We start from the raw sequence: 230,686 nt of genomic DNA on the forward strand, positions 1-230,686 counted from the left end.
TGAATCAACTTTTCCTATAATAGTACTTACTTCATTGATAGCACTAGCAGCGGTTGCTGTTGAAGACTGAACCTCTGTAATTTGGCTACTAATTTGTTCCGTTGCTCGCGCAGTTTGGTTGGCCAGGTTTTTTACCTCAGCTGCCACAACTGCAAATCCCTTACCATTATCACCAGCACGGGCAGCTTCAATGGTTGCATTGAGAGCCAACAAGTTCGTTTGATCAGCAATGTCTGCTATTAGTTCAATAACCTCACCAATACGTTTTGCGGATGTGACCAGCACCTGAATGGAATCATGGCTTGTTTTTGCTTCTTTGACAGCAGCAGCAGAAATACTAGAGCACTCAGAAACCTGACGGCTGATTTCAGTAATTGAGTTGCTAAGTTCAGCTGAAGCAGTAGCCACTGTTTGTACATTCGTAGAAGCTTCATCAGAAGCTGAAGCGACAATGAGAGATTGCTTGTTAGCACCGTCAGCGGTTGACGCCATTGTTTGGGTGGACGAAAGCAATTGAACAGCTGAATTGGTAACATAACCAACAATTTTGCCAACATTTTCTTCAAATTCATTTGCGAGCCGCATTGTGAAATTCTTCCGTTCTTGCTCACTTTTTTCGCGTTGGGCGTTTTCAAAATTTGCTTTTTGTTTTCTATTGTTTTCCTCTTCTAGCAGCTTGCGGGCTTTGTCCTTTTGTTTTTGTTTTTCTTCTTCTGCGAGTCTATTTGCTTCCTCTTTAGCACGTTCCTGCCGTCTTTCCTCCGCTTTCTCTCGCTCCAAGGAAGCTGCAGCTAAACCTGTCTGCCAAGTCTTCAATTTCTTGAAGAGTAAAAGCCAAGAGAGAACAATGATCCCGACACCAGTCAATGATGCCCACTGATTAACTGTTTCTTGGTCTTCTAATTGACTCCGTTGAGTGTCAATAAATCTTAGAAAGTTTTTTCTAAAGTTTGCAGTACCCGAAGAAAGGGAAATTTTAAGATTGTCATACTCGGAACTATTTAGAATATTTAACGCTTCTTTCTGGTTGCGTTTTTCTGCAAGAGTTAGGACACTATTTTCTAAAGAAACTAACCTATCATTAGAAGAACCAGTTTGTTCATTGAATTTCTCCATTAGATTTATTGGCGCGACTTTAGCAATCCTATCTATCGCTTTTTCCATTAGAGGCACAGTTTGGATATACCTGTCTATCCATACCTGGTCACCTGTAGTTGCGGCCATTTTAGTCGACATCGTCAAGATCTCGTCTTGTAAGGCTATTTGACCGAGTGCCGATTGGGCTTCTGAAACAAGAGTCGTTAAGTTTTTCTGTTCTTTATTGGTCTCAACCTGTCTCAACATCAACCCTGACGGAACAAATAAACTAATAATTAACATAGTAAACAAAGTATAATAGGGAAACTTCATGCTATTTTCTTGCAATCTTTCACTTGTTAACATACTTTACTCCCCTATTTTATAAACAATATACTATCAACCATTTATTTTAATTAACTATTTACGTTATCAATGAAACATTTATTTTTATGTACTATAATAAATGTTTATATTTACTTTTATATTCTTTGGCCATGTTGTAAAAACTCTGTAATACGATTGCACTCTCGGTCCCTGAGACAGAAGTAAAAACAACTAATCTTTCAGTTCCAAACTATTTACAGGACCAGGAATAAGATCCTCAGATACCCCTGAGTGTTTTTACAACATAGAAATACCATCAAATCGAGCACCAATTTGCTGCATCCAACCTTCTTTTATCAATGCAAATCTTGGAAACATTTAGATGTCCTACCTCATGAAATACTCGGATTATTCTGGACCTAAACCCACACTGTAATCTGTCCACATAGATCTCAGCCCTTAACTCTGATGCAGGTACAGTTTCATATGCTGTAAACTTGCGGTTCTTGAAATAAGCAATGTAGAACTCTTCCTCAAACAGATTTATTATTGATAATTTTCTGTTTTCCATCGGAACATCTCAAATAAAGCAACCGTCAAAGTCACATGACAACAAAGATTTAATAGATTTAAGTCGCTGAATTGGGCGCAGATTGAACTCCAGCTCAGGAATGCTTGATAAAATTAAATTAATAAACTCTGATATTATTTGAGAGAAAAATGCTGTAGAAACACCAAAATTCAGCTTTTGTTTATTTCCGAAAACGGTTTCTTCAGCTAACGTCCCAATTACTTCCTCTACCTGTGATATCTTTGTAAATTCAATCAGCACTTCACGATCGAAGGCCGTCAACCGAGTATTCTTCCCATGTCGAAACACTGACTGTCCACCTAACTTTTCTTCTAGTTTTACAATGGATTTGGTAAAACTTGACTGCGCCACATCGTTCAATTTCGCCGCCCCAGTAAATCTAAATGTATCCACAAAATTAAAAAAAATTTTATCTGAGATAGTTTCATTTCACTAATCTCCACTTCCGCACTAAACAACTACTTAAACCAATAAAAAGATCTATCCACCTAAATTGCCCGGGTTAATCTCGAAAATGACAATAAAATTGTTGTGTCGAAAAGGAGAGTAAAGAGATTTCAATTTTTATACCAATAGCTAAAAGCTATTTTTGTTATGTGTATTGATTGTTAGCTCTCATGTTGAAAAATAACGAACTGGATTTTTGGTGCAGACTTAAAAACGTAACAGAGATTGTTATTACAGGATTTGAATAGTATCCGTCTTAATCAAGTTCTTTTTGGTGTCCATTCTCGGTTCTGTTTTACAAGCGTGTTTGCAAGTAAGATCAGCTTCCTCATGATTGCTGTAAATGTAAGTTTCTGTGGCTTACCGGCTTTTATGAGTCGCTCATAGAATTGTTTCATGTCTGGGTTATGCCTTGCTGCAACAACTGCCGGCACGTAAAGTGGACTTGTCCCGTTTTAGTTCCGTGTCCCTATCTCGTTTAAGCTACTTTTTGATCAAATTCGATTAGGCTTTTTCCTCCTAATGTTGAATGTCGTCTGCGGGGATTATAGAAGCCGTCGATGTAGTGAACGAGTGCTGATTTAAGCTGCTGCATTATCATAACAATTTCCCTTTCCACTCATTGATGGCCTTATATTGTGTTGATGCAAACGCTTTTGATAATCGTGAGAACAGTATTGGCTTCCACCTGAAGGCGGCGCTCTGAGGGCAATGACATTGTCCAGCGCACGCATGGTAAGATCAAGCTTGAGACGGTCACTGGTAGCCCAACCAATAACACAGCGAGAATTCTAAATTAAAGAAGCTTCTAGCGGAGCAGATGATGGATGTTTCGACATTGCGCGAGATGCTCGGAAAAAACTTCTAAAGCCCAGTGCGAGGAGAAATGCCGTGGACTGGGCTATCAAAGAAAAAGAGTATTCTCAACGTCGTGCGTGTCACATTGTGGGGATAGATCCTCGTGTTTATCGCTATAAATCCAAGCGTAGCGATGATGAGGATCTGCGCTTGCGATTGCGCGAACTGGCATCGATACGGCGCCGATTTGGCTACCGTCGTTTGCATATCCTGCTGCAACGGGAGGGTGTTCATGTAAATTGGAAGAAGCTCTATCGGATTTACAAGGAAGAACGCCTTACTGTGCCTAAACGCGGCGGTAGTAAACGTGCTTTGGGGACGAGAGCCCCCATGGCGATCCCGCAAGGGAGAAACCAGCGTTGGAGCCTGGACTTTATCTCTGACAGCCTGATCGATGGTCGGCGCTTCCGTATTCTGTGCGTGATTGATGATTTTGGCCGGGAATGCCTGGCGGCTATTGTCGATAACTCTCTGTCGGGTATTCGAGTTGCCCGGGAATTGGACAAGATTGCTGAAGTCCGGAAACATCCCTGCATGATTGTCTCGGACAATGGCACGTAGTTCACATCAAACGCTATGCTGAAATGGCAAGAAGAGACCCAAGTTGAATGGCATTATATCGCTCCGGGAAAACCAATGCAAAACGGGTTTGTTGAAAGCTTCAATGGACGGCTGCGAGACGGATGCCTGAACGAGCATCTCTTCACCAGTTATCATCATGCCCGCAATATCATCGAAGAATGGAGATCCGACTATAACCAGAACCGACCACATTCGAGCCTGAATTGGCTCACGCCACTAGAATTTGTAAATCGATCCACTATGGATCATAACAGGAACATAACTAACTTATGAATGAGGATAAGTTGGGGAGCACGTCATATCCAATGTCGTACTCAAGGCCTCAGGAAACCCCGCCGCAATATTTGTTGTAGGCCTTCCTTTTTATCAATTTTAGATTGTAAAACACTATTGTTCGAAACAATACTTTCTTCAACAGGTTTTTTAGCGTAATTCGTGAATCAATTTGGGGTGTATAACCACTAATAGTTGGTCAAAATTACTCGAAGACCATGTAAAGTATAAGTTTTAGACATTACGCATACTGTTTTCCGGGGGAATAAAAGGTGGATTATGAAACAGGTTGGACATAAATTCCTCCGTTCCTAGGCTCTCAAAGATATAGTTGAGGGCGACCGTGATCAATGAAGCCCTGAGATGGGGCCCTGCAAGTGGGGTCTCAAAAATCGTTGAGGAATTAGTAGTCGATTAGCCAGATTACAAGACTAGCTTGTTGACAGCAACAGCTTAGGCCGGTTCTGGAAGGTTTCCATCGATCACAAACAGATCCCTTGGAAATTCCACGAATTGGGTTCGGTCAAGTTTGAGGACCACCCGGCTTCGCGTGGCTTCACAATAGCATTTTAGCATTTGAACAGGCTTCTTTGAGATTATCCCTGCGGGCTCAAAAATGGCGATATTTAAGCCTGCCTTGGGGCAGCGCGCTGACTGATAGGTAATCCCCTGGATCTCGGCTGCTCTTAGCTCACTGCCGAGCGCCTGGGTTGGCTGATAGTTGGTTTTGTGCTGTAGGGTGTCTGTGGAGGCTGTAAAGGGCGCTTTAGTCAGATCGAGACCATGCTCACATTTGAACCTGACTGAAAAAAGATCATAGCTTGCCCGGATCATTGGATTGGGGAACTCCTCCTCAACACCTTCCAAAAATACGAACCGGTAATAGGTCAGTTCTGCTGCCGCTGTTTCCTTTAGGAGGGATCCATAGAAGATGGACATCTCATGTTGGGCCCCAAAACGCGATCCCCATTTTAAGGGAGGATATCTGAATGGGGTGGCAAGTAAGTAGTCATCTGGCGCCGTTTTTGGACAGGAGGGCTTGGTCGCATCCAGTAACTCTTCAAGCCGCATTTGTTCATCAAGGGTTTCAACCAGCTCCATGGTGGCGATTTCTGACTGGCCCTCAACAACTCGCCAAAGGAGACCCTTGAGGGTCTCGGGTTGAGCCTGGCTTAGAACCTCTTTCCACTCAGATCTTTCCACGCATGCCGTCCAGGTAAATGAGGACGCTATTCAGTCCCTGTACCGACTTAATAAGCTCCCTTGGAATACCGTTCAGATGTTTATTGCGTGTTCCAAACCAGTGCTTCATGTTTTTCGGATCCCCGCCGACCAGCGTGTGCAGAGCGCGATAGCAGCGAACAAAGAGAAGAGCTAGCTCCCCAGTCTTTGTTGTAGGGTCAATACCGCGATTGATGGCTGTCCGATCCCGTCCAATTATCTTGGCCAGTTCCTCAAGCGGGATCCCAAGATTAGAGGCGGCATTCTTGGCGGCTTTGGCCAGGATGGCTTTATCATCTACTTCAATTGCTTGTTGCTGTAGTGCCATAACGCTGCCCTTATAAATAAAGATGCTTCAGCTACATTCTAATCAACATTGATGTAATTGCATCATAAGATTTAGTGTGTGTAAGCTTTGTGGTCAAGGAATTGTTATTTTGGGATACGCTGAGTAGACAGGCGGTTTTTAAAAATTATCTATTTTGATTATTTGATTTTGATCTAATCTAGCTCATAAACTAAAGTTCGCAGGTTCAAATCCTGCCCCCGCAACCATACTTTCAAAAAATATACAAATGATAGCAGTGTCTTAGGCCGTAGGTTCAAAGCGGGCTACGACCAAACTATCAACCAAATCCGAAGACAGTATCCTTCAGTGTTAAAAGCAGGCATCGTTACTTTTATTGTCAAAAGACAGAATGTGATCCAAAGCGATCCTGACCGTTCACATAGCTGAACGACAACTATGCGGATTAAGGTGACCAAACTCAAATATCGGCCAACTGCTGAACTGGGCGGGAAGCGGACGTTGACGCCTTCAAGCTAAGCATTGTCAAAGCAAGCCAAAGCAGAAATAACATCGGCAATATTAAAGGAACTCAAACTTACCGTTGTGTGCCAAAATCGGACATTTGAATAACATCCAGTTTTATGCAACACCTACTATTCATTTTTTTGATATCTTTCGATAACTAGGAATATACCGCCAACACTTGGTGATCTAAATTGATGGGCTTGAAAATATTCACACCTACTTCGCTCAAAGCGCACCAGCAAGAGTGGAAAACTTTGCAGATGATCATCCAGTGAAATATAACTTTTTTTGAAGCATCACCTTCACTAGTAAATAGGCCGCCATTTCTAAAATAAGGAGCGAGGGTTTCATAATTTTTGTGATCCTGTAACACCATAAATTCAACCGTTATCCCGCACAGCAGGAAAGTTTAGAAACCTCCATATCAAATGTCTGGGCCGCTAATTTCAGCCCCTCTACCGTTGTAAGGTAGGGAAATATCATGTTTCCAAGTTCGGTATATGTCATGCCCTGTTTGATTGCGAGGGCTGCTGTCTGAATACTATCTGCGCCTTCAGGTGCAATAATGTGGGCGCCTAGTAATTTTCCATCTGAGCGATCCGCAACGAGCTTAATTAGCCCCTTTATGTCACGAGCAGCAAGGGCCCGTGGAACATTGTCCAGAGACAGAACAGAAACCTTAGTATCCACTCCACGAGAGCGGGCGGCGGCCTCTGTAAGTCCAACACTAGCAACCTGTGGATCAGTGAACACGACAGAAGGCATTGCACTGTTATCGTAACTACGACCACTGTCGCCCATGGCATTGTGAGACGCTATTTTTGCGCCATAAGCAGCCATATAAACAAACTGATCTACTCCTGTCACATCACCAGCAGCATAAACACCTTCTTTGGTGGTTCTCATTTGTTCATCAATATGAATGGCTCCACTAGCTGTACAAGCTATTCCTTCTTCTTCCAGTCCCAAACCATCAATGTTTGCCTTGCGGCCTGCTGAGAACAATATTTTTTCCGCATTTATGGCCTGTGTTTTTCCGTTTATAGACACTGACAATGAAACCTCACCGCTTAGTGAAGAAACGCTATCATATGAATTAACTTGCAGAACTGTGATGCCTTCTGCTTCAAAATACTCAGCAATCGCTTGGCTAATTTCAGGTTCCGCTTCAGGTAATAGGCTGCTTCGAAATAGCAAAGTGATTTTCACCCCAAGTCTTGAAAACATTTGGGCAATCTCACAGCCAATATATCCTCCGCCAATGACCATCATTGATTCAGGTAAAGCTTCAAGCTCAAAAGCGGTTGTGCTCGTTAAATATGGTGTATCTTGCACGCCTGGAATAGGCGGGATAAACTCATGTGATCCAGTCGCAATTATGATTTTTTTTGCTTTAATATGTCTGTTTCCGACTGTTACGCCATCATCAACAATACGCGCTGCTCCTTCGATATAGGAAACGCCACTATAATTTGCCAAGACATCAATATACTTTGCCTCTCGCAGTGAAGAGACCAATTCATCTTTCTGATCTCTTAACAATTTCCAGTTTTGAAGCTGCCCTGAAGCCTGCACACCTCCAAATCGATTTGCACTATTTGCCTGATGAATTGACTCAGCAGCTCTGATCAAGGCTTTAGAAGGGACACAACCAACATTCACACAGGTGCCGCCAATTGTACCATTGCCAATCAGAGCAACAGTCGCACCTTGATCAGCCGCCGTAATGGCTGCTGAAAAACCCGCAGACCCCGCCCCAATAACAGCAAGATCATACTTGCCATTGGCTTTTTTTACTTCGCAACAACTATCACTCATAAACTCGTCCCCGAGGTTTTTTCACTATTTTTTTGACGGCGATAAACAGCATAAAAAGTCAGTCCAATAAAAAATAAGAGAGCAGGCATCAGGACATAGTCCACCCAGCCGAGAACCGCAGATAAGCCGACGGCTCCAAATAAAATGACAAGAACAGGGGTAAAGCAGCAAAGAGCGGCAATAACAGAGCCAACAATACCAAATTTGAAAAGATTTTTATCTCTCATGATATTTACTCCATCACTTTTGAAGGAAATCCTGCTGATGCAGTCGCCTTTGTTAATGTCGTTGTTTGAGTTTCTTGATCATCAAACGTAACAACGGCTTGTTTCTTTTTAAAAGAAACATTCACATTTTTTACACCATCTACTGATGCTAAAGTGTTTTTAACGATGTACGGACACGACGCACATGTCATGCCACTTACCTCTAACGTAACTTTCTGTTCCGCAGCAAAGCTCATATTGAAAGGCAGTAGGCTTAAAACAGCCACGCCCACAACTATTACAGTTTTCATGTTAATTTCCTTTCTAAACATCAAGTAAAACAGGGGCGAGGTAAGGAAATGCAAGCGCCCCCGCGACAAGGATTGTTGCGGCCCAAAGAAAGAATTTTACTATTCGATTTGGGAGCGGTCGCGCACAAGCGGTTCCATCCTCACAAGCTTTCTTAGGCTTTCGGTATACGAGCCAATAGCCATATCCCAAAAATCCCAATGTGATCGTTGCAAATAATGGTTGATATGGAGAAAGCGCCGTCAGATTTCCAATCCAAGCACCACCGATCCCCAAACTGAATAAAACGAGCGGTAAGATACAGCATGATGAGGCGGCAATAGCTCCAAGAACGCCTCCTAGTGCAACCCACCCTTTACGCTTGTCTTCATTTTTCTCATCGTTGAGATTTTCAAATTTGCTGACTTGAACCACTAAAATATCTCCAATACATCATTTACAGCCTTGTTCTAATATGAGTATAGTGTCTGTAGTTACTACAGGTTCAAGGATTAAATTTTAATGGCATTTGAAATCACAGATGCACCGATCACGAGAGGTGTTCTTGCCAAGAAGGCTAACTGCCATATCGAGACTGTGCGCTACTATGAAAATATAGGGCTTTTATTGCCGCCAAGTCGCACAGAAGGGGGACATAGGCTTTACAAAATTGATGATCAACGGCGTTTACGGTTTATTTTACGCTGTAGAGAGCTTGGATTTAACATCGACGAACTACGCAGTTTGTTCTCTATCGTTGATACAAACACTTACACCTGTGGAGAAATTAAAAGTTTATCAACGGATCACTTAAAAAGCGTGCGAGACAAGATTAAAGACCTGAAACGTCTGGAAAAAACACTATCTGGTATTTTAAAAAATTGTACCGGAGGCGAAATTCCCGAATGCCCGATTATAGACTCTTTGTGGGCTGACTAAACGAAACGATATTTAATTAAATGCGAGAATATTTGCCGGGATGTAAACGTCGACTTTATTTCATTTTCTATCATTAAGAGTATTTAATCAAACCTGTTCCTGAAAGTCAGCTTTGGAGAAACTCAAAGTACAAAACAAATAGGGTTCTAAGGTCGGCTAAGGGCCGTTTGTGACCAATGATGCATCAAGAACATTTCGACATTAAGGGCACAGAGCAGACGTGAATGGCAGTTTATCTCACTATTTTGACCGATATTTTGATAGATTGTCGTTGCTTGCGTGCCCCCGCAACCAAACTTTCAAAAAATATACAAATGATAACAGTATCTTAGGCCGTAGGTTCAAATCGGGCTACGACCAAACTATCAACCAAATCCGAAGACAGTATCCTTCAGTGTTAAAAGCAGACATCGTTACTTTTATTGTCAAAAGACAGATTGTGATCCACAGCGATCCTGACCGTTCACATAGCTGAACGACAACTATGCGGATTAAGGTGACCAAACTCAAATATCGGCCAACTGCTGAACTGGGCGAGAAGCGGACTTTCGCTGCGACAGCAAAGATGTCGGCCTGATCATGATAAGCTGACCTAAACTATGGGCTCAAAATCTACGACTTTACACGCGTTCAGTAGGGGGTCTCAGCAGCTTCTAACTAATTCTAATGACCGCTGGTTTGAATGTTCTTGAGTTGATTGATTTGGCTTTGATGCTAAACGCTGATAGACTGTTATGGGGCTATTCACTTCATCTTAAGTGGGTGAAATCGAAAAATTTCAAGAGGACTAAAATGGACAAAGCCACAATCGAAAAGTTAGCCCAAGCACCCATCGAGTTTGTTGGGCGAATCGCGGCTCCTGGTGGTGTGACGACTATTTTTCTGAAAGCCGAAGAGCCGGAAAACTTCTGCAAAGACCCAGAAGGATACTTCGCGCTTCAGAATGGTGCCACCAAAGAAGAATACTTGCAGTGGGTTGAGATAGATGGTGAGCCACGATGTGGGGCGACTACTTTGAAGGGGACCCGCTGTGCCAATATGGTGAGCGGCGGTATCCAATTGAACTTAGACCGCTGGCTGCAAGAGGAAGGTGGATTTTGCCAAGTTCATGGTGGCGTTACCAGCGAAGAGGCACGACCCAAGCGCTGATGAAGATGCACTAGCCGGAAAATCAATATCCAACCTTAAAAAGCTAATCCAATGAATTTAAAACAGTTTTCTTAATGCGACTGATTACAGGAAGAGATAAATTTGTTATTTGACGTATTCATATGTCATGCCAGTGAAGACAAAGAGGATCTTGTTAGACCGCTGGTAAACTATCTGAGCGAACAAAACCTAGCTGTCTGGTATGATGAATTTTCGATGTCAGTTGGCGATAGCCTGCGCAGATCGATTGATAAAGGTTTGTCGAAATCCCGGTTCGGAATTGTTGTGCTCAGCCCGGATTTTTTAAAGAAAGGTTGGGCACAACGGGAACTTGATGGCCTTGTCGCCAGACAAGTCTCCGGCAATCATCAGATTATTCTTCCTGTCTGGCACAACATATCAGTTGAGGAGATCATGGAATACTCGCCTCCTTTGGCGGACACTTTGGCCACCAATAGTTCCAACGGAATCGAACAAGTTTGCAAAGACCTGCTAAAGGCAATCAAGCCAGAACAAAGCCCACTCATCATAGCGCGAGATATCCTAATCAAACATGGAGTCCAACCTCCTCTGATTTCTGACGAGTGGTGGCTAGATTTAGCACAGATGGCTGAGAGCTATAGCATTGGCATGCACAATTACTCTTGGACATTCCCGTTGCCGGGGGAGTTTGAACGTGGCGAAAAGCGTGCCGAAAATCTTGCATGGGCTGCAATGCAATGGGATTGGTCTTCCTTTGCTGAAAGCGAAAAGATTAACCACACTACCCATCCCGAATTGGTCTTGGAATTCATCCAAGATTTTCCAGGACTTGGGGGCATTTGCGTTCAAAACCCAGAATACCTAGCGTGTTATGCCCCGCAACTTACCATTCCAGGATTGGGCGGAGATTTTGAGGCGGTTTTTGAAGAGAAGCTTGGGGCACTGATATCCGATGAAAAAACCAAAAGTATGAAGACAATCGACCGGAAGCCGCCTTTGTGCGTGAAAGAATACGCACTTAGACATCCGACTTTCGGAAACTTTCACCCCTGGGAAATAGCTGACTTTGTTGTGAGTGGCAGAATGGGACGACATAACCCACAGTCTTTGGGTGACTTCGAATACCTGATCTGGCTATTGGCTGATGACAGTTCTTGGATGCCAGAAAGGGTGAAGCATTTTATAGCTGAAGGAGTGGCACAGCGGGGTCTTATTAACATGTCTCGCGGATCACGTCTTCATTTGGATGGCCCATTCATTGAGGAGTTGTACAGAGTAAGTGCTAGCAATAAAGGGCGCGATTTCAAGTTTAGTAAGAAAGTTGTGCAAGACCTAAAACAAATCGTTGAATGGACTCTCGTCGATCTAGAGAGTTCTACGCCGACAGAAATCGTTTATGAACGAATGATGGAATGGGGTGTTGTGGAGGCGTACACTCGGCACCAGCGTTGGATAAGGGATAGACGCCGTGGCTTGTAACCGAGGTAAAGCTACACCGAATTCCGCTACCAAACTAAAGCTGTTCACTGACTCCGCCGGGTTTTGTCAGAATCCGGAATGCAACCTAGCTCTATTCCCTGACGGTTTTGACGGTTACCCACATATGGCTGAGATGGCGCACATATTCGCTGCAACAGATGGCGGACCAAGAACTGATGAGAAACTTAGTAAGGAAAAACGTGGGAGCTATGAAAACATCATACTGCTGTGCGCCAACTGCCATACTCTTGCCGATAAAACCCCTGAGCATCACACTACTGAGCTGATGATTGCTTGGAAAGCGGAACATAATTCGAAGCGTGAAAGGGCATTTGGTATTCAAACACTTACTTCCCGATCTGAGCTGCGGACAGCATTGACTTCGTTGCTAACGGAAAACGCCACTGTCCATAAAGAAGTTGGACCTGACAACGATTACCGCTTTAACCCAGAAGCGCATGAGGCCGTGGCTTGGAAAAAGCGCGTCAAATCAACAATAATACCCAACAGCCTTAAGATCCTGGCATGGTTGGATGCAAACCACTCTTTGTTGGAGGCCGATGAATTGGAAACAGGTGAGAAATTCCGATTTCATGTTCAGGGTTTGATGATGAAACATTTGGAAGGAGAAAATTTGCCGAACTCTCGTTTTCCAAATGAAATGAATGACATAGGAAATTGATAATGCCAGATAACTTCATCCAAAATCTACTGCTAAAACATGATGAGGTCACATGTATAGTCTGGCAATCCGACAATTTGGTTGAAATCTTTAGAAAGAATTATCCACCATTTCAGGCCGCTATTTTGAAACAAAAAATAGTGACCCCTGAACATGTCCAACCTTTTTTGGATACTCCCGTCTCAGTAGTCGTAAATTTTCCAAAAGTTGGTAAGTGGACCGGAGGTGCGATTGAGCTCTGCGAAGCCTCCTGGCAGGCATGGGGGCAATGGGGTGTCCTTTTACGTGCTATCAACAATGAGACCCCACAATCTACAGAAAATCCCGAGATTGCTTTTAGTAGAAAAGCACTGGGACAACACAGTAGAGTTAAAAACATTAGCTTCGAGTTCGATCACCTACTTTTGATTGAGCACGACCTCGGCAACACTCTGAAAGTTGCCTTGCTGTATGAATATGACCTGACCGGAAATGATATTCGCAATACTTGGGAAGAATTTGGAGCATTTGACATTCTGCTAAAAACAAATCCGAACGGCTCAATCCTTGAAGATGCTTATGATGTTGCTGAGACGTTGGGCACAAAGGTATTTGGAATAAGGGACATACTTTCCTATCTTGCTAAGGGCAATTTTTGACAATGAATGCGATTTTGCGGGACGCTGGGGTTGTCATGATGATCGACGATTGTCAGAGTCTAAGGCAGAATTTGAACTGGTACGTATTTGGATCGGTAATAAGAAACATAGAATCACCTTCGGACATTGATATCTTGTGCGTAGTTAAAGACCAAAAAACCATGCGATTGGTCAAAGAACGATGTGAAAAGCATCTTCTTTGCGCACCAATCCACCTAAGGCTGTTAACAGAGAAAGATGAAGAAGCCCTGCATTTTTTGGAAAAGACGCCGGTGCAGCGCATTCTATAAGTTACGATAACTCGTTACTAAGTTTGACCGAACAGGCAAGTTCGAAAAGTTGATTTTGAAGCTTAACGATTAGCGCAAATCCACGTAATTTTGCCATAGTGGGTCAGCTAACTTCCGAGCCAGTGATGGAGGTCAGCTATGGGGAAAACACGTGGCAGCGTCAGACAAGCAGACCAACGTCCGCTCAGGGCCGTTTGTGACCAATGATGCATCAAGCACATTTCGACATTAAGGGCGCAGAGCAGACGTGAATGGCAGTTCATCTCACTATTTTGACCGATATTTTTATAGATTCTCGTTGGTTGCGTGCCCCCGCAATAATTTTTTAAAAAAGTTCAAATGATTATAATGTCACGGTTTGTGGGTTCAAATCGGGCTATGATTAAACTCTCATCAATTTTGAAGACGGAATTCTTGATAACGTATACTTCAGCGTTAAAAGTAGACATCGTAACTTTCACCTGTCAAAAAACAGATTGAGACTCTAAGAAGACCTCGTTGTTTACGTTGATGGACGACAACTATGCGGATTAAAGTGACCAAGTTCAAATGTCAGCGAACGGCTGACTTGATTGAAAGCGGCCCTTCTTTCCAATATGCTATGCACTATCAAAATAACCGAAAGTAGCCATATATCGTGACGGGACTAGAAATGTTGTGAATTCCGCTTCGCGCTAATTGTGTCTGTGATAGCACCACGCTAACGTGAGTTATTCGGACTTCAACTGAAGGAGCATAGGGAATAGTGTCTGTAATACTGTATGGATATCGTTTCAGCGTTTATAATCGAATTGTGCGACTGGTCCTCCATGAAAAGGAGGTTGGCTACTCAATGAACGAGGTAAATCCGTTTACTGAGCTTGATGCTTCTTACCTGAAATTACATCCTTTTGGCCGTGTGCCAGTACTTTCGCATAACGGGTTTGATATATTTGAAACCTCAGCGATATCTCGCTATATCGACAGTGCATTTGATGGTGCACCCTTACGGCCCGCCAATCCACAGGCGGCGGCACGTGTGGACCAGGTAATTTCGATCATTGATAATTATGGATACTGGCCAATGGTGCGTCAGGTATTCTCTCAACGTGTCGTTCGTAAAATCATGGGTGAGCCAACCGATGAAAATGAAGTCTGCGTGGGCATTGAAGCATCACGAAAAGTGCTTTCTGCCCTAAACAACATTTCGGATGAAGGATATATTCTGGATGGTTCGGCAATCACGCTTGCAGAGTGTCATCTAGTGCCAATGATGGACTATTTTACCCGTGCGCCGGAGGGACTTGACGAGTTGAGTTTGCACCCGGCATTACAGCTATGGTGGGATCAGATTTCAAGACGGGACTCCGTTAAATTGACCGATCCAGACATCTCCAAGTTCGCTTCATAGTCGAGGTCGCTTTTTCTGCAAGCCATTACTCTGGATCTGGACGATGGAGCTCTCCAAACTATTTTTAGACAATTTTCCTCTCTAAATTGGTAAAATTGGGCTATTTTCCCGTTTTTAGACACTCTAAGCTATTGAATTCATTGATATCCATGTTCATTCGTAATGCGTAGGTCGGAGGTTCGAGTCCTCTCAGCGGTACCAATTCTTTCATATATATCAATGTATTACGTGATTTTATGAAGAAGCACCAAATAACCGTTTAGACAAATTTCAATGTATTGTGGCGAATAAGTTGTCTACATATTTCGGTAAGCATTTGAATTACTGGGCGTTTTGATCGCGGCATATCGCATAATTGATGCGTTGCTCGTTGAGGGGTGAATATTTTATAATTCTAATATTATTAAGTTTAATTCCTGCTCCAGCAACCGGTTGATCAGCGCTGCCAGTGTTGTGATGATTGACGTCAGTGCGGGCAATCACAGCTACTTCCATCAGGATGGTTTGGCCTCTGTTGCCGCCTTGCCGGATGACAGCGGCACGATGACCGACACATATACTTATGGCCCTTATCGGTTCACCGGTCGTCGCCTCGATTCAGAAACCGGCCTCTATTACTATCGGGCGCCGTATTACAGTCCCGCCCAAGGACGCTTTCTTTGCCCGACCCCATCGGTTATGGCGATGGAATAAACCTACATGCCTATGTGGGCAATGATCCGATCAACTTTGTCGATCCAAGTGGGTTAGCTAAGGAGGGCGTCCAAAATTTGGCGAGTAATAATTATAGTCTTTTAAATTCAAGTTCTTCAAGAGCGTCAGATCAAAATGGGGTAGTGCAGGCTAACGCTGGTTATTTAATCCCTTTGGCTATTGGTACTGCAAAAATTAGTGCTAAATACGTCGCTCGTGGCTTGAAGTATTTGTTCGGTAAAGGTAAGGCTGGGAGAAAGCAAACGACCCTCGATGAGTTGTCGAAACAGCAACAAAAGAGTATACGATCGGATGAAAAACGAATTTCTGAACATCAAAGAAAACTACAAGAATTTAAGAACAATCCTTCCGTTCGGCCTGGAATGGAAAAATTGGAGATGGATGTAGTAATAGGTCTTCTATTTTTTACCTCGTTGTTTTTAGGGCGGTGCTTTCTCGGGCCTGTAGTTCGTACCCTACGTCGATATTGAGGCTATTCGGTTTTTCACCATTGAGCCGTTTGAGGATGAGGTCGACGGCTTGATAGCCGATTTCATATCGATGCGTCAGAACGCTCGTGAGCGGGGGGACTGCGGCGGACATAAATTCAAGATCGTTAAAGCCAGCGATGCCCATTTCAGTTGGTATTTGAATGTTTTGTGCGAGGCATTCAAACAACACCCCAAGAGCCATATCGTCATTACCACAAAAGACGGCATCCATTTTTGGGTCGCGTTTTTGCAAGTCTTTAAAAAAATCCCGGCCCAAATTAACAGAAGAAGCGGCTGTTGAAACTGCGATGCGGGCCTCATCAAACAAATCCAGCTCAGTAAGCCGTTGTTTGTAGCCGGATAGTCGCCGCGCTAATCGAGGGTCTAGGCGCGCGCCAATGAAACCGATCCGTCGGTATCCTTGTTCGACCAGATGATCAATAACCGTCATGGCCGCTTTGGAGTGAGAGAAGCCAATGACCATGTCGATAGGGTTATCATCAGTTTCAATGATTTGTACGATGGGTATCTTGGACTCGCTCAATAGATTGCGGGTTTTTTCGGATTGATCGCGGCCGGTAACAATAAGGGCTGCAGGGCGCTGCCCTACAAAAAGGGAAATGAGGTGATCTTCTTCGGCAACGCTGTAATGGGTGTTGGCGATCTGAATTTGAAAAGGCGTATCCCGTGCGGCATCATGGATCCCGCGCAAAGTGTCGGAAAAGACATTGTTCGTTAAGGAAGGGACCAAAACGCCGATAACATCATTTCGGCCCGAAGCTAGGGCGCGGGCTTTTTGATCTGGGATATATTTAAGGACCCGTATTGATTCTTCGATGCGGGTGCGAAGTTTCTCAGAAACTTTGGAGGGATCTCTGAGCATTCGGGAGACTGTAATAGCGCCCACCTTTGCATGTTGCGCAACGTCATTAATGGTTGCCCGACCGGAGCCCTTTCTTTTCGCCAATTTTTTGCCCCTTTCAGATCGTTGCTTTGCACAACAGGTTGTATACCGAAGTAAATGATTGAGATGAAACTGTCGATCCAAGATTTCTAACTTGACATTACGGTAGCGCTACCAATAAAGTCAAACGAAACTGTGGTAGCGCTACCATATAGCCAGATTAATAAGGCAAAATTCCAAATTAAAGATGGTGCAGGGCTGGGAAATGAAGATCGTTCGCTTGGAGACTGTGCGTATAAAAGAACGCCCAAACCTTTTATGGGTGCTCGTGCATACGGACGAAGGAATTACGGGTCTTGGCGAGACGTTTTTTGGCGCGGCAACGGTCGAATCTTATATTCATGAATACGTAGCTCCGCGGGTTATTGGGCGGGATCCCCTTGAGATTGATCTGCTCGCATCTGATTTGCGTGGTTACGTGGGGTTTAGGTCTTCGGGCGCAGAAATGCGGGGGAATTCTGCTTTTGATATTGCGCTTTGGGATATTTTTGGCAAAGCAACAAACCTGCCAATTGCCCAATTGCTGGGCGGATTTAGCCGCCGGGAAATTAGAACCTACAATACATGTGCAGGTACGGAATATATCAAGAAAGCAACCGGTCAGGCGACCGCTAATTATGGCCTTCAAAATGGCAAGGGTGATTACGACGATCTGAACGGGTTTTTACATAACGCTGATGAGTTGGCGTTGTCTCTGCTCGATGAGGGAATAACAGCGCTTAAAATCTGGCCCTTTGATCAAGCCGCAGAGAAGAGCCGCGGGCAATATATCTCCCTGCCGGATTTGAAAGAAGCGCTGATACCGTTCGAGAAAATTCGCAAAGCCGTTGGCGATAAAATGGACATCATGGTGGAGTTTCACTCTATGTGGGAGCTGTTACCTGCCATCCAGATCGCCAAAGCGCTCGCGCCGTATCAAACCTTTTGGCATGAAGATCCAATCAACATGGACAGCTTGTCCAGCCTGACACGATACGCACAAGCCTCCCCGGCGCCAATTTCCGCATCAGAGAGTTTGTCGACCCGCTGGGGATTTCGCGATTTGCTGGAAACCAACGCGGCAGGGGTTGTGATGCTCGATATTAGTTGGTGCGGCGGACTTTCTGAAGCGCGTAAAATTGCATCGATGGCAGAGGCATGGCATTTGCCGGTGGCGCCCCATGATTGTACCGGGCCGGTCGTTCTTTGTGCGTCAACTCATTTGTCTTTGAATGCTCCAAATGCCTTAGTTCAAGAGAGCGTTCGGGCTTTTTACAAAACTTGGTATCGGGATCTAGTGACGGCCTTGCCAGAAGTTAAAAATGGAATGATCACCGTGCCCGAAGGCGCCGGGCTTGGTATGGAATTAAACCCTGATCTTGATCAGGTGTTTAGCGCAATGCGAAAGGTGTCGGAAGTGACAAGTGTTTAAGTTTTCGCATGTTTTTAAAAAAGGTCCTACAAATTCAGGGCACTAACAGGAGGAAGAAAATGTTTAATTTTGTAAAGCAAGGACTTGTTGCGGGCGTTGCCGCACTGGTTATGTCAAGTACAGCGTTTGCTGCTGATTTCGATATGAAATTTCAGTCTAGTGATCCGGCCGGTAATCCCAATTTTATGCTAAAGCAAGAATGGGCAAAGCGCGTTGAAATTATGACAGGTGGGCGTCTTAAAATTGAGATGATGCCCGTCAATTCAGTTGTGCAACATTCTGAAACTCAAGATGCGGTTGCCGCCGACATTTTGGATGGACACATCACAGACACAAGTTATTTTGCCGGTAAAGATCCAGCATTTGGTCTGATTGCTAATCCCGTTGGTGCATGGTCATCCCCCTCAGAAATGCTCCGCTTTATTAATTATGGCGGCGGTAAAGAATTGATGAACGACATTCTTGAGCCTTATGGTCTTCACTTCATCGGGGCAACGACACCGGGACTTGAAGCGTTTATTTCGGCACGGCCCCTAGATGGTGTTGCTGATCTAAAAGGCCTCAAAATGCGGGCACCAGAGGGTATGGTGCAGGAAGTATTTGCAGCTGCAGGCGCGTCACCTGTAAATTTACCGGGTTCAGAAGTTTTTACATCACTTGATAAAAAAGTCATTGAAGCGGCGGATTATACGGTATTTTCAACAAACCAAGCTCAGGGTATGCATGACGTTGCGAAACACCCTGTGTATCCTGGTTTCCATTCAATGCCGCTTGTCGAAGTATCAATGAACCAGAAAAAATGGGATTCATTGCCCGCTGATATTCAAGAAATTTTGAATATTTCAGTTCGTGATTTTGCCATTGATATGACATCTAAATTGGCGATGAAAGATCTGGAAGCTGTAGCCGCCGCGCGTAAAGATCCATCCATCACTATTCATAACTGGTCCGCAGAAGAGCGCGCTAAATTCCGTGCGATTGCCATGAAGCAGTGGGAAAAAGTCGCTAAGCGGTCTGAAAATGCTCAAAAAGTATATGATACGCTGACTAAATACTTAGTGAGCCAAGGTCTTATCTAATTGGCCTGCTTCTGTGATGGAGGGTCCCTCCATCGCAGAACTTTATTACGTGACGCGTTTCATACAAAGGTGCGGATATGGCTGGAGTGACAGAAGATCCAGAGGTTATTGTCCATAGAGAACATACGAGTGCGGCTGCCGAAGAGGCAGGTGTTTTTGGTCGGATTATTGATCGGATAGGCATTGTTTTTGCGCTTGGTTTCCTGCTGAGTATGGCCGTCTTGATTTATGAAATCTTTATGCGCCATTTGCTTAATGAGCCAACGCTTTGGGCCCATGAAACAACAACATTCTTATGTGCCAGTGGATTTGTTTTTGGTGGACTTTATTGTGCCGTTCACAACAAGCATATCCGGGTAGTGCCCATTTACGATGCGGTTAGCCCCGAAGTGCGGCGTTGGCTAGATGTTGTGATTTACGTCATCTGCGCCATTTCTACGGGCTTTTTCTCTGCCGCCGCTTGGAAAGGCGTGGAGCGCAGTATATTTGCGCCGGACGGGCGATTTCGTATGGAAACCAGTGGCAGTGCATGGAACCCACCTGTTCCGGCTTTATTGAAATTATTCTTATTCACCGTTCTGGTCTGCTTAACGATCCAGTTCATCATTTTTGCGATCGCACATTTGCGAAAAAAACCGCTCAATAGAAATTAGGAAGTTTATCGATGTTTGAACTTTCACAGCTCGGAATTGAGTATGGAACCCTCGCGATCTTCGTGATGCTGATCGGTCTACTCCTCACGGGAATGCCGCTTGCCTTTGTTACTTTGCTTGTTGCGCTTATTTTTGCGCTGGGCTGGTTTGGGCCGATGGCCGTGCCGCTCATTACAAGCCGGGTATACTCGTTTGTCTCTTCGTTTGTTTTTGTCTCGGTGCCCATGTTTGTCATGATGGCAGCCCTGTTGGATAGATCTGGTATTGCCAAAGATCTATTTGATGCCATGAGATTGGTTGGTGGGCGCTTGCGAGGGGCAGTTGCTATTCAAACGGTTTTTGTCGCTGTTGTCCTGGCCGCTATGAGCGGTATTATTGGCGGTGAGATCATCCTTCTGGGGTTGCTTGCGCTGCCCCAAATGTTGCGTCTTGGTTATGATCGCAATTTGGCAATTGGGGTTGTTTGTGCTGGTGGATCCTTAGGAACAATGGTTCCGCCCTCTATTGTATTGATTGTCTATGGATTAACCGCAAATGTCTCGATCGGGGATCTATTTACATCGGCGTTCATCCCCGGGTTAATGCTGGCGAGTTTTTATGTCGCCTACATTTTAATCCGCGTATATCTCAATCCCTCAATGGCTCCAATCGTCGAGAAAGACGATACACCGGTAAGAGAAAAGCTTGTATTGCTCAAAGGATTGGTTTTACCTTTGATGGTCGTGGCCTTTGTGCTGGGATCTATTTATGGTGGGATTGCATCTGTAACTGAAGCCTCAGCCGTTGGTGTGGCGGGTGTTTTATTGTCGATCGTTCTCCGCCGAGAGTTTTCCTTTGAATTATTAAAAGGCGCTGCGCTTCAGACTCTGTCCACATGTGGTATGATCGTTTGGATTGGCATTGGGGCATCTGCGCTGGTTGGTGTATTCAATTTGATGGGCGGTATTAATTTTGTCTCCTCCCTCATCACAGGCATTTCTGATCATGGGATTGTGATTATCCTGTTTATGATGTTGATCCTGTTTGTCTTGGGGATGTTCTTGGACTGGGTTGGTATTGCGTTGTTGACCATGCCAATTTTTGTGCCAATCGTGATTTCACTAGGCTATGATCCCGTATGGTTCGGTGTTTTATTTGCGATGAACATGCAGGTGAGTTTTCTATCTCCGCCCTTTGGACCGGCTGCTTTTTATCTTAAAAGCGTTGCGCCGCCCGACATCTCGCTTGGTATTATTTTTCGATCTCTCGCACCCTTTATCTGTATTCAGATTTTCGCGGTCGCGCTTCTTATTATTTTCCCCGGTATCACCGGTCGCTAAGGGTAGATAAATGTCAGATACTAAAAAGGCACTTCTTCGTTCGCAGTCTTGGTTCGCCAATCCCGACAATCCGGATATGACGGCGCTCTATCTGGAGCGGTATCTTAATTACGGGCTTACCCGAAAAGAGCTTCAGTCAGGCAAGCCGATCATCGGTATTGCCCAAACGGGATCGGATTTGTCGCCGTGTAATCGGCCACATATCGAGCTTGCTAATCGGATCCGAGAGGGTATTCGTTCTAACGGCGGTATTGCATTTGAATTTCCGGTGCACCCTATCCAAGAAACTGGGAAGCGCCCCACAGCGTCACTGGATCGAAATTTAGCGTATCTGGGCCTTGTTGAAATTTTGTATGGCTACCCGCTGGATGGTGTGGTGCTGACGGTGGGCTGCGATAAAACAACGCCGGCCTGTTTGATGGCGGCGGCTACGGTTGATATTCCAGCCATTGTCCTAAGCGGCGGGCCGATGTTGAACGGTTATGCCAACGGAAAACGTTCGGGTTCAGGGACGATAATTTGGGAATCTCGGGAACGATTGGCCGCAGGTGAAATCGATTATAAAGAGTTTATCGAACTCGCGGCCTCGTCAGCCCCTTCGCCGGGCTATTGCAACACCATGGGGACAGCGTCGACAATGAACTCTTTGTCGGAGGCGTTGGGGATGCAATTACCAACAGGCGGTACCATTCCAGCTCCGTATCGCGAACGGGCGCAACTTGCCTATGAGACGGGGGAGCGGATTGTGGATCTCGTCAAAGAAGACGTGACGCCGTCCAAAATTATGACGAGAGAAGCCTTTGAAAATGCGATTGTTGTAAATTCTGCCCTTGGTGGATCTACAAATGCGCCGATCCATTTAAATGCCATTGCCAGTCATATGGGCGTCGAGCTGAAACTGGATGACTGGGAAAAACATGGGTTGGATATTCCACTGCTTGTTAATTTACAACCTGCCGGCAAATATCTGGCAGAAGATTTTCACCGTGCCGGTGGGGTTGGCGCCGTTGTTCATGAGTTGATTAAGCACGGACTTATTCATAAAGGTTGCCTGACGGTAGCTGGTACCTCCATTGGCGAAAATTATGCAAACACACCGGGCACAAATCCGGATGTTATTAAGGTGTTTGAGACGGCTCTTACGGGCAACGCTGGATTTAAAGTTATGCGCGGTAATCTGTTCGATGCGGCGATTATGAAGCTGAGCGTTATTTCAGAAGATTTCAGAAATCGCTTTTTGTCCGACCCAGATCATCCAAACGTTCTGGAGGGTCGGGCCATCGTTTTTGACGGGCCCGAAGATTACCACGCCCACATCGACGATCCGGCACTTAATATTGATAAAGACTGCATTTTGTTTATGCGCGGAACAGGCCCCATTGGATATCCGGGGGCGGCCGAAGTCGTGAATATGCGGGCACCCACGCATTTGATTGAGAAGGGTATTAGGGCACTTCCTTGTGTTGGCGATGGCCGTCAATCAGGAACTTCCGGATCTCCGTCAATTTTGAACGCATCTCCAGAAGCGGCGGCTGGGGGTGGGCTGGCGTTGGTGCAAAATGGTGATAGGATCGTGATTGATCTGAATACAGGTCATGCCAACATGGTGATCTCTGATGCGGAACTTGCTGCGCGGCGCAAAATGCTGGACGCAAATGGTGGGTACGCCTACCCAGACTCGCAGACCCCATGGCAAGAAATGCAGCGAAAAGATGTGGACCAGCTTGATAAAGGAATGGTGCTTAAATCTGCAGTGAAATATCAACAAATCTCTCGCAGCAAAGGTCTGCCTCGGGATAATCACTAACGGTGAGCCAAGATGTATAAAGTACTATCGTTCGGCGAAATCATGCTGGAAATGTCAGATGTGGGAAATGGGCTTTATCGTCGGAGTTTTGCAGGTGATACGTTTAATATGGCCTATTACTTGAAGACTGTTGCGGGAAGCGCTGTGCAGGCATCGTACATGACGGCTCTTGGTAACGATAAGGACAGTAATGATTGTATTGCGTTTATTAACAAATACGGCGTTAGCTCAACGGCTTGCTTCCGTGATCCAGACCGAACGATCGGATTGTTTTTATTGTCGAATGATGAAATAGGCGAAAAGCAATATGGCTATTGGCGCGGGCAATCAGCAGCCCGCCATTTATTTGATACGCCCCGTGATTTAACGGGATATGATATTGTTTACTTTTCCGGAATTTCGGCAGCGATCACGCATCAGAAAGACAATCTTATCCAGTCGGTCGTCTCCGCGAAAAAAACGGGGGTCAAAATCGCGTATGATTTTAATTACCGATCCAAACTATGGTCAACAGATGAAGCCTGTCGGTTTAATGAAGAGATTTTTGCGGTTGCCGAGCTTGTCAAAATTTCCGACGAAGAGTTAGAACTTCTATATCCCGGTAGTGATATCGTTCAATTGTCAAAGAAAGCCCCTGAAGCTGAATGGGTCTTAACCTGTAGCGGTGGATGCGTTGAGATTTGGCAGAACGGACGGCGGACTGAATTGGAAGTGTTTCAGCCGATAGGTGCAGTGGTTGACAGCTCGGCTGCAGGGGATGCGTTTATTGCAACTTTTATTGCATCTCAGCTTCTTGGGAAGAATAAAAAAACGGCCCTGCAATATGCCCACCAAATTGCCTCACAAGTGGTTTGCTTTAAAGGCTCGATTGGCGAAATAGATATTACCAACTTGGAGAAAACCATTGCTTGATTATGCAACCGCCACCATTAAAGACATGCCGCTCATTGCGATTTTACGGGGCATTACCCCGACAGAAGCGGGGCCAGTATCAGATGAACTGGTGCAATCTGGAATACGACTGATTGAGGTGACACTTAATAGCCCCGACTGGTCGAAAAGTTTGGAGATTATAAATTCTCGCCATGGCGACGACATTATTTTAGGTGCGGGGACGGTATTGTCCCCAGACGATGTGGATCGGGTTCAAGCATTGGGCGGGCAGATTATTATTTCTCCAAATATGAACGTTGAAGTTATCAAGCGTACGAAAGAATTGGGCATGTTATCTGCGCCGGGTTGTTACACGCCGTCGGAATGTTTTACGGCCCTTGAAGCAGGTGCGGATATTTTGAAAATTTTCCCTGCAGATACATTGGGCCCTGCGTTTATTAAAGCGATTGCGGCAGTATTGCCCAAAGGAACACCTATTTGCCCTACCGGCGGTGTGTCTGTCGATACGATGCAATCATTTTTGGATGCTGGCGTTTATGCCATGGGGGTCGGGTCGGCACTTTATAAGCCGGGTAAAACAGTTGCTGAAATCGCAGCGTCTGCAGCGGTATTTTGTGACAAATATCGGACCTTAATGTCGCGTTTTAATCAATCGGCATGAGCGATACCTCCACTTGGAGATACTATCAGAAGAAAACAACTTGAAACTCATTTGCTCGTCGATAACGAGGGCAAAGTGTTGGAGGCATAGAGTAGAATCTGGATGGGCATAATCAAATTGGGCCATTATTTATTCTCTCACGACAATGCCTAGACTTGTGCTTCAGCCAGCACTTTGTTGGCCAAGACATTATTTGAACAGTAAGATCCCCAAAAAATACAAATAATAGGAACAATTTAATGTCCAACCTCACGGCCATCCGGCCTGTCTTGCCGATCCTCATTGCGGCTTCTGTTATACTGACAATTAGTTTTGGTCTGCGTCAAAGTCTCGGCCTGTTCATGCCTGCCATTACGCAGGATATTGCCGTCACAATCATCGACTTTGCGGCGGCAATTGCACTGCAAAACCTTGTCTGGGGGTTTTGCCAGCCGGTTGCTGGAATAGCTGCCGACAAATGGGGATTTCGTGCAGTTATGGTGTTTGGTGTGCTCTCTTATGTTGCCGGAATGATCAGTCTTGCGACAGCAGATGGCGTGGTTGCCGTTGTGCTGGGCGCGGGTATTTGTGTCGGGGTTGGAATGGCATGCGCATCCTTTGCCATGACACTCTCTGTCATGTCGCGCTTGGTGCCCGTGTCCATTCGAAGCATGGCGTTAGGGGTTGTCTCAGCTGCGGGTTCCGTTGGAGCGATGATCACAGCGCCCTATGGTCAGTTTCTGGAATCATACTATGACTGGCGTATCGCATTATTTGGCTTGGTGGCTCTCGCTGTGTTCATTATTCCCGCTGCCTGGATTGTTGGTCGGGTTGATAAAGAAGCACCGCTTGTGCATTCTTCAAATAATTCAGACAAATTGTCAGCGGGTACCGCTCTTAAAACGACGCTTCAAAATCCCTCTTTTGTTGTGATGGCCTTGGCGTATTTCGTATGTGGTACGCAGCTTGTGTTTTTAACAACACTGTTTCCCGTCAGCATTCATGAGACAGAATATTGGGTTTTTTGAGGAAATGGATATGCTAATTCATCAGTCCACAACCATTTCAATCTAACGCTTCATCTTTTTTCTTGGCAAGAGTTAAAAATCAATCATGCTTTAGTACTCAGTCATATTGCTTTGACAATGCCACCTGAAGCTTTCTCATTGGAAATTGGCTTCCATTATGCTATAAAACCTCGGACAAAATTCATTTCTGTCTGAGGTTTCGTGACAATGACCAAGATGCCGACACAGACCCAACGAGAGAAGCTGCTAGCTTATATGGCCCGCCACCCGCTCGCGCGACCCCGTGACCTCCGCGAGGTCGGAGTCACTGGAACCGTGATAAAACGCGCTATGGACGACGGCGATATTATTCGGATCGGTCGAGGACTTTACCAGCTCACAGGGACCGATATCGAGCTTAACGCCAGTCTCGCGGAAGTCAGCAAGCAAGCACCCAAGGCCATTATCTGCCTCATGTCGGCGCTCTCATTTCACGGGCTCACGGATCAACTGCCGCGTAAAGTATGGATCGCCATTGGCGCCAAAGATTGGAAGCCAAAAATTTCCTATCCGAGAACGCGAACGGTACGATTTCGAGAGCCTTACCTTTCGAAAGGTGTAGAGAGTTTCAAAATCGGTAGTGTCGATGTAAAAATATACTCCGCCGCCAAATCGATTGCGGACGCTTTTAGAAACCCAAAACTGGTCGACCGCTCCGTAGCGATTGAGTGTCTTAAAACCGCTCTAGAAACGCGCAAAGCATCGCCAGCTAGTCTAGCGAATGCCGCAGAAAATTATGGGGTCGGTAAACTGATGCGCCCCTATCTGGAGGCGCTGACATCAAATGGCTAAGCAACCGAAAGATATAGCCGCATCCGTTCGGCAGCGCTTGCTGAACCTAGCGCGTGAAGAGCAGCGTGTTTTTGAAGTCGTTCTTGTTGCTTTCGGTTTGGAAAGATTGATCTATCGCCTTTCCGTTTCTGACTACCGGGAGCGGTTTGTTCTAAAAGGAGGAATGCTCGTTACGCTTTGGACCACAGATCCAGGACGATTTACACGTGACGTAGATTTTCTCGGTTTTGGTGACGATGATGAGGGGCAATTAAAAGCAGTGTTCGCGGAAATCCTTGCTATGGACGTCAATGATGGCCTCACGTTTGATAGTGCTGATATCTCGGCATCTGATATTAGAGAAGATCAAGTCTATGGCGGCAAGCGTTTGAAGACGACTGCCTATCTGGGGAAAATACGCATTCCGATCACAATAGATCTCGGTTTCGGTGATACTTTGGGCGATCCAAAATTCGAGATCGAATATACTTCTCTGCTCGACTTCGAGGCGGCAAAAATCCGAGCATATTCGCCAGCCACAGTGATTGCTGAGAAATTTCAAGCTGTAGTCGATCTTGGTGTGGTGAACGGACGAATGAAAGATTTTTACGACCTCTGGGCCGTGCCAAAAGCCAAAGAAATACCGGATAATGATCTCGCGCGTGCACTCAAATCTACATTTGATAGAAGGCATACAGAAATTCCAACCGACAGACCACCTGGTTTATCGGAGGAGTTTGCTACCGAACCTGCGAAGGTTACACAATGGACTGCCTATGCTGAATCCACCGAACTTGAGGACGTATCACTAGAAGCTGTGGTTGACGAAATTTGGGAACGGCTCGCTCCTATTTGCCTAGCTGCTTCCAAACTCTCATGATTTTGGACCTATTTTTGAGGGTTTAGCTCTGTGAACTATGTTTTTGTGAATACATACTTTGTTGGTATGGTGAAATTGAGTTTTAATAATGGGGATGACTTCTACCCGTTTTCAATTTTTAGACATTTTCTACTCAATAACGGGATAAATTAGGCATATTTCTGATTTTTAGACACTCTAACCTATTGAAATTATTCGTATCCGTTTGCATTCGTAATGCGTAGGTCGGAGGTTCGAGTCCTCTCAGCGGCACCATGAAATCAATGCATTTGTAAAAATCAGATGGTTTTGTCCGTCCAGAATTTACAAAATGCAACTTCGGACGGGATTGGAAGCCTGTCGGTTCTGGGGGTAAAAATCCGCTCAATAGGATTATCGGACTGGTCAAAACCGCTCAAATCTAACCTGTGGCAGAATTTTTCACACTGATAGTCTTTAGCCTATCGGGTAAAAGGGTTTAACTCTTTTTTTAATAAATCAGGATTTTCTAAAATAAATTGGGGGTGATTTACATGAAACCACCCCTTTTTTCACATTGCAACTTATGCAGCAGCCAAAAATCGCAGCGTTTCTTCAACCTGTTGGGCTGTTTTCGCACGCGTTTCGTCACTAATATTTAATCCTTCTGCATGGATAAACTCAACATCATCAAGGCCTAAAAAGTTAAAAATCGTTTTCAGGAACGGCGTCACAGAATCCTTGTCGGTTTCCTTATAATACCCGCCGCTGGTAACGACAGCATAAACCTTTTTGCCTTTCAGCAATCCCTCAGATCCCGCTTCGGTATAGCGAAAGGTAATGCCCGCCCGTGCAACATAATCAATCCAGCTTTTCAACGTAGATGGAATTGAAAAATTATACATGGGAACAGCCAGAACAACCACGTCCGCCGCCTGTAACTCTGCAATCAAACTGTTGGAAAGCGCCAGGGTTTTACGTTGCGACGAGCTCAGATCGTCTTCTAAAAGATTAAAACTGGCGATGGCATCCCCCGTCAAATGCGGTATGGAATCTTCAGTTAAATCTCTGTGGACGAGCGTGCTGTCGCCGTGAGTGACCAAAAGCTGATTCACCACCTTCGAGCTGATGGCATTTGATTGGCTGTTATCACCAAGAATGCTGGATGTAATATGTAGAATGTTTGTCATCTTGTTTACCTCGTCAAAGTCTTTTGCGTCTCTGATAAGGTACTTAATATCTGACAATTCGATTTAATAACGCTATTATCTGATGAAATATATCTACTTTTTCGATAGGTTTACGATGGCATCTCCGAAAGTCAGTCTGGAACAATGGCGGATACTGCACTGTATTATCGCTGAAGGGGGCTTCAATCAGGCGGCAAAGAAACTCAACAAAAGCCAAAGTGCAATCAGCTATGCAATTGCCAAGATGCAAGAGCAGCTTGGTATGGAAATACTCACGATAAATGGCAGAAAAGCAGAGCTTACAGAAGCTGGAGAGTTACTCCTCAGACGCTCCAAAACTCTCTTAAGCGAAGCTGAATGCCTGGAAGCTGCGGCACAGGCGCTGCATCAAGGATGGGAGCCTGTTATCTCCATTGCAGCTGAAACCCTCTTTCCAATCCACATACTTATGCAAGCCCTTGAGAAGCTCGGTAAAAGCGCGCCGCATACACGCGTTGAAATAATTGAAAGTGTGATGTCTGGCACAATTGAACTGGTAGAAAAGCGTGCTGTTGACATGGCTATCACTGCGAACCTGCCAAAAGGTACATCGGGCATACCATTAATGGATATCGAATTTACATTAGTCGCCGCGCCAAGCCATCCGCTCGCCCAGCAAAAGGATCCTATTATTTTCTCTCAGCTTGCTCAGCATCGACAAATTATTGTCCGCGATAGCGGTGAGCATAGAACGGGAGTTGGAGGCTGGCAGAAAGCGGAACAACGCTGGACTTTCAGCAATCTTAGCACTGCAAAAACGGCTCTACTGAACGGTCACGGCTTTTCTTGGTCGCCAACCTGCCTTATGCATGCCGAACTTGAAGCGGGCCAGATTGTACCACTTCAGCTCGAGCATGAAAGCAGGCGGAAAACGACGTTATACTTAACTTACCCAGAGATAGACGCGCTTGGTCCTGCTGTAAAACTTTTGGAAACACTGCTTCTCGATAGCATAGCTGAGTATCGTGAAACTTTGCCAGAATGTTTATCGGCCTAAGACTGTTTCCGACGCTTATGGCTAGTGTGACGGCAGTGAATGGCATGTTCCAGCCTTCGTCAGGCCTGTTGGGGGGTCTGGGTGTGAGCCGCCTTCAAATACAGGCAAGGGCGTTTTAACGCAGGCTTCTGTGGGGGCGAAAGGGCGCTGCATTCTTAGCGGTTAAGCCGGAGGTTCGTGTCTTCTCAGCGGAAGCATCAACTTAAGGGCTTGGCGTGTTTGACTGGCGGGTAAACTGAGACGTTTTCACCTGACTTGTCTCTTTGCCATACCTGCACAATTTTCTAACGGCCTGTAATTAAGCAGTTTTCTTGGCGGATGATCCGTAAAAGCGATGCGTTGCCTGTAAACGGTGTTATATCACCAATAAATTTGAGCGTTCGTAGCGAACAGAACCGGATTTTATGTTAAAGAGACTTTATTATCCGGTACTATTTCTTTGACACTTCCGGGTGTCTTTTTTTGATAATTGAGGTTTTTGGTATGCGCTTTCTTCGGTTTAAAAAGGACGGTGAAACAGTATATGGATTACTGGAAGGTGCGCAGGTTTATGAACTGACAGGGTCCATTTTTTCGGATTATAAGAAGACCGGCGAGATCTTTGAACTTGAGGATGTTGAACTCGATATTCCTGTCGTTCCCCGCACATTTTACGCGGCGGGTTTGAACTACCAGACTCACTTGGAAAAAATGTCCGTGGCCGTTGGGCTTGATGCCAGCGCACCCGGCGCTCCTGATATTGGATACCGGGCAAATAATGCGCTGACGGCTCACAACGAACCGGTTGTAATTCCTGCAGATGCAACGGACCAGGTTCATTATGAAGGTGAACTTGTGGTGGTCATCGGCAAGCAGGGAAAATACCTGACGCCTGAAACGGCCATGGATATTGTATTTGGCTATACCATCGGAAATGATATCTCTGAGCGAAGCTGGCAAAAGTCGGACAAAACGATGTGGCGCTCCAAAAATACAGATACTTTCAAGCCTATGGGGCCCTGGATAGAAACTGACGTAGATCTGAAAACGATGGAGACCATTGTGCGTCTGAACGGGAAAGAACAGATCTGTTTTCAGACAAACAGGATGATTACCGGAATTGTTCCTTATCTGGTTCATATGACCAACTATCTCACCCTGTATCCCGGTGATGTGATTTGGATGGGAACAGAGGGTACATCTCCCAATCTTCTGGACGGGGATGTCGTGGAAGTGGAACTTACGGGGATTGGAACGCTGCGTAACCCGGTTATTCGGCAAACCCCATAACCAGATGAGCGTGCTTTACTTCAACGGTAAGGGGAAGACAGGCCACGGCGCTTTGGTTCTGACCGCTGAACGGCCAAAACAGAGAGTATGATCACGGCGCTACCGACCAGTGTTTGCCAGCTTGGCGCCTCACCAAATAAAAAGAGACCTGCGAGAATTGCAAAAACAATTCTCAGATAGGGATAAGGGGCCATTGCAGAAACTTCGGCGACCCTGTAAGCCTCGACCGTGAAGATCATGCCAAGCGTGCCAAGTGACCCGGAGACGAAGAGAAGGAGCACGGCATCGGTGCTGATTGTTTGCCAGTCCAGCACAAGACCCGGCGTCGCCCCAAAAGTTGTAATCAATCCAATGTAAAGCATGATTGTGGCTGTGTGCTCCGTTTTCGCAAGGATACGGTTTTGGAAAACGAGTGCGGCCGCGGCCGCGGCGGCCAGCAGACCAAACAAGATACTAAAATTGAAATCGTGCAAAGATAAACTGAAGATTTCGCTGGCGAGTGCAACACCGATAAAGCCAAATGCGGTAAAGATCCACCGTCTCGTCGACACGATTTCCTTGAGAAGGGGGGCCGCGAGTGCCACAACAATCAGGGACGTGGTGAAGGTTAAGGTTGTCGCAAGGGCCAGATCCAGAAGTTGAAAGCTTTTATAGTAGAAAAACCAGCAGATGAGGCTGGTGATGCCGCGGATGATATGTAGGCCGGGCCGGGCCGTTCTGATCAGGCCGGGATTGCGCAATAGGACCCAGACGGCAACAATGGCCAGTTGAACAAAGGCTCTTGCAAAGACGATCTGACCATCACTGGCAGAACTGTCGAGGTAGCGAATGGCCGTGACTTCGCCAGTGAAAATCAAAGCTGCAACCGTCAGAAGTATTGCGCCTTTGACATTATTCACAGACCCATCCGTCATTTTCTGGCGATTTTGTAATCTTCGGGTTTCTGCTCACCGACCAGATCCAAAAGCTTAACCCAGGCGGCAACCCCATCATCAATGGCCGAAACGCGCAGAAATTCGTTGGGCGCGTGAAACTGTTCATCCGCTGTTGAAAATGAGAACATCACAGTGTCAATTCCGAGGGTTCCCAATACCAGATCGGAGAGCGGCAGAGTGGCGCCAACCCGTACCCTAAGCGGTTTCTCACCAAGCGTCTCCTGCAACGCTGTTTCCGCTGCCAGTAAAAGCGGATGGTTAGGCGGCACGGCATAAGCGCGGGTCCAGCCTCGATCCCCTTTAAAACTCAGATCTACTCCATCGGGGCAAAGGGCCTGAATATGAGATTTGGCCGCGGTCCGAATTTTTTCCGGATCCTGACCGGGGACCAGTCGCATTGTGATTTTAGCGTGAGCTTCGTTCGGGATAACGGTTTTACTGCCCGCGCCCTGGTATCCACCCCAAAGCCCATTGATTTCCAGGGTCGGGCGATCCCAAAGCCTTTGGAGGGTACTGAAGCCTTTTTCGCCAAATTCAACAGAGCCAATATTTGCCGTCCACTCTTTACCATCAAAATCGATCGCATGCAGATCGGCCTCGGTCTTGGCATCCGGCATGACGATATCCTGATAGAAACCCGGGATGGTAACCTGATTGTTTTCGTCGTGAAGGCGGGCAACAATATTTGCCATGACATGCAGCGCATTGGGAACGGCACCACCATACCGCCCGGAATGAAGATCCAGGTTTGATGTTTTAACAGAGATTTCAAACCCACCATTGCCGCGCGAACCTACGTTGATTGCTGTGAGATCGGCCCGCCATCGTGCCCCGTCTGCCGACAGGATGGCGTCAGCGGCCAATAATTCCCGGTTTTCGCTAAGGATATTAGGAAGCGATGGTGATCCGGTCTCCTCTTCCCCTTCCAGTAGGATTTTGACATTGAAGGGAAGCTCACCGCGCGCTGACATATGGCAGCGTAAGGCTTCAATCGCGATGAGAGTCGGTCCTTTGTCATCAGAAATGCCGCGGGCATAAAGACATCCATCCCGCTCTTGCATGTCAAAGGGTTCGGATATCCACTGATCCAGTGGGTCCGGAGGCTGGACATCATAGTGGCCATAAATGAGAAGTGTGGGCTTGCCCGGCTTTTCAAGCCACTCGGCATAAAGTGCATTATGTCCACCAATACCTCCATCCAGCTCTTGTATATTTTGAAAGCCGATACCCGTCAAAAGGGCTGTTAAAAACCCTTTCGCTTTCACCATTTCGTTTCGGAATGCTGGATCCGTGCTGACCGACTGACAGGCAAGATATTCTCTAAGGCAGGTCAGAAAGTCGGAGCGGTTGTGGTGATCAATTGGGGAAGGGGAACTCATCTATGTCCTCCGTCGACGGATAGGATTTGGCCCGTGATCCAATCGGAAGCGTCGCTGGCGAGAAAGGATGCGGCATTAGCAATATCTTCAGGGGAGCCTAATCTGCGCATATGGATATTTTCAATAAGCTGCTTTTGTCCTTCTTTTCCGTAACGATCCCACTGTTTTTTCGTGGCGTCGTTGGAAAGTACAAAGCCAGGAGCAATGGAGTTGACCGTAATTCCGAACGGACCAAGTTCCAGTGCAAGCTGTTTTGTTAAACCGACAAGTGCATGTTTTGAGGCGGTATATCCCTGGATTTTTGTCAGACTGGGGCGTAAGCCTGCACCGCTACTAATGGTGATAATGCGACCATTTTTCTTCCGCTTCATCACAGGCACAAACGCCTGAGCTAGATAGAATGCGCTGTCAGTGTTGGCAGCAAAAAGGGTTTTCCAATCCTCTTCTGAAACGTCTTCAACGGGCGTGTGAGTCTGGTGACAGACACCGCCTGCAGCATTCACAAGGACTGCTGGTGCCTCATGATCCAGGGTCACTTGATGGGCCAGATCATGCACGGCATTACGATCACCGAGGTCAGCAGCATAGCCAGGCATTTTAAGGGTTTGAACGGCTTCATCAAACGCCCCGCCTGGCCGGTCGGATACGATTACCGTGTATCCGTCAAGGGAGAGGCGCTTTGCTATGGCCGCCCCTATTCCCCCGACAACACCAGTTACAAGTGCAACGGTCATTGAGCCTCTCCTATTTCATTGCCTTTAACAGTTCGCCAAAAGTTTCAGCGGATTGAGGACGTTTGTTATCCTCGATTTCGTGGATGAGTGTGACCAGGCGGCTTAAGAGAGGTGTCTCAATGCCGTGCTCTGCGGCGATTTCTGTTATTATGCCGATTTGAGGGTCGACCTCGGTCTTTCGCTTGCGAATTGCAAGGTCGCGCCATATTCCTGAATGAGTTTTGGCAGTATTCGCGGTGAACTCGATGAGAGCGGAAATTGATTTCTCTGCTTCAGACTGCGGGCTTTCGGGAAAATAGCTCTTAGGATCGAAACCATTAAAGCCGAGCGGCTTGATATTTTCAGCGAGCGCTACTTTCATGACTTCTCGCGCCAAGCCAATCAGGGCAGGCGAACGATCCGGATTTGCAAAATTTGCAGACATGCTGTCGGGTGTCAGGGCGGTAGCAAAGAGCATGGCGCCATAACCCAATTTACCCCATAAATATCCCCAGATGTTATCCGTCAGAATTGCATCCGGCTCAAATACCTGCATCAGGGTATGCAGGTGCTTGGTGCGAGTACGAACAGACCCGTCGATTTCACCAATGACAACGGCGCCTCTGTTCCCATAGAGGACGCGACCGGCTTCCTGCCAGTCGCTACCGTAGTTGACGAATGCGCCCATTGTTCGTTCGGGCCCTGCCAACCTGGCAATCAAGCGCTCATTCAGACCGTTCTGGGCTGACAGAATATAGCCATCCTGACTCAAATGCGGGAGAAGTTGGGAGACGGCTGCTTGTGTCGCCTGTGCCTTCACGGCCAGAACAATTATATCATATACACCTTCGAGTGTTTCGGGTGTATAGGTGGGAACGATCTGGCAAAAGTCTCCGTTCGTCGCGGGACCTTCAATCCGGATCCCTTTGGTGGAGCAGGCGTTGACATGTGCCTCGTCAATGTCGACCATAGCGACGTCTTTTCCGGCACGGGCCCAATAGGCCCCCAGTATTCCACCAATGGCGCCCGCACCCCAAATCAAAACAGGGCGGTCTGACATTATTTGTTACTCCAGTCTGGCCAAGGACCCTCTAGGGCGTCACGGGTTTCTTCAACCCCGGCTTGCCAGACTTTCATCATGTCCTCGTCCGGCATTTGCCACGGCCCACCGAAATTACCGTCTCCAAGCAATTCCTTTGCTTCATGAGGCGTTGATGCTTTTATGCGATCCATATCCGGAGCAGGTTTTTCTCCTTCTGGTGCGGGTGCGTGTGCGAGCCGTGTCCAGGGAAAGTTTTCCATCCAGTTTGCGTGACTGCCGACAGGATGAACCTCTTTAACGGCAGCCATTGTTTTGGGGGCCGCCCACCAATTGTGCAGGCGCACAGAAATATCGCCATATTCGGCCATCAGTTCCTGACCCAGCGCGCCGATTGGATTATTCCCGCCGTGACCATTGACCAGCAAAATATTTTGAAACCCCGAGCGGCGGAGTGATCCGATTACATCGCGCATCAAGGCCATAAGTGTTTCAACCCGAAGGGAAATTGTTCCGGGGTATGCGGAAAAATATGGGGTTAGTCCATATGGAATTACGGGAAAGACCGGAATACCGAGAGGTTCTGCCGCATCACGGGCTACTCGTTCCGCTAAGATGACGTCCACACACATCGATAGTTGTGCATGTTGTTCAGTAGAACCAATAGGCAGGATACATCGTTTGTCTTTTTTGACGTATTTTTCGACGTCCATCCAATTCATTTCGGAAATCATCATTTGTTTTTTTGCTCCCTGTCAGGCCGAGTGATTTCAGAGGAAATATCATCTGCCAGATTTGCGGTGTTTAAAACTATTTTGGCCATTAAATTCGACAGTGTTTTAACCTCGTCTTCGGTTAGGCCATCGAGCAGTTCCTGCTCGCGTTTTTCAAAGACGTGCAATGTTTTGTTAAAAAGCTCCCACCCCTCTTCCGTAAGATGGAGGGGTTGGTTGCGTTTGTCCTGATCATCAGTTTTGCGCATGATCAGTCCAGACTTTTCCAATTTTGCCATCGCTCTGGACAGGCTGTTTTTTGGAAAACCGGAGGACATTGCAATATCTGTTGCCAAGCCGCCTTCACACAACGCCAACGAATAGATCACCACATACTCAATACGGCTAAGCCCCACAGTTTTGTGGACCCAATCATAACAAGGGGTGTTATAGCGCATGGCCAGATAGTTTAAGCGAAACGAAAACGGGCATGGATTGCGCCACAACTTTGCTTCCGTCATTTGATTCATCCCCGACACACCGCCTGAATGGCGCGGGGATATATAGTTTTGCGTTGTAGGCATTGAGTTTCATTCCTCGCTCATAAACTCAATTAGTTCCATATAGAACTTGACATATCATATATTTCATAACATCGTAAAGAGTACAAGTTCCATTTGGAATTAATTAAAAAATCTTTTCACAACTCCGACAGGGGGTACCGATGAAGGTAAAAACACTAATAGCATCAATGGCTCTAGCCTTTGGTGTGACTCTGAGCGCTGGGGTCGCGACGGCCCAAACACTGACGATGGGGGTTCGCGGAGGACCTGAATCTCTGGATCCACATTATTCTGCTTTGGGCAGTCATGCAGAAGCGGCAAAGCATATTTTTGATACTCTCGTTTGGTCAGGTGATGATCTGCAAATCGAACCTGGCTTGGCGACGTCTTGGAAGCCACTGGATGATACAACGTGGGAATTTAAACTGCGCGAAGGCGTTAAATTTCATGACGGTTCCGATTTTGACGCTGAAGACGTTAAGTTTTCCATCGAACGCATACCTGCAGTAAGTGGCCCAACGACGACAACCATATACGTCCGCCGTGTTGCTGATGTGGAAATTATCGATCCTTATACCGTTCACATCAAAACAAACGGACCTGCTGCAACCCTGCCGTATGACTTCGTTCGTCTCTTTATCGTAAGTGCCGAAGCCGCGAAAGACTATTCGACCCCTGAGACCGCCTCTGCGGGTTTCAACGGCGGCCCCGCTGCTGTCGGAACAGGTCCCTATAAACTTGTCAGTTGGGAGCCTAAAGGGGATCTGGTTTTAGAGCGTTTCGACGATTACTGGCGCGGTAAGGGCGCTTGGGAAAAAGTAATTCGCAAAGAGATTCCAAACGACAGTTCACGCCTTGCCGCTTTGAAGGCGGGTCAGGTTGATGTGATTAACTATGTATCTTCTGTAGACTATCTGGCCCTTCAACGGGACAGCAGTGTCGATGCCATCGTCGGCGATAGTGTATACATAATGAACCTGCAGCTTGATCAGCGCGATGACACACCACGCGTTCGTGCAAAAGACGGCTCTGCACTGAAAGAGAACCCCTTACAGAACCCACTGGTGAGAGAAGCTATTGATTTAGCAATTGATCGGGAAACTATGGTTGAAATCGTTTTGGAAGGGCTGGGTAAACCTGCCAACCAGATGATGCCTCCGGGATTCTTTGGCTCCAGCGAAGCAATTCCTGTGCGGGAACATAATGCCAAGAAAGCAAAGGACCTGCTTGCAAAAGCGGGGTATCCGGATGGATTTGAAATTGATCTCTTCTGTACTTCAGATCGGTTGCCAGGAGACGGTGCCATTTGTCAGGGTCTTGGCCAGATGTTCAGTCAGGTTGGGATTAAAACCAATGTGAACGCCATCTCCAAAACAGTCTACTTCCCAGCACAATCCCGTCTGGAATATTCTGTTTTCATGAACGGCTGGGGAACGTTGACCGGCGAGGCCTCCTATACTTTGGGCTCACTCGCGCATTCCAAAAATCCTGATGTGAAAATGGGCGCATTCAACCGTGTTGCCTATAAAAATGAAAAAGTCGATGAACTCCTGCAAAAAGGAGCGATGACTCTGGATGCAGATGCACGCCGTGCTTTGTACGAGGAAGCCATGGTTAAAACCATGGAGGACAGAGTTTATATTCCAGTCGTACAACTGCAGACAGTTTGGGCCGGAAAGGCTGGTCAGTTGACCTTCCGCCCTCGTTTTGATGAAGATACGTTGGCCTTTTTCATCAAACCTAAAAAATAGTGTCTTTCGGGTGCCGGCCAAACCGGCACCCGCCTTTCTGAGCTAGGTAAAAGTGGATGTTAGGTTTTATTATCCAGCGATTGTTGCAGGCGGCACTTGTGATGGTCGCCATGTCAGTAATTGTATTTGTGGGTGTTTATGCGATCGGCAATCCGGTCGAAATTATTATTCCACCTGAAGCCACTGAAGAAATCCGACAGGCCGTGATTAAAAAACTCGGCTTGGATTTACCTCTTTGGAAACAATATTTTATTTTTGTCACCAATTTGGTTCAGGGAGATTTCGGAAGATCTTATATCTATAATATTCCCGTTCTCGAACTGATCGTAGGCCGTTTACCGGCAACCTTGGAGCTGGTGCTGATTTCAATCACGTCTGCAACAGTTTTCGGGGTTACACTCGGCGTTTATGCCGGTTACCGCCCGGATAGTTTTCTTTCTAAAACCATTATGGCGATTTCAGTTCTTGGTTTTTCGGTCCCAAGTTTCTGGGTTGGTTTGATTCTTATTCTGACATTTGCTGTAAATCTAGGAATTTTGCCAGCAGGTGGTCGCGGCGAAGTTGTCACCATTTTAGGGATGGATTGGAGCTTTTTAACTCTGGATGGTTTATCTCATATTCTGCTACCAGCCTTAAATCTTGCGTTTTTCAAGTTAGCGATGATGATCCGTCTTGCGCGCGCAGGGACACGGGAAATCATGTTGACGGATACGATTAAATTCGCGAGGGCCGCGGGCATCTCTGAAGGTCGTATCTTGCGCCGTCATTTGATGAAGCTCATTTCTGTTCCGATCATCACTGTATTTGGATTGGAACTAGGCTCAACACTTGCTTTTGCTGTCGTGACAGAGACCATTTTCTCCTGGCCTGGAATCGGCAAGCTTATTATTGACAGCATTTCTGTTCTTGACCGCCCTGTTATGGTCGCTTACCTGATCCTGACAGCTCTTCTTTTTGTCCTTATTAATCTTACGGTGGATTTAGTGTTTGCCATGATTGACCCCCGTATCCGGGCAGGAGCGCAGTAATGTCAGACATTCAATCTCCCTTATACCGTTTCTGGCGAGAATTCAGCGAAAACAAGTTGGCGGTTGTCGCGCTGGCGATCGTTTTGGCGTTGATGGGATTGGCCTTATTCGCTCCATTTATCGTTCCGCAAAACCCGTATGATCTGGAAATGCTTTCTTTGATGGATGCGCGGCGCGCGCCAGGTTTTCTCGGATCGGGTGGCTACATTCATTATCTTGGTACCGATCCACAAGGCCGTGATCTGCTTTCTGCTATTTTTTATGGCCTTAGAATTTCTATCATGATCGGGCTTGCAGCGGGCTGTGTCGCCCTTGTGCTGGGAACGACTGTGGGCATCTTCGCAGCTTACGTTGGCGGTCGAACTGAAAACTTTCTGATGCGAATTGTTGATTTGCAGTTGTCTTTTCCAGCCATTCTGCTGGCCCTTGTGCTGGTTGCCTTGTTAGGACAAGGGAAGTTTCAGTTAATTGCAGCTCTTGTCGCGGCTCAATATGCCTATTTCGCCCGAACAGCTTATGGCGCGGCGAAAGGAGAGCGGAGAAAAGACTATATCGAGGCGGCTCTAGCAACACCACTGTCCGGATTTAAAGTGGCGTTCCGTCACTTGCTTCCCAACTGCATGCCACCGCTTATTGTTGTCGCAACCGTTCAGATTGCCAGTGCTATTTCCTTGGAAGCAACATTAAGCTTCCTCGGGCTGGGTCTGCCGGTAACAGAGCCAAGCCTTGGCATGCTGATTTCAAATGGTTTCCCTTACATGATGAGTGGCCGCTATTGGATTTCTGTCTATCCTGGCGTTGCCCTGATTATATTAATTGTCGCAATCAATATTGTCGGTGACCAGATACGTGATCAGTTTAACCCGAGGCTCCGCAAATGACAAAAGTTCTCGATGTGAAAGATCTGAAGACCTATTTTCATACACGTGATGGCGTTGTGAAGGCAGTCGATGGCGTTAGCTTCTCACTTGAAAAAGGCGAAATTCTTGGGCTCGTGGGCGAGTCAGGATCTGGAAAAACAGTGACAGGCTTTTCCTTGCTGGGCCTTGTCGATGCGCCAGGAGAAATCGTCGGCGGGCGCATTGAATTGAACGGTGAGAATATCGTTGGCCTGCCTGAGAAAAAACTGCGGGCAAAGCGGGGCAAGGATATCGCGATGATTTTTCAGGATCCGATTGCGACCCTGAATCCTCTCCTGACGATCCGAACACAAATGGCCCTTGCGCTAGAAGCCCATGCCCGCTTCTCGAACAAGGAAATAGAGGCTCGATGCATAGAGGTCCTGAATAAGGTCGGTATCCCTGATCCTACGGTACGGTTGGACAACTATCCTCATGAATTTTCAGGAGGCATGCGTCAGCGCGTAGCCATCGCCATTACCCTGCTGCACTCTCCGGGCGTTATCGTTGCAGATGAGCCTACAACAGCGCTGGATGTCTCCATTCAGGCGCAGATCCTTTCAGAAATGCGGACGCTGGCAAAAGAAACCGGTACGGCGATGATCTGGATCAGCCACGATCTGGCCACCGTATCCAGTTTGGCAACGCGATTGCTGGTTATGTATGCCGGCAGAGTGGTAGAGGAGGGACCAACAGCGCAAGTGCTGAAAAATCCGCATCATCCTTATACACAGGGTTTGATTGAGTCTTTACCTGCCATGGCGACGCCAGGCGAGCCTTTGGTACAGATTTCCGGAACGACCCCCTCCTTATTGTCCCTGCCGCCCGGATGCCCGTTCGCGCCCAGATGTAGTTTCTCGACAAAAAAATGCGCAACTGAACCTCTCGTTGATCGAACTGGGGATCGGGCGTGGCGTTGTCATCATCCTTTACAGATGAAAGAGGCTGTATGATGAGTTTATTGTTTCAAGTTGATCAAGTGACCCGTGAATTTCACCCACATATCAGTATGGGTGATAAAATTGCTGCAAAACTCGGTGCTCGGGTTGAAACCCGTTCCGTAAAAGCGGTTAACGATGTCTCGTTCGTGTTGGAGGAAGGGCAGACGCTTGGTCTGGTTGGCGAATCCGGATGCGGTAAATCAACGCTTGGTAAATTGGCAGCCGGAATTCTTGAAACTTCAAGCGGTACGGTACGGCTGGACCAACAGCCGGTTATGAAAGATGGCAAGAAAACAACGACCCGAATTCAAACTGTTTTCCAGGATCCTTTTGCATCGCTTGATCCTCGTATGAAAGTCGGGGAGGCTGTTGCTGAAGGGCCTGTTGCAAACAACCTTGTCAAGGCATCTGAAGCGGTCAACTATGTAAAGGATTGGTTTGCCAAGGTTGGGCTGGATCCTGATTTTTCTGATCGGTATCCTCACCAATTTTCTGGCGGCCAGCGACAACGAATTGCAATTGCCAGGGCTCTTGCTATGCAACCCGACCTGTTGATCTGTGATGAGCCAGTCGCCTCACTTGATGTTTCCATTCAGGCGCAAATTATCAATCTTTTTCTGGAGCTTCGTAAAGATCTTAACCTGACCTGCCTGTTCATTAGTCACGATCTTTCAGTTGTGCGTCATGTTAGTGATCGGGTCGCGGTTATGTATTTAGGGCGTATTGTAGAAGAGGGGGAGACACGGGCTGTTTTTGAGAACCCAGCTCATCCCTATACAAAAGCACTTTTGGCTTCTGTGCCAAAACTTGTTCTGGATAAAGATGAACTGGTGCAATTCGAAGCGATTGAGGGGGAAATACCATCGCCCTTATCACCACCTCCAGGGTGTTATTTCGCACCGCGCTGCCCTTATGCAGCAGAGAAGTGCAGGGTTGCCAGCCCTTCTTTGGAAGCGATTGCGCCGGGCCGAAACGCTGCCTGTTTTTTTGCGGATCAAGTATTTAGGCGGGGTTGAGTTGAGGAAAATAAGAGGCCATGTGATGGAAAAAGTGCTGGTGGTTATTTACGAATAGAAAAACGCATGATTTCAGCGACACTTTTCTTTAGGTAATCAGGTATTCTCGTCACTAAATGATTGGTAACGAACAACAATACAAACATCAGGCGGCTTTTTCATCTGGCCTTCATTCCTCAGCATTTGTAATGCGGAGGGCGGAGGTTTGAGTAACGCCAGCGGCATCATAAAATCACAAAATTCACAATAAACGATAATTCAGTGGCTGATCGGGATTGCAAGTGTATTTCGGGTTCTGCATTTTTCGACAAAAGGCCGGGTGAGTTGTCTTGAACGCTGAAAAAAACAATCCTTAACGACAAACCAGCGTTTCCCGCTTTTACAAATGATAAAGGTCGGGCTGGCGTGAAAGTCGCGATATTGCGACCGTTAATGCTCACCCGTTGTAACGCGCCCTATTCACCGGAGGATGGTATGTTTCGCACTCGCAGTCAGTTAAATTGTCGTGCGCTTCTTTAAACGAACAGCCAAAGCTCAGGACCAATTCCGCTCAACCGTACCTGTTTTGATCAGTTTCTAAGGGCGGCCGGTAGCCAGGTAATTATTTCGGGAAAGACCATCAGCACCACAAGGACAATTGTGGACAAGCCAATAAAGGGGAGCGCGGCAGAATATATTTGTCGCATGGAGATATGAGGGGGGGCGACGCCTCGCATGACGTAAAGCAGTAAGCCGAAAGGGGGTGTCGTGAAGCTCATTTCCATGACGATGAGCATTAAGACGCCTAGCCAGAGCGTATTGATATCATTTGCCAACGCTAATGGCATAAAAAACGGAAGTGAGACAAGCATCATACTCACTTGATCCATAAAGGCGCCCAAGACCAGTAAGATACAGATCATGCCAATGACCAATATTACGGGGGTCATCTCAAACTGACCAAAAACAGAGAGCAGGCCAGTGGTGCCGCCTGAAAAGGTCAAAATCTGGGAGAAGGACATGGAGGCAACAATAATGAAAAGGATCATTGCCGAGACCTTGGCGGTTTCCATCAAAGAGGTGATGAGAATTTTCAATGTGAGGTTGCGATATCCAAGGGCTGCCAATATAGAGGCCATGGACCCGAGTGCCGCAGATTCTGTCGGTGTCGCCCAGCCGCTAAAGATACTTCCCACGACCACCAGAAAAATGGCAAACAAAGGCACCACATAGACAAAGATTGGAACAATCCGCTCTTTCCAGCTGAGCTTTTCCTGCTCTTCATCCGCAGGGGCAAGATGAGGCTGGAAATAACAGCGGCCAACAATATAAGTGATGAACAGAATACTCATCATTATTCCCGGGATGATGCCAGCGAGCAGTAACTGCGCAATTGAAATCCCTGACAAACTGCCGAGCAAGACTGCAAGGGCGGATGGCGGTATTAGCATTGCGATACTGCCCGTTGCCATAATGGGCCCCATGGCTATGGATGGTGCATAGCCGCGTTTTAGCATGTCGGGAAGTAAAGTCGATCCGAGGACGGCCGTATTGGCAATGGTGGAGCCTGACAGGGATGAGAAAACGGTTCCCCCTGCGACGGCAACAACAGATAATCGACCTGGAACGCGGGATATCAAACGATCGATGGCATCAACACTTTTGTATGCAATACCACTATGAAATAGAATTTCGCCCATCAACAGAAATAACGGAATTGGGGCAAGTGTAAAGGTTGTAATCGAGGTCATGGAATTGCGGACAAGCTGGACAAGCCCGACTTCCCCGCCCAGAAAAATCCATGCACCGACGATATTGACGCCAAGAAAGGCAAAAGCTACGGGGACGCTTAACAGCATAAGAACGAGCATTAGTCCGAGTAACAAGAGTAGAGCGAGTGACCATTCCATCAAATCTTCTCCTCATGTTCGGAGACCGCTCTTAAAAGGCGCCGGATAAATTCTACAGAAAGTAGAAATGCAGAAATCGGGATAATGGCGAGAAGAAGCCATTCTGCGATGATGAGTTCTTTGAAAATCATGGCGTTGTTTGACCAGGAGTCATATGTCGAGACGATGCCATAGACTAAAAAAACAATTGAAACCAGAAAGCCAATAACATTGGTTGCGCGTTCCAGTAGCACACTTGCCTGCCCTGTCAGGGCATTGGCCAGCAGATCAACCCGGATATGCGCATTTTTAGCCAGCGCCCACGGGGCGGCGATAAAGGTTGAGAAATAAAGGGCATATTCGCTGACCTCAATGGTCCACGGAATGCTGAACTGGAAAAATTTACGCAACATCACATTGATTGAAACGAGAACCACAATGGTGAAAATGGCCGCTGCCGAAGCGACACCGCATCCGACTAACAGGCCGTCATAGAACTTGCTCAATCTCACTCGTTTATTCCTCGCGCTTGAGTGCCAGGGCCCCAACTCATCGAAGGGTCCTGGCTTTACTTTTTATTTGGTTAGCAATTCTTTGAGCTTTGGCCCGTGTTCAGGGTTGGCTTTTAGAAAGGCATCCCAACCTGCATCATAGGCTTTTTGAACATAGTCGCCATCGAAGCTGATCACTTCTATGCCGGCTTCGGCTTGACGCTTGATCTCTGTTGCATTGATTTCTTTGTCTTCTGTGCAAAGACCTTCCATCCACATGCTTGCCTGTTTAAGAATAGCCTTTTGTGGCTCACCAAGTTTTTCCCACTTGTTGTTATTGATCAGTACTTCAACAGACGCTCTGTAAAAGCCAGGATCGACGCGATATTTGGTGACTTCGTGCCAGCCAAGATCCAATACACCTTGAGTAGGCCACCCATAACCGTCAACAGCGCCACGTTCGAGAGCTGTATAGACGTCCCCTGGTGGTGTGCGGATCATGGATCCTCCGAGAGAGGAGAAAAAGGCACTATAGATGGGTGTGGTGCGGATATTCATGCCTGAAAGATCTGGGGTCTCGATCTTTTTTGTAAGATACAGGTGAAACGGGACACAATCTTTCTGCCGTGCAAGATGATAGGCATTCATCTTCTTGACATGCAGGTCATTCATATAGGCCCAAGCACCGTTTTTACGTTCTTCCTGAATAGTGAATTGGGTCAGTTTGATTGCGTCTGCTTCTGGGACGATGTTGGTGTAAAATGCGCCGGGCAGGTTTCCGATATCAACAACACCTGTCTTGATTGCATTCCCAAGTTCAAACGGGTTGAGGACAGCCTTTCCCCCCCCTAAATAATTGATTTTAAGAACGCCCGGCCCGATTTCGTTTACTTTATCGACAAAACGCTGAAAGTTCTTGGTGAAGGTTGTTCCATTTGCAAAGGCACTGACAGCTTTCAATGTCACCTCCTCCGCGCTGGTGACATTTATCAGACCCCCAAAAATAGCAAATCCTATCGCACTGATTTTTAACGATTTTTTTAGTTTTTCCCTGGACTTCATCGTCTTTCCTCCTTGTTTGTTTGACACGCCTTCTTTAGTTCAGATTATGTCGTTCTCCCTGACATTCTCGAGAATCTTCTTTAACGTTTGGGTAAATGCGACAATCTCTTCGGGATCAATTTTTCTGAAAGCCCGAGCTGATTGGTACCGTGCAATCGGCCAGATCTTGTCGAACTTTTCTTGACCAAGGTCAGACAGTTCAATTCGCTGTACACGGGCATCGGTTTTATCTTCATACCGCCGAAGCAGAAGTTTAGCTTCCATCCGATCCACCGTCCGACTTAGCGTGGATTGCTCTGCCATTGTATAAACAGACAGCTCTGACATTCGAAGGGCGTTCCGTACCTTCAGGACTGCAATTACCCGCCATTCAGCAACGCCAATTTCCTGCGCTTTCAAGGTCGCTTTGAGGTTGCTGTTCATCCTTTTCATGATACGGTTCATGAGATACGGGGGAAATCGCTCAAGAACAAAGTCTTGTTCGACTGGCGCAATCTCGTCAACTAAATCGGAAAACTGGGATGTGTGGGATGTGGATTTTTTCATGATGCACTGCCGAAGATTGCGGTGAAAGTGAAGTCCAGCGAGTCACCATCTGGATCATTCAGTGCGGCTTCACGAAGGAGCTTAAGATCCGTGGCGGCATTCTTGCGGGTCCGTAATACTGGTAGTTGACCGGATATACGTTCAAAGTTCGCCAAGCCTCTATGATAGGTATCCCCATAGCCCTTTAGCAAATTTGCACATTCTGTATATTCCAGCGCCAAGTCATAGTTTTCGCGGGCCAATGAAATGACGGTTTCCAACCAATCCTCAATGTTTCTCTGTTCTTTCTTATAACGGTCGCTCAAGGGCCGCCAGACCCTCAGGCAGGCCAGCAATCTCATGGTATAAAATCCAGCAACGGTTGTGGTTCGGATTTTGAGACCACCTGTAAAGGACCGGTGAAAGGTTTTTGCTTCAAGCGGGGCGAGAAGTCCGGACAGAAACGGTGGTAAAACGTCACGAATTTCGGCAATTCCAGGCTTGAAGTAATCCAGTACTTCGATGACCTTCCCCTGACCCCCGGCTTTTCCCATAATTTCCAAAAATCGATCTTCTCGGGTTTTCAGATCTGCAACCCGGATCACGTCTTCATATGTCATCCGCAGCGCAAGGTATCTCGCAACCTCGTGTGACAGGATGAAATCACGGTCGTTTCCTGATGTGGCCGCATCGACGTCTAAAATGGCCTGCAGGCGTTCCCTATATAAGCGGGCATATTTTTGGGACTGGTAATCAGCCGTTCGCATTAACCCATGCCGAAGCGTGTCATGTAATTGTTCGGGAACGTTTGCCAGAATAGGCGGGAGAGTCTGATTGACGGGTTTTACGTCCGTCTTGTCATTTATTACTTCGGAGTTCGGAGTCTTTACCAGATCAATTCCTGCAGACAATCCTTGCAGGTTACTCTCGACGGCCTTGCCGCCATCGCGGATTATCTGTTCAAATATTTCCCGCCCGATGGGCAGTTTTTCAGTGGCCGCAAGGGCACCCAACAAACAGGCATTGATCATGCTGCCCGTTTGGTCGGAAAGTTTCTTGAAGTCACAAAGGATTAGTTCGGCTGCAAATTCTGTTGCTACCGTTTGGATATTTTCGGAATTATACCGGTTGTCAGTCATTGCCGATTTTTCAGAAACAGCAAACATTCTATGGGTTGAACCGATCAGAAGGGTTTTTTGGGGTGTCACATATCCCTTTTCGATAGCGCGTCCAACCTCGAGTAATTCAGAGGCAATGACGATATCCACATCACCAGGCGCGGGCGTTAAGGCCATAACTGGTTCCGGTGTCATATCCGCAGGAAACAGCTCAACATAGTAGGTTGTTGCTCCTGTACGCTGCGCCACTCCGGGAATTGAAGTATATTGAGCAACATACCCCACTCGCTCGGCGGCGGCGACAATCCAGTTGGCCAGGACACTGCCGCCTTCACCGCCCAGAGCCGCAATTAAAAGATTGATGGGGCGAAAATCGTTATCCATTGACCGCAGCCTCGTAGGTTTTGCCGCGCCGCGGTCTGATGAAAGTCCGACGGACACGGTCCATTAGCCGTTCCCATTTACTTGGATTGCTGATCGTCCGAATTTCGTAAAAAGAGGGACAAAGGGACGCCGCGTGTGCCGTCTCGCCGCAGTTGCCGCACCCTACGCACCCTTGTTCAACATGGGCGACCGGGTCTTTGCGCAGAGGATCCGGATTTTCCTTGATCGTTAATGTTGGGCATGCAGACAGCCGAATACAGGAATGGTCCCCGGTACAAAGTGTATCGTCAACCGCAAATACGCTTTTGACCACGCGATCCCCTGATTTTAACTTCTTCGCTATCTCCGGCTTTTTGCGTCGCTGGACAGCGAGCATACATTCACCATCAGCAATGATCACTTTTAACCCGTCCTTGTCAGTGGTCATTGCATCTCTGAAGGTATGGGCCATTTCGGCCACACTGTAGGAGTTGATTGTTTTGATCCATTTGACACCCATTGCTTTAAGAGCAAGCGTCATATCGAGATTGGCCTCGCGATCGATCCGATCTGATTTCGATGTTGGAATATCTTGATGGCCTGTTGCCGCGGTATAGCCGTTCTTCAAGATTACGAGGACACTGTCATCTTTGTTAAAGACAGCATTTGCGACCCCTGATGTAAGACCATTATGCCAAAAGCCGCCATCGCCCATTATGCTGGCGGTCCGTTTTTTGATAAGCGGGGCAATCCCGGAAGACCCTGAAAGGCCGAGGCCGTATCCCATTACCGTGTTGCCTATATTGAACGGTGGTAGCGTTGCAAAAGTATGGCACCCGATATCAGCAGAAACATGGAATTTCCCGACTTGCCTTTCCACCAGCTTCATCGCTGTGAAGACCGGTCGTTCCGGGCATCCTATGCAGAAACCAGGCGGGCGAATGGGTAAAGGATCCTGAAACGCACTAATTGCTTTGGCGATTTGATCTTTGGTGTTCGAATGCAGGCTTTTGAGTGCGCTGAGATCCAGGCATGCCGAGGGCGTATCAAGCAGAAATTTGGCAAGTCCGTCAAACAGGACCTGTCCCGTATATTCTCCAGCCAATGGCAGGTAGTTTTTACCGTGGATCAAGGTTTCCTCACCGGCGTCTCGCAATATGGCCTTTATATTCTGGGCCAGATAATCAGGCTGTCCTTCTTCGATAACGAGAACAGATTTCTTGTCTTTGCAGAATTCAGAAATTTCTTCTGGCACCAGCGGATAGGTAACGTTCAGCACAAAAAGGGGTAGCTTTGAATTGCCGTGAGCATCACTGAGCCCTAACTGCTGCAGGGCTCGATTAACACCATTAAACAAACCACCTTGCATAATTATTCCGACGTCACCGGCTTCACCCATACGTTCGTTAAGTTTATTTTTGGCGATATACTCAAGGGCGGCGGGCATCCGGCGGTTGACCTTGTCCTGCTCTTGCACATAGGTCGACGGAGGTAAGCAAATACGCCCATAATCGAACTCAGCTTCTTCTAGGGGGGCAAGCCGGGAAATTTCTCCTGCTTTATTCTCTTTCGTTTTAAAACGGCCATATACGTGACAGGCTCTAATTCTCATTTCCAGCATTACGGGCGTCGAGCTGGCTTCGGATAATTCAAACCCTTTTTCCACCATTTCAACCATCGAGGGCAGATTGGGACGCGGATCCAATAACCACATCTGAGATTTAGTGGCAAACGCATGGCTGCGTTCCTGAATAATACTTGCCCCTTCCCCATAATCTTCGCCAAGAATAATGAGTGTGCCACCCTTGACCCCCGCAGAAGCAAGATTGGATAGGGCGTCCGAGGCAACATTTGTTCCAACAGTGGATTTCCAGGTGACAGCGCCCCGCAATGGATAGTTTATGGATGCACCAAGCATGGCAGCGGCCCCTGCTTCACTCGCGCAATTTTCGAAATGCACACCGAGTTCTTCAAGAACATCTTCAGCATCTGCAAACACGTCCATTAAATGGGAGACTGGCGCGCCTTGATAACCGCCAACATATGACACACCGGACTGCAGCAGTGCCTTGGCAACCGCCAGAATCCCCTCACCGCGAAATTCTTTGCCTTCTCCCAAGCGAAGATTGTCTATCTCTACACTAAAACTGCGTTCCGCCATTCTCGCCCTTCCGGTTTTAAAGCTCGGCAATGCAATTGCAATATTCCGGTTTAATCTGAATTATCTACTGTTTATATGTAAATAAATATGATTTTGCAAATAAATTATCTTGCGGTTTTGTATTTCGTAAACTGGAACAATCCTGGAGAGTGTCGTCTGGATTTTGTCGTTTCTTTTTAAGGTGTTAATAGAACACCTCTTTTGATCATATAGCGATAACAGTATCGGTCGTTAATGGGTTCGAGGGGGCTTGTGCTGGTGCTAACCCGTTTAAAACAGCGAATAAAATACTCAAAGATGTTGACCTTCTCATAACCTGCACAGATCTGGCGCCAGAAACCGGACCGTCAACGCCGATCAAAGGATCCTCAATGGTACGGTGCCTGGGGGCATGATGCCCGAACGGAGCGCGTCGTTAGCAGTCTTGAGGCTTCGAAAGGATGAAGATTTTAAGGGTCAGGTCCTGTTTACACACTCAATCTGGTTGCAGGCACCAGGGTAACAGGGTCTTCCCGCTGTCCAGTGCGTTTGGCCGTTCGCGGACGCAGAAACGAAAACGGTAGCTCATCTGCAAGAAGTCGGGCCACTTGGTCAGTCAAACAGGTTACTTGCAAAATTGATAATGGAACGCTTACTATCTGATCTAAAGTGAGCCAGATCCCCTTGTTTAAATGAACCCGTCAAGTGTTCAGCAAGAAGGTAAAATCTGTGGATGTGACGGTTTCATTGATAAGAAAAAGACATCTGGGATGGCACGGGGCGGGGGACAAGGGACGCATGACGCACGATATTTCCAAATTAAAATCACTGCCAATTTGGTCTGGAGATGTTTCGTTACAAAAAATGCAGGGCGGTCTTACCAATCTCAACTATCTGGCGGAAGACCAAAAGGGCAAATATGTCATTAGAGTGGGCGAGGATATCCCCGTTCATCATGTTCTGCGCTTTAATGAGCTTGCGGCAAGCAAGGCCGCTTATCAAGCCGGTCTATCGCCGAAAGTCGTGTATACGGAACCCGGCATTCTGGTGCTTGATTATATCGAAAGCCAAACTTTGACGGTCCGGGACGTTCAAAATCCGGACACATTGGCGCGTCTGCTGAAATTATTGAAACGCTGCCATCTGGAGGTTCCCAAATATCTAAGAGGGCCAGTCCTGATGTTTTGGGTTTTCCATGTAATCAAAGATTATGCTGCGACCCTTGAGGAGGGTCAGAGTGGGTATCGCCCCATGTTAAAGGAGTTGCTTGATATAACCGAGGGCCTTGAGGCCGCTTCGCAACCCGGGTTTATTGTATTTGGGCATAATGATCTTCTTGCGTTCAATTTTCTGGATGATGGTGCCCGTTTATGGCTTATCGATTGGGACTATGCGGGATTTAATTCGCCGCTTTTTGATCTGGGCGGGTTGGCATCTAACAATAATTTGGACGAAGCCCAGGAAAAATGGTTGTTGGAGAATTATTTTGAGAAGACAGTTACCAGTGAGCTTCTTCATCAGTATCAAGCAATGAAATGTGCTTCCTTGCTGCGGGAAACCCTGTGGAGCATGGTCTCAGAAATTCACTCCAATATCGATTTTGATTACGCCTCCTATTCACAAGAAAACCTGACGTCGTTTCGTAAAGCGTACGACGTGTTTCTCCAGTCCTAAGGATTTTATGACATGACCGATTTACCTGAAACAGCAAAAGCGGTGATTATTGGTGGTGGTATTATTGGCTGTTCAACGGCCTACCATCTGGCCAAATTGGGTTGGACAGATACGATTGTACTTGAGCGTAAGAAATTGACATCAGGGACAACCTTTCATGCGGCCGGTCTGGTTGGGCAGTTGCGATCTAACGCAAATATCACTCAGTTGCTGGGCTATTCGGTGGATTTATACAACAAACTGGAAGAGGAAACAGGTCTGGCAACAGGGTGGAAAATGAACGGCGGATTGCGCCTGGCCTGTAACGAAGACCGCTGGACAGAAGTAAAACGGCAGGCCACCACCGCCAATTCATTCGGGTTGGATATGCAGCTGCTGACACCAAAGGAGGCGCAGGACCTTTGGCCGTTGATGGACATAGAGGATGTGATCGGCGCGGCATTTTTACCAACAGATGGTCAGGCCAACCCTTCTGATATTACCCAAGCCCTAGCAAAAGGCGCGAGAATGGCAGGTGCCCGCATTTTTGAGGATACCAAAGTGGTTTCCATCGAGACAGAAGACGGCAAAGTCAAAGCCGTTCAAACGGAAAACGGCCGTGTTGAATGCGACGTGGTGATTTGTTGCGCAGGGCAATGGACGCGGAATTTGGCGGCGACAGTGGGCGTGAATGTGCCGCTCGTCTCAGTCGAGCATCAATATATGGTGACCGAGAAAATCGACGGCGTTCCCCGTAATTTACCGACTTTGAGAGATCCTGATCGTTTGACTTATTACAAGGAAGAAGTGGGCGGCCTTGTGGTTGGTGGATATGAGCCGAACCCGATTCCCTGGGCCGTGGAGGGGATCCCGCGGGGATTTCATTATACATTGTTAGACTCTAAATTTGATCATTTTGAACAGATTATGGAACTGGTTCTGGGGCGTGTCCCGGCTTTGGAAACAGCGGGAATCAAAGAGCTGATTAATGGCCCGGAAAGTTTCACACCAGATGGGAACTTTATCCTTGGGGAAGCGCCTGAGCTTAAAAACTTCTATGTCGGTGCAGGTTTTAACGCATTTGGTATCGCTGCGGGGGGCGGTGCAGGGATGGCCCTGGCCGAATGGGTTCATAAAGGTGAGCCGACCCTTGATCTGTGGCCAGTGGATATTCGCAGATTTGGGCGTCCGCATTTTGATACGGACTGGGTCAGAACGCGGACACTTGAAGCCTATGGCAAACATTACACGATGGCATGGCCAAATGAGGAGCATTCGAGTGGGCGCCCCTGCCGAAAGTCGCCCTTATATGATCAATTGAAAGCGCAGGGGGCTTGTTTTGGCGAAAAACTCGGGTGGGAGCGACCAAACTGGTTTGCCGATCTATCGGCAGGCGAGGAGCCGGTCGATCATTATAGTTTTGGGCGCCAGAACTGGTTTGACGCGGTGGGCCGGGAACATAAAGCGGCCCGCGAGGCGGCAGTGCTGATTGATCAGACCTCTTTCGCCAAATTTGCGCTGAAAGGGCCGGATGCTGAAAGAGCACTGAGCTGGATTGCGGCAAATGATGTGAACAAGCCGGTCGGGTCCCTTATTTATACCCAGATGCTGAATATGCGCGGTGGTATCGAATGCGACCTGACCGTTACCCGTATCGCCCATGATGAATATTATATTGTGACGGGAACCGGTTTCGCGACCCATGATTTTAATTGGATCAAGCGCAATATTCCAGAAGGGGCAAATGCTCAACTTTTTGATATTACCTCAAGCAACGCAGTCCTTTCCCTGATGGGACCTAAGGCCCGCAAAATTCTGGAAAAAGTGACGCGGGATGATGTGTCGAACGAGGCATTCGCGTTTGGAAAAATGAAAACCATTGGTATCGGTGGCTGCCCGGTGCAGGCAATGCGGGTTACCTATGTCGGAGAATTGGGCTGGGAGCTGCATCTTCCGGTCGAATATGCCGCTACCGTTTTTCAGATCCTGCAACAGGCGGGAGAAGAGTTTTCTCTGAAACTGGCCGGGTACCGAGCCATTGAAAGTCTGCGTCTTGAGAAAGGATATCGTGCTTGGGGCAGTGATATTGGCCCCGATCATACCCCTTTGGAAGCGGGCTTGGGATGGGCAGTAAAATTGGGCAAAGACATTGATTTTCTCGGACGCGATGGGTTACTGCGGCAGAAGGAGGCCGGGATTAAGAAAATGATGGCCGGTTTTACGATTGATGATCCGAATGTCATTTTGCTAGGCCGGGAGACTGTCTATCGCAACGGTGAACGCGTGGGTTGGCTTTCCAGCGGAGGATACGGTTATACCATCGGGCGCTCAATCGGATATGGCTACATCCGCAATGAACAGGGGGTCAATGCCGAGTATGTTCTGAACGCAAACTATGAACTGGAAGTGGCAACGAAGCGGGTAAAAGCAAACGTCCATCTGAAGCCTTTGTATGACCCAGAAATGAAGAATATCAAATGCTGATAATCTTCTGTGAACGCTGACAAAAGTGGGTATCGGGGGCGGGAAGATTTGTTGTGAATGCGTCTTTATTCCTTGCAGCCAAACCGTCATGCTCAGGAAAAGCCTCGCGAGAACTGCCTCGCGTGGAGAGGCCAGCATAATCAGTCGGTGTCGGTATCGGTGTCGGCGTTTGGGCGGACGCTCCCCATCCTTTATTGAGAAGGTTCGGATGCGTTTTTTCCTGACGTTACGGCAAGCCAATCCCGTTATGCTGTCCTAAAGAAAGCGATGCTTATCGGAATGTTAGTGCGCCGCGGATTTTATCGCATTTGGGAGAGCTGTGTTCAATCTATCAAAGCGACGCTAAATCTGTAATATTGCAATCACATCACACGCCTTTTGGCGAAAAATTTGAAAGAGAAAATTATGGATCCGTCCAGTTCTGATAAAGACACGCCTCTTGTTGAAAATATCCGGCTTCTTGGGCGATTACTGGGCAACACGATCAAGGAACAGGAAGGGGACGATGTTTTTAATACCGTTGAACTTATTCGTCAGACTTCGATTGAATATTTGCGGTATGAGAAACCGGAAACCCGCAAGGAACTGGAGGCCCTGCTGGAGTCTCTTAGTCCGGAACTTGCTGTGCAAATTCTGCGCGCTTATAGCTACTTCTCGCATCTGGCAAATATCGCAGAGGATCAGCATCATGTAAGGCGTATTCGCTATCATGAGATTGCCCGCAGTCCAGCCCGATTTAGCAGCACCGAAAAAGCGATTGAGCGGGTAGAGGAAGCCGGTTACGAGATTGATGATATTGTTAAATTCTATGACAAGGCGCTGATCGCGCCTGTGATGACGGCCCATCCAACGGAAGTTCGCCGGAAAAGTACAATGACGCAGGAAATGCGCATTGCGGATCTGCTGCATGAGTTAGAGCGCGTTGACTTCACGCCGTCCGAAATTGAAGAGAAGGAAAATGAGCTGGAGCGCAAGATATTGACGCTTTGGCAAACCAACCTGCTCCGTCAATCCAAGATGAGCGTAATTGACGAACTCAAGAACGGTCTCACCTATTTTGATTACACTTTTCTTCAGCAGTTGCCCCGATTTTACAGAAAACTTGAAGCGAGCATCAATCGTAAAATCGATGAAGCGGCTGATGTGTCTATTCCCTCTTTTCTGCGGATAGGGAGCTGGATCGGAGGGGACCGTGATGGCAATCCGTTTGTAACCGCCGAAGTGCTGGATGAAACTTTTAAACGGCAGAGTAGCCTTATTCTCAACCACTATCTTGAGCAATTGAACGAATTGGGGCGTGAACTGTCTCTTTCTACCCGCCTTGTTACCGCCTCTGATGCCCTCAACCGTTTATCCGAAAATTCACCTGACACCTCTCCCCACCGCCTGGAAGAGCCTTACAGAAGAGCGCTGGTCGGACTGTATGCGCGGGTATCCGCAACCTTGCAGTTTATGGATAATGAGGAAGCTGCTATCCGTCCGTTAGGGGACGCTAATCCATACGAAAACCCCAAAGAACTTCTGGCGGACCTGAAAGTCATAGAAGACTCGCTGAAATCCAATAATTCAGAGACACTTGCACAAGGACGGCTAGAGGAACTTTGCCGATCGGTAGACTGTTTCGGCTTTCATCTGGCGTGTGTTGATATGCGCCAAAATTCAGCGGTTCACGGCGCAACCGTTGAGGAGCTGTTCAAGGCCGTTGATTTAGCCGACCACTACGAAGACTTGCCTGAAAAAGACAAAATCAAATTGCTCTCGCAGGAGCTGTCTTCCTCTCGTCCGATCATACGCCAAAACTGGAAATATTCGGAACAGACGACAAGCGAACTCCAGATTTTTGAAACGGCGCATAAAATCCAGCAGACCCAGAATTTTGAGGCTCTTTGCACGGCCATTATTTCCAACACGCAATCTGTCTCTGATGTTCTGGAGCTTGCGCTCATCCTGAAAGAAAAGGGAATTGTAACACCTGATGGTGAAAGCCGAATGAACATTGTTCCCTTGTTCGAAACAATCGAAGATCTTCAAAATTGTTCCGGCATCATGGATCAGTTATTTGCCACACCGGAATATATGCGGCTTGTCAAAAGCCTTGGAAATATTCAGGAAGTCATGCTGGGATATTCGGACAGCAATAAGGATGGCGGGTATATCACGTCAGGCTGGGAGTTATATAAAGCAGAGGTCAGCCTGATTGAGGTCTTCCGCAAACATGGGGTTGGCATTCGGTTGTTCCATGGTCGCGGCGGAACCGTTGGTCGCGGGGGTGGCCCAAGTTATGAAGCCATACTGGCGCAACCCTCTGGTGCCGTTGACGGCCAGATCAGGGTGACCGAGCAGGGCGAAATTATTTCCAGTAAATATACCAATCCGGATCTCGGTTTGCGGAATTTGGAAATTCTGGCATCGGCGACCCTCGAAGCGACCCTGTTGTCAAAGAATGAGCCTGAGCCTGAAGACAGTTGGCTGGACACCATGGATTGTCTTTCCGGCAAAGCTTTTGAGACCTATCGTGGCCTTGTATATGGTACGGAAGGGTTCATTGATTATTTCTGGTCTTCAACGGTTATAAACGAAATCGCCACGCTCAATATCGGCAGCCGTCCAGCCTCTCGCAAGAAAACCCGAAAAATTGAAGACTTGCGGGCTATTCCGTGGGTATTCAGTTGGGCTCAATGCCGGCTTATGCTTCCCGGCTGGTATGGGTTTGGCTCAGCGGTTGACGCGTTCATCGAAGAAAACCCGGATAATGGTCTGCAACTCCTGCAGGAAATGTATCAGAACTGGCCATTCTTTGAATCCCAGCTTTCCAACATGGATATGGTCCTTAGTAAAACCAATCTGGCAATCGCGTCCCGATATGCGGCGTTGGTCGAGGACATCGAGCTTCGAGAAAAAATATTTGGCACAATCGTTGAAGAGCATAAGAAAACAGTGAAAGCCTTATTGGCCATAATGCAACAAACCACGTTGCTTGCCGGGAATCCTATGCTGACCCGCTCAATCCACAATCGGTTCCCGTATATCGATCCTTTGAATCACATTCAGGTTCAATTGCTGAAACGATACAGGGCAGACCAGAAAGATGCAAAAACCCTGACGGGCATCCAATTGTCCATCAATGGTATCGCCGCTGGTTTGAGAAATAGCGGGTAAGGGAAGTGCTTGCTGAAAACAGGCAGGAGGGTGGTATGAATTCTGCCTGTTTTTGTCGCGATACCAGGGCGAGTGCTACAGTAACCCCAAATTTTTGAGCACCGCTCCTTCTCGGGTCGCGAGCCATATTTCTGCCAGTGGATGGGGGTATTGCACTGGGGGCGTAGCTAATTTTGGCTGTAACAATATTTACATGCCGGATTTCTTCATGGCGCAATGAAGAAGCGGACGGCTTTTATGCGAACCGAACCCATCGCCGAAAGATTGAACGTTCCGTTTGCCAAATGGAAAATCCCGAGCGTCAAAAAGGTAATTGGCGCCTATCCACTTGATCTGGATTTGGACGAACGGATGGACCTTTTGTCTTTAAAGGGGGTCAAAATTCTATTTTTGGGGGTCTTCCGAAGATAATTTTGAAGACCAACCGATTAGGCAGGCGTTTCTGATCAAGCGATGCGGGGACCCGTTTTTTCAGTTGCGTGCGAAAATGTACAGATGTTTCGGACACTGGCAGGTGTTTAAACCTGTTCGGCGGGTTAAAGTTCGTTGTTTCTAATCCCACGGTGAAGGTTTCGTTCAGTTCATCGGGAATGACGGGCGCATAAAGGACGCCCCGTCAATCTTATGGCCCGTTCGACGACACGATGTCATTCAACCAACGGCAGGCACCCGGTTTCAGCCAGGATATCAGTGACGACTTTTCGGTCGCCATCATCAAGGTGTTCATATTTTTCGCGTATCCATTGCAGGCATTTCCCCTGATAGGGAAAGGGGCTCTGCGTCCAGAGCTTTCCCTGTATCTCGGTTTTGACTTCCTTATCTGCGTTTATCAGGGCCTTGGCATTTGCCAACATGACCGGTACATATCCCCGCCCCAACTCCCGAAAAATATCGAGCAGACTATCAGGGATCTGGTGGGTCTTGATCCAGGCGTCTTCCCGGACCGTCATGCCGGACAGATCGTCCATCACTTCGACCCATGCAAAGACCCGCGGAGCAATTTTTTCGGTCAGCGCAGTTGGCGTGGGATCAAATCCTGCCAACTGGGTCAATTGACCATAGGCTGCAAAATCAGCCGCGGACGGGCGCGCACCGAAAAGAAACATATGCTGTTTCAAGTGGGTGTTAAAAGCGGTCAGATATCGCTTGTAGCTGTCTTCAATAACAGGGGTGGTCACATTGTTGGAGCCGACAACATAAAGGCGGGAAATTTGCCGGTCGGCAAATTCCTTTTCCCATTTAAGCAAGTCTGCATCGCTGGCAGGGGCCAAGCTTCGACATTGCGGTAACGTTTTGCTCGCCCGCTCAATATCCGGTTGGTAATGCCAGCGGTAGTGGAACATGGCCTTCGTCAACCATTCGTCAGCAAAGTCTTCAAGCAAATAATCCAGAAAAGCAAGGGCCGGATTGTCCGGCAGGACGGATCGTTCGGTGTGGCTTTTCTCAAACCGGCGAATGATGGGCGTGCTGTCAACAACAGCGTCCATCCTCCCTGCTTCTGTTTTAAAGTAGAAGGTAGGCAACAAACCGACTTTGGATTTTGGTAACGCTTTCAGTTCCTCGGCTTCCGTTAAAAGCAGGCGATACGGGATATGCCGAAAGCGCAATAATGCCGTCATTTTACGGGTATATGGCGAGTATGGTGAGCCTTTCAGCAATTGCATGGATGTCGCAGGCATGTATTTCCCCTGTTCTTTTTGTTTATTAGAGGAAGTTTAACCGGTGAGGTCTGTCTTTTGCAATGCAAGAGAACAAGCGCAAAGGTCTGTAAATCAAACCGCCACAGGCCCAAGCGCCAGTATTTCTCTGTCCTGTACTTATCTGAAACGCATGTTTACGAAATTGCCAGAAAACGGATTTCTACTGACATGACCGGTTTTCCTCATTACATTAGAAAAAATTTACATTAATTGATCGGTGCGGCAATCGGGGGGGGCTAACAGTGACAATCTATGAAACAGGGGCATATCTGGAGACAAATTCTGACTGGCATGAAGAAGATGGCGCATGGAAAGCCGGTCAGATCCTCAAGATGCTTGCCAAGCAATCCTTAAAACCGTCAACCGTTGTCGACGTGGGATGCGGGGCCGGAGAGGTCTTGTCAACACTGGCGCACTCTCTTGATGCAGACGTTAAGTGTCAGGGCTTTGATATTGCAGAAGTCGCTATTAATATCGCCAGAAGAAAAGAAACGTCGTCTTTGCAGTTTAAGGTTTCCGATTTCCTTGCAGAGAACAAGGAAATATATGATTTGGTTTTGTTGATGGACGTGTTTGAGCATGTCCCGGATTATCTTGGTTTTTTGTCACAGCTTAGAAAGTCTGGCCACCATTTCCTCTTTCACATTCCACTGGATATGAATGTCCTGCATGTCTTGCTGGATCATCAGACACGCAGTCGTGCCGAAGCTGGGCATTTACATTATTTTTCTAAATCCTCGGCCCTGTTGACCCTTGAGGATGCCGGCTTTGATGTGATTGACTGGTTTTATACGCCTGTTTTTCAAACGGCGAAAGCAAAGCGCTCTTTATCGAAACGCCTTATTGAGTTGCCCCGCGCGGCGGGCCTTGCCCTTTGCCCGGATTTCAGCGTCCGCTTGCTTGGCGGATGTTCACTTTTGGTGTTGGCAAAACCCGCGTTGAAAAAGGAAATTTAAATCTGAATAGCCTCCATAAAGGATCGGGCCTGTTTGTCCCGGTGTCTTTCCATGTGGGGAGCTTATGCGCTTAAAAATTCTGGAATCTCTTTGCATACAAGTATTTTGATGCCAGGATTTTTTTGTTGCGAAGTGCGTCTGTTATAAATCTGTTTGATGTTTAAAAAATAATTTCACATTATTGTGCAAATATTTGGCATTTTGTAAATTAAATTCTGAAATATAGATAATCTTTACTTGGATAATTTTCCTTATTACTTTTATTATTCGGTTTATAAAATTGTATATATATAAATATCACCATTAGTAGTATTTTGTTGCTTATTTTTTGGTGAAATTAGTAATTTTTTATTTACGAAAATAGTCTAGTGTCTCTCCTGATTTTAGTTGATGTAGTGTGCAGCCCGAGCGGATCGGTGCTGTATTCAGGAGTATATTTGTATGAGTTCCGTTGTTTCCAGTTTAGAACAAGATTTATTAGAGCAGTCAGCAACAGAGTTTGGTTCCGGTGTTGTTAATCTGGGTCGCGAAGCATCCCTTTTTCCCACAGGTGATTTTACGCTTAGCGCCACATTCGAATTGAACAATCTGAACAGTGGTTTGCAAACAGTTGTTTGGAACCCTCGGCAGTTTGGCATCCGTATCAAAGATGATGATTTAAAAATTACGCTGCGCGGTGATGACGGTAGACTTCATACAACGACAATTAGTGACGCCTTTGATGACACCGGATGGCATGATGTTCAGGTCGTAATGGATGAGGGCGCTGGTACATTGGCGTTCTGGCTTGATGGCGCTGTTGTTTATTCGGGGTCAAGTGACGGGGTGAATTTAACATCCAGAGTATACCGAGATGTAACGGCAGGGGGCCGAAGCGGTGATCGATATATGCTTGATGGCCAAATTGCCGATGTTGCTGTCGTAGATGAGGCACTGACAATCGACCCCACACAATCCTTGTTTGAACGGATGCTGACCATGGCTGGTGAAACACCGCCTGTTGTGGAGCCGACCCCTGAACCAACCCCTGTTGAAAATACACCTGCAGATATTTCTGGTGATCAAGCGGGTTTGATACAGGAGGCTGACGGTCTGGAAGCAACCGGACAATTGATCGTAGAAGACGTAGACGCGGGCGAAAGCGCCTTTGTTGCGGCGACTCAACAGGGCGTTTATGGCACATTTTCGATGGCTTCAGACGGCGCATGGACTTACACAGCGACAGAAGAAGCCGCTGTCAGAGCGCTGGGAGGAAATGATCAGGCGACCGAAACGTTTGTTGTTCAATCCATCGACGGCACCTCGCAGAACGTTATCATAACAATCGATGGTGCCGATGAAGCCCCGATTATTACCGGGGACCTATCGGGCACCATTACTGAAGATGTCACGCAATCGGTAAGTGGTACGCTGACGGCGGACGATGTGGATGCAGGCGAAAGCGGTTTTCAGGCGGACGCTATTTCAGGTACCTATGGTGATTTCAGTATTGATACGGCTGGCGAGTGGACCTATGCGGCCCGTGATACCGATCAATTTCAGGCCTTGGAGGACGGTGATACATTTGTTGAGACATTTGTCGCCACCACGCTGGATGGTACCGAGCAGGTTATCGAAGTATCGGTAAACGGCACGAGCGAGCCAACACCTCCTCCATCGGAGGGGCCAGGAGAGACAAGCACAGCACCGGTCATTGGAACCGCAGGCATCCCGATTGATCTGGCAATGACCCGCGATTACGACCAGATTTTCCAGACGCTGTCTGACTCAGGGATTGATGTTTTTTGCCCGCTGACAATTTATGAAGAATATCCAGAAGTGAAAAGTCTGGGCTTCGAAGCAGATTTTTTCCCGCCCCCTTACGGGAGTGCGACCCCGGAATTATATGATCTTGCTCGATTGCACGGCATCAAGATTGCCTTCAGTGCGGATATCATGTACCCGCTCGGCAGTGACATGCCATCAGCAGCCCAGGATCCGCTGCATGCCATACTTGATGCTGGTGGCAGCGACATTATCCACAGTATCTTTAATTATGACGAGCCCGTTCTGCGGGGTATCAGTTCCGCCAGTTCGCAGGCCGTGTACGAACATATCAAGTCAATTGATCCGTCAATCGATATTCAGCAGGTGCATGCCCCTGTTGGGCCTGAGGCGGATCCATCAGACTATCTGTCAGCCGTCCTCGATCATGCGACCTGGTCTGACACTGTCGGTTTCGATGTCTATCCAATTCACGGGCAACCCGGGGCGCAATCCCCCCTTAGTGGCGGTGAAATCGTTGAGCCTGTACAAAGCCTGCAAGAGTATGTGAGTTGGATGGAAACCAATCTGGCTGACAAGAGCCATGTCATGGTATTGCAGGCCTTTGAGTTGGGGGATTTGTTTTCTGACGAGGCGCTGGCAACCTTCTCCGCTGAAGAAAGGGCCGCCTCACGCCCACCAACGGAACTGGAAATGCGGGCCATGTTAAACGCGGTCTCTGACGTTGATTCTGTATACTGGTTTGGACCGAGCTTTCTGGAATCTCAATCCGATCCGACATGGCAAGCTGCTTTGTCTGTTTCCGAGGCGATGGCAAGTGGTGCTGATAATACGTCAATCGAGGCTCTTTTGGACGTCGATACGAGTGCGAATTTGATCGATGAAGATGCACAAGAAGGCGATTATACCGGCGTGCAGTTATCGGCAAATGATCCCGATGCCATCGACGTTGTAACCTACACGCTGGATGATGACAGGTTCTACATTGATAGTGAGGGTCATTTACGGGTTGGCGAGAATGCGGCTTTCGATTTTGAAACGGAAACTTCTATATCCATTAACGCAACGGCCCGTTCTACAGATGGGTCTGAGGAAAGACTAGATGTTGTCTTAAACGTAAATGACAAGATAGATATTGTAGACGGCACATTGGCATCGGATGAAATCTCGGGTGCAAGCGGTGCGGATAGGATAACCGCGATGGCAGGCGATGACGTTGTTGCTGGGCTGGACGGAGATGATGTCATTTTCGGAGGAGCTGGCAGTGATATTATCTATGGCGGCGCCGGAAATGACGACGTTTCTGGTGGTGATGGCATTGATGCAATTGTGGGTGAGGCCGGGAATGACACATTGTTTGGCGATGCCAATGATGATTATCTTTCAGGCGGCGCTGGCGAGGATGTGCTTATGGGTGGTTCCGGTGCAGATCAGCTGACAGGCGATGCCGGTGCCGATAGAATTTCCGGAAATACCGGTGACGATACCATGCAGGGCGGAGAGGATAATGATATCTTCATTTTTGCAAATGGCGATGGAAACGATCTTGTTCTGGACTTTGCCGTTGGGCAGGATGCCTTGTTATTCGAAGGGGGTATAACTGCCGAAGATTTATCTATTTCGGCCCTGTCAGAGCATACCCAGATTACCTATGGGGATGATAGTGTTGTCTTGATCGGCGTTGCAGAAGCTGACTGGGGCAATATCAACTTTCTTTTCGAGTAAATCGTATCTGTTCCTTTTAGGGGCGATGTAACAGTGCCCCTTTAACAGGCAGAACCGTAGTAGAATTTAAAGTCGGGAAGGTGGAAACGCCTTTCCGATTTTTTTTATATCCGCTCTGCTGTTAACCTCCATTTTCTGCGCTTCCTGCACGCCGTCACAAATATTTCCATATTTCACATTAGATTCTTAAAATGTTGCAGACTTTTGAGCTGGATGATACGCTTAAGTCTTATCTAATATTGAGAAATATCGTCCATTTCATTTATGATAGATGTGAAAACCGGGTTGGCAGAATATATGCGTCACTTGATCTTAAACTTAACGATAATGACGTTTGTGCTATGCACGGGCCTGGCGCTCGGCAAATCTGGTGTAGCAGCAGAATACACGTTGGATACCGGGGACGTATTGAGTATAAAATTGCTGGAGCGTAACGAAATATCCGGGGATGTCATTGTTGGCATGGACGGCACAATTTCCTTGCCGGGCATCGGCGCGATTGTTGCCCGGGGCGAAACGGTCCGTGGTCTGGAAAGAAAGCTCCTAAAACGTATCTCCGAAACGGTTGTCCAGCCTTCGCTGGCCGTCCAGATGGTGGCGTATCGTCCGTTTTTTATTCTGGGTGAAGTCGGTGAGGCGGGTGGTTACCCGTACCAGCCAGGTTTGACCGTTTTAAAGGCTGTGTCCCTTGCAAAAGGTTTTAAAAGCACGCGCAGTGATCTGAACCAGTTTTCAAAACAACTCGCTAACTTGCGCGCAAAACAGGCCTTGGGAAATAATGTCACGACGTTGGCCTCTGCGGAAGTTCGTCGGGCACGCGTTTTGGCGGAACAAGCCGATCAGGACATTTTTGCCTTCGATCCAGGGTCAGGGATTATTTCAAAACTGCCAAATCTGGACACCATTATAGAAACCGAACAAGCCCTTTTTGCCAAGCGACGGGTCTCTCATAAAAGACAATTGGATCAGGTCAAAGAGACAATCGCGGCCCGCCAGTTGGAATTGCAAAGTTACAAGAAAAGAATGTCGTCAAAAGATGATCTGAATGATCAAATTGATAAAGAGGTCAGAGAAGTCCGAAAACTCAGAAAACAGGGACTTGTTCCTGTCGAGCGGGTTAATCGATTGATCCGCGAGCAACTGAATATCCGCGGGCAGGTTTTGCAAACCAACAGCCTTCTTCGGCAAGCACAGGTTTCCCTGAGCCTTTCCCAGGAAAAACTGATTTCGCTGACCGAAGGGCTCAAAGTTGAACTGGCTCGGGAAGTGCGTGAACTGGAAGATCAGATTTCAATTCTCAAAACCTCCATTAAAGGGGAATTGGAAATCATGGAAAGCACCGGGGATGGGTATAGACGCTCCGCCGGGTCTGATCAAATCGGGTATGGGTTTGAAATACATAGAAAAGATCAGTTGCTTACTGGAACAATCGACTTCAACACACCGATCCTGCCGGGAGATACGCTCATTGTCCTGCGCAATCGTCCCAGTCTGGATACGGTTCAACTCTATGAAAGAGGCGGGGGATGACAACGGGGGCTGTCGATCAACGACCGATTTCAGAATAGGGCGAATGCATGAACGGTAGGGCTGAATACAGGGTTGTTCAACCGGTCGCGCGGCGCGACGATAATCACCGTGTCATCAATGCAATGAGTATTGATGTTGAAGACTATTATCATGCCCATGCATTGGAATCCCAATATCCCAGAAATCGATGGTTCGAACTGGAAAAGCGTGTTGAGCGGTCGACCCAGCGGTTACTAGATCTATTTGATGAGCATAATGTTCGCATTACATTTTTTGTTCTAGGCACCGTTGCTGAAAACTTTCCGGCGCTGACTCGGGAAATGATCAACCGAGGGCACGAAGTTGCCAGCCACGGTCTCGATCACTACAAAGCTAATGGTCAGGATCCACAGACCTTTCGTCAGGATGTGAGCCGGTCAAAAACCATTCTTGAACAGATAATCAGCAAGCCCGTGTCAGGATACCGGGCCGCCAGTTTTTCCATAGGCCCGGAGAATTGGTGGGCTTATGAGATTTTGGCAGAGGCGGGCTTCACATATAGTTCAAGTTTGTGCAATGGTCGCCTTGACCGGGCGGATCTTTCAATCCCTGCCATTCCGTTTTATCCGACCGACCATGATTTATTGGAAATACCGATCACGACAGTGTCCCTGTTGCGCCGAAAAATTCCGTCGGGCGGTGGTTTCTTCCGTTTGATGCCCTATGCGATTTTCAAACAGGGGGTTGCTTCTGCTCTGCGAAAGAAAGCCGCCACTTCAATGGTTTTTTATGCGCATCCGTGGGAGATTGATCCTGACCAACCGGTCGCTTCGGTGAATATGAAAACGCGTCTCCGCCATTATGGCGGCTTGTCTCATATGGAAAAGAAGCTAACCAAATTGCTAACTGATTTTTCCTGGGCGCCGATGAGAGAGGTTTATGATGAGGCAATCCCCACCCATTCAACGCCCCAGCAGCCAAGCGGTGTAATAGCGGGCGCGGCCTATGGGAATGCACCATGAAATACGGCGCCCGAGTCAGGTGGCCCGGCCTGCGGTTTCTCGTCAGGTCATTGCTGATCGCCTTATTGTTTCTTTCATCCGTCATCACGCAGGGGCAGGCCATGGAATTCCTGTTGGCCGGGGCCCCGCGCCCGCTGGTACAAAATAAGAATTATTCGGCGCTATTTGCGTTATTGCAGGCTAATAAAATAGCGGCCTTTCTGCCGACCTTTCAATATCAGGAAATTCCCGAGCCGCGGTCGTTTGGCTTTGAAAGTGATTTTGTTGCACCCTGTTCGGTAACTGATCCGCCGTTTAAAGCCCTTCGCAGGTCTGGCGTGAAGCTATTGGTTCCGGGCGAACTTATTTATCCCGATGCGGAACAATTAGCGGGGCCGGCCCCGGAAAATGATCCGCTGGTACAGTTGATTTCCTGTGTCGGACGGGATCAAATCTACGGTATTACAAATTATGACGAGGCTGCCTTTCATGGTCGGTCCATCACGGATGTGCAGCGGCTGTATGAGCGGGTGAAAGCCGTGGATCCAAGCCTTGCCGTCTTGATGGTGCATGGCCCGCTGGTGATGGATCGACCGGAATTTTCCAACCATTCCAAACGTCAGAAATACCTCCATGATGTCGTCCGTTATAGTCGTTATGCAGATATTGTCGGTTTTGACGTTTACCCGGTGCCTGGCATGATTGCCAAACTGGCGACCCCGCTCAGCGATGGGGAACAGGTAGAAACCGATCAGGCCGTGCCGGGCTACCTTAAATGGATGTCGGATCATCTTCCGGAAAAACGAAAGTTGATGGTGCTTCAGGGCTTTGCCTATACGGATATGTACGAATTTGATTTTCTAAAATCCGCCGTGCCATATGCGTTGCGGGCAATTATTCAGCCCCCGGATAGCAACCAGCTTGAAACCATGTTGACTGCTGCCCAGGCATATCAGGTCGAGGCTGTGATATGGTGGGGGCAGGCAGCTTTGCGCGATACGACACAAGCCCCTTGGCCTGATATTTTAAAGTTTGCCAAGCAATTCTCTGATTAAATGACCCTGGCGGTCAGCCTGTTGTCTTTTGCGCAGGCCTCTCTGGACAGGTGTTCTTCCCAATGTAGAGCATGGCGGGTTATCAGGTCGAGGTCATTATATTGGGGGCGCCAGTCCAAGGTTTTGCGAATTTTTTCTGTATTGGCAATCAGGGCCGCAGGGTCACCCGCACGCCGTGGGGAATATTTTAGCCTGAAATCTCTGTTCGCCGCCTGTTTCACAGAATTAACGATTTCCAGCACGGAACTCCCACGGCCATATCCGCAGTTCAGAACTTCACTGCGGCCGCCGTTTCGCAAATAACAAAGGGTTGCCGAATGGGCCGCCACGAGGTCTGAAACGTGAATATAGTCTCGGATACCTGTCCCATCAGTAGTGTCATAATCAGAGCCAAATATCTCCAGATAGGGGCGAAGTCCAAGACTGGCCTGACAGGCGACCTTTATCAAATGTGTGGCGTTTGGTGTGGACTGGCCGATACGCCCCTCCGGATCTGCTCCAGCCACATTAAAATACCGAAGCGCAACATAGTTGAAATTATGGCTGGCGGCGGCATCTGATAACATTTTCTCAATCATCAATTTTGAGGATCCGTACGGCGAAATCGGTTTCTTTGGTGTATCTTCAGTAACAACAAATGTATCCGTGACCCCATAAACCGCCGCTGTTGAGGAAAAGACGAAATGTTTAATCCCTTGTTTCAGCGCCGTCCTTATCAAGGCGCAGGATTTGGCCGTATTATTGTAGTAATATCCCATTGGATCGCGTAATGACTCCGGCACAACGGAAGAAGCGGCAAAATGCACGATCGCGGTTACCTGATGATCCTGAATAATGTTGGTCACAAGCTCCTGATCACCCACATCCCCTTTCACAAAGATGGCGCAGGGCGGAACGGACCAATGAAACCCTGTTGAAAGATTATCCAGAACAACAACTTTTTCTTGTTCGTTTAATAATTGCAGGACCATATGGCTGCCGATATAGCCTGCCCCTCCTGTAATCAAAATGCTCATAAATTGAAACCTCCATTCTAATGCATAGGGAAGCCGCGTCACCGGGCCTCAAAAGCAACAAAACTCTCCTTAATCGTTTAAGGAGATTGGAATTACACAACATTACAAAGGGGTTATATTCGATAGTATATCAGAATTATCACATAAGCCGAGTATTTTTTATATTTTTCTAATGTTAAGAAGAGGCAGCTATATTGGCACTATTCTTTGCCATAACTTCAGCATGTCTTGCGATGTTATTTATCTATGCATATACTCATAATATTAGTTATTTGTGTTTTATTTCTGCTGCGTTCAGTCGGGTTTTAAATGTAGGTTTTACGGTACAAATCGAACGGTTGTCCGAATAAGGGCACGCAAAGATCAGGTTTGCAAAATATGCTGGGAGTGTCCATGCGTGTTCTATTTATCCTTCCGCACCCGATTGAAGGCCCTTCAAGCCGGTTTCGCGTCTATCAGTATATTCCATATCTCAGAGAGCATGGGATTGAGTGTGATATCAGGCCCTTTGTTTCGTCCGAACATGTTCAGGAACTGTATGCAACCGGCAATACCGGCACCAAAATAGTGTTGACCTTGCGGGGGCTGGCGGCCCGTATGCGCGATGTTGTATACGCGCAAAAATATGACATTGTGTTTATCCTGCGCGAGGCGTTTGCTTTGGGGCCACCCTTTGTGGAGCGTGCCCTTAAAAAAGCTTGTGGGCGTATGGTTTTTGATTTTGATGATGCAATTTATACGCGGTCGCTGGCCTATGATAATCCGGTTGATCGCCTTCGGGACTTTAGCAAAACGGCAAAGGTTATTGCGGCCGCTGACACCATAATCACCGGTAGTTCCTATCTTGCAGCCTATGCAAAGCAACATAGTAAGTCCACCGGACAGGTTCGGGTTTTGCCCACCGTTGTCGATCATCAGGTATACCGACCAAGAAATTGTCGGGCAAAGGATGACACAATCACATTGGGCTGGATCGGGACACCGCGCGGCTCCCATTATGTTGCGGACTTAATGCCTGTTTTTAAAGAACTATGCTGTCGTTTCCCTCAATTGCGCATGGTGTTTGTGGGGGTTGAGCCCTTCGATACTGAAAACTTGCCCATTGAACTTAGAGACTGGTCGCTAGAGCGCGAAATAGACGATATTTCGGACTTTGATATCGGCATAATGCCCTTGACGGATGATGAAGAAACACGGGGAAAATGCGGCTTTAAAATCATTCAGTATATGAGCTGTGGTGTTGCCCCTGTTGTCAGTCCGGTTGGCGCCAATACCGATATTGTCATTGAGGATGAAACCGGTTTGTTTGCCAATAATCCAAATCAATGGCGTGATCAGATTTCCCGCTTGATAGAGGATGAGACCTTTCGCAAACAAATGGCAGAAAAAGGACGCCAAAGAGTTGCAGAGCAATACTCCCTTTCTGTGACGGCACCAAAGTTATTGAAAATTCTTAGAGAAACGGCTGCCAGATGATCCTCATTCTGATGCTTTCGCCGATGACAAAAATGACCAAAAGCGATGCTCGGCCATGAGCGCGCCTGAAGAAACAAATAGCGGGCGCCAGGTGGCCCAATCAAGTATTTTCTATCTAGGCTCACAGCTCGGGGCTCGGGCTCTGAATTTTGTTTTTTTTGTTATGCTTGCCCGGTCGTTACCAACCGCAGAGTTTGGGGTCCTCAATTTTGCTCTGACCTTCATTGTGTTCCTGGATATCGTGATCGATCTGGGGCTGTCGCGGTATGCACTGCGTGAAATCTCCAAATTTCCGGATCAAACGGGTTGGTTTATTGGGACCCTGCTGCCCTTTAAGTTATTCGCCTCAGTAGCTGTGTACGGTCTGTCCAGTGCTGTAATCCTGTATGGAAGTGACTTTGGCGATAATGGCCTTATCTTCGTTGTCGCTGTTCTGAGTATCTTATTTACCGCGCCTTCAATGTTATTGGAAAGCGTGTTACAGGCTCACCAAAAATTCTCAATTATTGCGGTGGCGCATGTCGGCCTTAGTGTTACCCAATTCGTGATCGGGGGGGGCGTTCTTTTGAGCGGGGGCTCTACCCTGATCATCGGATTAGTCTTTTCGGTCTCCAATCTTTTTTATTGTTCGCTGATGATTTATGGCGTGCGTAAAATTGATTTTGGCCCGTTTCAATTCGGTGCGCTGGTCTCTCTGGGGCGATTGTTAAAGCCTGCTTTTCCGTATCTGTGTTCAGCGCTTATTGTCATTCTGGTGATGCGGGTGGAATTTTTGATTTTGGGGTACTTTGGGTCCGCCGAAGATCTGGGTCTTTATGGTATGGCCACAAAAATTCTTGAAGCCGCGTTGCTATTGCCCGTTGTCTTCGGCACCGTGCTGGCCCCGCGCTTTGCGATTGCTCATGCCCGTCCCATGGAAGTGCTCACCAGGTTATACAGGTCCAGCGTAGAGATCCTGTTGTTGATGGTTATCCCGTGTGCCCTTCTTGCTTACAGTCTGGCACCGGTGCTCGTCTGGATCCTGCCTGACCGAGGGTTTGCGCAGCTGGACAGTGTGTTGAAGCTTTTGTTCCTTGGCTATCCAGCGGCTTGCCTGTATTTGCTGAATACCTTTGTGTTATTTGGTGCCGTGAAACAGTCGAAGCCCCTGATCCTGTTAATCGCTCTTGCGCTGCTGCAAGTCGCGATAAACGCGGTGCTGCAAAACAGCTTTGGACTTTGGGGGGCGGCATACAGTTTCCTGGGCTTTATGAGCATTGCCGCGTTTGCATCGACTTTTTTCATTCTCAACAGATTTGTCGAATTGGCAATAACAGCGCAGGCGTTTATTGCACCGGGCACCGGGTTGGCAGTGGTGGCCCTGATCTACTGGTTGATGCCTGCAAGTATGGAAATGATTAGGTTGACTGTCGCACTGGCGAGTTATGCAGCAGTGATTTTTATGACAAGACGCTTATTGCCGGGGGGTGCCCGGCAGTTTACTTTCGAGACTTAACAGGGCCCTATAAGGCTTGTAAAACTGCGACAATTAGAACCCAACCCAACGCACTAAGACCGCCAATAACCAATAGGCTGGCACGTTTACTCAGTCGTTTTGTTCTTTGGCTTGGGGGGGTAAATTCAAAAAGATCTGCCCTGTCTGAAATAAGGGACCCGTTCTGAGAGTTCAAATCCTGACTGTTGCTCGTACTATGCAATGTATACCTCCAACGATCTGATGAGCTTCCCAGATCAACATACTAATCACTTCAAATATCCACTTTTTATTCATTGCACGAATACATTAACAAACTAATAAATTAAATCATAATTAAATCGATCGATTGAGCCGAATTGTCCGTATTGTTGTTGTGAGAAAGCCATAAGTACTTTCGGCGCGCAAATTTGCAAGCTTGCGCCGTTTATGAAGGCTTTTGCGGGCTTCTTTGCAGGCGTCGAGCAGTCCCGAGAAAAAAGCCTGCCAGTGGGTGCGGAGAAATCGTGGCTTGCCAATAATCAAACTGATAACGAAGGCGAGACAATGTGTGCCAAAGGTAAAGATCAAATAGAGGGGGATCAACAGGGCCGGTACATTTTTAAGGATTACCTGATAGGCATTGCAGGTTGTCAATCTGACTGAAAAGGCAGAGGCCGTTCCGCCCGATGATGCGCTTCCCATATGATAGACAATGGCGCCGGGCACAAAAATACAACGATATCCTGCCATCTGGGCCCTGAGGCCCAGATCAATATCTTCCATATATGCGAAAAAATCTGGGTCAAACAGGCCTATCTTTTCCAGCATATCGCGTCTGTAAATGGAAGCTGCGGCACAGGCACTCTGGATTTCTGTCACGGTGCATACATTATTATGGCGGCGGCTCCCCACTTTAAACGACACGCCAAAAGGATAAAACCCATCGCCTAAAGAATCGATTGTTTCACGGTCGGTAAAATCCATAAGCTGCGAGGCACAGAAGCCTGCCTCCGGGTGAGCGTCCATGGTTTTTACAATGGTGTCCAACCAGTTGGGGTGGGTTTCGGTATCATTGTTCAAGGCGGCGATATAGGGGCCCTTGGACTGTTCAATACCGGTGTTTATGGCCGCAGAAAATCCAAGATTTTCAGAATGGCGCAAGATGACCACTTCGGGATATTCTTGTTCTAACAAAGGAATGGACTGATCAACAGAACCATTATCGACCACATATACTTTAAAATCCTGGAAGGTTTGCGCGCGCAGGCTATCCAGGCAAAGGCGCAGCAGTTTCTCACCGTTCCAGTTGGGAATGACCACCGAGACTGTTTCTTTTTTATCCGTCATGAGGGGCTCTTACTTTGGACAAGAACAGAATAATTACTGCTTCCACCCGAAAGGATCCGAAGCCCGTGATGTAAAATCCTGATCGGCCAGGAATGTGATTTGTGGGTTGCTTCAAAGGACAGGATTTCAAACCCGGCTTGGCTAATAAAGCTTCGCACCTTATCTGGATCATAATATCGGAACTGATCATGCTGGCCAAACAGACGTTTCACCCACTGTGTCCGACTGTTGATAAAGTCGAAATATATAGATCCGCCGGGCTTTAGAAAGGGTGACAAACGTGTGATCAGGGTTTCCATTTCAAGGGCTTTTTCAAACAGAACGTCATGTATGATGATCAAATCAAAAGCTTTTTGCGGAAACTCCACGGCCATCACGTCAACTTGTTCAAAGGATGTATTGGCAATATACCCTTCCTGCAGAAGAAGCTGATAAAAGGGGGCAAATTCAGGCGTGTAATCGATGGACTGAATCTGCTGTTTCTGCAATCGCTCAATGAACAATTCGGTTGCAAAAGGACCGCTGCCTACGTTCAGAACCGTCAACCCGTCTTCCTGAATATGGCGCTTGAGAATGGCCGCCAGGGTTTCAAGCCTTTGAGTGCCAGAAAAGAACCTGTCAAAGTCAGAGAATTTATTCGGCAGGTTCGCCCGCAAGATTTCTGCGTAGCGATCCACAAAATCAAGATTACACAGGCCCTTCCCATCCTGCCCTTTTGGGGACAACTGCTTATACAACATCCATATCTCCCCATGAAAATGCCCATTTATCCGGATGAAAGGCAATCTCACCACGGTCTGTCGACACACGGGCGACCATACGGAATTGTTTCGGGTTATGGGCCGGCGGTATTTTGAAGAAACCGCACCGTGTCAATGCACGCATTTGGGCGCTGCCCGGGATTTGCTGATCAACAAGGATCGAAATTTTATCCTCTTTCTTTTTGTAAAGCGCATTGACAAGCAGCGCGATCACCAGCGGATCATTTCCCTCCACGGATAGATCACAGATCAGTCCGGCCTTGGTGTTGAACAGTTGCCGTGGGCTCATGACGATATATCCAACCAGTTGGCCTTGCCGTATGGCTGCATATTTTTGATATTGATATATCGGATGCTGACAAAACCGCCAATTCAGTGTTTTTGAATCCCGGTTTAGGCGAATTTTTCCGTCACGGGCGAGCCGTTTATTCAAGTCATCAAATCGATCATCAAATCTTTGCAGCTCCTCAATCTGAATATCCTTTCTGAAGCGTAATGAAACAAGAGTGGAATAAACAGAGGCGAGATTTGCTGCACAGATTTTGAAAATCTGACTGAAAATGGCACCTTTTTCAAATGTCAGAAATGAAAAACCTGGTAAGGGGCGCACCATCAGTTGGGGTTCGAAAATCTGTTGATAGCCCACATGCTTGGACGTCAACATCCGAACAGAACTGTCGTTTGGAAAATTTATGGCAAAGTCATTCCCCGCCTCTTCAATGCGCTGATTATGGGCGGCCATTAGTTGAAAAGGTACGCGGTTCAAGTGGCGCATGGTTTCAGGGTCGACCATAAATTCCAGACCATGGGCCATCTTTAAGGTCTGTTCACCTGCCTGGCAGGGCCGTGGGATAAAACCCGCAAATCCGATGATGGTATCGTCCCGGATTTTCACGATCCCGGAACCCTCTCCATTCGGATTGTCCTGGAACAGCCACTTAAAGAAAGCCGGATTAGTATGGGGATGGTCTGCACCCCATACTTTTGCTCGCAGGCTGAGTAAGGCGGCGTCATCTTTACCGGGACAATACAGGCGCTCATGCATGGACCACCTCCCGGCTTTGGGCAAGAACAAGGTTCTGGTACAGAATTTCCGTTTGGGCGACCATCGCCTGCTGAGAGAATTTTTCGTTCAAGAGGTCAAATCCGGCCTCTCCATACTGGTGGCAGAGATCAGGGTCAGCCAGAAGATCAGAGATATGTTGGGCGAGGGTATGCGGCTCTGCAGCGGGAACGACCCGGCCGGTTTTTCCAGCAATGATCATTTCGGAAACGCCCCCTACATCGGTTGCGACAATCGGCAGGCGGGCAGCCATGGCTTCCAGAAGCGAAATCGGCAGTCCCTCAGATACTGAGGATAAAACAAACAAATCGGAGGCAGTTAACAAGGCTGGAACATCTCGTCTTTCCCCGCAAAAATGAACATGTTTTTCCAACGAGAGTTGGTGCGCCTGAGCGCGAAGGCTGTCCTCCAACTCGCCGCTGCCAACAATGGCAAGATGCGCATCGGGATGATTTTTGGTGACAAGGGCGAAGCCGTCAATCAGCGTATCAATGCCTTTAAACCAGACCAGTCGTGCGACACAGATGATGATTTTTCCAGATCCTTCATTACCAATAATCTCTTGCCGGAAGCAGCTGTCTTCGGCGGCCCGGCTTGAAAAACTCTGTAGCCGAATGCCGTTTGGAATGACAAATACTTGATTGCGGGGCAGGATGCCTGCGTGAATGACCGCATCTGCAACCCGTTGTGAAACTGTGATTGTCGCATCAATGCCTAACGCACTGATGATCTTGTCATAAGCCCAGAAAACGAGTTTCTTCCAGCGTTGGGGCATGGCGATAAACCCAAGATTATGGGCGGTATTAACAACGATAAGATCGCGGGAGAGGGTGCCGATAATGGCGCCGAGAAGAGCGGCTTTCGACATATGTGTATGAAGAATATCAAAACCGCCTTCCTTCAGGATTTGGCGAAGCTGCCGCAGCGCTTTTATGTCGGCGCGGATATCAAGCAACCGGCTCATTGGAAGAAAGATGACCTTGATGCCTTTGGCCTCTATGGCGCTTTGATGCTCCGGGTGAAGGCTGTCCGTTATCAGGGTCACGTTCATTCCGTCACTCATCCCGTCAAGCAACGTCATGATATGGTCGGGGACACCGCCGATATCCATGCGGGTGACAAGGATTGCAATACGAATGGGCGTGTGTGAAGAACGGCGATTTAGCATCATGTGGTCACTTTGTGATTGGTTTTGTTGTTTCGGGCAAACAAAGTGTAGGTCTTGCGCAGTGTATTTCGGTAGAGCATTGTGTCACGAAAGCCCAACCAGTCGTATACGCCTCTTATTTTAACGCAGAAGATAAAATAGGGGTCACTGGCTGAAACTTCCGTTCGGTTAATTCTTAAGGGGTGAGTCTGTGCTTTGTTCACGCCGGAACGGGTTGTAAACGCGAGGCTGTAGCCTGCACTTTTGACTGCATCGGCGACCTGATCATTTACATCTCCGGTGGGATAAGCAAAGGCCGTGCAAGGGTGTTTGAATTCTGTTTCAATATAGCTGCGCGATTCACTGAGTTCTCTTTGTAATGCGGGGACCCCAAGGGTTGTCAGGTTTGGGTGTGAACAGGTGTGAGAACCAATTTCATGGCCTTCTGCCAACCATTGATGCAGGGCTTGAACATCCATCATCTGGCCAAATTCTTCAGCGTCACTCATCGGCCAAGCGGCATTATTGCTACCGATCATATCGGTGACGACAAATACGATGGCGGTAAAGCCATATTTTTTGAGCAATGGCGCGGCACATTCCAGATTGTCCGCATAGCCATCATCAAACGTGATCAAAATTGCTTTCGGGTCGATGGCCTGCTTTCCGGTCCTCATTTTTTCAAATTCATCAACCGTGACCGAGCGATATCCACAGCGCGCCAGATGGGCAAGCTGGCGTTCAAATGCTGTTTCCCGTACGGTTGTCTCTCGCGAGACAAGGCCCAGTTCGTGAAACGCGAAAGAATTGACCCGATGATAAAACAGAACGCGCAAACCGTTGTTTTTCCCGGGGATTAACAAACCGACAGGCATCAACAGACATTTAAGGACCATTTTTATAAACAGTCTTGTGTGCGAGAATAATATGCCTGAGCGGTCCATATATATTAGCCTTATGTTTATTCTTATTTGAAATATCTAAAAAGGCTGTCTGACAGTCCTGAAGCGGTTGATCTTTCCTGTGGCATCATTGCGGTTCGGCAACACGCCTCCGCATTCAATTTTAAAAATATGAAAACCAAGCCCTGTACCGTCAAAACTAACGCGCCCCTTCCGCAAACAGGACGATGCGGACAGTCTGAATAATAATGGCCAGATCCAACCACAGAGACCAGTTTTTGATATAATATAAGTCCAATTGGGTCTTGCGGATCGTTTCCGCCATATTGGCGGTATAGGACATGTTGATTTGTGCCCACCCTGTCAGGCCGGGGCGCACGCTCAAACGAAGCCTGTAGCCCGGAATTTCCGAGGCGATCTGGTCCACAAACTCGGGTCGCTCAGGGCGCGGTCCAACTAACGCCATGTCACCGCGAATGATATTGATCAATTGCGGTAATTCATCCATACGGGTCAGCCTGATGAACCGGCCGATACGGGTTACACGGCTGTCTCCGACACTGGCCCAGCGGGCTTTTCCATCGGCTTCGGCATTCTGGCGCATGGATCGAAATTTCAGGACGTCAAACACACGATTATTTTTACCAACTCTTCTTTGGCGGTATAAAATGGGTCCGCCGTCATCCAGTTTTATCGCAAGGGCAACACCGATCATGACGGGGAGAACAAAAAGCACGCCGCAAAGAGCAATGAAAATCTCCGCAAGATATTTTGCACGCCGGGCCAGTGGCTGGCTCTGAACGCGCGCAACCGTCAGGTCGTTATCTTCGGTTTCTGACCAGCGGGCACATTGTTCTATGGTGTTGGAAATAGTGGTGAGTTTGACCGGGAGGTTGCCCGGCTGGTTTGGTTCACTTCGGGTATATAATGCATTGATGTCTTTGGGCGGAAGATCGACAATCACCTGATCAATATCGTCCTGTTTGCATAGATCTTTCAGAACCGTTCTCAAGTCGTCTTTTTCCAGTTTGCAATCAACGTATTTATTCCTGACCACTTCAAATTCTGTTGGTGTGGTCTGGCGAATCATATCCATGAAAATCGACTGCATGGCTTCGGAACCAACCAAGGCGACACGGCGTTTTTTTGCGAACCGGCGGAAGTAAAAACAGACGATTGGGCGAACACAGATTAATTGCGCAAATAAAAGGATGTGCACCAGCAGGAAGTGGAAGGTTGGGACATGGTCGTGCAGTAAACCAGCCGTTGCCATCGGCCATGCAATAAGCAGCCAGGTCAATAATCCTGCAGTCAGCCCGCTTTTCAGTAATCCGATACCGCGCAAGTATCTGCGTTGATAAAGACCCATTGAAAACAAGGCGGCATGAATTGACAGGCCATAAACGATAGCAGCAACATTTCCCATGATCGGGGTAAATTGAAATCTTGTTGGCGCATCAATAACGGAGGTATTCGCAAGCTCGAAAATAACGTTCGCAAACAGTCCGGTCATCGTTCCGATAACCAGCAAATCTACAAAAAATATCGTTTGTGCTGTACGAGGAATTCGAATGCTTGCGATCTTCATACCAGCCTCCCCCCCTAAGGACGCATTTTCCTAATTTTTGTTTAGGCCATAATCAGTAAGAAAGTTACAAAACATTACAGAATGTTAAATTAGAATAAATAAAATGCGATGCGTCAACTATAAATTAGTGAAATTTCATATTGAAGGGTATGGAGTATGAGCTAGAAGCGGAATCACTGACCCAGGGTTTCGGCGATTACGGTGCCGACGATTGCATGACCTTCCGCACTCCAGTGTGTGTCATTTGGAAAATAAACATCCTTTTTACCCGATCGAACAGCTTTTGATAACGGCGAAAAAACGTCAATGTAATAGCTGGCCGCCTGCTTGGAGAAGACCTCCAGAAAATTGATGGCCTTTGGTGGAAGGCCGGTTTGAATCCAAGGGGCATAGACGGATCGTTTGTCGGGGGCAATCAATAGATATACAGGTGATAACCCATTCGCGGCATTGATAACATCATGCATGGCGCATAGGGTTTTTTCTGCAGCAACCTCTGGTTCCAGTGGTAAAAAGGCCCGCTCTGTATGCCGAACAATGTCGCTTTGATAGATTAATAATCGATCAGAGCGTGAACTGGAAAAAAGATCGGACCGTGACAAAGCAACGTCTACTGTTTTACCAGGTTTGAGTAGGCGAAAGCGTAAAGCCAGAGCTCCCCAGGAGAGCCGTTCGTCAAAATTTGCAAAGTCCGCGCGTTGCTTCCAGCGGATGCGTGGGACAGTTTGAGGAGACAGCGTAAGCGCTGCTTGTTTTGGTGGCATGGCGCAGTTCGCCTGATCCATATTTGGGAGCGCGCGACGAAAGATCGTGCGTTCGCCCATTTCCAGGATAATTGCCTTTGGAGGTGCTGTTCGAAAGCGATCTGATTGGATAAACTGCCGAATCTCTTTCAGTGTTTCAATTTCTACGAAATCAATAGTCAGTCCGGATTTCTCATATAGTGTATTTTGCCAGGTGATATTATGATCTTTAGGGGTCGAGAATGAATCACCGAAGGTAAGGATCTGGCCTTTTCCCTTCCCGTTCATAAGGTCGTCATACGTCAATACGGTAAAATGGTTGTCGGCAAATCCAATTCCTTCGCGACGAAAACCATAGTTTTTTTCGGACAATCCACCAATCCGGGTGAGATCCCCAACGGGAGGTCCGAGACTGTTGCCGAACAAGCTGATGCCAATGGCACATAGGGCCATAACCAGAACGATCAAAATCGAGAAAAGTCTGGCATTGTGGGTGTTTGTTATGGTGATTTCTCTATGCATCTAATTGTCGGCCATCCTAGAACTGGAAATACAGAAATTCGCTGATTGAACTTGCAAAAAGCATGGCGAAGAAGAAAATGCCGGAGACGGAGACAAAGCCCACCATGTTTGGCCGCCAGATGAGAAACCCCTGTTCCTCCACGTTATATTCCGGATCGTTCGAGAGAAATAACTGGTTTGTATTTGGCATTGTCCAGACAATCAAAAAGGAGGCAATTATCATAGGCACCCCAAGGGTCGCCCACTCCCCAATTGCAACATGGCCGGGCCCGGAAAAGGTAAAACCAAGAAATTCCAGTATTGGAGCGAAGCCGCCCAGCTCCAAGGCGAAACTGGCAGGCAGCGTTAAACCGTTAAACCCCATGGCGGTTTCCGTCATATTGACAAGCCCTGCAAAATTAACGGATTTAAAGAAACACCAGCCAAATGAGACGGCTAAAAAGGTCATGATACAGGCGACAGGCGCGGGTATGAGGCTGCCCCGGGTGATGCCCAGCATCTGATTGATCCGCGACATGATCACATTGCAGCACAGCCAGAACCCGTTCAAAAGACCCCATAAAATAAAGCCCAAACCTGCACCATGCCACATCCCGCTTAGAAACATTAAGATTATCAGATTGGCAAGATTTCTGGGAAGCGTCACCCGGCTGCCGCCAAGTGGTATATACACATAATCCGTCAGAAACCGGCCCAGGGTAATATGCCAGCGTTGCCAATATTCGCGGATTGATAGCGCCTGATAGGGACTTCTGAAGTTGATCGGCAGGCGAATACCAAACATCAGTCCCAACCCGATGGCCATATCGCTATACCCTGAGAAATCAAAATACATCTGGAAGCTGAAGGCGACGAGTGCCCCCCAGGTTTCGACAAAAGTAACGTCTGCGCCGCTATCGCTTGCAGCAAAAACAGCACTGGCGAAGGGGGCAATATTGTCTGCCAGAACCAGTTTCTTGAACAGACCGGCGATGAATATACTCAAGCCGATTGCAATACTTCGAGCCTCTGGGCGGGACGCGGTTTTGAATTGTGGCATCATTTCAGAATGATGAACGATCGGACCGGAAATCAGCTGCGGAAAAAAGGCAACAAAGACCGTGTAGTGCAGCAGGTCATAGCGGGCCGTTTTCCCGCGATAGGCATCGATAAGATAGGTGATTTGTTGAAAAGTGAAAAAAGAAATACCAATGGGTAGCAGGATGTGAACAGACAGGATCGCGACACCGGTCAGGCTTTCACTTATTTCTGAAAAGAAGTTCATATATTTGAAAAAACCCAGCAAACCGAGATTAAAGATAATCCCAGCTATAAGCCAGCTGCGTGAATAACGCCGCCCTGTTCGGGTGATCATGCCTGCAACGAAGTGATTTATGCCGATCGAGAAAAGAAGGACGGGCAGAAACCTCACATCCCAATACGCATAAAAGAAAAGGGAGGCCATGCTGAGTGCGATCATTCCCCATTCATTGCTGCGCCCGCGGGCGATCCAATAACCGATCCAGGCGATTGGTAAAAACAGGAAAATAAAGCTATACGAATTAAAGAGCATTTATGTTTATCCTGGGCTGGTTAGTGCGGTTGCAAACGGGCTGGTGGACGCGTCTTGTCCGGCAGGCTGCGGGGCAATATGGCCGCGGCGGCAAAGAATACGCCAAAAAATATGATGGAGATGGTGTAGCCTATAATATTGGCGACGGTCATACCGCTCAGCAGATAGGCGAGAACCCCTCCCAAGGACCCAAGCGCCAATGTTCGTGTCTTGACGGAGAGTGTTTGCCGCAGGATTTTTCGTATGATGCTGAAATATCTCAACAACATGACAAAGAAGGCCGTCAGGCCGACCAATCCGGTTTCGGCGGCAAGGGTGACATAAATATTTTCGACCGTTGTCACCAATTCTATTCGTTTCCAATGATATTCGTACATTGGACCGATCTTGTTTTCACGAATGGATTTAACATGGTGGGAGGGGTAGGCGCCATAACCGATCCCAAATAGAGGATTTTTCTGGAAAATTGCTAAACCGTTCTGCCAAAGCTGAAACCGCAGGGAAACATTTTCAGTGCCTTGAATTCGATCCATCAATTTTTGATCGATAATCCAGGGAGACGCGCTGATGGATAGAATTGTTAAACAGGTGATACCGATCATCACCCATTTTCGCAGCGGCTTTTCAAGGACCGCGAGGACGAAGATTGTAATCATCAGGGCCAACGTAGGGCCGCGTGAAAAAGTGACGACATAGCCAGCAAAAACGATAATGATCGACAGCCCATAAATCAGCCGACGTCCTAATAGCTTTTGATTTACAAAACTGAGAATGGCGTAAGGCATCATCATGATCATGAAGGCAGAAAATTCCAGCGGTTGGGTAAAAAAACTAAACACACGGTAGGGCTGTTCAAGGGTCTCTCGCTCCCCCGCCACCAAATACCAGAGAAAAAAATCATCTTCTGGCGACACCTCTGGTGCAAAGTAGAGTGCGACTATATTGGTGTTTGTCACAAATTCATGAACGGCAAGAACACCACAGGCAACCGCTGACAGGAGCAGCATATCCAACAGGCGCTGAAAATCATCGATGCTGTTAATTGTGCGGACGACAATGAGATACATCAAAACCGGGATGAACGCGGTTTTGATCCACATCTGTATGGCGGTAAGGTCTGGCGTTCCGATTGCTGTGGTGAACAGCAGAATACCACTGTAAAGAAGGAGGGTTCGGGTCAATAACCGCTCGTCCCTGCCAATGTCTATGCGGGCAGGCTTCAGCATTCCTTTTAGAATGACCATGCTGCAGAAGATGGCCATCAATAGCAAGGCCAGCGGCACAGGTGGCAATCCCGGAATGGGCAATCGTATGTAGGGCGGGATCAGAACCTGCGCAACGGTGACAATTATAAGCGTGATGAGTGGTCGTTCAAAGCTGAGCCAGACAAATGCGATACCGGCTGCAAGTATCAGCAGAACCGCGCTAACGAGTATCGGGTTGCTGATGGCAAATGCGAAAGCAATCAGTCCGCCCAAAATGACCAATGTCAGGACCAGATATCTCTCCATTCCGCGATTTTCTGCCCATTGGGTCATTGGTTATTCTCTTGCAGATGCCATGGGTCTCAATCTCCAACGGATGAATTGGGGTGGACAGGCCACTTCGAGGTTGGTCGAAATGTGGCCGTTTTGGGGCCTTCATCAGAGGCCGTCCCAGCATCCTGTAATGCGGGTGAGGCCGGTTTTTCTGATGGCCCGGACTGTTCCGTTATCTTGTTATTCGATGTGGCGTACAGGCTTCGGACGCGGAATATCCATTCGGTAATCAGGGCGGCTGCCATCGCCAGCATCAATGAAAGAAAAAATCCGGTGATAACAAGGAATAACCGAGAGGGTTTAAGAGGATGATAAGGGACGGTCGGGGCGTCAATAACCTGTGTGAGGATTTGATTGTCGCGATCAAAAAAGGTCTCCCGATCTTTTGCGGCCTTGCTGTAAGTTTCATACGAAGCCGCCAGCACACGCGTCTGACGGGACAGCCAATCGTAGCGGGGTTGAATTTTCTGTAGGTATTCAAGCCTGGCCCGGTCTTGTTCGATCACTTCACTTAAACGCTCAAAATCGCCGCGCAAAGCCTCACGCAGACTTGATATCTGTTTGTCCAATCGCAGGACGTCGCGCTGGTTTTCCGTGTAACTCGCTGCCAGCCGGATCCGCTCGATCAATAAGCCGTTAAGGGTGGTGATTTTCTCAAGAATTTGCGGCGGGGCGGCAAAACTGGTTACTGTAAATTCCAGCCTGCCTGTATTTTTGCTGGCCGCTTTTAGGGAGTTTATCAGGGGGGCAAGACTATCCAGTCGGGTGAGGATTTGTGCTTTCTCAGCCTCGATATCAAAGACGTTTTTTTCAGCCATAAAATCTGCCAAGGCCTGCTCTGCTTTTGCCAGTTCCGTACTGAGCTTTTCGGCCTGTTGCAAATAGACGGTTGCGCCCTCAGAGGTAGATCGCAATTTAGCGAGTCGGGTGCGATAGATGTCGATAAATGCTTCTAGGACGACTTTAGGGACCGCGGGATTTTTTGAAGTGAAGCTCACCTCAATTACCTGCGATTTACGAACGGGAAAAATCTCGAGATTGTCTTCGATGAGCTTGATGCGCTCATAACGCTTGTTCTCAGGTTCGATCAGCTTCATTTTGACAAGCACGGTGTCCAAACCACGCAGGAAAAAATCGGCCACATCCACAATCATACGGATATACCATTTAGAGGAAGGGGTTCGTTCAAAAATCCAGGGGGGAACGGTATCCACCAATTCCTCGATAAGGCTTTTGGTTTGCATCAGTTCGACCTGAGAGGCCACAAACTCCGAGGGTTGGATGATGGCGAGATTGTTTTTTTCTTCTGATTGTGACGTGTCAAGGCGCGGTGAGGCAAGTGTGACATAGATCGTCGCCTGAGATTCGAATTTTTGGGGCTTAAGATAGGCACCGACGATAGCCGCCAGGAAACAGACAATAAAAAACACCAAAAACAAACGTCGCCTTCGCGAGATGGTTTCGCCTAATTGAATAAGCAGTTCGTTAAAATCCATACCAAGCCCTATAATCCGTTGTTATTGGCGAATTACTTCTGGAAACTGATTTAACCCTACTGTCTATAATGAACTATATCTAATTTAGACAAAATAAAAATAAAAATAATTATTGGCCAAAAAGGGGTTGTGGTAGAAATTTATTTGAGATTACCCTGTATTTTCGGCGCAGGTACTTTGATTTCAACAACAGCAAATAGGCGTGTTTTTCTAGATTACATCCTTGGTCAAAGTCATAGGTGTTTAGCCTAAAAGACACCGCAAGGAGGTAGAAGAAGGCGGGGATGGCGCCGGTAAAGTATAGATCTGGGGGAATTCTGGCGGGGCATATGATTAGTGAAGCTGAGAGTATAACGCACCAACATTTATTGAGCGTTTTGAATACTGAACTTACAAAATTGGATCTGGCCGATACGGTTAGGGTTCTTGATATTGGTTGTGGGGATGGCCACCTGATCAAGTATCTGACAGCGAATATCGGCGTCCTTAATCCGGCGATGAAATTCGAGATATATGGATTTGATGTTGACGATCATGGCGTGCAATCCGAAGGGTATTTCGCGCAAACAATTGTCCTGTTGGAAGAAAACTTTCCGAACATTCCCTGGCAGGAAAGGTTGCGGGTAATCTCAGCGGATGAGCCGTGGCCCTATCCGGATGGATTTTTTGACATTGTCCTGTCCAATCAAGTGCTTGAACATGTCGCCGACCATCACATGTTTTTTGCCGAAACTCACAGAACTCTGTGTGATAATGGCATTGCTGTGCATCTTTTCCCGTCAAAACACTGTGTGTACGAAGTTCATCTGCATTTACCCTGGGTCCACAGAATTTCGAACCATGATCTGTTGGAAACGTATATCCGTTTTCTTAGCCGGCTCGGTCTTGGAAAATACAAACGCCATAATAAAAAGAGCCCCCTTTCAGTTGAAAAATTCGCGCAACGCCATGCCGACTACATTTTCTTTTTCACGAATTATTTAACCTGCAGCGAGCTCTGCAAGTTAGGAAAAACGCATCATTTGCCAACAACTTTCAGGTATACGAAAGAATTCTACAGCGCAAAGCTGCGTGCCATTCTGGGGTTGAAGCCGACCTATATATTCAACAAAAACAGATCGGTATTAGCGGACTCGCTATCTGCATTTTTCCTAAGATATGTGTCAGCGGTGACCCTTGTTCAGCACAAAACCCAAAGGTATACCGAACAGGATTAGGGTATTTGATACGAGCAAGGCTGTTATTTGACACGGCGGTTTTAGTGCATTAATTGGACTTATTTTTAGTAATTCATCGGTTTTTTTCTAATGAATTAAATGAGTATTTATTCGTAGTTTCAGATGTTTGGTAGCTATTGCATTTGTTTAAACGTCGTGGAATTTTCTACTCTAGTATTAGGCGTACTGTTGACCGGTGCTTCGATCAATATACGAACAGTTGCGTAAAAAGAGAATAGTATGCTTGAGAGAATTTCCTTTGTTCAGTGATTACACGGATGTCGATCCAAGTGGCGGCGGAAGAAAATAAAACCTTTAAGGCTTCCAATAACACAGACGCACATAAGCCGCGGAATGAGACCACAGCCTTCACGATTGATACGGTCGCGGCAAATAAAATCGAAACCGAAAAAGCGGCAATTTTTTCGGGCGTTGATTTTGACATCTCCTATTCAATGCCGGTGGATAGTTTTTTAAGGAATGATGTCTTCGGAAGTACGCCAATTGTCTCTTTTGGTTTTGGCTATTTAAACGGTTCTTCCTATTCTTCCCAGGTTGATACGGGAAATAATGCCAATTCGGCCTTAACCGTAGAGGGTGCTCAGGGCGGTAATTGGGGCACGGCACTTGGTACGCAGAAAACGAATATACAATTGCAGATTTTGACTTGACGATTACCCGAAACTCTTCGACGGATAACGCGACGTGGTCTTTTGCTCCACTGGTCGACCTGGCAGGTCGATTTTTCGAACAGAAATATAACCTGAACGGAGATTTTACCGCAACCAGCTTAACTGATGTTCATGATGGTGATCTGGATGCCAACATGTATGGTGCGCAATTTGGTCTGCAAATCCAGTCCCCCAATTATGACGGCTGGCGTTTTGCGGTGACTCCGACGGCGAAGGTTTTTCTTGCAGATACGGATATGAGCGTTATGCAGGATAAAGACGGTGTTATCGGCGGTATTTATACCGACAGATTGACGGTCTCCGATTCAGACACATTCGTTGTCTATGAAGGTAGGCTTGAGTTCGACGTTGTAAAGCAGATTGAAAATGTTTCCTTCGGTTTAAATCTTCACGGTACGGCAACGTCTGGCATGCCCTATATCGAAATGCCTGAGTTTTCGGGCGACGCTGCCAAACTTAATAATGACGGAATGTCTTATTCCGCGGGTGCCCGCATTGGCGTTAGCGTTCCGTTTTAGGATGTAAAAATCTGATAGTAGAGGTTTGCTTTTGCGGCTTTATCCTTTGGGTTTTCTATGATGGGAAATCGCAAAAAATGACGGGCTCACGGTGCTCTAAAGATTTGTAGAACGCGGCCCCTCTATGATGAACGTGATGTCAGCTTGATTGATGTTGATCATGCTAGCGGCGGGCGGATTGGCCGTGCAGGCTTCTGCATATGGAAACGCCGCCCTCAGATAAAGAGAGCGGCGCATCGTGAGTAGGCTCCAGACTTATTCCATGAACAGATTGCCATCAATCCCACTGTCTGGCGACAAGTAGCGGTCCTCAGACTTTCTCTGACTGTCAGGCTTTCCCAAAATCTTATGGAAGGCCTGATAATGTCCCACTTTTCTTTCATAGCTGCTTACATATAGATGTCGGCAGGTCAGAAGATACGTGACGGCATTTCGGATATAGCAGCTGTTTCCTTGTTTATCGTTTCCCATTTTGGCATAGAAATATCCGCGATATCCAGCGTCTTCACTGATGGCAGCAATCAGCGCGCGCTCTTTTTCGAGGTTCCAGTCGCCTTGGTTATAGGAATTCGCAAATAGCGGAAGAAAACCTCGTTTTTCACCGGTCAAATCCAAACTATAATCCGAAATATCTGCGTATTTTTCGCTCAGATATAGATCGGTTGCGGGCGTCTCTGCTTCAACGCTGGGCTCACCATCATCGAAATACCGTGTTCGGGCATAAAGACTGATTGCGTCGTCATTTGTCAGTTTGGTAAAGCCATTATTGTCATGGGAGGCTTTGCGCATATAGTGTTGCGTATCGTTTGAACGTCGAACAGTACTGCCTGTTGCGGGTGGATGAGACATTGTTGTAATCAAAATCTGATCGATAAGGTCAGTTTTCTGTAATAGCGCCGCCTCGAATTTTGAATAGTCTTTTTCCATTGCAAAGTCAGGAAGACCCTCATGCGCTATTTTTTTCTTGTCGACCATCATGCTGTAGCCTTCAATGCACAATCCTTGTGTGCCTGCTTGTTCTTTTGTCAATTGGTCGGCAGGAATATGGATGAACCTTTTTGTTTTCGGGCAGGGGCTAAAATAATAAACGCCGCCCCCTGAATAGGTGTAGGCATACTGATCAATACCTGTAGGCGTCGCAATAATCCTTCGTAAATCAAGAATAATCGGCAATTGACGAACGAACAGATACATGTACATCAGCCGTTTGTTTTCATAATAGGATATCACATTGCCCGCAGCGGTTTTCGGAATGTAGTACCATTCGGTTTCCTGAAGCATCTCGTTCATGTGCTCAGCCGCGGGATTAAAGCCGTTATCGACCTGATCGGTACAAAGATGAAAACGTCCGTCCTCATGGGCAAGCTGGGAATAATCAAAATCCAGGTCATCAACAGGACCGTTTTTCTCATACGGTAGATCCACCATATCTGTAAAAATGGCTTTGATATAGGCAGAAGAATACCAGGCTAATTCCACATATATTTCCTGCATCTCGCTTTCGGTCATCACGGGAAACTCTTTTGAAATTACATGTGAAGTGACGTAAAAATCATCGTAAAAAGACAGTCTTTTAACGGTGAGGGCCCGGCAAAGCGTAAGATACCGCAGTGTGCTGGTTTCAGAGAAATAGACCCGCTCGAATTTGGTCGTCATATAACTGGCAGGAACGTCCTGTACATTTTTCCAAACCTCTTCAAGTGATTTCGGCTCGTTTGATGCAAAACCGGTCATCGTTGAAAGCGTTAAGGTTGAAAGGATTTCCAGAACAGTTTCGTACGCTTTTTTAAACGCTGGCATGGTATCGAGTTCAAGGGCCGGGCAGATATCCTGCTCAGGGATTTCCGGTATCTTCCAGTCAAATGTCGTGAATTTATGGGAAATCTTCTTGCTGATCTTTTTCATGGTAGTGGATTGTTTTGAAGAGACAGTGATTTGACTGGTTTGAGCCATGAAATCGATGACATCAATGCCTTTGTGTTTGTATTCGGCTGCGGCTGCGGCAAGGTCAGCGGGGTCAAACTTATTGATAACCGCCGCGTATAAATCGGCAACAAAAGGGACGCGGAACTGACAGGATGCATCGCCGTTAACCGGGTCCAGTCTATGCAAATCACCGGCAATCAAGGCATTAACGGCCTCATACTCGCAGGCTTTCATGAAATTGTCGTCAGGGCCCGACAGACGGGCAAAGATTTTGTGACTTTCTGCTATTACGGCCTCGAAAAAGGTTCTGTAATCATCAATTCCTTTGCCAGCCTGAAAACAGCGTTCCAATTGATCGGAAAAAATCTGATCGGAAGGTGCGGAAGCTGCCAAGGCAGGAGCCCGTGATGCGACGGGCGAAGCAGGACCGGGTTTGGCCGCTTTTTCAACAGATCGGGCAAGCAGTGACGACACTAACGAAATATCGATCCGAATTTGCTCAATGTGATTATCGTCATAGGCCCCTTTTTGTTCGAGGCGCAAATTCTCCTCGTGTTCGTGAATGACCGCCGTCATTTCGGCGATGAAGTTTTGCACGTCCCGAGCCGTTTGCGAGGAGGAGAGGAACGTCTTGGCGTCTCTTGATTTTAGATTTCTTAGGGTTTTCTGATTGCATTTGATGGTTAGCGTGTCAGGGGCGGTGGCCAATGAGCCAAACGGGGCGGGTCGGTTGATTTCTTTTCCCTCTTTAAGGGCGGTTAATTGTACTGCAACATAAGGCGGTATGTGATCGCCCGCGACTGTTTCGACCAGGTAACGACTTCCATCAGCGCTTTGATCTGACCCAAGGAGATAATCGACGGCCTCAATATTGCGGTGGAGTTCTCGTAGACCGGCGGATTTCGAGAAACGGATCAGGTCTTCCAGCTTTCTGATTTCTCCGATGGGCTGAAGTAAATCTTCTTTATTGTCTCGAACGACGCAATTCGCCAGTGCCCAGCGGAAATCTTTTACAATCTGACTGGGAAGTTTTTTTAAAGAAAATTTCTTTGCTTTTCGGTCTGGCACCCCAATACTCGGCAGGAGCTTCTTGAGGGCTTCTTTATAATGTTTGAAGTCTTCAGGCGTTTCTTTGCCCGGTTTTTTGAACCTCTTGAATGTTTTGGATAATATCCCAAAGTATTTGTTGTAAACGAAATCCAACGCTTTCTGTTCGGTTGTTCCCTTTTTCTTGGTCTCCAGCATGGCTCTGACCTGATTGTCAAGGGGACCACCCATCAATTCTGCCAGAATAGGGGCGAAGACTTCGTCTGGCCAAAGAGACTTGGCCGCTTTTTGGCCTTTTTTGCTCCAAAAATAGATCGGATGATCATTTTTATGACTGGCTATTTGTAAAAGCCACATAATCATGACTTTGTGTTGCGATTCTAAATTAGATTCGCCAAATTCATTCGTAAAATCTTCAATAATATTTTCTAATGTCATGAATAATCCATGCCTTTACTACTAAAATCCAAGTAAAAACAGGACGGAAATAGAGAAATAATGTGATTTAATTCAACTTATGGATAATAATATGAGATGTTGCTCATAGTACGCGTTTGTACGTATTTCCAATTTTTCAGGCTGGGTTCATCCTAATGAATACGCTGTAGGTGCTGTTCCGCTGAAAACAAGAAAATCAAGAGAGCAAAAACACATTGTTCTGATCTCGTGGGAGAACGGTTCGTCACTTGCATATTCGCAGTAGAATTTCGTGCTGAAATCCGGGAGGGATTTACGATGAAGCATTGGCTTAAAGGACTAACGAGCGGCGCAATAACAGGGTGCCTGGCTTTGGGAGCTGTCGCGGTTGGAAATGTTAATAATACCGAAGCGTTCGAAAGAGTTGATGGTGAAAAGGTTCTGGTTGTGGCCGGCCGACAGCCCGTTGATACTTTGGATCCGAGTATTAAATACAATGCCTCTATCCGGATGATGCAGCAGGCTCTGTATGACGGTTTGGTCAAATATGAGGGGACACCACCAAGGGTCGTTCCCTGGTTGGCGGAAAGCTGGGACGTGAGCGAAGATGGTAAGAGCTGGACATTTAATCTGGCAAAAAATGCTAAATTCCACAACGGAGACCTGGTAACGGCGGATGCAGTTGCTTTTTCTTTCAAGCGGACGATGCAGATTAATAAAGGCCCCTCATGGATGCTCGCCGGTTTTTTGAAACAGGAGGGGATTGAAGTTGTCGACCCCCATACCATCCGGTTTAATCTTGAAAAACCCTATGGTGCGTTTCTGTCGTTTTTGCCTTGGTGGTACGTTATGAACCCCGCGCAAATCGCTGCAAATTCGCAAGAGGGTGACCTGGGTCAGAAATGGATGATTGAGAATGAGGCGGGTAGTGGTCCTTATCGGCTAAAACGCTTTAAACAAGGAACACTTTACGAACTTGAGAGAGTAAAAGACTACTGGAAAGACGGGGATAACGGCGCCAATATTCGCGGCGTTGTATATAAACTTATTCGGGAGTCATCGGCACAAAGAGCCGCTTTGCTCAGGGGGGAGGCTGATATCGTTCTTGGGTTGTCACCGGATGAATTTGATCAGGTGTCGAAAACGAACGGGATCAAAACATCCACTGAGCCGGCACTGACCTCCTTTGGTCTCAAGTTTAATACCAAAGGAAAATACATGTCGGACAAGAATTTGCGAAAAGCCGTCGCCTTTGCTTTCGATTATGACAGTTTACTCAAGATTTTCAATGACAAGGCGGAGTTGCAAACCAGCCCGTTTACAGATGGAATTAAGGGAAAAATCAGCGTTGAGGAAATCCCGCGATACAATGTGGTAAAAGCCAAGGAATATCTGGCAAAATCCAGCTATCCAGAGGGCGGCATTACTTTGGACTATGTCTATGTTCAAGGCTTTGAAGTGACCCGCAAAATGGGTTTGGTTCTCATCGATAATCTGAAGGCACTGAACATTTCCGTCAATATGGTGCCTCTGACATGGCCCAATATTGTTGCCCGAGGATCAAAACCGGAAACGGCAGCTGATATTACGGCGATTTTTACAACGCCGGTTTCCATAGATCCGGATGCTGTGGCCTATCAATATCATCCAAATTCATGGGGCAAGTATTACGGATCGCACTTTTACGATAATCCGAAAGTCACTTCGTTGATTGAGCTGGCCCGTAATACAACAGATTGGGAAAAGCGGGCGCCACTTTACGCAGATATTCAGCGTATGATCGTGGATGATCAGCCGGAAATCTTTGGCATGATGAGGAAACGGCTCATTGCTTACAGGGATTATGTAACAGGATTCACATATAGCCCGGTCCGAATGGCAGCGGAAATCGATTTATACGGCCTGGGTATTGGTAAATAACGCTTCAGGTGATCAGCCGGGCCTGTCCGCAGGTCCGGTTTTTTTTGGGAACTGATATGGTCAACATGGTGCTGAAACGCAGTGTCTTAATGGTCGGGATGCTTTTTGGTCTCCTGGTCATAACCTTCTTTATATCGCATGTGACCCCAGGCGATCCGGCTGCCTTGGCTGCAGGTCCGGATGCGACATCGGAAATGATTGACCAGATCCGTAAAGAAAGAGGATTTGATAAATCAATACCCGAACAGTTCTTCATGTATACGACAGGCATCTTACGGGGGGATCTGGGAACATCAATTCATACAACACGGGAAGTATTCGATGATATCATCACGTATTTTCCAGCGACATTTGAACTGGTGTTGTTTTCAATAACCTTGTCTATTCTCATCGGAATTCCCCTTGGGGTGATCTCCGCAGTTCGGCAGAATAGTTGGGTTGATAACTGCATACGTATTTTAAGCTCGTCCGGTGTGGGGCTTCCCATGTTCTGGCTGGGCCTCATGTTACAGCTTTATTTTGGGTTGGAACTGGGATGGTTTCCTTTAGGGGGGCGACTGGATCTTATGACAGATCCACCGACCACGCTTACCGGGCTGTATACGCTGGATGCCTTGCTGACCTTTGAGTTTGCAGTCTTTTTTGAAGCGCTTCATCACTTGATTTTGCCGTCGATTGCCCTCTGTTTTCCGGCACTGGCTTCGATTATTCGGGTCAATAGGGCCGAAATGCTGGAAACCCTGAATCAGGATTATATCACGAACGCAAAGGCGCAGGGCATTTCGGCGACGCGGATCGTTTATCTCTATGCGCTGAAAAATGCCATGTTGCCGTCATTGGCCCTGATCGGACTACGGTTTGGATGGATGCTGGGCGGGACAGTTCTGATTGAAACCGTTTTTGATTGGCCGGGACTTGGCCTCTACACGGTTCAGGCGGCGACCGCTTCAGATTTTGAACCCGTCATTGCAGCGACGCTTGTGCTTGGGGCGTGGTTCATGATTGTCAATTTTGTCATTGATTTACTATACGGCTGGCTGGATCCCCGTATTGCTCAAAAGGCTTAGGGGGCCGAGATATTGAGTGACATCCTTGAAAAACCAGATGAATTCAGTTGGCAGGATCGCCATGCGAGCAAAATCCGAACCTTTCGGTTATATGCAAAAACATTTTCCAGCAATGGCTCTGCCATGTTCGGGTTGGGCATCATAACGGTTTTCATGTTCTTCGTTATTTTTGGTCCTTTCATTGTTCCTTATCCGGAAGATGCGATGGGGGCGGTGCATTTGTCTAAAAAACTTCTGCCGCCAAGTACGGAACATTGGTTTGGGACAGATGAAGTTGGAAATGATGTCTTCACCCGTGTGGTGATCGGGGCGCAGATTTCTCTTCAGATCGGTGTGATTGTAACCGGCATTGCCATGCTCATCGGCGTGCCACTGGGCATTATTGCTGGTTTCATGGGCGGATGGATTGAAGAAATCATCATGCGGGTAACCGATGTGTTTCTGTCGGTCCCGGGTCTTATTCTGGCGATCGCGATTGCCGGGGTTCTGGGGCCGGGTATCTTTAATGCCATGCTGGCACTGTCATTGGTGTGGTGGCCCGGATATGTGCGCTTGATACAAGCGAAAACCCTGTCCCTGAAAAATGAAATTTATGTCGAAGCGGCCCGCTCTATTGGCGCTAGCCGACTTAGAATAGTGTTCGTTCATATTCTGCCCAATTGCATGTCTCCGATTGTCGTCAAAGGCAGTATGGATATGGGGATGGCCATTCTTGGTGCGGCTAGCCTCGGATTTCTGGGGCTGGGAGCGCAACCGCCCTATCCAGAATGGGGTGCCATGATCAGTATTGGCCGCAATTATCTTCCTGACTGGTGGTGGTATTCAATGTTTCCCGGGCTGGCCATCTATTTTACGGTTCTGGGGTTCAACCTGTTGGGGGATGGCCTGCGGGATATTCTTGATCCCAGAGGGAGGGAATAGGAATGGATACAATCCTGAGCATCAAAGACTACTCTCTTAATTTCAAGACGTTCGATGGGGTGTATCACGCGCTGAATAATGTGAATTTATCCGTAAAAGAAGGGGAAGCCTTGGGTATTGTTGGTGAAACCGGATGCGGAAAATCTGTAACTGTGCGTAATATTCTGGGCCTGTTACCAAGCCCACCGTCAGAGGTGGTCTCGGGGGAAATTCTCTATGCAGACAGAAACCTGCTGACGTTATCGAAAAAGGAAATGCAATCTATTCGGGGTGTCGAGATTGCCATGATTTTTCAGGATCCGATGACCTATCTCAATCCGGTATTCTCGATTGGAAGTCAGATGATGGATGTGATTATGGCACATCAGAAGATCCTGCCAAGAAAGCAGCGCAAAAATAAAAAGGAAGCCCGTTTGCATGCCATAGAGATGTTGCATAAAGTGCATCTGCCTAATCCGGAAAAACAGTTGAGCCGATATCCTCATGAATTGTCGGGGGGTATGCGGCAGCGGGTTCTGATCGCCATGGCGTTGTCGGGAAATCCCAAACTTCTGATTGCTGATGAGCCGACCACTGCCCTGGATGTCACCATTCAGGCCCAGATCCTTGATTTGATTGCCGAGTTGGTGGCGCAAATGGGGCTGTCCGTAATTATCATAACCCATGATTTGGGCGTTGTTGCAAAGGTCTGTGACAAGGTTGCCGTTATGTATGCGGGTGAGGTCGTGGAATATGGAACGATCAAGGATGTGTTTGGCAAACCACAGCACCCTTATACAGACGGGTTGCTTAAATCCATTCCGCATCCGGAACGGCCAGCAGAAGATCTGTCCGGTATCCCCGGATATCTTCCTAATCTTCTTAATCCGCCTGCAGGATGTCGATTTTTCGAGCGATGTTCGCGCGCCGATGAAAAGTGCAATACCCCGCCGCCCTTGAAACACTTCAATGCCGGCCGGCATGAGGTGCTTTGCCATTTGGCGAAAGGAATATGACAGATGCTTGATGTTAAAGATCTGAAAGTCGCTTTTCCTGTCCGCCAAAGTGGTGAAAAAGCAGTACTGATGGCGGTCAATGGAGTCGATATTCGTTTGGAAAAAGGAGATGCCCTTGGTCTGGTCGGGGAATCCGGGTCCGGAAAATCGACCGTTGGTAAAACCATCCTGCGGCTGAATAAAAACTCGTCTGGACGCATTGTCTTTGATGGTCAGGAAATTTCCAGAATGACAGCAAAGGAAGAGATGCGTTACCGGCAAAGAGCGCAAATGATTTTTCAGGACCCCCATTCGGCCTTAAATCCGCGAATGACCATCTTCAGGTCAGTATCAGAGCCGTTGATCCTGCAAACAAAAATAAGAGGGGGCGCCTTGAAGCAGAAAGTTCAGGAGCTTCTCGAAATTGTCGGGTTACAGAGGCAGTTTTTATACCGATATCCCCATGAATTATCCGGCGGCCAAAAACAAAGGGTTTGTATTGCCAGAGCGATCGCCCTCAATCCTGAACTTCTGGTATTGGATGAGCCGACCTCTGCACTGGATGTATCTGTTCAAGCCCAGATCCTTGAGTTTCTTAAATCAATTCAGACAGAGCTGGATCTGACTTTTCTGTTTATTTCCCATAATCTGGCTGTGGTTAGACATGTCTGCAATAAGGTTGCCGTCATGTATCTGGGGCAAATAGTCGAACAAGGCGATACAGAAGACGTGTTTAGCAACCCCCAGCATCCTTATACGAAAGCCCTCCTGGCGGCGGTGCCATTGCCTGAAATTAATCAGAAACGGCGTTCAGAACCGCTTCATGGTGATATCCCCAGCCCCTTAAACCTGCCAACAGGTTGCTTTTTTGGCTCGAGATGCCGTGAGAAAATTGTCGGTTTATGTGATCAGGCTTCTATAATAAATACTGAGTTACCGTCGCAGCATCTGGTCCGCTGCATCAAGGTTGCGCGCGCGAGAGAACTGTCTGAAACACAGGCAGAAATGCCTGTCCCGTTAAAGGCGGAATAGTATCAATTGATTGAATTGGATTTGGCTTTGCTGATATTTTGCAGGATCAGGCGCATAAGCTCCTGACTATTGGATACCCCCATCTTCGCCAGCATTCGGGCACGGTGGATTTCAACAGTACGATAGCTGATCTCAAGATTTCGGCCAATTTCCTTATTGCCCAAACCATCCAGCACATTTTCAAATACCTGTCGTTCCCGTTTGGTGAGTTTCTTCAACCGATTGCTTAGAGTGCCGCCTTGTAACAGTTTGTCGCCGTTCGAGGTGGGTGAGGATTGCTTGAGAATTTTGTTGATAACTCCGGCGACGATCCGATGAGCAAGGATAACGGGTTTGTTTGAAAATCGACATAAAATCTGCCGATCTTCGTTTGTATAGCCCATAGAGCTCAAAATCAGAAAATCGCAGTATTTCAGTTTGTCCGCAGCATTTTCCAAAGCCTTGATATCTCCTGATCCTGCGGATATCTCCGTCGCAAAACTGTGCTTTGATTTACCAAACCGGTAGGGCTGACTTGACAAGGGAACAATCTTACCGGCAGTTTGTCCTGCAATGATCATGGTTTCCATGAACTGATCCAGCATGTTCTGACTATGAATGACAAATTCGTTCGTATTGCCCACATCAAAGGCACCGGTTGACGCAATTACTGTCAGATCTGACAGGCTTTTTCCCCGTCCATGGCATAATTCGTTGACACGCAGTCTAAGCCAGCTTTCTGAAATAGCGACAGCCGTGCCATCGTTCAGGAGTGTGGAAATACCGACTTCATGGGCAGACGGCTCCAATTCAGTGATGTCTGTGCGGGTTAATCCGTCCAGGGCCCCAAATTCCGTAACCTCACATGACATGTCGATATGTTCCAAGATTGACTTTATCAGGGTGTTACGGGGCGTTTGTCCCATAGAAATAAAGGTAATTCGCTGACCCATTCAACCCTTCTTTGCTTGTTCGTACAACCTATTGGTTTTTATATACTAGGATGAAATGCCTTAATGGAAAGGGAAAAATTAGGTGTAGCTACGTATTCTTTGAAAATTTCGCAGGGTCTATGCTCAGAATAATTGAATAGTAATGATATGAAAGCGTTGTTGAGCAATGTTCGAATTAAAGGATAGCCCGGCCCTTGAAAAAGGAGGAAAAGTAGCGCGCGCTCCGGGGCAGCGTGTTCTGACGTTAGAGGATATCGAGGCATTGGCTGTGGGGGCATGGATTCTCGGAACTGGCGGGGGTGGGTCGCCGTATCTCAATCTGTTGAACCTGCGAAAACTGTATGCTGAGGGTCATCGCGTTATTCTTCAGAACCCGGATTATGTTTCGGATACCGCGCGTATCGCAGTTCTGTCTACTCAGGGGGCGCCTATTGTTGGGCAGGAGCGGCTCAGCAATCCCGCCAATTCGATCAAGCCCATGCGAGCCATGGAGCGGTTTCAAAACCGGGATTTTGACGCAGTGATGGCACTTGAAATTGGCGGCGGGAACGGATTGCTTCCCTTATTGGTGGCCATACTGGCGGGACTGCCTGTTATCGATGCAGATAGTATGGGGCGGGCGTATCCGGAAGCCCAAATGACCAGCTTTTCTGTGGCCGACTTGCCTTGTGCGCCGATGGCTATGGCAGACATTCGGGATAACGAAATCCTTATTCATAAAGCCGAAAACTGGAAATGGATGGAACGGCTAAGCCGGACAATCTGTACAGAGATGGGATCCACGGCCACAACCTGCAAGGCGCCCAGAACCGGGAAAGAGGTAAAGGAATTTGGTGTTTTGTACACAACGACAAAGGCCATTGATCTGGGATATGCGGTTCTGAAATCCCGCGCCGAACATTCCGATCCTGTTCAGGCGATCCTGAACCAATGTACCGGGAAGCTCATTTTCGAAGGAAAAATTGTTGATGTCGAGCGGCGGACGACCAAAGGGTTTTTACGAGGCAGAACTAAACTGGAAGGCATGGGTAAGGACCAGAATGCTGACTTTATTCTGGATTTTCAGAATGAATTTTCGGTGGGGTATTGTGACCTTGAACCGGTTGTAATGACGCCAGATCTTATCTGTGTGGTCGATAGCGTTAGTGGAGATGGAATAGCGACAGAAACATTGCGTTATGGGCAGCGCGTTTCCGTTCTGGCGCTTCCATCCCCGCCTGTATTTCTCTCAAAGCGTGGTCTGGATCTGGTCGGCCCGAGAGCATTTGGATACGACTTTGACTACAGATCCGTTTTTTAGGGGGGCTTATGTTTCGTATTGGAATAGATGTTGGCGGCACGAATACTGATGCAGTGTTGATTGATGAAAACTCTGTTGTGGGGGCCGTGAAATCCCCCACAACGGAAGATGTCACAACGGGCATAAAAAATGCGTTGGTTGAATTGAAGCACCTATGCGGTGATCAAACTGGTCTTGCTTCAAGCATCACGCTGGGAACAACCCATTTCATCAACGCAGTTGTTGAAAGAAAACGGCTTAACAAAATCGCCGCACTGAGAATTTGTTTACCTGCTGCGGCCAGCTTGCCGCCCTTTATTGATTGGCCTGCTGACATTGCAACCCTTGCAAACGGGGGCATCTATATGGTCGGGGGCGGTGCAGAATATGATGGTCGTCCCATCGGGGCGCTCGATGAAAAAGCAATATCTGAGGCGGCTCGTTCGATCCGGAATTCTGGCATAACATCTGTTGCCGTGAGTTCCGTCTTTTCCCCGCTGATTTCCGATTACGAAAAACGGGCGGAGGAAATTTTACGGTCTGAATGTCCGGATATCAGGGTCACCTGTTCCCATACCTTGGGCCGAATTGGGTTGCTGGAGCGGGAAAATGCGACGCTTCTCAACGCGTCTCTTCTTGATCTTGCAGAAGGGGCGACGGAGGCGTTTCAAAACGCGCTGGAAGAAATCGGCATCGCTGCGCCGCTTTTTATCAGTCTGAACGACGGCACCGTCACAAGTGTGGAAATGGCGCGAAAATACCCGGTCTATTGTTTTGCCTCCGGTGCGACGAATAGTATGCGAGGGGCGGCGTATTTATCCCATATGAACGACGCAATTGTCTGCGATGTAGGGGGTACAACAGCAGATATCGGCTGTCTTGTTAACGGATTTCCCCGGCAGGCCAACAGCACAGTTTCCGTTGGTGGCGTGCGCACGTTGTTCAGGATGCCCGACCTCTTATCAATTGGCGTGGGCGGCGGCACAAAAGTGTCGATGGATCCCGTTACGATTGGACCGGAAAGTGTGGGCTTCAGATTACAGAAAATGTCTCGCGTTTTTGGCGGTGAACAGCTAACCCTGACCGATATCGCGGTCGCTGCGGGACTGATGGATGTTGGCGACAAAAGCCGTGTCTCGTCCATAAGCGGTGCTTTCGTGGAGAGCGTCTTGACCGGGGTGCGAGAGAAGCTCGAGATCGCGATTGATAAAATCAAAATAGGAGCGGGGGATGTTCCCCTGATTGCGGTCGGGGGTGGTGCGGCACTGGTTCCAAAACTTCTAAAAGGCGTTAGTGAGGTTCACCATGTTGAAAATCAGGCAGTCGCGAACGCCGTGGGGGCGGCAATCGCTCAAATCAGTGGTGAAGTTGATCAGATCTTCAGTGGGATGTCGCGAGAAGACGCTCTTTCTGAAGCTCTCCGTTTAGCGGAAGGAAAAGCAATTGCGGCCGGCGCGTCGGAAGCTGATCTTAAAGTTGTGGAGATGGAAGACCTGCCAATTTCTTACTTGCCAGGACATGCCATAAGGGCCCGTATCCGTGTGGTGGGCGAGATACAATAGCGATAATCGAAACAATCTTCTCCCTGTCGGGCGGTAGGCCACCTTTTTCAGCCTGCCGCCTTTTTTTATGTCTTGGCATATAAGGCACGAACAAAACAAAATGATTTTCAGATAAAGTTACAGCGAGTTCATCTCACAGGGAGGCATGAGAAAGCGTCAGTTTTGTGCTGACGATTTTTCGCCAGCTTTTTCTTTTCAGGAAGGATGAGCGCCCCCATGAAAATATCAAATGTGATTGAATGCGCCCCACTCGGTAGCTTTTATGTCGATACCAGAAATGCCGCGGCCTGCTATGAACTTCCTATAGATGTTCCGGTGGGCGTGCGGGGTGTTCAGCCTGCGCTTGTCCTTCGGTATAGAAGTTTTCAATCGGTTCTGCAAAAACCCTATCTTCCTGCAGGCTGGGATTTAAGCGGTATCCCGACGATCGAAAAAACCGGCGAGAGCCGATATATTCAGGACGGCGCCGAACTATCGGTCAATGTCTGCAAGGATGGCACCCTTGTTCACTTTGATGGTGAGGGAGTCAGGGCAGAGTATGTTCCCCAGCCCGGCACCGGCCAAACCGTGTTTACCCTCTTCGCCATGAAGGATCTATACGGGAATACCATCCGGGTCGCTTTCGATGAAAGTGGACGACCAAAAACGATCGCTTATGGCTGCCGGCAACTTCAGAATAGACGGGTTGTCTTTTCTTATGACGATGAGAGCGGTCAACTGATTGGTATTGTCAGCTTTTTAGGCAGTCGTGAAATTCTTGGATATTCCCTTTTTCAGGAACGCAGGATGCTTAGCCGCATTCAGATTTCAGCAAGATCCGAAGGTGAATATTTCGCGCGAAAGCCGATTGTCTTTGCCTATGACGAAAAGAACAAACATTTGCTGACCTCCATAATTAATACAACCGGTTTTAAAATCGACCCGTGTTACGCCGATGAAAGAGGTGTTTTGGCAGGGTATCAGGAATATGTCTCTGGCCCGCTGGGAAAGGTGCAGGCGACCGAATATTCAGTCACCGCGGCAGGTGAGACACATGATCAGTTCGGCACACTTATGTTCGAGGAAATCGCAATCTGGTCCGTCGGTTCAGGGAAAGGAAACTTCTGGAAGTATCATGTTGTTGGCCGGCAAACCGGACTGCTGTGTTTGGAAGGCACGTTTAAAAAAGGGAAAGCCGAGGCGCCAGATCTTATTATCGAAGAAACCCGGTATGATTATCAATGGTTTGATCTGATAAATGGATTTCTGAAAACAAAAGAAGTGACCACGAAATGGGTGACTGAAAAGGACAAGCTTCCGGCGAAAATTCGCTATTTTGCTTATGATATGGACGGAGCACTGATCCGGTTGGAGGATGATAAATCTATCACCAAGCGGCAGTATATCAACGGCCCGGATGAAGGGCATGCACAATATCTGGTTCAGTCCGCCCTCTATGATCGAAATGGGACTTTGCTGAAACAGGAGATATTTGATTACCAGTTTGAAGAAGGATCGGGAGTGCCGGTCTCCATTTCCCGTCGGTCGATGATCGACAAAGATCAATATTCAAACGTCGAAACAAGCCGATTGAATTCTAAGGGGTTGATTTGCCATCAGGTCAAAGTCGGCGGCACCGTTCACACTTATCAATATGACGATTTTTCCTTGCCGTGCCGTGAAACGATCTCTTCGCCACAGACGTCCGAAGAACAGATTATTGAAAAAACACATGCCCCGGCGTTCGGTCATCTGGTGTATGAAAAAAATCCGTTTGGGGCGATTACAACAACGACGTTGGATGCGTTCGGCACCGTTATTGGCATCAATACCTGTGATTTAAGCAACCCTTCAGGCTGGGGGAAAGCCACAGGACTTGTCCCCATGCACACCGTTGATCTGTATCAAGATCAGTATTTCAAGACCATGGTCCGGTTGGAAAAACGGTTTAGGGGTGCACAGAGAGACCCCCATGAAAGGTATGAAATTCTCGATAGTCAAATGCGGGTTGTGGCCGAAATTACAAATATAGAAACTGGAAAATGGCAGGTTCAACTTAATAAACACTCGATTTCGGCCAGTGAAAGCCGCCAAAGTCTTCCTTTTGTTATTCATTGCAAGAAAGAAAATCTGGCCAAAAAAATACGAGCCATTAAGGCCACCAAAGTTAAATGGATCGTGCAGAAAAGAGATCTGTTTGGGCAGGAATCAGGAGCGGTCCTACCCGATGGCTCGCACACAGTCATTACCTATTCCGTGAATAATGATGGGGATTTTTGTAAACAGGAAGTGGCCTTCAGCCCCAACGGCACTTTCGTCGATCAGAAAATAGAAACTGTAAAAGACAATGGAAGTTTGCACACCCTCCTTTCTGGCGATCAGGAAGAAACTCGGATTGAGTTTGATATGTTCGGGCAAATTATTTCCAAATGCGGCCCTGATAACCAGAACACAACCTACAAATGGAATGCATTGGGGCAGTGTGTATGGGAAGAGAATACGGCTACCGGAATAACGAAACAGGAATTTGGTCCGGATCTCAGAATTTCCCGTGTGACGCAAAATGAAAGAGTGTCAAAGCTGTATTATAACGGGTTCGGACAATTGATAAAAAAGACCCACAATGTTGGTAGCGAGGATGAAGCAGATTACACATTTCAGTATACGCCGGATCAAGAAAACTGTAGCCAATCCATCACGTCCACCCATCCGGACGGGTGGATATTAACGTTAAAGCATGCGCCAAACGGCGAGATAATCGAGCGGCAGGTTTTTTTCGGTCAGGCAGACGCTGAAATAATTCGCAATGACCTCTATCCAGACGGCAGTGTCCGGTGTCGCCATTACCCGGATGGTCGAAGTCTTGAATTTCAGTATGAAGGGCGCGGATGGCTTTCATCGGCAAAACTTCAGGGCCGGACGGCACCGCTGGTCTGTTTTGAGGATCACGACATTTTTGGTCGGCCGCATCTGACAACCTTCGAAAACGGTATTGAGGAAACCAGAAAAACCAACTGTTATGGGCAGGTTGAACATTTTTCCGTTCACCAGAATAAGGGAAACTCGTCAAAAACTCTTTTGTCTCAGGATTTTCAAATTTCGGCAGGTTTTCCGGGCCTTGTAACGGGGGTGGACCGTAAAAACGAAGATAGCTCACTGATCAGAAAGACTTACGATTATGATGAGTTTTCTCGATTGGTGGGGGGCGCGCAATCAGGTGGCGGTATGGGCAGCGTGGCTCAAACTCCGACGAACGGCCTGAAGCCTGTCGGGCAATCAACTCAGCCGGAAGTTCAGTTTGATGTCGACGGCCTTATGAAGCGGGCTGCGCATATTAACGATGCCTTGCGCTTCGAATATGGGCCCGATGGGCTCCTTAAAACCTGTCACAGGTCGCCGCGCCGTGATGAGAGCATGGTGGTGTCCACCTCGTTCGTCCATGACGCCTTGGGCGATCTGCTGATTAAAGATGACGGTATGGGTACAACAACCTTTTTTGTCGATGAAGATTACCTGCTGACCAGACTGCCCGATGACAGGTTGTTAGCGACAATTAAGATGTGCTCGGAATTGGGTACGGTTGCGGAGCTCACGGCCTCTTACGCACGCGGGCCGCGGCTAAAAACTTTGTTTCCCGTGGCCAGGCGGTCTCGATCTGATGTCAGAAATGATCGGGACGAAACGATAGCAGGCGGGAGCCGCGACGGGGGTGAGACAGGCATAGGCGCGAATTTTTACCAAAAGCAGGTCGGCACGCTTTATCTGCATCTTGATTTTCAAGCGACCAGCGTTCTTGCAACTAAGGAAAATGGCCATATCGCGGCCCGTCTGGATTTTGATGCATACGGATGTTTGGATCCACAGAACAGCGTTGGAAGTATCGGGTTTGATCTGGTTTACGCGGGTATGAGGTTTGACCCTTCTTCCGGTTTGTATCATGCGGGACAGAGATTTTACGCGGCATTCCTAAAGCAGTTTTTAAGCCCGGATCCCTTGCGATCGACCACGGATCTGCATGCTTATCCGGTTGATCCTATTAATAATTTTGATGATCAGGGACTGTGCCCCTGTTCGAACTGTGCCCGAGCTGCGCGGCGGAATTATGGTCGATCGGCGACCATCTGGGGAACCGCGTTTATGACGGCGATCAGTTCGTTCGGATTATTTTTTGCCTGGGATATGGTGTTGTTTGGATATGATTCTGAACTGGCCTTTAGATGGGCCATCTCCATTGCTTTGTGGTTTACGCAATTGGCCGTTATCCCGGGCGTGTATGCGTCCGCAAACCGAAATCGGCGGATTATATGCTGTCGCGCCCGCCGACATGCAATCGGCACTGACGAAATAGGGGAATGCGGTACAGTTTTGATCCGCGCGGGGATCAGTGCCAGCGTCGGGGCTGTTTTTATGGGGCCTCTTCTCTCGTTTATTGGAAACAGTACCTGTGGACCATGGACATTGTTCCAGTGCCCTTCGGACTATTACAGTATGAACGCTGCGAGAGGTGTTTTTGCAAGCGGCGGCTCTTCGATTATATCCAGTTTGATGCGGATCGGATTGGCGCGCTGTCCATGCAATCGCAATTCGCTTTGTATGCGCTATTGTTCGGGTCTGGTTAATCTATGGGTGGGGTTTGCTGTGTGGCAGGCGCTGGATCTGGTGATCCTGAAATTTGGATATGGTCAGGATACCATGACAATAATGGCTGGTAAGCTGTCTTTTGCAACCGGTGAGATTCCCCTGAGCATGCTGATGTCGCAACCCAATCCATTTTGGGGCATGATACCGGCCCTTTTCAGTAATTGTTGCCCAAACTGGATGAACAGGTGTTTTTCACCGCGGGCTGTCTTTGACGATGAAAACCATCCAAGGCATGGAGACTTGGTTCCCTTTTTTCCAGGGGGGAGAGCTCATTTGGAAATGGATGAAGCGGTGCAAATGGAGGTCGTTGTTGACGGCCCTTCAGGAGAGAATGATGGGTCACCAGCTGCGGAGCGCGCTATCCTAATCGAGGAAATTGCAGAGAACAGCAATTCAGACCCTGGGGACCGTGATTTAGAGATCGGTGAGGCACCGGCAGAGAATGACGCGAACATGTCTGACGAGGTAGACCCACCGGATGGAGAAGAGGTCTGAAATTGCACTCTGGCTGACTAGGCATGGATGGATTGCCAACCAAGAACGACAGAATGTGTGAGGGACCGATTTTGCCAAGCGGGGTAATCCGCTTTTGACGGTGGTTTAGGTTTTTATGCGTGTCAGATGAGTACCATTGGTGCCCAAAAAATACCTTCTGTCGTTGCCGTGCAGGCCAGTTAAGGCCTTGGCCGCCATCAGGGATAATTTTGTCTGGCCTCTATTGCTGCCCTCGGGATCAATATTTTCAGACAAAATCTGCGTTTCTCAAATGTCGTTCAATGAGTTTGGCAAACAGGTAAGAGGCCTTGCCCAGATTTTGGTGGGCTGAGACGATATTGCCCACCGAATAGTCCTTCAGTCTGTTGTCCTGAAACGGGATAAATCTGACTTCTCTATTTTCGACCTCAGACAGAAATCCGATCTTGGTATAGATCCCGATGCCGATCCCTGAAAGGATCGCTTGTTTCGCCATGACGTGGGAGTTTGTGTAAAAGATCGTGGAGAGAGGCGTTTTTATCGTATCGATTTCTAGATCAATAAAAGAAGATTTCCGCCGGGCATCCAATGTCCTTACCTGCTGGAAGGGAATGCAGTCTTCAATATTGACAAAATCCCGGTCGGCTAAAGGGTGGTTCGGTGCGGCGAGCAGTCCGAGGGGGGCCGGCACTTCGGCAAAAACCCGGAGTTCGGGATGCAGGCTGTTGACCTGATTGGTAAAGTTCAGACCGATGTCGGTCTCCCCCCGTGCGATGCTTTCATTGATTTCACCGGGGCCCAGAGTTTCCACGGAAAAAGAAACACCAGGATATTCAGAGGAGAAGTCTTTTAAGACGCGGGGTAGAAAATCAAACACCATCGAGTCTATCGCGGCAATCCTGATATGCCCGGTTTTTAACTCGCGAATATCGTCGATTTCGGCTCGTGCCTGATTAAAATAATAAAGTGTTTTCCGGCAATGCTCGACAATGACCTTTCCTGCCGGCGTCAGTTCAACTCCTTCCGGCACCCGATCAAAAAGGCGCATTCCAAACTCTTCTTCAAGTTTTAGAATCTGCCGGTTTATGGCCGACGAAGCCACGTTCAAAACCTTGGCTGCCTTGCGAATAGAGCCCTGACGAGCGACCTCATCAATATATCTAATGGATGGATGGTGCATATTATTTAAATATTACAAAGACTTAAAGTGTGATGCCTTTTTGGCATCGCCATAGACTAATTTCTCTTCTAATGGCAGCATACTTATCCTGCTACTGTCAACCAATAAGAAATATAAGGTCAAACTGACTATTCTTTGGGAGGAAAACCAGTTTGTATCAAACAAAAAGGGGATATCAAAATGGCACTCAAACAACATTTAAATACGGACCGCAGGCGTTTTGTAAAAGGGATCGGGGCAACTGTCGGTATGGCCGCAGCCGGAACCTATCTTGGATTTGCAAAATCAGCACAGGCAGACACGTTCAACGTGAATATGCAATTGGGCTGGATCGCATCGAACGGCCAATTGGGAGAAGTTGCGGCGGATCATCTTGGATATTATGAAAAGGAAGGTCTGTCTTTAACCATTACGCCGGGGGGACCCAATGTCGATGGGGTCGCGTCCGTCGCCTCTGGAAGGGCACAGGTTGGTCAATTGTCTTCCAGCCCGTCTTTGATGCTGGCGCGTTCAGCCGGTATTCCGATTAAATGTGTTGCTGCAGGCTATCAACAGCATCCCTTTACCTATTTTTCGTTGAAGAAAAATCCCATCAAAACGCCACAGGACATGGTTGGCAAAACAATCGGAACTCAGGGAACTGCGCGTATTCTGCTTCGGGCCATGCTGGCGAAGCACGGCATTGCCTATGATGATGTGAACGTTGTTGTAATGGGCGGTGATATGGGTCCTTTAATGAACGGTCAGGTTGATGCGGTTTCAGGATGGCAGTCGAATATCAACGCGCTCAATATTCTTGGTGATCAACGTGTTGACATGCGCCTTTGGGACAGCGGGATTCAGCTTTATGCAAACCCGTTTTATGTCACAGACGAAACCTTGCAACAGCATTCGGATAAAGTGGAAGCCTTTGTTCGGGCAACGGCGAAAGGGTGGGGATGGGTTCATGCCAATCCACAAAAAGCAGTTGAACTGCTGGTGAAAAGATATCCAAATCTGAACGTGGAATCCGAACGCAAAGCGGTCGATGTTATTCTGAAATACGTTTTCAATGAAGAAACCAAAGCGGGTGGTTGGGGCACCATGAAGGCCGTAAACTGGGAACAGCAAATCGAAACATATGCAAAGCTTGACCAGTTCAAAGGGGACGTGCCGACGCTGGGCGATGTCATGACTCTGGACATTCTGGAAGCGACGAAGGCTGATCGTCCGAAGGTGGGCTAAAGAAAATGCGTAATAATCTTGCCGTTGAGAACCGAAGCCCGGAAATCGATCCGTCTTCTTATGCCGCGCACCTGACCGACGCGTCGGTCAAGTTTGGAGATTTCACCGCACTCGATAAAATAAATCTATCTGTCGAAGATGGAACCTTCATGACAATTTTGGGACCATCCGGGTGTGGCAAGTCGACTTTGCTGAGATTGATTTCGGATCTTGTTCCGATCGCCGGGGGGGATGTTCGGATTTTTGGCCGGACTCCAACAGAGGCAAGATTACCACGCGAATTTTCGTTCGTTTTTCAGGATGCAACATTGCTGCCCTGGAGAACAGCTCTTGAAAATGTGAGGCTACCACTGGAGATGGGCGTTCGGAAAGATCGCCCCCTTCACCTGAGCGAAAAATCACCTGAAGAGCTATTGGAACTTGTTGGATTAAAAGGCCGGGAAACGGCATTACCGCATGAACTTTCAGGGGGGATGCGGCAGAGGGTGGCAATTGCGCGGGCTTTGGTTTGTAAACCCCGTTTGTTGTTGATGGATGAGCCGTTCGGTGCCCTTGATGAGATCACGAGGGATCACCTCAATGAGCAGATATTAAACATCTGGAAAGAGACAGGTGTCACCATTCTGTTTGTTACGCATTCCATTCCTGAAGCCATTTTTCTGGGACAGAAATGCCTCATGTTAAGTGCCCATCCCGGGCGTGTCATGGAGGTTGTGGATATTGATTTACCCCGTTCCAGGAAATTGCCCGTTCGGGAGACACCGGAATTTGTGGCAATCGCGGCGCGGTTAAGAAAATTGCTGGAGGCAGCACAATGAGTAACGTCACAGCGGATCAGAAGGTTTCAAAGCCTGCAAACTTTTTGATGGCATTGTTCAAAATAAAATATGTTCCGCCGGTTTTGGCAGCCCTTGGCCTGATCGTGATCTGGGAAATCGGTGTAAAGCTTGCGGGCGTTCCCACCTATATTGCGCCAGCGCCAAGCGATGTTGGAACAGTTCTTGTGTCTGAACTGGATCTTCTGGCCAAGAATTTCTGGCCTACATTGATCGAAAGCCTGCTTGGATTTCTGTTTGGCAACATGTTCGGTATTCTCGCCGCTATCGTGTTCGTCCATTTCAAGAAGCTGGATGCGGCCTTCTTTCCACTGGCAGTTTTTGTGAATACCATACCGATTTTGGCAATCGCCCCCATCCTTGTTTTGATCTTTGGCAATGGATTAATCGCCAAGGTGATCATTGCATCCTTGATCTGTTTTTTCCCAACCTTGGTCAATATGGTTCGGGGATTGCAGGCGATCAATCCACAGATGCTGGAGCTGGCGCGGATCCTGTCAGCCTCCAAACCTGAGATTTTCTGGAAGATGCGCCTTCAAATGTCCCTGCCATATCTGTTTTCGGCGCTCAAAATTGCCTCAACCACCTGCGTTATTGGTGCAATTGTAGGCGAATGGGTCGGCGCGGATGTCGGACTGGGGGCCTTGATTATCGATGCGACGTTTAATTTCCGATCGCCATTGTTGTATGCGACTGTTTTCGTTTCATCAGGGCTGGCCGTTGTCTTGTTTGCGTCGGTAACAATTGCCGAAAAAGTACTGATCAAGTGGAAGCCCGAACAGGCTGTCTGATCTAAATCACGTTAATTAGAAATTTATAAATCGTGCCAGCGATGGCACTGGTTGAGGAGATAACTGTGTCCAATTTCGATAGAAAAAGCATTACTGAAATGACGCGTGAAGTGCCCGTTGTGGCGCAATCAGATGTCATCGTTGTTGGGGGTGGGCCCGCCGGGTTTACTGCTGCTGTGTCCGCCGCCAGAAACGGGTGTTCTGTTACGCTTCTGGAACGCTATCATCATCTTGGAGGGATGGCATCCGGGGGAATGGTGTTGGTGCTGGATGATATGGTCAACGGCATGGAAGTGACAGTAAAGGGGATCGTTGACGAAGTCGTGGCAAACATGGCCCGAGAAGATGGCGCCGTTTTCCCTCCCCCTGAAGATTATGGATCCAGTCAGGCCTTGTGGGAGAAATGGTCTCGATGGGGGGTGCATAATTTCCACCTTGCCCAACATCCGCAGCCGATCATTCATGCGGTGGCTTTTGATCCTGATGCCTGGAAACGGGCCTCTCTTCAGATGGTCAAGGACGCGAATATCAATTTGCGCCTTCACAGCTGGTTCGCCGATACAATTGTTGAGGATGGTAAGGTCAAAGGTGTGATCGCCCAGACGAAAACCGGACGACAGGCCATTTTGGGGGATGTTGTTGTGGATGCGACCGGGGATCTGGATGTTGCCGCAGGCGGTGGCGCCGAATTCCAGACCGGTCAGTATATCGTAACGACGGTTTTCCGCATTGCAAATGTCGATACAGATGAAGCTGAAAGGTTCCAGTTCGAACATCCCAAGGAATACAACAAACTGGATCGTGAGGCGCGCCGCATCATTGGCGGTGCGTGGGAAATGTGGTGGCTCAAAACTCCAATTCCCGGCGTTGTCTGGTGTAATTGCCCTCATATGCCGGGCTATGACGGCCTTACGGTCGAGGATAATACCAACGCGGAATATGAGGGTCGGCGCAGGATGATGGCGCTTTTCGATTACGCCAAGAAAAACCTGCCCGGTTTTCAGAATGCCAGCATGCTGGGAGCCGCGGAACAACTGGGGGTTCGCCAAACCCGCATGCTCAAAGGGGAATATATTGTCACGAAAGAGGATGTCACCAGCCGACGGCATTTCGCAGATACGGTTTGCCGTGGTCGGGATTATTACACGCCTTATCGTGCCTTATTACCCAAGAACCTTGATGGATTGATTGTCGCTGGCCGCCATTATTCTGCAGAGCCGGATGCGCAAAAAATGTCACGTGAGATTCCGCCTTGCATGGTTCAGGGGGAAGCGGCCGGGATCGCCGCATCCCTGGCGCTAAACGGAAATATTGCCCTGCGGGACGTCGATCCAAAAGCCATTCAGAAACAGATGCGCGCCCAGGGTGCTGATCCTGGTGACGTGCCGTCCGACAATGCACTGGTTGAAGAACTCGCAGCAACATAAAGCTTATTGAAGAGAGAATAGTGGATATGACCAAGACGAGAGACTTGCCCCTTGATGGGATCCGGGTCGTGGATTTTACACAAGTAATGCTGGGCCCGTGTGCAACACAGGTTCTGGCGGATTTCGGGGCGGATGTGGTGAAGATTGAACGCCCCGGTTCAGGCGAGCTGTCCCGCAATGTTTTTGGCGGCAAGACTGAAAAGGATCTGAATAATCCGGTTTTTTACAGCCTTAACCGAAACAAACGGTCCGTTACTTTGGATACGCGGAATGAAGAAGACAAAAACCTTGTCTATGAGTTGGTCAAAAAATCTGACGTTGTTGTCAATAACTTCCGTCCCGGTGTTATGGAACGGATGGGGTTCGGATATGAAACGCTTAAGGAAATCAATCCTCGGATCATATACGCTTCTGGATCCGGTTTCGGGCAAACCGGGCCTTATGTTCACAAGGGCGGACAGGATGTGCTTGCGCAAGCCATGACCGGAGTGATGGAGCGCCGTGCCGATCGGTCTATCCCACGTTCAATTTATCCAACAGCCTTGTGCGACTATACAGCGGGGATGCATCTGGTTCAGGGTATTCTGGCTGCCTTGTTAAACCGTCATAAGACAGGTGAAGGGCAGGAAGTGTCTGTTTCCCTTTACGATTCAATGCTGGCCATGCAGATGCAGGAAGCGTCTTTCTGGACATCAGAACAGACAGACCTGAATTGGGCTGCTTTACCGTTGACCGGTGTCTTCGATACGACCGACGGTGCGGTTGTTCTTGTCGGGGCATTTAAAGTAAATCCGCTTCAGGATATCAGCACGGCGCTGGAACTGGGCGAAGATCTGTCTATCCATTACCCGGATCTTGAGACTCAGATTAAAAATAAAGCCTATCTACAGGACCGTTTCAGGAAGGCTTTTGCATCCAACACAACGGCTTATTGGATCGGCCGTCTGGAAGATCAGGATCTCTTATGCGCTCCTGTTAAATCGTTGGAGGAGGCACTTGAAGACCCGCAGACTATTCATAATCAGATGGTTACGACGCACAGTCATCCATTGCACGGAGATGTGAAGGTCATTTCTTCACCCGTTCACTTTTCAAAGACACCGTTTCAAGTATATCGGCCAGCCCCGACACTGGGACAGCATAACGATGAAATTCGATCGGAAATCGGGGGTCAGAAATGACGGTTACTTTTGAGCGCAAAGATCAGGTTGCCTATGTCACCATCCGGCGGCCAGAGCGTATGAACGCTATCGACAGCACCGCCGAAGCCCAGCTCGAAAAAATATGGACCGAGATTGAGCAGGACGAAACTTTACGATGTGTTGTTCTTACGGGCGAGGGTGAAAAAGCCTTTTGCGCCGGTGCAGACATGAAATCGGGCAATGATGCCGGTGGTGTTGATTATTGGGCCCGATCGCAGGTCAATGGATTTGGAGGGCTGGCCTACCGGGACAGTCTCTCCATCCCGGTCATTGCGCGTGTGAACGGTTTTGCGCTTGGTGGTGGTTTCGAAATGCTGATGGGCTGCGACATCGTGGTTGCGACCGAATATGCGAAATTCGGCCTTCCTGAAGCCAAGGTGGGTCGTCTCCCCCTTGAGGGCGGTATGGTTTTGCTGCAACGCCTGATTCCTGAGAAAATCGCTCTTGGGATCATGCTGTCAGGCCGCAAACTTTTGGCGGAGGATGCCAAGCATTATGGCTTTGTAAATGAAGTCGTTCCCTATGACGAACTGGATGATGCTGTCGCCCGTTGGGTTGCCGATATTAAATCCTGCGCCCCGCTTTCGATTAAGGCGATCAAGGAAACCGTCAAGAAAACGGCTCATTTATCCCCCCGAGACGCTCAGGCCCTCAGAACGCCTGCATTGATCAAAGCGTTGCAATCCAATGATTCTGACGAAGGGGTAAAAGCCTTTGTCGAGAAACGTGCCCCTGTTTGGACAGGCACATAGGCCAGGGATGTAGCGGCGATGACTTATGTAATCACAGGACCGTGCATCGATGTCAAAGATGGTGAATGTACCAATGTTTGCCCGGTTGACTGCATTTATGAAGGCAGGCGGATGTTTTATATCCATCCCGATGAATGTGTGGCCTGTGGTTTATGCGAGTCCGTCTGTCCCGTGGATGCCATTCGAAAAATCGCCTTTGTCGAGCCGGAGGAGGAGCCGTTTGTGATTGCAAATGCGGAGTATTTTTCATCAGCAGTTACAAATCTTGGCCAACCCGGTGGATGGAAAGAGGCAACAACGACAACGCTTGATCATCCGATTATTGCAAAGATGCCAGCCCAAAAAAGTGATGGCCTCTAAGGTGGAGAATGAATTTTGAACAATAACAAACTGGGCGGTGTTATTGCCGCCATCCCGACCCCAGTGAACGAGGCGGGCGATCCGATGATTGATGTGTTTTTAACCCATGCGAAATGGGCTTTAGGCAACGGGTGTGACGGTCTGAATGTGCTCGGGACCACGGGTGAAGCCAATTCCCTGAGCATAGAGAAACGGATGCAGGTGATGAGCGCAGCGGCGCAGCATTTGGATCAATCTGTTCTCATGGTCGGAACAGGGACTCCGGATTATGAAACAACCGAGAAATTGACACTCTATGCAGCGGAACTTGGGTATGCAGGCGCGTTGATCCTTCCTCCCTACTATTATAAACCTATTCGGGATGATGCATTATATAACTGGTTTGCGCGTCTTGTTGCAGCCGTCTCTGAGACAGACATCAAGCTCTATCTGTACAATTTTCCGGCGATGACCGGTATCCGGTTTTCAGTGGCACTTCTGATGCGGTTGGCGACAGATTTTCCCGATAAAATAGTGGGGATTAAGGACTCGTCCGGGGATCTGGCTTATTGTCGCGATATTGTAAACCGGGTGAGCGGTTTTTCGGTTTTTCCAAGCAGTGAAACAACCCTGCCGACGGCTCATGCAGAGGGATACGCCGGTTGCATATCGGCGACTGTGAATTTAACGGCGCCCGTGTCTCAACTGGCCTGGCAAAACAGGAATGAGGCCGTAACAGCCACTTTCGCACAAAGGTTAAAAGACCTGAGGGAGGGAATTTCTGCTACCCCCCTTATCCCGTCAATAAAATACCTCCTGGCCCGCCGCCACGAAGAAACGGCCTGGTGCGCGCTTCGACCACCGCTTCAGCGGCTTGCGGACCAGGACAGGCACGATCTTGATGCAGTCTTTGAACTGCTGAAAACACAAACTCAACTCTCTCTTTAAAACGGATTATCAAATGCAAGTGAAAGCAAATCTTATCGGCGGACAATGGGTCACAGGGCAGCAGGCACAGGAAAATTTCAATCCATCAGACATATCGGATGTGATCGGGGTTTTTGCGCAGGCTTCTGCCGAGGATGTTACCAGCGCAGTTGCTGCAGCCAAGGACGCACAAGCCGACTGGGCGGCGCTTGATGCCCAGAGTAGACACGACATTCTGGATCGAACCGGCAATACAATTCTGGCCCGCAAGGAAGAACTTGGAGCGCTTCTTGCCCGTGAAGAAGGAAAAATCCTTTCCGAAGCAATCGGTGAAACGATCAGAGCCGGAAATGTATTCAAATTTTTTGCCGGTGAATGCCTGAGAAATACCGGGGATCTTGTTAGCTCTGTTCGTCCGGGAATTGACATCGAGGTCACGCGGGAGCCTGTTGGTATTGTCGGGATCATTACACCATGGAATTTCCCGATTGCTATTCCTGCCTGGAAGATTGCTCCGGCACTTGCTTATGGAAATACTGTTGTTTGCAAACCGGCGGACTTAACACCGGCTTGTGCCCATGCCATTGCCGAAATTTTGATGGAATGTGGTTTGCCCGGTGGTGTCTTTAATCTGGTCATGGGGCGTGGGTCGATTGTTGGAGAAGCAATACTGGACCATCCGGACGTCACCGCGATTTCATTTACCGGGTCCGTAAATACGGGTCAGCATGTGGCAGAAAAATGCCTGCAATCGATGAAGAAGGTGCAACTTGAAATGGGCGGGAAAAACCCTACGGTTGTGCTGGACGATGCCGATCTGGAGGTGGCAGTTTCCAGTTGTCTGAATAGTGCTTTTTTCTCAACCGGTCAGCGCTGCACGGCGTCTTCCCGTTTTATCGTGCAAGAGGGTATTCACGATGAATTCGTGCGCCGCATGACAGAGGAAATGAGTGCGTTGAAGATTGGCCCGGCATTGGATTCAAACAGTCAGATGGGTCCGGTTGTCGACGAGCGTCAATTGGTATCCAACCTTAAATATGTGGCATTGGCAAAAGAAGAGGGCGCTACAGTCATAGGCGGGGAGCGATTTGATGGACCAACTACTGGCTTCTACCAGAAGCCTGCTTTGTTTACCGATACCCATAACAAAATGCGGATCAATCAGGAGGAGATTTTTGGTCCCTGTGCCAGTGTGATCAAGGTTAAGGATTTTGAAGAGGCCATCGCGGTTGCAAATGAAACGGAATTTGGACTGTCGGCGGGTATCTGCACACAAAGTCTGAAATATGCTGCGGCCTTTAAAAAGAGGGCGCAAGCGGGGTTGGTTATGGTCAATCTTCCAACAGCGGGTATTGACTATCATGTCCCCTTCGGCGGCCGAAAAGGGTCCAGTTATGGACCACGGGAGCAGGGTAGCTATGCGAAGGAATTTTATACAATCGTCAAGACAAGTTATGTCTCAACAGGCTAACTGGAGGAAACATGACAATTACCACTGAGAAGAGCGGTTTCAAATGGCACCGTCGTTTCATGGGATTGGCGAACCATATTTCAGAGTGGACTGAAGATCGGGATTTCAAGGTTGGGGCTGTCATTGTTGGCACCAACCATGAAATTCGCTCGACGGGATATAACGGTTTGCCGCGTCAAATTAAAGCCATTGAAGAAAGTCGTTTTGACCGGAAAAGCGGCGAGAAATTTTTTTGGTTTGAACATGCGGAACGAAATGCAATTTACAATGCGGCATATTTTGGCGCGACCCTGTCAGGCTGTACTCTTTATGTAAACAGGTTCCCCTGCGCCGATTGTGCCCGCGCCATAATTCAAAGTGGTATTACGACGGTTTGCTGTCCTGCAAAGCCTGAAAAAGACGGTGCGTTGGATCATAGTTTCGATGTTTCAGAAATACTTCTGCAAGAGGCTGGCGTACAACGCATTGAATGGGAGTAGAAACCAAGGGATCGGCAGACCTGTCAATGGACAGGGCGTTTATCGTCTGGCGATAGGGTCCTTTTTGGCTCGGCTCCTGTTTAAAGAACTGGAGCAGCTTGATGGATCAGGTCAGCAAATGGCAGGAAGCGAAATGGCCGTCCCCCCAGTCTTTTAAAGGAGGCGGTACAGAAGCACAGCTTTCAATGGCCACCGGGCAGCGTCCGGCAAACCGACATCCTTTGGGAAGGTTTATGGGGCTGGGCGGGTCACCGGTAAGCGCACTTCGCCGGACAGCTTCCGGATTGGCATGTACCCGCGGAACGGCTGCAAGCAGGGCTTTGGTGTAGGGATGCTTGGGGTTGGTGAAAAGTGTCTTACGGTCTGCTTTTTCAACAATCTGCCCCAAATACATAACAGCGACATCATCACATAAATGCTGAACAACCCCCAGATCATGACTGATAAAAAGATAGGTAAGACCCATTTTTTCCTGAAGTCTGCGCATGACGTTTAAAATTTGCGCCTGAACAGCAACATCCAGTGCTGAGACGGGCTCGTCGCAGACAATCAGGTCGGGTTCGGTTGCAAGGGCGCGGGCAAGACCCACGCGTTGGCGTTGGCCCCCTGAAAACTGATGCGGAAAAAGGGTGATGCTTTCTGGCCGTAATCCCACCTGTTCAAAAAGATCTTTTACCTTTTGGTCCCGTTGATCCGGTTCCCCGATATTCATAAGATCAAGCGGTTCGCGTACGATATCGCCGACCCGGCATCTGGGATCAAGAGACGAGTATGGATCCTGAAAAATCATCTGAAAATGCCGCCGCGCAAGGCGCAGTTCTTCTTTTTCCAGATGGCTTATTTTTTTGCCAGAAAGTGTAATTTCACCCTCGGTAATCGAAACAAGCCGCAGGACGGCAAGAGCGGTTGTTGTTTTCCCGGAACCACTTTCGCCAACAATACCCAGTGTTTTCCCTTTTTCAATTGAGAAATTCACACCATCCACAGCGTGGACAGTCATCGGTTCCTTGAACATTTTTTTACTGGAAAAGTGAACCTTCAGATTTTTGACTTCTAGCAAGGGCTCCGATGTCATGCGATAACTTCTTTCTTCACATTAAAACAGGCAACTTTGTGCTGGTCGGTAATTAGATCAATGGTCGGCACATTGACACGGCATTTTTCCATAACATGCCGGCATCTTGGAGCAAACGCACAGCCTGACCCCAATTCAATAAGCGGCGGTACAACACCTGCAATTTCTTCCAGATAAGGTCGCTCGTCAGTTGGATTGTCTTCAAGATGGGGAACACAGGCAATCAAGCCCCTGGTATAAGGGTGCTGCGGGTTGTCCAAAATGTCCCGCGTGCTGCCTGTTTCGATGATGTGTCCGGCATACATGACGGCCACACGATCGGCAAGTTCTGCAACGGCGCCCATGTCATGGGTGATTAAAATAATGGCGGTTCCGGTGTCCCTTTGTAGATCGCGAAGTAAATCGAAAATCTGCGCCTGAACCGTGACATCCAACGCCGTTGTCGGCTCGTCGGCAATCAGAACTTTCGGTTTGCACGCCAGTGCCAGGCCGATCATAACCCGCTGGCGCATTCCTCCTGAAAGTTCATGAGGATATGATTTTGCACGAACGGCAGGTTCAGGAATACCGACTTTCTCAAGCATTTCAACGGCACGGGCCCAAGCCTGCTTTTTTGTTACTTTTTCGTGCAACAGGACACTTTCAGCAATTTGATCGCCAATGCGAAAGACAGGGTTTAGCGAGGTCATGGGCTCTTGAAAGATCATCGAAATGACGTTTCCGCGGATTTCCCTCATTTTTTTCGGGGCAAGGGTTGTGAGGTCCTGTCCTTCCAAAGAGATGCTACCGGATGTAATCTGTCCGGGGGGGCTCGGAACCAGTCCCATGGCGGATAAGGCGGTCATGCTTTTACCGCACCCGGATTCTCCAACGATACCGAGTATTTCCCCTTCTTTTAAATCCAGATTGATATGATTTAAAACGCGTGCGTTCCCGGCACGGGTTTTGAAGTCAACGACAAGGTCTTTTATGCGTAATAACTCAGACATCACCGCTCTCTCAATTTAGGATTAAAGGCATCGTTCAGTCCATCGCCAACCAGACTGAACCCCAAAACGGTCAGAAAAATCATGAAACCGGGCAAACTGATTGTCCACCATGCGTCCAGAATATACTCCCGTCCGGCGCCGATCATCATCCCCCAACTGAAGACATTTGGATCGCTCAGACCAAGAAAACTAAGACCTGCTTCAAACAAAATGGCGATCCCGATCGTCAATGTGGCCGAAACGATGAGGGGGGCAAGCGCGTTGGGTAGGATGACCCGCCAGATAATACGATTGTTTTTCGCGCCGATTGACCGGGCGGCGCTCACATATTCCAGATTTCGAATCCGCATGAATTCGGCTCTGGTAAGCCGCGCTGTTGCCGGCCAGCTGACAATACCGATTGCCAGTGAAATAATAAAAATGGTGGGCGGAAAAAGGGTTACGAGAACCATTGCAAATAGGAGGGCGGGCAGAACCTGAAAAAATTCGGTGAGCCTCATGAGGGCTTCATCGATACTACCGCCATAATAACCGGACATGGAACCGACCAGAATACCAATTGTCACAGTTAAAAAACCTGCGGTAAGGCCAACGAATAAAGTGGAGGCGCCGCCATGAATAAGACCTGCGAGCATGTCCCGTCCCAACTGGTCGGTTCCCAAGGGAACAGAAGCCACCTCTCCGGGGGCTGTGAGCGGGGCCCAGACGATTTCAAAAGGGTCGACGGCATACAGGAAGGGGCCGACGAACGAAAATAAAGCGATGATGACCAAAATGATTAACCCGAGCATTCCAGCCCAGCTTTGACGGAACGCGCGGACGGCTTCCGTGAATGGACTTTGGCTTTTCGGTTGTATGTCAGTGTCAAGAGCAACCATGTCAGTTTCCAGTTCGAATGCGGGGATCAACGATCCGGTAAATCACGTCGGTTACAAGATTTGCAAGAATGACCAAGAGAGATGAAAAGAATAAGATACCAAGGATGGTCGGGAAATCTCTTGCGAGAATGGAGTCAAATGCAAGAGTCCCAAGACCGGGCCAGCTGAAGACTGTTTCAACCAGAACCGCTCCAGAAATCACGCTGCCAAACTGCAGGCCTGCGATTGTGACAATCGGCAGAATTGCGTTTCGAAGAGCGTGCCGGGTGTAGATCGATATTTCTGACACGCCTTTGGATCTTGCGGTGCGGATATAATCCGATCCCAAAATTTCCAGCATGCTAGCCCGTGCCAGGCGGGCATATTGCGCAAGATAGACAATCCCCAACGTCAGTGCAGGTAAAACCAGATGATGGGCGATATCAATCGATCGTGTCCACAGGTCATCACCGAGCGTGATATCAAACATTCCTGAAATGGGAAAGACCGGGACCAACCAGGCAAACAGGATAACCAGTAACATGCCGGTCCAGAAAATTGGTGCTGAATACCCGATGACCGAAACAAGTGTGACCAGACCGCTGACAATGCCCTTGGGATTGTGAGAGGCGAGTACTCCCAGAAGGGTTCCGACAAAAATTGCAAATAGAAGGGCGGTTACGACTAGAAGAATGGTTGCTCCAACCCGCTCAAGAACAAGGTCAAGAACAGAGGCGTTGTAGAAAAAGGATTGCCCCAGATCCCCTGTCAGGGCTTTTCCAAGATACGTTCCCAGTTGTACATAGACCGGTTTATCAAGTCCGTAGGATGTCCGAATATCGGCGAGCATTTCCTCGGTTGCGCCTCCCATTTCCCCGGCGATGACTTCAGCTGGATCGCCCGGGGCAATGTGAATAAGGAGAAAATTTAAAACCAGAACCGCCGATATCAGCAGGAATGCATGAAGGAAACGACGGATCACTATCATTAAAATATTCACGAAATTTAGTCTCCGTCGTAACCCATTAAGCCTGCTTACTTGAAGTAAACTTCGTCAAGCGGTGCCATTGTGCCCCAGATGGAAAGGGGCGGGTTGCCCAATTTCTTGCTGTAGGCGCTGTGGTAAGGCAAAACATTGATAAATGCCTGTGGCGCATCATCGACGATAATTTTTTGTGCTTCCTGATAGAGTTTAATGCGTTCGGCCTGATCTTGCTCGGCACTGGCTTTTTCAAGCAAAGCATCGACGGTTTCGTTGCAATAGCCTTGCGTATTGGACCAAATGACGCCTTTGCGGATATTGTTGCACAGATACGTCCGGTGCACCCCAATCACTGGATCCGCCCAGTTGAACACGATGTCCATGCTCATATCAAAATCATGACCACCGACACGTTTTGCCCATGTTGGAAAGTCCGGGGACGCACGCAGTTCGACTTTAATACCAATTTTCTTGAGCTGAGGCTTGAGATATTCCGCGATGCCTTTCTGTTGCTCTGCTGAGCCAGGGATATAATCAAGTGACAATGCGAAACGAATATCATCAGCGCCCCGTTTGAAGCCGGCTTCATCGAGAAGCGCATTTGCCTTGTCCAGATCCAGATCATATTTTTCAACACCAGGTGCAAAGAAAGGGCTGCCCGGTGCAACAGGGCCCGTTGCTGGTTTTGACTGACCGCCATGGAGAGCATTGATGATGAAGTTCCGATCGAACCCGAACGCAATTGCGCGGCGAACCCGTTTGTCCTTCAGATATTTGTTCTGGGTGTTGAACGCCAACCAGTTAAGGGGGCCGACGGCGGCATAGCCGTTGCTGGTGACAACAAGGTCTTTATTCTTCTTAAGCCGCGCAATGTCTTTGGTGGGTGCAAGAAAAGGGTACAGAGTAACTTCCCCTTTATCCGTCGCTAACGCCAAGCTTGTTGGGTCTTTATAGTTTTTGATGATGACTTTGTCGAGATACGGCCGCCCTTCAATAAAATAGTCCGTGTTTTTCTCAAGGATAATATATTGACCGGGTTTGAATTCTTTGAATTTGAACGGGCCTGAGCCGACAGGGGCGCTGTTGGCGGGGTGGCTCTTAAGGTCCTGCCCGTCTCCATATACATGTTTTGGGATAATCGGTAGCAAGGCACCGGACATCGCCAAAAAGGCCGCTGGATGTGATTTGGAAAACTTTAAAATTGCGGTATGAGGGTCCGGCGTTTCAACGGATGAAACCGGTTCGAACATGGTTTTGAACGGGTGATTGGCTTGCACTGTTTGAACGGAAAAAGCGACGTCTTCTGACGTGATCGGTTCGCCGTCATGAAATTTTGCATTTTTACGAAGATTGAGGGTGATGCTTTTGCCATCTTCTGACGTGGTCCAGCTTTCTGCGAGGTAGGGCTGCGGATTCCAGTCCGCATCATATCGAAGCGGCGTTGCAAAAATCTGAGTTCCAGGTACAGCCGTTGCGATGCCTGATTGAACAGCGGGGTTTAAGTGGCGCGCTTTTTGAGTACTTCCAATTACCAGTGTCCCCCCTTGTTTTCCCTCTTCTGCCTGAAGAGGGGCTGCGGCAAATGTGCCCGTAAGAAGAGCGGCACTAAGTGCCCATACTCCAAATTTTCTCATCCCAGCCTCCTGTTAAATAAAACGGTTTCTGTTCAATTTTTTTTCCCGTTTTGTGGTTATTTTAGGCTAATTGAGGTTAGTTCTTTCGTAAAATATATTTTTAGAGGGTATATCCTCAATAAAATAGAGGATATAGCTTTACTCGGTGGGATTGATCCTAAGGACAGCATCATTAAACGCACCGTTGTCCCGAAGCTGTAAGCAGGTTTCGATAAACACATTGTCTGCTTTACTCAGGAATGCATCCAGGCGGTACACAATGCCAAACTCCACAGTGCGATAGACGGGCGCCAATGGAATTCGAACCAGATCGCCGACCGTGTATTGCTGTTTCTTCAAGGGACGCAGGTTGAAGATTGAGTAGCCCAGTCCGGACGCCACCATGCTTCTGACCATCTCAGCAGATTTTGATGAATAAATCACCCGTGGCGTCAAGTCATCTTCAGCAAACAGGCTGAACATATAATCGCGGGTTTGTTGAAGATCCAGCAAGATCATCGGTTCCTTGTAAACGTCTTTCAATGTCAAAACGTCACTTTTGGCAAGTGGATGATCGATTGGAAGTGTAATATGGGGCGGTGCCGTGAACAGTGGGATGAAAGAAAGGCTCTCATCCAGATTGGATCTGAAGCCGAGCCCCATATCAATCTCATTACGGGTAACGCGGGAGATGTTGGCGTTGTTATCACCCTCCATAAAGTGAATTGAAATATCAGGATAATTATCGGCCAGTGCCCGTGTGATCAGGGGAAGCAGGATCGGTGCTGCGGGGGTGAAGCACCCCATGCGAATAGAACCGTTTACAATATTGGTTTGTTCATCGACGGATTGTTCAAATGTTTGATGCGCTTTTAAGAGTTGGCGGGCATGGCCCAGAAAGGATGCTCCAAACTGGGTCGGAATAATTCCCTTTGAGGGAAGGCGTCTGAACAGCTTTCGAGATAGTTCAAGTTCGATTGCATCAATGGCGGCTGAGATGGAAGAGGGAGAAATATTGAGTTCTCTTGAGGCATTTGTAATGGATCTGTGGCGCGAAGCGATTTCAATATATCGAAGTTGCTTGAGCGTATACCGCATCTTGGACCTCTTGTTCGGATTTTCTGTGGAATACCCGCAGTACTATCTATTTTTCAGAGGGTATCCCGCAACCTAAACTCTGTCTAACGAAAAAATTCAGCGATAGGGGAAGTGCGCGTGTCTTTAATCACCGTTTTTAAAGCCAAAAAAATTATCACCATGGATCCTGATTGCCCCGCGGCAACCCACGTTGCTGTAAAAGAGGGCAAAATTCTTTCAGTGGGGTCGGTTGATGATATGCAAGGCTGGGGAGATTTTGAGATTGATGAAACCTTCGCTGAAAAAGTGATTATGCCGGGTATGGTAGAAGGTCATTCTCATCTGATGGCCGGCGGCATTTGGGATTACACCTATGTGGGCTATCAGGATCGGGTTGATCCGGATGGAAAATTCTGGCCCGGGGTTAAAACGATCGATGATGTTATTGACCGCCTGAAGGAGGTCGAAAAAACGTTGGCCCCCGACCAGCCGCTTGTGGCCTGGGGGTTTGATCCGATTTTCCTGGAGGGTCCCCGAATGGTCAAGTCTGATCTGGACGTGGTCTCGCAGGAACGGCCCATTGCCGTGATGCATTCCAACTTTCATTTAATGACGGTCAGTTCTTCCGCTCTCAAACTGGCGAATTATGTGGCTGATATGGGGATCGATGGCATCGCACTCGGCGAAGATGGAGCTCCTAACGGCGAACTTCAGGAAATGGCTGCAATGTTCCCGATTATGAGGCGGCTCGGCGTTAATTGGCGAGAAATCGGCCGGGCGCCGGACAGCGTAAAGGCTTTCGGGCGTGTTTGTAACCGGGTAGGGGTGACCTCGGCAACAGACCTGATTAATGAGTTGGCCGACGAAGACGTGATAGAGATGACGGCCGTAACAAATGAAGCGGACTATCCTGTTCGACTGCATTCCATGCTTAACGGATTAACCCAAACGCCCGAAGAAACATGCAGCCGGGCGCTTGAGTTGCGTGAGAAAAGTACCGACAAGTTTATTCTGGGCGGCGTAAAAATTATCACGGATGGTTCCATTCAGGGGTTTACGGCCCGTATTCGGTGGCCAGGTCACTTTAACGGTGCGCCCAACGGTATTTGGAATATCGCACCGTCGCAACTGAACGATTTGGTCGACATTCTGAATGCGGCCGGTATCCAAATGCATATTCACGCAAACGGAGATGAAGCGATTGAAGTGTCGCTGGATGCGTTGGAAGCGGCAAAAATAAAAAACAACCGACCGGATGTTCGTCATGTGATTCAACATTGTCAATTGGCGGATCGTGCGCATTTCCGAAAGATGAAGCGTTTGGGGGTGCTGGCTAATTTATTTGCAAATCATATTTACTATTTCGGCGACAAGCACGCAGCTCTGACTGTTGGCCCGGATCGGGCTCGCCGAATGGATGCGTGTCGGTCCGCGCTGGAGTTAGGGGTGCCTTTTACGATCCATTCAGACGCTCCTGTGACCCCAATGGCTCCGCTCTTTACAGCCTGGTGCGCGGTCAATCGATTAACGGAAAGCGGAAAAACATTAGGGGAGTATGAGAAAATTTCGGTGGCGGATGCCCTCTATGCTGTAACACTGGGTGCGGCCTATACTTTACAGATGGATCATCTGGTCGGATCGATCGAAATTGGAAAATGGGCGGATTTTGCGGTACTGGATGATGATCCGGAAGCAGTAGATCCGATTGCCTTAAAAGATGTCGGCGTCTGGGGAACAGTGCTCGGTGGACGGAAATTCCAAGTGCAATGAAGGCGCGCTTGAAACCACTTCCTATGACGGTCCTTGCTGGCTTCCTTGGAAGTGGTAAAACAACACTGGTAAACCACCTGCTCAAGAATGCGAATGGGCACCGTATTCTCGTCCTTGTGAATGACTTTGGTGATATTGCCATTGATGAAGAGCTGATCGACGCCCGGGACGGCGAAATGTTGTCTCTGGCCAATGGCTGCGCCTGTTGCAGTATGGGGTCGGATTTATTTGACGCATTTGACAAGGCGCTCTCCTTTAGCCCGGCTCCTGACTATTTGCTGATAGAAGCAAGTGGCGTTGCAGAGCCACAAAAAATAGCCAATTTTGCGAGAGCTGAACCGGATTTGGTTTTGAATTCCATCGTCACGATTGTCGATGCCCTGAATTTTGAGCAAACATCTTTGGATCCTCATGTGGGGACACTCGTCAGGCGTCAGGTGGCGGCAGCTGATTTGCTGCTGTTCAGCAAGACGGATCTGGTATCTTCGGTGCAGAGCGACCGCTTGAAGAAAGATTTGCAAGGATTGTCCGAAGCCCCTTCGATTGTTACGGTGGCAGAACAGGTAGACATTAGTGATCTTGTTTTTGGTCCCACTCTTTTCGAACAGCCTTTGAATAAGCAACAGGGTTATCAGGGAGCGCCGCCAACTCACGCTCATTCTGAAATGTTTCAATCCTGGTCCTACCGGGTGAACGGCGACATATCGCTTGAGGCCATAAAGGATCTTGCCACGAAATTGCCGCGCGATGTTCTTCGTTTTAAAGGGATTTTTTCCAATAAGGAGGATGGCAAGGATTATGAAATTCACCGTGTCGGGAAACGGGTGGATTTCAAAAGAATGGGATCCGGGGGGCCACACAATCGTGACGCTCGATTTGTTGCGATTGCCATAAAAAACGATGATCTGAACAGCCGGATGATAGACATACAAAACCAGCTCAACGCCATGACCTTCGGGCGTTAAGCGCAAGACCGTATGACCGCTTTTTATAAGGGTCGCATCTTTGCCGAGCGTTCAGGCCTGATTTATTCTGCTAAGCCACAGATTGGGTTTACCTGTAGCGGGGCCTATCTAGGGGGCATCCCATTTAAGATCCATCTGGTCCTGAAGGAGTGTATGGGCCAGACAGTCGATTGGTCGCAAAGCCGGTAGATTGCTATACTGACATTACGCGGGAGATCCGCGTCTTCTTTACAAAAAGGACCGACTTTGTTCCGCATCGTTAAGGGCGCACGATTGTCCAACCCTGTTCATTGAGTTCCATGAGTGTTACCACGCCAGCCGGGACAAGTTCAGCCACATCCATTAACGGGGGTTTGGCCCCTTCCTTTTTTGTCATTGCGGTCAGCGTATTGCCGCAGGCATGAAATGCGACATTCGGCATTCCTTTGGCAAAAGATTGCATTCTTTTGGCGACCGGCGACGTATCAGATCGCAACATATGCAGTCCTGCATTAAAGGCGACAATCTTGATTTCGACTTCCTCGCCCAATTCGCTGTAATGGCGGGAGACATTGGCCGCAACGTTTAAAACGGTGTTCATTTTTTGTGGGTCTTTATCACTAATCTGCAGGGCCAATTGGTGTCTGCCTTCACCAGCATGTACGGCAGTTACACTGAACAAAAACATCATGAATAAGGTACCGAGTGATACCATTATTTTCTTCGTCATTGTCTTTCCTCCCATTGATTTCTGAAATGTGTGAATTAGTCCTCTGTCTCTGGTGTGACGTCCAGGCTTCTTGCGCGGCCCAGTATTTTCACGTCTGACTTGCAGTTTTTCATACACGGTTCCTGCTGCGACACTGTTGCAACATCCGGGCGAGGGTCCATCCTGAAATTTACTTCGTTTGGCAGCCGGAAATCAGTGAAATTTTCGTCAGACAAGGTGCCATCGTCGTCCATCAGGTCATTCAGATATAACAGATAGGCGACAAGTGAATAGGTTTCATCGACTGTGAGGGTTTGGGCTTCACCAAATGGCATCGCGCGCTGGATATAATCAAATAACGTAGACAGATAAGGCCAGTAGGACCCAATTGTTTTAACCGGGTTATTGGACTTTAAGGTCCCCTGTCCCCCGGCAAGAACTGGCCAGCGTCCATTTCCTTCTCCGAACTCACCATGACAGGAGGCGCATTTTTCTGTGAAGACGCTTTCTCCCTCGGTAACAGTACCGCTTCCCATAGGCAGGCCCTGGCCGTCTGGGCGTACATCAATATTCCAGATGGCAATTTCTTCTGGCAAAGCGGCGCGACCGATGCCAAGTTTATCGGCACTCGCGGTGGTGCCTAGGCTTATGAACAGAACACAAAGGGCTGAGAGCTTAGGAAATTTCAACATTTTCAGTCTCCCCGTTCTTCATGACATGCCAGGTTTGAATGCCGTTGTTATGATAAATGGAGTTAAGTCCCCGAACTTGCCTGAGTTCTTTTTTAGTGGGTTGAATATAGCCCGTTTCATCAATTGCCCGAGACTGAATGAGCATGGGGTCCCCGCTCCATTGGAACGGAAGGTAGAACCGCGTCAGGCACTTATCCAGAACAGGGCCAGACAACTCGGCAGTTCGCCAGTTCTTGCCACCATCCAACGTCACATCAACACGCCTGATTTTACCGCGGCCGGACCAGGCCAGGCCGCTTAGTATGTTGTGCCCCTTATGGAGCAGGGGTGCCTGCGGACTCGGGTTGGTAACGATGGATTTCGCGTCCATGATCCAGGTAAACCGACGGGAGGATCCGTCTTCCATCAGGTCTGTATATTTGGATGTCTCTTCCCGCGTATGCCAAGGCTGATCACCAACTTCAATTCTGCGTAGCCACTTGACCCACATGTTGCCTTCCCAGCCGGGAACGACAAGCCGCAGCGGATACCCCTGTTCCGGGCGGAGGGCTTCACCGTTCATTTTGTAGGCAACAATGCAGTCCTCCAATGCTTTTTCAAGAGGGACGGATCTGTTCATCCCTGCCGAGTCTGCGCCTTCCGGCATCAGCCATTTTGCATTGGTTTTTACGCCAGCTTCTTCCAGGAGATATTTTAATGGGACGCCCGTATATTGAACGCAATGAACCATTCCGTGAGTAAACTGGCACCCGTTCAGTTGGGCGCCGCGCCATTCCATGCCGCTATTGGCGGCGCATTCTAAGAAGGCAAAGCGATTGACCCGCGGAAATCTTTTTAGATCTTCCATTGTGAAAATCAACGGGTTGTCAACCAAGCCATTGATCATCAGGCGATGCGCTGAGGGTTCAATATGGGCGGCGCCGGAATGGTGCCGCTCAAAACACAGGCCGTTTGGGGTAATGAAGCCTTCCAGTTCGTGCAAGGGTGTGAAGCTGACCGAAGATTCCTGTGACGCAGTCAACCATTCAACATTGCGACGCACAACATGTGCTTCATGTTCGGAGGGCACGCCGTAAGGATTTGTTACGACCGCATCGCCCAGATAGGTATTCCAGTCTTCAACCTTGATTTCCGGCGGTGACTTGGCAAAAACCGACTTGCCCGAGCTTGCTGCCAGAAGTGTGCCCCCTCCTAGAGCTGACAGACTTCCCTTCAGAAAACCGCGTCTTCCAGTTGACGGCATTACTTTGTCCCCTTGCTGATTAAACACATTGCAATATTTGAATATATTAGCGTTGAAGTCGATCTCACGTCAATCATTGTCTGGTCAGCTTCTTCTCAGCTTTACTGCGTTATGTGGATTTACGGTGACGGTTTTTTGTTTAACGATGTAATCGGAGACAACATCATAAATTGCCGGTCCCTGAACGTCTTCATTGACACTTGCCCAGCCGGAAACGACATAGGCTTTGGAGGCATCGATCTTCTCGCCGGTTTTCAACAGGGTCATATTGCTAATCCGGGAACCGATTTGGGCGTTGGGGTTTATGTGATATCCCATTCCACCAACGCGGACCATATCGCCGCCCTGCTGATAATAAGGGTCTTGGTTAAACAGATTGTCCGCAACGTCTTCGAGTACATTTTTCAGAGTTTCACCTGTCATTTCGTTTCTGTAGGCATTTGGATAGGTTATGGCGGTCATATTGTAGACATCATCTACTGTAATCTCCTGACCGGGAAGGAGGCTCGCCCCCCAGCGGAAACCCGGTGACAATGCAATCTCGGCGTCTCTTTCACTGAGTAAAGCATCGCAAATCAAATCGTCAAAAGTACCGTTCAGGTTTCCCCGTCGGTAAAGAAGGCTTTCGGTTGTACCAAGCACCCTGTCTATTTCCTGTTGATGTGGCTGCCGGATTTCTGTGACAAGTGCCGTCATCGCAGGATCTGGCTCAATGACATCTGATAAAACAGGGATCAGTTTGTAACGATAATCTTTAACCTGACCGTCCCGAACGTCCAGATCAAGTCTCGACAGGAACTTTCCATGGCTGCCAGAGGCGATCAAAAGCGTTCCGTTTACGTCGATTGCAACTGGCAGTGCATCGTGAGTATGGCCGGTAAGAACAACGTCAATTCCACTCACGCGGGAGACAAGTTTGCGGTCAACATCAAAACCGTTGTGAGACAGTAAGATGACAAGTTCCGCCCCTTGGGCCCTTGCTTTGTCCACATGCGCCTGAACTTCATCCTCCCGAATACCAAAACTCCAATCCGGGATTTTATAGCGTGGATTGGCGATGGGAGTGTAAGGAAACGCTTGCCCGATGACCGCAATCTTGACACCGCCCCGCTCAAAATAAGAGGTCGCTTCGAACGCCGGCTCATCCCATTCGGTGTCCCGGATATTTCCTGCCAGAAAATCAAAAGACAATTCTTCCAACAGTTCGTTCACCCGCTCTTGCCCATAGGTGAATTCCCAGTGTGCTGTCATCGCGTCAGTTTCAAGGGCATTCATGACTTTTACCATGTCCGCACCGCCTGTTTTTAAGGACGTGTAAGATCCTTGCCAGGTGTCTCCGCCATCTAGAAACAAGGTTTTTCCCGGCCGTTCCGCGCGAATATGGTTTAAAAGAGTTGATAGTCGATCGACCCCACCAACGCGCCCATAGTCCCGCGCCAAGGCGGTGAAATCGCTGCTGCTCAGGGAATACGCACTTGCCGTTCCTTTCTCAATGCCAAACTTTTCAAGAAACTCTTTCCCGGTAATATGAGGCGGCAGACCCGACATTTCCCCAACCCCTAAATTGATCGATGGTTCCCGGAAATAGATGGGTACCAGCTGGGCGTGGATATCGGTTATGTGGGTAATCGTTACATTCCCAACAGACTCAAAATTCAAGAGGTCATCCTGGGTCAGGGTTTGCCGGGCGGATGCGCGGACGAGATCAGTCCCAAAGCCCAAAAGCCCAACAGTTGCACAGGAAACCTGTAAAAAATCGCGGCGTGAAAACATAATAAAAACCCACAAAATTGATAAAGGAGTGTCACTCTTTGACGGAGACCGTTAAAAAAAGGCCGCACCTCTTTCGAGAATGCGGCCAAATGTTCGCTAGTTGCGAACAGCAGGTGCTTCCACCTTGAGGCCTTGGCCGCGATAGGCAATGTAGAGTTCAAGATTGACAAACTCATCTGAACCGACGGCATAGGGTGTCGCCCTGATATTTTTCATACACCCTTTGAAACGTCTATGGGTTGACCCCAGTTTTTGCCATTTGAGGCGATAGGTTGGAAAGCCGTTGGTCTGCCCTTGACTTAACAGGTCCGACCGGATTTGGTTACCGTAGTTGTCTTCGTGACAATTGGAGCAGGCCATATCGAGTTGACCGACACGTGTGTAATATAGATCCTTGCCCTGCTCAAAGAACGGCTTCATTTTGCCGTCAATTTCCACCTTCACCGGCTCACCGCGAGATTGCATGCGGGTGTAGGCCGTCATGGCCAAAAGTTCCTCGGATTCCCATTTCCAGGCTTTGGCCTGCATCTGATCGGTCCGGCATTTGTTAATCTGCTGTTCGAGATTAATCGGTTTCCCAAGGTCGTCGTTCCATTTTGGGAAATGGGCACCAGCGGTTTTCAGTGTTTCCGATGCATCTTCGTGACAGCTTTCGCAAGATTTACCCGCAGCTCCGTCAACGGCGCTCCAAAGCTCTTCCCCTTTTTCAACCCAGATGAAACCCGGATTTTCAAAATCATCATCCTGCAAAGACTGTGTTTCCGGGGTGCGGTAATTATAGCCGGAAATTATCTCGTCAAGCGGATGTCCCGCAGGCGGCTGTGCTATTTTTCCAGTTTCACTGCTGTTGACGGATACGGCGAGCGAACCGAAAGCCACAAGGGCCAAGCTACTCACTGTCGCAATAATTTTTAGCCTCAGGCGCATCTACTTATCCTCCCTAATTAAGTATGCCGCAATTCAAACAAGCAATGCGTGATTGCGAGCCTTTGCTTCTGTTCAACTGACTTTGATTTTCTGCTTTTTCTGATAAACGTCTCCGTTATCGTCCTGCCAGATGAATTCAAACTCGCCGGCTTCTTGCACCTTGGCGTTAAATTGCAGATATGGATTTGCCGAGACTGCGGGTTCCATGTCGCACCCGAAAACCTGTTCTCCGTTGAACTTACAAACAAATTTATTGATAATAAGCCGTGGAATTTTCTTCCCGGATTTGTCTTTTCTCTGTCCAGTTTCCATCTTGTGAGAGATGATGGTTTTAATCGTGATCACTTCCCCTTTGGTGGCGGATTTGGGAAGCTTGACGCGGGGTTTGGATTTAGCCATTTTTCGTTATCCTTCCAAAGAGTGATTTAGCCGCCGCAGCCGCCAATTGTCACTTTCACTGTTGTTGAGGCGCTGTGGAATGAGCCGTCACTCATCGCGGCGACGGCAATGATATTTTGCGTTTTTGCCAAACGCATCCGTGTTACCGCTTCAGCGACCCCGCTTTTTGGTGAGAAATGAAATTTCGCAACCTCTGGGCTTGGATTTCCATCGGCAAGAACAAACACTGACTTTACGTAATTGTCTGCTGTCATCGGACTATCGACACTGATACCAACTGGTACTGTATTTCCGTTTTCCGCAATCTCGGGCATATCGATTGAAACAAGCCCATCTTTTGGCTCGGCGCCTCCGGTGAAATCCATAACCGCTTTTTTTGCGTCGGTTTCACTTGCGAAAGCGGAAAAGGGGATAGAAATACTTGAAATCGCCAACAGTCCCGCGCTGGCTCCGAGCATTTGACGACGAGATAGGTCCATCATCTTTTTATGTCTCCAATAAAACTTTTTAATTTTGGTTTGCTTATTGCGTTTTTAAGAAAGCAATAATGTCTTCAATCTGTTGGGCAGATAAAATGGTTTTGCCTTTGAATTTTTTAGAAACGCGGTTCAAACCATCGGTGCGATAGAATGCAGGCATAATCGTGCCATCGAACACTTTCTTGGAATTCACCAGAATCAGTCGAAGTTGGCCGTCATTGTAGCGTTGCGAAACGCCGTCCAGCGGGGGCCCCACTTCACCATGAAAGGGTTGGTTGGCCAAGGATGTGACGGCGTGGCAGGCCAGACAATTTCCTTGTTTCCGGTTAATCACGGCTTTGCGCCCTTTGTCTGGATCACCGGCTTCCTTCGTTAAGGGATTTGGTATGGCGTCCTCAACAATTGTGTATTTCACACTTTCTGCCGCTTGGGGGTGTCCCGTGATTGCGACTGTGGTCATAGCGATTGCGAGAACTGCCGTTCCCAGCAGTGTCGGGTTTTTCATACTTTCCTCCCCAGTATGTACCGTACATTTTTCAACTGATAGTCAGTTGTGTGTAACTGGCACAAAGCTTCCCTGTGCTTGTGAATGTGTCATCTTTTTTGAAATCTGCGACACTTTGTCACACCCACGCTAATGCAGTTTTAAAAATATATCAATTCATAAAATGCATTTTTTGAATATGTTAACCGGAGAGGTTTTGAAGATAGGTCTTGAAGTCCTTATTGATGTAAGCTTCTTCAGCCACATATTTAAACATCAATAGGAAATGATCTGGTCTCATATAGCCGGGTAAACGGGCCACTTCGCGTTTTTGTGGGAGCGAGTCAGCCAATGCGTCTATGGTTTTTGGGAAAAACTGGAAGGTTGGTGTAAAGCGAACACCATATTTTCGGGCCAGATCTTTTTCCGAAAGTTCCTCGCCGTCAAAATCGGTAACTCGTTTTGAGCCGATAATATTGAGTTGCAGGATTTCAAAATTACCGATGATGAAGTTTCGAATCTTTTCATCCGCGAAATTGACCAGATGTGTCTCTTCGCAATAAGGGCAACCCTTCAGCTCCCACATGATCGCCAGATGTTTATTTTTTTCCGCCGCCTCTGACACGTCATCGGCCAATTCCAGAAAGCTTTCAAGAAACCAGGGCTGGTAGTGCAGGCCGTCTTCGGTCAACTCAACCTTATTTCCCGCAGCGCTTACCATGCGCGGTAGTGACACCCCTAAAGCGCCTGCCAAAGAGATTTGTGTTGAGTGCAGAATCAACTGTCTTCTTGTCATTTCCCTGTTTGACATTTTGGACTCCCTCCGCGATATTTATATTCATTAATTCATATGTTTCTATGTTCTGCAAGGGGAATTTGATGCGTGGCCTTGTGAGCCCATATCTGGTTTTTGTGTTCATTGGTTTCTGCCTTGTGGCGAGCCCTGCACAGGCAGACCCGACAGATTTACATCAGGAAATTTATGAAACTAATGCTTCCTACAAGCACGCCAAAAACTATTTACGCACCGGCAATCTTGCTTTCGCCAGCCTGGAATTGGACAAGGCAAAAGACCGTTGGGATAAAGTTTTAAAAACCTATCGGGAGAACCCACCGGCGCCATATGTGGCTGAAGAGCCGTGGTTCAGAGCTTTGGATGAGATCCAGAGGATATTGAATACTGCGACACAATCTTTTGCCAAGGGAGAAACTGACAAGGCCCGGCAGGTTCTACCGCATGTTCGCACAGAGCTTCATCAGTTGCGCCGCTATTATAAGATAACCCTGTTTGAAGATGTCTACATTCAAACAACCGACGCGATGAACACGGTATGGTCATTTTACAAGAAGCAAGAAGACTTTCACGACGGCGCGAAAAGAAGCGCCCTATTGAAACACTCCGTCCAGCTGGAAGACGCCTTGAGAAAGAGCCATGCCATTGCGGATGACGGGTTAAAGGAAAACGTAATCTATCAACGGTTAATGGGCACTGCCCTGATATCGGCCCCAGCGATGAGCCAATCGGTTCGAGATCGCAATTATTCAGGATTTGTGAATTACCTCAGAGAGCTGAAGTCATTGGAGCAAATGATTTATTTGCACTTCGGTTAGTTCAGCCTGTGTTTCCCAGCCAGGGGAACCATTCTAGTAACCCGTATCCCAATGCCGACATATTTCCCGTAATCAATAAAATGCCGGTTGCCACCAACAGGATCCCAACGGCTATTTCAACCTTGTGAAGGTGCCTGCGGAACTTTTGCATGAAGGTAATAAAGGGATTTACGAAGATGGCGGCCAGGATAAAAGGAATACCAATTCCCAATGAATAGGCGGCTAGTAAATAGGTGCCCTGATGAACGCTGTCTTCTGTGCTGGCGACCATAAGAATTGTTGCCAATACTGGCCCGACACAGGGGGTCCAGCCAAAAGCAAAGGCAAGACCGACGATAAAACTTCCCAGAATTCCTACTGGCTTATTATTTGTCTGAAAACGCGCTTCCCGGTACAGAAATGGGATTTTTAATATCCCGGAAATATGCAACCCAAGGACGATGATGATTGCACCAGCGGCTTTTTCAAGGACGCTGAAATAGTCAGAAATGAATTGCCCGAAGGTTGACGCGGTAGCGCCAAGAGCGACAAAGATGACAGTGAAACCGGCAACAAAGGACAAGGTACGGTAGAAACTGCGTTTTCTGATCTCTTTTTTATCGGAAGAATGGGCCAGTTCTTCGAAACCAACTCCTGCCAGGTAACACAGGTAGGGCGGCACCAAAGGAAGAACACATGGTGACAAGAAAGAAAGCACGCCTGCAATGAACGCACCTGATACTGTTAGATCAAACATTAGCGGCTTCCCGACTTGACTAAAACATTCAAATTTTTATATATATAAAACATGCTATGTGTTTGAGTAAATCTAAATCTTTAAAAGACAATTAGATGAATGTCAGTCTTCTCACAGGCACCGTCGTTGGGTTTTTCCTGTTTTTTGCTATGCAGATCAATCCATTGGCGGCTGCAGAATTGCTCATGTTCAGAGAGCGGGGATGCTATTGGTGTGAAAAATGGGATGAAGAGATTGGCCCGATTTATCCAAAAACCAGTGAAGGGAAAACGGCGCCCCTGAAACAGCGCGATATTCAGGACCCCATTGAAGAATTCATCACACATAATGGCATAGTTCATTACACCCCTACCTTTGTACTGGTGGAAGGTGGGCGGGAAATTGGCAGAATTACAGGGTATCCCGGAGAAGATAATTTCTGGTGGATGCTGGAAGAGTTGGTAAAAAAATTAAAACCAAACAAAGCTGGAACAAAGGGGTAGGGGATGAAAAAATCATTTGTCGGCGCAACAATTTTTGGGTTGTTTTCTTTGCTATGGGGTGGGGCAATCGCACCCGCTTTTGCACAAAGTGACGAAGCCTTGGTGTCCCATAAGGTTATGACACCCGAGATAGCCATGGAACTTGCACAAGCCACGCTTAAAGCATGCCGGAAAGCAGATTTTCAGGTTGGCGTTGCTGTTGTCGATCGATTTGGCATCTTGCAGGCCTTTGTCAGGGACCGCTATGCGGGGGTGCATACACCGGATACTGCGAGACAAAAAGCGTGGACTGCGGTAAGCTTTCGAACAGACACTGCCGCGTTGGAAGAGTTGGTGAAGTCAGGTGAATTGACTCAGAATATTACTCAGATCAAAAATGCTATGATGGTTGGCGGCGGCGTTCAGGTTCTGGCTGCGGGTTCTTTGGTCGGAGCGGTTGGTGTGTCTGGTGCGCCAGGTGGGGATGCAGATGACGACTGTGCCCGCAAAGGGATCGAAACGATACAAGATAAACTAGAATTTTAATTTCCAAGGACCGGTGGAGTGCAGGTTTAATAATGATGGCATTAAAGAACATGATTGATTTGGATGAGATGTTGGATTTCCCAGATGAAATGGTGGATAACGCGTCGCGTGCATGTACAACTCTCAAGGCAATGGCCCATGAAAGCCGCCTTCTGATCCTGTGCCTTCTGGCCAATGGAGAAAAGTCTGTTATTGAACTTGAAAAGCGGCTTTCCATGCGCCAGCCAGCGGTTTCTCAACAGTTGGCCAGACTACGGGCAGATGATTTGGTTCATGCCCGACGAGAGGGCAAAACGATCTATTATTCGATTGCGAATAGTGAAGTTCAGGCCATTATAAAACTACTCTATGCCCTTTATTGTGCCCCGGATGAAGCAGACTAACCTTTTTACCGGTCAGGATGATTGCATTGGATATCCCTATCAGTACATTAATGGCAATCGCCGGTTGTTTGATCGGTGGAATAGCGGGTTATACGGCTCGGATGAACCAGTTTTGTACCTTTGGTGCGATTGAAGACGCGCGATTGAGTGGTGAATGGCGTCGAATGCGTCTCTGGGTGTTTACGATTGCCATTGCAATCATTGGAACGACACTTCTCTATTACTTTCAGGTTATTGACCTGAAGCAATCCATGCATTGGCGGACGGACTTGATTTGGGTATCCCTCATTGTAGGCGGGCTGTGTTTCGGTTTCGGGATGGCTCAGGTGGGAACCTGTCCGTATGGTGCGTTGGTTCGACTGGGAACAGGGGATCTAAGATCTCTTGTAACACTCCTGGTGGTCGGCGTTACTGGATACATGACAATGCGCGGACTGATGGCCAGTGCGCGTGTCGCCATTGAAAATGTTGGCCTTCAGTCCGATGCCGCGGGGTCTTTGAATATACCGGCTCTTCTGGGAGTTAACTCATTGGTTTCGTATTTGGTGATCGCCTTGTTTATCGCAGGCGGACTGCTTGTCTGGTGCTTTAAAGGGGGTGATTTCAGGCGCTCGTTGAAATCCCAGATGGCAGGCTTGGTGATCGGTTTGTGTGTTGTGTCAGGCTGGTTTGTCACAGGCTATATTGGTCAGGATGAATTTGATCCTCAGCGGCTTGTCTCGCTAAGTTTTATCTCGGCAACGGCCGACGGATTGATGTATTTGATGACATTTTCCGGCGCGACGATCAACTTTGCAATTGGAAGCGTGGGGGGTGTTGTGCTCGGCTCACTTATCGGCTCAATGCAAAAGCGTCAGTTTAAACTCGAAGCTTTCGACGATAGCCGTGAAATGCGGCGGCATCTTATTGGTGGGGCCCTAATGGGGATTGGCGGGATTATGGCAATGGGCTGTACGGTCGGTCAGGGGATTAGTGGTGTTTCAACGCTGTCGCTTGGATCTTTGATTGCCTTTGCGTCCATTCTTGTTGGGGCGGTTTTAGGCCTGCACTATCTTCTTGAAGACAACCTGAAGGATACAATGTCCGCTTTTTTCAGGTCCTGATAAACGACCCGTTTTGTCAACGCGTGCGTGTGGGGCCTTTCTTCTTTTGAGAAAAATCCTTTTCCAGTTCCGCACCGTCATCGATGTCCTTGGCGATGGTTTGAAACGGATCCTTATCCCGCGGAAAATCCGTTTTAACCGACTATTCAATAATCATTTCATTTGCCTTTGGCGTTCTGAAGATAACCGGTTTGGCTCCCGTCAGAGTTCTTTACTTGCTGGTCAGATTGCGTGTAGGTTTCAATCAGTATTCATTTTTGAATAAGTGGGGCGCAATGGATTGGCAGTCAGACTTGGCAAACCGGTTTCCGGAGCATCTGGAAGAAGTGTTTGAAGCAATGGCAGATGCGGTTTGGGTCTGTAATGCAGAGCCAAGACTGCTTTGGATTAATTCCGCTTGTGAAAAGTTAAACGGTATCCGCCGTGAGGATGTGTGCGGTAAAACGGTCCATGAGCTACTCCTCAGTGGTAACTATGATAAGGATGTGACCAGCCGGGTTTTGCAGGAGAAAAAGCCTGTTGTTATTAATCAGCATGTGAAAAGTGGCCGGTCCCTGCTTGTCACCGGGGTGCCCATTTTCGATGAACAAGGTGCGGTTCGGTTTGTGGTGGGGAACGAGCGGGACCTGTCCGAGTTGAACCAGCTTCGCCAGGAGCTGGAGAAAGAACAGCAGCGATCGGATCGAATAGAGCAGGAGCTTTTAACGCTGAATATGCGCGATAAGAGCCTTGAGAATATCGTTGCGGTCAGTGACGTCATGGAGAAATCGCTTTATCTTGCCTTAAAAGTTGCAGCCTATGATACGACCGTGCTGATTGCGGGTCCTTCCGGTTCTGGTAAGAGTATGGTTGCGCGCTTGATCCACGAAGCATCTCCGCGCCGAAATAACCAGTTCCTGCATCTTAATTGCGGGGCAATTCCTCATAATCTGGTCGAGGCAGAACTTTTTGGCTATGAGCAAGGCGCCTTCACAGGCGCGTCCAAAGGGGGGAAGGCCGGACTAATCGAAGCCGCAAACGGCGGCACTCTTTTTCTGGACGAGATCGACGCGTTTCCCATGGATATGCAAGTCAAGTTGCTGACATTTCTTGATAGTCAGGGTTTTATCCGGGTCGGTGGAACCAAAATTCATCAAGTGGATGTACGCCTGATTTCGGCGACAAATAAGGATTTGCGGAAAATGGTGGATGAGGGCCTTTTTCGCGAAGATCTGTATTTCCGGTTGAATATTGTCCCCTTGGAGATCCCGCCTTTACAAAGACGGATGGCGGATCTACCGGCATTGATTGGGTTGACCCTTAAGAAGTTGGGTCAAAAGCATAATAAAGACTTTTCCATTACACCTGAATTTGTCGAAATCCTGTCAAAATACTCATTCCCCGGAAATGTCAGGGAGCTGGAGAATATCCTGGAGAGAGCCTGCGTTCTTTCAACTTCTGAGATGTTGAGTATCGCTGATTTACCAGCAGATATCAGAGATCGGAGAGGCTCTGACGTTGCGCTGGGAACAGGGACTTTGAAAGCAGCACTGGAACAGGTCGAAGCCGAGCTGCTCAGGCAGGCGCTTGGTAAACATGATACGCAAAAATCGCTGGCAGTGGCGTTGGGTGTTAGCCAGCCAACTGTTGCCAGGCTATTGCGCAAGCATGATTTGAAAGCGGGTCGTGATTTTGGTTAGTTGGCTGCCAACCATCTATTCAATGTTGAATAAATGACGTCTTTAAATTCAATTTTGAATAGGGATTTTGATGTGCCGCCGGTTAGCACTATTACGTAATATATTGATTTATATGGAATTATTAAATTTTTCAGAGATTGGCATGCTGATTGCGTACTGAAGAGTGTGAAGTCTGCCAGGGGGTAGGCGGCAATTGCCTGGGAGGGTAAAGTGAAACTTATCAAGAAAATTGCAGTTGCAGTGGCAACTGTAGCGATCGGTGTCAGCGCGTTGACCGCCGCTGTCCCTGTTCAAGCCAAGACCAATTCCGTAACCTATGCAATGTATGGCGATATAAAAGACTGGGATCCTTCAGAAGCCTTTTCTCTTGAAGTTATGATGTTGGTGAACGTGTATGAGCCGCTTCTTTGGTATAATCCTCCGGGGAGCGAACAACAGTTTACACCCGCTTTGGCCGAAAGCTGGGGTGTCAGTGAAGATGGTTTGACCTGGACCTTCAAATTACGGCAGGGCGTCAAATTCCATGATGGCGAGCCGCTGACTGCGGAAGCTGCAAAATCTTCAATTGAACGGACCCGTAAATTGAAGAAGGGGGCCTATTATATTTGGGGCGCTGTTTCTTCAATCGAAGCGCCTGATACCCATACGTTGGTGATTAAAACAAAAGAACCTGCACCAATTGACCTGATTGCGTCCAGTCAGTATGGCGCTTACATCTTTTCGCCCAAGGCCGCTGAAAAAGGTGCAGAATGGTTTAATCAAGGGAATGCCGCGGGTACAGGCCCCTATACTGTTCGGCAATGGAAAGCGGGACAGCAGATCGTCTTGGATAAAAATCCTGACTACTGGGGCGGTTTTGATGAAAGCAACTTTGAACGGGTTTATTTAAAAGTTGTGACAGAGAATGCGACACAGGTGCAGATGCTGAAAGCCGGTGAAGCTGATTTTATTTCACTCGTGCCTGCGGATCAGGTGGATAGTCTCAATAATGAGCCCGGCATTACCGCAAAAGGCGTTCCCAGCTGGAAAAATTCCCAGTTTCTGATCAATACTCAAAAAGCCCCGACCGATAATAAACAATTCCGCCAGGCTCTTACGATGCTGTGGGATTATGACAAAGTTGTAAAAGAAATATATGCCGGTTATGCCGAACCCGGAAAGGGTGTCGTGCCTGCCACTATGTGGGGCCATAATTCAAACATTAAAACCCCGGTATTTGATGTAGAGAAGGCCAAGAAACTTGTTGATGAATCTGGCGTACCTGCCGATCAGCGAAAAGTCACGATGGCCTATATTGGGACATCGGAAGAGTATAAGAATTCAGCCCTCCTGTTTCAGGCAAATGCTGCTAAAGCCGGTATTGAGGTTGAGCTGAAACCCGGTAAATGGGGTGCCATCTGGAAAAATGCGAAAGATCTGCGGACAGCGCCGAACCTTCAGTCCATGACATGGTGGCCGACATATCCCACCCCGAATGACTGGATGATTGGCTTGTTTAGAACAGAAGAAAAAGCCCTGTTCAATTTGTCTCATTACGCAAATTCCGCCTATGACAAGCTTGTTGATGAAGGCGCGGCTCTGGAAGGTTCTGATAGAGACGCTGCTGTCGAAAAATATGCCAAGGCGCAGAAACTGCTGATGGAGGATGCAACAGCAATTTTTTATGCCGATATCAAAGGTCGTGTCGCTTACCGCAGTAACATCGTCGGCTTACAGAGCAATCCTGCATACGCTGGGATTTTCTTCCATCGTCTGAAACGTGCCGCCAAGTAACGCACGGACGATTACTGTTTAAAGAAGGAAATAGGCGATGCTGTTTTATACGGGGAAACGCATACTGACAATGGTCGGGATCCTGCTCGGTGTGTTGTTGGTGACATTTGTGTTAAGCCGTATTTTGCCAGGATCGCCTATTGAAATGATGCTGGGTCATCGGCCAACGCCCGAACAGATTGAGGCCGCGCGGCTTCAAATGGGGTTGGATCGCCCCATAATAGAGCAGTTCTGGCTCTATCTGGTGAACGCGTTTCAAGGCGATCTGGGAACGTCGCTGCGCACTGGCCGGCCGGTTTTGACCGATGTGCTAGAACGTTTCGCGGCAACCTTTGAACTTGTCACACTGGCGATTTTACTGGTTGTCGCCATTGGCATTCCGCTGGGAACGATTTGCGCACTGCGTCAGGACAAACTGGTGGATCATTCCGCCCGGGGCTTTTCTGTTTTAGGGGTGGCGCTCCCCGTGTTTTTAAGTGGAATGATCCTGCAGATGCTTTTTTACGGGTTTTTGGGCTGGTTACCATTGCAGGGCCGGATTGACAGCGATGTGTTGCTGGATTTCGAGTTTCCAGTGGTTACGGGCTTTTATCTGGTCGATAGCCTTCTTGATAAAAATCCGGTGGCCTTTTTTTCAGCCTTGGAACATCTGGTGCTTCCGGTTTTGACAATTGCCATTGCGTCTCTTGCCGTGGTCACCCGGATCACTCGCAATATGATGATTGAAGCCTTGCGTCAGGAATTTATTCTGACTCAAAGGGCCTATGGATTATCTGATTGGATTATCAATTTTCGGTATGCCATGAGAGCCGCCCTCATTCCAATGCTGACGGTTATCGGTCTGGCCTACGGATATATGCTGGGCGGTGCTGTTGTCGTGGAGTTTGTTTTTGATTGGCCCGGGCTTGGTGCCTATGTGGTCGGCGCAATCACTGAAAATGACTACCCGGCAGTTATGGCAGTAACCCTGTGTTTCGCCGGCGTTTATCTGACTGTAAATCTAATTATCGACCTGCTTTATTTCCTCGTCGATCCGCGCTTACAGAAGGCATGAAGATGGAAAAATCAGTGCAAGCTGTCATGAAGCCAAGAAGTGCAATCTTTGCGCGCTTTCATGTAATTATGGGTCGGAATGTCTTGTTTCTGGCTGGATCGGTTACGTTCCTTGTTATTCTGGTCGCCGCTGTTTTTGCGCCCGTTATCGCAACACATGACCCATCTCATATTAACTTTGCGGATAAACTTGTCGCCCCGGGGATGGCGCACTGGTTTGGCACGGACGAGCTGGGAAGAGACCTTTTCAGCCGTATTTTATACGGTGCGCGGGTCAGCCTTTTGGTCGGCATTGTGGTTACGGGGCTGGCGGTATTGATCGGGGTGCCCGTTGGATTGGCTGCCGGATATCTGGGAGGGCGCGCTGGATATCTGATCATGAGGGTGAGCGATGTTTTTATCGCATTCCCGCCCCTTTTATTACCCATTGCCATTACCGCTGCCTTGGGACAAGGGTTGTTTGAAGCGATGATCGCGTTGGCAATTTCCTGGTTCCCCTGGTATGCGCGAATTGTCGAAGCGGCTGTGCTGTCCATTCGGCAGGAGAACTATGTCCGTTCCGCACGGGCTTTTGGATTTTCGCATTTGCGCATCATGGTAAAACATATTCTGCCCAATTGCTGGACGCCGGTGATCGTTCAGGCGTCCATGGATTTCGGATATACAATATTAGCGGCGGCGTCTTTAAGTTTCATCGGAATTGGCGCAAAACCCCCGATGATTGAATGGGGGCTGATGGTGGCCATGTCCCGGGGGAAATTTCTTGATTACTGGTGGACGGCAGGGATCCCCGGGCTGGCAATTGTTCTGACCGTTCTGTCCGTCAATTTAATTGGCGACGGTGTCCGTGACCTGTTGGATCCGAAGGAAAACAAGCAATGAGCGGGTCGGTATTGAATATCAGGGACTTTTCACTGTCGTTGAATTCGCGGCGCGGACCGTTACCTATTTTGCGGAACCTGTCGTTGCGGATTGAACCGGGCAGAATAATGGGTCTGGTTGGCGAGTCGGGTTCCGGGAAATCCATGACTGCACTTGCCGCTATGGGGTTGCAGCCTTCCAATACGCAATTGTCCGGTACGATTGCGCTGTGTGGTCAGGAAATCGTCCATCGGTCTCAAAAAGAGATCAAGAAGGTGTGCCGCAATACGGTAACAATGATTTTCCAGCAACCAATGAAAGCAATGAGTCCGTATCATACGATCGGAAAACAGCTGACAGATGCGCTGGTTGCCCATACAGGGCAAAAACCCAAGGAAGTAAGGCCGCGGATAATGGCGGCTTTGCACGATGTTCAGTTGCCGGATCCGGCATTTGTTTTTGATAAATATCCCCACGAAATGTCAGGCGGGCAATTACAGCGTGCAATGATTGCAATGGCGATGGCTGTTGACCCAAAACTGCTGATTGCAGACGAGCCGACAACAGCGCTTGATGTGACCGTGCAGGCCCAAATTCTGAGCCTTATTCGCGAGCTTGTGGATAAAAAAGGTCTTGGGGTGCTTTTTATTACTCACGATCTGGGGGTGGTCTCAGATATTTGTGATGATGTTTCCGTTATGTATGCGGGCAAGATCGTGGAGCAAGGGGCGACACAGGATGTTCTGTCTCGTCCAAAACATCCATATAGCTCGGCACTTCTGCGGGCCGCGCCCAAGTTGTTTGATCAGGAAACCCTGGAACAGATTCCGGGGCGGGTGCCGGCATTGAATGAATTGCCGGTAGGCTGCGCCTTCGCGCCGCGCTGTCTTCACGCTACGGCAGACTGCAACGCTGTTGATCCGGAGCTTAAAAACGGTGTCGCCTGTTTTAACCCTGCCTCTCAATTGTCTGGTAAAGAGATTGGAGCAGCGTCATGACGTGTCTTCTTAAAGTTGGAAACCTTCGAAAAACCTATCCAACACAGCATGGGACAGTGACGGCACTGGCCGATGTTTCATTTGAAATTATGGCTGGTAAAAGTCTCGCTCTTGTCGGCGAGTCGGGATGCGGGAAATCGACGGTGGCAATGTCATTGCTTCGCCTGATCCCCTTTGATAGCGGGGATGTGATGTTTGAAGGACATGATCTGTCCAGCCTTTCCGGAAATGCCATGCGCCTGCTTCGCGAGAAGTTGGGCATTGTCTTTCAGGATCCCTATAGTTCGCTCAACCCGAAACATCGTGTGGGAAAGATTATAGGGGAAGCGCTGGAGGTGTTTAAATCCCTGAAAGGCCGCAAACTTGAGGAGCGCGTCGCCAAATTGATGACTGAAGTTGGCCTTGATCCCGCTCATATCGATCGATATCCGCATGAATTCTCGGGCGGGCAACGGCAAAGAATTGCAATTGCACGGGCACTTGCAGTCGAGCCTAAATTGTTGATCCTGGATGAACCCACGTCGGCGTTGGATGTTTCTGTTCAGGCTCAAACACTGAACCTGCTGCGCGATTTAAAGGCCAGTCATGGTATCAGCTATCTGTTTATTACCCATAACCTGGCGACAGTTGATTATCTTGCGGACGATGTCGCTGTTATGTATCTGGGCCGGATTGCCGAATGCGGACCAGTAGATCAGGTTTTCCGAAATCCCCATCATCCGTATACGAAACTGTTGCTGGACAGCCTTCCGGGACAAACCCGTCCGGCTGCCCCATCGGTGTATAAACCAGATGGGGAAATACCCAGTCCTTTCGATATTCCGAACGGATGTTCCTTTCAAAACCGCTGTTCACGCGCGAACGAGACCTGCCGGTCAGTAGAGCCTGAACTGCAAGAGTTCCAAAATTCACGAAAAGTGGCCTGTTTTAATCCAACGGGTTTATCCGATATTCTGGCGGAGAAGTTATAATGAGAAGTTTCGCAATTGCTGGTTTGCAGCTGAATTTAGAGACCGCTGATAATATCGATCTGATATCCCGTAAAATAGACAGCGTGATGCGGCGGTTTCCATGGGTTCAAATGGTTATCATCGGTGAGCTCGCAGGCTTTGGCCCCCGTCCTTCTACGGCAGAAACAATGCCGGGGCCGACTGAAAATCATTTTGGTTCAATCGCCAAGAAACATAACATCTGGCTCCTCCCAGGCTCTTTATATGAACAGAGCGGCGGAAAAGTATATAATACAACGCCGGTCCTAAACCCCGACGGGGAAGTGGTGACCCGGCACCGAAAGCTCTATCCCTTTTTACCCTATGAGCAGGGTATCGAATACGGGGAACAGATTACGGTTTTTGATATTCCGGACGTTGGCCGTTTTGGCGTGTCGATTTGTTATGACATGTGGTTCCCTGAAACAACGCGCGCGATGGTAAGTGCCGGGGCGGAGGTTATTCTGCATCCAACTATGACCAACACCAGCGACCGTGAGGTTGAAACCGTGATTGCCCGGGCGAGTGCTGTTCAAAATCAATGTTATTTCGTCGATATCAATTCTGTTGGTGAAATTGGATATGGCCGTTCTTCCGTCATCGGGCCGCAGGGTGAAGTGATATATCAGGCTGGCTGCGGCGAGGAGATCGTGACAGCGGAGCTTGATCTGGAACAGGTGCGACGGGTAAGGGAACGCGGCATCATGGGACTGGGGCAAACCTTGAAAAGTTTTAGGGATGCACCGATAAAATATGTCGTTTATGAAAATGGATTGCATGGGCGAGAGGGATTGTCGAAGCTGGGCAATCTTGAAGTCCCGGGCCGAATATAGATCAAAAACCCGAGTTGCAAGGCCGCGTGATTAGTCTTTAAAAAGACGGGCGGCCTGTTTTTAATTGCCCGATCGGAAACCGGCCCTGTCTGGCATCGTCCGATGTGAAATTCCTGCGGATGTATCGGCACCCTTATCCTTATGCCCGATCCCCCTGAAAAATGAACGGGATCCATTATCTTTCAATTTGTTTGCGGAAGCGCAAATAACCGTTTCTTGATTACCGGTAAGGTCTACCCATCAAGATCTGAGCTTGCTGGCCATTCCTGATGCAGGAATAGGGAACAGCAGGCGCCAGATCAGAGTTTGATGATTGGACGCTTTGGGATGATCAAGTTTGCATTAGGTATTCGTCAGTTTCTTGTCGGTTTTGTTGTCCTCTGGACCTGTTTACTTTTAAGCAGTTTACCGGTTCAGGCGGCGGAAACCATTCGGGATGTCATTGAAAATACACCGGTCGCTTCTTTCTATCCAGAAGCAGACGAGTGGGAGAGCCTTGGAAATGGCCAGCCCATCTACGTGGCGAAAAAACAAAACAAATCAATTGGCTACGCATTTCTGAACACTGATTTTGTTGGCGCAGTAGGATATTCGGGAAAACCGATTGTCGTCTTGATCGCCTTGGATACCGAAGGTTCCATCGTCAATGCGAAGCTGGTCCATCATGCAGAACCAATTATTCTATCGGGTATTCCTGAACAGAAAATTATTGATTTTATCGAAGGCTATAAAGGCACCGACATTTTAACTGTGGCCCGCGAAAAAGGCGGCGAGCCGCCTCCGGTTGATATCGTCTCTGGTGCGACGGTAACGGTCATGGTGATCGATGACAGCATCAAGCGGGCGTCGGTTCGGGTGGCCAAGTTATTAGGGTTGGCCGGCCTGAAACCAGATGATCCAACAACCCGTGTTCAGAGAAGTCTTATACTGAAGGATGAGACTGTCTATGACTGGGATACGCTGGTCGGAAATGGGGCGGTTCGTCGTTTGCACCTTAGCCTGGGCGATATTAACAAAGCCTTTGAAGAGCAGGGAAATCCGAAAGCCATTGCGAAACCGGAAAAAGGCGACCCACAAGAGACCTATATTGATCTTTATGTCGCGTCCCTTGCCATCCCGGAAGTTGCCCGTAGCCTGCTGGGCGACAACGAATACCGCAACTACCAGAAGCGGTTAAAAGAAGGCCAAAGTGCGTTTCTTGTTATGGGTCTGGGGCAGTATTCATTTCGCGGTTCAGGATATGTTCGCGGTGGCATTTTTGATCGCTTTCAGGTGGTTCAGGATGGTGAAACAGTTCGCTTCATAGACCGGTTTTATAAGAATATCGGCCGTGTCGAGGCTGATAATGCGCCGGACTTGAAAGAGGTCGGGTTATTCTACACGCCACCCGATACTGTTTTTGAACCCGCCGACCCGTGGCAGTTGCAGCTTCTTGTTCAACGGGCCATTGGTGCGCTGGAAAAAGTCTTTATCGCGTTTGATGTTTCGTATCAGCTGCCAGATGCTTATGTGAAGGTCGAGGCACCTGCCGTCGTCGCACAGCCAGCCGTTTCTGTTCGCAGCCGTGAAGAGGTTGAAGCCGCGAACGCGCTTTGGCAACGGATCTGGATGCAAAAATTACCCGAAATCGGAATTTTGGTCGGGGCAATTGCCTTGTTGACGATTGTGTTCTTTGTTCAAAATCAGATTGTTCGTCGGACAATCTTGACCGACCGGTTCAGAATAGCCTTTTTGCTGTTCACCTTGTTCTGGATTGGGTTTTATGCACAGGCCCAACTGTCTGTCGTCAATGTCTTAGTCTTCGCCAACGCCTTGCTGACAGACTTCCAGTGGCAGTTTTTCCTGATGGAGCCGCTGATCTTTATTCTCTGGTGCTCTGTCGCTGTGTCCCTTCTGTTCTGGGGCCGCGGGGCATTCTGTGGATGGTTATGCCCCTTTGGCGCGCTACAGGAACTTCTGAACAAGGTCGCCCGCAGGATTGGGATCAAACAAATTACGGTTCCCTGGTGGCTGCATGAGCGGCTGTGGCCGATCAAGTATCTTGCGTTTTTAGGACTTCTTGGCATTTCAGTTTATTCCTTGCATTTGGCTGAAACGCTTTCCGAGATAGAACCTTTCAGAACTTCCATCGTGCTCAGATTTATGCGCGGATGGCCCTACCTGCTGTTTGTTTTTTCCTTGCTCGCTGCAGGCCTGTTCATCGAGCGGTTTTACTGTCGGTATCTTTGCCCGTTGGGGGCAGCCTTGGCCATCCCTGGAAAGCTGGCCATGTTCAACTGGCTGAAACGTTACCGCAACTGCGGCGACCCCTGCCAGAAATGTGCACAGGATTGCATGGTTCAGGCGATCGATCCGCAAGGCAACATTAATCCAAATGAGTGTTTGTACTGTCTGAATTGTCAGCAGCTTTACTACGACAAAGACGTTTGTCCGGTTGTTATTCACGCGCTTGCAAAAGCCCGTAAATCAGAGCCCAAGGCTGACGCAACCGCCGCTGATAAAGATTCAGAGTATCGCAGACCAAGGCGACTCAATCAGCCACGGTCTTATGAGTAATTTTTTTCCAAGTCTTGTTTCTTGTTAGGAGAACGAAAATGAAAGATGAAACAGAAAGAATGGCAGACGTATCCCGGCGTTCGTTGCTGGGTGGATCCGCTGCAATCGCAGGGGTCGGAGCCTTGGGAGGGGCCGCTTTATTGTCATCTCCTCGGGCCGCGCAGGCCTCCTCAGGGAATGCCGCGGTCGCCCCGGGTGATCTGGATGAATATTACGGCTTCTGGAGCGGCGGACAATCTGGCGAAGTCCGGATTATGGGGGTTCCCTCCATGCGCGAGCTGATGAGAATTCCCGTGTTCAATCGGTGTAGTGCAACTGGCTGGGGCCAGACCGATGAAAGTGTGAAAATTCTGACCGAACACATGCTTCCAAAAGAAAAAGAGTTTTGGAAGGATAAAGGCGGATTCCCAATGAACGGGGACACCCACCATCCTCATATGTCGTTTACAGACGGTAAATATGACGGTCGTTATATCTGGGTCAATGATAAAGCAAACACCCGGGTTGCCCGGATCCGTTGCGATATCATGAAAGTTGATAAGATCATTTCGATCCCGAACGCGGCCGATATCCATGGTATGCGGCCACAGAAATTTCCGAAAACCAAGTATGTTTTCGCAAACGGAGAACATCGCGTGCCGCTGCCTAACGATGGTAGCGTTCTGGATGATCCGTCAAAATATCACGCCGTATTCTCTGCCGTTGACGGCGAAAAAATGGAAGTCGCCTGGCAAGTTATTGTTAGCGGTAATCTGGATAATGTTGAAGCCGATTATCAGGGTAAGTACGCCATTGCCAGCTGCTACAACTCTGAAGAAGGCGTGACATTGGCCGAGATGACGTCAAACGAGCAGGATTGGGCTGTCGTCTTTGACATTGAAGCGATTGAGGCCGGCGTAGCAGCTGGTGACTTCAAAACCTATGAAGAAAATGTTCCGGTTTTGGATGGTCGTAAAGGATCGAAATACACCCGTTATATTCCGATTTCAAACAGCCCGCATGGTGTGAACGCGTCACCGGACGGTAAATATATGATGGTCAACGGTAAGTTGTCGCCAACGGTTTCCGTCATCGAAATGGCAAAACTACCAGACGTTTTCAAAGACAAGATCAAACCACGGGATGCCATTGTTGCTGAGCCAGAACTTGGCTTGGGTCCCTTGCATACTGCGTTTGATGGTCGGGGCAATGCTTATACAACGCTCTTCCTGGACAGTCAGATCTGTAAATGGAATGTTGAAAAAGCGGTCCAGAAATATGCCGGTAAGGATGTTGATCCGATTTTGGAAAAACTGGATGTTCAGTATCAACCAGGTCATAACCATACGTCCATGGGTGAAACCAGTGAGGCTGATGGTAAGTGGCTGGTCTCATTGAATAAGTTCTCCAAAGATCGGTATATTAATGTAGGACCATTGAAACCAGAAAATGATCAGTTGATCGATATTTCTGGTGACAAGATGAAAATTGTTCATGACGGTCCGACCTTTGCGGAGCCTCATGACTGTATTCTCGTGCACCGTTCGGTCGTTAATCCGCGTCAGGTTTATGACCGGGAAGATCCGATGTTTGATGAAATCAAGGCCCGGGCCAAAGCAGATGGCGTGGAGGATCTTGAAGATGCGGATCAGGTCATTCGCGATGGGAACAAAGTTCGCGTCTATATGTTCTCTGCAGCACCGGCTTTCTCACTTGAGAAATTTACGGTGAAACAGGGCGATGAAGTGACAATTGTTGTTACGAATATCGATGATGTGGATGATTTGACCCATGGTCTGACCATTTCCAACTATGGCGTTGCTATGGAGGTTGGGCCGCAACAAACGGCTTCTGTTACCTTTACAGCCGATTATCCCGGCGTTCATTGGTTCTATTGCCAATGGTTCTGTCACGCATTGCATATGGAAATGCGGGGCCGGATGTTGGTGGAGCCAAAGTAAGATGAAAAATCGTCTTGAGCATATATCTGGACGATGTTGGGTTGCGGCAACCATTGGGGTTGCCGCGCTCCTTCTTCCCTGTCTGAGCAGTGCAAAAGAAATTACCGTGAAGGGATCTCTTCAAACGGCAATTGCACAGGCTGATGCCGGGGATGTGCTCGCCTTGCAGGACCAAGTGTATCTAGGCCCACTGATTATCAATAAATCAATTACCCTTCGGGGTCAGACAGGATCCGTTATTCAGGGAAATGGCGTTGGTTCCGTTATTACGGTCCGCGCGACGGATGTAACACTGAAAAACCTGAAAATCACAGGATCTGGGTTGTCGCTCGAAAATCAGGATAGCGGGATCTTCCTCGACAACACGGCAACGGGAGCGCTTATTGAACGTAACGAAGTGATTAATAACCTTATTGGGGTTTATGTGTCGGGCGCGAAGAATAGCCTGGTTCGTTACAATCATATTGTTGGCCGGAAAGATCTCAGAATGAACGAGCGTGGTAATGGGGTTCAGATCTGGAACGCACCTGGTACTGTGATCAAAAAGAATCTCATTGAATATGGCCGGGATGGTATTTTCGTGACCACCAGCTCCAAAAACACCTTTACCGGTAATCGGATGCAAAATCTTAGATTTGCCATCCATTACATGTATACAAACCGAAGTGAAGTATCTGACAATATTTCTGTTGGGAACCATATTGGCTATGCGCTGATGTCATCCAACAAGCTGGTTGTTCGGAACAATCTCTCCCAACAGGATCGTGATAGAGGCTTTTTGCTCAACTATGTCAATCGACTTGAAATGAGCGAGAACACCGTCCGTGGCGGTTCTGAAAAATGTATCTTTATCTACAATTCTCATCGCAATAACATAAACCGAAACCGGCTTTCCGATTGCCTGATTGGCTTGCATTTTACCGCGGGTTCACAGAGGAACAAAATTTCTGAAAATGCGTTCATCAACAATCAGACACAGGTCAAATATGTTGGCACACGGTGGCTGGAATGGTCCGTAAAGGGCGTGGGTAATTACTGGTCGGATCATGTTGCCTTTGACTTGGATAAAAATGGGATCGCTGATGCCATTTACCGCCCCAATGATTTGACCGATCAGGTTATCTGGAAATACCCATCCGCCCGACTTTTAATGAACAGCCCGGCTGTTCAGGTTCTCAAATATGCACAAGGCCAGTTTCCGGCCTTGCATCCTGGTGGGGTTGTCGACAGCGCTCCCCTGATGCAGGAGCCCAAGGGCTTGTCAAGGAAGTGAACAGAATGAAAGCATCAATGAACACAGCAATTTCAGCCATCGGGATTTCACAATCCTTTGGAAATATCATGGCGCTTCAGGATGTCTCCTTAACCCTGAACAAGGGGGAATGCCTGGCCCTGGTTGGTCATAACGGAGCGGGTAAAAGCACGCTTATCAAAATTCTTCTGGGATTGATTTCTCCATCCAGAGGCGTAGTTGGGATGATGGGAAAGGACCTGCATGACCGGCAATTTGAAGCCAACCGTCAGAAAATCGGCTTTTTGCCGGAACAAATTCTTTTCCAGAAGAATATGACGGGACGGGAGATCTTAAAATTCTATGCGCGTTTGAAGAAGTCTCCTTTTTCCCAGATTGATGAACTTCTGAACCGGTTTGATCTGGGTGCTGCCGCAGAGTCCCGAATTGGCACTTATTCCAAAGGAATGCGACAAAAGCTGGGAATGGCGCAGGCCCTGCTGGGAAATCCTGAATTGCTGATCCTCGATGAGCCAACATCCGGGCTTGATCCACTTGCCCGTCAACAGATGTATTCTATTCTTGGGGAAGAGAAGAAAAAAGGCACGTCTATTCTCATATCTTCGCATGTTTTAACGGAAATTGATGATCGGATTGATCGGGTTGTCATTCTTAATTCAGGGCATGTTGTCGCGGATGGAACGCTGGCAGGATTATCTCAGGAACGGACCGTTCATTCCCGGATTATGATCGAGGCGACGCCAAAAACATGCCGGCAAATCGAAACAATTTTTTCCCACGAACTCGATGTGGTTCGCCCAACCGAAAGGACGCTTACCTTAAGGTGCGAGAAAAGCCGGAAAGTCCCGATCCTGAACAGCATTTACGCGTTAGGACTTCAGTTGATTGATATTCGGATTTCAGATCCTTCCCTGGAAGAGGTGTTCAGCGCCTATATGAACAGACAGAAGGAGCGGCAGTATGATTAATCTCGGTACACTGATTTTTAAAGAAATCAAAGATAGTTATCGAAATCGCTGGGTTGGAACGGTCATTCTTGTCATGACGGCTTTAGCGCTTGTTTTAAGCCTGATTGGCAGCGCACCCGTCGGGACGACCAGCATTGGCCCCCTGACCGTTACGATTGTCAGTCTTTCCTCGTTAAGTGTGTTTTTTATTCCACTGATTGCGTTGTTGCTGTCTTATAACTCGATCGTAGGTGAAGACGAGCGTGGCACCCTTCTTTTATTGCTGACCTATCCGGTTTCTCGAACCATGGTGGCGATCGGGAAATTCATCGGGCAATTTGTTATTTTGTCAGTGGCGATTATAATTGGGTATTGCGTTGCGGCTCTGACGGTCATTCTGACGGGTGATGTGGCCTTTTTTGAACATGACTGGTACGTGTTTGGCAAACTGATTGTATCGTCCGTTCTTTTGGGCGCGGTTTTTCTCGGCATCGGTATTTTTATCAGCTCTGTCATGAAAGAAAGCTCAACAGCCGCGGCCGCAGCCATCGGCGTGTGGCTCGTTTTCGTGGTGTTGTTTGATCTGGGTTTATTGGGTTTACTATCCTCACCAGCGGCAACCTATCTTCCGGATATGGTCGTAAAATGGGTGATGCTTGCCAACCCTGCAGACGCCTATCGAATGTTTAATCTGGCGACCTCTGAGGATACGGCCCTGCTGTCAGGCATGGCAGGATTGAGATCAGACCAAATGGTGTTACCAGAGGTCATGTTCGCAGTGCTGGTGGTCTGGATCATCGTTCCAGTGGTGGCGTTTTGCGCGGCCTTCGGAAGGAGGAAAGTATGAAAAATCTAATACAGGCTGTTCTTGGCGTCATGCTCGCCTTGACTTTAATTGGCTGTCAGGACGGAGAGCTTTCTCTTCCTAATCCACTAGCCGTCACAAATGAGTCTATCGGTAATTATTGTGGCATGGTCTTGACCGAACATGCTGGTCCTAAAGCGCAGGTTTTTGAAAAACACCATTCCTCACCGTTGTGGTTCAGTTCAGTAAAAGATGCGATTGTTTATCTGACACTGCCCGGCGAAGCCCAGGACGCTGTGGTTACATATGTTCACGACATGGCAAAGGCCGAAAGTTGGGAGAACCCTCAGAATGACGGCATTTGGATAGATGTTCGTGATGCGTATTTCGTGATCGGAAGTCAGAAACTTGGGGGAATGGGGATGCCGGAATTTGCCCCGTTTAGTGTGGCGGAAAAAGCGGCTGAATTTGCCAAAGAGCATGGCGGGAAAGTGGTTCGCCTGTCACAGATTACGAACGCGGACCTTGCTCTGGTTGACCCCGCCCCTGAGATGCACTCTCATAATTAGAAGTGGTTTATTCAATGACGACATATTCAGCTAAAAACGCGTCTCGCCGGTCTTTTTTAATTAAAGCTTCAGCGGCCTGCGCCTTGACAGCGCTCCCCTTTGAGACGGCGCTCGCCCGATCGTCAGCTTTTGAGCCCCTTCATTGGCGAGGCGCTGCGCTTGGTGCAGAGGGGGCGATAGAACTTCATCACTCTGATCGGGAAACAGCGCGGGCTGTGCTTGACACCTGCAGGAAAGAAATCGATAGGCTGGAGCGGTTATTCAGTCTGTACCAACCGGACTCTCAGCTATCTCGATTAAATAAATTGGGGTATCTCGAATATCCTGATCTTCAATTTCTTGAATTACTCTCAGCTGCGCAAGGCTTTGCATCTAAAACACAAGGTGTTTTTGATATTACGGTTCAGCCGCTTTGGGCATTTTACCGGGATTTTTATGCGGATCTTTCCCATCGCGGTAAAGTTCCGGCACCATCTGACCTTCAACGGGTCTTAAAACAGGTGGGATATCAAAATCTGGTGCTTTCGGAAACGCGTATTGAATTTAAGAAACCCGGTATGGCCATAACCCTGAATGGGATTGCACAAGGATATATAACGGACCGTATTAAATCCATATTACAGGATGCTGGATACCGGCATGTTCTTCTGTCATTGGGGGAAATCGCTGCCATAGGACCCAAACAAACGGGGCAACCATGGAAGGTTGGTTTGGAAGCGGGGCCCACCGATCCGAAAAGTTCGCAAAGGATCATTTCTTTGGAAGATCAGGCCGTTGCGACTTCTGGAGCCTATAACAGCCCGTTCGGTACTTCAAATGGCGCAAATCATCTGTTAAATCCAAAAACCGGCGCCTGGTCGACGCTTTCTGGCTCGATATCGGTTGTCTCTGATACCGCGATGATGGCGGATATGTATTCAACGGCGTTGGCGTTAATGACAGAGCCCGAACGACACCGGTTGTTGTCTGATACGAAACAGGTTCAGGCGGTCTATTTCTCGTCTTCGTTGGGCGGGCGCAACTGGTCGGCCTGAGGCCAGAGAGGCACCGTTATTTTTGAACACTGTATAAATTGGTGAATTTGGTTTTATCCGTCACGATGACTTTTTTGCGGCTGCTTTTGACCAATCCTGATTGTTCCCATCCACTTAACAGTCGAGAAACTGTGTGCAAGGTGGTGCCGGACATTTCTGACACATCCTGACGTGTCAGGGGAATATCGATCAGGACACCTTCATCGGTTTCCCTGCCAGTTTGTTCCAGAAGTTTCAGTAAAGCTGCTGCTACTCTATGTTCAACCTGTTCCGTTGCCAGTTCAAGAACCCTGTCCTGAACGTCTGCAAAACGATTTCCAAGGGTTGTGCTGGCCGCCTTGGCAAAAGAAGGAAACCGCCTGACGGTCTCATTCCATAGGGGCATGGGCCACGATAGTGCGACACAATCGATTGCTGCCACCGCGTTGGCAGGATAGGTATCCCGGCCGATGGCACTTGCAATTCCGAACAATTCGTTGCTGGCGATATACCGGACAATGATCTGTTCTCCTGACCCGCTAATTCGAACGACGCGGATATATCCGTCCAGTAAAAGGAAAAAGGAATGCGCGGTTTCACCTTCGACAAAAAAGCTATCGTTTTTTTTGACTCGCTTTGCATGCGCCTGACCAATGAATTCTTTTAACTCTGATCGCGAGAAATCGGCAAAATTTGACAGATGGGAGATAAGCGCAACGTCCAACAAAACTAAAGTACCCTTTTTTGTTTGTCTCATGGCAAAGATCAAAAAGCGGGATCAATGTACATTAAATCCATACTGAAATAAACCGAATGTGGAGTGAAGAGCGATGCCCGTAAAACGCCCTCAGGAATATAAAGGCTTTGCCCTTCTTTCTTTCGGATTTCGCCCGTTTTTCCTGATGGCATCCCTATATGCGGGGTTGTCCGTTTTGATATGGCTTCCGTTTTTACAGGGGTATCTGGACGCGGAAACAGCGTTTCTGCCCGTTGACTGGCATATGCATGAATTATTTTTCGGCTTTATTACCGCGGTCATTTGCGGCTTCTTATTTACATCAATTCCCAACTGGACAGGAAGGTTACCGGTTCAGGGTCTACCGCTTTTATCCATGATGGCCTTATGGCTGGTGGGGCGGGGGGCTGTTTTTTTCTCGGCGCATATTGGCTGGATTGGGACTCTGGTTATTGACGGGGCTTTTTTATGTACGCTATGGACAGTCGTTGCGATCGAGATATTAAAAGGCCGGAACTGGCGAAATCTGAAAGTATTGATCCCGCTCAGTTTTCTAACGGGGTCAAATATTCTGTTTCATCTGGAAGCCCATTACGGTGGCAGTGCTGAATACAGTAAACGAATAGCCTTGGCGGCGATCATTGCCTTTATCCTGTTGATCGGTGGCAGAATTATTCCAAGTTTTACCCGAAACTGGCTGGTCAAATTTAATCCGGGCCGTTTGCCGCACCCTTTTGTCCTGTACGAGAAAATCACGTTGGTTTTTTCGATTGTAACACTGTTCGGTTGGTTCCTTCTCCCGAACAATCACCTCGTCGGTCTGTTCTTTTGGGCTGCTGCTATTCTGCTGGTAGGTCAGTTATGCCGGTGGGCGGGAAACAGGGCGCTTAAAGAGCCATTGGTTCTGGTTCTTCATTCAAGTTATCTTTTCATTCCGGTGGGTTTTATCCTTATGGGGGGAGCTATCCTGTTTCCTTCAGCAGTGTCGCCCGTGGCGGGAATACATGCACTTGGAACCGGGGCGGCGGCAAATATGATTTTGGCCGTTATGGTGCGGTCAACAAAAGGGCATACCGGAAAGGCATTGAGAATGGAGCCCGCTGATTATGTAATTTTCGGATCGATCCTTTTTTCAGCGATTACCCGCGTCGCTTCGGCACTTTTCCCGGATCAGGAGTTGTTTCTGTTAGAAATATCCGTCTTACTTTGGGTGATCGCGTTTCTTGGGTTCGCGGCCGCGTATGGCGGCGCCTTACTCACACCAAAAGCGCGCCCTTTGTTCTGATCTTGCGGGTTCTGCTGTTCAGATTAGTTTATTCTTGGGCTTTTTAGCAAGGTTTCGGGGGATGCGTACGCAGGAGTGACCGATCGTGCCTATTCCATCATGTGGAATTTATTCAACCTGCAATCATTCCAATCTTTGTATTTCTTAAATATAATGTATGATTTTCTTAACTATAAAAAGAAACGGGAGTTGATGAGTCGGGCGCATAAAATCTTTCTATGGGAGGTCTCGATGACAGAAAAGAAACTCAACCGGCGTAAATTGCTTACAGGAACTGCTGCGGCAGGGGCCGCGGCATTTGCAGCCCCGGCGATTGCTACCGCAGCAGGGCATACAACAACGTGGAAAGTACAAACGTCCTGGCCTGGCGGCATTGGACTGAATATCTTTAAAGAATGGTGTGGTTCTATTAAAGAAAAGACCGGGGGCGAGTTAGAGTTTATTCCCTTTGGTGCGAAAGATGTGGTGGGGGATTTTCAGCTTTTTGATGCTGTGAAAAACGGTGTGTTGCAGGCCATGAACCCGTTTACACTTTACTGGGCAGGCCGCATTCCGGCTGCCGTGTTTCTGTCTTCCTATCCTTTGGGGTTGCGGAACCCGCATGAATGGGACGTTTTCTTTTATGGGCTGGGCGGCCTTGAAATGGCGCGGGAAGTGTTCGCAAAACAGGGTATGTATTATGTAGGCCCGATCCATCATGGACCAAATATTATCCATTCCAAGGTCCCTATTCGGTCAATTGATGACTTCCGAGGGCGTAAAATGCGTCTGCCAGGCGGTATGGTTGCAGAGGTCTTTCAAGCGATTGGAGCCAAAACGACCTTGTTGCCCGGCTCTGAAATTTTTCCGGCTCTGGAAAAAGGTACGATTGACGTTGCCGATTATGTTGGGCCGGCGATCAATCATGCTCTCGGCTTTGGTCAGGTAACCGATTACATCTCCATGGGACCTCCAGGTTTTATGTCGGTTTATCAGCCTGTTGACTTGATGGACCTTACGGTTGGTATGGATACGTGGCAAAAACTGAGTCCGGCGATGAAGCAATTTGTTGAGATGGAAGTCAAATCTTACTCAATTGAGCATCATGCCAAAATCCAGAAGGCAGATCAGGAAGCCTGGAAGAAGTTTGAGGAAGAAGGGACCGAAGTGACCCGACTGTCTCAGGATGACATAGAAGCTTTGACGGAAGTTGCTGTTGAACGGTGGTTCGCGTGGGCGAATAAAGATGCCGACGCTGCCCGGATTTTCAAAGTGCAATTGGATTATATGATGTCAGGGTCACTGGGCTATGTAACACCGGAAATGGTGGAAAATTATAGCTTGAAATACTGATTGCTTCCGTTGGTTGAAGGGTCAGCACATGCCGACCCTTCTTTTCTATGTTTTATTCAGAGTAGGAGAACGAAGAGATGCCAAGCGTCGACTTCGTCTTGCCCCACTGGCTTTACTGGTTTGGGCTCATCATTTTTCCCTTGGTCGCAATGTATCTTGCGCGCCGATCTCGACGGCAACCGAACGGGACGGGATATTCGCTGGGAACAGCGTATTTTGTCTGGTTGGTCGGTGGCTTTCTCGGGCTGCATCGCCTCTATTTGCGAAATTTGCTGGGGCTTGTTTTCTGGCCGTTATTTGCCCTCATTCTGTATGCGTCGTCGATAGAACGCAGTGCACGGGTGGAATATTCGAACGCAACGGCAGCTTTGGAGGTTGTCGATAGTTCAATTGCCCGTAAAGAAAAGGCGATTGCGAAGTCAGAGCAGAAAATCAAGGATGCATCGGCGCGTTTGAAATCCGCTGAAGAGGGATCGCCTGCGGCTAAACGGCATCAGGCTCGTCTTGAAAAAGAAGCCGCAAAGATCGAAAAAAACAAGACCAGTATTGAGGAAATAAAATCCGAGATCCCAAGTTTGAAGGAAACGGCAGCTTCTGCGGAAGAAAAACGCGCCAGTTGGGACAGTTATGCACTGTATGCGGGCTATATAACGGGGCTTATTTTATTGCTCGATTTGTTTCTGATCCCGCAGTTGCTTCGAAAGGCAGTCGAAAAACGCAATGGAACTGATCTGGAAGAGATCGTCCGCGAACCGGTCGAGGAAGACAGTCAGTTTGTGGGCAGCGGAATACCCGGAATATTGGATCGAATTTCATTGTTTAGCGGCGAATTTGTTGCCTTCTGGTCGATCATCGCGGTTTTCGTTTACTATTATGAAGTTGTCGTTCGGTACGTGTTTAACAGCCCAACAAACTGGGCACATGAAAGCATGTTTTTAATGTTTGGCATGCAGTATCTGGTCGCTGGTGCTTATGCGATGCTGACAGGAAGTCATGTCAGGGTCGATATCTTCTACGCCAAATTTTCACCCCGAGGCAAAGCCTGCGTCGATTTGTTGACGTCGATCTTCTTCTTCATTTTTGCCGGCACGCTTCTTTTTACAAGTTACATTTTCTCCTTGGATGCCATCGGTCAAAACGAAGTTTCTTTCACCGAATGGGCGATCCAGTATTGGCCCGTTAAATGTGTGATGGTTGTTGGCAGTCTATTGTTGATTATTCAGGGTATTTCCATTGTTTTGAAGGATCTAAAGATTGTCATGGATCCTTCCTCAGTTGAGGGAGGGATTTCCTGATGGGGTTGGAAATCGAAATTGGGTGGCTGACCCTGATAATGTTTGGAAGTTTGCTGTTGCTTCTCGCGGCGGGCTTACCATTGGCTTTTGTCACCGGCGGTCTTGCATGCGTGTTCCTGTTCTTGCTCGGAGATGCGCAAACTCTAAACATTGTTCCAAGCCGGATATTTCCGCTGATGACGGATTATCAGCTATCGGCAATTCCGTTGTTTATTTTTATGGCTGCAATGCTGGAACGAGCGGGTCTCATTAAGGAGATGTTTGATGTAATCTACAAGTTGTTGGGGGGGCTTAAAGGAGGGCTCGCGTCGGCGACGATTATTGCATCAACCATTTTGGCGGCCATGGTCGGTGTTATTGGGGCCGCTGTTGTGACAATGGGTATCATCGCACTGCCGGCCATGCTTGCGCGGAATTATGATCCAAAAATTGCCATGGGCTCGATCATGGCAGGGGGAACATTGGGGATCCTTATTCCACCTTCAATCTTGGCAATCATCTATGCTGTTGTGGCAGAGCAGTCGGTCGGAGAATTGTTTATAGGAGCCGTGATTCCTGGGTTGATGCTGTCAGGTTTTTACATTTTGTATGTGACGATCGCCTCTAATCTGGATCCGCAAAAAGGACCTCCCATTCCGGTGTCCGAGAGAATAAGTTTTCGCGAAAAACTGTCGTTACTCCAACGAATGGCGGCCCCTATTATTTTAATACTTGTGGTGTTTTCCGTCCTGTTTTCTGGCGCGGCCACGCCTGTGGAAGCGGCAGGTATCGGGACCTTCGGGGCGTTTATTGTTGCCGCCTTGCACCGCCAGTTAAACTGGAATACCGCGCGTGAAGCGGTAATTACAACTCTTAAAGCATCCTCCATGGTGATATGGATCATGTTTGGAGCGACCATTTTTGTTGGACTGTATGTGCTGGAAGGGGGACAGACATTTGTAACAGAATCTTTAGCCGCCACCGGGCTGGGACCGTGGGGCATTCTGATCTTGATGCAAATTCTGCTGATTATTCTCGGCATGTTTCTCGACTGGGTTGGTATCCTGCTTTTATGTGTGCCGATTTTTGTTCCCATTATTAAAGGGCTGGGGGCGGCAGCTTTCGGTTTAGAAAGCGGCGGGGATCTGGTTTTGTGGTTCGGCGTTCTTTATCTGGTAAACATGCAGATGAGTTTTCTATCCCCACCGTTCGGCTATGCACTTTTCTACCTGCGAGGAGTTGCGCCGGATCATATTCCGATGTCCGATATATTTAAAGCGGCTCTTCCTTTTTTGGGTCTTCAGTTTCTGGGTTTGGCGCTTTGTATGTATTTTCCGCAAATCATTACCTGGTTGCCAAATCTTGTGTATGGCTAGTGGCAGGTCTTAGGGTGGAAAAACGGCCTGACACGGCCTGATCGGAACAGGTTCGGAGCGTCTCTGCGGAGGAGTTGAGGTTGACTTGCAGGCTTCGCTTTTACCGAAAAAAAGGGAGAGTCAGAAAGACTCTCCCATGGCTTTAGGGTTATTGTCTGTGACGGTCATTCAGGCCAAATCAAACCGGTCTGCGTTCATTACTTTTGTCCATGCGGCGACAAAATCCGTTACAAATTTTTCTGCTGCGTCATCTTGGGCATAGACTTCCGAATAGGCGCGTAAAATGGAGTTTGAGCCAAACACCAGATCAACGCGTGTTGCCGTCCATTTAACCGATCCCGTTGCCCGGTCCTGAATTTCATACAGGTTATTTCCTGCAGGCTTCCAAGCGAAGTTCATGTCCAGCAGATTGACAAAAAAGTCGTTGCTCAGCTGCCCTTTTCGGTTCGTCAGAACGCCATGGTCGGTATCCCCGTGGTTGGTTCCCAAAACACGAAGTCCGCCTACCAGCACGGTCATTTCAGGAGCCGTGAGACCCATCAGTTGCGTACGGTCCAGCAGGAGTTCTTCGGGGGCTACTGAATAGTCTTTCTTGAGCCAGTTGCGATACCCATCCGCGATCGGTTCCAGTACGTCAAATGAGTCTGCATCGGTTGCCTCCTCATTCGCATCTCCTCGTCCGGGAGAGAAAGGCACTGTGATCGCGTGTCCTGATGCACGGGCTGCCTGTTCAATACCCACATTGCCTGCCAGAACGATAATATCGGCTAAACTCGCACCAACTGATTTGCTGATCGGTTCCAGAATGGACAGAACCCTGTTCAAACGATCCGGCTCGTTCCCTTCCCAGTCTTTTTGTGGGGCCAAACGGATACGAGCGCCATTTGCACCGCCGCGCATGTCGGATCCGCGATAGGTTCGGGCACTATCCCATGCCGTAGAAACCATGTCCCTTATCGACAAACCGCTTGCGTTGATTTCAGCTTTTGCCGCGTCAATATCGTAACGGGTACTTCCTGCTGGTATTGGATCCTGCCAGAGAAGATCTTCCTTGGGAACATCCGGGCCGATATACCGAACTTTAGGACCCATATCGCGATGGGTCAGTTTAAACCATGCACGGGCAAAGACTTCTGAAAAATAGTCAGGATCCTGATAGAACCGTTCCGAGATTTTGCGATAAACGGGATCTTTGATCATCGCCATATCCGCATCAGTCATAATGGGAGTACAGCGAATTGATGGATCCTCCACGTCAACCGGTTTATCGGTGTCCTGAATATCGACGGGCTCCCACTGATAGGCGCCTGCCGGGCTTTTCTTCAGTTCCCATTCATGGTTTAGCAACATTTCGAAATAGCCATTGTCCCATTTTGTCGGGTTGCTCGTCCATGCCCCTTCAATGCCGCTGGTGATCGTATCCCGGCCTTTTCCTTTTCCCGATGGATTGCTCCAGCCAAAACCCTGATTCTCAACATCAGCAGCTTCCGGATCCGGTCCCAACAGCTCGGCATCTCCATTACCATGGGCCTTGCCAATCGTATGCCCGCCTGCTGTCAAGGCAACCGTCTCCTCGTCATTCATTGCCATTCGGGCAAAGGTCTCACGAACCTCTTTTGCTGTTTTTAACGGATCAGGTTTCCCGCCAACTCCTTCTGGATTTACATAAATCAAACCCATTTGAACCGCCGCGAGAGGGTTCTCCAGTGACTGCGGATTGGAATCGTCGTCATAGCGCTTGCGATCCAGCCATTCTTTTTCGGCCCCCCAGTAAATATCCTTTTCAGGATGCCAGATGTCGGAGCGACCATACCCGAAACCGAAGACTTTCAACCCAACCGCTTCATAGGCAACTGTGCCCGCGAGGATAATCAGATCTGCCCACGAAATCTTGTTTCCATATTTCTTCTTGATGGGCCAAAGGAGGCGGCGGGCTTTGTCAAGGCTTACGTTATCCGGCCAGGAATTCAGCGGTGCAAAGCGTTGATTCCCGGTGCCACCCCCACCGCGGCCGTCTGCCAATCGGTAAGATCCTGCAGCGTGCCACGCCATTCGGACCATCAGGCCAGCATAATTTCCCCAATCAGCAGGCCACCAGTCCTGGCTATCCGTCATCAGGGTATGCAGATCCTTTTTAAGCCCTTCGAAATCCAGGTTGCGGACTTCTGACTGATAATCGAAGTCGTCCCCCATAGGATTGGTTTTTGTGTCATGCTGGTGCAAGATGTCCAGGTTAAGAGCATTCGGCCACCAATCTGTGTTGGTTTTGCTGACCGTGGTGAGACCACCGTGCATCACCGGGCATTTTCCTGTACTCATAATTTCTCTCCTTCCGTTGGGCTGCATATATATTGAGCTGCCCTTTGATTTCGATTATTCAAGCTTTGTTGTGCTTTTTGGCAAGAAGGCCGTTCAGATTGGGTATCTAACAAGGCAGCTGATCAGCCCCTTCTTCGCCCCTTCGTTTTGACTCTCACTCCATGACATAAAGTTAGCGCCTGTTGAACATGTGGTAAAATGATCTTATTTTACTGTAACATATGGTTTTTCCGAATATTGAGAAGAAGATGAAGATTTTACCAAGCCTGAAACAACTGGAATATCTGGTCGCTTTGGATGAGGAGAAGCATTTTGGGCGGGCGGCAGAATACTGCAACGTAACGCCGTCAACGGTCAGTGCGGGTATTCGGGATTTAGAGAACCTGCTTGGGTCCGTCCTTGCAGAACGGACAAATCGATCGGTGATGATGACCCCCTTTGGTCAGGAAATTGCTGAAAAGGCACGATCTCTACTGAGGTCTGGTGAAGAAATAATGGAACTTGCCAGCACCCGTAAACGGGAGCCGCTAACGGGCGCGTTGCATATGGGGGTTATTCCAACCATCGGGCCTTTCTTTTTGCCGAGTGTCCTGCCTGATCTGTGGCAAAAACACCCCGAACTACAACTGTTTTTAAGAGAGGAGCAAACCGAACCACTGCTTGATAAGTTGAGGCGGGGGGTTATTGATGTTGCTGTGATTGCCTTGCCGTACAGCCTTGAGGAACTGGATGTTCAAATTCTCTTTGACGATTTTTTTCAGTTTGCTTGTTCTGAAGCGCATCCGTTTGCACAATTGACATCAATGTCACCAGACAAGCTTGAGCGTGAACCGCTTTTATTGCTTGAGGAAGGGCATTGTTTAAGAGGGCATTTGCTTGAGGTCTGTAAGTTGGAGAAACATAAAAATCATACAGAGTTTGCAGCAACCAGTGTGTTTACACTTGTTCAAATGGTTGCCGCCAATATAGGGGTTACCCTGTTACCTGAACTTGCAACCGAAAGTTCGCTGGTGCGTGATGCCCGGATATCACTGGTTCCTCTGGAACAACCATCCGCCCGACAAATTGGGTTGGTCTGGCGAAAATCTACCCATCGCCGGGAAGAGTTCGAGCAATTGGGCAGGGCGTTGGTTCCGCGCTTTGGCCAAATATGAATTTAGGCCCGTCGATTGAAGGTTGGCCGACAACCTAACCCGTGACTATCCATTGAAACGAGAGGAAATCAAACCGGTAGTTTCAGGTCTGGTTGAGTTGATCAAGGGCTTCTTGGAGGGTCTTCCTGACTTCGGTTTTATCGATCAAGTTTCTGTCAATTGTAATGGTTGCGCCGGTCGATTGATGATGAAACAGGTGATCGGTACTATTCACGACGTCAGGGCCTTCGATTACTTTAAAGGTCCGGTAGGGTTTGCGAAATCCTTTCATGACAAGAGGTTCTTGTTCTTCGGCGTAAATCCAGTCTTTCACCAGGGAGTGGGTTTCATTGCCGATCAAGATGCCGCCTGCCTGCGCACGGGTTTCCAACCGGGCAGCCATATTCACGGTGTTTCCAATGATCGTGTAATCCATTCTTTCTTCACTGCCGAAATTTCCGACCGTACAGTATCCTGTGTTAATTCCCACTCTGGTTTGGATCGACTGATCGATCAGTCCTCGATCTTTCCAATCTTGCTGGATAACTGTCAGGCGTTTCTGCATGGCCATCGCCATTTTGACACAGGCTGTCGCGTCGTTTTTTACGCCGTTACTCTTGGGATCTCCAAAGTAAATAACGACGGCATCACCAATGAATTTATCAAGCGTACCACCGTGATCGAGCGTGACGACTGACATTTCCGTGAGATATTCATTGAGTAACGTTGTCAGTTCTTCAGGCTCCAGCTGATCTGTAATTTCTGTGAAATTTACGATATCGGAAAAGAAGACGGTCAATTTTTTTCGTTTTGACTTGATCTCGATTTCTTGTTCGCCGCTAAAAATTGATTGGTAAAGCTGCGGGGACATATACTTTCCAAGCCCTTTTGAAATTGTCTCCAAGACGCGTATATGCTCCGCTTCCACCGCGACCCGCTCAAGGGTTAAGTGTACAGCTTCGGTGGTGTCCTGCCAATTCTGCCAAGCAGACTGTCCAAGGCCAAAAAAACCGTTGAAGGTATAAAAGGCCAGAAGGCCGGGTTCTAGAACGTCATGGAAATAAGCACTGATAACAGTGGCTGTTAAAAAGGGAAGAATATACAAAGCTGCCGATATCGGCATGCTGGGCCGAAGAGCGACCGCGCCATAGCACATAAAGAACATGGAGATGAGAACCGCGATATTATGGACCTGGCTCAGATGTGGTATGACCAGAACGACGCCTGCGGCCCAAAAAATCCCAAGAATAAAGGACATGAAATAGATAGTTCGAATACGTCTCAGGCTTACGTGAGCGGGGCGGGGACGACCACGCAGGTTATAGAAACCTCTGATTATGAATAAAACCATCAGTCCAATGAGGGCAAATGGATAAATGGCGTAACTATCGATAATTGCAGAGGGGTCCATATAGGTGATTATGGAGACACCCAACAGATTGCCAATAATCAATACGGGCATACTTCGTTGGGTCTGTACGGATTGTACGATACGGATCTCATTCTCAATTGAGGCTTTGTCTTGCCGTAGAATTGATCGTTTAATGGCATCCTCAGAGTCTTTTAACGCCATTGAAGCGTCCATTGCGGCCCCCATTTCCCAAGTCAAATGTCGTTGATGCGCGAGCTGTGATCTTTACGGCTGCTCAGAAGAATTAAGGGTATAGTATCAGGTTTCTCTTTTCAGAAGCTAATTTATAAATCTCGAATAAATGGACAGATCGGCGCCTATATCGAAGGGGTGCCCTCGCCGGTTTAGGCACTGATTTACAACATTCAATGGCAGTGCAAACCCGCCGGGTGTCACCGATGCAAACTGTCTTTAAGTAAACCTGCTCGGGTCTAAAGATTGCACTATATGCGCTGGTAGGGATGATTGTTGCCCGGTTAAGAGGTTCGCTGTCAGTTTTGATAACGCCGGTGCAGTTTGAATGCCGTAGCCACCCTGTCCGGCTAACCAGAAAAAGCCTTGCGCGTCCGGGGCAAATCCGACGACAGGCGTTCTGTCCGCAGCAAAGGTGCGAAGACCGGCCCAGCTGTGTTCAAGCCGGTTGACCGGAAGCGTGGTTGCTTCTTCAAACCGATAAAGGCCTTCTGCCAGAACCATATCTTCGGGCCACGCGTCATGCGGTGTCACCGGGTCTTCATCCGCAGGGGATACCATCAAAAGGCCAGCTTCCGGCTTGGCGTAGAAGGTTTCAGATGCTGAGACAAACAAGGGCCAGTCATCAAAACCCTCGATGTCCGGCCGTGGCAGGATTGCCGCGGATCGGCGCAATGGCGTTAGGCCGACGGGCGCAACCTTTGCCAGCATGGCAACCTCGTCCGCCCAGGCACCCGCGGCATTGACTACAGTTTTTGCCTGATATTCCTGTCCGCCTGCAGATATCTGCCAGACGGAGTCCTGGAAGCGAATTTCTTCGACCAGTGCATTGGTTATGATCCGGCCACCTTTGGTTTTCAGCAAGCGGGCATAACCTTGGAGAAGTCGGTCAACATCAATGTCCTGCGCTGATTTTTCATAGGCTGCCTTGACAATCAAGTCGGTTTTCAGCACCGGGACCAGCGCACCAGCTTCTGCGGGGGTTAAAACTTCCATCCCCTCCGCTCCGGCAAGATAGTTTTCCAGCTCAGGAAGATCGGTTTCCTGTGCAAACATCAATTGCCCCCGACGCGATAAAAGACCGGTGTCCGAGATGCCTTCGGGATTAACAAAAAAATCTTCTGCAACCGTGTTCAACGCCCTTAAGGTAGCGTTTCCGTAATTGCGAATGAAGATCGCCGCTGTCCGGCCGGAGGCATGGTATCCAATATTTTGTTCCGCCTCCAGAACGATAACATCGGCATCCTTGGAGAGTTCGGCTGCGGCACTCAATCCGGCCATGCCGCCGCCAATGACAATAATATCCGCAATACAGGTCATTTATTCTCGAAGCCTGTCAGGAAATTTTTGATGTTATGCCCTAGATCGTCAGACAGATAGCCGCCTTCCTGAACCAGAAGCATAGGGACATCCAGTGCCGCGATGGCAGCACCCAGTCGAGCGAAACCCGGCGTTGTGATGGAGAGCCCCTGTAACGGGTCGTTTTCATGAGAGTCCAGACCAAGGGCAATTACTACAACATCCGCCCCAAAAGACCGGATGCGGTCAAGGGCCGATTGCAATGTTACAAGATAGTCATCGTCCCCGGTTCCTCGCGGCAGAGGAAGGTTCAGATTATACCCTTCGCCGATTCCTTCACCGCGCTCCTGCGTACCACCCCAGAAAAACGGATAGAAACGATCCGGGTCTGCGTGAAGCGAAACAGTCAGGACGTCATTTCGATCATAGAAGATGCCCTGTGTTCCATTTCCATGGTGAACATCAACGTCGAGAATAGCAGGGCGTAACCCTTTGGACCGAAAATATTCCGCGGCAATTGCCGAATTATTGAGAAAGCAAAAGCCCCCGGCAAGATCGGCAAAAGCGTGATGTCCGGGCGGGCGACACAGGGCATAGGCGGATTTTTCGCCGTCCAGAACAATATCCGCGCCAGACACGGCAGATTGGGCTGACCAATAGGCGGCCTCCCATGTGCCTTCCGCAATTGGGCAGGCGGTGTCGGCCTGATGAAACCCTGCCTGTCCAACCGCTGAACTGGGATAATTGGTATGACGATGGTTCGGATGTATGTTGGGAATAACCTCGTCAGACGCGCCGTCAATTCGCTTCCATCGTACATGGATATTTTTCAGAAATGTCAGATATTGGGGGGAGTGAACGGCCGCAATCGGGCCAATCCCATGATCTTCGGGTTCTAAAAAGGTGCAACCTGCTTCCATCGCGCCATCCTGAAGGATCTTGATCCGGGCTGGCTGTTCTGGATTGGGGAGAGTTTTACCATTGGCCATGAAATTCTGAGGATCGTGTTTCCATTGGCGTCCGTCAAATACAGCTTTCATTTTTTTCCTCTTATATTTTTGAAATCGCTGCTTGCCAACGATAGAAATTCTGCTGTTTCATCGGGTTTAAAACCCAATTTCAAATATGTCTGAAAGGCGTCTGGATTGGTGTGGTAAACCGCCAGTCGGATCAATTTCACGTCGAAACCCGCGTGATCTGCTGCAGCAGACATCAATTTGGGGCCAAGGCCCTGTCCTCGCTCTGCAGCGGAAACCCAAAGATCGGAAATGTAAATTCCGGCCCCCCCTTTGGTGGTTGAAATAAAGGGTGAATACATGACGGTACCGACAATTTCCCCGCGCTTTTCGGCAACAAGCGCGTTGGCCTGAACAGGGTCGTTGAATAACAGTTTGCCCAGCTCGGTGTCCGTAATGGCATGGGGGTCACCCATATGTTCGGATAATTGCTGTAGCGCGCTGTTCAGCTCGGTCAAATCGGCTTCAGTTGCTTTTCTTAGTACAATCTCGGTCATCAGAATTTTGTCTTTTCTTTTCCTTTTAGGGATAACAGGGTTCTGGCTTCTTCTGGCGTTGCAATTTCGCGTCCCAAATCCTCGACAATTTTTCGAATTTTCTGAACCTGTATTGCATTGGAGTGTGCGAGTTCGCCTTTTCCAATATACAGATTATCCTCCAGCCCAACACGAACATGTCCGCCCATTGCCGCCGCCATTGTCGCAAGTGGGATCTGATGACGTCCCGCTGCCAGAACAGAAAACTCGAAATCTGTGCCAAATAATTTGTCGGCAATGCGCTTCATATGAACAAGGTTTTCCGGGTCAGCTCCTATTCCGCCAAGGACACCAAACACGAATTGGATAAACAGCGGTTTTTCGACAAGACCCCGATCTACAAAATGACGCAACATATAAAGATGTCCCACATCATAGCATTCAAACTCGAACTTAGAACCGAGTTTCTGCCCCATTTGTTCCAACACAAATGCAATATCCCGGGGTGTGTTTTTAAAAACCAGATCATCGGAATTATCCAGAAACGGCTTTTCCCAGTTATGCTTCCAGTCCGTAATTCGCTCGGCCAGTGGATAAAGCGCAAAATTCATGGACCCCATATTCAAAGAGCACATTTCCGGCTCCACCAGTAGGGGGGCGGCCAGCCTGTCTTCCAGCGACATAAGGGCACTGCCCCCCGTAGATATGTTGATGATCGCGTCTGATGTGCGGTTAATATCGGGCAAAAAAGCCATAAAGTCCTCAGGTCGGGAGGAAGGCTGTCCACTTTTCGGATCGCGGGCATGCAGATGAATAATAGCCGCACCGGCATCTGCGGCCTCAATGGATTGCTGGGCAATCTGTTCGCCGGTTACCGGCAGATAGTCGGACATGGAAGGCGTGTGTATGGATCCTGTGATGGCACAGGAGATAATGATTTTGCGCATATTGGTTTCTCTTCAGTGGGCCTTGTTGACCGGCAATTTGTTCTGATCTGCAAACTGGTCGAGAGATTTGGTCAGCATTTCAAGAATTTCGCCGATCTGTTCTTTGGTGATGATCATCGGCGGACAAACAAGAAAATGATCACCAGCAAGACCGTTTCGGGTCCGTCTCGAATAAATAATCAATCCGTTGGCATAGGCGAAGTCAACCAGTTGCAGGTAAGCGTTCATTTCTTTGGGAAGGGGTGCCATGCTGTCGCGATCCTGAACCAGCTCGAACGCCAGCAGAAGCCCTTGTCCCCGCACATCCCCGATAAACGGGTAGCGGTCCATCAGATTTGTTAATTCCTGTTTCAGCAACCGGCCCATGGCCTCAGCATTTGCAGCCATGCCCTGTAAAGAAATTTCGTCGAGAACCGCCAGCCCGGCAGAGCAGGCAAGCGGGTTACCTGCATAGGTAAATCCGTGTAAAAATCCCCCGCTTTCGACGACTGAATTGACCAGACGGTCATCGGCTATCATGGCGCCAAGCGGTGAATATCCTGCGGCAAAGCCCTTTGAAAAGGTGATGATATCTGGCCGGGCAGGCCAATGATCCGCTGCAAAAAACTTACCTGTTCGTCCGCCGCCCGTCATGACCTCATCATAAATAAGCAGGATCCCATATTGGTCGCAAATCTGGCGAATGCGCTGCATGTATCCTCTGGGCGGAACAAGCGCTCCGGTAGACGCGCCGCCGATCGGTTCAACAATAAATGCAAGGACACTTTCGGGTCCCTCTTCAAGGATTTTGTCTTCCAGCATATTTGCGTAGTGAAGGCCGGTTTGTTCGTCATCGGGATTGCGTTTATCCAGATAAGCCGTGGGTGCCGGGATTTTTGGCATGGCTTGGTACATTGGCGAAAAAGGGGTGGTCAGGGGATCGTACCCGGTGAGCGCCAGAGCCCCCAAAGTACAGCCATGATAACTGGGCAATCGTGAAATTACTTTCCAGCGACTTTCCTGACCACTGACAACCGCATATTGGCGCGCCAGTTTTATTGCACTTTCAACGGCTTCAGATCCACCAGATACAAAAAATACTTTTTCCAGACCTTCGGGCGCATGTCCTGCCACCTTCGCCGCTAGTTGCTCTGATGGTTCTGTTTCGAAATGCAGGCGATACCCGAACGTGGATTTTTCCATTTGCTGGCGCATGGCAGCCAGCACGTTCGGATTAGAATGCCCAATATTGCAGACCATCGCCCCGGATGAGCCATCCAGATACCGCCGCCCATCGACATCCCACATATAAATACCACGGGCTTCGGCCAATGTCGGGCGCCGCGTTCCGGTCTGATAAAAAAGGTGACTGACCATTAGGTGTTTTCTCCGATAGCAATGCAATCCTCTGGCCGGAAACGAACGGAGACAGTCTGGCCCTCAGTGAGCGCACCGCCAATGCTCAGCATATTTAAAACCTGAAATTTGTGACCTTGTATATCGACGAAGTAACGGACGAGCTGTCCCTGATAATCAACGGCTTCGATGCGGCCTTGATGTTCAATCCGGCCGTCCGAAGGCGTGTTTTCTGCCAAAAGCTGGATCTTCTCTGCCCGAATGACAAGGGAGGCGCTTGCCTGGCCGTTGACTTTTTTCATTTGTTTTTCAGGCAGCGGAACAAACCCAACGGCTTGGGCAAACAAGCCGGATTGGCCGTCGCGTACTTGCGGTTCCGCTTCTAGAATATTAGAGGTACCCAGAAAATCAGCGACAAAGCAACTTGTCGGGTTGGTGTAGATTTCTTCTGGTGCCCCGACCTGTTCCACCCGGCCGTTTGACATGACGACCAGAATATCCGACATCGCAAGGGCTTCTGACTGATCATGGGTTACAAAGATGGTTGTAATGCCGATCTGTTCTTGAATGCGCTTCAACTCTACCCGCATGTCTTCTCGAAGGTTGGCATCAAGGGCAGAAAGGGGCTCATCCAATAACAGGACATCCGGTTCAATGACAATAGCGCGGGCCAGTGCAATTCTTTGCTGCTGTCCGCCTGAAAGCTGTTTTGGATAACTTTGGGCCAGATGGGGCAGTTGTACGAGTTCAAGGGCTTCTTGAACCCGTTTTTGTCGCTCCTGCTTTGAAACGTCGCGGTATTTCAAACCAAAGGCAACATTTTCCGCCACGGTCTTGTGGGGAAAAAGCGCATAGTTTTGAAAGACGACCCCCAGATTGCGTTTGTGAATGGGTGTGTCGTTTATCTGTCGATCGCCAACATAAATGTCGCCTTCCGATGGATCAAGAAGCCCGGCGACCATCCGTAACGTGGTGGTTTTGCCGCAGCCAGAGGGTCCTAAAAAGGTAACAAAGCTGCCTTCAGGAAATTCCAGCGACATGGGATGAACGGCAGTAAAATCACCGAATTTCTTGACAATATTATGAAGTTTAACAGCGCTCACGGAAATTTCCTCGCAGATAGTAGCGGTCTTCCGCCGCCGACCGGCGACGGAAGATTTTCAGACTTAGTAACCCTTTTGAATTCGGCCGAATTTCTTGGACCAGTCTTGTTCATTCCCATTCCAGTAATTGGGATCCGCAAATGTCAGGCCTTCAAGTGTGCCTTTTGGATCAAACGCTGGCAAAGTCGGTATCTTTTTACCCAGATCAACCTTGTTCGGATCCAGTGCCGGTGGATAGTTCTGGCTTTCAGCAACCGCAATGGATGTTTCCGGTGCCAGCATAAAGTTCAGCAGTTCTTCACAGGCTTCCATTGGGGAGCCTTTGATGACAAACAGACATTCCTGCCAACCGAAACCATTTGGCGGATCCATGTAGCCAATGTCATGGCCTTGTTCCTGCAGGGCATAGACCCGCCCGGACCAGGCTTCAGTTACATAAATTTCTTCTTCGGCAAGCAGGCTCATCAGTTCAGCACCTGACCCCCAGTATTTCAGGAGAAGATCACGATGTGTGCGCAAGGCTTCCCAGATGGCATCCATGTCTTTCGCATCGTTCGGGTTCTGTCCAGTTTGCAAAGAGGCATACCAGATTCTGGTGCGCCAGTCGCCCCAGCCACCGATCTTGCCTTTCAACCGTTTTTCCAGAAGGATATTCGCGCCTTTTTCCTTCATTTCGTCATCGGATACATATTTGCGGTTATAGGCCAGTCCGGTAGTTCCGTAGTCATAAGGAACGCAGGATAGTTTGCCATCAGTAATGCCGCGGAAAACGTCTGCCAGTTTTGGAATGACATATTTGAGGTTTGGAATGTTGGCTTCGTTCAATGTGCTGGTGAGACCAAGGCCATGGTAGCGGGCATAGTCAAAAACACCAGACAGGTGGGCAATGTTATATTCGCCGTTCTGGCTGGCTTTCACACGGGACAGATATTCGTCACCACTCCCAAAGGTGCCGTCCACAACATTGATGCCTGTTTTTTCCGTGTAAGGTGCAAAGGCGTGCTTGCGAAAAGCTTCGGACACGACGCCACCCCAGCCGTCAAACCGGACTTCTTTCGCGGCTGCCAAGGCAGATTTGGCAAAGGGCGTGTGCAGTCCGTATGCCAGTCCTGCGGCGCCGATCAGGCCCAGAAACTTGCGGCGGTCAAGATCGCCGTTTTTGTATCGTTCGATTAATCGTTCGTACCGTTTTGTATCGTCCATAATAGTATCCTCTCTGTTATTGGTCCGTCATCAAGTCGGTTTAGTTACTTTGCTTACCAGCCATCCGTCGGGCGATGGCGGCCCCGATCAAGGGAACCCCGACGGTGAAGAAAATCATGATTGAGCCAAGCGCATTGATTTCCGGCGATATGGAATTGCGGAGCATGGCAAAAATTTGCGTAGGGACAGTCTCAATGCCACCGGGCTTCCAGAACAGGGTGCCGGTTATGTCGTCAAAACTGATGGTAAAAGCGAAAAGCATTCCTGCGAATACCGCGGGGGCCAGCAAGGGAAGCGTGATTTGGAAAAAAGTCTGTATTGGTGTTGCTCCAAGACTCATTGCCGCTTCTTCAACATCCCGGCGAATACCGATCAAGCGGGCCTGCACAACCAGAACCACAAAAGGCAGCGTGAAGATGACATGTCCCATGAGCAGCATGAAAAAGCTCTTGTGGATCGACATAAAATTCAGAAACAGTAAAAGGGCAACGGCGAGCACCACTTCGGGCACAAGAATGGGGGCAATCAGCAGAGAACTGATGAAATTTCCGCCCGGCACTTTGTATCGAACGAGCGCCAGGCTGGCCAGAACGCCAAGTGTTGTTGAAATTATTGCGGTCAGTGCGCCTAATAGCAGCGACGTCTGGAATGCCCTGATGATGGCATCATTGCCTGCCAGTTCGACGAACCACCGAAAGGAGAAGCCGGTGATCGGGAAACTACCAAACTGATTTGCATTAAAACTAAGCAGAACGACAACTGCGACGGGCAGGAACATGAACACATAAACCAGCGCTGTCCAAAGCCGTATGAAATTCCATCCCATCAGCCAAGCCCTTTCATCAATTGACGCATTCCCAAAAAGCGGTTGTAAACCATGACGATGGCACCGAGCACAACGATCAGGACAAGAGAGAGAACCGATCCAAGTGGCCAGTCCAGTTGCGTGATGATCGCTTCAAATACAAGATTGGCAAACATGGCGTCTCTTGGTCCGCCCAGAATGACCGGCGTGATATAGGTTCCGGCGCCCAGCACGAAACAAAGCAGACCGCCTGCGGCCAATCCTGGCAGCGACAGTCGCAACGTTACTTCAAGAAAGGTTTGCCAGCGGGAGGCCCCAAGCGAACAGGCCGCGTCTTCCAGATTGGGGTCAATATCTTCAAGACTTACATAGATATTGAGGACCATGAAAGGGAGAAGAAAATGAACCAGACCCAGAATAACGGTGACTTCGTTATACAGCATCTGAATAGGCTCATCGATCAGACCGATACTGATCATAAGGGTGTTCAACGCACCGGAAACGCCAAGAATATTGATCCATGACATGGTACGGATAATATAGCTGATCCAGAAGGGCAGCATCAGTAGCAGCAAAAGCATAGCTTTGTTGCCATTGGAACGGGCGATGTAATAGGCCGCCGGGTATCCCATCAGGGCGCAACAGAATGTCGTGATCAGCGCAATGCGTAGCGTCTGTATCAGGATATCACGGTAAAATACATCGGTTAGAACTTCTATCCAGTTATCGAGAAAAAAGCCGACCTGATCTGAGCCCGTGGCCGTGCGAAGCCAAAACGAATAAACGATGATGAACATCAACGGCACAATCAGAAGCAGCAATATTGATGTCAGTGCTGGTGACAACAATATCCAAGGCTGCCGCGCCTCCCGTGTTTCAATAGACATAAGCCCCCCAAGAAATTACGTTGAAAGCTGCCAGATAGGGTTGTATAGATCAAATAGATATGCAGAATAATAACTATAGTTTGAGACTATAATGGCTTCTTCATCAAATCTATCTCCGGAAAAACTGGCCCGTGATCTGGACTGGAATTTGCTTAAAACCTTTCTGGTCATTGCAAAATCCAAAAGTATTACAGATGCGGCTAATCGATTGCGTTTGCGTCAACCATCGGTCTCGGCATCCCTCAAACGTTTGGAAGAACGGCTGGGCAAACAACTGGTTCTTCGGTCGCCGGGGTCCTTTCGACTAACAAAAGCAGGAAAGCTGCTTGAAAAGGAAATTATCGAAATTCAGGGTACGATCCTGCGTTTTGAAACCATTCTTCGCGATACTGAAGATGACATTCGCGGTCATGTACGCATTGCAATGGCCAGTCATGTGGAATGTCCCCTTTTCGATGACGCCCTCTCCAGATTTCATCAGCAACATCCGCACGCTACCCTGTCCATAGAGATTTCGGCAAGTCGGTATGCGATCGAAAATCTGGTCGCAAGGCGGGCGAGCATCGGGATCTGTTTGGTAAAGGACAGAAGTCCAAAGCTTCACTATAAGCGTCTGTTCCGGGAACATTTCGGGCTTTTTTGCGGTCCTTCTCATCCTTTGTTTGGGGTGAAAGATCTTCGCCCAACGGACTTGGCCGGTCAGTCCAGCGTCAGTTTTGTGACGGATCAGATGGGGGACGCCTTGAGGCTGGTGGCCCTGATGCGGGCTGAAGCCAATCTGGATGACCGAGTGGTCGGAACGTCGGCTAATCTGGAAGAAGTTCGGCGCATGATTATTGCAGGCCTGGGGATTGGCCCCCTGCCGATCCATGTGGCAAAGCGGGACGTGGAAAGCGGTGTTTTATGGCGATTGCCGCCATATACCTCTCCGCCGGCAATTGATGTATATGTGGTCCAAAATCCAAAAGCCCAGTTAAACCGCGCTGAAGTGGCGTTTTGTCAGATTCTGGAAAAACTGATCGATAGCACGCCCATTGAAGAGAGAATCTATCTCTGAAAGTAGACCAGGTTACCAAGTCGGTTGGCAAATTGACCCGATATTCAGGATCATGGTATGCGACGCGGGTTATATAGTGAAGGGCGGCGAAAATGAATGAGTTGGTTTCAACAGATATCAATTCATGTGGCTACTGATCGGTAAATATTCATTTTATTTCAATGGTTTATTATGAATGGTTGTTGTTAGGGGTGGGTCGATGATAAGGGTTGTGGCGGTTTGGTGCCGGCCATAAATACGAAAAACCCTCTGTATGGTGATCGTATTTGTCCGCCCCAAAAAGATTTGTCTTGCTATTCCAGCGGAACTATGACCAATTCTCTGCATCGCGCCGGGCGTAGTTGATCAAATTGTCAGCAACGGTGTGATATTCTAGCAATAAGTCGTATTGATATCGTTGCCTGAAAGATCCATTTTGGATCAGATTTAAAAAAGGCAGCTCTTCTACGCAAGCTTCCAGAACAAAACGGCCTCTGCTCAGCACGAAAAATGTGCATTGCAATTACAGGTCGGTGAAAGAGACTAGTTGATAAAGTTTACAGACCTCGCACTTGCCGAGTCTTTACTTCGAGCGATAGAAATCGAAGGTTATACCACTCCTACTCCTATCCAAGCCGATGTCATTCCTGCCATGCTTGCGGGTCATGATGTATTGGGTATAGCGCAGACAGGGACCGGAAAAACCGCTTCTTTTGTTTTACCTCTTCTTCAAAAAATTGTTGAAGATGGACAAAAGCCCGGAGCAAAAAAATGTCACACCTTGATTATGGCGCCTACTCGTGAATTGGCAGCCCAAATCGGTGAGAATATTCATAACTACGCAAAATTCCTGAACGTGTCCGTTGCGGTTGTCGTTGGCGGTGTTAAACCGAAAGCGCAAATCAAGGCGTTGGCGTCTGGTGTCGATATTGTTGTCGCTACACCGGGCCGGTTACTGGACCATATGAACGAAGGGGTTGTTGGGCTTGACCAAACTCGCTCGGTGGTTCTGGATGAAGCGGATCAGATGCTGGATCTGGGCTTTATGCCGACGATCCGAAAAATTATAAGCCGATTGCCGAAAAAACGGCAAACAGTGATGATGTCAGCAACAATGCCGCCGCCAATTCGGAAGCTGGCCGCTGATTTTCAGTCCAATCCTGTCGAAATTGCCGTTGCGGCGGTTTCTAAACCGATTGAACGGATTGCACAATCCGTCCGGCATGTTCCTGCAGCAAACAAACGTATCGTCCTGACCGAGATTCTGTCACAGGATAAAAGCGGACGGGCCATCGTCTTCACGCGGACAAAACGCGGTGCAGACAAGGTCAGTCGCCATCTGGAAGGGGCGGGTCTTACTGCTGCAGCTATTCACGGGAATAAAAGCCAGTCTCAACGGGAACGGGCGCTGGCCTCTTTTCGGGCAGGGCGCACATCAATTCTGGTTGCAACGGATATTGCCGCTCGTGGTATTGACGTGGATGACGTGTCTCTGGTGGTTAATTATGAATTGCCGAACGTTCCTGAATCATACGTCCATCGCATTGGCCGAACAGCGCGTGCAGGTCGGTCAGGCAACGCCATTTCGTTATGTGATGTAGCAGAACAGGGATGTCTGCGTGATATCGAAAAACTGATCGGGAACAGGCTCGAAAGTGCCAATGATCCCTTGCCAGCCAACGGAGCACCCTTTGCAGCTCCTGATGCTGGATCTGCAAAATTCTCTCGTCCCAAAAAGACGCATAATCGTCAAGGGCCGAAACGCGGGAACCGCAAGCCTAAAGGGGCTGATGGGAACGCTTTGAAAACAAAAGATCGCACGGCTGGTTCAACAGAGCCGCTTGCAGGCCTTAATCGTATGCTCGGAAATACCGGGTCGCGAAAACAGAATAAGCCGTCTCAAATCGGTAAAAGATAAGTAGATTTTAATACGTAACGATCAAATATAAGGAAAGATCAATATGGCTACAGGTACAGTTAAATGGTTCAACGGAACTAAAGGTTATGGTTTTATCGCTCCTAGCGACGGCAGCACAGACGTGTTTGTTCATATCAGTGCAGTAGAACGCGCTGGTCTGAGTGGCCTGAACGAAGGTGACTCAATCAACTACGACCTGGAAGTAGATCAGGCCCGCAATAAATCTTCAGCGATTAATTTGCAGGTAAAATAAGGTTTCTTAGGGTAATTTTCCCTAAACTATCTTATGAAAAAGTGCCAGTTCACGCGGTGAGCTGGCACTTTTTTTGTCCAAACGATCCTTGGTTCTTAAGATCCTCGGTTCTTAGATTGAATCACATGGCCTCAGCGTGCGCCATACCCATTCTTCTGTAAGGACAATCCACCGTTTCAGGATTGCGCTTCCATGAGAAAATACGCGCTGATCATCGACAGAAAGCACATCCCGCTAAAAATGCCCAGAACGGCAATTTCACCGAACGCGGCGGCCACGAAACTAAAACCACCCCCAGCCAGTAATAATGTGCCAATTATGGTATTGGAGAGCGCCGTATAAGGGGCTCGTCTGTTTTCATCAGCCATATCCACCAGATGGGTTGAACGTCCCAGACGCACGCCCTGATAGGAGATCATCAACGCATACAGGGTGACGGGCATAATCCATGCGGTTTCCAGTAGTCCTGTAAGCGCGAAGATCACCGTTGCCAGCAAGGCACAGCCAGCAAAGAGACCGGACAGCATCAAGACTTTCCGGCTGGAGCGATCTGCGAGGCGTCCCCAGATGTAGCCGCTTGAAAGTCCGGCAAGAGAAGAGGCGAGAAGCATCAGTCCCAAACCGGCATAATCGGTAACGCTGTTGATTGCCAGGGCAATCATGAACGGCGGCGCAAGGGCTGTGGCCATTAAAAGACCGCGTGTCAATATGAACAGAATAAGCTGGCGATCCTGCAATAGATACTCCAGATTTTCCCGGGCAATATCGATCGGCGAACTTTTGCTTTCGATGTCACTTTCTTCCTCGGTCAAGGTTGAAAAGAGGAGACTGGAACTGATCCAGCAAATACCAGCCAAAAACAGACCCAGCGTAATCAGAGACTGTTTGTCGAATATACCCGACGTGACCAGTAGCGCGTACAGGATGACAAATGCAGCGGCCATAGAGCTCGCCGCGCCCGTTGCAGTTCCTCGATTGGATCGATCCACTGTTTTGCCCAATACATCTTTATAGGAAACTGAGCAGATACTACGGGCGGCTGCCAGTAACGCCAATAAGCCAATAATGGCGACGCCCAATGAAAATCCTTCCAGCATCAAAACAGATAGGCCCAGTCCAACGGCACAGACACCTTGAATAACCGAGCCCAAGACCCACGCATATTTGCGTTTGGGGCGAGATTTAAGAAAACCCGCTATGAAAAGCTGTGGTAACAGGGCGCCCGCTTCGCGCACTGGAACCAGCATGCCGATGAAATATACTGGCGCACCCAGGGATGACAATATCCAACTTAAAATCAACTTGGGGTCGATTAATCCATCTGCTGTTTTCGTTAATGAAAGCGACATAATATGGATCGTAAAATTCTTGGGCTGATCGTTATATGAGTTTTCTGAAATATCTTTGTCAACCTGCCCGGTATCTTCAGAGGTTAATGCGTCAAACGCTCTTTGCGAAAGGGATCTGAACATATCTAAGGGCACCTGTTTGGTCGTCTCTCATACTTCTATAGTCTGACGATTAGCGTCTTGTACGCCAGAAGGTAAACTGTATAGAACGCTGTTTCGATAATAAAGGGATCTTATAATCCCCTGAACGGCACTCGCTGGGCTGCTTACCCGAATTGAAACATTAATTGGCTGCAAAAGAGATAAATTAAGGCAAAAGTAACGTATTCCTGTAATACCAATATATTCTAATGTAAATAGCACTAATTTCGGCCTTTGCGTTCGCCGGAACGCATCTTGGAGTGAAAAATGTCGTTTGGCAAAAAATTGATTTACCTCATAACCTTCCTTTTGACGGGAACAGTGCTGATTGCGGGAACTGTAAGCTATCTGCAAATCCATTCGCTGGTTTCAGACAGGCTGTACGAAAATGAATTTCCGGCCCATGTCCGTGCTATTCGGAATGATATTGAGAAGAAGCTGAGTGTATATCTGACCGCCTCACGTGGTATTGCGAGCAACACCTATGTTCAGGACTGGTTTGCTGCAGGGGAACCTGAAGAAGGAATCGACGATTGGGCAGAGTATGCCAGCAGTATTGTCGAGGATGTAAACGCCTTTAGTGCCACATTTGCGTCCAATGTTACGCGTAAATATTATGATCAAAATGGGTTTAACAAGGCCGGTTCGGACAATATGAAATATTGGTTCGATGGTTTTGTTTCCAGCGGGGCACCCTACGAAATGGTTCTTGATAGGAGTGAAAGCACCGGGAATGAATGGAAGCTTTTTACCAATATCCGCTTAGAGGTGGAGGGAAAGATTGCGTCCGTCGGTCTTGGTGTCGACGCAAAAGAGATCGCCCAATATATCGAAAGCTTTCAGGTTGGTGAAACCGGGCAGGTCTGGCTGACATCTGGCGAAGGAGTGTTCAAGCTTCATCGCGATAGCAGCTTGATCGGGAATACGAATATTTCTGATATTGAAGGTATGGAAGAAATAGCTGAAGAACTTCTGCTTGGTACAGATGGTCAGGTTAGAATATCCAATTACGACGGTGACAAAGGGGAAATGATTGTGGGTGTTGCCTGGATCCCAACGATCCAGTCTTTTGTTTTTGTGGAATTGCCTGCGGGCGAGGTTTTCGGTGAGATTACAAACTCTCTCCTTGTTACTCTGTTTATTGTCCTGATCATATTGGCTGGCGCTATTTATGCGGCCTTCCGGATTGCCCGGCAAATCTCTGATCCGATCAATGAAATCACGGAAGTGGTCGAACAGTTGTCCGGTGGGGATACTGAAATCGAAGTGCCTTCTCAGGACCGAACGGATGAAATCGGGGCCATTGCCAAGTCCATCGAAATTTTCAGGAACGGTATTATCGAGCAACGGGAAAAAGACAAGGAGCAACGCCTGGCAGAAAAGAAAGCCAATGATGAGCGGGCACAACTTGAAGAACAATCACGGATGGAGAAATTGCAAGCTGAGGAGAAAAACCGGGAAGACCAGCGCGCGCTTCTATCCAAAATGGCAGAAAATTTTGAGACGAGTATTGGCGGCGTTGTCAATTCGGTCACGACAGTTTCCAGCAAGCTGAACGTCAACGCAGAGACCATGGCCAATACGGCCCAAAATTCACTCAATCGGGCCAACGAGGTTTCGAGCGCGTCTGAGGTTGTCTCGCAGAATGTACAGACGGTCTCTGCTGCGACAGAAGAGCTGACCGCCTCCAGTAATGAGATAAGTCATCAGGTCAATCAGTCTACCAATATCGCCCGGGAAGCTGTTGCTCAGGCATCCCAGTCCAAGGAAAGCATAGATACTCTGGTTATGTCGGCACAAAAAATTGGTGAAGTCGTCAATATCATTACAGACATTGCGGAACAGACCAATCTACTGGCTCTTAATGCAACCATTGAGGCTGCGCGGGCCGGTGATGCAGGCAAAGGCTTTGCGGTTGTTGCGAGTGAGGTGAAAAACCTTGCGAACCAAACGGCCAAGGCGACCGAAGATATCGGCAATCAGATCGGTGGTATTCAAAGTTCCACAAAAGACGCTGCCTCACTGATCGAAAATGTTTCGACCACCATCAATCAAATCGAAGAGATTGCATCGTCAGTTGCCGCGGCAGTGGAGGAGCAAACTGCCGCGACGAAAGAAATTGCTCGGAATGTCGATCAGGCAGCGGAAGGAACGCAAAATGTTTTTTCCAGCATTGCGGGTGTTACAGAAGCCTCGAATGAGGTGCAGAATGTTTCCACGTCCGTTCTTACTGCCGTGCGAGAACTGGATGACTGTTCGACAAACCTGAAGTCAGAAGTTACCAAATTTCTAGAGCAGGTCAGAGCGTAGTACATTAAGGTATAGTCCGCGCTTTGGAGTCCTGTATTTCGTTGTAAGCAAGTCGATTTCTTCAGTTTGAAGAGACCGTTTAAGACGTGCGAAACCAGAAGATCGTCCTGTTTATTCGGGGTGTTCCTTCCAGGCGTTTATTCTACTCGGAATAAGAGAGAATTCTGGCGAAATCGGTACTCGTATGGCGATTGTTTTTGCGGCAAGTAAGAATTCATTAAGTATCCTGTGCTTTAGTTATAGGAGTGTATTTATAAGGGAATTATCTATGTCAAATTCAGTAGAAACGGCGTCAATACCCTTACAGCGGGAGAGTTTTCTTCTTGACTTACTGAGAGAACTGTCCGGAACACTTGAAGATGTTGTGGGAATTGATGAGGCCGAAGGGTATGTCAGTCTTGTCGGGCAGGCTATCGGTTCGAAAATTGATCGCGACTATAAAGACGCATTGAGTTTATCTAATCTGACAAGAGAGCAGGTTGGCGAAGTTTTACTGGACTTAAAGCGTCGCATACAAGGCGACTTTTATATCGTTGAAGAAACGCAGGACTATATTGTTTTTGGCAATCGTCAATGCCCTTTTGGAGATCGCGTCCTCGGTCGGCCGTCACTGTGTATGATGACATCAAATGTTTTTGGGCATATTGCGTCTGAGAATGTAAAATACGCTAAAGTTGAACTGAAAGAGACGATTGCCAGTGGCGCCGATCAATGCCGTGTTGTCCTTTATTTTACCCAGAATGGCGAAGATGGTCGTGAATATTTTAAACGGTCCTAGACATATTTTATGATAAGCGCATCGTTTGACCTGATAACACATTCCGATAAGATCCCCAGTCTTCTGCTCTCCGTCGAAGGAGATATTCTGGCGCTTAATCCGGCAGCAAAGAAGCGGTTCTGCTTGCAACAGAACCAAAATCTTGTGACGCTTTTTGGCAGCGGGTTCGAGCGGTTTTTAAGCTTTTGCTCGGGTAGCCGCGATAACCTGTTTTCTCGGCAAAAGTTGAAAGGCCCTGATGAAGTGATGCGGGAGTATCGTTGCGAAGGGGCTGCGATTGTCTTCGGCGATGAAAAAGCAATATTGCTTCGGTTTAAAAGCATAGAACGAAGCCTTGCAGGTTTCTCTCGTGTAAATCAGGAACATGGTGAGTTTAGAGATAAAGCCCTCTCTGAACAGAGACTGCAAACAGTTATTGATGCCGCACTTGATATTATCATCCTGTCCGATCAAACCGGCAAAATCATTCTGGTGAATAAAGCCATCAAGAAGATAATGGGCTACTCGACCGAAGAAGTTGTTGGTCAAAACGTAAAGATGCTGATGCCACTGGAATTTTCAGAAAAGGGAGATCCACAGACTTCCGTATATGATCATAGTAAGATTGAACAATCGGTTGGGGCGGTGCGAGAGGTTGTTGCCCGCCGAAAAGATGGCAGTCAGTATGTCGCAAATTTATCTGTCGGAACGTCCCGGTTTGTCAACGAGACCTATTACACCTGCATTATTCACGATCTGAGTGAGTATAAAAATATTGAGCTCAGACTCCAGCAATCCCAAAAGATGGAAGCGTTGGGGAAACTCTCGGGTGGGGTGGCCCATGATTTTAATAACCTTTTGTCAGTGATTATCGGGCGATTGGAATTTGCCCGTGAAAATATCAAGGAAGAAACGACAGATCGACATATTCGCGCTGCCTTGAGTGCGGCGGACAAGGGCGCGGGTCTTATCGATCAGCTGTTGTCATTCAGTCGCCAAAAACACCTCAATAATGAGGTTTTAAATCTGGGTACTGTTGTGCAGGAGGCGCTGGAGATGATCGGTCGCGGCCTTGGAGAGCATATTGATATCAGTTTGGAGATCCGCAACGGCGAGATAAATGCATTTGCGGACGCTGTTCAGTTGAATAACGCATTGATTAATCTGGCGACGAACGCCCGGGACGCCATGCCAGAAGCGGGAAAGTTGAGCATTTTGGTAGAACCCGTCGTGGTGGATGGTGATACAGAGGACGAAAGGGTGAAAAATGGCGGGCGATATGTTCGCATTGCTGTTACGGATTCTGGAAGCGGTATGTCTGAAGACGTCAAGAAACAGGCGGTTGAGCCTTTCTACACAACGAAAGAAGTGGGCGAAGGAACTGGATTGGGTCTGTCGATGGTGCATGGTTATGTCGAACAGTCCGGTGGTTTCATGAATATTGAAAGTACCATTGGTGAAGGGACAACTGTTAATCTGTATTTCAGGGGGGCAGACTAAAGGTTCGCTTATTCCGTTTGAAGGCATAATCCACAAGACGCTTAATGTACAAGAAAATGACTCCTTTAAAGAGTTGCCCTGCTCCTGAAGAACGCAAAGTTGGTTTCAATGCTTATAAAACGTGTATTTTTTGCAGGCAGTATGCAAGTTAATATGCTGTTTTTGATGATATTTTTTCCGTTGTTCGCTGTTATTTCCCCCATTAGTCTTATTTGCGTGAAAGGGCCAGAAAGGTGCCCCCATTCTGTTTTGTCACTTCTCGCATGAGAACTGAAAAACGACCTGTAATGCCCGCGGAAACAAAACCAACAGCGTGGATCTTGGCCAGCAGACCACCGGTTGCCTTGTTTCTGTTCAAGACGTTAAGCCGGTCGATCACGGCATCGAATGAACTGCCACTATATTCATCCCCTAAAATATAAATGGATAAAGAAATTTGCGGTTTGGCATAGGTTCTGAGGGCAACCTCCAGGCCTTCAACCGGGCTACTGTTTGAGTTGCTTCGCCAACTTTTGAACGTATTAAAAACATTGGCCCTGCGGTTGGCTGTATCGGGTATCCATTTCCCGCGGTAAGCAGAAATCAAGTGCAATCCGTTATCATTCATGATTTGAAAGCCTTTTACTTTCGGATGAATTTTAAGGATATTCTGCATTTCTTTTGTGACTTTGGGCCAAATACTTTGCATGCTGCCAGATGTGTCGACAATAAATAGAATGTAATCGCTATCAACCGGAATACCGCCAACCTCGTCATCCCGCTTTTTTGTATTGGTGGCAGGTTGAATGCTGGCCCGGTTTAAAGATTGGGCGACCAGTTCCATTCCTTGCAGATCCTCGTCTGCTTTTTGATCAGCCTCTTGAGCATCAGCTTGCCGGGCCGAGAGCTTTTTCAGTTCATTTTCAGCCGTTAGCGCTTTCTCTTGTTTTACGTTTCTTTCTTCTTGTAACTGGCTCAAATGGTCCAGATTGTCCGCGATCCGCTTTTCCATAAGGGTGAGTTGGGCGACAATATCTTGGGCTTCCTGGATCGAGGCTGAAGAAACATCTTCACCTGTTTTGGAAATCAGGATCAGCAGCACAACTGCGCCAAACCCGCAGGAGATAAGGTCCAGAAAGGAGAGGCTGAATATTTCCAAAGATCGATTGCGACGTTTCATGGCCATTCCTGCGCCGGGCTGATAAGCAAGCCACCTGATAAAAATGTCCAACTCCAATATGCGGGAGCGGCGCCAGGATCTCCCTCAAGCGGTAATAAAATAATATTCACCGGGAACGAGGACTGCAGCCCACTGGTTTTCACCGTATGTTGAAATAGTTTATACCGGCATTCACCGGAGATCGTGTTCGATTGCCCGAACAATGAAGTGCATTTGGAAAAGGGATTTAGGCTTTTATAGCGGGAGTTACCGGTCGTCGGAAGCCCATCTGTTACGATGTAATAGTTCGTTGGCATCGGCGTAAGTGATTTTGCCGCTTGCAATGCTGCTTCCAGATTTGTTGCACCGGTCGGAACCACTTCTGAAATCTGTTTAAAAACAGCCTTTACTGCGGTCGCATTTTGTCCCGAGAACCAGGTTGTAGGACCCAGTGGTACCGCTTTTTCATTAAAAGTAAGAAATACCGCTTGGGATCCGGCCGGAATTCGATTTGCCAGCCATTTTACAATACGTTGGGTTCTCACCCATTTAGGGGCTTTTTTCTTATCGAGCGTAGACCCGGCTTTTCGCCGAATGATATCCAACAGAAGTTCATCTGTCATGGAGGCGCTGCTGTCGATCAGAAAGACAATGCGGGGCCCTTCGACCTTTAATCCCATCAAGTAGGTTTCTTCGCCTTGATTGGTGTTCTGTACACTATCTTTTTTCTTAAGGGGCGGGGACTTTCGAATTTGTTCCTTCAGTGTTTCCAGCTGATTTTTCTTTTCATCGATCTTGCCCTGTGTTGCGGAAATAGCGGCGAGAAGGGCGTTATATTGACTTATTTGTTCTTCGGTTGCGATATCCAGCTTTTTGTTGCTCTCCAGTAACTTGGAAATGGCCGATGCAATCTCGGCATCCTCTTTTTGCATCTGTTCCAGTTGTTCTTGCAGGGGGTCAAGCTCAATGGGAGCGTCATCTGGCTGTAATTTTAGAAGGATAAGAACGAGAATAACCGCTCCTAAACCGCAGGACATGATGTCCAAAAACGAGAGGTTTGATCCTTCAGTATCGTGACGGCGTCTCAGAATGCACCTATTTCGTAATGCGTTTTATAAAAAAGTCATCGCAATAAGACTGTGTTTTGACGAGTTGCCCATCCTGCAGTCTTTGGAGGCTGTGTAAAAAGAGCATCATGAAAATACTGATGACCAACGCAACCAGTGTTGAATTGAAGGCGACGCCAAGACTGTCTGTCATTCCTGAAATATCGCCTGCCAGCGCTTCGTCTGCCTGAGACAAAGCGAGCCCGATACCCCGGACTGTTCCAATAAAACCGATAGAAGGAATAGCCCAGATAATATACCGAATGACGGTGTTTTCGGCCTCTTGACGCATGGCAAGTGCATCGACGCTCAAGGTGATTGCTTCGGATGTGCTGTGCACGTCATTTGTGATCAGATAACGTCTGATACTATTGATCAGGGTCTGGATGAGAGGCGTTTGAACAACTGTGTCGGACAGTTCCTCAATTTCGTGAAGTGTTTTCTTGAGGGCTTCTTTTGTATCCAGTGTTTCCGACGGATCAGCAGTGTTGCCCAGAAGGTCGACAGAATATAAGTGCCATTCATTTACAATCTGCCAGGATTTTCCAATTATCAGCAGAAATCCCCAAAGCATGAGGATGAAGCAGATTTCCTGTTCCGTGTCTTTGAGGATGACGGCCAGATCACGGGGGGCCGATATGCCGGCCTGTTTCGCAATTGCCAGTGCCTGATCTGCTTCGGGCCAAATGTAACTGACGTAAAGGATGTGAACGACGATACCGGAGAAAACCAGAGCAAGAAAAGTCGTGAATATATTTTTCATCTAGATGTCCACAGGAAATGAAACAGGTGTGTTGAGGTTCAGTCGCTTAGACGTACCCTGACTCGCCGCATATTGATAGACGAACACAATAACGAGCGTCATTAAAACGAGAAAAACAACCTGTTTGGTTTTGCGTGATCGGAGTGTCATTTTCGTTATCCCTATAGGTAGCGCGCTATTCTAAAACCGATTTTATCAGAACCGTCCATAGCGGGTGCGCGAAAAGACGGGCGTAGTTCAGTGAGACTACCGGACGCCCAACTTGCGCCCTTCACCACATGCTTATCCGAGACTTCCGCTCCCAGAGGGTCAACAAATTCCGCTCCTTTGTCGGGCGGTAGTAAAGAATAATAATCGGTTACCCATTCCGCGACATTTCCAAATATATCAAACAATTGTGACGGTTCTTTGGGATAGCTGGAAACAGGGGCAACCGTTGCATGGCCATCAATATAGTTTGGCACAAAAAACCGTGTTTTACCGCGGGCAGCTTCGTCGGCAATATTACCGGCCTCTTCTGGAATAATATCCTCATCGCCCCATGTAAATTTTGTTTGTTGCCGCTTGTTGGCCTTGCGGGCGAGCCATTCCCATTCAGCCTCGCTAGGCAATCGGTAGCCATTTGCCTGTGGATTGAATTGCACTGCCTGACCTTTTTTAATTCGGTAAAAGGGTTCCAGATTTTCCCGTTGACTGAGCCAGTTGCAAAATTTGGCGGCCTCCAGCCAGGATACATTCGTAATCGGTAAGGACGATGCAGTCGTCGTTTTCCCCGGTTTGTACTGTCGAAACTGGGCTGCTGTTACCTCCGTTTCGGAAACATAGAAATACCGTTTTAACGTTACATTGCGAATGAACTCGTTGGCCCGCTGTCCTTTTTCTGAGCGTGGCGCCCCCAAAATGATTTTGTTCGGTTTGAACAGGATCATCGATTGACCAAGGGCGTTTTTGTAGGACGCTTTGGCTTTGCTCCGTCGCGCCTCGGCTTGCGTTGATAGTGTCACCGTCAAAGACTTATCCGTTTTGGGGGACGGTAAAATGGTGCGGACTTCCGTCTGGTATCCTTGTTTATGAAACGAGATTTTATGCTCGTATGCTGGCAGCCTGAGGCTTAACGGGGTGTTACCAACTGGCTTTCCGTCGATAAAAACAGAGGCCGCCGGACTGGCCTTTAGAATCACATTTCCGAGTTTTAGCTTGAGTTTGAGAGCCAGGGAAACGGTTTGCCCTGGGGACAGGTTGAGTGTTCTCTCCGTGCTGCCAAATCCCTTTTTGTAATATTTTAGAAAATAGCGCTGATTGGGAGACAGCTCTAACGCTTGACCGGTCTTCACCGGTTTGCCATTCAGGGTCAGTTTTCCGCCAGTGGGAAAAACCGAAATATTCACGGAAGCAGGTCTCTGCTTCAATCGGTATTGGCGGACAATTACTTTATTGGTGTTTGTAATTTCGACACTGTCGGTAATTGGTACATAATTTTCTTTTGAAATGGTTAGCTGATACTGACCGCCTGTGAGTTGTTCATTGACGGGTAAAAGAACGGGGTCTTTTGAGCCAATTGAAAGCTGGGCTTCTTTTGGAAGTGAGCTTATTTCCAGACGACCGGTCAGGAGACTAAGATCAATTTGTTTTTCGACCAGATCCGCACGTTTCAACGTGAGGGGCAGCGTCACCGGATCATAATAAGGATGTGAGGCGGTAATCTTGTACTCGCCAGCCTCTAATTCCCTGACCAGCGAAGATGTGACCTCTACGCGCTGACCGTTAATGAACCAGGCGGTGTCTTCATTGTCGATGTTTGTAGTGAGCCTGATAGTGGCCGGCAAAGGCTCTAGCGTAATTTGAGCGACAGCCCCTTCTTCCTGAGCGGAGATTTGTTTTCGGCCGGGTTTAAATCCCTCACTGGAGACTTCAATGGTTGGAAACCGAGAAAGTGAGAGGAGGGAGCCGTCAAAATACACCGCCATTCCATTTAACACAGATACCCTGGCATTTTGCTGTGCGTCTAACGGCTGTATTTGGATGATTGTGCCTTTGAGCAGGAAAACAGAAGCAGCCATAATCAGAAACGCGGCCAACGCAATTACAGCAGAGGATAAAATGATCACCCGTTGCCTTGTTTGGGCTTTTTCAATCTGCTTTTTAAATTCGCTCATCTGCTATGACTTTAACCTGGATGTTAGAAGTATTCGGAAGAAGGGTAAGGGAAACAGACTTAGTTTTATACCCTTTCCGTTTCCCTTCGAAGCGATAGGTCCCCGGTTTTAGCTTGATGACATATTCAGAAACGATACCCACCTGCCCGACGCCCCTGACTGACACGTCGGTAAGTCCATCGGACAGAACAGTGATCGACAAGGGCGTGTTATAGGCCGCGATGTTGGCATCCAGTTCTGCAATTTGTGATTTAAGCTTTGCACTGACAGATTTGAATAGAGTGCTTTGCTCAAGCCGTTTTTCAGCGTTTTGCAGAACCCCTTTGCTTGCAAGGCGCTCTGGATTGGCATTGAAGCTTTGAAGAGCGTTAATATGCCCTGCAATCTGAGTGGAAAGGGTAATTCCAGCGACGACCCGTTGATCATCGGGGTTCAAGGTTTGCGCTTGTTTAAACGCATTCAAGGCCTGTTCCCAATTGTCATCGGTGATGGAGGTCTGTGCGTCGCTCAGAAAGTTGTTAAACGCGGTTTGGCGCTTGAGCGAGAGAAGCTTGTCTTCAAGTGCCTTCGTTTCAGCCCGCTCAGGGAATAGGGATGCCGCTAATCGGGTTGTTTGTTTTAGCGCTGCCAGGTTTGAATTTTCATAGGCTTCGTGGCCACTGACAATGATGTCTTCATATTTTTGGTCAAGCAGAAGCGCCTCGATTTCCGCTGCTCTTTGAGCATAAGCGTTCCGGCTGGGGTCCAATTGCGCAATCTTTAAGGAATGTTGATATTCGATTTGCAGATTATTTTCCGTTTGCGCAATTTCTGCCTGTTCCATTAACGATAAGATCTCTGGGAGTTTTTTGATTTTCTCTTGCAAGTCAAGGGCTTGGGGGTCTTTACTTTTTATCGTAAGGGCGTTTTCGATGGCCTCATTTGCTGCCTGAAAAGCATCCAGTTTAAACGCGGTACGAGCATTGTCCATCGCGGCTTCAAATTCGCCTTCAAACTCCTGAATTAGAATATTCCCGTCGTCTATCAGGCGGGTAATCTTCTTGTGAGCTGCGGTATTGTCTCCCAAGGCAAGGCTATTTATGGCTTCTTCCTTTCCAGCCTTTAGGTCCACTGATCGTTGCCCGCTCCATGCCTTGAAGTCCGGGTTTTTGAAAGACGGTTCGATCTCTTCTTCAAATTTGGCAATCCGTGTCAGGACATCCTGCTGGTTGGGTGTGTCTGGGGACGCTTCCCCTGCCGCAGGGGCTGGATTTTTAAGTTCCGTTATCTTTGGCTGAGTGTTGTGAGCAGAGTTGCCAGCTTTTACCTCTGTCTGCGACCCTGATTGCGGACCTGTTGCCTCGGGAGGTGAGAAAGGGCGCGAAAATAAGAAGAAAGAGGTGGCAGCGAGAAGAATGACGGCGGCACTTAAGCCAAAGATAAGAACACTTTGGCGTGTTTTTGTCGCGGCTTCCTCTAATTGTTTTTGCAGCATCTACGAGACCGGTTCAGAGTTGTTTTGCAGGTGTTTGTTCCTGTTCGAAGATTTCTTTCAAAAAGGCGCGCCATTCTGCAAACTGAGCGGCAGCGTCGCCAGTGATCTGTTTGGTCTTGCCTTCAAATTCGACGACCTGAGGGGCGACCTCCTGATCGATGGATTTTCCAAGTTCTTCTAACGTCTCTTTATGAAACTTGGATTCTTCACTGGTCCGGAAGCTTTCGCCAATTAACAGGGCGCCGCCAGCACCCGCAATCATGCCACCTGCAAAGGCTGCATTCTGTCTGCCCGAATTTCCACTATTCCCGCCGGCAGCAGCCAGGCCAATTGCACCTAATAGAAGAAGCCCTCCTAAAATAGCCTGACCAATTTTTTTGTTCTCGGCTTCCTCTAGCGCAATTTCTTCTTTTAACGCCTGTTGTTGCCAGATTTCATAACTTGCCGATAATTTGCTATTGAATTCTTCGTAATGGCTTTGCAGGTTGTCCGTATACAGCTGATCTCTTACACGAATAGCCCGCGTACGTTTTAACATTGGATCATCATCACTTGGCAGACTGACCAACTCGATTTTATTGCCATCTACTTTCAAATGCTCAGCGAAGGCTTCTTCCGAGAAATTGGCGCTAAAACGCATTTCTGTGACTGACTGCAACACAGCCATATCTGCGGGTTTCTGATTGCTCAGTAGTTCCGCCAGATCTTTTGCCGCCTGTTCAAAGGCGGGTTGGTAGGGGTCTTTTCCATTGTTTCGAATATTGTCGTGAAATCTCTCGGAAACTTCATGGTCATATGTGTCAGAAAACCATTTTTCTCCCGTGATGTCATAAACGCTGAGATCAAACTCAATGTCTTTGCCATTTGATTCTACGATTGTGCCGACGACATAAATATCCCCGGTTGCTTCTGTGTTTGGAGTTACCCTTACAGCACCGAACTGGCCGGTTTTTTCAAGCTCTTCCTTTAACTGCAGTGCAAAACGAACAGATTCAGCTCTTCGAAGCTCGGGCCAAATACGTTCTTCTTCCAGAACAGCGCTATCTTCAGGAATGCCAGGATCAAATACAGGGATGATTACATCCAGTTTGGTTTGGGAAACTTCTTTCGATGTCACAACGGTCTTTGTTACATCAGATGAAAATTTGGGGCCGACCCGCATTGAAAGATTAGGTGTGACACAGCTGGTCAGCAAAAAGCAGACACATCCCATCCAGCCAAGAATTTTCCAAAAGTACATATCTATGTTCCTGTGTTAATTGGCCATTTTAAGCGGTAAGCCTTTATACTTCCTGTATTCGTTCCATAATTTTTCCCGTTTCACCGGGTCGGGCTCGTTTTCGGCCGCAGACCGAATTCTCTGAGCTAAAATATCATCATTATTCTCGGCAGGAATATCGTCTGGCGCTTTTCCGTTCGGCCTTGATATTGGCGGTATCTGGGTTGCGGTTGTTTCGGGCGAAGTTTCAGGTGAAGTTTCGGGGGCGGTTGAGACGGGCGGTGGTGGTGCTGTGCCCGAAATGCCGGTTGCCTGTGTCGATTGTTCTTGTATAGAAGACCCCTGATCCTGTCCTGCCCCACCTTCGCCGCCTCCATTTTCCGTAGAAGAGGCATTGGAGTCAGAGGTCGTGCAGGTATCATATTTATTTAATGACCGGTTTAGTGCACGGTCCATTGCAGCAATTTTCTCTTTCTGGGTCATGGTGCCAGACGCCGAAAAGTCGATACTGACTTCAGTGCACTCCGTCTCAGTCTGTGCAAATGCAAGGTTGCCCAATAATGTAAAACTTCCGGCAACAAGTGCGCATTTGAAGAGTTTTCTAATAACGATCAATACCATCATTCAAACTGGGTTTCGTATTTCCTGTAAACAGACAACCTTATTATAAAGGCGAAAATAAGAAGAAGAACAACGAAAAAAGAGAAAGGTGCAGTGTTTTTTCAATTAATACGAGCGTTGCCACATTTGCTCAGGTCTGATTGACCATATGTTTCTGACGTAAAGTTTTGTCAATGTTATCGCGCAAGCTCTTTTGTTAACGCACCCGAACTGGCAAGGCAGTGTGTTCGATCATCAAAGTTGAAGAGGAAAGTTTGTGGCGGTGGGGTGTTTTTTTGTGTTTCTTTCGCTGCTTGCCAAGCCCAGCCAGGACAACGCGTTTACTGTATTTGCAGAAGTGAACGGTTCGAAATATGTCCAATACTAAAGAAGTTGCAATAAAAAAAAAGGCAGTATTAAACTGCCCTTTTTAAGATGTCTTTTGTCTTCGCGACTTAGGCTTTTGACTTGCGCCGACGAACTACATAACCAATTGCCAGCAAGCCTGCGCCATAAAGAGGCAGCGCGGCAGGAAGTGGAACGGCGGAGACCGCTGTAATTTCAGATCCGGCAATCAGAAGACCCATTGGGTTGGTGCCGCTTCCCTGAAAATTGGTCACAACGACTTCAAGTAGGTTCTCGCCTGCGATGAAGAAGTTATTGATGGCAAAATTGGTCAGTGCCTGAAAGCCAACCACGTTAATCCCCAGAGCATTTCCGTTCAGGAAGAAGGCCGCTGAATTATCGGCTGCGACTGAACCATTGATCTGTGCTGTTGTATGGTCAAATCCGGTAAGATCAAATGTTGTCGAAAATGTGTAGTCGCCAGCTGGGTCTGACACATTGCCGTTTGTCTGCCCAATCCATTCAGCGCTACCCGGGGCAGCAACCCAGTTTGGATGGCGGACAATATTAATGGCGGGAGACGGGCTTATGTCGCCTGGTGCGAGCATGTCATAGGCCGCTTCGCCTGTATTGACGGTGCCAACGAGGGCAGCCTCGGAAGTTTGGGCAAAAGATGTGACAGCCAAAGCCGCCAGTACGATTACGCCTCCGATAAATTTTTTCATTTTGATCCCCTCATTGAGTAAGTAACCTGCATGCCGAAAACCTAATAGATCGAAAAAAAAGAGTGCTGCCAAGAAAATTAATAAAATTTTAATAAATTACTACCGGACGATCTGTGATGGTACAATACCGCAACTCAAGGTTATGTTTTGTTAACCATAAATGGCAGTTTTGGTGCCTTTTCAGGCAATTTGATTCGGGAAGACTGGTGGTAGTTTTCGGGTTATTTCGATGATCCCGACAGAACTTCGCCAATTTCAGTGTCGGTGCAGACAACAAGTATTCGGGCGTCCTGATCCCCCGCTGAGGCGTAAAGATGACCGCGGGTACTGTCAAAATATATACTGTCACCTTCGTTGAGGCGAACCGGGTCTTTTCCTTGCAGATGAACGGTGATCGTACCGTCAAGGACCATCAGAAACTCCTGACCGGGGTGACTGACAAACGCATCAAAATCGAGAACATCGTGGGCTTTTAACGTTCCCATCATTGGGGTCATGGATTTATGCCAAAGGGATGGAAACAGCATCTCATAGACATAGTTCTCGGTTTCCTGTCGTTCGAATTCTCCATTTCGGGCAACTGCAAAGCTACCGGGTTCAAAGTTCTGGCCATCCTTTGAAAAGAAAGTGGCCATGTCCACACCCAAACCGGATGCCAATAAGGCCAATCTGTCATAGGTCAGCGACATGACGCCACGCTCTACTTTTGAGATCGTGGAGATGGCAAGGCCGGACTTTTGGGCGACTTCTGATAACGTCCAGCCTCTTTCGCTGCGCAAGTCACGTAAGCGGCGACCAAAATCAAGTCGCTGGGTATCGGTTTGGGAAATATCACTCATTGGCAAAGTATAGAATGCCTTGTTCCTGAACACCACAAAATTTTCCAATCGGAAAAAACACTTTTCCAATCGGAAAATTGGTGTTACGGTTTAAAGAAACAAATGGGGGTGAATGTGCAGGGTAAGTCTTGTGATATTGTGATTGTCGGAGCCGGAATAGCAGGGGCATCAATCGCTGCCGAGCTTTCGAGCCGGGCCCGGGTTCTTCTGTTGGAACGCGAAAGCCAGCCGGGATATCACACAACAGGCCGCTCCGCTGCGCTTTATTCAAGTATCTACGGGCCCCCGATCATTCGCGCCCTGACGCGGGCTTCCGGACATTTTTTCAATAATCCAGACTCCAGATTTATTGAAACCGGCCTGTTAAGGCCACGGGGTTTGTATTTCATTGCCCGCAAGGATCAGTCCGAAACCTTTGAAAAGACGCGGCTCGAACTGGGAGGCGGTGTTGTCCCGGTCTCTCTGTCCGAGGCAAAGGAAACAGTTCCGATCCTGCGGGCGGAGTATGTGGATCGTGTTCTTATGGAAAAAGGCTGTGCGGATATCGAAGTCGACTTGCTGCATCAGCATTATTTGAAAACCTTCAAATCACAGGGGGGGGACCTCCTTACATCCTGCGAGGTGCAGGATATTGAAAAGTCATCAGACGGATGGCGGATATCGACCAATGCCGGGATTTTCAACGCGCCAATTGTCGTCAATGCGGCAGGCGCATGGGCGGACGATTTGGCCCGACTGGCAAAGATAAAGCCCATTGGGCTAGTCCCCAAACGACGGACAGCCCTGCTGGTTTCCCCACCAGCAGACCAGACAATCGATCATTGGCCCATGATCGTTGATATCGATGAACAATTCTATATGAAACCAGACGCGGGCAAATTGTTACTGTCCCCGGCCGACGAGACCCCTTCCCAACCTTGCGATGCGCAGCCGGAAGATCTGGATGTGGCCATTTGTATCGACAGGATCGAAAAGGCGTTTGATTTGTCTGTGCGGTATATTGATCATAAATGGGCCGGTCTCCGCAATTTTGTCGCAGATAAATGTCCCGTTGTCGGGTACGATTCACAGGCGGACGGTTTTTTCTGGCTGGCAGGGCAAGGCGGTTACGGCATTCAATCTGCACCCGCCCTTTCAAGAATGGCCGCAGCTCTGGTAATGGGGGATCCGCTTCCCGATGACATTCAGGATGAAGGGGTCGTTGCCGCAGACTTATCGCCAGACAGGGCAGGGCTTTCTGCATGATACAGCTGGTTCCCTTTATTGCGTTGATCTTGCTGGGCTCGGGCCTTGCCATTGCCTATGTAATCGGTGGAAGTGCCGTACTGGCCTTCTGGTCAACCGGGAACGAACGATATCTGGCCATATTGCCGCAACAGATTTTCTCGAAAATTGATGTTTTTGCCTTGATGGCGATGCCGCTTTTTATTCTGGCGGGTGAATTTATGAACCGCGGCGGCGTAACCAAGGCGCTGATCAATCTGTCCATGGCTTTGGTTGGTCGGTTGCGGGGTGGGCTTGGGCATGTCAATATTTTGACCAGTGTCTTCTTTGCAGGTATTTCCGGATCTGCCGTGGCGGATGCAGCGGCGTTATCCAATACGCTGGTCCCGGCTATGAAGGAACGCGGATATTCGTTGACCTATGCCAGTGCGATCACCGCTGCGTCGTCGATTATTGGACCCATTGTTCCGCCGTCGATCATTCTGATTTTTTATGGCGCGTTGATGGGAACCTCTGTGACGTCGCTTTTTCTGGCGGGGATCATTCCCGGATTGATTCTGGCGGCGGCGCTGATTGCTGTAAATGCTGTATTCGCCTGGAAGGAAGATCATCCGAAGGTGAGTAAAGGTGAGGCGCCTCCTTTTGCGGCTACTCTCCTCCACTCACTGCCTGCGTTGCTTCTGCCGGTGATTATTCTGGGCGGCATCGTTTTCGGCTGGACAACCCCGACAGAGGCCGCCGCAATTGCCGTGTTTGCAGCACTGGGCGCAGGCTGGTTCTATGAAGGATTGAAATGGGCATCCATTCTTGAGGGCTTGCGCAGAACAGCAATGTTGTCCGGGTCTATTTTCATTATTATCTGCGCGGTTTCCGCACTGGGCTATCTTGGGGCGATCGAAAGGATTCCCGAAGCCATCTCGGACATCGTTGCGGCCCTCGGCCTGGGTCCTGCGGGATATATGCTGGTTCTGAACGTGGTTTTTCTGATTGCCGGTATGGTGCTTGATATTCCGGTTGCGCTGGCTCTTCTCGTGCCGCTTCTTGCACCCGTTGCGTTGGCCCACGGGGCCGATCCGGTGCATCTGGGTATTGTGCTGTGCTTTAATCTTTGTATTGGGCTTGTATCCCCGCCACTTGGGGGCTGCTTACTGGTTGTGTCCACGGTTACGGGTGTCAATTACTGGCGCCTTGCCCGATCCGTTATTCCTTTTGTTGTTGTACAGATTGCGGTTCTGATTTTGCTGATTGAGGTGCCCGCCCTCAGTCTGTTTTTACCGCGTGCCTTTGGCTTCGTTGGAGGAGGGTAGTCAAAAGGTTTTATTCAAAATAACTAATATGGAGAGGTTCAATGAAATATAAAAAAATCCTGTTTGGTGCTTTGGTTGCTGCCACCAGCGCCTTTGTGCAGCCCGCCCTTGCAGACGTGAAAATTGCGCTGGACAGTCCGCAAAATCTGGAAGCATCCGGCAGTTATGTCTGGGCAAACAGCTTTAGTACATATCTGAACAAAAACGGGATCAAGGCTGAGGAATATCAGCGTGGATCACTGGGCGGTGATGACGAATTGTTCGATCAGATCAGTCAGGGATTGCTTGAAGTTTCCATGTCCCCGCTGAATATTGTGGGGTCGTTGGATAGCCTGATTTATGGGTTGCGTCTTCCATATTTCTTTAAAGATATGGCAGAAGTCGACAAGGCCCTGAATGAAGGCGGCATGCTGGACAAGATCAACGCCAAAACAACGCCCGCCGGCGTTCGGGTTCTTGCAGTTAATTCCGTTGGTCAAGCGTCTGGTATTTTCAATACAAAACGTCCGATCAAATCTGTTAAAGACATGTCCGGTTTGCGGATGCGGGCGCTGGATGAAAGTCAGATCGAACTATATAAAGCCTGGGGCGCTGCGGGCACGATTGTCAGCTGGGCGGAGGTTCCAAACGCCTTGCAAACTGGGGTTGCTGATGGATATCTGAACCCGGCTTTTGTGCCCCTGTTGTTTGGTCATACTGACTTTATCAAGCATTTCACGGATGCCGCGATTACACCATCCCTTCGGATCACCATCGTCTCCGAGATGTGGTATCAGGGCCTGGGTGAAAAGGATCGGGCTACCGTGGATGCTGCGGCAAAAGCGGCAACAATGGCCAACCGGGAGTGGCTGAAAAAGCAGGATGCGGTTTTTCAAAAGCTGGAAGCTGCAGGAGTTTCAATTCAACGCCTGGATCAGTCTGCACGGGATGCTTTCCGGGCGGCGTCTGCGCCTGCCTATAACAGTGGTTTGATCAGTCAGGATCAGATTACCGAATGGGAGAAAGCCAAGGGGAACTGATTTCATGCGCGCCATTGCAGTAACACTTGATCAGATATCGTCGCAGTTAAACAGGATTGCCCTTTGGGGGGCTGTCGCGGCGGTATTGGTCATGGTTATGGCGGCTTCCTGGCAGGTATTCGCGCGATATCTGCTGGACGCCCCGCCGGTATGGACGGAGGAATTGTCCCGGCGGGCCATGGTGTGGGCGGGTATGTTAGGTGCATCCGCCGCGTTCCGTTACCGGGCAGACCCAACGCTGTTTCCGGCAATGGTCGCAATCAGAGGTCCCCTTGGAACAATGCTGGCCGTCATTCGGGCCGTTGGGGTTCTGCTCTTTACCCTGCCGGTGATCTGGTATTCTTTATTTGGGGCCAATATGAACATCACTTTTGGCTTTCTGGGGCGCAGTCTGGCGCGTCAGGCTGAACTGCTGCCTGTTTCAATGATTTGGTTCACCGCTGCCGTGCCGATCGCATTTGTCCTCATACTAATTCATATGATTGCCAGTTTGAGCATCCGTTTCACCGGATTGGAGCAGGCGGAAGACTTGAAGAACAAGGAATAAGAAATGAAAGTTTTTATCGCGGGTTTGAGTACCGAAACAAATTCTTTCTCGCCTTTGCCAACAGGGATGCTGAGCTTCGAAGAGGCGGCTATCCATCATGGAAATGCAACGTCAGACCCGATCCAATACTGGACGTCGCCTTTGCATGTCTGGCGCCGGTTGGCGGAAGCTGAGGGTTGGTCTGTAGTTGAAAGCCTGTCTGCACATGCGCAGCCTGCGGGGCCTACTGTGAAAAAGGTATATGAAGGCTTTCGCGATGAAATTCTTCATGATCTGGAACAGCACGGACCCGTCGAAATTGTGTTGTTGGCGCTTCACGGCGCGATGATTGCTGATGGGTATGATGATTGCGAAGGCGATCTAATCGAAAAATGCCGGGCAATCTGCCCCGATGCCATCATCGGAGGTTTGCTTGACCCACACTGTCATTTGACAGACATCATGATGACAAAGGCCGATCTTCTGGTACCCTTTAAAGAGTATCCGCATGTGGATATTCCAGAACGGGCAGATGATTTATTTCGTCTGGCGCGGGAAACAGCGTTGGGGCATGTTAAGCCGGTCATGCGCGACTATGACTGTAAAATGATCCTTGCCATGCCCACCCCTCATGCGCCAATGCGGGGTTTTGTCGATGAAATGAGTGCGCGAGAAGGAAAAGAGGGCATTTTGTCCTTGTCTATCGCACATGGTTTTCCATGGGGAGATCACCCCAGAACGGGGACCCGGGCGCTCGCTATCTGTGACGGAGATGCTGTGCAAGCGACCGCTGTTGCGACTGACCTTGGACAGCGCCTATACGCCCTTAGGCATGAAATACTCTCTGAAAATATTGATATTGAGACGGCATTGGATAGAGCAGAAGCTGAACAAAACGGACCGGTTGTGCTTGCTGATATGTCTGACAATGCAGGCGGAGGCGCGCCATCTGACTCAACCTTTATGCTTAAAGCGATGCTGGATCGCAATATGACGTCTGTTGCAACGGGTATCTTCTGGGATCCGATTGCGGTGCGCATTTGCCGAGAAGCGGGAGAAGGGGCCACGCTTCCACTTCGGTTGGGGGGGAAATGTGGTCCGATGTCGGGAGATCCCCTGGATTTGGTTGTCACCGTTAAGCGCTGCCTTTCCGGTGCCAGCCAAATGTTTGGAACTTTGCCTGTGCCTATGGGGGAAACGGTTTGGCTGCAGTGCGAGGGGATTGATATTATCGTCAACGATATTCGAACCCAGACCTTTCATCCTCAAGCGTTTGAGCAGCTGGGGATTTCTCTTGCAGACTACAAATATATTTGCGTCAAGTCCTCCAACCACTATCAGGCAGGGTTTAATCCGATTGCCAGTAAAGTGATCCCGGTCGCCACGCCCGGTGCCATTACACCGGATTTTGCCAACATACCCTATACCAAACGAAAACCGAATTATTGGCCTAAGAGTGAGGACCCGTTCGCATGATAAACGCACTGATAAAAGCACGGGACGCTTTTTCTTCGCGCCACCCTGAAACGCGGAGGATGTTAAATGGGCGGGATTGGGGCGTTCTGGATGTGGGCTCCGGGCCTGCGCTGATTTTAATTCCCGGCACGTTGGGCCGCGCAGATATTTTCTGGCAACAGATAGAGGCACTGTCTGATCGCCTGCGCCTTGTGGCTCTTAGCTATCCGAATAGTGGCGGCATTGAAGACTGGTCCGAGGATTTGATGTTGTTGCTTGAACAACTGAAGATCGACCACGCGAGTATTTTAGGGTCATCCCTTGGGGGCTATCTGGCTCAGTATTTTGCATCGGCTCATCCCGAAAAAGTGTCGGTCCTGATCGCGGCAAACACACTGCATTCGGTTGTTGGTATGGATCAGCGGGCCCCTTATTCCTCAGATTTGGACGCTGCCCCTATCGAAGAATTGCGTCAAGGATTTGAAATGGGACTTCGTTTGTGGGAGGAAACTCACCCCGAGCAAAGTGATCTAGTTGAGATGCTGCTTAACGAAGTCAATGGCCGTATTCTGGAAAAAGAACTTCGCGCGCGGTTGTCTGCGTTGAAATTTGGTCCGGAATTATCAGAATATCAGGCAAATTCCGTGACGGTTGAAAGCGAAGATGACCCGCTGATCCCGGATGATATGCGGCAGTCTGTCAGAGCCCGGTTAAAGCCAGAGATTGCCTATCGGTTTCTGTGGGGAGGGCATTTCCCTTATGTTATTCGCCCCGAATCTTACACATCATTGTTGGAGGAAACCCTGAATTTGGGGCTAACCGGACCACAATGGGGTGAGGGAGGTCTGCGAGAGAAATGATTATTCTGAGCAATGATGATGTGGCCCGACTGCTACCCATGGACGCCGCCATTCCCGTGGTTTCTGATATAATGAAAACCGTGTCACGCGGCACAGAAACCTTGCCGCTTCGCACGGCCATCCCGGTGGGCGGTGCTAATAAAATGGGAGTCATGCCGGGCGCGATAACCGACCCGGCCTGTTTCGGGGTTAAGCTGGTCAGCCTGTTCCCGAATAATCCATCGCTCGGATTGTCATCGCATCGCGGTGCGATTGTTCTGTTTGAAAGTGAAACCGGAGGTGCCATCGCGATGATGGATGCGGGCCTGTTGACTGCAATTCGCACGGCGGCAGCAAGCGGTGTCGCAACAGATATTCTGGCCCGGAAAGAGGCGTCATCCCTTGCTCTTGTTGGATATGGAGAGCAGGCAGAATTCCATCTGGATGCCATATGTGCAGTACGACCTATTGAAACTGTAGAAGTTGTGGGGCGTTCTGCAGAAAAAGCGGCGCAATTTATTGCGCGGGCAGTTCAGAAATATCCCAATATTCGCTTTTGCTCGGGTACCGACGTGGAAAAGGCGGTAAAAACGGCTGATATTATTTGTACGGTCACCGCGTCTCCCGCACCGATCATTGAGGGCCGCTGGCTGACCCGTGGTTCCCACATAAACGCGGTAGGTTCGTCCATCCCAACCATGCGTGAGTTGGACGATGAAGCAATCTTGCGGTCCCGCGTTTGGGTTGACTATTGGCCTTCCGCAGAAGCGCAAGCGGGCGAAATAGTTGATATGATAAAAGCAGGTCTAATCACAAAAGACGATATTCAGGGTGAAATCGGCGCTGTTTTGTCTGGGGAAATCAACGGGCGACAGGACAATGATCAGATAACACTTTACCGATCTCTTGGTATAGCCGCGCAGGATCTGTCCGTGGCACATTTTGTTGTAACAAAAGCCAAAGAAAACAACATGGGCCAGCAGGTGGCTTTTTAGTGCTGCATAAGAAACTGCTGTTTCTGGGTCCGCGTGGCCTGTCTGTTCGGCAACGGCCCTACATACTGCAGGTCAGGTAAGAGTACGCTGACCTATTGAATAGGATAAAAACAACTCCGTCGTTTGCATGGATAGTCGGTAAAGCCCCGACCGGAAACCACCCTTCGTGCGTTGCCCACCCTTATCAAGAGAAGAGCTTTGCAGGCCTCACCCTTCCTGCTGGTTTCGGTCTGAATAACTGGTCATGGGCATGAAGATTTCTTGTCCTGACAGCCTAATCCCTCTATATTAGATAGTTCAAATTAATAAAAATGGAGAGCAGGGTGATCTTTTCCAGTCCTGCCGCAAGGGGTTCCCTCTTGTTAAGGCTGTCTTTCGCGACACGCTTGCATCACATCTCAAAGCTGATGTTGTTGGCTGTACCTTTTCTTGTCGGAACACCCGCCTTTGCAGATGATGACCGGCTTGAAAAAGCGAACCAGAATCGCGAAGCCGCGCAGGCACGGGCGCAAAGCCAGCTTGGATATCCATATGTTTTTCGGGAGTCTCGAGACAGACGGGTAGACTTTCTATCTCTTGCCGCCCAAATAACCGCTCTTTCACATTTGATGGACCAATTAGCCGCCTCTCAAAATAAATCCACGATTTCTCCTCCGCCTGAGGTTCCGATAAACGCTGGTCTGGGGCGCTCTCGCGCCGGAGCTCTGACGAAAGAGGCCTATGGTCCGGATGGTCCAACCATAAAGTCCGTTCGTTTGATCGCTGAATATCAATTAATCCGAAACGGGAACAAACGCTTGAAACTTGGCGAGATCAAGGACCAGACGGATAGTTTGATACTGGATATCGTGACACAGGATGGTTCGTTGGTCGAAAGATATAAAATAGTCAAAGAAACCGGGGATTGGCTGTCGGTGGAAGATCCCTGAATAATTAACTTTAAAGCTAGGAATTTGTCATGATTGCAAAACCGTTACGTGTTGGATATTCCCCTTTAAACGTGTTTTTGAGTGCTCTTGTGATTGTCGGTCTTCTGGGCGGGATTGCGAAGGCCGATGAAGAAAAAATTCCGGTACTGACGGATACAGTTCAGGAAATTAAAGGTCCAAAACGGGTTGTTTCCGTTGGTAAGTTTGACGCAATCGGATCGTTTGAACAGCAATATGGTGATTGGGATATCGGCGGGGGCATATCCGCGATGATGACAACGGCCCTTGTTGAAAGTGAACGGTTTATTGTCCTGGAGCGGGCCAATATGGGGCAGGTTCTTGCGGAACAGCAAATGAAAGGGCAAGGCGTTACCAGTGCGACCACAGGGCCCGCCCTAGGGCAGGTTACAGGAACCAATTTCCTGATTTATGGATCCGTTACCGAATTTGGCGCGGCGGATTCTGGCGGTGGGATGAGTTTGGGCCTGTCCGGTGGAAGTCTGGGAAAAATGCTTGGCGTCGGGCTTTCCCGGCAGACGGCCAGTGGCAAGGTTGCCATGGATATCCGGCTGGTGAATGCCACCACGTCCCAAGTGGAGGAAGTGTATCGGGTTTCTGAGCAGATCGATAATTCATCATGGGATATAAATGTCGGCTATGAGGGTGTCAGTCTGGGGACCAATCAGTTTTTGAAAACCCCGCTTGGTGAAGCCACGCGCAAATGTATTACCAAAGCGGTTCAGCAAATAGCCGCCAAAACAGATAACCTTCCCTGGACAGGGCAGGTGGTCGACTTCGATGGCGGCGAGGTTTACATCAATGCAGGTGCTGAAACGGGCCTGAAGATGAACGATAAATTCCGTGTCGAACGTATTCTCAAAAAACTGACGGATCCTGCAACGGGAGAATTGCTGATGCTCCGTAAAAAAGAGCTGGGCCTGGTAACAGTGACAGAGGTATTGCCGAAAATCTCTCTTGGTAATTTTGCGCCATTAGATACCGATGCTCCGCAACGGGGAGATCTTGTTGTAACCATTAGCCAATAGGAGGGGGGACAGACGCCATGGGCGATCGTCGTTCCGGACCTGCAAAAAGGGTTGCCAGATATCTTCTGATATCTCTCAGTAGTGTTCTCGTCTTAGCGGTTGGGGCGGTTCGTGCACAACAAACACCCAGCTATTATCAAAATTCCACACCGTCCTATTCAACGGGAGAGACACCGACAACTGGCGGTGGATACGCCACGCAGGCCGGTCAGGCCCAACAGGCGGGCCAGGCGAAACAGGCGACACAGGCACAAGGCTATAAAAGCCCCTATTCAAACGTGCCGACAACCAGTGGGGGCACCTCGACAACCACAGGGCCATCAATTTTATTGCAAAGTCCCAATACACTACCCGGAACGACAGGTAGTTCTGGCGATACGGGCACAACGGTTGATTACTACAGCAGTAAAGGAACGAGTGGTACTTATGTCATCCCGAAAAATCTTGTTCCTCCGAAACCACATCCGAACGCCGTTCTTCAGGGGGAGATTGTCATTCAAAGTGACACGGACCCGGAATTAAATGAAACGATCACGGTGCAGGGCAGGCCCAATACGACAACATCGCCCTCGCCAACGGAAACCACCGCCGGAACATCTTCTTCAGCCCCGGCGACATTGACCGCTCCGAAACAAAGCCTGCCTCTTGGTGCGGTTACGCAATCCCCGTCTCGCCTTAACGGGGGTAACGCCCCAACAGTTTTAAAAGAGACCGTCCCTTCAGTAACTGAAACCGCGCCCAAAACGACAACAAGCAGTACGCCTGAAATCACAACAGGCGGTGCGCCCACGATTAAAACTGAAACAGAAACAAGCCCGAACACACCAGGCTTAACCACTGGTTCGGGGACCCAAACCCGCACAGAGACAAAAACGGCGTCACCAGTTCCCTCATCAACCGAAGGCACGCCCGAAACGGTCGTAACGACCCAACCGACCACCCTTGAAAAGTCAACAACCGGAATGTCTGCACCGGCGAAAACGGAGAGCGGTGGGGATACAGCCATATCTTCTTCACCAACGCCTGAAACCAAGGCACTGACGTCAACGGAAAAGCCTTCCGATGCACCGGCTATTGTTAATCAGCCGGCAGTAACACCTGAAACCGTAGAAACGACGAACAATGCGTCTTCCTATGATCAGGCGGCCAAAAAAGCGGAAGAAGAAGCGTTGCGTAAAGCCCGCCGAGAAGAGGCTGGGAACGCGCGTCTGGGGTCCAAGGAACGGGCGCAGGCCTTGTTGAACCAGTCACCGTCTCATATGAATTCTGATCAGCATGGCCAGCAAAGCATGGTCAGTGATACCCCAAGGGCGCCTATTAATTTTGGTGAAATCAACGCGCTTTCTGCGTCGATCGGGCAATTCATCCGGCAGGGTATTGCTATGGCGTCTCTGCCGTCCAATGTCGCCCCGGAAGAAGATGAACCTGTATGTGCGGCCCCTGAAATTGCTGACGAGTTACAGGAACAACTGGATAAAGAAAAAAAAGAGCTGAAAGAGGCGTTGCGCAAAGCCCGGGAGGAATTGGAAAAGAAAAAGAAAAAGCTGGCCGATGATAAAAAAGCAGATGAAGAAATTAAAAACCGGAAAAAACTGAAAGACGCGCAGAAAAAACTGAATGACCGATTTAAAGAGCTATCCGAGGATCGCCAGAAACTAAGCGAAGAACGGGATGCGCTGGACGATAAGAAAGAGAAATCCCAGGAAAAATATGACGATGCGCGCCGTAAAGAAAGCGAGGCTCGCAAAGGCCCTCCTGCCGATCCGAATTGTCGCAGCGCCAATTGCCGTAAACACCGCACCGCACAGGCCGATGCTCGAAAAGCGTTGAACGAAGTTCAGAAAGGGGAACAGGATTTCCAGCGAAAAGTACGCGACTTTGAACGGACGGAGCGCGAATACCAGAAAGATGCAAACGCGTTTGAAGATGCCTTGGACCGGGGATACGGTCAATCAAAGGATCAATGGAAAGAAAGGATGCTGAAGAAACAGGATCAGGCCCTTCGAGATCAGCGCCGGGAAATGGAAAAGCGGATCAAGCAGCTTGAGACCAAAGCAAAGGGTAATTCGGCTGCAGCCCGTCAGGATAAAAACAAATTAAAACAGATGGAGCGTCAGGCTGATGACGTTCGTAAACAACGAAAAGCCGCACAGGATTATATCGACCGGTATGCGGATTCAGAAAATGGTGACTTTGATAAAATCATGAAAGCCCGCGGTATTGTCGAACAGGCAGATAAATTTATCCGCGATTTGTCGAGCCTCAAGAACGGCGTGGAATATCAGGATTCCTATGGGCGAGGTTTAAACTCTGGCGAAGCCCGTGAACTGGATCGGCTTAAGCAGGACAGAAATAAAATTACCGGCCATTTGGAGAACGAGAAAAATGGACCGTCTTATAAAGCCCGTGATTTACGCGAAAAAATGGAAAAGGACGGCGTTCCAACAATGCAGGAGACGTTAAGCTCCTTTGGCGGCATGCTGGATACAGATGCCAGAGATAAAAAACTGGCGGCGCTGGAACAGGGCATTAATGATTTGAAAGCTGCTGAAGACAGGGTGCAGAACTTCAAGGGGCAACCGAATGCGGACGCGCATAAGCAAGCCGTGGAGGCTGACAAAAAAGCCCAAGCCCAATTGAAAGACCTGACAGAGCAACGAGAGAAATTTAGAAGCTCTCTTCCGACCCGATATCCAGATCAATCAGCAGAGCTGAACAAAGCAAAAAAAGAATTGGGAGAATTGGAAAACGCCCCCAACAGCTCGTGGCGTGACAGGCAAAATCTCAAGGAAAAGGTTGAGAAGCTGGAACGGGCACAGGAACGTCATAAACGCGAATTTGCCATTCATAACAGGCAAGTTGACGAGAAGTTTGGTGATAAGGTAAGGGCTGCAGAAACGACTGCTGAACTCTCGGGATATCGTGCACTGGGGGCCAAGGGGCAACAGATTGTCAGTGATTATAACCGCGGTTTGCCCGATGTTTTTGGCGCAGATGGAAAAGTTGACCCTTTGAAAGTCGGGCGTGTCGCCGCGCAAATAGACAAACAGTTAAATGACCTGGGGCAATTGAACGGTGAACTGGGACGTCTAAATCAGGTTCGCTCTAATCTGGTGCCGGGTGAAGACGGTGCGCCGTCTCTGGCTGCACAGGCTGGCATGAGCCAAAAAGCGATCGACGCCCGTTTGAAAGACATTGACACCCGCATTCAAAAAGCCGGTGGGTATCGTGATCAGGTTCGCGCGGGTCTCACCAAACAGGGGTTCGTCAGTGACATACAGCCAACGGGCCAATGCCAGATCAACTCCGTTAATAGTGCGATGGGGGCTGCTTATGTGAAAGGCACGCGGGCTGCGGCGGCGAACCAGAAAAACAATAAAGGGAAAAAGGTTGCCTCAGCTTCTGGGGCCCCTCAGGGAACAGCAAGTCCGGCCGCCAATGCCGTGGCCAAAAATATCAGTAATGTCCAACAGGCAAAACAGGCGCAGCAATATAAAATGCCGGGCTCTGGCGGTGGGCAATGTGTCGGTTCGGGCGCTCCTAAAGTCAGTTGCTCTGATAGCCAGGCTAAAGACCGAGGCCGGCAAATGGCAGGTCGGATAAATCAGGCCTCGACACAGTTGGCGCGTGCGGCGGGCAGTGCAATCGGTGGCGCTGTCTCCGGGGCGATTGGATTAACTGGAGAAAATATGCGCGGATTGGCAATCGGGGCCTCTCCTGCACCTGTGTTACTTGCGGATAATCAGGGGCGGTTGCATCAGCTGGAACAGGCAGCTGTTGCGCTTGACGCTCAGGTTGCGCTGTTTACCAAGTTGAAAAAGGGCACGCCAGAAACTTCTATCGCGCATCAGGTTTTTGCTCAGCAACACCTTGTCTTCAAGACGGCGAAAGACGCGTTACTTCCAGAAATTGCAGCGCTGAAAGGTCAGACAAAAACACCCCCTGCGGCGGCCCAGACCGCAGCAGTTCAGCAATTTGAACAGGCGATCGACGACATTGATGGTCATATTGCAGCTGTAGAAACCATGATGGCATCGGTGCAGGGCTCTGGAATTCCAGGATTGCTGGGGGCGCTGGATGGACAGCGTAATTCTTTATTTGCAGGGCGGGATGCCTTGCAGAAAAAAATGGATGCCCTTAAATCGGCTGCAAAGCAGCCTGAAGGATTTGTTCCCGCGTCGACGACCATAAATACACCTCAAGCACCCTCAAAAGACCCCATAATCGAACAGGATAAAATCAAGGAAATTGTCAAGGTTCTGGACAAAACAATCCAAGGGGTTAGCCAAATAGAAACTGGCTTCAAGGAAGGGGGACAGCCGATTGTTGCGCAGGTTTTTACCAACCAGCGGGCCGCTCTTCAAGCGGTGCGGGATACGTATCTTGCTAAAATCAAACGGCCTCCATCAGCGCCTGCGGGTGTCCGGGCACAGGTCGCCAGTCTTCGTCCGCAGGGTCAGCAGGCTTTAACGCCAGTCCCCTCTCCTGAAAAGATAGAATTGGAACGCACAAGACAGCTGATCGACTGGATCAACACAGGCTTGATGCCTGCCTTTGAGAAAACGGACAAGATGGCGCAAAAAGTACTGCCCCGGATCTTGGTTGGCTTGATCAAGCAATTGGGAGCGACAGCAGCGGACGAGGTGATCGATGAAACTGCGGATTTCATGGAGGATAATGGCCTGAAACCGACAGGTGCGCTGTTTATCGATGCATTAATGAAGCGGGCGGCGGCTGTCACTGCGTTTTCAAAAACAGAAGAACAGATACTGGTGGCGGATCTGGCGCGGGCACATTTTCTAAAACAGGCCTTGCTGGATAAAGACAACAAATTGGGAGAGTCGGAAAAAGATATATTGATGCAGTCTTCCAATGAGTTGCGAAACAGTTTGAACCAACGACTGGAGGGACAGCTGAAAGGGTTGGATAACAAACCTGATGAGATGTTACAGAAGTTGGCGGCATTGGCAGAAATTGCAAGCTTGCCGGGTCAGTCAGCTAAAAGCCTCAAGCCTCTTCTCGATCAAATAACCCGACAACTGGCACGCCTTGAGAAAGGAGAGAAAATACTGGACCATTCGGGTAGCCAGACGGCCGTTCAACGGTTGAAGCAATCATTGACCGCTTTACAAAAATCACTACCAGCAAATGCTGAATTTCAAAGCAGAAACCTGCAACTTTCAAATTTGTTGGAGCGCGTCAACGGACAGTTAGCCCGGATCTATGATCATCAGAAAACGAACGGAGAAAGCCTTGCTGGCCTGAACGGTGCAAAAAGCCGGTTGGATCAATCCCATCAAGCCATGCGCGGGGGGAATTTCAAAAAGGCTCTGGACCTGATCAATCAAACGGCGTCGGATAATCCGTCTGTGAAGCTGGCGCGGTCGGTGGCCTTGATCGATACAGTGAATAACCTTGAACGCGTTTATCCGTTGCTTCCCCAATCCCAGCGCGATCAACTGGGGCCGTTAAAAGATTTAACCGCCAAACGCGATACTGCAATCGCCACCGTACTGGAGATTTCAACCAATCCAAAACTGGTCTCTACGCTACTACTTGGAAATGCAGAGCGTCTGGCGCGGGCCGGGAAATTCGCCGAGGCGAAACAAGCGATCGAAACGGCGCTCGTCAAAAATCCAGGTGATGAAGCGCTTATTGGTTCACGTTTCAAAATCGAACTCCTGTCATTCGGCGACAAAATAGACGAAAAGATGCTGGCTGATTTAATCGCTAAATTGCCACAAGAGGCGCGTTTGTCGGGCAGTCTGATCGCCCTGAACGATTTAATTTCCTCTGGTGGTTTTGAAAAAACAGCCGGGTTGCTGATAAAGCAGTTGCGGGAAATGAAAGATATTCCAAAGGACGTGAAAGATCGCTTCGATCTTCAGGTTGAGTATGCGGATATCTCACTTCAATCTTCGAAACTTGGATTGGGGGCGGACGAACAAGCACTCAAGAAACAACTTCTTGCCTTTAAGACGAAGCTGGCAACTGTCGGTGATCTGGATACGGTTTATAGGAAGGCGTTGGAAAAAGCGGCGAACGGCTTGATTGAGCAAATCAACCAGGGTCAGTCATGGGCGCAAAAGCTTGCCCAAAAAGAAATCTCGCTTTCAGACCTCATGGATATTGTGCGCCGGTCTATTGCTGCCGGGCGCTATGATATTGCGGGTCCTGCCTTGCAGGCTCAGATGAAAAAGCTGATTAAGGAGGCTGGTCCAAAAGATATTCAGATCGGGCTTCAGCAGGCGACACGTTTGTTGGACAGTATTCGACTGCGCATGAACGGTGAAGGCGTATCGGCCGAACAGAGAAAAATACTGGGTGCGTTTTTGAAAGATCAGGGTGCGATTGTGTCGCAAACACTGAACGGTTACCTGCAGGAAAGAATTCAATCCGCTGGAAAATCTGCGCGCAATGCGGTCCAAAACAAAAAACCTGATCGGAGTTCTGCCGCCTATCGCTTTGAAATCAGGCAGCTTGCAGGCTTAAAGATCCGTCTTGATTTATTGCAGGTGCCTGAAAAAGATCGGGTGCGAAAAATGAACGAGCTGCGGATGGCTGCGAATAAAGCGATCCAGGAGTATGATGCTCAAATCCGGTCTGATTTTTCTGACCGCGGTCTGTTGCTGAGGGATAAGGATTACGATAAAGCCCGTTTGGCGGGCGCCATTGCCGAGTTGAATCAGCTTCGTGCCGTTCGGGATGGTATGGATGATTATTGGTTCGATAACGCGGGCCAATATTCTGCGCCGGACACGCGCGGTGAGCTATGGTATGGCCGTTTTCTGGCAAAAACCCATCGGGAAGCGGCAATGAAAGCCGTTCAGCGCGAACTTGCCGGTGTTTATGCCTATGGTCGGTCTGCGACTGAAATCTGGGATACTCGCAAGAACTACTCAATGACCGCGGGCCGGGGCTTGCGGGAAAAAACAATTGCCAATCATAAAAACGATCCGCGGGATCGCGAGTATGAAGCCAATCCTGAAAAATATAAGGATTTTTGGCTGGAAATGGCACTGGATGACGCTAAATTGGCCTACAAAGATAGTCGCAGGGCAGAGCTCATTAACGAGGATCCTACTCGTTCCACACCGGAAAAAGCGAAACTGTATGATTTCTTCGTAACAGCAGAAGCAAAGTATTTGCGAGCCTTGGTCGGCAGTTCAAATCCATTACTTGAAATGTTTGAAAAACTGGCCCAGACAGGGCGTCTCATGACCGGGGCGGCTAAGGATCTGGAAGCCCGGGTTGCAATTAACGATAAGAACCAACTGTTAAACGAATATCAGTCTGCGTTACTTGATGAAGATCCGCAGCGGCTGTTCCGCGCATTGGTGCCGTTACGGGATGCATCGCTTGCCGGGGAAATCAATGCGTTCGTAAATTATCTGCACGGAGACTGGACGTCAGCTGGCCCAGCCCGGGCGTATAATCTGCTGGTGGGTATGGACGCTACGCAGGAAGCACTCGAACAGATCACCGCAGAAAGTCAAAAGGTTCAGATTGCCCTGATCCGCGCTGGGGCCAATCTGCCGGGTCAATTAAGTGACGCCGACAGAACCATTTTAACCCGCCATGGTTTCCTTACAGACGGCAAATATACCATCCCTGAACAGATCAAGCTTGATCCAACGAAAGTCGGAACTGAATTCGTCAATCTTACTAAAAAAGGCCCTTTGGCAACCGTGGACCGCTTCCTGAACGCAAAACAGGGGGCCGAGCTTTTTGCGACCGTTGCTTTGCCGGGCGGAATTGCAGGAAAGTTTGGACGGGCCGTCACCATGGAAATGCTGGCGCTTGGCGGTGTGCGGACCCTTGGCGGAAAAGCGCTTGCTTATGGAACAGGACTTGCGGTTGAAGCCGGTGCATTCACGGCGCTTAACCGGGGGGCGCGTATCGGGCTTGATCCGACACTTGCCTTGCAGGATCAGTTTTGGTCTCGCGAGACGATCGTAAAAGAATATGCCCATAATCTGTTGATCATCGGGGCATTGAAAGGGTTTGGCAAAACAGCGCAGGAGCTGGGCAAAAGAGCCAGAGGCCTAGGAAGCACTGCGGCGGCTGGAAAATCCTACGCACGGGCACTCGAAAATGTTGCTTTCCTGGGCGAAGCCGGTCTGTTAACGGCAATGAACGGTTTGCTTGAGGGCAATCAGATTTCGCAGGATGACTATCTGGGTAATCTTTTGACGATTGTTCTCCTTAAAGGTACTAACAAGGTGCTTGAGGGCGGTGAAAAATCTGCATCGACCCGCTTGCAAGAGGCCCGGATAAATAAAATCCTGTCTTATATGGGCAAAGGCCCTGTTCCGGGCACAGGCCCAACCACGCGTGTCAGCCAGTTACGAGAGGCGCAGATCCGCGAACTGAATTATCAAAACTGGCTTCAGAATGTTGATAAGCCAGCCCGCATTCTTCTGGAAACCTATGGCGGCAATTGGGATGCGGCGCGCAAGGCTTTCCAGAAAGGGGAACTGTCCGCCGCGAATATGCGCAAACTGACCCTGTTGCGCAAAGATATCGTTGATAGCCTCGCCAATGAAATCGTCAGGGAACTGGGCGGTGAAGTTCAGGCCTTTGGATCGGAAAATCTGACCAGCGATTATGACATCAGTTTTGTTGGCCCTAAAGCTCAGTTGGCGGTCATTATTTTTAACGCACGCTTCGCCAGTCGTTGGGGTAAGGCTGCTCAACTGGGCGGGCGGGAAACCGGTGTTGTTCTGGATACCAATGCTTATACGGAAACCATTCAAAGTCTTATAGAACAAGGCCGCGGCGATAGTGTTTTTCAGGATGCTTTTGCCCATATGGCCAATCGAAAATACCTGTCAGATGCGAACTGGGCGAAGCACCGTGCTTTGGTGTTGGAGAAAACACCTGAAGCGCTGCGGGCGGACGTTCAAAAAGTACTGGATTTTGCCGAATCTGCTCATCGGGATTTCAAAACGCAAATCCAGTTGAAAATGGCCGAACTGAGCGCCGACAAGGAAAATCCGGTGCGGGAAAGCGATTTGCAGATCACAGCGGAAAACAGGCTGTATGAAGACGCGCTTAAAGATATTCTGGCGCTCCGTGCGAAGTTTGAAAAAGCGACGGGCGTTGCAAAAGAAGCCTTGCGCCAGCAACTGCGTAATGCCCAGTCAAAGGCGCTGTATTTTGCTCAGGAAGCCTATCATACCCAAGGGGCGATTGAACATGTGGTGATGTCAATTCAGGCGGCAAAACGCAAAATTACGGTTGAAAGCCTGACATCGGACACTCCTCCTAAGTTGAAAATTGAATTAACACCGGATCAAGGTCGGCAATCGTATGTGGAACAGATCGCCAATATGATGAAGGAGATTTTGCACGAGGGGGATGCTGCCAAGCTCGCTTCCAAAGGGGCAAAATACTTTATTCGGGCACTGGACGCGGCTCAAATCGCGGGAATAAAACTGGCGGAGTATCGGGCATTAATCGAGCAGGTTGTGGCGTTGGATGCAAACCGGGCTGATCTTGCAAAAGTGCGGGAGATTTTGGCCGAAAAGGATCTTAAAACCGCAGAGGAGGCCAAAGGTGTTGAATTGACGGCTGCCGAGCGTACGGCAATCGAAAATGCCGCCGCCCAAAAATTCCTTCAGGATATTCAGCTTTTGTCCAACGAATTGACGGGCAAGCTATATGATGGCCAGACATTACGAGTGGTTGAAAAAGAAGGTCTGGGACGGCTTGCCATTAAAACCGAAGCAATGAACACGCGGGATATAATTGAAAATATTGACCGACCTACCCAAACATTGATGGAGCGCTTTAAAGGAAACTGGAATAAAGCAAGAAAAGCCTATCAAACGGGCGAATTGTCAGCTGTCGAGATGCGCCTTCTGGTCAATCTTCGGCGCCGGATTGTCGATAGTCTTGCGGCAGAAATCATCAAGGAGTTAGGCGGTGAAGTGGAAGCGTTCGGTTCTGAAAACCTGACCAGTGATTATGATATCAGCTTTGTCGGACCAAAAGCGCAGTTGGCGGTTATTCTGTTTAATGCCCGGTTTGCAGCCGGTTGGGGGCAGGCGGCAAAAATCGGTGGGCGTGAAACCGGAACGGTTCTGGATACCAACGCTTATACAGAAACCATTCAAAGTCTGATTAAGGCCGGAAAAGGCGATATTACCTATCAGGATGCATTTTCCCATCTGGCGGGCCGGAAATATATGGACAATGACGTCTGGCAAGCCCACCGTGATCTTATCTTGCAAAATACCCCACAAGCCAACCGTATCAATGTTGAAATCATGTTGCGCTGGGTAGAAGCCTCTAACGATGTTTTCAGGGCGCAGATTGAAGCACGGAAGAAACAGCTTCTGGAAGATCCAAACTCCAATACCAAACCTGAGGATGCGCAGATCACAGCAGAAAATCGGCTGTATGAAGAGGCCTTGCAGGATATTCTGCACCTTCGTGAGCAATTCGAAAAAGCAGACGCCACGGGTCAGGATGCACTGCGGTTGAAGTTACGGAATGCTCAATCCCGCGCCCTTTACTTCGCGCAGGAGGCCTATCATACTCAAGGGGCGATAGAACATGTTGTCATGTCGTTACAGGCCGCAAAACGCAGCATTACAGTAGAGAGTCTTTTATCCGATACACCGCCGACCCTCAAAAAGCCGCTGACAACAGAGCAGGGCCGGCAATCCTATTTTGAGCAAGTCGCGAACATGCTCAAGGAAATCCTGCATGATGGTGATCCGGTAAAACTGGCGTCCAAAGGTGCGAAATACTTTGTCCGTGCCCTGGACGCTGCACAGATTGCAGGTTTGAAGCTTGGTAACCTGAAGTCCGTCGTCGAGATGACTGTAGCGCTGAACGACAACCGGGCCAATCTGGATAGGGTAAGAGACATTCTGTCGAAGGATGCGTTAGCAAAAGCGCGGGCCGAGAAAGGCAGTGCGCTAACCGAAGCGGAAATCAAGCAAATAAGCGATCAGGCGGCACAGGGATATCTGGACGCCATTCAAAAAGCAGCCAATCAGCTTACCGCTGACTTGTACAAAAATCACAAACTTGAAGGAACGGGCAAAGACGCTGTTGCGGAAATGAAGCTTGAGCTTCCTGAACCTGCAAATGATAATCTGCCCTTCAGCGGTGAGAAGGTTGCCCTTGCAGAGGGCGTGGTGGAAAATGCCAGCCTGTCCCGGCGGGAAGCTGGTCCGTCTTCAGACGGGAAAACTGGGGCGGGCCGTGACAATAGAAGCGCCTTGGAAAATGAAACCTATCGAACCCAGCGCGCCTTGAATTTTACAGGGCCCAATGGCAGGGAAGTTTCGATTTTGTTAGGTGAATATGTTGCGAAAGGCGCCACCAGTTATGTTTATCGACATCTTGAGAACCCAGACTGGCTGATCCGTATTATAAAAAGTGGTGCTCGCGACGCGCAGGCTATGGACTCGTTTGGACGGGATGTTCTTCAAAATGAAGTGGATACTCAATTTGTACGCGGTGTGAAGGTTCATAAAACTCTTGAAGCAACGCAGGTTGGGACAAAGTTTTTCGAAAGCAACGGGGTTCGCAGGATTGAAATTGTTGAATTCATGAAACAAGGCACGGCGGAAGACCTGATGGCCCGCCCTGAACAAAATGGATCCCTGACCGATGGTCAGCGCATCGCCCTTGATCAGGGAACCCGCGAGCTTAACCGAAAAGGGTATGCATGGCTGGATAACAAGCCAGACAACTATACGTTCGAGCGGGTGGTTGAAGGTAAGGATTTGTGGCGGTTGGTCATCATTGATCCGGGCGGTATCGTCCCGATGAGCGGGAAAAGTGCCTATGAACGGTATGTGAACGCGCATGAATTACAAGGGCGCATTAATTTACTTGAGGATTATATGATCGAACTGCTGGGTCGTCATAAAGGGGCACCTAAATTTGTGGTCATGGATATAAATAAGAAGATTTCGGCTGACCATAAGCCAAAAATAAACTTTCAAGCACTTGGCATTGAACCCAAAAATCTTGCTTATTCGCCGATTGGATATTTTAACCTTCGTCAGGCGCAGAACTTGTTTGCCATGACCGCAGAGGCAGCCAATCAAAATTACGAAAATCATGTGCGTCAGCAAATGGCGTCTGGGCAGTAGCAGTAGCCGGACCGAGGTGTGAGGGTATGACTGATCAGCTTGCGAGTTTATGAATTTCTTCATCCAATAATCGGTTCATCAATGTCATGAGTTTGGATAGGTCCAGGGGTTTGGAACAGACTTCGTCCATGCCGGCCTTCAAATAATCCTCTATATTCTTCGCGACGACATCTGCCGTCAGGGCAATGATCGGTATGTTTTTGTTGGCGGTCGTGCCTGCCCGAATAAGCCGGGTTGCTTCCAACCCATCCATTACAGGCATGCGGGCATCCATCAAAATAAGGTCGTAAACATCCGTTTCTGTCGATTTGACAGTATCTGCACCATTTTCCCGAACAGTCACGTCATGACCCAGTTGGGTCAGGATGGTCCGGATGATTTGTTGATTGATGTCGTTGTCTTCCGCCACAAGAATATTCAGTCTTTTTGTTGATTGCCACTTTTGCTTGCGGGAAATGGCGGGCTGGTGTGGTTCCTGAATTTCTGATTTTTTACAGTGAATGGTAAACCAGAAGGTACTCCCTGCGCCCGGTTGACTGCTGACATCAATCTGGCCGTGCATCAGTTCTACAAGCTTTTTTGAAATGGAAAGACCAAGGCCTGTCCCACCGTAGATTCTGGAGGTCGAGTTATCTGCTTGTGCAAATGGTTTGAATAGTCTGTCCTGAACGGTTTTCGTAAGACCGATGCCGGTATCCGTTACTTCAAACTTCAGGCAAATATTGTCACCTTCCTGGCTCAGTTGTCTGACAGAAACTGTTGTCCCGCCGTTTTCTGTGAATTTAAGGGCGTTACCAATGAGATTGGACAGGATTTGACCGATCCGCAACCGATCTGCACAGATCGAGTGAGGGAGATCCGCATCAATCTTAACGTCCAGGTTCATACCCTTTTCCCGATATTTTGCTGAGAAAAGCTGAACGGTTTCGTCAATTAGATGGCGGAAATCAAAATCAGTATTTTCGATCTCTATTTTACCCGCTTCCAGTTTGGATTGGTCAAGGATGTCGTTCAGGATGGCCATCAGATTTTGCCCGGAAACGCGGATTCCTTGCGCCAAGTCTAATTGTTGATCACTGAGTTTATCTTCAATCAAAAGATCCGTTAAACCAATGATCCCCGCCATTGGGGTCCTGATTTCGTGGCTCATTGCGGTTAAAAACTCTGATTTTGCAACATTCGCCAGCTCAGCCTGTTGTTGGGCATTTTTTAGATCTGTAATGTCGACGCGAAAGCCCACATAACCCCCTTCAGGGGTTTTTCGTTCCGCTATTTTCAGCCAGCGACCATTTTCCAGTTGCTGTTCCAGCACTGAGTTACTGTTGCGGTGCGCGGTCATTCGTTCCTGCACCCAATCTTCAACATCATACCCATCCGGGATGGCATATTGGCCTCTTACTGCGCCGCCTCGAATAATTTCTTCAAAACTATTTCCTGGAACAAATAAATCAGCGGATTTTTCGTAGAACTGTTTGTATTTTTCGTTACACATCACCAGACGGTCATTTGAGTCAAACAGGACAAAGGCGTCTTCAAGAATATCGATGGCGGAAATCAAACGATTTTGGGCGATTTTGGCTTTTTCTCGTTCGCGCTTGTTTTCTTCTTCTATCTGCACCTTTTCAGTTACGTTTATGCCAGTACCGCGATACCCCAAAAAGGTTCCGTCTGAAGCGAAATAGGGTTGACCGGAGCTCTGTAGCCAAATGACGTTGTCGTTGTGGTCAGTGGTTTGATAGATGAAACCGGAAAAAGGTTTTCGGTCTTTTAAATCCTGAAAGTGATGTTGCCAGACTTGGGCGTTTTCGGGGCTGCCGGCAATAGGTTGCCGCGTCCAGCCAATCATTCTTTGAGCTTTTATGCCGGTGCTTGTTTCAAATGAGTCTGAAAAATAGGTGAATTTCAGATCTTCATCCATTTCCCACAGCCATTCAGATGCACTCATGGCAAAGTCCTGAAACCGTCTTTCACTGGCTGCCAGAGCTTTTTTCTGACCGGCAAGTTTTGCAACCAGGGGGCGGATTAACAGATAGCTGGCAACGGCACCAAAAATGATAATAGCGATCGCTGAGAGAATCCCGATAATTCCGGTTTCAATGAAAGGGGCCCTGATTTCCTGAATGGCGATACTGCCAACAATGCCCAGATCCAGACTGTCAACAAATTCATAGGCGGCCAAAATTTCAACGCCGTTTGCATCTGTCGTAACCACTGTCCCGGAATGCCCGGATAGCGCCAATTGCATGGGCACGTCTTTTGTCAGCACTTCTGTGTCGGCATTTAATTTACTTTTCAGGTGTTTGTGTCCGCCTGTTTCCAGATAATAATTGGCGCCATTCGCTGTACTGACCGCAAAAGAAAAACTTCCGGTTTTGCCAAATCCTTCAAAATGTCGGTAAGTGTCAATCACTTGGTTTAACGTCGTTCCAACAGCACCTTCAGGATTGTCGGCATTGACGTCACGCGCATCAAATCGGGCGACGGCCGCGATGGTTTGTGCCTGTGATCGTGTTAGCGCCAACAATCCTGCTCTTTGTTGCTCGAGCGCTGCGTTGTAGAGCCCCCAACCCCAAAGGCCCGCTGAACCAGCGGCAATGACAATCAGGCCAACAATAAGGACGATTTGCTGTTTTTGTAAAAACAGATTTTTAGGTTTCAAGCTGAGGCTCCACATTACCACAGCTTACTCTATCATCCAGATGGTTTCGGAAGCGTAAACGGAAACGGAGTTTACGAGGCTTTCTGATGGGTTTGTAAGCCGTTCCAGTATTTGGTTAAGTTCTTGCTCGTAATTAAAGGTTTTGAATAACCTGCCGTTTAAAAAACGCTTTTCTACCGGTCATCGGAACGTTGCTGAAAGGTTGCTTTCAAATGGGTTTGAAAAGAATGTCGGATATGGTTTTGTGCGGCTTGATCTGCGGCATCAGGGTCGCGCTCTTTTATTGCTTTGATAATCAGTGAATGTTCATCATAGAGTTTTTGTGGACGGCCTTCGGGGATATATTTCACGCCTCGCAAAAGGGCCATAGAATCTGAAATGGCACCCAATGCCTTTATCAGGAAACGATTGTGAGCCGCATTGTATATTGCGTGATGCAGCTCCCAGTTAATCTGGTTCAGTTCTCTTGGGTCGCCAGTGGCTTCGAGACCGCGCTCAAGAATATATTCCATCGCCAGAATTTCAGCCTCGGAAGCGTGTTGAGCGGCAAAGCGGGCGGCAACGCCTTCTAAATGTTGGCGAACTGCGTAAAGTTCTGCGACTTCTTGCGGATCGAGTTCAGCAACAACGGCGCCTCTTTGAGCTTCGAAGGTAAGGCGTCCTTCTGACTGTAAACGACGAAAGGCTTCCCGGACCGGTGTTCGGCTCACGTTAAGTGATTTTGTAATGTCAGACTCGCGAATGCGCTCTCCCGGATGATACTTTCCGTCCCGGATAGCCTGTAACACTTCTTGATGAACATACTCTGCCAAAGATGACTTGTGATTACGTGTTTCATCTTCATTTTTTTGTTTGGTTGTCATTGAAAACATATCCATAAGGCGCTGCGATTAAATAGAAAATAGCGTCTTCCTTAAAGAAAATCAACGCGCTTGACATGAATGTTTTAAAATGTATACATTTAAGAACATTTTCAGAGTTACCAATAGATCTGTCGGGAGCTGTCAGGTCACCAAAAAATTTAAACAGGAGGTTTTCTCGATGATCCGAAGATCAAAATTGGCAGTGTTTGCCTTGGCGGCTTCTGTCGCAGCGGCCCTGTTGCCCCTTTCTATCGCTGGTGCGACAGAGTTTCCCAAGAAGCCTGTCGGCATGATTGTCGCGTATTCTCCTGGGGGCGGCACAGACACGGCAGCAAGGGTTATAGCCAAATATGTGCAGCCCCATCTTGGGCAACGTCTGATCATTCAGAATAAGCCGGGTGCCGGAGGGCAAATCGGTTTTACAGCGTTGGCCAAGGCTAAAAATGATGGATATAAAATCGGCTTTATCAATATTCCGTCCATTTTCATGGTGAAAATGTTGCGGGACAACGTTCCCTATGAAATGTCCGATTTCGAGGCTATTGCAAATATTCAGCTGGACCCTGTTGTCCTGGTTGTCAAGGAAGATAGCCCATATAAAACCTTCAAAGATTTTTTGGCAGCAGCAAAAAAGGATCCGGGTAAGGTCAATGTGGGCGGGGACGGTCCTCAATCCAACAACCAGCTTCAAGTGGTTGTTGCTGAAAAAGCTCTGACAGTAGATTTTAATTTTGTGCCTTTTAATGGCTCTGGACCTGCGATCACGGCAACATTAGGCGATCAGGTTGTCGCATCGGTTCCATCGGCCAGCTCAGCAACCAGTCATATTAAGAACGGTCGTTTGCGGGCTTTGGCGGTGTTTTCGGATAAACGATATGCGTATCTGCCAGACGTTCCAACAATTAAAGAGGTCTCTGGTGTTGATGTTCCAGGCATTGGGGCGTCAATGCGTGGTGTCGCTGTGCCTAAAGGTATGCCGGAAGACGTCAAGGCCGTTATTAAGAATGCATTTCAAAAGGTAATGAAGGATCCAGCATTTATTGCCCATGCTGAGAAGATGGGGCTGCCGCTTCACTATATGAACGCAGACGATTTCAGCGCCTACTTGTCTGAGGCCGCAACTTCCATAGAGGGTTACATCCCCCTATTGAAATAAATCTACTGTACCGGTTGAGAGGATTTTGGTCATGCGCCAGGTTTCGTTGAATATGGCATTCGCCACCATTGTCACATGTCTTGCATTGATAAGTTTGTATGTGTCTTTTGGATATTCCTTTGAAAGTTCGTACTTCCCCAGAATCCTCTCGGCTTTCATCGCGTTGTTGGGTGTTTTTTTTCTGGTTCGCATCCAACTGAGCAAGCCCGTCACGGGCCAAGAGGAAGAAGACACTCTTGATTTGCGCGCGCAAGGCGTTGCCGCGGCAACCGTGTTTTTAGGTGTGGCTGGCTATGGATTAGCGTTGGCGGTTGTAAATTTTGAATTGGCCACTGCCCTTTTCCTTGCCGCATTTATGCTGTTTCTTGGTCAGCGGAATCCAGGGCTCATTATTGCGGTCAGTGCCGGCACCACAGCAATCCTTTATGGCATTTTCTTTGAATTTCTTGGCGTTTCCCGTCTGGAAAGTTTTTTCTTTCAGTAGGACATTGATTAATGTTTGAAAATATCCTTATCGGGTTTTCAGCGCTTGCCGATCCGTTCATGATTGGTGCGATTGTCGCGGGTGTTCTGGGCGGCGTAATAATCGGGGTATTGCCTGGTTTAAGCAGCACGATGGGGGTGGCATTACTGATCCCCATTACATTTTCGCTGGAGCCGCAAATTGGGCTGGCAATGCTGGGGGGGATCTATCTTGCTTCCACCTATAGCGGTTCAATAAGTGCGATCCTGTTGAATATCCCCGGCACGTCAGCGGCTGTTGCTACCTTGCTTGACGGACATCCCATGTCGAAAAAAGGGCAATCAACACGTGCAATTGCTCTTGCGACTTTTGGTTCTTGTATCGGGGGCCTTGCGAGTGTCGTTGCGCTCCTTCTTGTTGCGCCGCCTCTGGCTGAATTTTCGTTGCTGTTTGGCTCTCCAGAGTATTTCTTGCTGGCTGTTTTTGGCATAACAGTTATCGCCTCCCTATCCGCAGGTGCCATGGAGAAGGGACTGATTGCCGGAGCTATCGGTTTGCTTCTTAGTACCATTGGCAATCACCCGCTGACCGGGGAAATGCGTTTCACCCTTGATCTGCCTTCTCTTTATGACGGCATTCCTCTGGTTGTTTCCCTGATCGGTCTTTATTCCATACCCGAAGTGATCGATATGATTGCCCGCCGCAAAACGCAAGATGGACCGGCGGGAGACAAAGAGGTGACGAACCCGTTTTCCTATCTGCCGGAAACATTTCGTCATAAAATGAACTTGTTGCGGTCCAGCGTGATCGGGATAATTGTTGGCATTATTCCTGGAGTAGGGTGCAGTGTCGGCGGTTTTTTATCGTATGATGCGGCAAAACGTTCTTCCGCCAATCCGGATGATTTTGGGCAGGGTTCGGCTGAAGGCGTGATCGCCAGTGAAACCGCCAATAATGCCGTGACCGGGGGGACACTTATTCCTTTGTTAACACTGGGCATACCGGGTAATCCTGTAACGGCGGTTTTGCTGGGTGGAATAATGATTCACGGCTTGCGGCCGGGCGCAGATCTCTTCACACTGAATGCCGAAATTACCTATGGCTTCATTGCAAGCCTGTTTGTCGCCAATCTTCTCTTTGTGCCCGTTGGGTTGTTCTTCGCGAAATACTGCGTTCGGGTCATTCAGGTGCCAAGGGCAGTTCTTGCTCCCCTGATTATGACACTTGCGGTTGTTGGCGCCTATTCCATCCGGGGATCGTTAGATGATATTGCGATCATGTTGCTGGTTGGTGCGATCGGCTTTGTCTTCCAGATTTTTAACGTGCCGCGCGCCCCTTTGGTTCTAGGTCTGGTACTTGGGACCCTGGCGGAGGGGGAGCTGGCCCGGTCGCTGGCCCTCGTTCATGGCGATATTGCAGCTTTTGGGTGGCAATTGGTCAGTCGGCCTATTTCACTTGTCATTTTGTTGTTGTGTGTTTTTGCGCTGTATCAGGGTGTTGTGCAGCACAGAAGGCAATCGAAACTTTTAGATGAATAACAAATAGAAAGAAGAGAGGATATTATGAAATCAATCCTAACAATTGCTGCTGTTTCTATGGCGCTTGTACTCAGCGCTTGTGCGTCTTCAGGATCATCTACGGCAACATTAGTCGCTGTAACGGCCCCTTTGGATAAAAAAGGTGAAGTGGTTTTGACCGGCACCGGTTTTGCGCCAGATACCGAAATCTCGTTATTGTTTACAACAACCGACGGCGTTGAAAGCGACATCGGATATGCGCTTGAACCAGCCCCTAAATCTGACAGCAAGGGGAATTGGAAAACGATTTGGTCGTATGGACGTTTTGTGAAGAAAAAGCTGGTGAGTAATGGTGAATACCAATTGTTAGCCACGGACGAAAATTTTAACCCGCTGGCAAAAGGTACCATTCGTTTCACTGACTAACCCCTCTTTCTAACGGGGCGACCCATCCGGTGGCCCCGCTTTTACCAGTTTGAACAAAGACAAAAGGACTTAAGATGACATCGGCTCTTGGTATGGATCAGTTTTGCCCTATTCGCCGGGTTGGAAGTGGGGATAAGCACCATTTCTTCGGGTATTATAATAAGAGTGTTATCGATCAGTCCGGACGATACTTCCTGTCAAACCGTGTCCAAAAAATGACCGAGGATTTGACCGGAAAAGAAGTTGCTGAAGTGGGTTTTTTTGATTTGCAAGCTGGCGATAAATTCCACTCAATCGGGACGACCACCACGTGGAACTGGCAAATGGGGTGTCAGCTACAGTGGTTGGGCGGTGGAGAAAATCGTCAGATTATCTATAATACACGTGCATTAAAAGGTGAAGGTAAAGTCTACGCTGATTTCTGTTCCACGGTTTATGACGTGAATACTGCAGAACAACGGACACTTCCGCTTCCGGTTTATGTGGTGGCGCCAAATGGTGAATTTGCGCTATGTGTGGATTACTCGCGTTTTCAGGTCACTCATAAAACAATCGGTTATAACGCCACTTATCAGGAGCCGGTTCTCGACCTGGCACCGGCGGATGACGGTATTTATAACATGAACATCAAAACCGGCGAATATGAGCTTGTTTTGACATTGGATCAGGTTCGCAACTTTCAGCCTGTCCCCTCCATGGACAAGGCCATTCACTGGGTTACCCATCTTGAGATATGCCCGGATTCTTCACGGTTTCTATTTATTCATCGCTGGACAGAGCGAGTCGAGGACGAGTTTTGTTTCCTGCACAGACTGTTCACCGCTAACGCTGACGGCTCGGATTTAAGACTGTTAGAATGTACTGATCACCCTATTCCCCAACTGATGGATGATTTTGACCCGGATGCGTTGGGAACCTTTGATTACGAAAAATCGGAATTTCAGATTTCCCATCCAATTTGGAAAGACAATCAGTCTATCATTGTCTGGGGGCCGCATAAGGGGGCCATACACTATCATTTATACGATGATCAAACGGGGGACGCCAAGGTCATTGGAAAAGAGTGCCTGATCGAAAACGGGCATATGACTTATTCAGCCAATGGTCGATGGATTTTGTCGGATACTTACCCAGATGACAAGACCCACGAACGGTACCTGTTTCTGTATGACGTAGAAAATGATCGTCGATTTAATATTGGCCGTTTTTACACGGATCCCTCTCTTGGGAAAGAAAATCGTTGCGATTTGCATCCAAGATGGAGTCCAGACAACCGTACGGTTAGTATCGATTCAGTTCATGAGAATATTCGCCAGCAATATCTTATTGATGTATCGGAATTGTTGAATCCGTAAAAGACAGCGCAAACAGATAAGAAAGCCCCGTTTGATCAATGCACCAAACGGGGCTTTTTTGTATTATCCCGGTGGAGCGAGGGCTTTTTTGTCGCGCGCTAGAATGATCTGCCGAATGATGATCGGAGAAGCCAGCAGCGCACCCACGCCCATCGTGATCATACCCGGTGCGATAAACAGCAATGACACGATGCCAATATACCACCGTTCCCATTGAGAGAGAGGAGCAAACAGATAGCCGGAGAAAGAGACGCCCAGCAGGCTGATCCCTGCCATCACACCGGTTAGTGTAATGACGAAGGCGGACCAGGTGAAATCATCGGTGATCAAGAGCAGGGCCGGGGAGTAGACAAAAACAAAAGGCACCATCGCTTTTGCGATCCCTAAACGGAAGGCTGTGTTGCCGGTTGCAAACGGGTTGGATCCGGCAATCCCGGAAGCCGCATAGGCGGCAAGCGCGACCGGGGGCGTAATGTCGGCCAGCACACCATAATAAAACACAAAGAAATGAGCGACCAGTGGCTGAACCTGAAGCTGTGTAAGGGCAGGGCCCGCCACGGCCACCAGAATGATATAGGTGGCGGTTGTCGGTATACCTGCGCCCATAAAGATACAGGCAATGGCGACAAGGATCAGCGAGAAGAACAGTGCCCATTGAGGGACTTCAAAGAAACTGAACGGCCAGGTCGTCCCAAAGAGGGCGCCGATGTCGGTAGCAGTTTGAACCACGACAAATCCCAACCGGAAACCAACGCCCGTCAAGGTGACGACACCCACAATAATCCCAACACAGGCGGCCGCGGCCCCGACCGCGATGGTATTTCTGGCACCGGCACCAAGCCCTTCCCAAAGATCGATAAAAGTCAGGCGATGGGACGGTTTTAAAAACCCAACGACCACGCAGGCAATAATCCCATAAACGGCGGCAAAATCGGGTGTTCGGCCCGCTAGAATGAAATACACCAGAATAATAAGCGGTGTGATGGCCAGCCAGTGTTCTTTCAGAACAAGGAACAGTTTGGGTAGCTCTGCGGATGTCAGGCCCCGTAAGCCCAGTTTTTTCGCTTCCAGATGCACCATGATGAAGATGCCAAAATAGTGCAGGAGGGCGGGAAACAGTGCGGCTGCCAGAATATCCCGGAGCGGAATTTCGAGATATTCAACCATAATGAAAGCGGCAGCCCCCATGATGGGGGGTGTGATCTGCCCTCCGGTCGAGGCTGTAGCTTCAACGGCGGCAGCAAACCGGGCAGGATATCCCACGCGCTTCATTGCGGGGATGGTAAGCGCACCGGTTGTCACTGTATTCGCAATGGACGATCCCGATATGCTGCCCATAAAGGCAGAGGCAAAAATAGCAACTTTGGCCGGGCCCCCTGAAAACCGACCCGCGATAATCATCGCCAGATCAATAAAAAGCTGACCGAGGCCAATGCGAGTGGCTAAAACACCAAAGAGAATAAACAGAAAGACATATTGTGCCATGACCCCGATTGCGATGCCGTAAATACCCTGATTGGTCATGTAAATATGATTTATCAAGCCCATCCAGCTTGTCCCGCCATGTTTTAGTGCACCCGGTGCGTAGGGTCCAAATAAGGCAAACAGGATAAAAATACTGGCAATGATGGGTAGGGTTGGCCCTACTGACCGGCGGGTTGCCTCCAGCGTTATTAGCAGAAGTGCTGTTCCCATAAAGACGTCTGATGTCGATGGGTTGCCGACCCGTTCCGAGACGACTTCGGGCGGCAGTAACGGCAGATAAATTGCGGCCCCGACGGCCAGAAAGCCCAAGGAAATATCAATAAGATGAATACCTCCGGGACGATACCAGCGCGGTGCAGGTACATATCCGTCTTTGGCTTTGAAAAATGAATAGAGGAAGAAAACCAGTCCCAGAACGAAGGATAAATGGATTCCGCGGTGCAAGAGTTCGCGGATAAGGCCAAATCCTGAGGCGTAGAAATGGTAAATTGACATTGCAACCAGAACGGTTGAAATGAAGAGTGCCATCTTCTTTCCAGAAAACCGGAAGGCTGTTTCAGGGTCATAGCGTCTTTCTATTTCCCTTAGTTCTTCAGCACTGGGTGTCCCCGTGCTCCCGCCCTGTTCAGTCATGCTTTCTTCCCCAAAAAACAGCAATAAAAAAAGATCCCAGACGCAGTGGCATCTGGGATCCTGAAGACGTGAGAGCTTACTTGATCAGCCCGGCTTCTTTGTAGAATTTCTCTGCACCCGGGTGCAGCGGAACACCGATACCCGCAAGGGCGGTATCCGTTGTGATGGTTTTGCCTTTGGCGTGACCCACATCAAGCAGCTTGCGGGATTCTTTGTTCCACAAAGCTTTTGTGATGTTGTAAATCAGGGTCTCGTCCTGTTTGGCATTTGTATACCACTGGGCACCCACGGCGACCGTCGGTGTGCCATTAACGCCTTCGTAAGTTCCTGCAGGGATCTCACTTTGGGAAAAGAAACCGTATTTGTCGGTCAAAGATTTAGCAGCCTCCCCGTCGATCGGTACCAGTTTGATGTCCTCTGCGGAAGCAAGCTCAACCAGGGAACCGGCTGGATATCCTGCAACCACGAAAAAGGCATCAATTTTACCGTTCCGCAATGCTTCGGATGCGGCATTGCCTTTCAAGGCTTCTGCGGTCACATCTTTTGTCGTCAAACCATTTGCTTCTAGGATGAGTTTTGCATCCACATAGGTTCCAGAGCCCGGCTCGTCGAGGGAAACCACTTTGCCTTTGAGGTCAGCAACAGAGTTGATGCCGCTTTTTTCAAGGGCAACCAAATGGATATGCTCTTCAAACAGGGCTGCAATGGTGCGAAGGTCCTTGGCAGGTGCCTTCCCTTCCATTGTTCCGGTTCCGGTATAAGCCCAATAGGCAACGTCGGACTGTGAAAAACCAGAATCGCGCAGGCCGGAAATAATGGCATTTACGTTATCGACTGATCCGCGTGATGACACGGCGGAAGCGATAAGACCGTCAACGCCACAGCTGCCACCCTGACCACATTCCCGGGACCCGGGAGGCTTTGAGATGGCGTTGGCAATCACGCCGCCAACTGGATAATAAGTATAGGCTGTACCGCCTGTACCAATGGTAAAGAACTTAAGGTCTTGCGCAGAGGCGAATGACATGGTGCCTGCCACCATCGTGGCGGCTACAGCCAACCCTGTCACAATTTTTTTCATTGATTTCATAAAAATTCCCTTCTCCCGTTAGCGAGGGATCGTCGAACAAACTTACTTTGTGTACGTATTACTTGCCCCAATAAAAAGATATTATGGTCCTAATTGTAAAGAAGATTATTTTGTCTCTACAATATTGAATTTGTGATGGTTTTACCTTTTAACGTCTGTGAGCAACGAGCCACACGCGCCAGAGCTTATAAATTTCAACCGAAGAAATCACCGACAGACAGTCTTACCCAGGATCAATTTAAACCACAATTTTGTCGACAACGGGAAATTTGTCGCAAAGCCAACCTGAGCAAAAAATCGCGCCTACAGGGCCGATAATAGCCGTCTTCACGTGGTCAATAGAGACGAGACGAGGTCTATAAAAGAACTTGAACCCCCCATTTTGCGATGAGTGGAACCCTGTTTGGTTGTTGTTCTTCGCGGTATGTCCATACCCGCCGATTAAACCGCTAATTCTGATTGAACAAACCTTCTTCACCCGCAAATATGGTGTTTTCTTCGGGTTTCTGGTAAGTTTCGCCAATGGGCAGTGCGAGAAAACTATTTTCTGGAAGGCCCGCCTTTTCAAGCGCCTTCTTGAGCGCGATTGGGGGTTCTTCCACCGGCTCACTTGTCAGGACAAAAGTTCCCCAATGAATTCCGATCGATTGCTCGGACTTTATGTCCTGATGGATTAGGACAGCTTCCTCTGGATCTACATGGGATCCTTTCATGAACCATCTGGGAGCATATGCACCAATGGGAATGAACGACAGATCAAATGGCCCCAGTTTTTCACCAATTTGCTTGAACTGGATGTCATTATAACCAGTGTCACCGCCAAACCAGAAACTTATATTTCGGGCAGGGAATTGAACCGCCCAGGACCCCCAAAGGGTTGCAAATCGATCAAACAGTCCCCGGGCAGACCAATGCTGTGTTGGGGTGAGGGTCAGGACCATTCCTTTAAAATCGATTTTCTCCCACCAGTCCAATTCAATCACATTGGTTATTCCAACCTCTTGCAAAAGGCGGGCATTTCCCAAAGGAACCAGCCATTTCGTCGTATTCCCAATGGCTTGGATGGTCGCAAGGTCCATATGATCGTAGTGATTGTGGCTGATAATCACGGCATCAATGTCAGGCAGCTGATCAATGGATAAGGCCGGTGCGGTATACCGTTTTGGACCGGCAAAGGAAAATGGGGAAGCGCGTTCAGAAAACATGGGGTCGGTTAGGATGTTGATCCCGTCAAATTGTATTAACAATGTCGAATGGCCGATCCAGGTGACTTGTAAATCCTTGTTGGGTGGAGAGGTGATCGATGCAATATCGGCGGAAACACGGGGTGTCGGCGGCATCTTTGCCAACGCGTTTTCATCAGGCCAGTCGCTTTGCAAACGAACTTTGAACAAAAAGTCAAAAAAACCCGCTTTTTGGGTGTCATCCAGATAAAGATTACGAAAGCCGCCTTGGATGTGGTGGGCCTTGGGGCGGGTTGGATCAAATGGCTGTGGTTCTTGAGAAGTAGAACAGCCAGAGACAACAAAAAGGATTATGATCAGACCCAGATACCGCATTTATGTCCTGTTCGTTCTTCTTAAATAAGGCAAAGCTTATCCCGGAAAGAGTGGGAGCCAGATCTCGCCAAGACCCTCCTGTTTGCCACAGTTCTCTTATATGAGTAGTATATATATTCTAAAGTGTTTTGTAATGTTTGCTGATTTGGCGTCAATAATGTTAGTTAACCTATAATTGGGAATTGCAGACCGCTTAAGAAACCAAAATTGTTCAATGGTCTGTCGATATGATTAACTAGGCTTGAATGTTCTATAGTCTGGCTGAAAGGGGTGGAAATGGTTGGAGGTACCCGATGGTTTGCGGCAATACGTCAGACGATCCGGCCACAGCTTATTGAGCTTATTTTCTACTCTTTTTTCGTCAACATACTGGCGCTGGTTATTCCGCTGTTTGTTCTGCAAGTGTATAACCGGGTCGTTGCTTTTGGAAATATCGCAACCCTACAGGGGCTCGTGGGCGGTGTTGCGCTGGCCCTTCTTTTTGATTTTCTACTGCGCCAGATAAGAAGCAGGCTTATCCAGCGTGTCGCGCTGCGATTGGATATGGGCCTTTCCGACTTATTGATGAAAAAGATATGGGCGTTGCCCTTGCGTCATCTGGAAAATCGGTCTACCAGTTACTGGTTAGGACTTTTCCGCGATACGGACACGGTGCGAAATACTGTCGCGGGTCCGCCTTTCCTGCTGCTGGTGGATTTACCCTTTGCCATTTTATTCATTATTCTGATTTTTATAATTGCGAAACCGATCGCCTGGGTCTTCCTGTCTTTCATTCCAATTTTTATCTTGCTGGCGGCTATCTCCGGGAAGATGGTCGCCAAAGCCAGCGATGCTGAGAAGAACAGTCGGCGCAGTCGGGACTCTATCATTGGCGATATGATCGGCAGCCGGGGGACGGTGAAGGCGTTATCGCTGGACCGTGGGCTGGCGAAAATGTCAGAAGCCGTGTTTGCAGATACGGTTGAACAGTCTTTAAAGCGCGGTGTTCGTCAGGACGGTTTTATCAATGCGGGAACGGTTCTGACCCTTTCAACAACTGTCGTTATCACCAGTTTTGGCGCTTTGGCCATTATTAATCAGGAACTGAGCATCGGCGCCTTGATCGCGGCCAATATGCTGTCAAATCGGGTGATCAGTCCGTTCAGTCAGTTGGTGGGCGCCTGGAAAAACTTTGCCTCTTTTCGCCAATCCATGACCCGCTTGACCGAGGTCATGAAAATGCCAACGGAAAGAGAAGTGGAAACCATTTTCCCCGATCAGCCAACAGGGTATATGAAGGCGGAGAATATTACGTTTAAATATGCCTCAGACGGAGAGCCTGTTCTGGAAAACCTGTCTGTGGACTTTAAACCAAATGCCGTTCATATGCTCATGGGTCCCAATGGGGGGGGTAAAAGTACGCTGGCCAAGCTGTTAAAAGGACTTTACATGCCAGAAGACGGGCGGGTTTTGCTGGATGGGGCAGATATCAGCCAGTTTACACGGTCGCAGCTTGCTCAGTGGATTGGGTATGTTCCGCAGGAAACGGTTATGCTGCAAGGCAGTATTCGGGAAAATATAGCCGGATTACGGGATGACATTTCTGATGCTGACATTATCGAAGCCTGTTCAAAGGTCGGCATCCATCAGATGATTTCCAACTTTCCAGATGGGTATGGGACAGATGTCGGCGAGGCGGGCTCCGCCCTGTCCGGTGGTATCCGACAGCGTTTGTCGATAGCGCGGGTTCTGGTTGGAAAGCCAGCCGTTCTTTTGTTTGATGAACCGACTGCGAGCCTTGACAGACAGGCTGAAAACGCCTTTCGCGACCTGTTGAAGACCTTATCCGAAGAGGCGACAATTATCGTCATTTCGCATTCACCGATTTTATTGGGGGCAACTGATTTTCTCCATCTGGTGGACCGCAAACGCATTATTTTGAGTGGACCTCGAGATGATGTGTTGAAAGCGATCGACCAAAAATCCCGACAAATGACGGCAAATGGCGACAGCAATGGAAAAGACCCGAAAATAGGCGGTAAGAGCGAGGCCTGGGGCGCATGAGCAATTACGCTGAACTGGAACGTAAATATCCTCTTTCCGCTTGGCGGTGGGCTGGACTGCTGGCGATCGGAATGATCACGGCGTTCGTCATCTGGACACAATATGCCATTTTTGAAGAGGTTGCTGTCCTGCCGGGTGAGGTTGTACCAAGAGACCAAGTGAAGGTTATTCAGCATCTGGAAGGCGGCATTGTCGAAAGTATTTTCGTCAAGGAAGGGCAGCTGGTTCAGGAGGGGGATCCGCTGATGCATTTGGATCTGGCCATCAATGCAATCAATGAAAAAGCCCTGAACGCCCAGTTGCAGGGCTTGTTGATCAAGCGGGCTCGCTTGATTGCGGAAAGCGAAAATAGTGCGCCCAATTACCCAAAGACAACGGACGAAGTTGTAAAAGCCGTGCTGGAGGCGGAGAAAAATATCCACCGAACCCGGCTTGCCCAACACAGCTCAAAGCTCAAAATTCTAGAGGACAAGGCCCAGCAAAAAAAGCTGGATGTGGATCAATTACAGATCAAGAAAAAAGCAATTCAGGCTGATCTGGAAGTGGCCCGGCGGAAGTTTTCCATGTCCAAAGAATTGCTGTCGGCCAATTTAACCCCAAAAATTGAGCATCTTGAATTGGAAATAGCGCTGACCCGGCTGGAAGGGGAGCTCAAGATACTGGGTCCTTCCATACCCCGTGCGAAAGCGGCGGCCTCTGAATTTTTGGAAAAAGTACAGGAAGAAAAGCTGAATTTTATCCGGGATGCCCAAGAGCAATTGAGTAAAACAGAAATTGAAATTGCCCGTTTGCGAGAGCTGTTGGTAACAGCGGGTGAACAGGTGACACGCACAACTGTTCGCAGTCCCATTGATGGGATTGTTAAAAACCTGAGGATCAACACACTTGGCGGGATTGTCCGGCCGGGGGATGCGATCATGGATATTGTCCCGTCTTCCGATATTCTTGTTGTTGAGGCAAAACTGAACCCGGCCGATCGTGCGTTTATCGAGGTTGGCCAGCAGGTTACCGTGAAACTGACCGCTTATGATTTCTTTACATATGGGGGATTGTCAGGGCGTGTTTCAAACATTGCGGCGGATTCCACAACAACATCGGATGGGGAAACATTTTTCAAGGTTATTGTGGAAACAGAGACAGGGAATGCAGACAAGGTTGATCAGCTCCTTGTAACGCCGGGCATGCAAGCCATGGTGGATGTCCATACCGGGTCAAAATCGGTAATGCAATATCTGCTGCAGCCTGTTCTGAAGATGCGCCACGAAAGTTTTAGGGAACGCTAGAATGTCGGATAAAAGGGGTGCAAAAAACAGAAATATCTTCGTGCGCTTTTTTTATGGTCTTTATGATGTTTTCGCCGGCTCTCTCGGGAAGAAGTTTGCCTGGGCCATTCTGCTTTCAATTCTGTATCTGCAATATCTGAACACCCCCTTTATTGAAGGTATTCGCAACCGGTCCTTTGACATTTACCAACGGATCGCCCCGCGGATAGAAAAGACGGTATCTCCTGTTGTTGTGGTTGATATTGATGAGAAAAGTATTGGT

Annotated in this window: 188 protein-coding genes and 4 pseudogenes (2 of these 192 running past the window's edge); 108 read left to right on the forward strand and 84 right to left on the reverse strand. The window is 48.5% G+C overall.

The genetic code is table 11. The features are described 5' to 3' along the window. The 4 genes and pseudogenes from OIR97_RS01390 to OIR97_RS01405 all read right to left on the reverse strand — a co-directional run. Positions 1-1,443 carry the 5' portion of a methyl-accepting chemotaxis protein gene (locus tag OIR97_RS01390; RefSeq protein ID WP_169543946.1) on the reverse strand. 243 nt of this gene lie to the left of the window's left edge, so the window shows 1,443 of its 1,686 coding nt (coding positions 1-1,443); the start codon lies at positions 1,441-1,443; its stop codon lies beyond the left edge, outside the window. Positions 1,444-1,984: 541 nt separating this feature from the next. After that, positions 1,985-2,347: a hypothetical protein gene (locus OIR97_RS01395; protein WP_407696689.1), complete on the reverse strand. Its 363-nt coding sequence runs from the start codon at positions 2,345-2,347 to the stop codon at positions 1,985-1,987. Between the two features lie 356 nt (positions 2,348-2,703). After that, positions 2,704-2,883 (reverse strand): annotated as a pseudogene (locus tag OIR97_RS01400) (IS110 family transposase); the annotation flags it as partial. Between the two features lie 38 nt (positions 2,884-2,921). After that, positions 2,922-3,234: pseudogene (locus OIR97_RS01405) on the reverse strand (DDE-type integrase/transposase/recombinase); the annotation flags it as partial. Here OIR97_RS01405 and OIR97_RS01410 point away from each other — a divergent pair. Next, positions 3,228-4,156, forward strand: a pseudogene (locus OIR97_RS01410) (IS3 family transposase); the annotation flags it as partial. The pseudogenes OIR97_RS01405 and OIR97_RS01410 overlap by 7 nt on opposite strands. A gap of 453 nt (positions 4,157-4,609) precedes the next feature. Here the strand turns inward: OIR97_RS01410 and OIR97_RS01415 are convergent. The 6 genes from OIR97_RS01415 to OIR97_RS01440 all read right to left on the reverse strand — a co-directional run bounded on the left by OIR97_RS01415 (position 4,610) and on the right by OIR97_RS01440 (position 8,938). Next, positions 4,610-5,359 carry an RES family NAD+ phosphorylase gene (locus OIR97_RS01415; protein ID WP_169543948.1) on the reverse strand — a complete coding sequence of 250 codons (750 nt, stop codon included), beginning with the start codon at positions 5,357-5,359 and terminating at the stop codon, positions 4,610-4,612. Further along, on the reverse strand, positions 5,346-5,705 hold the full coding sequence (locus tag OIR97_RS01420) for an MbcA/ParS/Xre antitoxin family protein (RefSeq protein WP_169543949.1): 360 nt from the start codon (positions 5,703-5,705) through the stop codon (positions 5,346-5,348). The genes OIR97_RS01415 and OIR97_RS01420 overlap by 14 nt, the downstream gene beginning before the upstream one ends. An 873-nt stretch (positions 5,706-6,578) precedes the next feature. Beyond that, positions 6,579-8,009: a mercury(II) reductase gene (merA, locus tag OIR97_RS01425; RefSeq protein WP_169543950.1), complete on the reverse strand. Its 1,431-nt coding sequence runs from the start codon at positions 8,007-8,009 to the stop codon at positions 6,579-6,581. Next, positions 8,006-8,236: a mercury resistance system transport protein MerF gene (merF, locus tag OIR97_RS01430; protein ID WP_169543951.1), complete on the reverse strand. Its 231-nt coding sequence runs from the start codon at positions 8,234-8,236 to the stop codon at positions 8,006-8,008. Before merF ends, merA begins: the two co-directional genes overlap by 4 nt. A 5-nt stretch (positions 8,237-8,241) precedes the next feature. After that, on the reverse strand, positions 8,242-8,526 hold the full coding sequence (gene merP, locus OIR97_RS01435) for a mercury resistance system periplasmic binding protein MerP (protein WP_169543952.1): 285 nt from the start codon (positions 8,524-8,526) through the stop codon (positions 8,242-8,244). A gap of 13 nt (positions 8,527-8,539) precedes the next feature. Continuing rightward, positions 8,540-8,938 (reverse strand): mercuric transporter MerT family protein, encoded by a 399-nt coding sequence (locus tag OIR97_RS01440; RefSeq protein ID WP_267177761.1) that lies wholly within the window; start codon positions 8,936-8,938, stop codon positions 8,540-8,542. Positions 8,939-9,025: 87 nt separating this feature from the next. On the opposite strand from OIR97_RS01440, the gene OIR97_RS01445 reads away from it, so the two are divergent. The 8 genes and pseudogenes from OIR97_RS01445 to OIR97_RS01480 all read left to right on the forward strand — a co-directional run bounded on the left by OIR97_RS01445 (position 9,026) and on the right by OIR97_RS01480 (position 16,236). Next, complete coding sequence (locus tag OIR97_RS01445) at positions 9,026-9,442, forward strand: MerR family transcriptional regulator (protein ID WP_169543953.1); 417 nt, start codon at positions 9,026-9,028, stop codon at positions 9,440-9,442. A 666-nt stretch (positions 9,443-10,108) separates the two neighbouring features. Next, on the forward strand, positions 10,109-10,591 hold the full coding sequence (locus tag OIR97_RS01450) for a hypothetical protein (protein WP_169543954.1): 483 nt from the start codon (positions 10,109-10,111) through the stop codon (positions 10,589-10,591). A 102-nt stretch (positions 10,592-10,693) separates the two neighbouring features. After that, complete coding sequence (locus OIR97_RS01455; RefSeq protein WP_169543955.1) at positions 10,694-12,052, forward strand: toll/interleukin-1 receptor domain-containing protein; 1,359 nt, start codon at positions 10,694-10,696, stop codon at positions 12,050-12,052. Between the two features lie 124 nt (positions 12,053-12,176). Beyond that, the gene (locus tag OIR97_RS01460; RefSeq protein WP_169543956.1) at positions 12,177-12,734 is read left to right on the forward strand and encodes a hypothetical protein; all 558 of its coding nucleotides are present in this window, start codon (positions 12,177-12,179) and stop codon (positions 12,732-12,734) included. Between the two features lie 2 nt (positions 12,735-12,736). Continuing rightward, on the forward strand, positions 12,737-13,372 hold the full coding sequence (locus OIR97_RS01465) for a hypothetical protein (RefSeq protein WP_169543957.1): 636 nt from the start codon (positions 12,737-12,739) through the stop codon (positions 13,370-13,372). Positions 13,373-13,410: 38 nt separating this feature from the next. Then, positions 13,411-13,662, forward strand: coding sequence for a nucleotidyltransferase domain-containing protein (locus tag OIR97_RS18755; protein WP_407696690.1), 252 nt, complete (start codon positions 13,411-13,413; stop codon positions 13,660-13,662). A gap of 745 nt (positions 13,663-14,407) precedes the next feature. Continuing rightward, on the forward strand, positions 14,408-15,052 hold the full coding sequence (locus OIR97_RS01470; protein WP_169543958.1) for a glutathione S-transferase family protein: 645 nt from the start codon (positions 14,408-14,410) through the stop codon (positions 15,050-15,052). A 543-nt stretch (positions 15,053-15,595) separates the two neighbouring features. Next, positions 15,596-16,236 (forward strand): annotated as a pseudogene (locus OIR97_RS01480) (RHS repeat-associated core domain-containing protein). Here OIR97_RS01480 and gntR read toward each other — a convergent pair. Then, positions 16,172-17,203, reverse strand: coding sequence for an HTH-type transcriptional regulator GntR (gene gntR, locus OIR97_RS01485; RefSeq protein WP_169543961.1), 1,032 nt, complete (start codon positions 17,201-17,203; stop codon positions 16,172-16,174). The pseudogene OIR97_RS01480 and the gene gntR overlap by 65 nt on opposite strands. 202 nt (positions 17,204-17,405) lie before the next feature. On the opposite strand from gntR, the gene OIR97_RS01490 reads away from it, so the two are divergent. From OIR97_RS01490 to OIR97_RS01535, 10 genes are all read left to right on the forward strand, one after another. Beyond that, positions 17,406-18,611, forward strand: a complete 1,206-nt coding sequence (locus OIR97_RS01490; protein WP_169543962.1) for a mandelate racemase/muconate lactonizing enzyme family protein — start codon at positions 17,406-17,408, stop codon at positions 18,609-18,611. A 59-nt stretch (positions 18,612-18,670) separates the two neighbouring features. Further along, positions 18,671-19,690, forward strand: coding sequence for a TRAP transporter substrate-binding protein DctP (locus tag OIR97_RS01495; RefSeq protein WP_169544377.1), 1,020 nt, complete (start codon positions 18,671-18,673; stop codon positions 19,688-19,690). Between the two features lie 77 nt (positions 19,691-19,767). After that, positions 19,768-20,343 carry a TRAP transporter small permease subunit gene (locus OIR97_RS01500; RefSeq protein WP_169543963.1) on the forward strand — a complete coding sequence of 192 codons (576 nt, stop codon included), beginning with the start codon at positions 19,768-19,770 and terminating at the stop codon, positions 20,341-20,343. 11 nt (positions 20,344-20,354) lie between these two features. Then, on the forward strand, positions 20,355-21,662 hold the full coding sequence (locus OIR97_RS01505; protein ID WP_169543964.1) for a TRAP transporter large permease: 1,308 nt from the start codon (positions 20,355-20,357) through the stop codon (positions 21,660-21,662). A 10-nt stretch (positions 21,663-21,672) separates the two neighbouring features. Then, positions 21,673-23,469, forward strand: a complete 1,797-nt coding sequence (locus OIR97_RS01510; RefSeq protein ID WP_169543965.1) for an IlvD/Edd family dehydratase — start codon at positions 21,673-21,675, stop codon at positions 23,467-23,469. Positions 23,470-23,481: 12 nt separating this feature from the next. Further along, positions 23,482-24,381 (forward strand): sugar kinase, encoded by a 900-nt coding sequence (locus OIR97_RS01515; protein ID WP_169543966.1) that lies wholly within the window; start codon positions 23,482-23,484, stop codon positions 24,379-24,381. Continuing rightward, positions 24,374-25,024: a 2-dehydro-3-deoxy-6-phosphogalactonate aldolase gene (locus OIR97_RS01520; protein ID WP_219821629.1), complete on the forward strand. Its 651-nt coding sequence runs from the start codon at positions 24,374-24,376 to the stop codon at positions 25,022-25,024. Before OIR97_RS01515 ends, OIR97_RS01520 begins: the two co-directional genes overlap by 8 nt. A gap of 239 nt (positions 25,025-25,263) precedes the next feature. Beyond that, a complete protein-coding gene (locus tag OIR97_RS01525) occupies positions 25,264-26,031 on the forward strand; it encodes an MFS transporter (protein ID WP_169543967.1) in 768 nt (255 codons plus the stop codon). Positions 26,032-26,346: 315 nt separating this feature from the next. Further along, positions 26,347-26,862, forward strand: a complete 516-nt coding sequence (locus tag OIR97_RS01530; protein WP_407696660.1) for a type IV toxin-antitoxin system AbiEi family antitoxin domain-containing protein — start codon at positions 26,347-26,349, stop codon at positions 26,860-26,862. Continuing rightward, positions 26,855-27,721, forward strand: coding sequence for a nucleotidyl transferase AbiEii/AbiGii toxin family protein (locus OIR97_RS01535; RefSeq protein ID WP_169543968.1), 867 nt, complete (start codon positions 26,855-26,857; stop codon positions 27,719-27,721). Before OIR97_RS01530 ends, OIR97_RS01535 begins: the two co-directional genes overlap by 8 nt. A gap of 542 nt (positions 27,722-28,263) precedes the next feature. Here OIR97_RS01535 and OIR97_RS01540 read toward each other — a convergent pair. Continuing rightward, the gene (locus OIR97_RS01540; RefSeq protein WP_169543969.1) at positions 28,264-28,869 is read right to left on the reverse strand and encodes an FMN-dependent NADH-azoreductase; all 606 of its coding nucleotides are present in this window, start codon (positions 28,867-28,869) and stop codon (positions 28,264-28,266) included. 115 nt (positions 28,870-28,984) lie between these two features. Between OIR97_RS01540 and OIR97_RS01545 the strand changes: the two genes are divergently transcribed. Next, entirely contained in the window at positions 28,985-29,905 is a 921-nt protein-coding gene (locus OIR97_RS01545) for a LysR family transcriptional regulator (protein ID WP_169543970.1), read from the forward strand. Positions 29,906-30,388: 483 nt separating this feature from the next. Continuing rightward, positions 30,389-31,174 (forward strand): fumarylacetoacetate hydrolase family protein, encoded by a 786-nt coding sequence (locus tag OIR97_RS01550; RefSeq protein ID WP_169543971.1) that lies wholly within the window; start codon positions 30,389-30,391, stop codon positions 31,172-31,174. Between the two features lie 20 nt (positions 31,175-31,194). Here OIR97_RS01550 and OIR97_RS01555 read toward each other — a convergent pair whose 3' ends face one another. The 6 genes from OIR97_RS01555 to OIR97_RS01580 are packed head-to-tail and all read right to left on the reverse strand — an operon-like array spanning position 31,195 to position 36,474. After that, entirely contained in the window at positions 31,195-32,073 is an 879-nt protein-coding gene (locus OIR97_RS01555) for a DMT family transporter (RefSeq protein ID WP_169543972.1), read from the reverse strand. An 11-nt stretch (positions 32,074-32,084) separates the two neighbouring features. Then, positions 32,085-33,488, reverse strand: a complete 1,404-nt coding sequence (locus OIR97_RS01560) for a M20/M25/M40 family metallo-hydrolase (RefSeq protein WP_169543973.1) — start codon at positions 33,486-33,488, stop codon at positions 32,085-32,087. Continuing rightward, a complete protein-coding gene (locus tag OIR97_RS01565; RefSeq protein WP_169543974.1) occupies positions 33,485-34,222 on the reverse strand; it encodes an SDR family NAD(P)-dependent oxidoreductase in 738 nt (245 codons plus the stop codon). The genes OIR97_RS01560 and OIR97_RS01565 overlap by 4 nt, the downstream gene beginning before the upstream one ends. Positions 34,223-34,232: 10 nt before the next feature. After that, positions 34,233-35,261, reverse strand: coding sequence for a ketopantoate reductase family protein (locus OIR97_RS01570; RefSeq protein WP_169543975.1), 1,029 nt, complete (start codon positions 35,259-35,261; stop codon positions 34,233-34,235). Beyond that, positions 35,261-35,977, reverse strand: coding sequence for a creatininase family protein (locus OIR97_RS01575; RefSeq protein ID WP_169543976.1), 717 nt, complete (start codon positions 35,975-35,977; stop codon positions 35,261-35,263). Before OIR97_RS01575 ends, OIR97_RS01570 begins: the two co-directional genes overlap by 1 nt. Then, complete coding sequence (locus OIR97_RS01580) at positions 35,974-36,474, reverse strand: MarR family winged helix-turn-helix transcriptional regulator (protein WP_219821631.1); 501 nt, start codon at positions 36,472-36,474, stop codon at positions 35,974-35,976. Before OIR97_RS01580 ends, OIR97_RS01575 begins: the two co-directional genes overlap by 4 nt. Before the next feature lie 203 nt (positions 36,475-36,677). Between OIR97_RS01580 and OIR97_RS01585 the strand changes: the two genes are divergently transcribed. From OIR97_RS01585 to OIR97_RS01605, 5 genes are read left to right on the forward strand one after another with little or no spacing between them, the layout of a single operon-like run. After that, positions 36,678-38,267 (forward strand): ABC transporter substrate-binding protein, encoded by a 1,590-nt coding sequence (locus tag OIR97_RS01585; RefSeq protein ID WP_169543978.1) that lies wholly within the window; start codon positions 36,678-36,680, stop codon positions 38,265-38,267. Positions 38,268-38,323: 56 nt separating this feature from the next. Continuing rightward, a complete protein-coding gene (locus OIR97_RS01590; protein WP_169543979.1) occupies positions 38,324-39,295 on the forward strand; it encodes an ABC transporter permease in 972 nt (323 codons plus the stop codon). Continuing rightward, positions 39,295-40,176: an ABC transporter permease gene (locus tag OIR97_RS01595; protein WP_169543980.1), complete on the forward strand. Its 882-nt coding sequence runs from the start codon at positions 39,295-39,297 to the stop codon at positions 40,174-40,176. Before OIR97_RS01590 ends, OIR97_RS01595 begins: the two co-directional genes overlap by 1 nt. Beyond that, positions 40,173-41,147: an ABC transporter ATP-binding protein gene (locus OIR97_RS01600; RefSeq protein ID WP_169543981.1), complete on the forward strand. Its 975-nt coding sequence runs from the start codon at positions 40,173-40,175 to the stop codon at positions 41,145-41,147. The genes OIR97_RS01595 and OIR97_RS01600 overlap by 4 nt, the downstream gene beginning before the upstream one ends. Next, positions 41,144-42,151, forward strand: a complete 1,008-nt coding sequence (locus tag OIR97_RS01605; protein ID WP_169543982.1) for an ABC transporter ATP-binding protein — start codon at positions 41,144-41,146, stop codon at positions 42,149-42,151. Before OIR97_RS01600 ends, OIR97_RS01605 begins: the two co-directional genes overlap by 4 nt. Before the next feature lie 569 nt (positions 42,152-42,720). On the opposite strand, the gene OIR97_RS01610 is transcribed toward OIR97_RS01605, so the two are convergent. From OIR97_RS01610 to OIR97_RS01635, 6 genes are all read right to left on the reverse strand, one after another. Next, positions 42,721-44,040 (reverse strand): TRAP transporter large permease, encoded by a 1,320-nt coding sequence (locus OIR97_RS01610; protein ID WP_169543983.1) that lies wholly within the window; start codon positions 44,038-44,040, stop codon positions 42,721-42,723. Next, positions 44,040-44,531 (reverse strand): TRAP transporter small permease, encoded by a 492-nt coding sequence (locus OIR97_RS01615; RefSeq protein WP_169543984.1) that lies wholly within the window; start codon positions 44,529-44,531, stop codon positions 44,040-44,042. Before OIR97_RS01615 ends, OIR97_RS01610 begins: the two co-directional genes overlap by 1 nt. A gap of 63 nt (positions 44,532-44,594) precedes the next feature. Next, entirely contained in the window at positions 44,595-45,572 is a 978-nt protein-coding gene (gene dctP / locus OIR97_RS01620) for a TRAP transporter substrate-binding protein DctP (RefSeq protein WP_169543985.1), read from the reverse strand. Between the two features lie 39 nt (positions 45,573-45,611). Further along, positions 45,612-46,118, reverse strand: a complete 507-nt coding sequence (locus OIR97_RS01625; protein ID WP_169543986.1) for a MarR family winged helix-turn-helix transcriptional regulator — start codon at positions 46,116-46,118, stop codon at positions 45,612-45,614. Further along, positions 46,115-47,599 carry an indolepyruvate oxidoreductase subunit beta family protein gene (locus tag OIR97_RS01630; RefSeq protein ID WP_169543987.1) on the reverse strand — a complete coding sequence of 495 codons (1,485 nt, stop codon included), beginning with the start codon at positions 47,597-47,599 and terminating at the stop codon, positions 46,115-46,117. The genes OIR97_RS01625 and OIR97_RS01630 overlap by 4 nt, the downstream gene beginning before the upstream one ends. Continuing rightward, on the reverse strand, positions 47,592-49,739 hold the full coding sequence (locus OIR97_RS01635) for a thiamine pyrophosphate-dependent enzyme (protein WP_169543988.1): 2,148 nt from the start codon (positions 49,737-49,739) through the stop codon (positions 47,592-47,594). The genes OIR97_RS01630 and OIR97_RS01635 overlap by 8 nt, the downstream gene beginning before the upstream one ends. Before the next feature lie 777 nt (positions 49,740-50,516). Between OIR97_RS01635 and OIR97_RS01640 the strand changes: the two genes are divergently transcribed. The 4 genes from OIR97_RS01640 to OIR97_RS01655 all read left to right on the forward strand — a co-directional run bounded on the left by OIR97_RS01640 (position 50,517) and on the right by OIR97_RS01655 (position 57,425). Continuing rightward, positions 50,517-51,392: a choline kinase family protein gene (locus OIR97_RS01640; protein ID WP_169543989.1), complete on the forward strand. Its 876-nt coding sequence runs from the start codon at positions 50,517-50,519 to the stop codon at positions 51,390-51,392. 12 nt (positions 51,393-51,404) lie between these two features. Further along, positions 51,405-53,855 carry a GcvT family protein gene (locus tag OIR97_RS01645; protein WP_169543990.1) on the forward strand — a complete coding sequence of 817 codons (2,451 nt, stop codon included), beginning with the start codon at positions 51,405-51,407 and terminating at the stop codon, positions 53,853-53,855. Between the two features lie 405 nt (positions 53,856-54,260). After that, positions 54,261-57,014: a phosphoenolpyruvate carboxylase gene (gene ppc, locus OIR97_RS01650; RefSeq protein ID WP_169543991.1), complete on the forward strand. Its 2,754-nt coding sequence runs from the start codon at positions 54,261-54,263 to the stop codon at positions 57,012-57,014. Positions 57,015-57,251: 237 nt separating this feature from the next. After that, positions 57,252-57,425 (forward strand): hypothetical protein, encoded by a 174-nt coding sequence (locus tag OIR97_RS01655; RefSeq protein ID WP_169543992.1) that lies wholly within the window; start codon positions 57,252-57,254, stop codon positions 57,423-57,425. 236 nt (positions 57,426-57,661) lie between these two features. Here OIR97_RS01655 and OIR97_RS01660 read toward each other — a convergent pair whose 3' ends face one another. After that, a complete protein-coding gene (locus OIR97_RS01660) occupies positions 57,662-58,693 on the reverse strand; it encodes a glutathione S-transferase family protein (RefSeq protein WP_169543993.1) in 1,032 nt (343 codons plus the stop codon). Positions 58,694-58,956: 263 nt separating this feature from the next. On the opposite strand from OIR97_RS01660, the gene OIR97_RS01665 reads away from it, so the two are divergent. The 5 genes from OIR97_RS01665 to OIR97_RS01685 all read left to right on the forward strand — a co-directional run bounded on the left by OIR97_RS01665 (position 58,957) and on the right by OIR97_RS01685 (position 66,724). Then, positions 58,957-59,670 carry a class I SAM-dependent methyltransferase gene (locus OIR97_RS01665; protein WP_169543994.1) on the forward strand — a complete coding sequence of 238 codons (714 nt, stop codon included), beginning with the start codon at positions 58,957-58,959 and terminating at the stop codon, positions 59,668-59,670. Between the two features lie 441 nt (positions 59,671-60,111). Beyond that, on the forward strand, positions 60,112-63,159 hold the full coding sequence (locus OIR97_RS01670) for a VCBS domain-containing protein (RefSeq protein WP_169543995.1): 3,048 nt from the start codon (positions 60,112-60,114) through the stop codon (positions 63,157-63,159). A gap of 408 nt (positions 63,160-63,567) precedes the next feature. Continuing rightward, positions 63,568-64,689 carry a polysaccharide biosynthesis/export family protein gene (locus tag OIR97_RS01675; RefSeq protein ID WP_407696661.1) on the forward strand — a complete coding sequence of 374 codons (1,122 nt, stop codon included), beginning with the start codon at positions 63,568-63,570 and terminating at the stop codon, positions 64,687-64,689. Between the two features lie 47 nt (positions 64,690-64,736). Next, positions 64,737-65,690, forward strand: coding sequence for an XrtA system polysaccharide deacetylase (locus tag OIR97_RS01680; RefSeq protein ID WP_169543997.1), 954 nt, complete (start codon positions 64,737-64,739; stop codon positions 65,688-65,690). After that, positions 65,687-66,724 carry a hypothetical protein gene (locus OIR97_RS01685; RefSeq protein ID WP_169543998.1) on the forward strand — a complete coding sequence of 346 codons (1,038 nt, stop codon included), beginning with the start codon at positions 65,687-65,689 and terminating at the stop codon, positions 66,722-66,724. The genes OIR97_RS01680 and OIR97_RS01685 overlap by 4 nt, the downstream gene beginning before the upstream one ends. Here OIR97_RS01685 and galE read toward each other — a convergent pair. Then, positions 66,721-67,740, reverse strand: a complete 1,020-nt coding sequence (gene galE, locus OIR97_RS01690) for a UDP-glucose 4-epimerase GalE (RefSeq protein ID WP_169543999.1) — start codon at positions 67,738-67,740, stop codon at positions 66,721-66,723. The two genes, OIR97_RS01685 and galE, sit on opposite strands and share 4 nt — an antisense overlap. Before the next feature lie 393 nt (positions 67,741-68,133). Here galE and OIR97_RS01695 point away from each other — a divergent pair, with 393 nt between their 5' ends. Both OIR97_RS01695 and OIR97_RS01700 read left to right on the forward strand, forming a co-directional pair. Beyond that, positions 68,134-69,216, forward strand: coding sequence for a glycosyltransferase family 4 protein (locus OIR97_RS01695; protein WP_169544000.1), 1,083 nt, complete (start codon positions 68,134-68,136; stop codon positions 69,214-69,216). Between the two features lie 55 nt (positions 69,217-69,271). Next, positions 69,272-70,711 (forward strand): oligosaccharide flippase family protein, encoded by a 1,440-nt coding sequence (locus OIR97_RS01700; protein ID WP_169544001.1) that lies wholly within the window; start codon positions 69,272-69,274, stop codon positions 70,709-70,711. Positions 70,712-71,026: 315 nt separating this feature from the next. Here OIR97_RS01700 and OIR97_RS01705 read toward each other — a convergent pair whose 3' ends face one another. From OIR97_RS01705 to OIR97_RS01750, 10 genes are all read right to left on the reverse strand, one after another. After that, a complete protein-coding gene (locus tag OIR97_RS01705; RefSeq protein WP_169544002.1) occupies positions 71,027-72,019 on the reverse strand; it encodes a glycosyltransferase family 2 protein in 993 nt (330 codons plus the stop codon). Next, entirely contained in the window at positions 72,016-72,759 is a 744-nt protein-coding gene (locus OIR97_RS01710; RefSeq protein WP_169544003.1) for a class I SAM-dependent methyltransferase, read from the reverse strand. Before OIR97_RS01710 ends, OIR97_RS01705 begins: the two co-directional genes overlap by 4 nt. Next, on the reverse strand, positions 72,749-73,825 hold the full coding sequence (locus OIR97_RS01715) for a hypothetical protein (protein WP_169544004.1): 1,077 nt from the start codon (positions 73,823-73,825) through the stop codon (positions 72,749-72,751). The genes OIR97_RS01710 and OIR97_RS01715 overlap by 11 nt, the downstream gene beginning before the upstream one ends. After that, positions 73,818-75,014: a glycosyltransferase family 4 protein gene (locus OIR97_RS01720; protein WP_169544005.1), complete on the reverse strand. Its 1,197-nt coding sequence runs from the start codon at positions 75,012-75,014 to the stop codon at positions 73,818-73,820. The genes OIR97_RS01715 and OIR97_RS01720 overlap by 8 nt, the downstream gene beginning before the upstream one ends. Further along, complete coding sequence (locus OIR97_RS01725; protein ID WP_169544006.1) at positions 75,011-75,886, reverse strand: polysaccharide deacetylase family protein; 876 nt, start codon at positions 75,884-75,886, stop codon at positions 75,011-75,013. Before OIR97_RS01725 ends, OIR97_RS01720 begins: the two co-directional genes overlap by 4 nt. A 205-nt stretch (positions 75,887-76,091) precedes the next feature. Further along, on the reverse strand, positions 76,092-77,480 hold the full coding sequence (locus tag OIR97_RS01730) for a sugar transferase (protein ID WP_169544007.1): 1,389 nt from the start codon (positions 77,478-77,480) through the stop codon (positions 76,092-76,094). Between the two features lie 173 nt (positions 77,481-77,653). Continuing rightward, positions 77,654-78,745 carry a hypothetical protein gene (locus OIR97_RS01735; protein ID WP_169544008.1) on the reverse strand — a complete coding sequence of 364 codons (1,092 nt, stop codon included), beginning with the start codon at positions 78,743-78,745 and terminating at the stop codon, positions 77,654-77,656. 16 nt (positions 78,746-78,761) lie between these two features. Beyond that, a complete protein-coding gene (locus tag OIR97_RS01740) occupies positions 78,762-80,297 on the reverse strand; it encodes an MBOAT family O-acyltransferase (RefSeq protein WP_169544009.1) in 1,536 nt (511 codons plus the stop codon). 20 nt (positions 80,298-80,317) lie between these two features. Next, positions 80,318-81,835 (reverse strand): O-antigen ligase family protein, encoded by a 1,518-nt coding sequence (locus tag OIR97_RS01745; RefSeq protein ID WP_169544010.1) that lies wholly within the window; start codon positions 81,833-81,835, stop codon positions 80,318-80,320. 29 nt (positions 81,836-81,864) lie between these two features. After that, positions 81,865-83,331, reverse strand: coding sequence for a GumC family protein (locus OIR97_RS01750; protein WP_169544011.1), 1,467 nt, complete (start codon positions 83,329-83,331; stop codon positions 81,865-81,867). Between the two features lie 329 nt (positions 83,332-83,660). On the opposite strand from OIR97_RS01750, the gene OIR97_RS01755 reads away from it, so the two are divergent. The 3 genes from OIR97_RS01755 to OIR97_RS01765 all read left to right on the forward strand — a co-directional run bounded on the left by OIR97_RS01755 (position 83,661) and on the right by OIR97_RS01765 (position 85,758). After that, positions 83,661-84,548 carry a class I SAM-dependent methyltransferase gene (locus OIR97_RS01755; RefSeq protein ID WP_169544012.1) on the forward strand — a complete coding sequence of 296 codons (888 nt, stop codon included), beginning with the start codon at positions 83,661-83,663 and terminating at the stop codon, positions 84,546-84,548. A 278-nt stretch (positions 84,549-84,826) separates the two neighbouring features. Beyond that, a complete protein-coding gene (locus tag OIR97_RS01760) occupies positions 84,827-85,219 on the forward strand; it encodes a hypothetical protein (RefSeq protein WP_169544013.1) in 393 nt (130 codons plus the stop codon). Then, entirely contained in the window at positions 85,162-85,758 is a 597-nt protein-coding gene (locus tag OIR97_RS01765; protein WP_169544014.1) for a hypothetical protein, read from the forward strand. Before OIR97_RS01760 ends, OIR97_RS01765 begins: the two co-directional genes overlap by 58 nt. A gap of 96 nt (positions 85,759-85,854) precedes the next feature. Here OIR97_RS01765 and OIR97_RS01770 read toward each other — a convergent pair whose 3' ends face one another. Both OIR97_RS01770 and OIR97_RS01775 read right to left on the reverse strand, forming a co-directional pair. Further along, positions 85,855-85,995 (reverse strand): hypothetical protein, encoded by a 141-nt coding sequence (locus OIR97_RS01770; RefSeq protein ID WP_169544015.1) that lies wholly within the window; start codon positions 85,993-85,995, stop codon positions 85,855-85,857. 18 nt (positions 85,996-86,013) lie between these two features. Then, a complete protein-coding gene (locus OIR97_RS01775; protein WP_169544016.1) occupies positions 86,014-89,169 on the reverse strand; it encodes a hypothetical protein in 3,156 nt (1,051 codons plus the stop codon). A gap of 297 nt (positions 89,170-89,466) precedes the next feature. Here OIR97_RS01775 and OIR97_RS01780 point away from each other — a divergent pair, with 297 nt between their 5' ends. The 5 genes from OIR97_RS01780 to OIR97_RS01800 are packed head-to-tail and all read left to right on the forward strand — an operon-like array spanning position 89,467 to position 95,062. After that, positions 89,467-91,068, forward strand: coding sequence for an ABC transporter substrate-binding protein (locus OIR97_RS01780; protein WP_169544017.1), 1,602 nt, complete (start codon positions 89,467-89,469; stop codon positions 91,066-91,068). Positions 91,069-91,124: 56 nt separating this feature from the next. Further along, positions 91,125-92,135, forward strand: coding sequence for an ABC transporter permease (locus OIR97_RS01785; protein ID WP_169544018.1), 1,011 nt, complete (start codon positions 91,125-91,127; stop codon positions 92,133-92,135). A 12-nt stretch (positions 92,136-92,147) separates the two neighbouring features. Further along, positions 92,148-93,056: a nickel transporter permease gene (gene nikC, locus OIR97_RS01790; RefSeq protein ID WP_219821632.1), complete on the forward strand. Its 909-nt coding sequence runs from the start codon at positions 92,148-92,150 to the stop codon at positions 93,054-93,056. Between the two features lie 2 nt (positions 93,057-93,058). After that, positions 93,059-94,051, forward strand: a complete 993-nt coding sequence (locus tag OIR97_RS01795) for an ABC transporter ATP-binding protein (RefSeq protein ID WP_169544019.1) — start codon at positions 93,059-93,061, stop codon at positions 94,049-94,051. 3 nt (positions 94,052-94,054) lie between these two features. After that, positions 94,055-95,062 carry an ABC transporter ATP-binding protein gene (locus OIR97_RS01800; RefSeq protein ID WP_169544020.1) on the forward strand — a complete coding sequence of 336 codons (1,008 nt, stop codon included), beginning with the start codon at positions 94,055-94,057 and terminating at the stop codon, positions 95,060-95,062. A gap of 2 nt (positions 95,063-95,064) precedes the next feature. Here OIR97_RS01800 and OIR97_RS01805 read toward each other — a convergent pair whose 3' ends face one another. Then, the gene (locus tag OIR97_RS01805) at positions 95,065-95,994 is read right to left on the reverse strand and encodes an AroM family protein (RefSeq protein ID WP_169544021.1); all 930 of its coding nucleotides are present in this window, start codon (positions 95,992-95,994) and stop codon (positions 95,065-95,067) included. Positions 95,995-96,160: 166 nt separating this feature from the next. On the opposite strand from OIR97_RS01805, the gene OIR97_RS01810 reads away from it, so the two are divergent. The 3 genes from OIR97_RS01810 (at position 96,161) to OIR97_RS01820 (ending at position 103,950) form a co-directional block, all read left to right on the forward strand. Continuing rightward, positions 96,161-97,294, forward strand: coding sequence for a DUF917 domain-containing protein (locus tag OIR97_RS01810; RefSeq protein ID WP_169544022.1), 1,134 nt, complete (start codon positions 96,161-96,163; stop codon positions 97,292-97,294). Positions 97,295-97,302: 8 nt separating this feature from the next. Then, on the forward strand, positions 97,303-98,835 hold the full coding sequence (locus OIR97_RS01815; RefSeq protein ID WP_169544023.1) for a hydantoinase/oxoprolinase N-terminal domain-containing protein: 1,533 nt from the start codon (positions 97,303-97,305) through the stop codon (positions 98,833-98,835). A 216-nt stretch (positions 98,836-99,051) separates the two neighbouring features. Beyond that, positions 99,052-103,950: an RHS repeat domain-containing protein gene (locus tag OIR97_RS01820; protein ID WP_169544024.1), complete on the forward strand. Its 4,899-nt coding sequence runs from the start codon at positions 99,052-99,054 to the stop codon at positions 103,948-103,950. 247 nt (positions 103,951-104,197) lie between these two features. On the opposite strand, the gene OIR97_RS01825 is transcribed toward OIR97_RS01820, so the two are convergent. Further along, positions 104,198-105,109, reverse strand: coding sequence for a LysR family transcriptional regulator (locus OIR97_RS01825; RefSeq protein WP_169544025.1), 912 nt, complete (start codon positions 105,107-105,109; stop codon positions 104,198-104,200). A gap of 180 nt (positions 105,110-105,289) precedes the next feature. Here OIR97_RS01825 and OIR97_RS01830 point away from each other — a divergent pair, with 180 nt between their 5' ends. From OIR97_RS01830 to OIR97_RS01875, 10 genes are all read left to right on the forward strand, one after another. Next, positions 105,290-106,333, forward strand: a complete 1,044-nt coding sequence (locus OIR97_RS01830) for an ABC transporter substrate-binding protein (protein WP_169544026.1) — start codon at positions 105,290-105,292, stop codon at positions 106,331-106,333. Between the two features lie 5 nt (positions 106,334-106,338). Beyond that, positions 106,339-107,151, forward strand: a complete 813-nt coding sequence (locus tag OIR97_RS01835) for an ABC transporter ATP-binding protein (protein ID WP_169544027.1) — start codon at positions 106,339-106,341, stop codon at positions 107,149-107,151. Then, positions 107,148-107,960 (forward strand): ABC transporter permease, encoded by an 813-nt coding sequence (locus tag OIR97_RS01840; RefSeq protein WP_169544028.1) that lies wholly within the window; start codon positions 107,148-107,150, stop codon positions 107,958-107,960. Before OIR97_RS01835 ends, OIR97_RS01840 begins: the two co-directional genes overlap by 4 nt. Before the next feature lie 98 nt (positions 107,961-108,058). Next, complete coding sequence (locus OIR97_RS01845; RefSeq protein WP_169544381.1) at positions 108,059-109,387, forward strand: FAD-dependent oxidoreductase; 1,329 nt, start codon at positions 108,059-108,061, stop codon at positions 109,385-109,387. Positions 109,388-109,413: 26 nt separating this feature from the next. After that, positions 109,414-110,568, forward strand: coding sequence for a CaiB/BaiF CoA transferase family protein (locus tag OIR97_RS01850; protein ID WP_169544029.1), 1,155 nt, complete (start codon positions 109,414-109,416; stop codon positions 110,566-110,568). Further along, complete coding sequence (locus tag OIR97_RS01855; protein ID WP_169544030.1) at positions 110,565-111,341, forward strand: enoyl-CoA hydratase-related protein; 777 nt, start codon at positions 110,565-110,567, stop codon at positions 111,339-111,341. The genes OIR97_RS01850 and OIR97_RS01855 overlap by 4 nt, the downstream gene beginning before the upstream one ends. Before the next feature lie 18 nt (positions 111,342-111,359). Further along, positions 111,360-111,701, forward strand: a complete 342-nt coding sequence (locus OIR97_RS01860) for a 4Fe-4S dicluster domain-containing protein (RefSeq protein ID WP_169544031.1) — start codon at positions 111,360-111,362, stop codon at positions 111,699-111,701. Between the two features lie 15 nt (positions 111,702-111,716). Next, the gene (locus OIR97_RS01865; RefSeq protein ID WP_219821634.1) at positions 111,717-112,628 is read left to right on the forward strand and encodes a dihydrodipicolinate synthase family protein; all 912 of its coding nucleotides are present in this window, start codon (positions 111,717-111,719) and stop codon (positions 112,626-112,628) included. A gap of 13 nt (positions 112,629-112,641) precedes the next feature. Next, a complete protein-coding gene (locus tag OIR97_RS01870; RefSeq protein ID WP_169544032.1) occupies positions 112,642-114,078 on the forward strand; it encodes an aldehyde dehydrogenase family protein in 1,437 nt (478 codons plus the stop codon). A gap of 11 nt (positions 114,079-114,089) precedes the next feature. Continuing rightward, complete coding sequence (locus OIR97_RS01875; RefSeq protein WP_169544033.1) at positions 114,090-114,557, forward strand: deoxycytidylate deaminase; 468 nt, start codon at positions 114,090-114,092, stop codon at positions 114,555-114,557. 106 nt (positions 114,558-114,663) lie between these two features. Here the strand turns inward: OIR97_RS01875 and OIR97_RS01880 are convergent, their stop codons facing one another. The 6 genes from OIR97_RS01880 to OIR97_RS01905 form a co-directional block, all read right to left on the reverse strand. Beyond that, the gene (locus OIR97_RS01880; protein WP_169544034.1) at positions 114,664-115,632 is read right to left on the reverse strand and encodes an ABC transporter ATP-binding protein; all 969 of its coding nucleotides are present in this window, start codon (positions 115,630-115,632) and stop codon (positions 114,664-114,666) included. Beyond that, complete coding sequence (locus tag OIR97_RS01885) at positions 115,629-116,621, reverse strand: ABC transporter ATP-binding protein (protein ID WP_169544035.1); 993 nt, start codon at positions 116,619-116,621, stop codon at positions 115,629-115,631. The genes OIR97_RS01880 and OIR97_RS01885 overlap by 4 nt, the downstream gene beginning before the upstream one ends. After that, positions 116,621-117,499, reverse strand: a complete 879-nt coding sequence (locus tag OIR97_RS01890) for an ABC transporter permease (protein ID WP_169544036.1) — start codon at positions 117,497-117,499, stop codon at positions 116,621-116,623. Before OIR97_RS01890 ends, OIR97_RS01885 begins: the two co-directional genes overlap by 1 nt. 1 nt (position 117,500) lies before the next feature. Then, entirely contained in the window at positions 117,501-118,478 is a 978-nt protein-coding gene (locus tag OIR97_RS01895) for an ABC transporter permease (protein WP_219821635.1), read from the reverse strand. Between the two features lie 35 nt (positions 118,479-118,513). Further along, positions 118,514-120,094, reverse strand: coding sequence for an ABC transporter substrate-binding protein (locus tag OIR97_RS01900; RefSeq protein ID WP_169544037.1), 1,581 nt, complete (start codon positions 120,092-120,094; stop codon positions 118,514-118,516). Between the two features lie 138 nt (positions 120,095-120,232). Next, on the reverse strand, positions 120,233-121,171 hold the full coding sequence (locus OIR97_RS01905; RefSeq protein ID WP_169544038.1) for a LysR family transcriptional regulator: 939 nt from the start codon (positions 121,169-121,171) through the stop codon (positions 120,233-120,235). Positions 121,172-121,330: 159 nt separating this feature from the next. Here OIR97_RS01905 and OIR97_RS01910 point away from each other — a divergent pair, with 159 nt between their 5' ends. Both OIR97_RS01910 and OIR97_RS01915 read left to right on the forward strand, forming a co-directional pair. Continuing rightward, complete coding sequence (locus OIR97_RS01910) at positions 121,331-122,920, forward strand: amidohydrolase family protein (protein ID WP_169544384.1); 1,590 nt, start codon at positions 121,331-121,333, stop codon at positions 122,918-122,920. Positions 122,921-122,928: 8 nt separating this feature from the next. Further along, positions 122,929-123,885, forward strand: a complete 957-nt coding sequence (locus tag OIR97_RS01915) for a CobW family GTP-binding protein (RefSeq protein WP_169544039.1) — start codon at positions 122,929-122,931, stop codon at positions 123,883-123,885. Between the two features lie 259 nt (positions 123,886-124,144). Here OIR97_RS01915 and OIR97_RS01920 read toward each other — a convergent pair whose 3' ends face one another. The 9 genes from OIR97_RS01920 to OIR97_RS01960 form a co-directional block, all read right to left on the reverse strand. Beyond that, positions 124,145-124,555: a DsrE family protein gene (locus OIR97_RS01920; protein ID WP_343052802.1), complete on the reverse strand. Its 411-nt coding sequence runs from the start codon at positions 124,553-124,555 to the stop codon at positions 124,145-124,147. Between the two features lie 74 nt (positions 124,556-124,629). Beyond that, on the reverse strand, positions 124,630-125,265 hold the full coding sequence (locus OIR97_RS01925; RefSeq protein WP_267177762.1) for a c-type cytochrome: 636 nt from the start codon (positions 125,263-125,265) through the stop codon (positions 124,630-124,632). Continuing rightward, positions 125,249-126,508, reverse strand: coding sequence for a sulfite dehydrogenase (soxC, locus tag OIR97_RS01930; RefSeq protein ID WP_267177763.1), 1,260 nt, complete (start codon positions 126,506-126,508; stop codon positions 125,249-125,251). Before soxC ends, OIR97_RS01925 begins: the two co-directional genes overlap by 17 nt. A gap of 84 nt (positions 126,509-126,592) precedes the next feature. Continuing rightward, complete coding sequence (soxB, locus tag OIR97_RS01935; RefSeq protein ID WP_267177764.1) at positions 126,593-128,281, reverse strand: thiosulfohydrolase SoxB; 1,689 nt, start codon at positions 128,279-128,281, stop codon at positions 126,593-126,595. Between the two features lie 96 nt (positions 128,282-128,377). Further along, positions 128,378-129,208: a sulfur oxidation c-type cytochrome SoxA gene (gene soxA, locus OIR97_RS01940; RefSeq protein ID WP_267177765.1), complete on the reverse strand. Its 831-nt coding sequence runs from the start codon at positions 129,206-129,208 to the stop codon at positions 128,378-128,380. 72 nt (positions 129,209-129,280) lie between these two features. Then, entirely contained in the window at positions 129,281-129,607 is a 327-nt protein-coding gene (gene soxZ, locus OIR97_RS01945) for a thiosulfate oxidation carrier complex protein SoxZ (protein ID WP_267177766.1), read from the reverse strand. Between the two features lie 26 nt (positions 129,608-129,633). Beyond that, on the reverse strand, positions 129,634-130,086 hold the full coding sequence (gene soxY / locus OIR97_RS01950) for a thiosulfate oxidation carrier protein SoxY (protein WP_407696691.1): 453 nt from the start codon (positions 130,084-130,086) through the stop codon (positions 129,634-129,636). A gap of 43 nt (positions 130,087-130,129) precedes the next feature. Next, a complete protein-coding gene (gene soxX / locus OIR97_RS01955; protein WP_267177768.1) occupies positions 130,130-130,591 on the reverse strand; it encodes a sulfur oxidation c-type cytochrome SoxX in 462 nt (153 codons plus the stop codon). 181 nt (positions 130,592-130,772) lie between these two features. Then, positions 130,773-131,381, reverse strand: coding sequence for a SoxW family protein (locus tag OIR97_RS01960; RefSeq protein WP_267177769.1), 609 nt, complete (start codon positions 131,379-131,381; stop codon positions 130,773-130,775). Positions 131,382-131,449: 68 nt separating this feature from the next. On the opposite strand from OIR97_RS01960, the gene OIR97_RS01965 reads away from it, so the two are divergent. Further along, positions 131,450-132,181 (forward strand): hypothetical protein, encoded by a 732-nt coding sequence (locus tag OIR97_RS01965; RefSeq protein WP_169544041.1) that lies wholly within the window; start codon positions 131,450-131,452, stop codon positions 132,179-132,181. A gap of 1 nt (position 132,182) precedes the next feature. On the opposite strand, the gene OIR97_RS01970 is transcribed toward OIR97_RS01965, so the two are convergent. Next, positions 132,183-132,917 carry a cytochrome c biogenesis CcdA family protein gene (locus OIR97_RS01970; protein WP_169544042.1) on the reverse strand — a complete coding sequence of 245 codons (735 nt, stop codon included), beginning with the start codon at positions 132,915-132,917 and terminating at the stop codon, positions 132,183-132,185. Positions 132,918-133,012: 95 nt separating this feature from the next. On the opposite strand from OIR97_RS01970, the gene OIR97_RS01975 reads away from it, so the two are divergent. The 18 genes from OIR97_RS01975 to OIR97_RS02060 all read left to right on the forward strand — a co-directional run bounded on the left by OIR97_RS01975 (position 133,013) and on the right by OIR97_RS02060 (position 152,699). Further along, positions 133,013-133,399 (forward strand): thioredoxin domain-containing protein, encoded by a 387-nt coding sequence (locus OIR97_RS01975; protein ID WP_267177770.1) that lies wholly within the window; start codon positions 133,013-133,015, stop codon positions 133,397-133,399. A gap of 3 nt (positions 133,400-133,402) precedes the next feature. Next, entirely contained in the window at positions 133,403-133,924 is a 522-nt protein-coding gene (locus OIR97_RS01980) for a GlcG/HbpS family heme-binding protein (RefSeq protein ID WP_169544043.1), read from the forward strand. A 32-nt stretch (positions 133,925-133,956) separates the two neighbouring features. Next, complete coding sequence (locus OIR97_RS01985) at positions 133,957-134,307, forward strand: ArsR/SmtB family transcription factor (RefSeq protein ID WP_267177771.1); 351 nt, start codon at positions 133,957-133,959, stop codon at positions 134,305-134,307. Positions 134,308-134,333: 26 nt separating this feature from the next. Beyond that, on the forward strand, positions 134,334-135,410 hold the full coding sequence (locus tag OIR97_RS01990) for a YeeE/YedE family protein (protein WP_169544045.1): 1,077 nt from the start codon (positions 134,334-134,336) through the stop codon (positions 135,408-135,410). Positions 135,411-135,685: 275 nt separating this feature from the next. Next, positions 135,686-137,089: a sigma-54 interaction domain-containing protein gene (locus tag OIR97_RS01995; protein ID WP_169544046.1), complete on the forward strand. Its 1,404-nt coding sequence runs from the start codon at positions 135,686-135,688 to the stop codon at positions 137,087-137,089. A gap of 210 nt (positions 137,090-137,299) precedes the next feature. Further along, entirely contained in the window at positions 137,300-138,862 is a 1,563-nt protein-coding gene (locus OIR97_RS02000) for an ABC transporter substrate-binding protein (protein WP_219821638.1), read from the forward strand. A gap of 37 nt (positions 138,863-138,899) precedes the next feature. Beyond that, positions 138,900-139,916 carry an ABC transporter permease gene (locus OIR97_RS02005; RefSeq protein WP_169544047.1) on the forward strand — a complete coding sequence of 339 codons (1,017 nt, stop codon included), beginning with the start codon at positions 138,900-138,902 and terminating at the stop codon, positions 139,914-139,916. Between the two features lie 2 nt (positions 139,917-139,918). Then, positions 139,919-140,797, forward strand: a complete 879-nt coding sequence (locus OIR97_RS02010; protein WP_169544048.1) for an ABC transporter permease — start codon at positions 139,919-139,921, stop codon at positions 140,795-140,797. Continuing rightward, entirely contained in the window at positions 140,794-141,774 is a 981-nt protein-coding gene (locus OIR97_RS02015; protein ID WP_169544049.1) for an ABC transporter ATP-binding protein, read from the forward strand. Before OIR97_RS02010 ends, OIR97_RS02015 begins: the two co-directional genes overlap by 4 nt. Continuing rightward, the gene (locus tag OIR97_RS02020) at positions 141,771-142,745 is read left to right on the forward strand and encodes an ABC transporter ATP-binding protein (RefSeq protein ID WP_169544050.1); all 975 of its coding nucleotides are present in this window, start codon (positions 141,771-141,773) and stop codon (positions 142,743-142,745) included. Before OIR97_RS02015 ends, OIR97_RS02020 begins: the two co-directional genes overlap by 4 nt. Continuing rightward, the gene (locus tag OIR97_RS02025) at positions 142,745-143,596 is read left to right on the forward strand and encodes a carbon-nitrogen hydrolase family protein (RefSeq protein ID WP_169544051.1); all 852 of its coding nucleotides are present in this window, start codon (positions 142,745-142,747) and stop codon (positions 143,594-143,596) included. The genes OIR97_RS02020 and OIR97_RS02025 overlap by 1 nt, the downstream gene beginning before the upstream one ends. A 327-nt stretch (positions 143,597-143,923) precedes the next feature. Continuing rightward, positions 143,924-146,152 (forward strand): NosR/NirI family protein, encoded by a 2,229-nt coding sequence (locus OIR97_RS02030; protein WP_267177772.1) that lies wholly within the window; start codon positions 143,924-143,926, stop codon positions 146,150-146,152. Positions 146,153-146,190: 38 nt separating this feature from the next. Further along, the gene (gene nosZ / locus OIR97_RS02035) at positions 146,191-148,092 is read left to right on the forward strand and encodes a TAT-dependent nitrous-oxide reductase (RefSeq protein ID WP_267177773.1); all 1,902 of its coding nucleotides are present in this window, start codon (positions 146,191-146,193) and stop codon (positions 148,090-148,092) included. Between the two features lies 1 nt (position 148,093). Further along, on the forward strand, positions 148,094-149,365 hold the full coding sequence (locus OIR97_RS02040) for a nitrous oxide reductase family maturation protein NosD (RefSeq protein ID WP_267177774.1): 1,272 nt from the start codon (positions 148,094-148,096) through the stop codon (positions 149,363-149,365). Between the two features lie 5 nt (positions 149,366-149,370). After that, positions 149,371-150,312: an ABC transporter ATP-binding protein gene (locus OIR97_RS02045; RefSeq protein WP_267177775.1), complete on the forward strand. Its 942-nt coding sequence runs from the start codon at positions 149,371-149,373 to the stop codon at positions 150,310-150,312. After that, entirely contained in the window at positions 150,305-151,138 is an 834-nt protein-coding gene (locus OIR97_RS02050) for an ABC transporter permease (RefSeq protein WP_267177776.1), read from the forward strand. Before OIR97_RS02045 ends, OIR97_RS02050 begins: the two co-directional genes overlap by 8 nt. Next, on the forward strand, positions 151,135-151,665 hold the full coding sequence (locus tag OIR97_RS02055) for a nitrous oxide reductase accessory protein NosL (protein ID WP_267177777.1): 531 nt from the start codon (positions 151,135-151,137) through the stop codon (positions 151,663-151,665). The genes OIR97_RS02050 and OIR97_RS02055 overlap by 4 nt, the downstream gene beginning before the upstream one ends. A 14-nt stretch (positions 151,666-151,679) precedes the next feature. Continuing rightward, positions 151,680-152,699: an FAD:protein FMN transferase gene (locus tag OIR97_RS02060; protein WP_267177778.1), complete on the forward strand. Its 1,020-nt coding sequence runs from the start codon at positions 151,680-151,682 to the stop codon at positions 152,697-152,699. 16 nt (positions 152,700-152,715) lie between these two features. Here OIR97_RS02060 and OIR97_RS02065 read toward each other — a convergent pair whose 3' ends face one another. Beyond that, positions 152,716-153,435 (reverse strand): Crp/Fnr family transcriptional regulator, encoded by a 720-nt coding sequence (locus OIR97_RS02065; RefSeq protein WP_169544054.1) that lies wholly within the window; start codon positions 153,433-153,435, stop codon positions 152,716-152,718. A gap of 73 nt (positions 153,436-153,508) precedes the next feature. On the opposite strand from OIR97_RS02065, the gene OIR97_RS02070 reads away from it, so the two are divergent. The 4 genes from OIR97_RS02070 to OIR97_RS02085 all read left to right on the forward strand — a co-directional run bounded on the left by OIR97_RS02070 (position 153,509) and on the right by OIR97_RS02085 (position 158,681). Further along, positions 153,509-154,699 carry an NnrS family protein gene (locus OIR97_RS02070; protein ID WP_169544055.1) on the forward strand — a complete coding sequence of 397 codons (1,191 nt, stop codon included), beginning with the start codon at positions 153,509-153,511 and terminating at the stop codon, positions 154,697-154,699. Between the two features lie 231 nt (positions 154,700-154,930). Further along, positions 154,931-156,031 (forward strand): TRAP transporter substrate-binding protein DctP, encoded by a 1,101-nt coding sequence (gene dctP / locus OIR97_RS02075; protein ID WP_169544056.1) that lies wholly within the window; start codon positions 154,931-154,933, stop codon positions 156,029-156,031. Positions 156,032-156,108: 77 nt separating this feature from the next. Next, positions 156,109-157,326 (forward strand): TRAP transporter small permease subunit, encoded by a 1,218-nt coding sequence (locus OIR97_RS02080; RefSeq protein WP_169544057.1) that lies wholly within the window; start codon positions 156,109-156,111, stop codon positions 157,324-157,326. Beyond that, a complete protein-coding gene (locus OIR97_RS02085) occupies positions 157,326-158,681 on the forward strand; it encodes a TRAP transporter large permease (RefSeq protein ID WP_169544058.1) in 1,356 nt (451 codons plus the stop codon). Before OIR97_RS02080 ends, OIR97_RS02085 begins: the two co-directional genes overlap by 1 nt. Before the next feature lie 168 nt (positions 158,682-158,849). Here the strand turns inward: OIR97_RS02085 and katG are convergent, their stop codons facing one another. Further along, positions 158,850-161,000, reverse strand: a complete 2,151-nt coding sequence (gene katG / locus OIR97_RS02090) for a catalase/peroxidase HPI (protein ID WP_219821639.1) — start codon at positions 160,998-161,000, stop codon at positions 158,850-158,852. Between the two features lie 248 nt (positions 161,001-161,248). Here katG and OIR97_RS02095 point away from each other — a divergent pair, with 248 nt between their 5' ends. Next, on the forward strand, positions 161,249-162,154 hold the full coding sequence (locus OIR97_RS02095; RefSeq protein WP_169544060.1) for a hydrogen peroxide-inducible genes activator: 906 nt from the start codon (positions 161,249-161,251) through the stop codon (positions 162,152-162,154). An 82-nt stretch (positions 162,155-162,236) separates the two neighbouring features. On the opposite strand, the gene OIR97_RS02100 is transcribed toward OIR97_RS02095, so the two are convergent. The 10 genes from OIR97_RS02100 to OIR97_RS02145 form a co-directional block, all read right to left on the reverse strand. Continuing rightward, the gene (locus tag OIR97_RS02100; RefSeq protein ID WP_169544061.1) at positions 162,237-163,718 is read right to left on the reverse strand and encodes an adenylate/guanylate cyclase domain-containing protein; all 1,482 of its coding nucleotides are present in this window, start codon (positions 163,716-163,718) and stop codon (positions 162,237-162,239) included. A gap of 237 nt (positions 163,719-163,955) precedes the next feature. Further along, on the reverse strand, positions 163,956-165,056 hold the full coding sequence (locus OIR97_RS02105; protein ID WP_169544062.1) for an NAD(P)/FAD-dependent oxidoreductase: 1,101 nt from the start codon (positions 165,054-165,056) through the stop codon (positions 163,956-163,958). Then, a complete protein-coding gene (locus OIR97_RS02110) occupies positions 165,053-166,075 on the reverse strand; it encodes a histone deacetylase family protein (protein WP_169544063.1) in 1,023 nt (340 codons plus the stop codon). Before OIR97_RS02110 ends, OIR97_RS02105 begins: the two co-directional genes overlap by 4 nt. After that, positions 166,072-166,548: a GNAT family N-acetyltransferase gene (locus tag OIR97_RS02115; RefSeq protein ID WP_169544064.1), complete on the reverse strand. Its 477-nt coding sequence runs from the start codon at positions 166,546-166,548 to the stop codon at positions 166,072-166,074. Before OIR97_RS02115 ends, OIR97_RS02110 begins: the two co-directional genes overlap by 4 nt. Continuing rightward, positions 166,548-167,474, reverse strand: coding sequence for a BKACE family enzyme (locus OIR97_RS02120; protein WP_169544065.1), 927 nt, complete (start codon positions 167,472-167,474; stop codon positions 166,548-166,550). The genes OIR97_RS02115 and OIR97_RS02120 overlap by 1 nt, the downstream gene beginning before the upstream one ends. A 12-nt stretch (positions 167,475-167,486) precedes the next feature. Further along, a complete protein-coding gene (locus tag OIR97_RS02125; RefSeq protein ID WP_169544066.1) occupies positions 167,487-168,830 on the reverse strand; it encodes an aminotransferase family protein in 1,344 nt (447 codons plus the stop codon). Continuing rightward, on the reverse strand, positions 168,830-169,912 hold the full coding sequence (locus OIR97_RS02130) for an ABC transporter ATP-binding protein (RefSeq protein ID WP_169544067.1): 1,083 nt from the start codon (positions 169,910-169,912) through the stop codon (positions 168,830-168,832). Before OIR97_RS02130 ends, OIR97_RS02125 begins: the two co-directional genes overlap by 1 nt. A gap of 63 nt (positions 169,913-169,975) precedes the next feature. Next, a complete protein-coding gene (locus OIR97_RS02135; protein WP_169544068.1) occupies positions 169,976-171,115 on the reverse strand; it encodes an extracellular solute-binding protein in 1,140 nt (379 codons plus the stop codon). A 40-nt stretch (positions 171,116-171,155) separates the two neighbouring features. Continuing rightward, positions 171,156-171,941, reverse strand: a complete 786-nt coding sequence (locus OIR97_RS02140; protein ID WP_169544069.1) for an ABC transporter permease — start codon at positions 171,939-171,941, stop codon at positions 171,156-171,158. Beyond that, the gene (locus OIR97_RS02145) at positions 171,941-172,807 is read right to left on the reverse strand and encodes an ABC transporter permease (protein ID WP_169544070.1); all 867 of its coding nucleotides are present in this window, start codon (positions 172,805-172,807) and stop codon (positions 171,941-171,943) included. Before OIR97_RS02145 ends, OIR97_RS02140 begins: the two co-directional genes overlap by 1 nt. A 91-nt stretch (positions 172,808-172,898) precedes the next feature. Here OIR97_RS02145 and OIR97_RS02150 point away from each other — a divergent pair, with 91 nt between their 5' ends. The 3 genes from OIR97_RS02150 (at position 172,899) to OIR97_RS02160 (ending at position 176,014) form a co-directional block, all read left to right on the forward strand. Further along, on the forward strand, positions 172,899-173,864 hold the full coding sequence (locus OIR97_RS02150; RefSeq protein WP_169544071.1) for a LysR family transcriptional regulator: 966 nt from the start codon (positions 172,899-172,901) through the stop codon (positions 173,862-173,864). A 526-nt stretch (positions 173,865-174,390) separates the two neighbouring features. Beyond that, positions 174,391-175,761, forward strand: a complete 1,371-nt coding sequence (locus OIR97_RS02155; RefSeq protein WP_181017850.1) for a DEAD/DEAH box helicase — start codon at positions 174,391-174,393, stop codon at positions 175,759-175,761. 43 nt (positions 175,762-175,804) lie between these two features. Beyond that, complete coding sequence (locus tag OIR97_RS02160; RefSeq protein ID WP_169544072.1) at positions 175,805-176,014, forward strand: cold-shock protein; 210 nt, start codon at positions 175,805-175,807, stop codon at positions 176,012-176,014. A 176-nt stretch (positions 176,015-176,190) separates the two neighbouring features. On the opposite strand, the gene OIR97_RS02165 is transcribed toward OIR97_RS02160, so the two are convergent. Beyond that, positions 176,191-177,486: an MFS transporter gene (locus tag OIR97_RS02165; RefSeq protein WP_169544073.1), complete on the reverse strand. Its 1,296-nt coding sequence runs from the start codon at positions 177,484-177,486 to the stop codon at positions 176,191-176,193. 285 nt (positions 177,487-177,771) lie between these two features. Here OIR97_RS02165 and OIR97_RS02170 point away from each other — a divergent pair, with 285 nt between their 5' ends. From OIR97_RS02170 to OIR97_RS02180, 3 genes are all read left to right on the forward strand, one after another. Next, complete coding sequence (locus OIR97_RS02170) at positions 177,772-179,814, forward strand: methyl-accepting chemotaxis protein (protein ID WP_169544074.1); 2,043 nt, start codon at positions 177,772-177,774, stop codon at positions 179,812-179,814. 268 nt (positions 179,815-180,082) lie between these two features. Beyond that, positions 180,083-180,592: a methanogen output domain 1-containing protein gene (locus OIR97_RS02175; protein ID WP_169544075.1), complete on the forward strand. Its 510-nt coding sequence runs from the start codon at positions 180,083-180,085 to the stop codon at positions 180,590-180,592. A 9-nt stretch (positions 180,593-180,601) separates the two neighbouring features. After that, a complete protein-coding gene (locus tag OIR97_RS02180) occupies positions 180,602-182,071 on the forward strand; it encodes a PAS domain S-box protein (RefSeq protein WP_169544076.1) in 1,470 nt (489 codons plus the stop codon). 208 nt (positions 182,072-182,279) lie between these two features. Here OIR97_RS02180 and OIR97_RS02185 read toward each other — a convergent pair whose 3' ends face one another. From OIR97_RS02185 to OIR97_RS02230, 10 genes are all read right to left on the reverse strand, one after another. Beyond that, a complete protein-coding gene (locus OIR97_RS02185; protein ID WP_169544077.1) occupies positions 182,280-183,230 on the reverse strand; it encodes a hypothetical protein in 951 nt (316 codons plus the stop codon). Next, positions 183,227-184,246: a vWA domain-containing protein gene (locus OIR97_RS02190; RefSeq protein WP_169544078.1), complete on the reverse strand. Its 1,020-nt coding sequence runs from the start codon at positions 184,244-184,246 to the stop codon at positions 183,227-183,229. The genes OIR97_RS02185 and OIR97_RS02190 overlap by 4 nt, the downstream gene beginning before the upstream one ends. 58 nt (positions 184,247-184,304) lie before the next feature. Further along, positions 184,305-185,078 carry a MotA/TolQ/ExbB proton channel family protein gene (locus tag OIR97_RS02195; protein ID WP_169544079.1) on the reverse strand — a complete coding sequence of 258 codons (774 nt, stop codon included), beginning with the start codon at positions 185,076-185,078 and terminating at the stop codon, positions 184,305-184,307. Further along, positions 185,079-185,228 carry a hypothetical protein gene (locus OIR97_RS02200; RefSeq protein WP_169544080.1) on the reverse strand — a complete coding sequence of 50 codons (150 nt, stop codon included), beginning with the start codon at positions 185,226-185,228 and terminating at the stop codon, positions 185,079-185,081. Between the two features lie 11 nt (positions 185,229-185,239). Further along, a complete protein-coding gene (locus tag OIR97_RS02205; RefSeq protein ID WP_169544081.1) occupies positions 185,240-187,234 on the reverse strand; it encodes an SUMF1/EgtB/PvdO family nonheme iron enzyme in 1,995 nt (664 codons plus the stop codon). Continuing rightward, entirely contained in the window at positions 187,221-188,708 is a 1,488-nt protein-coding gene (locus OIR97_RS02210; RefSeq protein ID WP_169544082.1) for a hypothetical protein, read from the reverse strand. The genes OIR97_RS02205 and OIR97_RS02210 overlap by 14 nt, the downstream gene beginning before the upstream one ends. Positions 188,709-188,721: 13 nt before the next feature. Beyond that, positions 188,722-189,948 (reverse strand): hypothetical protein, encoded by a 1,227-nt coding sequence (locus OIR97_RS02215; RefSeq protein ID WP_169544083.1) that lies wholly within the window; start codon positions 189,946-189,948, stop codon positions 188,722-188,724. A gap of 15 nt (positions 189,949-189,963) precedes the next feature. Then, on the reverse strand, positions 189,964-190,551 hold the full coding sequence (locus tag OIR97_RS02220; RefSeq protein ID WP_169544084.1) for a hypothetical protein: 588 nt from the start codon (positions 190,549-190,551) through the stop codon (positions 189,964-189,966). A gap of 431 nt (positions 190,552-190,982) precedes the next feature. Next, on the reverse strand, positions 190,983-191,597 hold the full coding sequence (locus tag OIR97_RS02225) for a hypothetical protein (protein WP_169544085.1): 615 nt from the start codon (positions 191,595-191,597) through the stop codon (positions 190,983-190,985). 221 nt (positions 191,598-191,818) lie between these two features. After that, positions 191,819-192,436, reverse strand: coding sequence for a helix-turn-helix domain-containing protein (locus OIR97_RS02230; RefSeq protein ID WP_169544086.1), 618 nt, complete (start codon positions 192,434-192,436; stop codon positions 191,819-191,821). Positions 192,437-192,550: 114 nt separating this feature from the next. Here OIR97_RS02230 and OIR97_RS02235 point away from each other — a divergent pair, with 114 nt between their 5' ends. The 10 genes from OIR97_RS02235 to OIR97_RS02280 all read left to right on the forward strand — a co-directional run bounded on the left by OIR97_RS02235 (position 192,551) and on the right by OIR97_RS02280 (position 213,892). Continuing rightward, entirely contained in the window at positions 192,551-193,681 is a 1,131-nt protein-coding gene (locus tag OIR97_RS02235) for an NAD(P)/FAD-dependent oxidoreductase (protein WP_219821640.1), read from the forward strand. Then, positions 193,678-194,967, forward strand: a complete 1,290-nt coding sequence (locus tag OIR97_RS02240) for a TRAP transporter large permease (protein WP_169544088.1) — start codon at positions 193,678-193,680, stop codon at positions 194,965-194,967. Before OIR97_RS02235 ends, OIR97_RS02240 begins: the two co-directional genes overlap by 4 nt. A 41-nt stretch (positions 194,968-195,008) precedes the next feature. Continuing rightward, positions 195,009-195,986: a TRAP transporter substrate-binding protein gene (locus tag OIR97_RS02245; protein WP_169544089.1), complete on the forward strand. Its 978-nt coding sequence runs from the start codon at positions 195,009-195,011 to the stop codon at positions 195,984-195,986. A 4-nt stretch (positions 195,987-195,990) separates the two neighbouring features. Beyond that, positions 195,991-196,533: a TRAP transporter small permease gene (locus OIR97_RS02250; protein ID WP_169544090.1), complete on the forward strand. Its 543-nt coding sequence runs from the start codon at positions 195,991-195,993 to the stop codon at positions 196,531-196,533. Positions 196,534-196,536: 3 nt separating this feature from the next. Then, on the forward strand, positions 196,537-197,988 hold the full coding sequence (locus OIR97_RS02255) for a M81 family metallopeptidase (RefSeq protein ID WP_169544091.1): 1,452 nt from the start codon (positions 196,537-196,539) through the stop codon (positions 197,986-197,988). Further along, positions 197,985-198,827 (forward strand): alpha/beta fold hydrolase, encoded by an 843-nt coding sequence (locus OIR97_RS02260; RefSeq protein ID WP_169544092.1) that lies wholly within the window; start codon positions 197,985-197,987, stop codon positions 198,825-198,827. Before OIR97_RS02255 ends, OIR97_RS02260 begins: the two co-directional genes overlap by 4 nt. Further along, on the forward strand, positions 198,824-199,801 hold the full coding sequence (locus OIR97_RS02265) for an ornithine cyclodeaminase family protein (protein ID WP_169544093.1): 978 nt from the start codon (positions 198,824-198,826) through the stop codon (positions 199,799-199,801). Before OIR97_RS02260 ends, OIR97_RS02265 begins: the two co-directional genes overlap by 4 nt. Positions 199,802-200,124: 323 nt before the next feature. Further along, entirely contained in the window at positions 200,125-200,730 is a 606-nt protein-coding gene (locus OIR97_RS02270; RefSeq protein ID WP_169544094.1) for a hypothetical protein, read from the forward strand. A 29-nt stretch (positions 200,731-200,759) separates the two neighbouring features. Then, complete coding sequence (locus OIR97_RS02275; RefSeq protein WP_169544095.1) at positions 200,760-201,776, forward strand: CsgG/HfaB family protein; 1,017 nt, start codon at positions 200,760-200,762, stop codon at positions 201,774-201,776. Between the two features lie 17 nt (positions 201,777-201,793). Continuing rightward, positions 201,794-213,892, forward strand: a complete 12,099-nt coding sequence (locus OIR97_RS02280) for a hypothetical protein (protein WP_169544096.1) — start codon at positions 201,794-201,796, stop codon at positions 213,890-213,892. A 34-nt stretch (positions 213,893-213,926) separates the two neighbouring features. On the opposite strand, the gene OIR97_RS02285 is transcribed toward OIR97_RS02280, so the two are convergent. Continuing rightward, positions 213,927-216,551, reverse strand: a complete 2,625-nt coding sequence (locus tag OIR97_RS02285) for an ATP-binding protein (protein ID WP_169544097.1) — start codon at positions 216,549-216,551, stop codon at positions 213,927-213,929. Between the two features lie 173 nt (positions 216,552-216,724). Next, positions 216,725-217,414: a GntR family transcriptional regulator gene (locus tag OIR97_RS02290; RefSeq protein ID WP_169544098.1), complete on the reverse strand. Its 690-nt coding sequence runs from the start codon at positions 217,412-217,414 to the stop codon at positions 216,725-216,727. A 178-nt stretch (positions 217,415-217,592) separates the two neighbouring features. On the opposite strand from OIR97_RS02290, the gene OIR97_RS02295 reads away from it, so the two are divergent. The 5 genes from OIR97_RS02295 (at position 217,593) to OIR97_RS02315 (ending at position 222,331) form a co-directional block, all read left to right on the forward strand. Continuing rightward, positions 217,593-218,570, forward strand: a complete 978-nt coding sequence (locus OIR97_RS02295; RefSeq protein WP_169544099.1) for a tripartite tricarboxylate transporter substrate binding protein — start codon at positions 217,593-217,595, stop codon at positions 218,568-218,570. Between the two features lie 31 nt (positions 218,571-218,601). Beyond that, positions 218,602-219,054 carry a tripartite tricarboxylate transporter TctB family protein gene (locus OIR97_RS02300; protein WP_169544100.1) on the forward strand — a complete coding sequence of 151 codons (453 nt, stop codon included), beginning with the start codon at positions 218,602-218,604 and terminating at the stop codon, positions 219,052-219,054. A gap of 11 nt (positions 219,055-219,065) precedes the next feature. Next, positions 219,066-220,571: a tripartite tricarboxylate transporter permease gene (locus tag OIR97_RS02305; protein ID WP_169544101.1), complete on the forward strand. Its 1,506-nt coding sequence runs from the start codon at positions 219,066-219,068 to the stop codon at positions 220,569-220,571. A gap of 24 nt (positions 220,572-220,595) precedes the next feature. Continuing rightward, a complete protein-coding gene (locus OIR97_RS02310; RefSeq protein WP_169544102.1) occupies positions 220,596-220,976 on the forward strand; it encodes a hypothetical protein in 381 nt (126 codons plus the stop codon). A 74-nt stretch (positions 220,977-221,050) separates the two neighbouring features. Beyond that, complete coding sequence (locus OIR97_RS02315; RefSeq protein WP_169544103.1) at positions 221,051-222,331, forward strand: hypothetical protein; 1,281 nt, start codon at positions 221,051-221,053, stop codon at positions 222,329-222,331. Positions 222,332-222,394: 63 nt separating this feature from the next. Here the strand turns inward: OIR97_RS02315 and OIR97_RS02320 are convergent, their stop codons facing one another. From OIR97_RS02320 to OIR97_RS02330, 3 genes are all read right to left on the reverse strand, one after another. Further along, positions 222,395-224,449: a TRAP transporter permease gene (locus OIR97_RS02320; protein WP_169544104.1), complete on the reverse strand. Its 2,055-nt coding sequence runs from the start codon at positions 224,447-224,449 to the stop codon at positions 222,395-222,397. 76 nt (positions 224,450-224,525) lie between these two features. Next, on the reverse strand, positions 224,526-225,491 hold the full coding sequence (locus OIR97_RS02325) for a TAXI family TRAP transporter solute-binding subunit (RefSeq protein ID WP_407696692.1): 966 nt from the start codon (positions 225,489-225,491) through the stop codon (positions 224,526-224,528). A gap of 497 nt (positions 225,492-225,988) precedes the next feature. Continuing rightward, a complete protein-coding gene (locus OIR97_RS02330) occupies positions 225,989-227,098 on the reverse strand; it encodes an MBL fold metallo-hydrolase (RefSeq protein WP_169544105.1) in 1,110 nt (369 codons plus the stop codon). Between the two features lie 276 nt (positions 227,099-227,374). On the opposite strand from OIR97_RS02330, the gene OIR97_RS02335 reads away from it, so the two are divergent. The 3 genes in view from OIR97_RS02335 to OIR97_RS02345 are tightly spaced (at most 1 nt apart) and all read left to right on the forward strand, a layout consistent with a single transcriptional unit that may run on beyond the window. After that, positions 227,375-229,141, forward strand: coding sequence for a peptidase domain-containing ABC transporter (locus OIR97_RS02335; protein ID WP_169544106.1), 1,767 nt, complete (start codon positions 227,375-227,377; stop codon positions 229,139-229,141). Then, positions 229,138-230,424, forward strand: a complete 1,287-nt coding sequence (locus OIR97_RS02340) for an HlyD family type I secretion periplasmic adaptor subunit (RefSeq protein WP_169544107.1) — start codon at positions 229,138-229,140, stop codon at positions 230,422-230,424. The genes OIR97_RS02335 and OIR97_RS02340 overlap by 4 nt, the downstream gene beginning before the upstream one ends. 1 nt (position 230,425) lies before the next feature. Next, positions 230,426-230,686, forward strand: partial view of a CHASE2 domain-containing protein gene (locus tag OIR97_RS02345; protein ID WP_169544108.1) — the 5' end (the start) only. The gene runs 1,995 nt beyond the window's last position; 261 of the gene's 2,256 nt are visible here — the first part of the coding sequence; its start codon is at positions 230,426-230,428; its stop codon lies off the right edge, out of view.

The sequence above is a fragment of the Sneathiella aquimaris genome (assembly GCF_026409565.1).
Classification (GTDB): Bacteria; Pseudomonadota; Alphaproteobacteria; order Sneathiellales; family Sneathiellaceae; genus Sneathiella; species Sneathiella aquimaris.

What these genes read in the sequence shown, in the direction of transcription:
- OIR97_RS02200 (WP_169544080.1), bottom strand. Translation starts at nt 185,228, where the DNA reads ATGACACTCCGATCACGCAAAACCAAACAGGTTGTTTTTCTCGTTTTA.
- OIR97_RS02095 (WP_169544060.1), top strand. Translation starts at nt 161,249, where the DNA reads ATGAAGATTTTACCAAGCCTGAAACAACTGGAATATCTGGTCGCTTTG.
- OIR97_RS02115 (WP_169544064.1), bottom strand. Translation starts at nt 166,548, where the DNA reads ATGACCGAGATTGTACTAAGAAAAGCAACTGAAGCCGATTTGACCGAG.
- OIR97_RS02240 (WP_169544088.1), top strand. Translation starts at nt 193,678, where the DNA reads ATGATACAGCTGGTTCCCTTTATTGCGTTGATCTTGCTGGGCTCGGGC.
- OIR97_RS01830 (WP_169544026.1), top strand. Translation starts at nt 105,290, where the DNA reads ATGGCACTCAAACAACATTTAAATACGGACCGCAGGCGTTTTGTAAAA.
- OIR97_RS02060 (WP_267177778.1), top strand. Translation starts at nt 151,680, where the DNA reads ATGACGACATATTCAGCTAAAAACGCGTCTCGCCGGTCTTTTTTAATT.
- OIR97_RS01970 (WP_169544042.1), bottom strand. Translation starts at nt 132,917, where the DNA reads ATGTTTGATCTAACAGTATCAGGTGCGTTCATTGCAGGCGTGCTTTCT.
- OIR97_RS02085 (WP_169544058.1), top strand. Translation starts at nt 157,326, where the DNA reads ATGGGGTTGGAAATCGAAATTGGGTGGCTGACCCTGATAATGTTTGGA.
- OIR97_RS01600 (WP_169543981.1), top strand. Translation starts at nt 40,173, where the DNA reads ATGACAAAAGTTCTCGATGTGAAAGATCTGAAGACCTATTTTCATACA.
- OIR97_RS01445 (WP_169543953.1), top strand. Translation starts at nt 9,026, where the DNA reads ATGGCATTTGAAATCACAGATGCACCGATCACGAGAGGTGTTCTTGCC.
- OIR97_RS01745 (WP_169544010.1), bottom strand. Translation starts at nt 81,835, where the DNA reads ATGACCCAATGGGCAGAAAATCGCGGAATGGAGAGATATCTGGTCCTG.
- OIR97_RS02295 (WP_169544099.1), top strand. Translation starts at nt 217,593, where the DNA reads ATGATCCGAAGATCAAAATTGGCAGTGTTTGCCTTGGCGGCTTCTGTC.
- OIR97_RS01570 (WP_169543975.1), bottom strand. Translation starts at nt 35,261, where the DNA reads ATGTCAGACCGCCCTGTTTTGATTTGGGGTGCGGGCGCCATTGGTGGA.
- OIR97_RS02100 (WP_169544061.1), bottom strand. Translation starts at nt 163,718, where the DNA reads ATGGACGCTTCAATGGCGTTAAAAGACTCTGAGGATGCCATTAAACGA.
- OIR97_RS01725 (WP_169544006.1), bottom strand. Translation starts at nt 75,886, where the DNA reads ATGGTCCTTAAATGTCTGTTGATGCCTGTCGGTTTGTTAATCCCCGGG.
- OIR97_RS01980 (WP_169544043.1), top strand. Translation starts at nt 133,403, where the DNA reads ATGAAAAAATCATTTGTCGGCGCAACAATTTTTGGGTTGTTTTCTTTG.
- OIR97_RS01755 (WP_169544012.1), top strand. Translation starts at nt 83,661, where the DNA reads ATGATTAGTGAAGCTGAGAGTATAACGCACCAACATTTATTGAGCGTT.
- soxY (WP_407696691.1), bottom strand. Translation starts at nt 130,086, where the DNA reads ATGGACCTATCTCGTCGTCAAATGCTCGGAGCCAGCGCGGGACTGTTG.
- OIR97_RS01720 (WP_169544005.1), bottom strand. Translation starts at nt 75,014, where the DNA reads ATGATGCTAAATCGCCGTTCTTCACACACGCCCATTCGTATTGCAATC.
- OIR97_RS01780 (WP_169544017.1), top strand. Translation starts at nt 89,467, where the DNA reads ATGAAGCATTGGCTTAAAGGACTAACGAGCGGCGCAATAACAGGGTGC.
- OIR97_RS01515 (WP_169543966.1), top strand. Translation starts at nt 23,482, where the DNA reads ATGTATAAAGTACTATCGTTCGGCGAAATCATGCTGGAAATGTCAGAT.
- OIR97_RS02280 (WP_169544096.1), top strand. Translation starts at nt 201,794, where the DNA reads ATGGGCGATCGTCGTTCCGGACCTGCAAAAAGGGTTGCCAGATATCTT.
- soxX (WP_267177768.1), bottom strand. Translation starts at nt 130,591, where the DNA reads ATGAAAAACCCGACACTGCTGGGAACGGCAGTTCTCGCAATCGCTATG.
- OIR97_RS01635 (WP_169543988.1), bottom strand. Translation starts at nt 49,739, where the DNA reads ATGGCGGAACGCAGTTTTAGTGTAGAGATAGACAATCTTCGCTTGGGA.
- soxA (WP_267177765.1), bottom strand. Translation starts at nt 129,208, where the DNA reads ATGCGCCTGAGGCTAAAAATTATTGCGACAGTGAGTAGCTTGGCCCTT.
- OIR97_RS18755 (WP_407696690.1), top strand. Translation starts at nt 13,411, where the DNA reads ATGATCGACGATTGTCAGAGTCTAAGGCAGAATTTGAACTGGTACGTA.
- OIR97_RS01560 (WP_169543973.1), bottom strand. Translation starts at nt 33,488, where the DNA reads ATGAGTTCCCCTTCCCCAATTGATCACCACAACCGCTCCGACTTTCTG.
- OIR97_RS01490 (WP_169543962.1), top strand. Translation starts at nt 17,406, where the DNA reads ATGAAGATCGTTCGCTTGGAGACTGTGCGTATAAAAGAACGCCCAAAC.
- OIR97_RS01595 (WP_169543980.1), top strand. Translation starts at nt 39,295, where the DNA reads ATGTCAGACATTCAATCTCCCTTATACCGTTTCTGGCGAGAATTCAGC.
- OIR97_RS02005 (WP_169544047.1), top strand. Translation starts at nt 138,900, where the DNA reads ATGCTGTTTTATACGGGGAAACGCATACTGACAATGGTCGGGATCCTG.
- OIR97_RS01730 (WP_169544007.1), bottom strand. Translation starts at nt 77,480, where the DNA reads ATGAAGATCGCAAGCATTCGAATTCCTCGTACAGCACAAACGATATTT.
- OIR97_RS02080 (WP_169544057.1), top strand. Translation starts at nt 156,109, where the DNA reads ATGCCAAGCGTCGACTTCGTCTTGCCCCACTGGCTTTACTGGTTTGGG.
- OIR97_RS01750 (WP_169544011.1), bottom strand. Translation starts at nt 83,331, where the DNA reads ATGGATTTTAACGAACTGCTTATTCAATTAGGCGAAACCATCTCGCGA.
- OIR97_RS02165 (WP_169544073.1), bottom strand. Translation starts at nt 177,486, where the DNA reads ATGTTCAGATCCCTTTCGCAAAGAGCGTTTGACGCATTAACCTCTGAA.
- OIR97_RS01680 (WP_169543997.1), top strand. Translation starts at nt 64,737, where the DNA reads ATGAACGGTAGGGCTGAATACAGGGTTGTTCAACCGGTCGCGCGGCGC.
- OIR97_RS02210 (WP_169544082.1), bottom strand. Translation starts at nt 188,708, where the DNA reads ATGCTGCAAAAACAATTAGAGGAAGCCGCGACAAAAACACGCCAAAGT.
- OIR97_RS02145 (WP_169544070.1), bottom strand. Translation starts at nt 172,807, where the DNA reads ATGTCTATTGAAACACGGGAGGCGCGGCAGCCTTGGATATTGTTGTCA.
- OIR97_RS01710 (WP_169544003.1), bottom strand. Translation starts at nt 72,759, where the DNA reads ATGTTGTATAAGCAGTTGTCCCCAAAAGGGCAGGATGGGAAGGGCCTG.
- merP (WP_169543952.1), bottom strand. Translation starts at nt 8,526, where the DNA reads ATGAAAACTGTAATAGTTGTGGGCGTGGCTGTTTTAAGCCTACTGCCT.
- OIR97_RS02340 (WP_169544107.1), top strand. Translation starts at nt 229,138, where the DNA reads ATGAGCAATTACGCTGAACTGGAACGTAAATATCCTCTTTCCGCTTGG.
- OIR97_RS01855 (WP_169544030.1), top strand. Translation starts at nt 110,565, where the DNA reads ATGACGGTTACTTTTGAGCGCAAAGATCAGGTTGCCTATGTCACCATC.
- OIR97_RS01880 (WP_169544034.1), bottom strand. Translation starts at nt 115,632, where the DNA reads ATGACATCGGAGCCCTTGCTAGAAGTCAAAAATCTGAAGGTTCACTTT.
- OIR97_RS01715 (WP_169544004.1), bottom strand. Translation starts at nt 73,825, where the DNA reads ATGCATGAGCGCCTGTATTGTCCCGGTAAAGATGACGCCGCCTTACTC.
- OIR97_RS01550 (WP_169543971.1), top strand. Translation starts at nt 30,389, where the DNA reads ATGCGCTTTCTTCGGTTTAAAAAGGACGGTGAAACAGTATATGGATTA.
- OIR97_RS01645 (WP_169543990.1), top strand. Translation starts at nt 51,405, where the DNA reads ATGACCGATTTACCTGAAACAGCAAAAGCGGTGATTATTGGTGGTGGT.
- OIR97_RS01590 (WP_169543979.1), top strand. Translation starts at nt 38,324, where the DNA reads ATGTTAGGTTTTATTATCCAGCGATTGTTGCAGGCGGCACTTGTGATG.
- OIR97_RS01890 (WP_169544036.1), bottom strand. Translation starts at nt 117,499, where the DNA reads ATGGTTGCTCTTGACACTGACATACAACCGAAAAGCCAAAGTCCATTC.
- OIR97_RS02025 (WP_169544051.1), top strand. Translation starts at nt 142,745, where the DNA reads ATGAGAAGTTTCGCAATTGCTGGTTTGCAGCTGAATTTAGAGACCGCT.
- OIR97_RS01695 (WP_169544000.1), top strand. Translation starts at nt 68,134, where the DNA reads ATGCGTGTTCTATTTATCCTTCCGCACCCGATTGAAGGCCCTTCAAGC.
- OIR97_RS02255 (WP_169544091.1), top strand. Translation starts at nt 196,537, where the DNA reads ATGAAAGTTTTTATCGCGGGTTTGAGTACCGAAACAAATTCTTTCTCG.
- OIR97_RS02150 (WP_169544071.1), top strand. Translation starts at nt 172,899, where the DNA reads ATGGCTTCTTCATCAAATCTATCTCCGGAAAAACTGGCCCGTGATCTG.
- OIR97_RS01640 (WP_169543989.1), top strand. Translation starts at nt 50,517, where the DNA reads ATGACGCACGATATTTCCAAATTAAAATCACTGCCAATTTGGTCTGGA.
- OIR97_RS02045 (WP_267177775.1), top strand. Translation starts at nt 149,371, where the DNA reads ATGAAAGCATCAATGAACACAGCAATTTCAGCCATCGGGATTTCACAA.
- OIR97_RS02010 (WP_169544048.1), top strand. Translation starts at nt 139,919, where the DNA reads ATGGAAAAATCAGTGCAAGCTGTCATGAAGCCAAGAAGTGCAATCTTT.
- OIR97_RS02315 (WP_169544103.1), top strand. Translation starts at nt 221,051, where the DNA reads ATGACATCGGCTCTTGGTATGGATCAGTTTTGCCCTATTCGCCGGGTT.
- OIR97_RS01875 (WP_169544033.1), top strand. Translation starts at nt 114,090, where the DNA reads ATGACAATTACCACTGAGAAGAGCGGTTTCAAATGGCACCGTCGTTTC.
- OIR97_RS01540 (WP_169543969.1), bottom strand. Translation starts at nt 28,869, where the DNA reads ATGACAAACATTCTACATATTACATCCAGCATTCTTGGTGATAACAGC.
- OIR97_RS01885 (WP_169544035.1), bottom strand. Translation starts at nt 116,621, where the DNA reads ATGTCTGAGTTATTACGCATAAAAGACCTTGTCGTTGACTTCAAAACC.
- OIR97_RS02170 (WP_169544074.1), top strand. Translation starts at nt 177,772, where the DNA reads ATGTCGTTTGGCAAAAAATTGATTTACCTCATAACCTTCCTTTTGACG.
- OIR97_RS01465 (WP_169543957.1), top strand. Translation starts at nt 12,737, where the DNA reads ATGCCAGATAACTTCATCCAAAATCTACTGCTAAAACATGATGAGGTC.
- OIR97_RS01510 (WP_169543965.1), top strand. Translation starts at nt 21,673, where the DNA reads ATGTCAGATACTAAAAAGGCACTTCTTCGTTCGCAGTCTTGGTTCGCC.
- OIR97_RS02190 (WP_169544078.1), bottom strand. Translation starts at nt 184,246, where the DNA reads ATGTCCTGCGGTTTAGGAGCGGTTATTCTCGTTCTTATCCTTCTAAAA.
- OIR97_RS01925 (WP_267177762.1), bottom strand. Translation starts at nt 125,265, where the DNA reads ATGTTGAAATTTCCTAAGCTCTCAGCCCTTTGTGTTCTGTTCATAAGC.
- OIR97_RS02260 (WP_169544092.1), top strand. Translation starts at nt 197,985, where the DNA reads ATGATAAACGCACTGATAAAAGCACGGGACGCTTTTTCTTCGCGCCAC.
- OIR97_RS01760 (WP_169544013.1), top strand. Translation starts at nt 84,827, where the DNA reads ATGTCGATCCAAGTGGCGGCGGAAGAAAATAAAACCTTTAAGGCTTCC.
- OIR97_RS02245 (WP_169544089.1), top strand. Translation starts at nt 195,009, where the DNA reads ATGAAATATAAAAAAATCCTGTTTGGTGCTTTGGTTGCTGCCACCAGC.
- OIR97_RS01845 (WP_169544381.1), top strand. Translation starts at nt 108,059, where the DNA reads ATGACGCGTGAAGTGCCCGTTGTGGCGCAATCAGATGTCATCGTTGTT.
- OIR97_RS02105 (WP_169544062.1), bottom strand. Translation starts at nt 165,056, where the DNA reads ATGACCTGTATTGCGGATATTATTGTCATTGGCGGCGGCATGGCCGGA.
- soxB (WP_267177764.1), bottom strand. Translation starts at nt 128,281, where the DNA reads ATGTTTTCACGCCGCGATTTTTTACAGGTTTCCTGTGCAACTGTTGGG.
- dctP (WP_169543985.1), bottom strand. Translation starts at nt 45,572, where the DNA reads ATGAAGTCCAGGGAAAAACTAAAAAAATCGTTAAAAATCAGTGCGATA.
- nosZ (WP_267177773.1), top strand. Translation starts at nt 146,191, where the DNA reads ATGAAAGATGAAACAGAAAGAATGGCAGACGTATCCCGGCGTTCGTTG.
- OIR97_RS02185 (WP_169544077.1), bottom strand. Translation starts at nt 183,230, where the DNA reads ATGAAACGTCGCAATCGATCTTTGGAAATATTCAGCCTCTCCTTTCTG.
- OIR97_RS02320 (WP_169544104.1), bottom strand. Translation starts at nt 224,449, where the DNA reads ATGACTGAACAGGGCGGGAGCACGGGGACACCCAGTGCTGAAGAACTA.
- OIR97_RS02040 (WP_267177774.1), top strand. Translation starts at nt 148,094, where the DNA reads ATGAAAAATCGTCTTGAGCATATATCTGGACGATGTTGGGTTGCGGCA.
- OIR97_RS02335 (WP_169544106.1), top strand. Translation starts at nt 227,375, where the DNA reads ATGGTTGGAGGTACCCGATGGTTTGCGGCAATACGTCAGACGATCCGG.
- OIR97_RS01735 (WP_169544008.1), bottom strand. Translation starts at nt 78,745, where the DNA reads ATGCATAGAGAAATCACCATAACAAACACCCACAATGCCAGACTTTTC.
- OIR97_RS01655 (WP_169543992.1), top strand. Translation starts at nt 57,252, where the DNA reads ATGCGAACCGAACCCATCGCCGAAAGATTGAACGTTCCGTTTGCCAAA.
- galE (WP_169543999.1), bottom strand. Translation starts at nt 67,740, where the DNA reads ATGAGCATTTTGATTACAGGAGGGGCAGGCTATATCGGCAGCCATATG.
- OIR97_RS01965 (WP_169544041.1), top strand. Translation starts at nt 131,450, where the DNA reads ATGCGTGGCCTTGTGAGCCCATATCTGGTTTTTGTGTTCATTGGTTTC.
- OIR97_RS02175 (WP_169544075.1), top strand. Translation starts at nt 180,083, where the DNA reads ATGTCAAATTCAGTAGAAACGGCGTCAATACCCTTACAGCGGGAGAGT.
- OIR97_RS01840 (WP_169544028.1), top strand. Translation starts at nt 107,148, where the DNA reads ATGAGTAACGTCACAGCGGATCAGAAGGTTTCAAAGCCTGCAAACTTT.
- OIR97_RS01705 (WP_169544002.1), bottom strand. Translation starts at nt 72,019, where the DNA reads ATGACGGATAAAAAAGAAACAGTCTCGGTGGTCATTCCCAACTGGAAC.
- OIR97_RS01495 (WP_169544377.1), top strand. Translation starts at nt 18,671, where the DNA reads ATGTTTAATTTTGTAAAGCAAGGACTTGTTGCGGGCGTTGCCGCACTG.
- OIR97_RS01995 (WP_169544046.1), top strand. Translation starts at nt 135,686, where the DNA reads ATGGATTGGCAGTCAGACTTGGCAAACCGGTTTCCGGAGCATCTGGAA.
- OIR97_RS01800 (WP_169544020.1), top strand. Translation starts at nt 94,055, where the DNA reads ATGCTTGATGTTAAAGATCTGAAAGTCGCTTTTCCTGTCCGCCAAAGT.
- OIR97_RS02275 (WP_169544095.1), top strand. Translation starts at nt 200,760, where the DNA reads ATGATTGCAAAACCGTTACGTGTTGGATATTCCCCTTTAAACGTGTTT.
- OIR97_RS01575 (WP_169543976.1), bottom strand. Translation starts at nt 35,977, where the DNA reads ATGATGATTTCCGAAATGAATTGGATGGACGTCGAAAAATACGTCAAA.
- katG (WP_219821639.1), bottom strand. Translation starts at nt 161,000, where the DNA reads ATGAGTACAGGAAAATGCCCGGTGATGCACGGTGGTCTCACCACGGTC.
- OIR97_RS01670 (WP_169543995.1), top strand. Translation starts at nt 60,112, where the DNA reads ATGAGTTCCGTTGTTTCCAGTTTAGAACAAGATTTATTAGAGCAGTCA.
- OIR97_RS02300 (WP_169544100.1), top strand. Translation starts at nt 218,602, where the DNA reads ATGCGCCAGGTTTCGTTGAATATGGCATTCGCCACCATTGTCACATGT.
- OIR97_RS01825 (WP_169544025.1), bottom strand. Translation starts at nt 105,109, where the DNA reads ATGCACCATCCATCCATTAGATATATTGATGAGGTCGCTCGTCAGGGC.
- OIR97_RS01815 (WP_169544023.1), top strand. Translation starts at nt 97,303, where the DNA reads ATGTTTCGTATTGGAATAGATGTTGGCGGCACGAATACTGATGCAGTG.
- OIR97_RS02020 (WP_169544050.1), top strand. Translation starts at nt 141,771, where the DNA reads ATGACGTGTCTTCTTAAAGTTGGAAACCTTCGAAAAACCTATCCAACA.
- OIR97_RS01810 (WP_169544022.1), top strand. Translation starts at nt 96,161, where the DNA reads ATGTTCGAATTAAAGGATAGCCCGGCCCTTGAAAAAGGAGGAAAAGTA.
- OIR97_RS01835 (WP_169544027.1), top strand. Translation starts at nt 106,339, where the DNA reads ATGCGTAATAATCTTGCCGTTGAGAACCGAAGCCCGGAAATCGATCCG.
- OIR97_RS01610 (WP_169543983.1), bottom strand. Translation starts at nt 44,040, where the DNA reads ATGGAATGGTCACTCGCTCTACTCTTGTTACTCGGACTAATGCTCGTT.
- OIR97_RS02305 (WP_169544101.1), top strand. Translation starts at nt 219,066, where the DNA reads ATGTTTGAAAATATCCTTATCGGGTTTTCAGCGCTTGCCGATCCGTTC.
- OIR97_RS01775 (WP_169544016.1), bottom strand. Translation starts at nt 89,169, where the DNA reads ATGACATTAGAAAATATTATTGAAGATTTTACGAATGAATTTGGCGAA.
- OIR97_RS01580 (WP_219821631.1), bottom strand. Translation starts at nt 36,474, where the DNA reads ATGACGGAAGCAAAGTTGTGGCGCAATCCATGCCCGTTTTCGTTTCGC.
- OIR97_RS01535 (WP_169543968.1), top strand. Translation starts at nt 26,855, where the DNA reads ATGGCTAAGCAACCGAAAGATATAGCCGCATCCGTTCGGCAGCGCTTG.
- OIR97_RS01785 (WP_169544018.1), top strand. Translation starts at nt 91,125, where the DNA reads ATGGTCAACATGGTGCTGAAACGCAGTGTCTTAATGGTCGGGATGCTT.
- OIR97_RS01565 (WP_169543974.1), bottom strand. Translation starts at nt 34,222, where the DNA reads ATGACCGTTGCACTTGTAACTGGTGTTGTCGGGGGAATAGGGGCGGCC.
- OIR97_RS02065 (WP_169544054.1), bottom strand. Translation starts at nt 153,435, where the DNA reads ATGAGACAAACAAAAAAGGGTACTTTAGTTTTGTTGGACGTTGCGCTT.
- OIR97_RS01740 (WP_169544009.1), bottom strand. Translation starts at nt 80,297, where the DNA reads ATGCTCTTTAATTCGTATAGCTTTATTTTCCTGTTTTTACCAATCGCC.
- OIR97_RS01850 (WP_169544029.1), top strand. Translation starts at nt 109,414, where the DNA reads ATGACCAAGACGAGAGACTTGCCCCTTGATGGGATCCGGGTCGTGGAT.
- OIR97_RS02135 (WP_169544068.1), bottom strand. Translation starts at nt 171,115, where the DNA reads ATGGACGATACAAAACGGTACGAACGATTAATCGAACGATACAAAAAC.
- OIR97_RS02215 (WP_169544083.1), bottom strand. Translation starts at nt 189,948, where the DNA reads ATGTACTTTTGGAAAATTCTTGGCTGGATGGGATGTGTCTGCTTTTTG.
- OIR97_RS02310 (WP_169544102.1), top strand. Translation starts at nt 220,596, where the DNA reads ATGAAATCAATCCTAACAATTGCTGCTGTTTCTATGGCGCTTGTACTC.
- OIR97_RS01860 (WP_169544031.1), top strand. Translation starts at nt 111,360, where the DNA reads ATGACTTATGTAATCACAGGACCGTGCATCGATGTCAAAGATGGTGAA.
- OIR97_RS02120 (WP_169544065.1), bottom strand. Translation starts at nt 167,474, where the DNA reads ATGCGCAAAATCATTATCTCCTGTGCCATCACAGGATCCATACACACG.
- OIR97_RS01820 (WP_169544024.1), top strand. Translation starts at nt 99,052, where the DNA reads ATGAAAATATCAAATGTGATTGAATGCGCCCCACTCGGTAGCTTTTAT.
- OIR97_RS01685 (WP_169543998.1), top strand. Translation starts at nt 65,687, where the DNA reads ATGAAATACGGCGCCCGAGTCAGGTGGCCCGGCCTGCGGTTTCTCGTC.
- OIR97_RS02195 (WP_169544079.1), bottom strand. Translation starts at nt 185,078, where the DNA reads ATGAAAAATATATTCACGACTTTTCTTGCTCTGGTTTTCTCCGGTATC.
- OIR97_RS01960 (WP_267177769.1), bottom strand. Translation starts at nt 131,381, where the DNA reads ATGTCAAACAGGGAAATGACAAGAAGACAGTTGATTCTGCACTCAACA.
- OIR97_RS02140 (WP_169544069.1), bottom strand. Translation starts at nt 171,941, where the DNA reads ATGGGATGGAATTTCATACGGCTTTGGACAGCGCTGGTTTATGTGTTC.
- merF (WP_169543951.1), bottom strand. Translation starts at nt 8,236, where the DNA reads ATGAGAGATAAAAATCTTTTCAAATTTGGTATTGTTGGCTCTGTTATT.
- OIR97_RS02205 (WP_169544081.1), bottom strand. Translation starts at nt 187,234, where the DNA reads ATGAGCGAATTTAAAAAGCAGATTGAAAAAGCCCAAACAAGGCAACGG.
- OIR97_RS01585 (WP_169543978.1), top strand. Translation starts at nt 36,678, where the DNA reads ATGAAGGTAAAAACACTAATAGCATCAATGGCTCTAGCCTTTGGTGTG.
- OIR97_RS01450 (WP_169543954.1), top strand. Translation starts at nt 10,109, where the DNA reads ATGACCGCTGGTTTGAATGTTCTTGAGTTGATTGATTTGGCTTTGATG.
- OIR97_RS02160 (WP_169544072.1), top strand. Translation starts at nt 175,805, where the DNA reads ATGGCTACAGGTACAGTTAAATGGTTCAACGGAACTAAAGGTTATGGT.
- OIR97_RS01505 (WP_169543964.1), top strand. Translation starts at nt 20,355, where the DNA reads ATGTTTGAACTTTCACAGCTCGGAATTGAGTATGGAACCCTCGCGATC.
- OIR97_RS01460 (WP_169543956.1), top strand. Translation starts at nt 12,177, where the DNA reads ATGGCTGAGATGGCGCACATATTCGCTGCAACAGATGGCGGACCAAGA.
- OIR97_RS01700 (WP_169544001.1), top strand. Translation starts at nt 69,272, where the DNA reads ATGAGCGCGCCTGAAGAAACAAATAGCGGGCGCCAGGTGGCCCAATCA.
- OIR97_RS01420 (WP_169543949.1), bottom strand. Translation starts at nt 5,705, where the DNA reads ATGGCACTACAGCAACAAGCAATTGAAGTAGATGATAAAGCCATCCTG.
- OIR97_RS01500 (WP_169543963.1), top strand. Translation starts at nt 19,768, where the DNA reads ATGGCTGGAGTGACAGAAGATCCAGAGGTTATTGTCCATAGAGAACAT.
- OIR97_RS02030 (WP_267177772.1), top strand. Translation starts at nt 143,924, where the DNA reads ATGATCAAGTTTGCATTAGGTATTCGTCAGTTTCTTGTCGGTTTTGTT.
- dctP (WP_169544056.1), top strand. Translation starts at nt 154,931, where the DNA reads ATGACAGAAAAGAAACTCAACCGGCGTAAATTGCTTACAGGAACTGCT.
- OIR97_RS01795 (WP_169544019.1), top strand. Translation starts at nt 93,059, where the DNA reads ATGGATACAATCCTGAGCATCAAAGACTACTCTCTTAATTTCAAGACG.
- OIR97_RS01985 (WP_267177771.1), top strand. Translation starts at nt 133,957, where the DNA reads ATGATGGCATTAAAGAACATGATTGATTTGGATGAGATGTTGGATTTC.
- OIR97_RS02220 (WP_169544084.1), bottom strand. Translation starts at nt 190,551, where the DNA reads ATGATGGTATTGATCGTTATTAGAAAACTCTTCAAATGCGCACTTGTT.
- OIR97_RS01920 (WP_343052802.1), bottom strand. Translation starts at nt 124,555, where the DNA reads ATGATGTTTTTGTTCAGTGTAACTGCCGTACATGCTGGTGAAGGCAGA.
- soxZ (WP_267177766.1), bottom strand. Translation starts at nt 129,607, where the DNA reads ATGGCTAAATCCAAACCCCGCGTCAAGCTTCCCAAATCCGCCACCAAA.
- OIR97_RS02180 (WP_169544076.1), top strand. Translation starts at nt 180,602, where the DNA reads ATGATAAGCGCATCGTTTGACCTGATAACACATTCCGATAAGATCCCC.
- OIR97_RS02290 (WP_169544098.1), bottom strand. Translation starts at nt 217,414, where the DNA reads ATGACAACCAAACAAAAAAATGAAGATGAAACACGTAATCACAAGTCA.
- OIR97_RS01870 (WP_169544032.1), top strand. Translation starts at nt 112,642, where the DNA reads ATGCAAGTGAAAGCAAATCTTATCGGCGGACAATGGGTCACAGGGCAG.
- OIR97_RS02050 (WP_267177776.1), top strand. Translation starts at nt 150,305, where the DNA reads ATGATTAATCTCGGTACACTGATTTTTAAAGAAATCAAAGATAGTTAT.
- OIR97_RS01625 (WP_169543986.1), bottom strand. Translation starts at nt 46,118, where the DNA reads ATGAAAAAATCCACATCCCACACATCCCAGTTTTCCGATTTAGTTGAC.
- merA (WP_169543950.1), bottom strand. Translation starts at nt 8,009, where the DNA reads ATGAGTGATAGTTGTTGCGAAGTAAAAAAAGCCAATGGCAAGTATGAT.
- soxC (WP_267177763.1), bottom strand. Translation starts at nt 126,508, where the DNA reads ATGCCGTCAACTGGAAGACGCGGTTTTCTGAAGGGAAGTCTGTCAGCT.
- OIR97_RS02225 (WP_169544085.1), bottom strand. Translation starts at nt 191,597, where the DNA reads ATGAAAAAATTTATCGGAGGCGTAATCGTACTGGCGGCTTTGGCTGTC.
- OIR97_RS01525 (WP_169543967.1), top strand. Translation starts at nt 25,264, where the DNA reads ATGTCCAACCTCACGGCCATCCGGCCTGTCTTGCCGATCCTCATTGCG.
- OIR97_RS01900 (WP_169544037.1), bottom strand. Translation starts at nt 120,094, where the DNA reads ATGAGAAAATTTGGAGTATGGGCACTTAGTGCCGCTCTTCTTACGGGC.
- OIR97_RS01770 (WP_169544015.1), bottom strand. Translation starts at nt 85,995, where the DNA reads ATGCGCCGCTCTCTTTATCTGAGGGCGGCGTTTCCATATGCAGAAGCC.
- OIR97_RS02250 (WP_169544090.1), top strand. Translation starts at nt 195,991, where the DNA reads ATGCGCGCCATTGCAGTAACACTTGATCAGATATCGTCGCAGTTAAAC.
- OIR97_RS02055 (WP_267177777.1), top strand. Translation starts at nt 151,135, where the DNA reads ATGAAAAATCTAATACAGGCTGTTCTTGGCGTCATGCTCGCCTTGACT.
- OIR97_RS02265 (WP_169544093.1), top strand. Translation starts at nt 198,824, where the DNA reads ATGATTATTCTGAGCAATGATGATGTGGCCCGACTGCTACCCATGGAC.
- OIR97_RS01910 (WP_169544384.1), top strand. Translation starts at nt 121,331, where the DNA reads ATGGATCCTGATTGCCCCGCGGCAACCCACGTTGCTGTAAAAGAGGGC.
- OIR97_RS02015 (WP_169544049.1), top strand. Translation starts at nt 140,794, where the DNA reads ATGAGCGGGTCGGTATTGAATATCAGGGACTTTTCACTGTCGTTGAAT.
- OIR97_RS02330 (WP_169544105.1), bottom strand. Translation starts at nt 227,098, where the DNA reads ATGCGGTATCTGGGTCTGATCATAATCCTTTTTGTTGTCTCTGGCTGT.
- OIR97_RS01630 (WP_169543987.1), bottom strand. Translation starts at nt 47,599, where the DNA reads ATGGATAACGATTTTCGCCCCATCAATCTTTTAATTGCGGCTCTGGGC.
- OIR97_RS01905 (WP_169544038.1), bottom strand. Translation starts at nt 121,171, where the DNA reads ATGCGGTATACGCTCAAGCAACTTCGATATATTGAAATCGCTTCGCGC.
- OIR97_RS02230 (WP_169544086.1), bottom strand. Translation starts at nt 192,436, where the DNA reads ATGAGTGATATTTCCCAAACCGATACCCAGCGACTTGATTTTGGTCGC.
- OIR97_RS01975 (WP_267177770.1), top strand. Translation starts at nt 133,013, where the DNA reads ATGAATGTCAGTCTTCTCACAGGCACCGTCGTTGGGTTTTTCCTGTTT.
- OIR97_RS02070 (WP_169544055.1), top strand. Translation starts at nt 153,509, where the DNA reads ATGCCCGTAAAACGCCCTCAGGAATATAAAGGCTTTGCCCTTCTTTCT.
- OIR97_RS01660 (WP_169543993.1), bottom strand. Translation starts at nt 58,693, where the DNA reads ATGCCTGCGACATCCATGCAATTGCTGAAAGGCTCACCATACTCGCCA.
- OIR97_RS01545 (WP_169543970.1), top strand. Translation starts at nt 28,985, where the DNA reads ATGGCATCTCCGAAAGTCAGTCTGGAACAATGGCGGATACTGCACTGT.
- OIR97_RS02110 (WP_169544063.1), bottom strand. Translation starts at nt 166,075, where the DNA reads ATGAAAGCTGTATTTGACGGACGCCAATGGAAACACGATCCTCAGAAT.
- OIR97_RS02325 (WP_407696692.1), bottom strand. Translation starts at nt 225,491, where the DNA reads ATGGTGGCAGGCACCATGTCATTCGCCTCTGCGCAAGACCTTAAGTTC.
- OIR97_RS02125 (WP_169544066.1), bottom strand. Translation starts at nt 168,830, where the DNA reads ATGGTCAGTCACCTTTTTTATCAGACCGGAACGCGGCGCCCGACATTG.
- OIR97_RS01805 (WP_169544021.1), bottom strand. Translation starts at nt 95,994, where the DNA reads ATGGGTCAGCGAATTACCTTTATTTCTATGGGACAAACGCCCCGTAAC.
- ppc (WP_169543991.1), top strand. Translation starts at nt 54,261, where the DNA reads ATGGATCCGTCCAGTTCTGATAAAGACACGCCTCTTGTTGAAAATATC.
- OIR97_RS01605 (WP_169543982.1), top strand. Translation starts at nt 41,144, where the DNA reads ATGATGAGTTTATTGTTTCAAGTTGATCAAGTGACCCGTGAATTTCAC.